General features: G+C 58.2%; 203 protein-coding genes, 2 tRNA genes, 2 rRNA genes and 4 pseudogenes (1 of these 211 only partly in view). 113 read left to right on the top strand and 98 right to left on the bottom strand.

The window, feature by feature from the left end; all coding sequences use genetic code 11:
• Positions 1-12 precede the first annotated feature (12 nt).
• Complete coding sequence (locus tag AB7M26_RS13065) at positions 13-903, top strand: AraC family transcriptional regulator (protein WP_123494555.1); 891 nt, start codon at positions 13-15, stop codon at positions 901-903.
• A gap of 184 nt (positions 904-1,087) precedes the next feature.
• Here AB7M26_RS13065 and AB7M26_RS13070 read toward each other — a convergent pair whose 3' ends face one another.
• Positions 1,088-2,752 carry an electron transfer flavoprotein-ubiquinone oxidoreductase gene (locus AB7M26_RS13070; RefSeq protein ID WP_123494553.1) on the bottom strand — a complete coding sequence of 555 codons (1,665 nt, stop codon included), beginning with the start codon at positions 2,750-2,752 and terminating at the stop codon, positions 1,088-1,090.
• 547 nt (positions 2,753-3,299) lie between these two features.
• On the opposite strand from AB7M26_RS13070, the gene AB7M26_RS13075 reads away from it, so the two are divergent.
• The 10 genes from AB7M26_RS13075 to AB7M26_RS13120 all read left to right on the top strand — a co-directional run bounded on the left by AB7M26_RS13075 (position 3,300) and on the right by AB7M26_RS13120 (position 12,815).
• Complete coding sequence (locus AB7M26_RS13075) at positions 3,300-4,049, top strand: electron transfer flavoprotein subunit beta/FixA family protein (RefSeq protein ID WP_003226982.1); 750 nt, start codon at positions 3,300-3,302, stop codon at positions 4,047-4,049.
• Positions 4,050-4,979 (top strand): electron transfer flavoprotein subunit alpha/FixB family protein, encoded by a 930-nt coding sequence (locus AB7M26_RS13080; protein WP_123494552.1) that lies wholly within the window; start codon positions 4,050-4,052, stop codon positions 4,977-4,979.
• Between the two features lie 73 nt (positions 4,980-5,052).
• The gene (locus AB7M26_RS13085) at positions 5,053-5,889 is read left to right on the top strand and encodes a substrate-binding periplasmic protein (protein ID WP_123494551.1); all 837 of its coding nucleotides are present in this window, start codon (positions 5,053-5,055) and stop codon (positions 5,887-5,889) included.
• A gap of 9 nt (positions 5,890-5,898) precedes the next feature.
• The gene (locus AB7M26_RS13090; protein WP_008073146.1) at positions 5,899-6,255 is read left to right on the top strand and encodes a DUF4398 domain-containing protein; all 357 of its coding nucleotides are present in this window, start codon (positions 5,899-5,901) and stop codon (positions 6,253-6,255) included.
• The gene (locus tag AB7M26_RS13095; RefSeq protein ID WP_007903897.1) at positions 6,252-7,064 is read left to right on the top strand and encodes an OmpA family protein; all 813 of its coding nucleotides are present in this window, start codon (positions 6,252-6,254) and stop codon (positions 7,062-7,064) included. The genes AB7M26_RS13090 and AB7M26_RS13095 overlap by 4 nt, the downstream gene beginning before the upstream one ends.
• A 210-nt stretch (positions 7,065-7,274) precedes the next feature.
• Positions 7,275-8,714 carry an aminotransferase-like domain-containing protein gene (locus AB7M26_RS13100; protein WP_123494550.1) on the top strand — a complete coding sequence of 480 codons (1,440 nt, stop codon included), beginning with the start codon at positions 7,275-7,277 and terminating at the stop codon, positions 8,712-8,714.
• 87 nt (positions 8,715-8,801) lie between these two features.
• Positions 8,802-9,269, top strand: a complete 468-nt coding sequence (locus tag AB7M26_RS13105) for a translation initiation factor 2 (RefSeq protein WP_123494549.1) — start codon at positions 8,802-8,804, stop codon at positions 9,267-9,269.
• A gap of 166 nt (positions 9,270-9,435) precedes the next feature.
• Complete coding sequence (locus tag AB7M26_RS13110; RefSeq protein ID WP_019582607.1) at positions 9,436-9,690, top strand: YkgJ family cysteine cluster protein; 255 nt, start codon at positions 9,436-9,438, stop codon at positions 9,688-9,690.
• A gap of 42 nt (positions 9,691-9,732) precedes the next feature.
• Positions 9,733-10,335 carry an START domain-containing protein gene (locus tag AB7M26_RS13115; RefSeq protein ID WP_008075148.1) on the top strand — a complete coding sequence of 201 codons (603 nt, stop codon included), beginning with the start codon at positions 9,733-9,735 and terminating at the stop codon, positions 10,333-10,335.
• A gap of 371 nt (positions 10,336-10,706) precedes the next feature.
• The gene (locus AB7M26_RS13120; protein WP_123494548.1) at positions 10,707-12,815 is read left to right on the top strand and encodes an LTA synthase family protein; all 2,109 of its coding nucleotides are present in this window, start codon (positions 10,707-10,709) and stop codon (positions 12,813-12,815) included.
• Between the two features lie 44 nt (positions 12,816-12,859).
• Here AB7M26_RS13120 and AB7M26_RS13125 read toward each other — a convergent pair whose 3' ends face one another.
• Positions 12,860-13,012 carry a DUF3309 family protein gene (locus tag AB7M26_RS13125; RefSeq protein WP_008012020.1) on the bottom strand — a complete coding sequence of 51 codons (153 nt, stop codon included), beginning with the start codon at positions 13,010-13,012 and terminating at the stop codon, positions 12,860-12,862.
• Positions 13,013-13,305: 293 nt separating this feature from the next.
• Here AB7M26_RS13125 and AB7M26_RS13130 point away from each other — a divergent pair, with 293 nt between their 5' ends.
• The 3 genes from AB7M26_RS13130 to csrA all read left to right on the top strand — a co-directional run bounded on the left by AB7M26_RS13130 (position 13,306) and on the right by csrA (position 14,857).
• Positions 13,306-14,121, top strand: coding sequence for an SDR family oxidoreductase (locus AB7M26_RS13130; protein WP_123494547.1), 816 nt, complete (start codon positions 13,306-13,308; stop codon positions 14,119-14,121).
• 64 nt (positions 14,122-14,185) lie between these two features.
• The gene (locus AB7M26_RS13135; protein ID WP_063341152.1) at positions 14,186-14,518 is read left to right on the top strand and encodes a YnfA family protein; all 333 of its coding nucleotides are present in this window, start codon (positions 14,186-14,188) and stop codon (positions 14,516-14,518) included.
• Between the two features lie 153 nt (positions 14,519-14,671).
• The gene (gene csrA / locus AB7M26_RS13140; protein WP_123494546.1) at positions 14,672-14,857 is read left to right on the top strand and encodes a carbon storage regulator CsrA; all 186 of its coding nucleotides are present in this window, start codon (positions 14,672-14,674) and stop codon (positions 14,855-14,857) included.
• Between the two features lie 5 nt (positions 14,858-14,862).
• Here the strand turns inward: csrA and AB7M26_RS13145 are convergent, their stop codons facing one another.
• From AB7M26_RS13145 to mnmC, 5 genes are all read right to left on the bottom strand, one after another.
• On the bottom strand, positions 14,863-15,090 hold the full coding sequence (locus AB7M26_RS13145; RefSeq protein ID WP_003199186.1) for a YheU family protein: 228 nt from the start codon (positions 15,088-15,090) through the stop codon (positions 14,863-14,865).
• Positions 15,091-15,298: 208 nt separating this feature from the next.
• Positions 15,299-16,489, bottom strand: a complete 1,191-nt coding sequence (locus AB7M26_RS13150) for an osmoprotectant NAGGN system M42 family peptidase (RefSeq protein ID WP_123494544.1) — start codon at positions 16,487-16,489, stop codon at positions 15,299-15,301.
• 161 nt (positions 16,490-16,650) lie between these two features.
• Positions 16,651-18,399 (bottom strand): N-acetylglutaminylglutamine synthetase, encoded by a 1,749-nt coding sequence (ngg, locus tag AB7M26_RS13155; protein WP_123494543.1) that lies wholly within the window; start codon positions 18,397-18,399, stop codon positions 16,651-16,653.
• Positions 18,400-18,402: 3 nt separating this feature from the next.
• On the bottom strand, positions 18,403-20,175 hold the full coding sequence (locus AB7M26_RS13160; RefSeq protein WP_429511204.1) for an N-acetylglutaminylglutamine amidotransferase: 1,773 nt from the start codon (positions 20,173-20,175) through the stop codon (positions 18,403-18,405).
• Positions 20,176-20,297: 122 nt separating this feature from the next.
• A complete protein-coding gene (mnmC, locus tag AB7M26_RS13165; protein WP_429384626.1) occupies positions 20,298-22,280 on the bottom strand; it encodes a bifunctional tRNA (5-methylaminomethyl-2-thiouridine)(34)-methyltransferase MnmD/FAD-dependent 5-carboxymethylaminomethyl-2-thiouridine(34) oxidoreductase MnmC in 1,983 nt (660 codons plus the stop codon).
• A 323-nt stretch (positions 22,281-22,603) separates the two neighbouring features.
• Between mnmC and pap the strand changes: the two genes are divergently transcribed.
• Positions 22,604-24,127: a polyphosphate:AMP phosphotransferase gene (gene pap / locus AB7M26_RS13170; RefSeq protein WP_123494540.1), complete on the top strand. Its 1,524-nt coding sequence runs from the start codon at positions 22,604-22,606 to the stop codon at positions 24,125-24,127.
• A gap of 105 nt (positions 24,128-24,232) precedes the next feature.
• Positions 24,233-25,417, top strand: a complete 1,185-nt coding sequence (locus tag AB7M26_RS13175) for a thiolase family protein (protein ID WP_123494539.1) — start codon at positions 24,233-24,235, stop codon at positions 25,415-25,417.
• Between the two features lie 138 nt (positions 25,418-25,555).
• On the opposite strand, the gene AB7M26_RS13180 is transcribed toward AB7M26_RS13175, so the two are convergent.
• The gene (locus tag AB7M26_RS13180) at positions 25,556-25,750 is read right to left on the bottom strand and encodes a DUF6316 family protein (RefSeq protein WP_123494538.1); all 195 of its coding nucleotides are present in this window, start codon (positions 25,748-25,750) and stop codon (positions 25,556-25,558) included.
• A gap of 201 nt (positions 25,751-25,951) precedes the next feature.
• Between AB7M26_RS13180 and AB7M26_RS13185 the strand changes: the two genes are divergently transcribed.
• Positions 25,952-26,911, top strand: coding sequence for a DMT family transporter (locus tag AB7M26_RS13185; RefSeq protein ID WP_123494537.1), 960 nt, complete (start codon positions 25,952-25,954; stop codon positions 26,909-26,911).
• Positions 26,912-27,051: 140 nt separating this feature from the next.
• Here the strand turns inward: AB7M26_RS13185 and AB7M26_RS13190 are convergent, their stop codons facing one another.
• The gene (locus AB7M26_RS13190) at positions 27,052-28,446 is read right to left on the bottom strand and encodes a class II fumarate hydratase (protein ID WP_123494535.1); all 1,395 of its coding nucleotides are present in this window, start codon (positions 28,444-28,446) and stop codon (positions 27,052-27,054) included.
• A gap of 192 nt (positions 28,447-28,638) precedes the next feature.
• Here AB7M26_RS13190 and AB7M26_RS13195 point away from each other — a divergent pair, with 192 nt between their 5' ends.
• The 7 genes from AB7M26_RS13195 to AB7M26_RS13225 all read left to right on the top strand — a co-directional run bounded on the left by AB7M26_RS13195 (position 28,639) and on the right by AB7M26_RS13225 (position 36,655).
• The gene (locus AB7M26_RS13195) at positions 28,639-29,160 is read left to right on the top strand and encodes a DUF2059 domain-containing protein (RefSeq protein WP_008071591.1); all 522 of its coding nucleotides are present in this window, start codon (positions 28,639-28,641) and stop codon (positions 29,158-29,160) included.
• A gap of 12 nt (positions 29,161-29,172) precedes the next feature.
• Entirely contained in the window at positions 29,173-29,472 is a 300-nt protein-coding gene (locus AB7M26_RS13200) for a BolA family protein (protein WP_008005913.1), read from the top strand.
• Between the two features lie 294 nt (positions 29,473-29,766).
• Positions 29,767-30,708, top strand: coding sequence for an oxygen-dependent tRNA uridine(34) hydroxylase TrhO (gene trhO / locus AB7M26_RS13205; protein ID WP_063341144.1), 942 nt, complete (start codon positions 29,767-29,769; stop codon positions 30,706-30,708).
• Between the two features lie 39 nt (positions 30,709-30,747).
• Entirely contained in the window at positions 30,748-31,350 is a 603-nt protein-coding gene (locus AB7M26_RS13210) for a DsbA family protein (RefSeq protein WP_185022063.1), read from the top strand.
• Entirely contained in the window at positions 31,343-33,160 is a 1,818-nt protein-coding gene (locus AB7M26_RS13215) for an ABC transporter ATP-binding protein (protein WP_123494533.1), read from the top strand. The genes AB7M26_RS13210 and AB7M26_RS13215 overlap by 8 nt, the downstream gene beginning before the upstream one ends.
• A 196-nt stretch (positions 33,161-33,356) precedes the next feature.
• A complete protein-coding gene (locus tag AB7M26_RS13220) occupies positions 33,357-35,816 on the top strand; it encodes an EAL domain-containing protein (RefSeq protein ID WP_123494532.1) in 2,460 nt (819 codons plus the stop codon).
• Between the two features lie 44 nt (positions 35,817-35,860).
• The gene (locus AB7M26_RS13225) at positions 35,861-36,655 is read left to right on the top strand and encodes a TenA family transcriptional regulator (protein ID WP_429384635.1); all 795 of its coding nucleotides are present in this window, start codon (positions 35,861-35,863) and stop codon (positions 36,653-36,655) included.
• 174 nt (positions 36,656-36,829) lie between these two features.
• Here the strand turns inward: AB7M26_RS13225 and AB7M26_RS13230 are convergent, their stop codons facing one another.
• The 5 genes from AB7M26_RS13230 to AB7M26_RS13250 form a co-directional block, all read right to left on the bottom strand.
• The gene (locus tag AB7M26_RS13230) at positions 36,830-37,756 is read right to left on the bottom strand and encodes a GGDEF domain-containing protein (RefSeq protein ID WP_123494530.1); all 927 of its coding nucleotides are present in this window, start codon (positions 37,754-37,756) and stop codon (positions 36,830-36,832) included.
• A gap of 375 nt (positions 37,757-38,131) precedes the next feature.
• Positions 38,132-38,872, bottom strand: a complete 741-nt coding sequence (locus tag AB7M26_RS13235; protein ID WP_063341138.1) for a YciK family oxidoreductase — start codon at positions 38,870-38,872, stop codon at positions 38,132-38,134.
• A 186-nt stretch (positions 38,873-39,058) separates the two neighbouring features.
• Positions 39,059-39,730 carry an N-acetylmuramic acid 6-phosphate phosphatase MupP gene (gene mupP, locus AB7M26_RS13240; protein ID WP_123494528.1) on the bottom strand — a complete coding sequence of 224 codons (672 nt, stop codon included), beginning with the start codon at positions 39,728-39,730 and terminating at the stop codon, positions 39,059-39,061.
• 4 nt (positions 39,731-39,734) lie between these two features.
• Complete coding sequence (gene ubiG, locus AB7M26_RS13245) at positions 39,735-40,433, bottom strand: bifunctional 2-polyprenyl-6-hydroxyphenol methylase/3-demethylubiquinol 3-O-methyltransferase UbiG (protein WP_007899720.1); 699 nt, start codon at positions 40,431-40,433, stop codon at positions 39,735-39,737.
• Positions 40,434-40,504: 71 nt separating this feature from the next.
• On the bottom strand, positions 40,505-41,839 hold the full coding sequence (locus tag AB7M26_RS13250) for a TRZ/ATZ family hydrolase (protein WP_429441173.1): 1,335 nt from the start codon (positions 41,837-41,839) through the stop codon (positions 40,505-40,507).
• A gap of 109 nt (positions 41,840-41,948) precedes the next feature.
• Between AB7M26_RS13250 and mtnA the strand changes: the two genes are divergently transcribed.
• The 8 genes from mtnA to rpsA all read left to right on the top strand — a co-directional run bounded on the left by mtnA (position 41,949) and on the right by rpsA (position 54,426).
• A complete protein-coding gene (mtnA, locus tag AB7M26_RS13255) occupies positions 41,949-43,025 on the top strand; it encodes an S-methyl-5-thioribose-1-phosphate isomerase (RefSeq protein ID WP_429378545.1) in 1,077 nt (358 codons plus the stop codon).
• 426 nt (positions 43,026-43,451) lie between these two features.
• On the top strand, positions 43,452-46,121 hold the full coding sequence (gene gyrA, locus AB7M26_RS13260) for a DNA gyrase subunit A (protein WP_123494525.1): 2,670 nt from the start codon (positions 43,452-43,454) through the stop codon (positions 46,119-46,121).
• A 267-nt stretch (positions 46,122-46,388) separates the two neighbouring features.
• Positions 46,389-47,474, top strand: coding sequence for a 3-phosphoserine/phosphohydroxythreonine transaminase (gene serC, locus AB7M26_RS13265; RefSeq protein ID WP_401177609.1), 1,086 nt, complete (start codon positions 46,389-46,391; stop codon positions 47,472-47,474).
• A complete protein-coding gene (gene pheA, locus AB7M26_RS13270) occupies positions 47,474-48,568 on the top strand; it encodes a prephenate dehydratase (protein ID WP_007899727.1) in 1,095 nt (364 codons plus the stop codon). The genes serC and pheA overlap by 1 nt, the downstream gene beginning before the upstream one ends.
• Before the next feature lie 12 nt (positions 48,569-48,580).
• Positions 48,581-49,693: a histidinol-phosphate transaminase gene (gene hisC, locus AB7M26_RS13275; protein WP_192344039.1), complete on the top strand. Its 1,113-nt coding sequence runs from the start codon at positions 48,581-48,583 to the stop codon at positions 49,691-49,693.
• Positions 49,694-49,721: 28 nt separating this feature from the next.
• Positions 49,722-51,929 (top strand): bifunctional prephenate dehydrogenase/3-phosphoshikimate 1-carboxyvinyltransferase, encoded by a 2,208-nt coding sequence (locus tag AB7M26_RS13280; protein ID WP_259698659.1) that lies wholly within the window; start codon positions 49,722-49,724, stop codon positions 51,927-51,929.
• Positions 51,926-52,615 (top strand): (d)CMP kinase, encoded by a 690-nt coding sequence (cmk, locus tag AB7M26_RS13285; protein WP_008071616.1) that lies wholly within the window; start codon positions 51,926-51,928, stop codon positions 52,613-52,615. The genes AB7M26_RS13280 and cmk overlap by 4 nt, the downstream gene beginning before the upstream one ends.
• 119 nt (positions 52,616-52,734) lie before the next feature.
• A complete protein-coding gene (rpsA, locus tag AB7M26_RS13290; RefSeq protein ID WP_007899744.1) occupies positions 52,735-54,426 on the top strand; it encodes a 30S ribosomal protein S1 in 1,692 nt (563 codons plus the stop codon).
• 636 nt (positions 54,427-55,062) lie between these two features.
• On the opposite strand, the gene AB7M26_RS13295 is transcribed toward rpsA, so the two are convergent.
• The 4 genes from AB7M26_RS13295 to AB7M26_RS13310 form a co-directional block, all read right to left on the bottom strand.
• Positions 55,063-56,283 carry an IS256 family transposase gene (locus AB7M26_RS13295; protein ID WP_429384645.1) on the bottom strand — a complete coding sequence of 407 codons (1,221 nt, stop codon included), beginning with the start codon at positions 56,281-56,283 and terminating at the stop codon, positions 55,063-55,065.
• A gap of 82 nt (positions 56,284-56,365) precedes the next feature.
• The gene (locus tag AB7M26_RS13300; RefSeq protein ID WP_429384648.1) at positions 56,366-56,554 is read right to left on the bottom strand and encodes a hypothetical protein; all 189 of its coding nucleotides are present in this window, start codon (positions 56,552-56,554) and stop codon (positions 56,366-56,368) included.
• Positions 56,555-57,079: 525 nt separating this feature from the next.
• The gene (locus tag AB7M26_RS13305) at positions 57,080-57,430 is read right to left on the bottom strand and encodes a DUF4406 domain-containing protein (RefSeq protein WP_429384651.1); all 351 of its coding nucleotides are present in this window, start codon (positions 57,428-57,430) and stop codon (positions 57,080-57,082) included.
• A 198-nt stretch (positions 57,431-57,628) separates the two neighbouring features.
• Positions 57,629-58,759 (bottom strand): acyltransferase family protein, encoded by a 1,131-nt coding sequence (locus tag AB7M26_RS13310; protein WP_429384654.1) that lies wholly within the window; start codon positions 58,757-58,759, stop codon positions 57,629-57,631.
• Positions 58,760-58,868: 109 nt separating this feature from the next.
• Here AB7M26_RS13310 and AB7M26_RS13315 point away from each other — a divergent pair.
• Positions 58,869-59,060, top strand: a pseudogene (locus tag AB7M26_RS13315) (glycoside hydrolase family 19 protein); the annotation flags it as partial.
• A gap of 224 nt (positions 59,061-59,284) precedes the next feature.
• Here AB7M26_RS13315 and AB7M26_RS13320 read toward each other — a convergent pair.
• Positions 59,285-60,454 carry an acyltransferase family protein gene (locus AB7M26_RS13320; protein WP_429384657.1) on the bottom strand — a complete coding sequence of 390 codons (1,170 nt, stop codon included), beginning with the start codon at positions 60,452-60,454 and terminating at the stop codon, positions 59,285-59,287.
• A gap of 109 nt (positions 60,455-60,563) precedes the next feature.
• Here AB7M26_RS13320 and AB7M26_RS13325 point away from each other — a divergent pair.
• From AB7M26_RS13325 to AB7M26_RS13340, 4 genes and pseudogenes are all read left to right on the top strand, one after another.
• A pseudogene (locus AB7M26_RS13325) lies at positions 60,564-60,924 on the top strand (cell wall hydrolase); the annotation flags it as partial.
• Positions 60,925-60,930: 6 nt separating this feature from the next.
• Positions 60,931-61,131 (top strand): DUF6527 family protein, encoded by a 201-nt coding sequence (locus tag AB7M26_RS13330; protein ID WP_429388832.1) that lies wholly within the window; start codon positions 60,931-60,933, stop codon positions 61,129-61,131.
• 70 nt (positions 61,132-61,201) lie between these two features.
• Positions 61,202-61,471: a hypothetical protein gene (locus tag AB7M26_RS13335; protein WP_429389018.1), complete on the top strand. Its 270-nt coding sequence runs from the start codon at positions 61,202-61,204 to the stop codon at positions 61,469-61,471.
• Positions 61,451-61,739: pseudogene (locus tag AB7M26_RS13340) on the top strand (integrase core domain-containing protein); the annotation flags it as partial. The gene AB7M26_RS13335 and the pseudogene AB7M26_RS13340, both read left to right, overlap by 21 nt.
• Positions 61,740-61,946: 207 nt before the next feature.
• On the opposite strand, the gene AB7M26_RS13345 reads toward AB7M26_RS13340, so the two are convergent.
• Positions 61,947-62,345: a GtrA family protein gene (locus AB7M26_RS13345; protein ID WP_429384660.1), complete on the bottom strand. Its 399-nt coding sequence runs from the start codon at positions 62,343-62,345 to the stop codon at positions 61,947-61,949.
• A gap of 339 nt (positions 62,346-62,684) precedes the next feature.
• On the opposite strand from AB7M26_RS13345, the gene AB7M26_RS13350 reads away from it, so the two are divergent.
• The 9 genes from AB7M26_RS13350 (at position 62,685) to AB7M26_RS13390 (ending at position 69,717) form a co-directional block, all read left to right on the top strand.
• Entirely contained in the window at positions 62,685-62,963 is a 279-nt protein-coding gene (locus tag AB7M26_RS13350) for a hypothetical protein (protein WP_008071618.1), read from the top strand.
• A gap of 150 nt (positions 62,964-63,113) precedes the next feature.
• Positions 63,114-63,410, top strand: a complete 297-nt coding sequence (gene ihfB, locus AB7M26_RS13355; RefSeq protein ID WP_007899751.1) for an integration host factor subunit beta — start codon at positions 63,114-63,116, stop codon at positions 63,408-63,410.
• A 27-nt stretch (positions 63,411-63,437) separates the two neighbouring features.
• Positions 63,438-63,677: a LapA family protein gene (locus tag AB7M26_RS13360; protein ID WP_429384665.1), complete on the top strand. Its 240-nt coding sequence runs from the start codon at positions 63,438-63,440 to the stop codon at positions 63,675-63,677.
• 226 nt (positions 63,678-63,903) lie between these two features.
• Positions 63,904-64,980, top strand: coding sequence for a dTDP-glucose 4,6-dehydratase (gene rfbB, locus AB7M26_RS13365; RefSeq protein WP_063341133.1), 1,077 nt, complete (start codon positions 63,904-63,906; stop codon positions 64,978-64,980).
• Positions 64,977-65,870, top strand: coding sequence for a dTDP-4-dehydrorhamnose reductase (gene rfbD / locus AB7M26_RS13370; protein WP_429384669.1), 894 nt, complete (start codon positions 64,977-64,979; stop codon positions 65,868-65,870). The genes rfbB and rfbD overlap by 4 nt, the downstream gene beginning before the upstream one ends.
• The gene (gene rfbA, locus AB7M26_RS13375) at positions 65,867-66,757 is read left to right on the top strand and encodes a glucose-1-phosphate thymidylyltransferase RfbA (protein ID WP_429384672.1); all 891 of its coding nucleotides are present in this window, start codon (positions 65,867-65,869) and stop codon (positions 66,755-66,757) included. Before rfbD ends, rfbA begins: the two co-directional genes overlap by 4 nt.
• A gap of 55 nt (positions 66,758-66,812) precedes the next feature.
• A complete protein-coding gene (locus AB7M26_RS13380; protein ID WP_429384675.1) occupies positions 66,813-67,736 on the top strand; it encodes a glycosyltransferase in 924 nt (307 codons plus the stop codon).
• Positions 67,733-68,695, top strand: a complete 963-nt coding sequence (locus AB7M26_RS13385; RefSeq protein WP_429384678.1) for a UDP-glucose 4-epimerase family protein — start codon at positions 67,733-67,735, stop codon at positions 68,693-68,695. The genes AB7M26_RS13380 and AB7M26_RS13385 overlap by 4 nt, the downstream gene beginning before the upstream one ends.
• Positions 68,692-69,717 (top strand): MraY family glycosyltransferase, encoded by a 1,026-nt coding sequence (locus AB7M26_RS13390; RefSeq protein ID WP_429384681.1) that lies wholly within the window; start codon positions 68,692-68,694, stop codon positions 69,715-69,717. The genes AB7M26_RS13385 and AB7M26_RS13390 overlap by 4 nt, the downstream gene beginning before the upstream one ends.
• Before the next feature lie 58 nt (positions 69,718-69,775).
• Here the strand turns inward: AB7M26_RS13390 and AB7M26_RS13395 are convergent, their stop codons facing one another.
• The 9 genes from AB7M26_RS13395 to AB7M26_RS13435 form a co-directional block, all read right to left on the bottom strand.
• The gene (locus AB7M26_RS13395) at positions 69,776-72,175 is read right to left on the bottom strand and encodes a hypothetical protein (RefSeq protein ID WP_429384684.1); all 2,400 of its coding nucleotides are present in this window, start codon (positions 72,173-72,175) and stop codon (positions 69,776-69,778) included.
• 305 nt (positions 72,176-72,480) lie between these two features.
• The gene (locus AB7M26_RS13400; protein WP_429384687.1) at positions 72,481-73,452 is read right to left on the bottom strand and encodes a glycosyltransferase family 2 protein; all 972 of its coding nucleotides are present in this window, start codon (positions 73,450-73,452) and stop codon (positions 72,481-72,483) included.
• Positions 73,453-73,723: 271 nt separating this feature from the next.
• Positions 73,724-74,089 (bottom strand): hypothetical protein, encoded by a 366-nt coding sequence (locus AB7M26_RS13405; protein WP_429384690.1) that lies wholly within the window; start codon positions 74,087-74,089, stop codon positions 73,724-73,726.
• Positions 74,086-75,741 carry an LTA synthase family protein gene (locus tag AB7M26_RS13410; RefSeq protein WP_429384693.1) on the bottom strand — a complete coding sequence of 552 codons (1,656 nt, stop codon included), beginning with the start codon at positions 75,739-75,741 and terminating at the stop codon, positions 74,086-74,088. The genes AB7M26_RS13405 and AB7M26_RS13410 overlap by 4 nt, the downstream gene beginning before the upstream one ends.
• Before the next feature lie 178 nt (positions 75,742-75,919).
• Positions 75,920-77,023, bottom strand: a complete 1,104-nt coding sequence (locus AB7M26_RS13415) for a glycosyltransferase family protein (RefSeq protein ID WP_429384696.1) — start codon at positions 77,021-77,023, stop codon at positions 75,920-75,922.
• Positions 77,023-78,123 carry a non-hydrolyzing UDP-N-acetylglucosamine 2-epimerase gene (gene wecB, locus AB7M26_RS13420; RefSeq protein ID WP_429384699.1) on the bottom strand — a complete coding sequence of 367 codons (1,101 nt, stop codon included), beginning with the start codon at positions 78,121-78,123 and terminating at the stop codon, positions 77,023-77,025. Before wecB ends, AB7M26_RS13415 begins: the two co-directional genes overlap by 1 nt.
• Positions 78,124-78,285: 162 nt before the next feature.
• On the bottom strand, positions 78,286-81,309 hold the full coding sequence (locus AB7M26_RS13425; protein ID WP_429384702.1) for a glycosyltransferase: 3,024 nt from the start codon (positions 81,307-81,309) through the stop codon (positions 78,286-78,288).
• A complete protein-coding gene (locus AB7M26_RS13430) occupies positions 81,306-82,583 on the bottom strand; it encodes an ABC transporter ATP-binding protein (RefSeq protein WP_429384705.1) in 1,278 nt (425 codons plus the stop codon). Before AB7M26_RS13430 ends, AB7M26_RS13425 begins: the two co-directional genes overlap by 4 nt.
• The gene (locus tag AB7M26_RS13435) at positions 82,573-83,394 is read right to left on the bottom strand and encodes an ABC transporter permease (protein ID WP_429384708.1); all 822 of its coding nucleotides are present in this window, start codon (positions 83,392-83,394) and stop codon (positions 82,573-82,575) included. Before AB7M26_RS13435 ends, AB7M26_RS13430 begins: the two co-directional genes overlap by 11 nt.
• Positions 83,395-83,925: 531 nt before the next feature.
• Between AB7M26_RS13435 and AB7M26_RS13440 the strand changes: the two genes are divergently transcribed.
• From AB7M26_RS13440 to AB7M26_RS13465, 6 genes are all read left to right on the top strand, one after another.
• The gene (locus AB7M26_RS13440) at positions 83,926-85,920 is read left to right on the top strand and encodes a polysaccharide biosynthesis protein (RefSeq protein WP_429384711.1); all 1,995 of its coding nucleotides are present in this window, start codon (positions 83,926-83,928) and stop codon (positions 85,918-85,920) included.
• Between the two features lie 112 nt (positions 85,921-86,032).
• Positions 86,033-86,368 carry a ComEA family DNA-binding protein gene (locus AB7M26_RS13445; RefSeq protein ID WP_429384714.1) on the top strand — a complete coding sequence of 112 codons (336 nt, stop codon included), beginning with the start codon at positions 86,033-86,035 and terminating at the stop codon, positions 86,366-86,368.
• 208 nt (positions 86,369-86,576) lie between these two features.
• Positions 86,577-87,371 carry an SDR family NAD(P)-dependent oxidoreductase gene (locus AB7M26_RS13450; RefSeq protein ID WP_429384717.1) on the top strand — a complete coding sequence of 265 codons (795 nt, stop codon included), beginning with the start codon at positions 86,577-86,579 and terminating at the stop codon, positions 87,369-87,371.
• Between the two features lie 32 nt (positions 87,372-87,403).
• On the top strand, positions 87,404-88,678 hold the full coding sequence (fabF, locus tag AB7M26_RS13455; protein ID WP_429378592.1) for a beta-ketoacyl-ACP synthase II: 1,275 nt from the start codon (positions 87,404-87,406) through the stop codon (positions 88,676-88,678).
• Between the two features lie 71 nt (positions 88,679-88,749).
• Complete coding sequence (locus tag AB7M26_RS13460) at positions 88,750-89,403, top strand: GntR family transcriptional regulator (protein ID WP_008071669.1); 654 nt, start codon at positions 88,750-88,752, stop codon at positions 89,401-89,403.
• Between the two features lie 15 nt (positions 89,404-89,418).
• Positions 89,419-90,270 (top strand): urea carboxylase-associated family protein, encoded by an 852-nt coding sequence (locus AB7M26_RS13465; protein ID WP_429384722.1) that lies wholly within the window; start codon positions 89,419-89,421, stop codon positions 90,268-90,270.
• Positions 90,271-90,395: 125 nt separating this feature from the next.
• On the opposite strand, the gene AB7M26_RS13470 is transcribed toward AB7M26_RS13465, so the two are convergent.
• Positions 90,396-90,563 carry a DUF2897 family protein gene (locus tag AB7M26_RS13470; protein WP_008006000.1) on the bottom strand — a complete coding sequence of 56 codons (168 nt, stop codon included), beginning with the start codon at positions 90,561-90,563 and terminating at the stop codon, positions 90,396-90,398.
• Between the two features lie 143 nt (positions 90,564-90,706).
• A complete protein-coding gene (eat, locus tag AB7M26_RS13475) occupies positions 90,707-92,071 on the bottom strand; it encodes an ethanolamine permease (RefSeq protein WP_429384725.1) in 1,365 nt (454 codons plus the stop codon).
• Between the two features lie 404 nt (positions 92,072-92,475).
• Here eat and kdpF point away from each other — a divergent pair, with 404 nt between their 5' ends.
• The 6 genes from kdpF (at position 92,476) to AB7M26_RS13505 (ending at position 100,667) form a co-directional block, all read left to right on the top strand.
• A complete protein-coding gene (gene kdpF / locus AB7M26_RS13480; RefSeq protein ID WP_007899818.1) occupies positions 92,476-92,565 on the top strand; it encodes a K(+)-transporting ATPase subunit F in 90 nt (29 codons plus the stop codon).
• Between the two features lie 8 nt (positions 92,566-92,573).
• The gene (gene kdpA / locus AB7M26_RS13485; RefSeq protein ID WP_429384729.1) at positions 92,574-94,268 is read left to right on the top strand and encodes a potassium-transporting ATPase subunit KdpA; all 1,695 of its coding nucleotides are present in this window, start codon (positions 92,574-92,576) and stop codon (positions 94,266-94,268) included.
• A gap of 10 nt (positions 94,269-94,278) precedes the next feature.
• Complete coding sequence (kdpB, locus tag AB7M26_RS13490) at positions 94,279-96,336, top strand: potassium-transporting ATPase subunit KdpB (protein ID WP_429378601.1); 2,058 nt, start codon at positions 94,279-94,281, stop codon at positions 96,334-96,336.
• A gap of 228 nt (positions 96,337-96,564) precedes the next feature.
• A complete protein-coding gene (kdpC, locus tag AB7M26_RS13495; RefSeq protein ID WP_123494488.1) occupies positions 96,565-97,110 on the top strand; it encodes a potassium-transporting ATPase subunit KdpC in 546 nt (181 codons plus the stop codon).
• A gap of 158 nt (positions 97,111-97,268) precedes the next feature.
• A complete protein-coding gene (locus tag AB7M26_RS13500) occupies positions 97,269-99,920 on the top strand; it encodes a DUF4118 domain-containing protein (RefSeq protein WP_429378605.1) in 2,652 nt (883 codons plus the stop codon).
• A gap of 48 nt (positions 99,921-99,968) precedes the next feature.
• Positions 99,969-100,667, top strand: a complete 699-nt coding sequence (locus tag AB7M26_RS13505) for a response regulator (RefSeq protein ID WP_123494486.1) — start codon at positions 99,969-99,971, stop codon at positions 100,665-100,667.
• 141 nt (positions 100,668-100,808) lie between these two features.
• On the opposite strand, the gene AB7M26_RS13510 is transcribed toward AB7M26_RS13505, so the two are convergent.
• Positions 100,809-101,849, bottom strand: a complete 1,041-nt coding sequence (locus AB7M26_RS13510; protein ID WP_123494485.1) for a patatin-like phospholipase family protein — start codon at positions 101,847-101,849, stop codon at positions 100,809-100,811.
• 219 nt (positions 101,850-102,068) lie between these two features.
• Here AB7M26_RS13510 and AB7M26_RS13515 point away from each other — a divergent pair, with 219 nt between their 5' ends.
• The 3 genes from AB7M26_RS13515 (at position 102,069) to AB7M26_RS13525 (ending at position 104,187) form a co-directional block, all read left to right on the top strand.
• Positions 102,069-102,347, top strand: a complete 279-nt coding sequence (locus AB7M26_RS13515) for a hypothetical protein (RefSeq protein ID WP_095055823.1) — start codon at positions 102,069-102,071, stop codon at positions 102,345-102,347.
• Between the two features lie 44 nt (positions 102,348-102,391).
• Positions 102,392-103,159: a CHAD domain-containing protein gene (locus AB7M26_RS13520; RefSeq protein WP_123494483.1), complete on the top strand. Its 768-nt coding sequence runs from the start codon at positions 102,392-102,394 to the stop codon at positions 103,157-103,159.
• A 230-nt stretch (positions 103,160-103,389) separates the two neighbouring features.
• Positions 103,390-104,187 carry an acyl-CoA thioesterase gene (locus AB7M26_RS13525; RefSeq protein ID WP_429378608.1) on the top strand — a complete coding sequence of 266 codons (798 nt, stop codon included), beginning with the start codon at positions 103,390-103,392 and terminating at the stop codon, positions 104,185-104,187.
• A gap of 12 nt (positions 104,188-104,199) precedes the next feature.
• Here AB7M26_RS13525 and AB7M26_RS13530 read toward each other — a convergent pair.
• From AB7M26_RS13530 to AB7M26_RS13540, 3 genes and pseudogenes are all read right to left on the bottom strand, one after another.
• Positions 104,200-104,463, bottom strand: a pseudogene (locus AB7M26_RS13530) (terminase); the annotation flags it as partial.
• A 216-nt stretch (positions 104,464-104,679) separates the two neighbouring features.
• Positions 104,680-106,161: a methyl-accepting chemotaxis protein gene (locus AB7M26_RS13535; protein ID WP_429384737.1), complete on the bottom strand. Its 1,482-nt coding sequence runs from the start codon at positions 106,159-106,161 to the stop codon at positions 104,680-104,682.
• Positions 106,162-106,359: 198 nt separating this feature from the next.
• Positions 106,360-107,169: a TatD family hydrolase gene (locus tag AB7M26_RS13540; protein ID WP_429384740.1), complete on the bottom strand. Its 810-nt coding sequence runs from the start codon at positions 107,167-107,169 to the stop codon at positions 106,360-106,362.
• 236 nt (positions 107,170-107,405) lie between these two features.
• Here AB7M26_RS13540 and AB7M26_RS13545 point away from each other — a divergent pair, with 236 nt between their 5' ends.
• The 3 genes from AB7M26_RS13545 to AB7M26_RS13555 all read left to right on the top strand — a co-directional run bounded on the left by AB7M26_RS13545 (position 107,406) and on the right by AB7M26_RS13555 (position 109,934).
• Complete coding sequence (locus AB7M26_RS13545) at positions 107,406-108,827, top strand: MltF family protein (protein WP_123501214.1); 1,422 nt, start codon at positions 107,406-107,408, stop codon at positions 108,825-108,827.
• A gap of 103 nt (positions 108,828-108,930) precedes the next feature.
• Entirely contained in the window at positions 108,931-109,365 is a 435-nt protein-coding gene (locus tag AB7M26_RS13550; RefSeq protein WP_123501216.1) for a DoxX family protein, read from the top strand.
• Positions 109,366-109,625: 260 nt separating this feature from the next.
• Entirely contained in the window at positions 109,626-109,934 is a 309-nt protein-coding gene (locus tag AB7M26_RS13555) for a hypothetical protein (RefSeq protein WP_052964043.1), read from the top strand.
• A 14-nt stretch (positions 109,935-109,948) separates the two neighbouring features.
• Here AB7M26_RS13555 and AB7M26_RS13560 read toward each other — a convergent pair whose 3' ends face one another.
• The 4 genes from AB7M26_RS13560 to AB7M26_RS13575 form a co-directional block, all read right to left on the bottom strand.
• Positions 109,949-110,812 carry a PI-PLC domain-containing protein gene (locus AB7M26_RS13560; protein ID WP_429378615.1) on the bottom strand — a complete coding sequence of 288 codons (864 nt, stop codon included), beginning with the start codon at positions 110,810-110,812 and terminating at the stop codon, positions 109,949-109,951.
• A gap of 172 nt (positions 110,813-110,984) precedes the next feature.
• The gene (gene greB, locus AB7M26_RS13565; RefSeq protein WP_123501220.1) at positions 110,985-111,482 is read right to left on the bottom strand and encodes a transcription elongation factor GreB; all 498 of its coding nucleotides are present in this window, start codon (positions 111,480-111,482) and stop codon (positions 110,985-110,987) included.
• A gap of 45 nt (positions 111,483-111,527) precedes the next feature.
• Complete coding sequence (locus AB7M26_RS13570; RefSeq protein ID WP_429384747.1) at positions 111,528-114,032, bottom strand: ABC transporter permease; 2,505 nt, start codon at positions 114,030-114,032, stop codon at positions 111,528-111,530.
• On the bottom strand, positions 114,032-114,715 hold the full coding sequence (locus AB7M26_RS13575) for an ABC transporter ATP-binding protein (RefSeq protein ID WP_007899869.1): 684 nt from the start codon (positions 114,713-114,715) through the stop codon (positions 114,032-114,034). Before AB7M26_RS13575 ends, AB7M26_RS13570 begins: the two co-directional genes overlap by 1 nt.
• 10 nt (positions 114,716-114,725) lie before the next feature.
• On the opposite strand from AB7M26_RS13575, the gene AB7M26_RS13580 reads away from it, so the two are divergent.
• The 3 genes from AB7M26_RS13580 to AB7M26_RS13590 all read left to right on the top strand — a co-directional run bounded on the left by AB7M26_RS13580 (position 114,726) and on the right by AB7M26_RS13590 (position 116,796).
• Positions 114,726-115,331, top strand: a complete 606-nt coding sequence (locus tag AB7M26_RS13580; protein ID WP_123501223.1) for an arylesterase — start codon at positions 114,726-114,728, stop codon at positions 115,329-115,331.
• 56 nt (positions 115,332-115,387) lie between these two features.
• Positions 115,388-115,681, top strand: a complete 294-nt coding sequence (locus tag AB7M26_RS13585) for a hypothetical protein (RefSeq protein ID WP_008075246.1) — start codon at positions 115,388-115,390, stop codon at positions 115,679-115,681.
• 143 nt (positions 115,682-115,824) lie between these two features.
• Positions 115,825-116,796: a L,D-transpeptidase family protein gene (locus AB7M26_RS13590; RefSeq protein ID WP_123501225.1), complete on the top strand. Its 972-nt coding sequence runs from the start codon at positions 115,825-115,827 to the stop codon at positions 116,794-116,796.
• A gap of 123 nt (positions 116,797-116,919) precedes the next feature.
• Here AB7M26_RS13590 and oprI read toward each other — a convergent pair whose 3' ends face one another.
• Complete coding sequence (gene oprI / locus AB7M26_RS13595; protein WP_003172710.1) at positions 116,920-117,171, bottom strand: outer membrane lipoprotei OprI; 252 nt, start codon at positions 117,169-117,171, stop codon at positions 116,920-116,922.
• Between the two features lie 630 nt (positions 117,172-117,801).
• Here oprI and AB7M26_RS13600 point away from each other — a divergent pair.
• Entirely contained in the window at positions 117,802-118,083 is a 282-nt protein-coding gene (locus AB7M26_RS13600; RefSeq protein ID WP_007899932.1) for a GNAT family N-acetyltransferase, read from the top strand.
• 66 nt (positions 118,084-118,149) lie between these two features.
• Here AB7M26_RS13600 and AB7M26_RS13605 read toward each other — a convergent pair whose 3' ends face one another.
• Together AB7M26_RS13605 and AB7M26_RS13610 are read right to left on the bottom strand one after the other, a co-directional pair.
• The gene (locus AB7M26_RS13605; protein ID WP_007899930.1) at positions 118,150-119,226 is read right to left on the bottom strand and encodes a 3-deoxy-7-phosphoheptulonate synthase; all 1,077 of its coding nucleotides are present in this window, start codon (positions 119,224-119,226) and stop codon (positions 118,150-118,152) included.
• Between the two features lie 143 nt (positions 119,227-119,369).
• Positions 119,370-119,798 (bottom strand): PilZ domain-containing protein, encoded by a 429-nt coding sequence (locus AB7M26_RS13610; protein ID WP_192344076.1) that lies wholly within the window; start codon positions 119,796-119,798, stop codon positions 119,370-119,372.
• Here AB7M26_RS13610 and AB7M26_RS13615 point away from each other — a divergent pair.
• From AB7M26_RS13615 to cysB, 5 genes are all read left to right on the top strand, one after another.
• Positions 119,797-120,183, top strand: a complete 387-nt coding sequence (locus tag AB7M26_RS13615) for a thioredoxin family protein (RefSeq protein ID WP_123501229.1) — start codon at positions 119,797-119,799, stop codon at positions 120,181-120,183. The genes AB7M26_RS13610 and AB7M26_RS13615 overlap by 2 nt on opposite strands.
• A complete protein-coding gene (locus AB7M26_RS13620; protein ID WP_429378631.1) occupies positions 120,180-121,136 on the top strand; it encodes a putative 2-dehydropantoate 2-reductase in 957 nt (318 codons plus the stop codon). Before AB7M26_RS13615 ends, AB7M26_RS13620 begins: the two co-directional genes overlap by 4 nt.
• Before the next feature lie 25 nt (positions 121,137-121,161).
• A complete protein-coding gene (locus AB7M26_RS13625; RefSeq protein ID WP_008075703.1) occupies positions 121,162-122,067 on the top strand; it encodes a 5'-nucleotidase in 906 nt (301 codons plus the stop codon).
• Positions 122,068-122,164: 97 nt separating this feature from the next.
• Entirely contained in the window at positions 122,165-122,668 is a 504-nt protein-coding gene (locus AB7M26_RS13630; protein ID WP_007899922.1) for a universal stress protein, read from the top strand.
• Positions 122,669-122,781: 113 nt separating this feature from the next.
• Complete coding sequence (gene cysB, locus AB7M26_RS13635) at positions 122,782-123,756, top strand: HTH-type transcriptional regulator CysB (RefSeq protein ID WP_007899921.1); 975 nt, start codon at positions 122,782-122,784, stop codon at positions 123,754-123,756.
• Between the two features lie 3 nt (positions 123,757-123,759).
• On the opposite strand, the gene AB7M26_RS13640 is transcribed toward cysB, so the two are convergent.
• Positions 123,760-124,242: a GreA/GreB family elongation factor gene (locus tag AB7M26_RS13640; protein WP_429378634.1), complete on the bottom strand. Its 483-nt coding sequence runs from the start codon at positions 124,240-124,242 to the stop codon at positions 123,760-123,762.
• A 14-nt stretch (positions 124,243-124,256) separates the two neighbouring features.
• On the bottom strand, positions 124,257-124,655 hold the full coding sequence (locus AB7M26_RS13645) for a hypothetical protein (protein ID WP_429378636.1): 399 nt from the start codon (positions 124,653-124,655) through the stop codon (positions 124,257-124,259).
• Between the two features lie 124 nt (positions 124,656-124,779).
• Here AB7M26_RS13645 and earP point away from each other — a divergent pair, with 124 nt between their 5' ends.
• Positions 124,780-125,937, top strand: a complete 1,158-nt coding sequence (gene earP, locus AB7M26_RS13650; RefSeq protein WP_429384760.1) for an elongation factor P maturation arginine rhamnosyltransferase EarP — start codon at positions 124,780-124,782, stop codon at positions 125,935-125,937.
• A gap of 48 nt (positions 125,938-125,985) precedes the next feature.
• Positions 125,986-126,555 carry an elongation factor P gene (locus AB7M26_RS13655; RefSeq protein ID WP_007899917.1) on the top strand — a complete coding sequence of 190 codons (570 nt, stop codon included), beginning with the start codon at positions 125,986-125,988 and terminating at the stop codon, positions 126,553-126,555.
• Between the two features lie 75 nt (positions 126,556-126,630).
• Here AB7M26_RS13655 and AB7M26_RS13660 read toward each other — a convergent pair whose 3' ends face one another.
• From AB7M26_RS13660 to AB7M26_RS13675, 4 genes are all read right to left on the bottom strand, one after another.
• On the bottom strand, positions 126,631-127,644 hold the full coding sequence (locus AB7M26_RS13660; protein ID WP_429378641.1) for an alpha/beta hydrolase: 1,014 nt from the start codon (positions 127,642-127,644) through the stop codon (positions 126,631-126,633).
• Between the two features lie 32 nt (positions 127,645-127,676).
• Positions 127,677-128,096: an organic hydroperoxide resistance protein gene (locus AB7M26_RS13665; RefSeq protein ID WP_008009416.1), complete on the bottom strand. Its 420-nt coding sequence runs from the start codon at positions 128,094-128,096 to the stop codon at positions 127,677-127,679.
• A gap of 354 nt (positions 128,097-128,450) precedes the next feature.
• On the bottom strand, positions 128,451-128,912 hold the full coding sequence (locus AB7M26_RS13670; protein WP_007899914.1) for a MarR family winged helix-turn-helix transcriptional regulator: 462 nt from the start codon (positions 128,910-128,912) through the stop codon (positions 128,451-128,453).
• A 69-nt stretch (positions 128,913-128,981) separates the two neighbouring features.
• Complete coding sequence (locus AB7M26_RS13675) at positions 128,982-129,938, bottom strand: LysR family transcriptional regulator (protein ID WP_429384765.1); 957 nt, start codon at positions 129,936-129,938, stop codon at positions 128,982-128,984.
• Positions 129,939-130,049: 111 nt separating this feature from the next.
• Between AB7M26_RS13675 and AB7M26_RS13680 the strand changes: the two genes are divergently transcribed.
• On the top strand, positions 130,050-130,799 hold the full coding sequence (locus tag AB7M26_RS13680; RefSeq protein WP_429384768.1) for a sulfite exporter TauE/SafE family protein: 750 nt from the start codon (positions 130,050-130,052) through the stop codon (positions 130,797-130,799).
• Here AB7M26_RS13680 and AB7M26_RS13685 read toward each other — a convergent pair.
• The gene (locus AB7M26_RS13685) at positions 130,789-131,643 is read right to left on the bottom strand and encodes a LysR substrate-binding domain-containing protein (RefSeq protein WP_123501243.1); all 855 of its coding nucleotides are present in this window, start codon (positions 131,641-131,643) and stop codon (positions 130,789-130,791) included. The two genes, AB7M26_RS13680 and AB7M26_RS13685, sit on opposite strands and share 11 nt — an antisense overlap.
• A 96-nt stretch (positions 131,644-131,739) precedes the next feature.
• Between AB7M26_RS13685 and AB7M26_RS13690 the strand changes: the two genes are divergently transcribed.
• Positions 131,740-131,955 carry a DUF1127 domain-containing protein gene (locus tag AB7M26_RS13690; protein ID WP_008075682.1) on the top strand — a complete coding sequence of 72 codons (216 nt, stop codon included), beginning with the start codon at positions 131,740-131,742 and terminating at the stop codon, positions 131,953-131,955.
• 64 nt (positions 131,956-132,019) lie between these two features.
• Complete coding sequence (locus AB7M26_RS13695) at positions 132,020-133,249, top strand: winged helix-turn-helix domain-containing protein (protein ID WP_429384772.1); 1,230 nt, start codon at positions 132,020-132,022, stop codon at positions 133,247-133,249.
• Positions 133,250-133,449: 200 nt separating this feature from the next.
• Here the strand turns inward: AB7M26_RS13695 and AB7M26_RS13700 are convergent, their stop codons facing one another.
• A complete protein-coding gene (locus tag AB7M26_RS13700; RefSeq protein WP_008009408.1) occupies positions 133,450-134,796 on the bottom strand; it encodes a class II 3-deoxy-7-phosphoheptulonate synthase in 1,347 nt (448 codons plus the stop codon).
• Between the two features lie 151 nt (positions 134,797-134,947).
• Here AB7M26_RS13700 and AB7M26_RS13705 point away from each other — a divergent pair, with 151 nt between their 5' ends.
• Complete coding sequence (locus AB7M26_RS13705) at positions 134,948-135,703, top strand: spermidine synthase (RefSeq protein ID WP_429384775.1); 756 nt, start codon at positions 134,948-134,950, stop codon at positions 135,701-135,703.
• A gap of 117 nt (positions 135,704-135,820) precedes the next feature.
• Here AB7M26_RS13705 and AB7M26_RS13710 read toward each other — a convergent pair whose 3' ends face one another.
• The gene (locus tag AB7M26_RS13710) at positions 135,821-136,612 is read right to left on the bottom strand and encodes a crotonase/enoyl-CoA hydratase family protein (protein ID WP_429378651.1); all 792 of its coding nucleotides are present in this window, start codon (positions 136,610-136,612) and stop codon (positions 135,821-135,823) included.
• A gap of 422 nt (positions 136,613-137,034) precedes the next feature.
• Between AB7M26_RS13710 and AB7M26_RS13715 the strand changes: the two genes are divergently transcribed.
• Positions 137,035-138,708 carry a DEAD/DEAH box helicase gene (locus tag AB7M26_RS13715; RefSeq protein WP_007899905.1) on the top strand — a complete coding sequence of 558 codons (1,674 nt, stop codon included), beginning with the start codon at positions 137,035-137,037 and terminating at the stop codon, positions 138,706-138,708.
• Between the two features lie 169 nt (positions 138,709-138,877).
• On the opposite strand, the gene AB7M26_RS13720 is transcribed toward AB7M26_RS13715, so the two are convergent.
• Positions 138,878-139,645 carry a DODA-type extradiol aromatic ring-opening family dioxygenase gene (locus AB7M26_RS13720; protein ID WP_429378653.1) on the bottom strand — a complete coding sequence of 256 codons (768 nt, stop codon included), beginning with the start codon at positions 139,643-139,645 and terminating at the stop codon, positions 138,878-138,880.
• A gap of 103 nt (positions 139,646-139,748) precedes the next feature.
• Here AB7M26_RS13720 and AB7M26_RS13725 point away from each other — a divergent pair, with 103 nt between their 5' ends.
• Positions 139,749-140,405, top strand: coding sequence for a thiopurine S-methyltransferase (locus tag AB7M26_RS13725; protein ID WP_429378655.1), 657 nt, complete (start codon positions 139,749-139,751; stop codon positions 140,403-140,405).
• 104 nt (positions 140,406-140,509) lie between these two features.
• On the opposite strand, the gene htpX is transcribed toward AB7M26_RS13725, so the two are convergent.
• Both htpX and AB7M26_RS13735 read right to left on the bottom strand, forming a co-directional pair.
• On the bottom strand, positions 140,510-141,397 hold the full coding sequence (gene htpX, locus AB7M26_RS13730) for a protease HtpX (RefSeq protein WP_008075669.1): 888 nt from the start codon (positions 141,395-141,397) through the stop codon (positions 140,510-140,512).
• A 317-nt stretch (positions 141,398-141,714) separates the two neighbouring features.
• Entirely contained in the window at positions 141,715-142,926 is a 1,212-nt protein-coding gene (locus AB7M26_RS13735) for a pyridoxal phosphate-dependent aminotransferase (RefSeq protein ID WP_123497595.1), read from the bottom strand.
• Positions 142,927-143,151: 225 nt separating this feature from the next.
• Between AB7M26_RS13735 and msrB the strand changes: the two genes are divergently transcribed.
• The 3 genes from msrB to AB7M26_RS13750 all read left to right on the top strand — a co-directional run bounded on the left by msrB (position 143,152) and on the right by AB7M26_RS13750 (position 144,678).
• Positions 143,152-143,547, top strand: coding sequence for a peptide-methionine (R)-S-oxide reductase MsrB (msrB, locus tag AB7M26_RS13740; protein ID WP_095055528.1), 396 nt, complete (start codon positions 143,152-143,154; stop codon positions 143,545-143,547).
• A 187-nt stretch (positions 143,548-143,734) separates the two neighbouring features.
• Positions 143,735-144,220: a glutathione peroxidase gene (locus AB7M26_RS13745; RefSeq protein WP_008075665.1), complete on the top strand. Its 486-nt coding sequence runs from the start codon at positions 143,735-143,737 to the stop codon at positions 144,218-144,220.
• Entirely contained in the window at positions 144,217-144,678 is a 462-nt protein-coding gene (locus AB7M26_RS13750) for a MarR family winged helix-turn-helix transcriptional regulator (protein WP_429441165.1), read from the top strand. The genes AB7M26_RS13745 and AB7M26_RS13750 overlap by 4 nt, the downstream gene beginning before the upstream one ends.
• On the opposite strand, the gene AB7M26_RS13755 is transcribed toward AB7M26_RS13750, so the two are convergent.
• On the bottom strand, positions 144,662-146,983 hold the full coding sequence (locus AB7M26_RS13755; protein WP_123497581.1) for a hybrid sensor histidine kinase/response regulator: 2,322 nt from the start codon (positions 146,981-146,983) through the stop codon (positions 144,662-144,664). The two genes, AB7M26_RS13750 and AB7M26_RS13755, sit on opposite strands and share 17 nt — an antisense overlap.
• Positions 146,984-147,136: 153 nt before the next feature.
• On the opposite strand from AB7M26_RS13755, the gene AB7M26_RS13760 reads away from it, so the two are divergent.
• Positions 147,137-148,027: an ATP-binding protein gene (locus AB7M26_RS13760; RefSeq protein ID WP_123497579.1), complete on the top strand. Its 891-nt coding sequence runs from the start codon at positions 147,137-147,139 to the stop codon at positions 148,025-148,027.
• Positions 148,024-148,506, top strand: coding sequence for a GAF domain-containing protein (locus AB7M26_RS13765; RefSeq protein ID WP_123497577.1), 483 nt, complete (start codon positions 148,024-148,026; stop codon positions 148,504-148,506). Before AB7M26_RS13760 ends, AB7M26_RS13765 begins: the two co-directional genes overlap by 4 nt.
• On the opposite strand, the gene AB7M26_RS13770 is transcribed toward AB7M26_RS13765, so the two are convergent.
• From AB7M26_RS13770 to AB7M26_RS13810, 9 genes are all read right to left on the bottom strand, one after another.
• Positions 148,507-151,452, bottom strand: coding sequence for an HD domain-containing phosphohydrolase (locus tag AB7M26_RS13770; RefSeq protein WP_123497575.1), 2,946 nt, complete (start codon positions 151,450-151,452; stop codon positions 148,507-148,509).
• 49 nt (positions 151,453-151,501) lie between these two features.
• Entirely contained in the window at positions 151,502-155,146 is a 3,645-nt protein-coding gene (locus AB7M26_RS13775; protein WP_429384787.1) for a transporter substrate-binding domain-containing protein, read from the bottom strand.
• Between the two features lie 8 nt (positions 155,147-155,154).
• Positions 155,155-155,781: a response regulator gene (locus AB7M26_RS13780; protein WP_007895044.1), complete on the bottom strand. Its 627-nt coding sequence runs from the start codon at positions 155,779-155,781 to the stop codon at positions 155,155-155,157.
• 255 nt (positions 155,782-156,036) lie between these two features.
• Positions 156,037-156,441: a response regulator gene (locus AB7M26_RS13785; protein WP_123497570.1), complete on the bottom strand. Its 405-nt coding sequence runs from the start codon at positions 156,439-156,441 to the stop codon at positions 156,037-156,039.
• A gap of 169 nt (positions 156,442-156,610) precedes the next feature.
• On the bottom strand, positions 156,611-157,942 hold the full coding sequence (locus tag AB7M26_RS13790; protein WP_008075647.1) for a deoxyguanosinetriphosphate triphosphohydrolase: 1,332 nt from the start codon (positions 157,940-157,942) through the stop codon (positions 156,611-156,613).
• A 67-nt stretch (positions 157,943-158,009) separates the two neighbouring features.
• Positions 158,010-159,173: an EAL domain-containing protein gene (locus AB7M26_RS13795; RefSeq protein WP_123497568.1), complete on the bottom strand. Its 1,164-nt coding sequence runs from the start codon at positions 159,171-159,173 to the stop codon at positions 158,010-158,012.
• A gap of 123 nt (positions 159,174-159,296) precedes the next feature.
• Entirely contained in the window at positions 159,297-159,638 is a 342-nt protein-coding gene (locus AB7M26_RS13800) for a hypothetical protein (RefSeq protein WP_123497566.1), read from the bottom strand.
• Positions 159,635-160,024, bottom strand: coding sequence for a phage holin family protein (locus tag AB7M26_RS13805; RefSeq protein ID WP_007895049.1), 390 nt, complete (start codon positions 160,022-160,024; stop codon positions 159,635-159,637). Before AB7M26_RS13805 ends, AB7M26_RS13800 begins: the two co-directional genes overlap by 4 nt.
• A 1-nt stretch (position 160,025) precedes the next feature.
• The gene (locus tag AB7M26_RS13810; RefSeq protein WP_007895050.1) at positions 160,026-160,340 is read right to left on the bottom strand and encodes a DUF883 family protein; all 315 of its coding nucleotides are present in this window, start codon (positions 160,338-160,340) and stop codon (positions 160,026-160,028) included.
• 306 nt (positions 160,341-160,646) lie between these two features.
• On the opposite strand from AB7M26_RS13810, the gene AB7M26_RS13815 reads away from it, so the two are divergent.
• A complete protein-coding gene (locus AB7M26_RS13815) occupies positions 160,647-161,855 on the top strand; it encodes an ammonium transporter (protein WP_123497564.1) in 1,209 nt (402 codons plus the stop codon).
• Between the two features lies 1 nt (position 161,856).
• On the opposite strand, the gene AB7M26_RS13820 is transcribed toward AB7M26_RS13815, so the two are convergent.
• Positions 161,857-163,569 (bottom strand): cation:proton antiporter, encoded by a 1,713-nt coding sequence (locus AB7M26_RS13820; protein WP_123497561.1) that lies wholly within the window; start codon positions 163,567-163,569, stop codon positions 161,857-161,859.
• 207 nt (positions 163,570-163,776) lie between these two features.
• Between AB7M26_RS13820 and AB7M26_RS13825 the strand changes: the two genes are divergently transcribed.
• From AB7M26_RS13825 to AB7M26_RS13835, 3 genes are all read left to right on the top strand, one after another.
• Positions 163,777-164,013, top strand: a complete 237-nt coding sequence (locus tag AB7M26_RS13825) for a glutaredoxin family protein (protein ID WP_123497593.1) — start codon at positions 163,777-163,779, stop codon at positions 164,011-164,013.
• Between the two features lie 167 nt (positions 164,014-164,180).
• Positions 164,181-164,501, top strand: a complete 321-nt coding sequence (locus tag AB7M26_RS13830; RefSeq protein ID WP_008075636.1) for a hypothetical protein — start codon at positions 164,181-164,183, stop codon at positions 164,499-164,501.
• Between the two features lie 72 nt (positions 164,502-164,573).
• Positions 164,574-165,464, top strand: coding sequence for a pseudouridine synthase (locus AB7M26_RS13835; RefSeq protein WP_123497560.1), 891 nt, complete (start codon positions 164,574-164,576; stop codon positions 165,462-165,464).
• An 89-nt stretch (positions 165,465-165,553) separates the two neighbouring features.
• Here the strand turns inward: AB7M26_RS13835 and AB7M26_RS13840 are convergent, their stop codons facing one another.
• A complete protein-coding gene (locus AB7M26_RS13840) occupies positions 165,554-165,775 on the bottom strand; it encodes a YgdI/YgdR family lipoprotein (RefSeq protein WP_038982251.1) in 222 nt (73 codons plus the stop codon).
• 76 nt (positions 165,776-165,851) lie between these two features.
• Positions 165,852-166,454, bottom strand: coding sequence for a molybdenum cofactor guanylyltransferase MobA (gene mobA, locus AB7M26_RS13845; RefSeq protein WP_123497558.1), 603 nt, complete (start codon positions 166,452-166,454; stop codon positions 165,852-165,854).
• 81 nt (positions 166,455-166,535) lie between these two features.
• On the opposite strand from mobA, the gene moaB reads away from it, so the two are divergent.
• Positions 166,536-167,075 (top strand): molybdenum cofactor biosynthesis protein B, encoded by a 540-nt coding sequence (gene moaB, locus AB7M26_RS13850; protein WP_008075630.1) that lies wholly within the window; start codon positions 166,536-166,538, stop codon positions 167,073-167,075.
• A complete protein-coding gene (locus AB7M26_RS13855; RefSeq protein ID WP_429378676.1) occupies positions 167,059-168,285 on the top strand; it encodes a molybdopterin molybdotransferase MoeA in 1,227 nt (408 codons plus the stop codon). The genes moaB and AB7M26_RS13855 overlap by 17 nt, the downstream gene beginning before the upstream one ends.
• A gap of 65 nt (positions 168,286-168,350) precedes the next feature.
• On the opposite strand, the gene AB7M26_RS13860 is transcribed toward AB7M26_RS13855, so the two are convergent.
• On the bottom strand, positions 168,351-168,659 hold the full coding sequence (locus AB7M26_RS13860) for a hypothetical protein (RefSeq protein ID WP_123497553.1): 309 nt from the start codon (positions 168,657-168,659) through the stop codon (positions 168,351-168,353).
• Between the two features lie 325 nt (positions 168,660-168,984).
• Here AB7M26_RS13860 and yegS point away from each other — a divergent pair, with 325 nt between their 5' ends.
• The gene (gene yegS / locus AB7M26_RS13865; RefSeq protein ID WP_123497591.1) at positions 168,985-169,902 is read left to right on the top strand and encodes a lipid kinase YegS; all 918 of its coding nucleotides are present in this window, start codon (positions 168,985-168,987) and stop codon (positions 169,900-169,902) included.
• Here the strand turns inward: yegS and AB7M26_RS13870 are convergent.
• From AB7M26_RS13870 to AB7M26_RS13880, 3 genes are all read right to left on the bottom strand, one after another.
• Positions 169,886-170,545 carry a response regulator gene (locus AB7M26_RS13870; RefSeq protein WP_123497551.1) on the bottom strand — a complete coding sequence of 220 codons (660 nt, stop codon included), beginning with the start codon at positions 170,543-170,545 and terminating at the stop codon, positions 169,886-169,888. The genes yegS and AB7M26_RS13870 overlap by 17 nt on opposite strands.
• Complete coding sequence (locus AB7M26_RS13875) at positions 170,542-171,435, bottom strand: sensor histidine kinase (protein WP_123497549.1); 894 nt, start codon at positions 171,433-171,435, stop codon at positions 170,542-170,544. The genes AB7M26_RS13870 and AB7M26_RS13875 overlap by 4 nt, the downstream gene beginning before the upstream one ends.
• 467 nt (positions 171,436-171,902) lie before the next feature.
• Positions 171,903-172,373, bottom strand: coding sequence for a hypothetical protein (locus AB7M26_RS13880; RefSeq protein ID WP_123497547.1), 471 nt, complete (start codon positions 172,371-172,373; stop codon positions 171,903-171,905).
• A gap of 463 nt (positions 172,374-172,836) precedes the next feature.
• Here AB7M26_RS13880 and AB7M26_RS13885 point away from each other — a divergent pair, with 463 nt between their 5' ends.
• Positions 172,837-173,772 carry a chemotaxis protein CheV gene (locus AB7M26_RS13885; protein WP_123497545.1) on the top strand — a complete coding sequence of 312 codons (936 nt, stop codon included), beginning with the start codon at positions 172,837-172,839 and terminating at the stop codon, positions 173,770-173,772.
• Between the two features lie 90 nt (positions 173,773-173,862).
• Entirely contained in the window at positions 173,863-174,666 is an 804-nt protein-coding gene (locus AB7M26_RS13890) for an MOSC domain-containing protein (RefSeq protein ID WP_429378679.1), read from the top strand.
• Positions 174,667-174,740: 74 nt separating this feature from the next.
• On the opposite strand, the gene ppnP is transcribed toward AB7M26_RS13890, so the two are convergent.
• The 8 genes from ppnP to AB7M26_RS13930 all read right to left on the bottom strand — a co-directional run bounded on the left by ppnP (position 174,741) and on the right by AB7M26_RS13930 (position 184,447).
• The gene (gene ppnP / locus AB7M26_RS13895) at positions 174,741-175,025 is read right to left on the bottom strand and encodes a pyrimidine/purine nucleoside phosphorylase (protein ID WP_007895072.1); all 285 of its coding nucleotides are present in this window, start codon (positions 175,023-175,025) and stop codon (positions 174,741-174,743) included.
• 74 nt (positions 175,026-175,099) lie between these two features.
• Complete coding sequence (locus AB7M26_RS13900; RefSeq protein ID WP_123497540.1) at positions 175,100-175,648, bottom strand: exonuclease domain-containing protein; 549 nt, start codon at positions 175,646-175,648, stop codon at positions 175,100-175,102.
• A 71-nt stretch (positions 175,649-175,719) separates the two neighbouring features.
• Positions 175,720-177,681 (bottom strand): acetyl/propionyl/methylcrotonyl-CoA carboxylase subunit alpha, encoded by a 1,962-nt coding sequence (locus AB7M26_RS13905; RefSeq protein WP_123497538.1) that lies wholly within the window; start codon positions 177,679-177,681, stop codon positions 175,720-175,722.
• A gap of 116 nt (positions 177,682-177,797) precedes the next feature.
• On the bottom strand, positions 177,798-178,595 hold the full coding sequence (locus tag AB7M26_RS13910; RefSeq protein WP_123497536.1) for an enoyl-CoA hydratase/isomerase family protein: 798 nt from the start codon (positions 178,593-178,595) through the stop codon (positions 177,798-177,800).
• On the bottom strand, positions 178,592-179,749 hold the full coding sequence (atuD, locus tag AB7M26_RS13915; protein ID WP_008075606.1) for a citronellyl-CoA dehydrogenase: 1,158 nt from the start codon (positions 179,747-179,749) through the stop codon (positions 178,592-178,594). Before atuD ends, AB7M26_RS13910 begins: the two co-directional genes overlap by 4 nt.
• A 68-nt stretch (positions 179,750-179,817) precedes the next feature.
• The gene (gene atuC, locus AB7M26_RS13920) at positions 179,818-181,434 is read right to left on the bottom strand and encodes a geranyl-CoA carboxylase subunit beta (protein ID WP_123497534.1); all 1,617 of its coding nucleotides are present in this window, start codon (positions 181,432-181,434) and stop codon (positions 179,818-179,820) included.
• Positions 181,435-181,436: 2 nt separating this feature from the next.
• A complete protein-coding gene (locus tag AB7M26_RS13925) occupies positions 181,437-182,366 on the bottom strand; it encodes an SDR family oxidoreductase (protein WP_123497532.1) in 930 nt (309 codons plus the stop codon).
• A 281-nt stretch (positions 182,367-182,647) separates the two neighbouring features.
• The gene (locus tag AB7M26_RS13930) at positions 182,648-184,447 is read right to left on the bottom strand and encodes an acyclic terpene utilization AtuA family protein (RefSeq protein ID WP_123497530.1); all 1,800 of its coding nucleotides are present in this window, start codon (positions 184,445-184,447) and stop codon (positions 182,648-182,650) included.
• 178 nt (positions 184,448-184,625) lie between these two features.
• On the opposite strand from AB7M26_RS13930, the gene AB7M26_RS13935 reads away from it, so the two are divergent.
• The 3 genes from AB7M26_RS13935 (at position 184,626) to AB7M26_RS13945 (ending at position 187,266) form a co-directional block, all read left to right on the top strand.
• Complete coding sequence (locus AB7M26_RS13935) at positions 184,626-185,252, top strand: TetR/AcrR family transcriptional regulator (RefSeq protein ID WP_123497528.1); 627 nt, start codon at positions 184,626-184,628, stop codon at positions 185,250-185,252.
• 93 nt (positions 185,253-185,345) lie between these two features.
• The gene (locus AB7M26_RS13940; RefSeq protein ID WP_123497526.1) at positions 185,346-186,140 is read left to right on the top strand and encodes a substrate-binding periplasmic protein; all 795 of its coding nucleotides are present in this window, start codon (positions 185,346-185,348) and stop codon (positions 186,138-186,140) included.
• A 112-nt stretch (positions 186,141-186,252) separates the two neighbouring features.
• Positions 186,253-187,266: a GNAT family N-acetyltransferase gene (locus AB7M26_RS13945; RefSeq protein WP_123497524.1), complete on the top strand. Its 1,014-nt coding sequence runs from the start codon at positions 186,253-186,255 to the stop codon at positions 187,264-187,266.
• A gap of 81 nt (positions 187,267-187,347) precedes the next feature.
• Here the strand turns inward: AB7M26_RS13945 and AB7M26_RS13950 are convergent, their stop codons facing one another.
• Complete coding sequence (locus AB7M26_RS13950; protein WP_007894994.1) at positions 187,348-187,896, bottom strand: RNA polymerase factor sigma-70; 549 nt, start codon at positions 187,894-187,896, stop codon at positions 187,348-187,350.
• 383 nt (positions 187,897-188,279) lie between these two features.
• Here AB7M26_RS13950 and AB7M26_RS13955 point away from each other — a divergent pair, with 383 nt between their 5' ends.
• Both AB7M26_RS13955 and AB7M26_RS13960 read left to right on the top strand, forming a co-directional pair.
• Positions 188,280-201,263 (top strand): non-ribosomal peptide synthetase, encoded by a 12,984-nt coding sequence (locus tag AB7M26_RS13955; protein ID WP_123497522.1) that lies wholly within the window; start codon positions 188,280-188,282, stop codon positions 201,261-201,263.
• A 208-nt stretch (positions 201,264-201,471) separates the two neighbouring features.
• Complete coding sequence (locus AB7M26_RS13960; RefSeq protein WP_123497520.1) at positions 201,472-202,284, top strand: alpha/beta fold hydrolase; 813 nt, start codon at positions 201,472-201,474, stop codon at positions 202,282-202,284.
• A gap of 121 nt (positions 202,285-202,405) precedes the next feature.
• Here the strand turns inward: AB7M26_RS13960 and dsbG are convergent, their stop codons facing one another.
• The 5 genes from dsbG to AB7M26_RS13985 all read right to left on the bottom strand — a co-directional run bounded on the left by dsbG (position 202,406) and on the right by AB7M26_RS13985 (position 207,738).
• Positions 202,406-203,173 (bottom strand): thiol:disulfide interchange protein DsbG, encoded by a 768-nt coding sequence (gene dsbG / locus AB7M26_RS13965; protein ID WP_123497518.1) that lies wholly within the window; start codon positions 203,171-203,173, stop codon positions 202,406-202,408.
• Positions 203,149-204,015 carry a TlpA family protein disulfide reductase gene (locus AB7M26_RS13970; RefSeq protein ID WP_429384813.1) on the bottom strand — a complete coding sequence of 289 codons (867 nt, stop codon included), beginning with the start codon at positions 204,013-204,015 and terminating at the stop codon, positions 203,149-203,151. Before AB7M26_RS13970 ends, dsbG begins: the two co-directional genes overlap by 25 nt.
• Positions 204,015-205,757: a protein-disulfide reductase DsbD gene (gene dsbD, locus AB7M26_RS13975; protein ID WP_429384816.1), complete on the bottom strand. Its 1,743-nt coding sequence runs from the start codon at positions 205,755-205,757 to the stop codon at positions 204,015-204,017. Before dsbD ends, AB7M26_RS13970 begins: the two co-directional genes overlap by 1 nt.
• A 140-nt stretch (positions 205,758-205,897) precedes the next feature.
• The gene (locus AB7M26_RS13980) at positions 205,898-206,866 is read right to left on the bottom strand and encodes a tetratricopeptide repeat protein (RefSeq protein WP_429384819.1); all 969 of its coding nucleotides are present in this window, start codon (positions 206,864-206,866) and stop codon (positions 205,898-205,900) included.
• A 176-nt stretch (positions 206,867-207,042) separates the two neighbouring features.
• Positions 207,043-207,738 (bottom strand): hypothetical protein, encoded by a 696-nt coding sequence (locus AB7M26_RS13985; RefSeq protein WP_123497512.1) that lies wholly within the window; start codon positions 207,736-207,738, stop codon positions 207,043-207,045.
• A 337-nt stretch (positions 207,739-208,075) separates the two neighbouring features.
• Here AB7M26_RS13985 and AB7M26_RS13990 point away from each other — a divergent pair, with 337 nt between their 5' ends.
• The 5 genes from AB7M26_RS13990 (at position 208,076) to AB7M26_RS14010 (ending at position 212,635) form a co-directional block, all read left to right on the top strand.
• Positions 208,076-208,756, top strand: a complete 681-nt coding sequence (locus tag AB7M26_RS13990) for a response regulator (RefSeq protein WP_008075588.1) — start codon at positions 208,076-208,078, stop codon at positions 208,754-208,756.
• Positions 208,753-210,078 (top strand): ATP-binding protein, encoded by a 1,326-nt coding sequence (locus AB7M26_RS13995; protein WP_123497510.1) that lies wholly within the window; start codon positions 208,753-208,755, stop codon positions 210,076-210,078. Before AB7M26_RS13990 ends, AB7M26_RS13995 begins: the two co-directional genes overlap by 4 nt.
• A 206-nt stretch (positions 210,079-210,284) precedes the next feature.
• Positions 210,285-210,770, top strand: coding sequence for a GNAT family N-acetyltransferase (locus AB7M26_RS14000; RefSeq protein ID WP_123497508.1), 486 nt, complete (start codon positions 210,285-210,287; stop codon positions 210,768-210,770).
• Positions 210,771-210,913: 143 nt separating this feature from the next.
• Positions 210,914-212,326 carry an aspartate aminotransferase family protein gene (locus tag AB7M26_RS14005; RefSeq protein WP_123497506.1) on the top strand — a complete coding sequence of 471 codons (1,413 nt, stop codon included), beginning with the start codon at positions 210,914-210,916 and terminating at the stop codon, positions 212,324-212,326.
• An 81-nt stretch (positions 212,327-212,407) separates the two neighbouring features.
• Positions 212,408-212,635, top strand: a complete 228-nt coding sequence (locus AB7M26_RS14010; protein ID WP_007934245.1) for an MbtH family protein — start codon at positions 212,408-212,410, stop codon at positions 212,633-212,635.
• A 204-nt stretch (positions 212,636-212,839) separates the two neighbouring features.
• On the opposite strand, the gene AB7M26_RS14015 is transcribed toward AB7M26_RS14010, so the two are convergent.
• The 9 genes from AB7M26_RS14015 to AB7M26_RS14055 all read right to left on the bottom strand — a co-directional run bounded on the left by AB7M26_RS14015 (position 212,840) and on the right by AB7M26_RS14055 (position 219,876).
• Complete coding sequence (locus tag AB7M26_RS14015; RefSeq protein WP_123497504.1) at positions 212,840-213,811, bottom strand: metal ABC transporter substrate-binding protein; 972 nt, start codon at positions 213,809-213,811, stop codon at positions 212,840-212,842.
• Positions 213,812-214,711 carry a metal ABC transporter permease gene (locus AB7M26_RS14020; RefSeq protein ID WP_095634639.1) on the bottom strand — a complete coding sequence of 300 codons (900 nt, stop codon included), beginning with the start codon at positions 214,709-214,711 and terminating at the stop codon, positions 213,812-213,814.
• Positions 214,711-215,460, bottom strand: coding sequence for a metal ABC transporter ATP-binding protein (locus tag AB7M26_RS14025; RefSeq protein WP_123497502.1), 750 nt, complete (start codon positions 215,458-215,460; stop codon positions 214,711-214,713). Before AB7M26_RS14025 ends, AB7M26_RS14020 begins: the two co-directional genes overlap by 1 nt.
• Positions 215,457-216,386, bottom strand: a complete 930-nt coding sequence (locus AB7M26_RS14030; protein WP_123497500.1) for a metal ABC transporter substrate-binding protein — start codon at positions 216,384-216,386, stop codon at positions 215,457-215,459. Before AB7M26_RS14030 ends, AB7M26_RS14025 begins: the two co-directional genes overlap by 4 nt.
• A gap of 35 nt (positions 216,387-216,421) precedes the next feature.
• Positions 216,422-216,997 carry a DUF6162 family protein gene (locus AB7M26_RS14035; RefSeq protein WP_123497498.1) on the bottom strand — a complete coding sequence of 192 codons (576 nt, stop codon included), beginning with the start codon at positions 216,995-216,997 and terminating at the stop codon, positions 216,422-216,424.
• The gene (locus AB7M26_RS14040; protein WP_123497496.1) at positions 216,994-217,323 is read right to left on the bottom strand and encodes a hypothetical protein; all 330 of its coding nucleotides are present in this window, start codon (positions 217,321-217,323) and stop codon (positions 216,994-216,996) included. The genes AB7M26_RS14035 and AB7M26_RS14040 overlap by 4 nt, the downstream gene beginning before the upstream one ends.
• The gene (locus AB7M26_RS14045; RefSeq protein WP_123497468.1) at positions 217,320-217,862 is read right to left on the bottom strand and encodes a thiamine pyrophosphate-binding protein; all 543 of its coding nucleotides are present in this window, start codon (positions 217,860-217,862) and stop codon (positions 217,320-217,322) included. Before AB7M26_RS14045 ends, AB7M26_RS14040 begins: the two co-directional genes overlap by 4 nt.
• The gene (locus tag AB7M26_RS14050) at positions 217,859-219,064 is read right to left on the bottom strand and encodes a PepSY-associated TM helix domain-containing protein (protein WP_123497466.1); all 1,206 of its coding nucleotides are present in this window, start codon (positions 219,062-219,064) and stop codon (positions 217,859-217,861) included. The genes AB7M26_RS14045 and AB7M26_RS14050 overlap by 4 nt, the downstream gene beginning before the upstream one ends.
• A 353-nt stretch (positions 219,065-219,417) precedes the next feature.
• A complete protein-coding gene (locus tag AB7M26_RS14055) occupies positions 219,418-219,876 on the bottom strand; it encodes a VOC family protein (RefSeq protein ID WP_123497462.1) in 459 nt (152 codons plus the stop codon).
• Positions 219,877-220,099: 223 nt separating this feature from the next.
• Here AB7M26_RS14055 and AB7M26_RS14060 point away from each other — a divergent pair, with 223 nt between their 5' ends.
• The 4 genes from AB7M26_RS14060 to AB7M26_RS14075 all read left to right on the top strand — a co-directional run bounded on the left by AB7M26_RS14060 (position 220,100) and on the right by AB7M26_RS14075 (position 224,320).
• The gene (locus tag AB7M26_RS14060) at positions 220,100-220,369 is read left to right on the top strand and encodes a hypothetical protein (protein ID WP_008075566.1); all 270 of its coding nucleotides are present in this window, start codon (positions 220,100-220,102) and stop codon (positions 220,367-220,369) included.
• Positions 220,370-220,469: 100 nt separating this feature from the next.
• Positions 220,470-221,084 carry a LysE family translocator gene (locus tag AB7M26_RS14065; protein WP_123497460.1) on the top strand — a complete coding sequence of 205 codons (615 nt, stop codon included), beginning with the start codon at positions 220,470-220,472 and terminating at the stop codon, positions 221,082-221,084.
• A 205-nt stretch (positions 221,085-221,289) separates the two neighbouring features.
• Entirely contained in the window at positions 221,290-222,456 is a 1,167-nt protein-coding gene (locus tag AB7M26_RS14070; RefSeq protein ID WP_123497458.1) for a cysteine desulfurase family protein, read from the top strand.
• Between the two features lie 55 nt (positions 222,457-222,511).
• On the top strand, positions 222,512-224,320 hold the full coding sequence (locus tag AB7M26_RS14075) for an aminopeptidase P family protein (RefSeq protein WP_123497456.1): 1,809 nt from the start codon (positions 222,512-222,514) through the stop codon (positions 224,318-224,320).
• A 58-nt stretch (positions 224,321-224,378) separates the two neighbouring features.
• Here AB7M26_RS14075 and AB7M26_RS14080 read toward each other — a convergent pair whose 3' ends face one another.
• The 4 genes from AB7M26_RS14080 to rhtA all read right to left on the bottom strand — a co-directional run bounded on the left by AB7M26_RS14080 (position 224,379) and on the right by rhtA (position 227,189).
• On the bottom strand, positions 224,379-224,975 hold the full coding sequence (locus AB7M26_RS14080) for a 2-hydroxychromene-2-carboxylate isomerase (protein WP_123497454.1): 597 nt from the start codon (positions 224,973-224,975) through the stop codon (positions 224,379-224,381).
• A gap of 36 nt (positions 224,976-225,011) precedes the next feature.
• Positions 225,012-225,752, bottom strand: coding sequence for an SDR family oxidoreductase (locus AB7M26_RS14085; protein ID WP_123497452.1), 741 nt, complete (start codon positions 225,750-225,752; stop codon positions 225,012-225,014).
• Positions 225,753-225,850: 98 nt separating this feature from the next.
• Entirely contained in the window at positions 225,851-226,132 is a 282-nt protein-coding gene (locus AB7M26_RS14090) for a hypothetical protein (RefSeq protein WP_123497451.1), read from the bottom strand.
• A 169-nt stretch (positions 226,133-226,301) separates the two neighbouring features.
• Positions 226,302-227,189 carry a threonine/homoserine exporter RhtA gene (rhtA, locus tag AB7M26_RS14095; RefSeq protein ID WP_123497448.1) on the bottom strand — a complete coding sequence of 296 codons (888 nt, stop codon included), beginning with the start codon at positions 227,187-227,189 and terminating at the stop codon, positions 226,302-226,304.
• Positions 227,190-227,859: 670 nt separating this feature from the next.
• On the opposite strand from rhtA, the gene AB7M26_RS14100 reads away from it, so the two are divergent.
• From AB7M26_RS14100 to AB7M26_RS14115, 4 genes are all read left to right on the top strand, one after another.
• Positions 227,860-229,398 (top strand): 16S ribosomal RNA (locus AB7M26_RS14100).
• A gap of 164 nt (positions 229,399-229,562) precedes the next feature.
• Positions 229,563-229,639 (top strand) — tRNA-Ile (locus tag AB7M26_RS14105).
• Positions 229,640-229,669: 30 nt separating this feature from the next.
• Positions 229,670-229,745: transfer RNA gene (locus tag AB7M26_RS14110), tRNA-Ala, on the top strand.
• Between the two features lie 235 nt (positions 229,746-229,980).
• Positions 229,981-230,686 (top strand): 23S ribosomal RNA (locus AB7M26_RS14115); it runs 2,186 nt beyond the window's last position.
• Together the 16S and 23S rRNA genes with 2 tRNA genes alongside form the textbook arrangement of a ribosomal RNA operon.

Raw genomic sequence — 230,686 nt, forward strand, 5'->3', positions numbered from 1 at the left:
AAGAGCTCCCTCATGTTGTTGACCCGTCATCTCGATGCCAATGCCACCCTGGTTTCGCTGATCCAGCCGCTGACCATTCGCGATGGTTTCGCGCCCACCGCATTGCCGGGAGTGCAGGTTTTACGCGCCAGTTGTGATGTGGCTCGTGGCCCGCAAATCTACGAGCCAAGCCTGGTCATCATCGCCCAAGGCAGCAAGTTGGCGTATCTGGGCCCGCGTACGCTGGAATATGGTGCCGGGCATTACCTGATTCAGGCGTTGCCGGTGCCCTTCGAGTGCGAAACGTTTTCGGCGCCGGATGGCCCGATGCTGGGCGTTTCCATCGCCATTGACCGGGTAATGCTCGGTGAGTTGGTGCTGGCCATGGGGCTGTCGCCGGGGCGCACGGTTCCCGCACAGACACCCGAGTCCATGACCTCGGCGGTGCTCGACGATGCCATGCGCGGTTGTGTGGAGCGGTTGTTGCGCTGCCTGCACGATCCGCTGGAATGCCAGATCATGGGCCCGGCGCGCTTGCGTGAGTTGTTGTTCGTGGCGTTGCGGGGGCCGCAAGCGGATGTATTGCGAGCGCTGGTGGAACAACAGGGGCAGTTCGCCCGGATCGCGGCGTCCCTGAGTCATCTGCATGCGCATTACACCGAGCCGCTGAACGTCGAGACCCTGGCCAGTTGCGCGAACATGAGCGCGTCGACATTTCATGAGCATTTCAAGCGCTGCACGTTGTTGTCGCCGGTGCAGTATTTGAAGCGTTTGCGCTTGCTCAGGGCTCAGCAGTTGTTGCTGGGCGAAGGCTTGGGCGTGGCCCAGGTGGCGCATCGGGTGGGGTATCAGAGCACGTCGCAGTTCAGCCGTGAATACAAGCGTTACTTCGAACGCAATCCCGGGGATGAGCGGGCTGCTTGATACACCACAAATCCCTGTGGGAGCGGGCTTGCCCGCGATTGCGGTGGGTCAGTCGACTTCAATGTTGAATGATAAATCGTCATCGCGGGCAAGCCCGCTCCCACAAGGGTTCTGTGATGTTGCTTGAATTGCGGGCAACAAAAAGGCCCCCATTTTAGGGAGCCTTGATGTTCAGCGATTCGACTTACATGTTCGGGTAAGTCGGGCCGCCAGAGCCTTCCGGCGCCACCCAGGTGATGTTCTGTGCAGGGTCCTTGATGTCGCAGGTCTTGCAGTGAACGCAGTTCTGGGCGTTGATCTGGAAGCGCTTCTCGCCGTCTTCCTGGGTCACCACTTCGTACACGCCGGCCGGGCAGTAACGCTGGGCAGGTTCATCGTACATCGGCAGGTTTTTGGCGATCGGAATGCTCGGATCGGTCAGCTTCAAGTGGCAAGGCTGCTCTTCTTCGTGGTTGGTACCCGAGATGAACACCGAGCTGAGTTTGTCGAAGCTGATCTTGCCGTCCGGTTTCGGGTAGTCGATCTTCTTGCAGTCGGCCGCCAGTTTCAGGCAAGCGTAATCCGGCTTGGTGTCGTGCAGGGTGAACGGCAGTTTGCCGCCGAAGATGTTCTGGTCGATCCAGTTGAAACCGGCGCCGATGATCGGGCCGAACTTGTGCATCGCCGGGCCGAAGTTGCGGCTGGCGAACAGTTCGTCGTAGAGCCAGCTCTTCTTGAAGGCGTCGACGTAAGTGGTCAGCTCTTCGGTGCCATCCTTCTCAGCGAACAGCGCATCGGCCACGGCGTCAGCGGCGAGCATGCCGGACTTCATCGCGGTGTGGCTGCCTTTGATCTTGGCGAAGTTCAGGGTGCCGAGGTCGCACCCGATCAGCGCGCCGCCCTTGAAGACCATTTTCGGCAGCGAGTTCAAGCCGCCTTTGGAGATAGCACGCGCGCCGTAGCTGATGCGCTTGCCGCCTTCCAGGTATTGCTTGAGCACCGGGTGATGCTTGAGGCGCTGGAACTCGTCGAACGGCGACAGGAAGGTGTTGCTGTAGGAAAGATCGACGATCAGGCCGACCACCACCTGGTTGTTTTCCAGGTGATAGAGGAACGAGCCGCCGGTGTTCTCGGTACCCATGATGTCCAGCGGCCAACCGGCGGTATGGACCACCAGGCCTGGCTGGTGCTTGGCCGGGTCGATTTCCCAGATTTCTTTCAGGCCGATGCCGTAGTGCTGGGCGTCGGCTTCGCTGTCGAGGTTGAAACGCTTGATCAGTTGCTTGCCGATGTGGCCGCGGCAACCTTCGGCGAACAGCGTGTACTTGGCACGCAGTTCCATGCCCGGGGTGTACAGGCCTTCTTTCGGATTGCCTTCACGGTCAACGCCCAGATCGCCGGTGATGATCCCGCGAACCACGCCGTTCTCGTCGAACAGCGCTTCCTGGGCGGCGAAGCCCGGGTAGATTTCCACACCCAGGTTCTCGGCCTGCTGAGCCAGCCAGCGGCACAGATTGCCCAGGGAGATGATGTAGTTGCCTTCGTTGTGCATGGTCTTGGGCACAAAGAGGTCAGGAATCTTCTGTGCGCTGTCGGCGTTTTTCAGAACGAAGATGTCATCGCGTGTGACTGGCGTATTCAGCGGCGCGCCGAGTTCTTTCCAGTCAGGGAACAGTTCGTTCAGGGCGCGTGGTTCGAACACGGCACCGGACAGGATGTGAGCACCGACTTCGGAGCCTTTTTCGACCACGCAGACGCTGATTTCCTTACCGGCTTCGGCGGCCTTCTGCTTCAAACGGCAGGCGGCGGACAGGCCAGCGGGGCCGGCACCGACGATGACCACGTCGAATTCCATGTATTCGCGTTCCACAGGCTATCTCCTACTCAAGGCTCAACAGTTTTTTTCTAATTGGAGGTTTGGCGTTGCATCCATTATTTCCTCCGGCAACGGCCGAAAGGGACAATGGATGACCCACCTTTCTCTCTAGGTGGCGCATTATATCTACACCACTCCTAGCGTCCAATACAAACGTTTGTTTGAATTGGCTCAAAGCCAGATAAATCAAAGTCACCGCGGCTTATGAGTGGCCATTTTGCCGTATTGACCGGAATAGGCGTTCCGGTCAAGATACGGTCGGTTTTGCGCTCGCCGTAGGCTGACTGTTGGTTTCAAGAGCACCTCTAAAGACAGGGCGATGGCAGTACAAGGTGATGCGCCGCGCAGGTTTTTCGCGCAGTTTACACGCCACGATAATGAATGACCCGTCGGTCACCACTGACGAACGGTTATCAGCCTCGTGAGCAACGTTCACCCGATACACCTGCCAGCGTTTTTAGAGGTGCCCTTGCGCCGATGAGCATCAACCGCCAGGTTCGCCTAGGCGACTTTCTTTTCACCGGAGAGTAACGAGGAATCCATGAAGGTTCTTGTAGCTGTCAAACGCGTTGTGGATTACAACGTCAAGGTTCGTGTCAAGGCGGACAATTCCGGCGTCGACCTCGCTAACGTCAAGATGTCGATGAACCCATTCTGCGAAATCGCAGTGGAAGAAGCCGTACGTCTGAAAGAGAAAGGCGTTGCGACTGAAATCGTCGTCGTCTCCATCGGCCCGTCCACCGCTCAAGAGCAACTGCGCACCGCGCTGGCTCTGGGTGCCGACCGCGCCATCCTCGTCGAATCCGCTGAAGATCTGACTTCCCTGGCGGTTGCCAAGTTGTTGAAAGCTGTTGTCGACAAGGAACAGCCTCAGCTGGTGATCCTTGGCAAACAAGCCATCGACAGCGACAACAACCAGACTGGCCAGATGCTCGCTGCATTGAGCGGCTACGGTCAGGGTACGTTCGCTTCGAAAGTTGAAGTGTCGGGCGACAGCGTTGCCGTGACCCGCGAAATCGACGGCGGCGCGCAGACGGTTTCCCTGAAACTGCCGGCCATCGTCACCACCGACCTGCGTTTGAACGAGCCGCGCTACGCGTCTCTGCCAAACATCATGAAAGCCAAGAAGAAGCCTCTCGAAGTGCTGACTCCGGACGCTTTGGGCGTTTCCACCGCCTCCACCAACAAGACCCTGAAAGTCGAAGCGCCGGCGGCACGCAGCGCGGGTATCAAGGTCAAGTCGGTGGCTGAACTGGTTGAAAAACTCAAGAACGAAGCGAAGGTAATCTAAATGACTATCTTGGTTATTGCTGAACACGACAACAAAGTACTGGCTCCGGCCACGCTGAACACCGTGGCTGCCGCCGTCAAAATCGGCGGTGATATCCACGTTCTGGTTGCAGGTCAGGGCGCTGGCGCCGTGGCTGAAGCCGCTGCGAAAATCGCTGGTGTGGCGAAAGTGCTGGTGGCCGACAACGCCGCTTACGCTCATCAACTGCCGGAAAACGTCGCGCCGCTGGTTACAGAGTTGGGCAAGGCTTACAGCCACATCCTGGCTGCCGCCACCTCCAACGGTAAAAACATCCTGCCGCGCGTTGCCGCTCAGCTGGACGTTGACCAGATCTCCGAGATCATCTCGGTCGAAAGCGCTGACACTTTCAAGCGCCCGATCTATGCCGGTAACGCGATCGCAACCGTTCAATCGAACGCTGCGGTCAAAGTGATCACCGTGCGTGCCACCGGTTTCGACCCGGTTGCCGCTGAAGGTGGTTCGGCGGCTGTTGAAGCCGTTGCCGCTGCTCACGACGCAGGCACTTCGAGCTTCGTTGGCGAAGAATTGGCCAAGTCCGATCGTCCGGAACTGACCGCTGCCAAAATCGTCGTTTCCGGCGGTCGCGGCATGCAGAACGGCGACAACTTCAAGCACCTGTACGCCCTGGCCGACAAGCTGGGCGCGGCAGTCGGCGCTTCCCGCGCCGCGGTCGACGCAGGTTTTGTACCCAACGACATGCAGGTCGGTCAGACCGGCAAGATCGTTGCGCCACAGCTGTACATCGCCGTCGGTATCTCCGGCGCGATCCAGCACCTGGCCGGCATGAAAGACTCCAAAGTGATCGTGGCGATCAACAAGGACGAAGAAGCGCCGATCTTTCAGGTGGCCGATTACGGCCTGGTGGCGGATTTGTTCGAAGCCATCCCCGAGTTCGAGAAGCTGGTCTAATCCGGCGGCTTGACTTATAAAGAGCCCGGCCTTTTGGTCGGGCTTTTTTTTGTTCTTTGAGGGGTGTTTCGCCATGGATTTACGCCGCGTGTGTGGCTGGTCATTACTGCTGGGGCTGACGCTGTTGCCGGGGCTATCCATAGCCGCGGGCAAATGTGAGCGCCTGGTGGTGACCGGCAGCCCGGACGCGCCGCCGTACCTGTGGCAAGACCCGCAAAATCCCAAGCATCTGATTGGCGCCAGCGCCGACCTGTTGCAGCAAGTGGCGGGGGAGTTGGGCATCAAGGTCGAACTGCTTTACGCCGGCAAACGCTCCCAGGCCCTGGACGAAGTGCGCAGCGGGCGCATGGACATGCTGGCCGATGCGCCGTTGACGGTCAGTGAGCTGGAAAATCTGGATTACATCCATCCACCGCTGCTGGAGAACGATTACCTGGTCTGGACTCGCAACGATTCGTTACTGGTCTACAACGAAGCGCAGGACCTTCACGGTCATCCCGGCGCCTTGTCGGAAAAGGCTCGGGTAACCCCCTCATTTGGTATTTTTGCCGAGCAGCAATTGACCCTGGTGCGCACGCCCAATCTGACCCAGGCCTTTCAGAAGTTGCTGCTGAACGAGGTGGAATTTGTCCTCGCCGGACGCTACTCGGGCATGGCCCTGGTGCAAACGCTAGGGATGGCCGATGACCTGATGGCCCACCCACACCCCATCGACAAACCGGGCCTGTATCTTGCGGTTTCCCATAACTCTGCCTGCAACGATCCTTGGTTGCGCGGACAGCTGGCTAAAAAGATGACAGAATTGCCCGCGTCCGGACTGACGGAAGCTGCGCTGCTGCGCAATATCGAGCGTTGGAAAGCGCAACGCTCACAACCGCAGCCACAACCTGTCAGTACCCCAAAACAGTAGGGATTTTTAGTGAGTATTCGACCTCTTTTCGCTGCCCTGGCCGTTCTGGCTCTGGCGGGTTGTGCAGCCGATCCGGCGCCGAATGAACAAATACGCCTGACCGAACAGGCCCTCGAACAAGCCAAGGCCGTGGGTGCTACCGCCGACGAAGTGCCGGAGCTGAAACTGGCTGAAGACAAGTTCAAGCGCGCCAAGGGCAACATGGCCGACCAGTCCTTCAAGAATGCACGCATGCGGGCCGAGCAGGCCGAGCTGGACGCGCGTCTGGCCGAAGCCCGGGTTCTGACCCTCAAGAGTGAGGAGCAGTTGAACGTGCTCAATACCCGCATCACTCGTCTGCGCAAGCAACTGGGAGATGCCCAATGAGCCTGAAAACCAAAGCACTCGGCGGCTTGATCCTGGCCGGTTGCGCAAGCCTTTATGGTTGCGCTGGTCAACACAGCGAAGCCGCAATCCAGCAGGCCGGCACTGACTTTCAGAAGGTCAAGGAAGACTCCAATGTGCTGCGCATTGCGCCCAAAGACGTGATCCGTGCCGGTGAGTCGCTGGCCCGCGCCGATCGTCTGTCCAGCTACTGGGGCAGCGGTTCGGACGTTGTGCATTACGCCTACCTGAGCCGGCGCTACAGCGAAATCGCCCGGGAACACACCAATCAAGTGCTCAACGAGGAACGCGCGGCGAAGCTCGAACTCGAGCGTCAGCGCCTGCAATTGGCCCTGCGTGAGTCCAAGTTGCTCAGCGTGCAGCAACAGGGCAAGTGGCTCGAAGAGCAGATCGTGGCGTTGGCGACTACCCAAACCGACCGTGGTCTGGTGATGACTCTGGGCGATGTGCTGTTCGATACCGGTGAAGCAGAGCTGAAAAGCTCGGCAAACCGCGTGGTGCTGAAGATCGTCCAGTTCCTGCAGCTCAACCCCAAACGGGTGGTGCGGATCGAAGGCTATACCGACAGCACCGGCGGTAAACAGGAAAACCTCAAGCTGTCCCGCGACCGTGCGCAATCGGTGGCGGATGTGCTGATGGACCTGGGCATCGACGACAAACGTATCAAAGTCGAAGGCTACGGCGATGAATACCCGGTGGACGTGAACGCCTCAGAACGTGGTCGTGCACAGAACCGTCGGGTGGAAATTGTGTTCTCCGACGAAAAAGGCCAGCTCGGCGCCGCCCGCTAAGGGCTGCGTTACTGGAAAACCCGGCCTGTCAGCAGTGCCGGGTTTTTTTGTGCCTGCCAATCAGCGCAATCCTCTCCATAAAACAGTACAGTTTTTGCTGACAATGCACTGTACGGTCGACTATTGTGACAACTGTCCCAGTACACTTCCAAACTGTTCCGGTATTGTTTCACACAAGAATAAAATGCCCGTGAAATCGAGTGCTGCGTCATGACCAATCTCTTGCTCTACCAACGTATTGCTCAGCAACTGGCCGAAGACATCCGCCGCGGTGTTTATCAACCGGGGGAGCGCGTGCCTTCGGTGCGCAAGATGAGCTCGCAGCTCAACGTCAGCCATGCAACGGTGTTGCAGGCCTACGCCAACCTTGAAGATCAGGGGCTGATTCGTGCCCGGCCGCAATCCGGTTACTACGTGCACCAGACGCCTGCGCTCACGGCGCCAACCCCGGACATTGCACGGGTCGAGCGACCTGGCCTTGTCACGCGCAGCAGCATCATTCAGCAAGTCCTGGTCGAATCCCGGCGCGAAGGCGTCTTCCCGTTGGGCGCCGCCGTACCGAGCGTTGACTATCTGCCGGTACGGGCGCTGCATCAGCAACTGGCCAAAGTCACCCGTTTCCATAGCCCGCGGGCGTTCAGCTACATGTTCAGCCCCGGTTTCGAGCCATTGCGTCGGCAAGTGGCGATCCGCATGCGCGACGCCGGCGTGGTGGTCGACCCGTCGGAAGTTGTGATCACCCACGGCTGCGTCGATGCGTTGCAGATGTCTCTGCGCGTATTGACCCGGCCGGGCGATCTGATCGCGGCCGAGTCGCCGACCTATTACGGTTTGCTGCAACTGGCCGACCTGCTGGGGCTGAAAGTCATCGAGATCCCCAGCGATCCCTCCACCGGCATGAGCCTCGAAGCCCTGCAATTGGCGGCCAACCAGTGGTCGATCAAGGCGCTGGTGCTGACCACGCGCCTGAGCAATCCATTGGGCGGCACCATGCCCGAAGAGCGGCAGAAACAATTGCTGCGCCTGGCCTCGGATTTCGATATCCAGGTCGTCGAAGACGATATTTACGGCGAACTGATGTTCGAGCAGGGTCGCACCAAATCGCTCAAGGCCTACGACCGGCTGGATCGGGTGATCTATTGCTCCAGCTTCTCCAAAACCCTGTCGCCCGGTGTGCGCATCGGCTGGATGATTGCCGGCAAGTACCAGCAGGAAATCCAGCGCTTGCAGACCTTCAGCACCCATTCGGCCTGCAGCGTCACGCAAATGGGCATCGCGGCCTATCTGGAGAACGGCGGTTACGACCGGCATTTGCGCTACATCCGTCAGGAGTACCGCAAGAATCTCAGCGCTTTTCAGCTGGCGGTCCAGCAGTATTTCCCGGAAGGCACGCAGATGACCCGACCCACCGGCGGCTTCATTTTGTGGGTCAGCCTGCCAGGGCGGGTGAATACGCAGGAACTGCATGTGCGTGCGTTGCAGCAGGGCATCAGCATTGCGCCGGGGTTGATTTTCAGTAATACCGAGCAGTTCAATCACTGCATTCGCCTGAACTGTGGCATCCCCTGGAACCGCGAGGCCGAGCGTGCATTGATGACGTTGGGTTTGCTGGCGACGCAACTTTGTCAGGAGACGGCGAGCGGTTTTTGACCGGCCGGGCAGTTTTGAACTGGCCGCTTGTCTTGTCGTCTCCAACAGGCGAGCATATAGCCTTCTGCCGTTCACGCCGTTGGGTCCATGAAGCCGATTTTTCCTGCCGCCTGGTTGTTGATCTGCCTGTTAATGACCTGTCACCCGGAAGGCGTCATGGCGGCTTCCGTTCAGGAAAAACCGACAGCCAGCACCACTGCGAAAAAAGCGGCACCGGTCAAAAAAGCAGCGCCGGCCAAAAAGAAGGCTACAGCGGTAAAGAAACGTTCCCCCATTGCTTCCAAGTCGAAACCGGCCAGTGAAGTCGTGAAAACCAAACTCCCTTCTGCAGATCTCGACTTGAGCCTGCCCAAGGACATGGTCGAAGAATTGAAGCCGGTCGGTACGGTAACCTTGCCCCTCCGCGATGCGTTGTTGCCTCAAATGTTCGGTGACAAGAGCAGCCCGTTCCAGCTCAACGGTCGTCTGCTCAGCAACGAAATGCAGTTGCAACTGCGCAATGAAGAGCGTCGGGAAGTTGAAGGCGCGGCGCTGGAATTCGAGTTCAAGCAGTAATTTCCTCCCATTCGTGACCCTCGGACCAGACGCTTTGTCGGAGACTGGTCAGTCACGCTCGTTTGAGCGAAAAAACCCGGGCTTGGGTAATTTTAAACAGTCGTTTTAGCCGTTACTCTGTGCCCCGTCCCTTTAACACATTGCCCGTCGCGAGGAGCTTGTCGTCATGAGATGCCGTGAAGGCTGTGGCGCCTGTTGCATTGCCCCTTCCATCAGTTCGCCGATTCCCGGCATGCCCAATGGCAAAGCCGCCGGAGAGCGTTGCGTACAGCTGTCTGCCGATAACCTGTGCAGCATTTTCGGCAAGCCGGAACGCCCTGCGGTGTGTTCGGCGTTTGAAGCCGATGTCGAGGTCTGCGGAAGCAGCAGCGACGAAGCGATCAAGTTGCTGGGCTGGTGGGAGCAAATGACGGCCGCGTGATGTGTTCAACGAACGGAACTTTCAACAATAAGGAATAAGACTATGGGTTCGCTGCATCGTATGGCTGTGCTGTGTGGTTTGACGGTTTTACTGGCCTCCACGGCCCAGGCCGAGGAATGGAAAACCGCCAAGGAAGAAGAGGGCATCAAGGTGTCCTTGAGTGAAGTGGCCGGTTCCCAATACAAGGCTTACCGTGGCGTGACCGTCATGAAGACCACCATGGCCAAACTGCGTGCATTGCAGGAAGACGTGCCGGGTGCCTGTGCATGGATTCACGAGTGCAAGACTCAGAAGTTGCTCAAACATGAAGGTAACCAGAGCTGGACCTACACCCAGTTCAATACCCCTTGGCCGGTCACTCCTCGCGACTCCGTATTGCATGTCACCACTGTTGAAGGCGCCGATGGCAGCCTGACCCGCGAGTTGGAAGGGCAGCCCAAGTACGTTCCGGAAGAAAAAGGTTTTGTACGGGTCGCCCAGGTCAAAGGATTCTGGAAGCTCGTGCCAAAAGGCGATCAAGTCGAAGTGACTTATCAGGCCCATACCGAACCCGGGGGCAGCGTGCCGTCGTGGTTGGCCAACAAGTTTGTGGTCGATGCGCCGTTCAACACCCTCAAAGCCCTGAAAGAACGCGCAGAGAAGTAACCGCGTATACTTTTGATAATGCCCGTTCAACAGCGCCCCGATTTTTGATCGGGGCGTTTGCGTTTTTTGCCAAGGGGCGGGGCTTTATTTTGTTTCTGGATATGCGTTGAACGAAATTTTCACAAAGCGTCCAAGACAATTCACTCGCGCCCCAACCAGTCCGCCTCCGCAACTTTGCGTCACGTCTCTTGTCCCAGAACGCTGCAAGCGACAGTCGGGGCCTGTGGGTCAGTAATCAATGGTAATGCCTCGGTTGATCGTGCAACATTTGCGCACCGCGCAAGCCCGCTCCCACAGGTTAACCGACCAGCCTTAGGCAAGGCGCTGCTGTATTTTTTGAAACTTCAACTTCCAATGGGTCCTAAAACGACATGGCAAACCCGGACGCCCTGAGTCAGCAGCGAGCTTCTAGTCGCCTGCTGCAACCGACCGTCAAATCGCATCTGGCCTACACGCTATTGTGTGCCTTGGTCATGATGGTCATGTTCAGCCTGCTGCGCGTGGCGCTGCTGGTCTACAACAGCTCGATGATCCTTGATACACCGGCTTCGACCTTTCTGGAAGCGTTCGCCAACGGCCTGCGTTTCGACTTGCGACTGGTGGTTTACCTCAGCATTCCGCTGGTGCTGGCATTGTTCAGCGCCAGGGCGATGGCCGCCCGCGGGTTTTTCCGGCTGTGGCTGACCGTTGTCTCGAGCATTGCGCTGTTCCTCGGCCTGATGGAGATGGACTTTTACCGCGAGTTCCACCAGCGCCTCAACGGTCTGGTCTTCCAGTACGTGAAAGAAGACCCGAAAACCGTGGTGAGCATGCTCTGGTACGGTTTTCCGGTGGTTCGCTACCTGCTGGCCTGGGCCGTGGGCACGTTGATTCTGACGCTTGCGTTCAAGGGCGCCGACCGCGCCACGCGTCCTCGCGGGCCGTTCAGCGGTGGCAGTATCAGTACGCGGCAGGTCGCTCCGTGGTATGCGCGTGGCGCGGTATTCGTGGTCTGCCTGTTGGTCTGCGTGGTCGCCGCTCGTGGCACTCTGCGTCAAGGCCCGCCGCTGCGTTGGGGTGACGTTTACACCACCGACTCCAACTTCGCCAATCAGTTGGGCCTCAACGGCACGCTGTCGTTGATCGCAGCGGCCAAGAGCCGGCTGTCCGAACATCGCGACAATGTCTGGAAAGCCACACTGCCACAGCCCCTGGCCCAGCAGACCGTGCGCGATTTGTTGTTGACCCCGAGTGACAAGCTGGTCGATCCCGAGACCGCCGCGGTGCGTCGCAATTTCAGCCCCGACACCAACAAGACACTGCCGATCAAGAACGTCGTGGTGATCCTGATGGAAAGCTTCGCCGGTCACTCGGTGGGCGCTCTGGGTCGTCCGGGTGAAATCACGCCGTACTTCGACAAACTGTCGAAAGAAGGCCTGTTGTTCGATCGTTTCTTCTCCAACGGCACCCATACCCACCAGGGCATGTTCGCCACCATGGCCTGCTTCCCGAACTTGCCGGGTTTCGAATACCTGATGCAGACGCCTGAAGGCAGCCACAAACTGTCCGGCCTGCCGCAGTTGCTCAGTGCCCGTGACTACGACGATGTGTACGTCTATAACGGCGACTTCGCCTGGGACAACCAGTCGGGCTTCTTCAGCAACCAGGGCATGACCAACTTCATCGGGCGTAATGACTTCGTCAACCCGGTGTTCTCCGATCCGACCTGGGGCGTGTCCGACCAGGACATGTTCAACCGTGGCCTGGAAGAATTGAAGGCCCGCGATGGCAAGGACAAGAAGCCGTTCTATGCCTTGCTGCAAACGCTGTCCAACCACACGCCGTACGCTTTGCCGACGCCATTGCCGGTGAAGCCTGTGACCGATCGCGGCAGCCTCAACGAACACTTGACCGCCATGCGCTATTCCGACTGGGCGTTGGGTCAATTCTTCGAACAGGCCCGCAAAGAGCCGTATTTCAAGGAAACCCTGTTTGTGGTGGTCGGCGACCACGGTTTTGGCAACGAACAGCAGATCACTGAAATGGACCTGGGTCGTTTCAACGTGCCGATGCTGCTGATCGGGCCGGGCGTCCAGGAAAAATTCGGCCAGGTCGACCATACCGTCGGCACCCAGATCGACATCGTGCCGACCATCATGGGCCGTATTGGTGGAGAGGTGATTCAACAATGCTGGGGGCGCGACTTGCTGAACCTGCCGGAAGGCGACAAGGGTTTTGGCGTGATCAAGCCGTCGGGCAGCGATCAGACGGTTGCATTGCTCACCGGGGATCGCGTGCTGGTACTGCCCAAAGAGATGCCACCGAAGTTGTATCACTATGAACTGGGCGCCAATCCCAAAGGTGAGGTGATCCCGGCATCGGCTGACGAAGCGGCGCTCAAGCAAAAGCTCGAATCGTTCATCCAGACGGCCACCAAAAGCCTCATCGATAACACCGCCGGTGTAGTTGACGGCAAGCCAGACCAATTGTTGGCGCAATAGAAAAGAGGCCCTTCGCAGGGCCTCTTTTTTTTGCCGGCAAACCTTTATATCTTGCCAAGTAGCAGCAGGATCAATAGCACCACCAACACCACGCCGATGATACCGGACGGGCCGTAACCCCAACTTCTGGAGTGCGGGAAGACCGGCAAGCCACCTATCAACAACAGGATAAGAATAACGATAAGAATTGTGCCCATGTCTGTTTCCTTGTTGAAAGCGTTGTGGATTGACCTAGGGTTTTAGCCATCAGCTGGACTTGTATTAATCCTAGCTGCTTACAAAATCCGACTCATGGATATGAAGAAAAATTCCAGGTTTTTTTAATGTATTTGGCAAGTATGTTTATTTCTTTTACTGCGTCTCAACGTTGAAACAACCGGACCGCGCCGTGGTTCATTGCTGGCCATTCAGCAATCTGATGGAGCGTGGGTCGCGCATTATCCTTCGCTACACTCGGTGCATCTTCCCCGGAACAACAAGGCTGTTTGCTATGCAAAATCGCATGATGATCACTGGCGCGGGCTCAGGCCTGGGTCGCGAAATCGCGCTGCGCTGGGCGCGTGAAGGCTGGCAGCTGGCCTTGTCGGATGTCAGTGAACCCGGCCTGCAAGAAACCCTGAAGCTGGTTCGCGAAGCCGGCGGTGATGGTTTCATTCAGCGTTGTGATGTGCGTGACTACAGCCAACTGACGGCGTTCGCCCAAGCCTGCGAAGAGAAGTTCGGCGGCATCGACGTCATCGTTAACAACGCCGGCGTGGCCTCGGGCGGGTTCTTCAGTGAATTGTCGCTGGAAGACTGGGACTGGCAGATCGCGATCAACCTGATGGGTGTGGTCAAGGGCTGCAAGGCCTTCCTGCCGCTGCTGGAGAAAAGCAAAGGCAAGATCATCAACATCGCCTCGATGGCCGCACTGATGCAAGGTCCGGCCATGAGCAACTACAACGTGGCCAAGGCGGGTGTGGTGGCTTTGTCCGAAAGTCTGTTGATCGAACTGGCCCACGAGGAAGTCAGCGTGCATGTGGTCTGCCCCTCGTTCTTCCAGACCAACTTGCTGGACTCTTTCCGCGGCCCGACTCCGGCCATGAAAGCCCAGGTCGGCAAGTTGCTGGAAAGCTCGCCGATCACCGCCGCCGACATTGCCGATTACATCTATCAGCAGGTCGCCGCCGGCGAATTCCTGATTCTGCCTCACGAACAGGGCCGCATGGCCTGGGCGATCAAACAGAAAGATCCGCAGTTGCTCTACAACGAAATGACCGTGATGGCCGACAAAATGCGCGCCAAGGCCAAACAATCCGCAAGCTGAACTTGCCCGTGCGCAAGACCGTCGTTAGGGTGGCCGCAACCGGTCATCCTCACGAGACATCTGCATGCTCAATTACCTGTGGTTTTTCCTCGCCGCGCTGTTTGAAATCGCTGGCTGCTTCGCCTTCTGGATGTGGTTGCGCCAGGGTAAGAGCGCTTGGTGGATCATCCCGGCGTTGCTCAGCCTGATCTTGTTCGCGGTACTGCTGACCCGGGTCGAAGCGAGCTACGCTGGCCGCGCCTATGCCGCCTACGGTGGCATCTACATCATTGCGTCGATCGGCTGGCTGGCGGTGGTCGAGCGGATTCGTCCGCTGGGCTCGGACTGGATTGGCGTGGCGCTGTGTGTGATCGGGGCGAGCGTCATCCTGTTTGGCCCGCGCTTTTCCGCTTCCTGAAGGATCGGTCCTTCATTCAACCGGTTTGTCGGACACGTCCGTCAGGGCGAAGCCTCCTGGGCTGTAGGGCAAGACTGTTTTGCTGCCGTTGCATTGAAGACCCGCTACGCGCCGGGCATCTTCAAGGGCCGGTAACCCTGAAGGATGAATGCCATGCTTGTACTCAGTCGCGTTGTGGGCGAGTTGATTTCCATTGGTGACAACATTTCCGTGCGGGTTCTCGCCGTCAACGGAAGCAGCGTGCGCTTCGGTGTTGAAGCGCCGCAGCAGGTCAACGTACATCGCGCCGAAGTCTATGAGCGCATCCAGATCCAACAGGCCAAAGCCAAAGCCCGTTAAGGGCCTCAGTCGAACAGGTGCTTGGGCACGTCGTGCTTGAGCATCAACTGGCATTGCTCGCTTTCCGGATCGAAGACGATCAGCGCCTGGCCCTTGGTCAATGCCTGACGAACACGCAACACACGGGTTTCCAGCGGTGTGTCATCGCCATTGTCCGTGCCGTCGCGGGTCACGAAATCCTCGATCAGGCGGGTCAACGTGTCGACTTCAAGTTGGTCGTGGGGGATCAGCATAAGGCACCTCGGCTAAACAATGGCGCGATGCTACGGCGAATGGGCGGTTGCGGCTAGCCTGGTAATGATGTGTTGACTGAGCTACCGCCATCACGGGCAAGCCCGCTCCCACAGGTTTTGCGTCGATCACAATATCCCGGATCGACACATACCTTGTGGGAGCGGGCTTGCCCGCGATGGCGATTTTCCTGGTGGAAAAATGTCAGGATCAGTTATCCGAACGCTGCCCAATCAAGCTATCCACCGACGGCACCCGTGTGTCACTTTCCATCTGCGTCTCGTGTTCGATCTGATGACTGAACCGGTCCAGGGAGCCCTTGGCCGGTTGTGCATCGCTGGCGAACACCGGCGGGCTGAGGATGTAGGCGCCGAGCAGGCGGCTGAGGGCGGCGAGGCTGTCGATGTGGGTGCGCTCGTAACCGTGGGTGGCATCGCAGCCGAAGGCGAGCAGGGCGGTGCGAATGTCGTGGCCGGCAGTGACGGCCGAGTGAGCATCGCTGAAGTAATAGCGGAACAGGTCGCGGCGCGCCGGCAGTTCGTTGTCGCTGGCCAGGCGCAGCAGGTGGCGCGACAAGTGATAGTCATAAGGCCCGCCGGAATCCTGCATCGCCACACTCACCGCGTGTTCGCTGGAATGCTGGCCGGGCGCGACCGGCGCGATGTCGATGCCGACGAATTCGCTGACGTCCCAAGGCAGGGCAGCCGCTGCACCGCTGCCGGTTTCTTCGGTGATGGTGAACAGTGGATGGCAGTCGATCATCAGTTCTTCGCCGCTGTCGACAATGGCTTTCAGCGCCGCCAGCAGTGCGGCAACGCCGGCCTTGTCGTCGAGGTGACGGGCGCTGATGTGGCCGCTTTCGGTGAACTCCGGCAACGGGTCGAAGGCGACGAAATCGCCGACGCTGATCCCCAGCGAATCGCAATCGGCGCGGGTGGCGCAGTAGGCGTCCAGGCGCAATTCGATGTGATCCCAGCTGATCGGCATTTCATCCACGGCGGTATTGAACGCGTGTCCGGAAGCCATCAACGGCAACACGCTGCCGCGGATCACGCCGTTGTCGGTGAACAGACTGACGCGGCTGCCTTCGGCAAAACGGCTGGACCAGCAACCGACCGGCGCCAGGGTCAGGCGACCGTTGTCCTTGATCGCGCGAACCGCCGCGCCAATGGTGTCCAGGTGGGCGGAGACGGCGCGGTCCGGGCTGTTCTGCTTGCCCTTGAGGGTGGCGCGGATGGTGCCGCGACGGGTCATCTCAAAGGGAATGCCCAACTCTTCGAGACGTTCGGCAACGTAACGCACGATGGTGTCGGTGAACCCGGTGGGGCTGGGAATGGCGAGCATTTCCAGCAGAACTTTTTGCAGATAATTGAGATCCGGTTCGGGAATTTTGCGGGTCATGGAAACTCCTGATGAGGTGAGTACATCGATGGTTTCGATGAGGAGGGGGAATCCGCGTTGCCTGTCAGGCCGCCATCGCGGGCAAGCCCGCTCCCACAATTGACCGCGTACCCTGTGGGAGCGGGCTTGCCCGCGATGGCGTCAGTTCAGGCGACACACCTTCATGAAACCACCGGCTGACTATGCGCAAACAACAAATCCACAAACCGCTCCGCCGTCGGCTGCGGTTCATGGTTGGCCAGCCCTGCGCGTTCATTGGCTTCGATAAACACATACTCCGGCTGGTCAGCGGCCGGCACCATCAGGTCGAGCCCGACCATCGGGATATCCAGCGCCCGCGCCGCCCGCACCGCCGCATCCACCAAGGTCGGATGCAGAATCGCCGTGACGTCCTCAAGAATGCCGCCGGTATGAAGATTCGCCGTGCGCCGCACGAACAGATGCTCACCGGCCGGCAGAATGCTGCTGTAGTCGTAACCCGCGGCCTGCAAGGTGCGCTGGGTCTCATGGTCCAGCGGAATTTTGCTTTCACCGCTGGTTGCCGCCTGACGGCGACGGCTCTGGGCCTCGATCAGCGCCCCGATGGAATGCTGACCATCGCCCACCACTTCCGCCGGCCGGCGAATGGCGGCCGCGACCACCTCGAAACCGATCACCAGAATCCGCAAGTCGAGGCCTTCATGGAAGCTTTCCAGCAGCACTCGACTGTCGAATGCGCGGGCGTTTTCGATGGCTTGCTGGACCTCTTCGATGTTGCGTAAATCCACCGCCACCCCTTGGCCTTGCTCACCATCCAGCGGTTTGACCACCACCCGTTGATGCTCGTCGAGAAACGCCAGGTTGTCGTCCGCGCTCCCCGCCAGTTGTTGGGCGGGCAGTTTAAGACCGGCGTTTTTCAGCACCTTGTGGGTCAGGCTTTTGTCCTGACACAACGTCATGCTGATGGCGCTGGTCAGATCGCTCAGGGATTCGCGGCAACGCACCCGACGACTGCCGTGAATCAAGGTAAACAGACCCGCTTGCGCGTCATCCACCTGAACCTCAATGCCGCGCCGATGAGCCTCTTCAACGATGATTCGTGCATACGGATTGAACTCGGCTTCGGGGCCGGGGCCGAGAAACAACGGCTGGTTGATGCCGTTTTTGCGCTTGATGGCGAAGGTCGACAAATTGCGAAAACCGAGCTTGGCGTAAAGACTTTTCGCCTGGCGGTTGTTGTGCAGCACCGACAGGTCCAGGTAACTCAGACCACGGCTCATGAAGTGTTCGATCAAGTGCCGTACCAGCACTTCACCGACGCCTGGGCGGGAACATTGCGGATCGACCGCCAGGCACCACAGGCTGCTGCCGTTTTCCGGATCGTTGAACGCCTTGTGATGATTCAGGCCCATGACGCTGCCGATGATGGTGCCGCTGTCCTCATCTTCGGCCAGCCAGTAAACCGGGCCGCCCTGGGAATGAGGCGTCAGCAAATTCGCATCAATGGGCAGCATGCCGCGTGCCTGATACAGCTGATTGACAGCCTGCCAGTCCGCCTCGCTTTGCGCCCGACGGATGCGAAAGCCGCGAAACACCCGGGTGGCCTGGCGGTAATCGCTGAACCACAGGCGCAAGGTGTCGGAGGGGTCAAGAAACAGTTGCGCCGGCTCCAGCCCCAACACTTGCTGGGGCGCGGCAACGTACAAGGCGATGTCCCGCTCACCGGGCTGCTCATTGAGCAACTCTTGGGCAAGGCTCGCCGCATCGGGAAAGGTATGGCCGATCAGCAACCGGCCCCAACCGCAATGCACCGCAATTGGCGCGGCGCCCAATTCACTGCCGTCTTCGGCCAGGCGCGCCTGCAAGCGTTCGTAAGAGGGCGTCTGACCGCGCAACAAGCGTTGGCTATAAGCCGTGGCGTGAGGTTTCATCGATCAGATTCCTTGTTCACTGAGCCACAGGTTCAGGGCTGCCAATTGCCACAGCTTGGAGCCGCGCAACGGGGTCAGTTGACCATGTGGATCGGTCAGCAGGCGGTCGAGCATGGCGGGGTTGAACAGGCCACGATCCTGACTCGGATCGAGCAGCAGTTCACGCACCCAGTTCAGCGTGTCGCCCTGCAAATGCTTGAGGCCGGGGACCGGGAAGTAACCTTTTTTACGGTCGATCACTTCACTCGGAATGACCAGCCGCGCCGCTTCTTTCAAGACTTGCTTGCCGCCATCCGGCAATTTGAATTTGCCCGGCACCCGCGCCGACAATTCCACCAGGCGATAGTCGAGAAACGGCGTACGCGCTTCCAGCCCCCAGGCCATGGTCATGTTGTCGACCCGTTTGACGGGGTCATCCACCAGCATCACGGTGCTGTCCAGGCGCAGGGCTTTGTCCACGGCTGCGTCGGCACCGGGCTGTGCGAAATGTTCCTTCACGAAGTCGCCGGCCGCGTCGTTGGCCGTCAGCCATTTCGGCTGCACCGTGGCGGCGTAGTCGGCGTAGCTGCGGTCAAAAAACGCATCGCGATACGCCGCGTACGGATCGCTCGCACCGTCCACCTGTGGATACCAGTGATACCCGGCGAACAACTCGTCCGCGCCCTGGCCGCTTTGCACCACCTTGCAGTGCTTGGCCACTTCGCGAGACAGCAAATAGAACGCGATGCAGTCATGGCTGACCATCGGCTCGCTCATGGCGCGGAACGCCGCGGGCAGTTGCTCGATGATCTCTTTTTCGTCGATGCGCAGTTGGTGATGCTGGGTGCCGTAGTGCTTGGCGATCAGGTCCGAATACTGGAACTCGTCACCACGCTCGCCGCCGGCATCCTGGAAACCGATGGAAAAGGTCGACAAGTCTTCGACCCCGACTTCACGCAACAGGCCCACCAATAGACTCGAATCGACGCCGCCGGAAAGCAGCACGCCGACGTCCACCGCCGCCCGTTGACGGATTGCAACTGCATCACGGGTGCTGTCGAGCACGCGATCGCGCCAGTCTTCGAGGGTCAGGTTCAGTTCGTCGGCATTTGGGCCGTAGGGCAGGGTCCACCAGGTTTTCTGCTCGGTGGTGCCGTCCGCGTCGATGCGCATCCAGCTCGCCGGGGGCAGTTTCTCGATGCCCGCCAGCAAGGTGCGCGGGGCCGGGACCACGGCGTGGAAGTTCAGATAATGATTGAGTGCCACCGGGTCGAGAATCGGGTTGATGTCGCCGCCCTTGAGCAAGGCCGGCAGGGCCGAGGCAAAGCGCAGGCGTTGGCCGGTGCGTGAGAGATACAACGGCTTCACGCCGAGACGGTCGCGGGCGATGAACAGACGCTTGGCATCGCGCTCCCAAATGGCGAAGGCGAACATGCCATTGAGTTTGGGCAACAGGGCTTCGCCCCAGGCGTGATACCCCTTGAGCAGCACTTCGGTGTCGCCGCCGGAATAGAAGGCGTAACCGAGGCTTTCAAGCTCAGTGCGCAGTTCCGGGAAGTTGTAGATCGCGCCGTTGAAGGCCAGGGACAGGCCCAGTTGGTTGTCGATCATCGGCTGTGCCGAGCCGTCCGACAGGTCCATGATTTTCAGGCGCCGATGGCCGAGGGCAATCGGCCCCTGGCTGTGAAAGCCCCACGCATCAGGGCCGCGAGGGGCCAGGTGATGGGTGATTCGTTCGATGGCTGCGAGGTCCGCAGGTTGATGGTCGAAACGTAATTCTCCAGCTAATCCGCACATAGGTCCTTACCGGTTTTTCCGTTGGGGAGGGTCAATCGATACCCGCCAAAAACGGCGGGTACTCAGAAACTGACCCATGTGAATCCCTGGAGTTTTAGACCGATAAGTTATAAGGCTGTGGGTCAGGCTTTTCCGCGGATCAATTGGCGCAAGGCAAAACGATTGGGATGGCAGGCTTCGGCGACTGTTCTTGGCAGCGGCAACGGCTCGTTTTCAAGCCATGCCGCCAACAGCTCGCCAGACAACGGCGCGGTGATCAAACCGCGAGAGCCGTGACCGCTGTTGACGTAAAACCCCTCGAGCCATGGGCAGAGAACATCGGGCACTTGCCGGGCATCTTTGCTCAGTGCGGCATAGGCCTCGGCGAAGGCGGCCTGGTTGGCCAATGGTCCGACGATCGGCAGGTAGTCGGGGCTGGTGCAGCGGAATGCCGCGCGTCCTTCCAGTTGCTGCGGATCCAGGTCTTGCACATGCAGACGGGTGACCAGATCAGTGGAGATTTCCTCGAGCAACGCCAGGTTGCCAAGGTGTTCGGCGACGGTCGGGGTCAGCTCATCGCTTTTGAAATCGAAACTGGCACCGAGTGTGTGTTCGCCCAGGCGTGCGGGCGCCACATAGCCTTCGGCGCAGACGACGGTCGCCAGGCGCTGGCTTTCAGGGGTTTGTGCCAGTCGGGTGATCTGGCCGCGAATGCGTTTGAGGGGCAGGTCGGCGCTGTGTGGAAAACGCTTGATCTCGGCGGCGCCGGCCAGAATCACCACCGGCGCGCTGGCCAGCAGTGCATCGCCGTCCCAGGCCTGCCACTGATCATCGACCTTGAGCAGTTCCAGCACGTCGCGATGGGGCAGCCACTGGATGTTCGTTGAGGACGCCTGCCACTGGCACAACGCAGGCGGATGAACCCAGCCGCCTTCAGGGTAGAACAAGCCGCCGTGGGCCAATTCGATGCCGGCCCGGGCCTGAGCCTGGGGCTGATCGAGCAGGTGCACCAGGCTCGGTGAAAAGGCCGTTGCCAATTGCGCCTGACGCTCGGCTTCCTTGGCATTGAAGGCCAGTTGCAAGACTCCGCAATCGTCCCAGTCGACGCCACGCTGCAGTTGTTCCAGCAAACGTCGGGTGTAACCAAAACCGCTGACGATCAATTGCGACAACGCCGTGCCGTGAGCAGAAAGCTTGAGGTACAGCACGCCCTGAGGATTGCCCGAGGCTTCGTGCGCCAGTGCTTCGTGGCGGTCCAGCAGGCTCACTTGCCAACCCCGCGCGGCCAGGCTGGCGGCACTGGCGCAACCGGCCAGCCCGGCACCGATCACCAGGGCGCGGCGTTCGCCGGTCAGTGGCTGCGGGCGAGCGAACCATGGTTTTGCCGAGGTCGGTTTAGCGGCCTCTTCGGGCCAACCGAGGAACGTGCCCCGCAGAATTTCCCATTTATGGCCGATGCCCGGCGTGCGCTTCATCTTGAAACCCGCCGCATTCAGCAAACGGCGCACCCAGCCGGTGCTGGTAAAGGTGCTGATGGTCGAGCCGGGTGCCGCCAGGCGAGCCAGTTCGGCAAACAATTCGGCGGTCCACATGTCGGGGTTTTTCGCCGGGGCGAAACCGTCGAGAAACCAGGCGTCGATTTGCGCATCCAGTTGCGGCAACTGCTCCAGTGCATCGCCGATCAGCAAGGTCAGGGTGACGCGGCCGTTGTCCAGCACCAGGCGCTGAAAGCCTTGATGGATCGCGACGTATTGCGCCAGCAATTGATCGGCAAACGGCTTGAGTTCCGGCCATAGCGCCAGGGCCCGTTGCAGGTCGGGAGCGCTCAGCGGGTACTTTTCGACGCTGACAAAATGCAGTCGCGCACCGGCCACCGCGTGCTGTTCGAACAACTGCCAGGCACAGAGAAAATTCAGTCCGGTACCGAACCCGGTTTCGCCAATCACCAATCGACCGCGTGCCGGCAATGCGGCGAAACGCTCGCGCAAATCGTTTTGCTGCAGAAACACGTAGCGGGTTTCTTCAAGGCCCGACTGGTCGGAAAAATACACATCATCGAACACCCGCGAACGCGGGCGACCTTGGTCGTCCCAGTCGAGCTGGGCGTGGGGCAATACAGGTTTCATGGCAGGCTCGGCAACGACAAGGTGGCCATTCTAGCTGATCGCCGTAGCGGTGCTTGATCCATGGCAAGTGCCACATTGGGTGTGTCAGGGAAAATCGTCGCTTTTGTGGCGAGGGAGCTTGCTCCCGCTCGGGTGCGAAGCAGCCGTAAGCTGGTTGCCTATGTGCCACTGGAGTGCGGGGTTGCCGATGTCGGGACGGCTTCGCCGTCCAGCGGGAGCAAGCTCCCTCGCCACAGGGGGTTGTATCCGCTTCAAAGATTGATTTGTCCTACATATGGGTAGTCAATCCGCTAGTCTTGCTCAATCCTGGAAGGAGCCGCTCCATGTTCGAATCCGCCGAAATCGGTCATACCATCGACAAAGAAACCTATGACGCCGAAGTGCCGGCCCTGCGTGAAGCTTTGCTCGAAGCGCAGTTCGAACTTCGCCAGCAACACCGTTTTCCAGTGATCATTTTGATCAACGGCATTGAAGGGGCCGGCAAGGGCGAGACCGTCAAGTTGCTCAATGAATGGATGGACCCGCGCTCGATCGAGGTTCGCACCTTCGACCAGCAGACCGACGAAGAACTGGCGCGACCGCCGGCCTGGCGCTACTGGCGGATGCTCCCGGCCAAGGGCCGCATGGGGATTTTCTTCGGCAACTGGTACAGCCAGATGCTGCAGGGACGAGTTCATGGCTTGTTCAAGGATCCGCGACTCGATCAAAGCATCAATGGGGCCGAGCGGTTAGAGAAGATGCTGTGCGACGAAGGCGCGCTGATCTTCAAGTTCTGGTTTCACCTCTCCAAAAAACAAATGAAAGCGCGGCTCAAGGCACTGGCCGATGACCCGTTGCACAGTTGGCGCATCAGCCCGCTGGACTGGCAGCAATCGCAGACCTACGACAAATTCGTCAAATACGGCGAACGGGTGCTGCGCCGCACCAGCCGCGACTATGCGCCGTGGCATGTGATTGCAGGCGTGGACGCGAACTATAGAAGCCTGGCGGTCGGCAAGATTCTGCTCGATGGCCTGCAAAGTGCATTGAAAAGACCCAGGATTCACCCGGACAAAGTCAGCGCCGCGCCCTTGTTCCCCAGCGTCGATCAGGTGAATTTGCTCGACAGCCTGGACATGACGCTGAGCCTGGACAAGGACGATTATGAAGAACAACTGATTACCGAACAGGCACGGTTTTCCGGGCTGATGCGCGACAAGCGCATGCGTCGCCATGCGTTGATTGCATTGTTCGAAGGCAATGACGCGGCAGGCAAGGGCGGGGCAATTCGTCGGGTGGCCGCGGCACTCGACCCACGCCAGTACGACATCGTGCCGATCGCCGCGCCTACCGAGGAAGAACGGGCCCAGCCGTATCTCTGGCGGTTCTGGCGGCATATTCCGGCGCGGGGCAAATTCACTGTGTTCGACCGTTCCTGGTATGGCCGGGTGCTGGTGGAGCGCATAGAAGGCTTTTGCAGCAAGGCGAACTGGATGCGCGCCTACGGCGAGATCAACGACTTCGAAGAGCAGATCGCCGACGCCGGGGTGATCGTGGTCAAGTTCTGGCTGGCCATCGACAAACAGACCCAACTGGAGCGCTTCCAGGAGCGTGAAGAAATTCCCTTCAAGCGTTTCAAGATCACCGAAGACGACTGGCGCAATCGCGACAAGTGGGACGATTACCGCACCGCTGTCGGCGACATGGTCGATCGCACCAGCACCGAGATATCACCGTGGACCCTGGTGGAAGCCAATGACAAGCGCTGGGCGCGGGTCAAGGTCCTGCGCACTATTAACCAGGCGCTGGAAGAGGCGTTCGAAAAGTCCGACAACCGCGAGAAGAAACAGCGAAAACGCAAGCGCTGAACCGATGGCTACGCATACGCGAGGTGAATGATTGTCGCGGTCAGTCATAGGGTGGACTTATGCTCGGTCCAATTCCTGACTGACAACAACAATGAGGTGTATGCCATGCGTGAAGTGGTGATCGTCGACAGCGTACGGACCGGCCTGGCCAAATCCTTTCGCGGCAAGTTCAACATGACCCGTCCGGACGACATGGCGGCCCACTGTGTCAACGCGCTGCTCACGCGCAATGACGTCGACCCGGCCAGTGTCGAGGATTGCATCGTCGGCGCCGGCTCCAACGAAGGCGCCCAGGGCTTCAACATCGGCCGCAACGTCGCGGTGCTATCGCATCTGGGCATCGGCACCGGTGGCATGACCCTTAACCGCTTCTGTTCATCGGGCTTGCAGGCCATCGCCATTGCCGCCAATCAGATCGCTTCGGGTTGCAGCGACATCATCGTCGCCGGTGGCGTCGAGTCGATCAGCCTGACCATGAAAAGCGTCAACACCGACAACCTGATCAACCCGCTGCTGAAGGAGCAGGTGCCGGGCATCTATTTCCCCATGGGCCAGACCGCCGAAATCGTCGCGCGTCGTTACGACGTCAGTCGCCAGGACCAGGATGTGTACGCCCTGCAAAGCCAGCAACGTACTGCCCTGGCGCAGGCCGCCGGGTTGTTCAACGATGAAATCGTGCCGATGGCGGTGAAGTATCGCGTTGAAGACAAGGCCACCGGCCAGGTGCAGATTCTCGAGGGCATCGTCGATCACGACGACTGCAACCGCCCGGATACCACGCTGCAAAGCCTGGCCGGGTTGAAACCGGTGTTTGCCGAGGACGGCTCCGTGACCGCTGGCAACTCGTCGCAGCTGTCCGACGGCGCTTCGATGACCCTGGTGATGAGCCTGGAAAAAGCCCTGGCGCTGGGGCTCAAGCCCAAAGCCTTCTTCCGCGGTTTTGCCGTGGCCGGGTGTCAGCCAGACGAGATGGGCATCGGCCCGGTGTTCTCGGTGCCGAAGTTGCTCAAGGCCAAGGGATTGCAGGTTGCCGACATTGATCTGTGGGAACTCAACGAAGCGTTCGCCTCGCAATGCCTGTACAGCCGCAATCGGCTGGAAATCGACAACGACAAATACAACGTCAACGGCGGCTCGATTGCCATCGGCCATCCGTTCGGCATGACCGGTTCGCGTCAGGTCGGGCACATCGTGCGTGAATTGCAGCGGCGTAACCTGCGCTACGGCATCGTCACCATGTGCGTGGGGGGCGGGATGGGGGCTACGGGGTTGTTTGAGGCGGTGCGGTAAGTACCCTGGTTTTGGTAGTGACTGTTGCATTGCTATCGCGGGCAAGCCCGCTCCCACAGTAATTAGCGGCGATCACAAATCCTGCGAACGCCACAAAACCTGTGGGAGCGGGCTTGCCCGCGATGCAGGCGCCGCGGTTTACCGGCTCATGCACAAGAACTGCATCCGCTCGATATACGCTTGAATCTCACGCACCGCTGCTTCCCGGTTTTCAAACGGACCCTCCAGCGTGTGTTCCCGCGTGGTGAAGTACAACTCTCCATTCACACGACATAAGCGGTCACAACGAAAGTGGGTGGCGGGGGCGTTGTCTTGGGCGCGCATGCCGTACATGGGCGATCTCCTGCGGGTGACGGTTTCAATGAGCTTATGCATGAACCACTTGCCACGCCTGGCGAGCTGATCGACGGCATATCGTCAACTTTATGGTGCGACCTGCACAGTTTCATTCGCGGCCCGTTGGCAACTGTCCCTGTGTCGCGCCCCGGTCTGAGCCTAGAATGACCGTTTTCGCCAATCGGCTTCGGGGTCAGCATGCATATTTCATCGGGTCGCTGGGTTTATGGTCTGTGCTTGGCCTTGCTGACCGCGTTGCTGTGGGGAATCCTGCCGATCAAGCTCAAGCAAGTGCTGCTGGTGATGGACCCGGTGACCGTGACCTGGTTTCGGCTGTTGGTGTCCGGCGGTTGTCTGTTCATCTATCTGGCGGCGACCAAACGCCTGCCGAGTCGCAAAGTCCTCGGCCCGCGCGGTGGCTGGCTGGTGTTAATGGCGGTACTCGGACTGGTCGGCAACTACGTGCTGTACCTGATGGGCCTGAACCTGCTCAGCCCCGGCACCGCGCAACTGGTGGTGCAGATGGGTCCGATCATGTTGCTGATCGCCAGTCTGTTCGTGTTCAAGGAACGGTTTAGCGTGGGGCAGGGGATTGGCCTGTTGGTGCTGCTGATCGGCTTTGCACTGTTCTTCAATCAGCGCTTGAGTGAACTGCTCACCTCCCTGACCGATTACACCGCCGGCGTGCTGATGGTGCTGTTGGCGTCCACGGTCTGGACCTTCTATGCCTTGGGCCAGAAGCAGTTGCTCACGGTATGGAATTCGTTGCAGGTGATGATGGTGATTTACCTATTCTGTGCGCTGTTGCTGACGCCATGGGTGCATCCGCTGGAGGCGCTGCAATTGAGTCCGTTGCAAGGCTGGCTGCTGCTGGCGTGCTGTTTGAACACCCTGATCGCTTATGGCGCCTTCGCCGAAGCCCTGGCCCATTGGGAAGCTTCGCGGGTCAGCGCAACGCTGGCGATCACGCCGCTGGTGACCTTTGCCGCCGTGGCTGTGGCCGCGTGGTTATGGCCTGAGTATGTGCACGCCGAGCAGATCAACGGCCTGGGTTATGGCGGGGCGGTGTTGGTGGTGTTGGGGTCGGTGCTGGTGGCGTTGGGGCCATCGTTGATGGCGGGGCTCAGGGCGCGGCGGGTGCGGATGGTGGCCAGTTAGACCGCGTTCTCGTTCATCGCGGGCAAGCCACGCTCCCACAGGATTTGTGTCGATCACAAATATTCAGGATCGACACAAACTCTGTGGGAGCGTGGCTTGCCCGCGATGACTGACTGTCAGGCACTAAATCACTTTCAGATTCACCCCTGCTTGCCAGCCTCCAACATATCCTCCGGCCGCACCCACGCATCAAACTCTTCATTCGTCAGATAGCCCAGCTGCAACGCCGCCTCACGCAGGGTCAGCCCCTCGCTGTAAGCCTTCTTGGCAATCTCCGCCGACTTGTCGTAGCCGATATGCGGGTTCAGCGCCGTCACCAGCATCAAGCCTTGTTCCAGGTGCTCGGCCATTTTCTCGGCATCCGGTTCCAGTCCGGCGATGCAATGCTGCTGGAAGTTACTGCAGCCATCGCCCAGCAAGCGGATCGACTGCAGCAGGTTATGGATGATCACCGGTTTGAACACGTTCAATTGCAGATGGCCCTGACTGGCGGCAAAACCGATGGCAACGTCATTGCCCAATACCTGGCAGGCCAGCATCGACAGGGCTTCGCACTGAGTCGGGTTGACCTTGCCGGGCATGATCGAACTGCCCGGCTCATTGGCCGGCAGTTTCACTTCGGCCAACCCCGCTCGCGGCCCGGAGCCCAGCAGGCGCAGGTCGTTGGCGATTTTCATCAGGGTCACGGCAAGGGTCTTCAGGGCGCCGGAAAGGGTGACCAGCGGCTCGTGGCCAGCCAGGGCGGCAAATTTATTGGGGGCCGTAACGAACGGCAGGCCGGAGAGGGCGGCCAGTTCAGCAGCGATCGCTTCGCCAAAACCGTGGGGCGAGTTCAATCCGGTGCCAACCGCAGTGCCGCCCTGAGCCAGTTCACAGACCGCCGGCAGCGCGCTTCGGATCGCCCGCTCGGCGTAATCCAGTTGCGCGATGAACGCCGAGAGCTCCTGGCCGAAAGTGATCGGTGTGGCGTCCATCATATGGGTACGACCGGTCTTGACCAGTTTCATGTGCCGCGCGGACAACTCCGCCAACCCGCCCGACAATTCGCTGATCGCCGGTAGCAAATGCTGCTGCACCGCCTGAGCCGTCGCGATGTGCATGGCCGTGGGGAAGCAATCGTTGGAACTCTGGGAACGGTTGACGTGATCGTTGGGATGCACCGGCGTCTTGCCGCCGCGCGGGTTGCCGGCCAGTTCGTTGGCGCGACCGGCGATCACTTCGTTGACGTTCATGTTGCTCTGGGTGCCGCTGCCGGTCTGCCAGACCACCAGCGGGAACTGCTCGTCGTGGTCGCCGTCGAGCACTTCGTCGGCGGCCTGTTCGATCAGCCGGGCGATGTCGGCGGGCAGGTCGCCATTGCGATCGTTGACGCGCGCCGCGGCTTTCTTGATCAGGGCCAGGGCGTGCAGCACGGCCAGCGGCATGCGCTCGTTGCCGATGGCGAAGTTGATCAGCGAGCGTTGCGTCTGAGCGCCCCAGTAAGCGTCATCCGGGACTTCTACCTGGCCCAGGCTGTCGGTTTCGATACGGCTCATCATGCACACTCCTGTCGGTCTGATAGCGCAGTTTAGGCCGTGATCGCCGGCCGTGGTTCCATCAGTCTGGAATTTGACCGTTCAACCCCTCTAAATCAGGCGCGACAAGGCTTGGGGTTGAGTGACACACTTTTTTAGGTGCAGAATGGACGCCCTTGAGGTTTTGCCTCGCCTGCTAGAAAAGGAAACTCGATGACTCGTCTTCGTGCCATCTGTACCGCGGTTGCACTGGTTTGCGCCAGCGGCCAGGTTTTTGCCGATACCGCCAGCCACAACGCCAGTGCCGAAGCTTTCCTGACCCTGGCGCACGCTGACAAATTGGGCACTCCGGTGTACATGCAAGTGCAGCAAATGTTCGCTCAGCGCTTTGAACAGACCAAAGCCCCTGAGTCGAAAAAAGCCCTGCTGGAAACCTATCAAGCCAAGGCCAACGCCGCTCTGGACGCAGCCATTGGCTGGAACAAGCTGAAGCCAGACATGGTCAAGCTTTACACCACCAATTTCAGCGAATCCGAGCTCAAGGATCTGGTTGCGTTCTACCAGTCTCCACTGGGCAAGAAAGTCCTGGAAAAAATGCCGCAGCTGACTCAGCAATCGGCACAGATGACCCAGGCCAAGCTGGAAAGCGCGGTGCCTGTGGTCAACAAACTGCTGGCTGACATGACGGCCGAGCTGGAGCCTAAAGGCGCCGCTCCTGCCAAGAAAAAGCCTTAAGCGGAGTTCGGGATGACCATGCAACAACGCATCGAATCGACGCTCGGGCTGTTACAGCCCGAGCACCTGCAAGTGCTGGATGAAAGCCACATGCACAGCCGTGGGTTGCAGACCCACTTCAAGGCCGTGGTGGTCAGCCAGCAGTTTGAAGGCCTCAATCGCGTCAAGCGTCACCAGAAGGTGTACGGCACGTTGGGCGAACTGATGGGCGAGTTCCATGCGTTGGCGCTGCATACCTACACGCCGCAAGAATGGGCACAGATCGACGCAGCCCCGGCCTCGCCGACCTGTGCTGGCGGTAGCAAGCATTAATGTGACGGGCTGAAGGGCTGAAGGGCTGAAGGGCTGTTGTGGCGAGGGAGCTTGCTCCCGCTGGACTGCGAAGCAGCCCTAAAACCTGCAACAGCGTTCTGTCTGAAAGAGTGCAGTCGCCAGCATTACGACTGCTTCGCAGCCGAGCGGGAGCAAGCTCCCTCGCCACAAAGGCATCTCGCAGTCCTAAAGCCACACGGTTTTTGCTAGAATCCGCAACGCGCCGCTTACCCGGCGCGTTTTTTTTCGCATCCGGTTCACCCCTTACGAGGGTAGCCACCTGGAGAATTACCCATGACACAACAGATTGTCGTGGCGGCACTGTATAAGTTCGTCACCCTGGAAGATTACGTCGCCCTGCGCGAGCCGCTGCTGCAAGCGATGGTCGACAACGGCATCAAAGGCACGCTGCTGATCGCCGAAGAAGGCATCAACGGCACCGTGTCCGGCAGCCGCGAAGGCATTGACGGGCTGATGGCCTGGCTCAAGAACGACCCGCGCATGGACGACATCGATCACAAAGAGTCGTACTGCGACGAGCAGCCGTTCTATCGCACCAAAGTCAAACTCAAGAAAGAAATCGTCACCTTGGGCGTTGAAGGCGTGGACCCGAACAAAAAGGTCGGCACCTATGTGGATCCGCAGAACTGGAACGCGCTGATCAGCGATCCCGAAGTGCTGCTGATCGACACCCGCAACGACTACGAAGTCTCGATTGGCACCTTCGAAGGCGCCATCGATCCGAAGACCACCAGTTTTCGCGAATTCCCCGACTACATCAAAGCCCATTTCGACCCGGCCGTGCACAAGAAAGTCGCGATGTTCTGCACCGGCGGCATTCGCTGCGAAAAGGCTTCTAGCTACATGCTCAGCCAGGGTTTCGACGAGGTCTATCACCTCAAGGGCGGCATCCTGAAGTACCTCGAAGAGGTGCCGCAGGAAGAAACCAAATGGCAGGGCGACTGCTTCGTGTTCGATAACCGTGTGACCGTGCGCCACGACCTCAGCGAAGGCGACTACGATCAATGTCATGCCTGTCGTACGCCCGTCAGTGTGGAAGACCGCGCGTCCGAGCACTATGTGGCCGGCATCAGTTGCCCGCATTGCTGGGATAAGCTGAGCGAGAAAACCCGTCGCAGTGCCATCGACCGGCAGAAGCAGATCGAACTGGCCAAGGCGCGCAACCTGCCGCACCCGATCGGTTACAACTACAAGCAAACTCCTTCCGAGGCTTGAGCCATGTCTGTACGTCGCCTGCTCTATGTGATGGACCCGATGTGTTCCTGGTGCTGGGGCTTTGCGCCAGTGGCCAACGCGCTGGTCGAGCAGGCGCAGGCGGCGGGGGTGGACGTGCATCTGGTCGTCGGCGGTTTGCGCACCGGCAGCGGCTCGGCGCTGGAGCCGACCACCCGGCGCTACATCCTTGAACACTGGCAGGCGGTCCACGAGGCCACTGGCCAACCGTTCAAGTTTGAAGGCGCGCTGCCCGACGGGTTTGTCTACGACACCGAGCCGGCGTGTCGGGCGCTGGTGACGGCGCGCAGCCTGGCACCGGATTGCGCGTGGAAACTGCTCGGGTTGATCCAGCATGCCTTCTACGCCGAAGGTCGCGACGTCACTCACGCCAGCGTGTTGGTGGAGCTGGCGGAGCAGGCCGGTTTGCCGCGCATCGAATTCGCCGCCGCCTTCGACCGTGCCGATCAGCATGCAGCCACCGCTGCCGATTTCACCTGGGTCCAGGACCTGGGCATTGCCGGTTTCCCGACCTTGCTGGCAGAGCGTGATGGTCAATTGGCGTTGCTGACCAATGGGTATCAACCTTTGAATGTGTTGTCACCGTTGCTCGGCCGCTGGCTGGAACGCGCTGCCTGTGCATGACCTGCCCGACGACGTTCCAGCCCCTGCACGTGTCGACCGTCTGAGCTGGGCAGAAATCCGTCGCCTGGCCCTTCACCATAAAAAATCTCTGTGGATCGCCAACGGCGTCGCGGTATTGGCAACGCTGTGCAGCGTGCCGATTCCCTTGCTGTTGCCGTTGCTGGTGGACGAAGTACTGCTGGGCCACGGTGACGCCGCGCTGAAAATCATGAACCACGCGCTGCCCGACGTCTGGCAGAAAGCTGCGGGTTACATTGGCCTGATGCTGCTGGTGACCCTGGCATTGCGCTGTGCCGCGTTGTTATTCAACGTGGTGCAGGCGAAATTGTTTGCGGCGTTGGCTAAAGACATCGTGTATCGGATCCGGGTGCGGTTGATCGAACGGCTCAAATGCATTTCGCTGGGGGAATACGAAAGCCTGGGCAGCGGCACGGTGACTACGCACCTGGTCACCGACCTGGACACCGTGGACAAATTCGTCGGCGAAACCCTCAGTCGTTTCCTCGTGGCCATGCTGACGCTGGTGGGCACCGCCTCGATCCTGATGTGGATGCACTGGAAACTCGCGCTGCTGATCCTGCTATTCAACCCGCTGGTGATCTATGCCACGGTGCAGTTGGGCAAGCGGGTCAAACACCTGAAGAAACTCGAGAACGACAGCACCTCGCGCTTCACCCAGGCCTTGACCGAAACCCTGGATGCCATCCAGGAAGTGCGCGCCGGTAATCGGCAGGGCTTTTTCCTCGGACGGCTGGGCCAGCGAGCGCGTGAAGTGCGCGATTACGCAGTGAGCTCGCAATGGAGAACCGATGCATCGAACCGTGCCAGCGGTTTGCTGTTCCAGTTCGGCATCGATATTTTTCGCGCCGCGGCCATGCTCACCGTGCTGTTTTCCGACCTGTCCATCGGCCAGATGCTGGCCGTGTTCAGCTACCTGTGGTTCATGATCGGTCCGGTGGAACAACTGCTCAACTTGCAGTACGCCTTTTACGCCGCTGGCGGTGCGCTGTCGCGGATCAACGAGTTGCTGGCCCGCGCTGATGAACCGCAATACACCGGCAGTGTCGACCCGTTCCTGGGGCGCGACACGGTGGGTATCGAAGTTCAGGGGCTGAGTTTCGGCTATGGCGACGAATTGGTGTTGAACCAAATGAACCTGTCGATTGCCCCCGGTGAAAAAGTCGCGATTGTCGGCGCCAGCGGCGGTGGTAAAAGCACCTTGGTGCAGTTGCTGCTGGGCTTGTACACGCCGCTGGCCGGCACCATCCGTTTCGGTGGTTCGACTCAGGAAGAGATCGGCCTGGAAACCGTGCGTGAAAATGTCGCCGTGGTCTTGCAGCACCCGGCACTGTTCAACGACACCGTGCGCGCCAACCTGACCATGGGCCGCGAACGCACCGATGAAGCCTGCTGGCAGGCATTGGAAATTGCTCAGCTGCACAACACGGTGCGTGAATTGCCCAATGGCCTGGACAGTATTGTCGGGCGCTCCGGTGTGCGTTTATCCGGCGGGCAGCGTCAACGCCTGGCGATTGCGCGGATGGTGTTGGCCGAACCCAAGGTAGTCATCCTCGACGAGGCTACGTCTGCCCTGGACGCAGCCACCGAATACAACCTGCACCAGGCACTGGCGCGGTTCTTGAGCAACCGCACCACGCTGATCATTGCGCACCGGTTGTCGGCCGTGAAACAGGCCGACCGGGTGCTGGTGTTCGATGGTGGCCAGGTAGCCGAGGATGGCGACCATCAGCAGCTGATTGCCGATGGTGGTTTGTACGCCAAGCTTTATGGGCATTTACAGCAGCACTAGATTAATGCCACAAGACGTGCAGGGCATTTTCCCCGGCAAGGTTTAGCACATGAAGACGAGCCAGCCCTGAATCGCCGGGACTGTGCTGCTGTTGAGCATGAGCGTCCCCGGCTTGCCTAGAGTGAGAACCCATCCTAGTCTAGCGGTAGCGTTTTCGTCCGGACGACGATCGAGCAGTGTTAAGACAAGGGACCTCATGAAGCCAAAAAGGACTCTCGCAACCCCTCGGTTGTTGGGCATCGTCTGGCCTTTTATCGCCGTCGTATTATTTCAGGCATTGTTGGGAGGCGGCAGTCTTTACGTTCTTTCGGCGGTTCGCGGTTACGTCGGCGGGGAAAGCCTGTGGTCCAAGGGCCAGAAAGACGCCATCTATTACCTCAATCTCTACGCCGACAGTCGCGACGAAACGATTTTTCTCAAATACCAGAACGCGATTGCGGTGCCTCAGGGTGGCCATGAATTGCGTCTGGCGCTGGACCATCAGCCACCGAATATCGAGGCAGCGCGAATCGCGATCCTCAAGGGCGGCAACCACCCGGACGACGTCTCCAGTCTGATTTGGCTGTACCTCAATTTCCGGCATTTCAGTTACCTGGAAAAAGCCATCGAGCTGTGGACGGTCGGTGACGCGTACCTGGTGCGACTCGATGACGTCGCGCGGGAGATGCATCAGCGTATTGCCGATAGCCAGGTCACCGATGCCGACGTCAAACGCTGGAAAGAGCAGATTTTTGCCATCAATGATGGCGTGACACCTGCCGCCAAAGCATTCAGCGATGCCTTGGGCGAAGGCTCGCGGGTGATTCTCCGTCTGCTGTTGGTGACGAACCTGGCCACTGCGTTGGGTTTGATTGTGTTGGCGCTGTTGCGTACGCATAAACTGCTCAAGCAGCGCCATGCCTTCGCCGATGCCTTGCAGTTGGAGAAAGACCGGGCACAGATCACTCTGCAATCGATTGGCGACGGGGTGATCACCACGGACGTCGAGGGCGCGATTGTCTATATGAATCCGGCCGCCGAGGCCTTGACTCACTGGAAGGCCGAACAGGCGGCGGGGTTGCCATTGGCGGCGCTGTTCAATCTGCTGGACGAGAGTGCTCAGGCCGACGGTTTTACCTTGATCGAGCACATTTTGAGCGGTCAGCTCAGCGGTGGCAGCGAGCATTCAAAACTGATCCAGCGTCTGGATGGCAGCACGGTTTCGGTCACTCTGGTCGGCGCGCCGATCCGCAATACGGGCAGGGTCAGTGGCACCGTGCTGGTGCTGCATGACATGACCCAGGAGCGGCAATACATCGCCAATCTGTCCTGGCAGGCGACTCACGATGCTCTGACCGGATTGGCCAACCGCCGCGAATTCGAATATCGGCTGGAGCAGGCCCTGCATAACCTGACGCGTCAGGCGGGGCGGCACGCCTTGATGTTTCTCGACCTGGATCAATTCAAACTGGTCAACGACACCTGCGGCCATGCGGCGGGCGACGAGTTGTTGCGGCATATCTGTGCGTTGTTGCAATCAGGTTTGCGCGAAGGCGACACTCTGGCCCGGCTAGGGGGTGACGAGTTTGGCGTTCTGTTGGAAAACTGCGCGCCGCAAGCAGCCGAGAAAATCGCCGAAGGCCTGCGCCAGACCGTGCAGAACCTGCATTTTGTCTGGAAAGGCCGGCCGTTCGTGACCACCGTGAGCATTGGCCTGGTGCATGTGGTCCAGAGTCCGGCCACCCTTGAAGCTTCATTGCGTGCCGCTGACATGGCCTGTTATATGGCCAAGGAAAAGGGCCGCAACCGGGTTCAGGTCTATCACGCCGACGACTCGGAGCTGTCCTTGCGGTTTGGCGAAATGGCCTGGGTGCAGCGCCTGCACGTGGCGCTGGAAGAAGACCGCTTCTGCCTGTACGCCCAGGAAATCGCGCCTCTTGGCCCTGGTGAGCATGGCGGCGGGCATATCGAAATACTGCTGCGCCTGCATGACGAAGCGGGACGCATGATTCTGCCGGACAGTTTCATTCCGGCCGCCGAGCGTTACGGTTTGATGACGTCGATTGATCGTTGGGTGGTGGAGAACGTTTTCAAAGTCATTGCCCAGTGCGTCGCCGAAGAGCGCGAAGGGCCGTTGGCCATGTGTGCGATAAATCTGTCAGGTATTACTATCGGAGATGAGGCGTTTCTGGACTTCCTTCGTGAACAGTTTGTTGCATATTCAATTCCACCTGAAATGATTTGTTTTGAAATTACAGAAACCAGCGCGATTGCAAATCTGGCTAGCGCAACTAAATTTATCAATGAACTCAAAGGCTTAGGTTGTCATTTTTCGCTAGATGACTTTTGTGCCGGTATGTCCTCATTCGCTTACTTGAAACATTTACCTGTAGACTTCCTGAAGATCGACGGGAGTTTCGTAAAGGATATGCTGGACGACCCGATTAACCGCGCCATGGTCGAAGTGATCAATCACATCGGTCATGTCATGGGTAAGCGCACGATTGCAGAGTTCGTTGAAACACCTCAGATCGAGCAGGCATTGCTGGAGATCGGAGTGGATTACGCTCAAGGGTATGTGATTGAACGCCCGCATCTGTTTACCTGGGATAGTTTGCAAAGTCGTCCTGCCCGGCCCCGATCCTTGTTGTTCAAGGCGCCGGGCACGTTCCGTTGAAATCTCTTGTTGATCTTAAAATCACAATCAAAAGGAGCGCGACAGTGATCGAGACATTCAACAGAACCGGACCACTCATGGAAGCTGCAAGTTATCCCGCCTGGGCTCAGCAACTGATCCAGGATTGCAGCGAGAGCAAGCGCCGGGTTGTCGAACACGAACTGTATCAACGCATGCGAGATAACAGACTCAGTGCAAAAACCATGCGTCAGTACCTTATTGGTGGCTGGCCGGTGGTCGAACAGTTCGCTTTATACATGGCACAGAACCTGACCAAGACCCGGTTTGCGCGCCACCCTGGCGAAGACATGGCGCGTCGCTGGCTGATGCGCAACATTCGCGTCGAATTGAACCATGCCGACTACTGGGTGCACTGGAGCCGTGCCCACGGTATCAGCCTGGAAGATCTGCAAGCGCAACACGTGGCACCAGAGCTTCACGCCTTGAGCCATTGGTGCTGGCACACCAGTTCGTCGGACTCGCTGATCGTGGCCATCGCCGCCACCAATTACGCCATCGAAGGGGCGACGGGGGAGTGGTCGGCCCTGGTTTGCTCCAATGGCGTCTATGCGGCCTCGTTCCCCGAGGAAGATCGCAAGCGGGCCATGAAGTGGTTGAAGATGCATGCCCAGTACGACGATGCCCATCCATGGGAAGCCTTGGAAATCATCTGCACCTTGGCGGGCATGAACCCGAGCAAAGCGCTGCAAGTGGAATTGCGCCAGGCGGTCTGCAAAAGTTACGACTACATGTATCTGTTCCTGGAGCGTTGCATGCAGTTGGAATTGGCAGTGAAAACCCCGGTAGCCCGTGAGCGGATGGAGCTGGCCGAAAGCTGATCCTCTGAAAGCAACACAAACCAAATGTGGGAGCGGGCCTGTGTGGCGAGGGAGCTTGCTCCCGCTGGGTCGCGCAGCGGCCCCAGAAGCTTTGCGACTGCTGCGCAGTCGAGCGGGAGCAAGCTCCCTCGCCACAAGCTCGCTCCCACATTGGTTATTCGGTGTTGCCGGGACTCAGCCCGCCATCGCAAGACGGTTACGCCCCTCACGCTTGGCCACATACAATGCACTGTCGGCCCGACGCAACAAACTCTCGGCAGACTCGCCGGGAAGCAGCGTCGAGCAACCGATGCTGACCGTCAGTTCGATCATCTTGCCCTCGGCCACATAGTCCTGAGCCTGCGCCGCAAACCGCAGTCGTTCACCGACCATGGCGGCTGCTTCCCGACTGGTGTTGGAAAGCAGAATCAGAAATTCTTCGCCACCAAAGCGGAACACCATGTCGACGTTGCGCAACTGGTTTTTGATCGAGGCTGCGACGGCCTTTAGCACTTCATCGCCGGCGCTGTGCCCGTAGGTGTCGTTGATCTGTTTGAAGTGATCGATGTCCAGCATCAACAGCGACAGGGGCTGCGAGTGTCGCCGCGACATCTCGATTTCCCGTTCCAGCGTCTGATCCATGGCGATGCGGTTGCCGGTATCGGTCAGCGGATCACGCAATGCACTTTGGGTCGCTGCTCGGTAAAGCAGGGCGTTTCGCATGGGGAAGAGCAGGGTCGACAACAGTGACTCCAGGTTACCCTGTTCCTGTTCGCTGAAACGCTGATTGCGACGGAACACCAGCTCACCCAATTGCTCGCCTTCATGGCTGAGGCTGTAGCTGATTGAATGATGACCTCGCGCGCCGAATTGCAGGCGCAAGTCGCTGGGCTGATGTTCGTAAATCAAGGCATCCAGCGGCACCAGGCGCTGAATTTCACGGAAGAAAAGTCCGAGAATGCGTTGCGGCTCAAGACTGGTTTGCAGTTGCAGGCCCAGCGTTTGGCGCAACTGCGCAAGACTGTCGGGCCGCTCCAGGAGGGGAGGCTGCTGACCAAAGCCCAGGCGTTGCAATTTGGCACTGTCGAAGTCAATTGCGTTGGTCTGGGAAGGTGATTTCATATGGCGTGAGCCCCTAAGCAGTAAGGCTGTCTTACAGGCTGGGTGAGAGCGGCTTTGGGCTGCGCGTCATACTGGTCCATCAGTCCCGTAGGACATTTGGCACGAGTTTAGTCCGCTTTGCCGAAGATTAGTAACCTCTCGGCTCAAGCTCCGCCTCGTCTGCTTTCACACGGCGTGTCTGAACAAAATTAGAGCGAAAGTCGTGCCATTCGGTTCAGTCGAATAAAAAAGCTTTAAAAATCAAAATGCTGGAAGGTCATGCGGAGGGAGTTGCGCAGCGCGATGACATTTATTTGACTTGCAGCAGGGGTAGTTAGCACCGGGTTTGAATGCCGCGGCGGGAAGCCGTCGCGGCAGAAAAGCGACGCACGGGCACTACTGAGCGTTGAATGCCTGGCCATTGATGCCGGTGCTGTCCGGACCCATGAGGTAAAGGTAGACCGGCATGATCTCCTCAGGGGTTGGATTATTCAGCGGGTTTTCACCGGGGTAGGCTTGAGCGCGCATGCTGGTGCGGGTGGCGCCGGGGTTGATGCTGTTGGAGCGCACCGGTGCCACGGTGTCTACTTCGTCGGCCAGGGTTTGCATCAGGCCTTCGGTGGCGAACTTGGAAACGCCGTAAGCGCCCCAGTACGCACGGCCCTTGCGACCGACGCTGCTGGAGGTGAACACCACCGAGGCGTCCTGAGACAGCTTGAGCAATGGCAGCAGGGTGCTGGTGAGCATGAACATGGCGTTGACGTTGACGTGCATGACGCGCATGAAATTCTCGCCGGACAACTGCTCGATCGGGGTGCGTGGGCCGATGATGGATGCGTTGTGCAGCAAGCCGTCGAGGTGACCGAACTCGGTCTCGATCATGGCTGCCAGTTCATCGTATTGATGAGGCAGTGCGGTTTCCAGATTGAACGGAATCACGGCCGGTTGTGGGTGCCCTGCCGCTTCGATTTCGTCATAGACCTGAGTCAGGTTGGCCTCGGTCTTGCCCAGCAGCAGCACGGTGGCGCCGTGGGCGGCGTAGGTTTTTGCAGCGGCAGCACCGATGCCACGGCCAGCGCCGGTGACCAGGATGACCCGGTCCTTGAGCAAGTCAGGGCGGGCGGAATAATCAAACATAAAAAACCTCACAACAATTCAACAGGCAGGCATCGTACTTGTGGCGAGGGAGCTTGCTCCCGATCGGCTGCGTAGCAGTCGTAAAAACCTGCAAATGCGGTGTGCCTGAAAGAATGCGTTCATAGATAAAGGGGCCGCTTCGCAGCCCAGCGGGAGCAAGCTCCCTCGCCACAAAAGCCTCTGTGTTCAGCAACTGCACAAAGCGTTATCCAACACCTCGAGCAACGCCAGCGGATGATCGATCACTACGTCCGCGCCCCAGTGCTTGGGGTTATCGTCCGGGTGAATATAGCCGTAGGTCACCGCGCAGGTTTTGGTGCCGGCATCGCGACCGGACTCGATGTCCCGCAGGTCATCGCCGACAAACAGCACGCTGGCCGGGTCCAGGTCGAGCATCTTGCACGCCAGGATCAACGGCTCCGGATCCGGTTTGCTGTTCTTCACATGATCGGGGCAAATCAGCACTTTCGAACGGTCGGCCAGGCCCAACTGCTGCATGATCGGCTCGGCGAAACGTACCGGCTTATTGGTGACCACGCCCCAGATCAGGTTGGCCTTTTCGATTTTTTCCAGTACCTGGGCCATGCCGTCGAACAGATGGCTGTGGACCGCGCAACCCTCGAGGTAGCGGTCGAGGAACTCCTGACGCAGTTCCTCGAACCCCGGCGATTCCGGGTCCATGGAAAAGTTTGCGGCGACCATCGCTTTGGCGCCGCCGGATATTTCATCACGGATGTGTTGAGTGTTGATTGGCGGCAAACCACGATCAGCGCGCATCGCCTGGCAGATGGCGATGAAATCCGGCGCGGTGTCGAGCAGGGTGCCGTCCATGTCGAAAAGAACTGCTCTGATACGCATCGGCTTACTCCTCGCGCAGGGTCTGGATCATGTAGTTGACGTCCACATCGGCCGCCAGTTTGTAATGCTTGGTCAATGGATTGTAGGTCAGGCCGATGATGTCCTTGACGGTCAGGCCGGCCATGCGGCTCCAGGCGCCAAGCTCCGACGGGCGAATGAATTTCTTGAAGTCGTGTGTGCCGCGCGGCAGCAACTTCATGATGTATTCGGCGCCGACGATGGCGAACAGATAGGCCTTCGGGTTGCGGTTGATGGTGGAGAAGAACACCTGGCCGCCCGGTTTGACCATCTTGAAACAGGCGCGGATCACTGACGACGGATCTGGCACGTGTTCAAGCATTTCCAGGCAGGTGACCACGTCGAATTGCTCGGGCATTTCTTCAGCCAGGGCTTCGGCGGTGATCTGCCGGTACTCGACGCTCACGCCGGATTCCAGCTGATGCAGTTGAGCGACGGCCAGCGGCGCTTCGCCCATGTCGATGCCCATCACGGTCGCGCCGCGCTGGGCCATGGCTTCGCTGAGGATGCCGCCGCCGCAACCGACGTCGAGGACTTTCTTGCCGGCCAGATGGACCCGCTCGTCGATCCAGTTGACTCGTAGCGGATTGATGTCGTGCAGCGGTTTGAACTCGCTTTCGCGGTCCCACCAGCGATGGGCCAGGGCTTCGAATTTGGCGATTTCGGCGTAGTCGACGTTGCTCATGGTGTCAGTCCTCTAAAACTTGAAAAATCCTGTTGCCCCGGTTTTGGTCCAGGGTGCTTACAATTCGGTGCTTACGATTCGGTATGGCCGCTGATGCGCTGGCCCCAGGCCTTGGCGGTGGCGCACAGCTGTGCTTCATCCAGGCGGGTCAGGCGGCGGTCGTCGAGCAGTTGCTTGCCGGCGACCCAAAGATGTTTCACGCAGTCGCGGCCCGTGGCATAGATCAGTTGCGAAACCGGATCGTAGACTGGTTGCTGCGCCAGGCCCGACAGGTCGAACGCGACGATGTCCGCCGCTTTACCGACTTCCAGCGAACCCGTTTCAGCTTCGATGCCCAGCGCACGGGCGCCATTGAGCGTGGCCATGCGCAGGGCGCGATGGGCGTCCAGCGCCGTGGCCGAGCCGGCGACGGCCTTGGCCAGCAACGCAGCGGTGCGGGTTTCGCCGAGCAGGTCGAGGTCATTATTGCTGGCCGAGCCATCGGTGCCGACCGCCACGTTGACCCCGGCCCGCCACAAACGCTCGACCGGGCAGAAACCGCTGGCCAGTTTCAGGTTCGACTCGGGGCAATGAATCACATGGGTGTTACTTTCTACCAGCAGCATCAGGTCTTCATCGCTGATCTGGGTCATGTGAACGGCCTGCAGGCGCGGCCCGAGCAGGCCCAGGCGACCGAGGCGGGCCAACGGGCGTTCGCCGCACTGCTCGACCGACTGCTGCACTTCGAAAGCGGTTTCATGGACGTGCATATGAATCGAGGCGTCCAGTTCTTCGGCGATCACCCGGATTTTTTCCAGGGTTTCGTCGCCCACGGTGTAGGGTGCATGGGGCCCAAAGGTGACTTTGATCCGCTCGTGATGCTTGAGATCACCGAATAATTCAACGCCCTGACGAATGGCTTCATCCGCCGTGGCGGCGCCTGGGATCGGGAAATCGAGGATCGGAATGGCGATCTGGGCGCGAATACCGCTGTTATGTACGCGTTCGCTGGCGACCTTCGGGAAGAAATACATGTCGGAGAAACAGGTGATGCCGCCTTTGATCTGCTCGGCGATGGCCAAGTCAGTGCCATCGCGTACAAAAGCCTCGTCGACCCACTTGGCTTCGGCCGGCCAGATGTGGTTTTCCAGCCAGGTCATCAAGGGCAGATCGTCGGCCAGGCCGCGGAACAGCGTCATTGCCGCATGCCCGTGGGCATTGATCAGGCCGGGGCTGAGCAGCATGTCCGGCAATTCGCGGACTTCGGTTGCGTTAAACTTCAAGGCTGCTGCGCGCGGGCCGATAAATACGATACGACCGTCGCGGATGCCCAGGGCGTGCTCTTTAAGGACCACGCCAGCCGGTTCGACAGGTACCAGCCAGGTCGGCAGCAACAACAGGTCGAGCGCAGCGGTGGGGGTCGGCATCGAAAGTCGGTTCCAGTGCTTTTGTAAAGGATGGCGAAGTATACCCGAGCGTCTTCACGGGGGGATCGCTATAATCGACGGCTTTTGTTCATGAGTGCGGGGTAAGTGGATGCGCGATCGACTGTTGGCTGCGGAGAAGGTGAAAGCCATCGATTGGCGTGATGGCGCCCTGTATCTGCTGGATCAGCGTATTTTGCCATTCGAGCAAACCTGGATCGCCTACACCAGCGCTGCGGGCGTGGCCGAGGCCATTTGCTCAATGGTGGTGCGCGGCGCGCCGGCCATTGGCATCAGTGCGGCGTATGCCATGGTGCTATCAGCCCGCGCCCGAATTGCCGAGGGTGGTGACTGGCAGGCTGCGTGGGAAGAGGATTACGCGTTACTGGCCGATTCCCGTCCAACAGCGGTTAATCTGTTCTGGGCCTTGAGTCGTATGCGCGACCGTCTGGACCGCCTCAAGGATGACGCAGACCCTCTGGCGGCGCTGGAGGCAGAAGCCATCGCCATCCATGAAAGTGATCGCGAAGCCAACCTGACCATGGCTCAGTTGGGCGTGGACTTGATCCGCAAGCATCAGGGCAACGCCCAGGCGATCCTCACGCACTGCAACACCGGCGCACTGGCCACCGGCGGCTTCGGCACGGCACTGGGGGTGATTCGCGGGGCGTTCATCGAAGGCATGGTCGAGCGCGTCTACGCCGACGAAACCCGCCCATGGCTGCAGGGTTCGCGATTGACCGCATGGGAATTGGCCAATGAAGGCATTCCAGTGACCCTCAATGTCGATTCCGCCGCCGCGCACATCATGAAAACCAAGGGTGTGACCTGGGTGATCGTCGGTGCTGACCGCATCACCGCCAATGGTGATGTGGCGAACAAGATCGGCACCTACCAATTGGCGGTCAACGCCATGCACCACGGCGTGCGTTTCATGGTGGTGGCGCCGAGTTCGACCATCGACATGAACCTGGCCAGTGGCGACGAGATTCCCATCGAAGAGCGCGATGGTCGCGAGTTGCTGGAAGTCGGTGGCAAGCGGCTCGGGGCGGATGTCGATGCGTTCAACCCGGTGTTCGATGTGACCCCGGCTGACCTGATTGATGTAATCGTCACCGAAAAAGGCATCGTCGAACGGCCGGATACCGCGAAAATGGCGCAGTTGATGTGCCGTAAGCGTCTGCATTGATGATCTCTGGTGCCTGATCAATCGCTATCGCGGGCAAGCCCGCTCCCACAGGTTTTGTGAGCGCTACAGAACCCTGTGGGAGCGGGCTTGCCCGCGATTAGGTCCGCAAAGTCAACAAAACAGCCTGAATTGAGCCTGAAATCTGCATTCATCAAGCCTCTAAGCCCCTCTCGTCTCCTTCAAGCCTGTCACCGGTCAACTAACTATGCTCCATGCGCATCTGGGGGATAGGTGCGTGGCGGCTCTTGTGATAACATTCGGCGGTTTCCAGGGTAGCCTGATGTGGCTGCCTTTACTGCGCAGATCCATGGCATAACTCGTTGATTTGTCGTAAGTCGGTGCATGGCACTCAGTCTGCATCGGCGAGCTTCGTTCGTCCCATATGGATGTGACGAAGTTTCACCAGAAAAAGGAATCAGGCTTCTCATGGGCGAACTGGCCAAAGAAATCCTCCCGGTCAATATCGAAGACGAGCTGAAGCAGTCCTACCTCGACTACGCGATGAGCGTGATTGTCGGGCGGGCACTGCCGGATGCGCGCGATGGCTTGAAGCCCGTGCACCGGCGTGTGCTGTTCGCGATGAGCGAGCTGGGCAACGACTTCAACAAGCCGTACAAGAAATCTGCCCGTGTTGTCGGTGACGTGATCGGTAAGTATCACCCTCACGGTGATACCGCGGTGTACGACACCATCGTTCGGATGGCGCAGCCATTCTCGCTGCGTTACCTGCTGGTAGACGGTCAGGGCAACTTCGGTTCGGTGGACGGCGACAACGCCGCGGCCATGCGATACACCGAAGTGCGCATGACCAAGCTGGCGCACGAGCTGCTCGCTGACCTGCACAAAGAAACCGTGGACTGGGTGCCGAACTACGACGGCACCGAAATGATCCCGGCGGTCATGCCGACCCGTATTCCCAACCTGCTGGTCAACGGCTCCAGCGGTATCGCCGTGGGCATGGCGACCAACATCCCGCCGCACAACCTCGGTGAAGTCATCGACGGTTGCCTGGCACTCATCGACAACCCGGAACTGACCGTCGATGAGCTGATGCAATACATCCCCGGTCCGGACTTCCCGACCGCCGCGATCATCAACGGTCGCGCCGGCATCATAGAAGCCTACCGCACCGGTCGCGGGCGCATTTACATGCGTGCCCGCTCGATGATCGAAGACATCGACAAGGTCGGTGGTCGTCAGCAGATCGTCATCACCGAACTCCCTTACCAGCTGAACAAGGCGCGTCTGATCGAGAAGATCGCCGAGCTGGTCAAAGAGAAGAAGCTCGAAGGCATCACCGAACTGCGCGACGAGTCCGACAAGGACGGTATGCGCGTCGTGATCGAATTGCGTCGCGGTGAAGTGCCTGAGGTGATCCTCAACAACCTCTACGCCCAGACCCAGCTGCAAGCGGTGTTTGGTATCAACATCGTTGCGCTGATCGACGGCCGTCCGCGGATCCTGAACCTCAAGGACCTGCTGGAAGCGTTCGTTCGTCACCGTCGTGAAGTGGTTACCCGTCGTACCGTGTTCGAGCTGCGTAAAGCGCGCGAACGTGGCCACATTCTGGAAGGTCAAGCGGTTGCCCTGTCGAACATCGACCCGGTCATCGCCCTGATCAAGGCCTCGCCAACGCCGTCGGAAGCCAAGGAAGCGCTGATCAGCACGGCCTGGGAATCTTCCGCCGTTGTCGCGATGGTCGAACGTGCCGGCGCCGATTCGTGCCGTCCAGAGACTCTGGACCCGCAATACGGTCTGCGCGACGGCAAGTACTTCCTGTCGCCGGAACAGGCGCAAGCCATTCTGGAACTGCGTCTGCACCGTCTGACCGGTCTGGAACACGAAAAGCTGCTGGCCGAGTATCAAGAGATCCTCAACCAGATCGGCGAGCTGATCCGTATCCTCAGCAGCGCCACGCGCCTGATGGAAGTGATCCGCGAAGAGCTGGAAGTGATCCGCGCCGAGTATGGCGATGTGCGTCGCACCGAGATTCTCGATGCCCGTCTCGACCTGACCCTGGGCGACATGATCCCGGAAGAAGAGCGCGTCGTGACCATTTCCCACGGTGGCTACGCCAAGACCCAGCCATTGGCTGCGTACCAGGCTCAGCGTCGTGGCGGTAAAGGCAAGTCGGCCACCGGCGTCAAGGATGAGGATTACATCGCTCACCTGCTGGTCGCCAACAGCCACACCACGCTGCTGCTGTTCTCCAGCAAAGGCAAAGTGTACTGGCTGAAAACCTACGAAATCCCGGAAGCGTCCCGCGCTGCCCGTGGTCGTCCGCTGGTCAACCTGTTGCCGCTGGACAGTGATGAATACATCACCACCATGCTGCCGGTCGAGGAATACACCGAAGGTCACTTCATCTTCATGGCCACTGCCAAAGGCACCGTGAAGAAGACCCCGCTGGAATCCTTCAGTCGTCAACGCAGCGTCGGCCTGATCGCGCTGGAGCTGGACGAAGGCGACGTACTGATCTCTGCCGCCATTACCGATGGCGAGCGTGAGGTCATGCTGTTCTCCGACGGCGGCAAGGTCACTCGCTTCAAGGAAACCGACGTTCGCGCCATGGGCCGTACCGCTCGCGGTGTCCGCGGTATGCGTCTGCCGGAAGGCCAGAAGCTGATTTCCATGCTGATCCCGGAAGAAGGCAGCCAGATCCTCACCGCTTCGGCGCGTGGTTTCGGCAAGCGCACCGCGATCACCGAGTTCCCAGAGTACAAGCGTGGCGGTCAGGGCGTTATCGCCATGGTCAGCAACGAGCGTAACGGCCGTCTGGTCGGCGCAGTCCAGGTGCTCGACGGCGAGGAAATCATGCTGATTTCCGACCAGGGGACCTTGGTTCGTACCCGTGTCGACGAAGTCTCCAGCCTGGGTCGTAACACCCAGGGCGTAACCTTGATCAAGCTGGCCAGCGATGAAACGCTGGTAGGCCTGGAGCGGGTTCAAGAGCCGTCGGAAGTCGAAGGCGAAGAGCTGGAAGGCGAAGGCCTCGAAGGTGAAGAGGGTGCAGTGTTCGACGGTGAAGTCGTGATCGACGACGTTGTCGAAGACCAGCAACTCGACGCCGCCGCTGACGAAGAGCCGCAAGAGTAAGCGGGCAAGCAGGGGGGGGGCGGATGAAGATTCGCCCCCTTGTTGTTTGTCCTATTGAAAATATCGACACCCACGAAGATCCTGTGTGAAGGGTTTTTGTGGGAGCCGGGCTTGCCCGCGATGCAGGCGCCGCGGTGGGTCTTGAGCACCGCGGTGATGCAATCGCAGGCAAGCCAGCTCCCACAAAAAACTTGCTTCAGCAGGGGCCGGTATCGATTGTTGTTGTGATTTATTGCGTGATACCACCAAATCAGAGCGAGATTGGATGTGAGCAAGAGAGCCTATAACTTCTGTGCCGGTCCTGCGGCGCTTCCCGAAGCTGTCCTGAAACGCGCCCAGGGTGAACTCCTTGATTGGCACGGCAAGGGCTTGTCGGTCATGGAAATGAGCCATCGCAGCGATGAGTTCGTGTCCATTGCCACCAAGGCCGAGCAGGATCTGCGTGATCTTCTGAATATCCCCTCGAACTATAAAGTGCTGTTTCTGCAAGGTGGCGCGAGCCAGCAATTTGCTCAGATTCCTCTGAACCTGTTGCCGGAAAGCGGCACCGCCGACTATATCGACACCGGTATCTGGTCGCAGAAAGCTATCGAAGAAGCCTCGCGCTACGGTCACGTCAACGTTGCCGCCACCGCCAAGCCTTACGACTATTTCGCCATCCCCGGCCAGAACGAATGGAAGCTGTCGAAAGACGCGGCCTACGTTCACTACGCACCAAACGAAACCATTGGCGGCCTGGAATTCCAATGGATTCCGGAAACCGGTGATGTGCCGCTGGTCGCCGACATGTCCTCGGACATTCTTTCGCGTCCGGTGGATGTTTCGCGCTTCGGCATGATCTACGCCGGTGCCCAGAAAAACATCGGCCCGAGCGGCGTTGTCGTGAACATCGTTCGCGAAGACCTGCTGGGTCACGCCCGTTCCATTTGCCCGACCATGCTCAACTACAAGGTCGCGGCCGATAACGGCTCGATGTACAACACCCCGCCAACCCTGGCCTGGTACTTGTCCGGTCTGGTGTTCGAGTGGCTGAAAGAGCAGGGTGGTGTCGAAGCCATCGGCAAGCTCAATGAAGTCAAGCAGCGCACGCTGTATGACTTCATCGACGCCAGCGGCATGTACAGCAACCCGATCAACAAGTCGGACCGCTCGTGGATGAACGTGCCGTTCCGTCTGGCCGACGATCGTCTCGACAAGCCGTTCCTGGCCGGTGCCGACGAACGCGGTCTGCTGAACCTCAAGGGCCACCGTTCCGTGGGCGGCATGCGTGCCTCCATCTATAACGCCGTCGATATCGTTGCGGTCAACGCACTGGTTTCGTACATGGCAGAGTTCGAGAAGGAACACGGCTAATGTCTGAGCAAGAACTCAAGGCACTGCGCCTGCGCATTGATGCTCTGGACGAAAAAGTCCTGGAGCTGATCAGTGAGCGCGCACGTTGCGCCCAGGAAGTTGCGCGAGTAAAGATGGCCTCGCTGGCCGAAGGCGAAGTGCCGGTGTTCTATCGTCCTGAGCGTGAAGCCCAGGTGCTCAAGCGTGTAATGGAGCGTAACCAGGGGCCGCTGGGCAACGAAGAGATGGCGCGGCTGTTCCGCGAAATCATGTCCTCGTGCCTGGCCCTCGAGCAGCCGCTGAAAGTGGCTTACCTCGGCCCTGAAGGCACCTTCACCCAAGCGGCGGCCATGAAGCACTTCGGCCACGCAGTGATCAGCAAGCCGATGGCAGCGATCGACGAAGTGTTCCGTGAAGTCGCGGCCGGTGCGGTGAACTTTGGCGTGGTTCCGGTGGAGAACTCCACCGAGGGTGCGGTCAACCACACCCTCGACAGCTTCCTCGAGCACGACATGGTGATCTGCGGCGAAGTCGAACTGCGGATTCACCATCACCTGTTGGTGGGTGAAAACACCAAGACCGACAGCATCAGCCGCATCTATTCCCACGCCCAGTCCCTGGCCCAGTGCCGCAAGTGGCTGGACGCCCATTACCCGAATGTCGAGCGCGTGGCGGTTTCGAGCAACGCCGAAGCGGCCAAGCGGGTCAAGGGTGAGTGGAACTCGGCGGCGATTGCCGGCGACATGGCCGCCGGTCTGTACGGGTTGACTCGTCTGGCCGAAAAAATCGAGGATCGTCCGGACAACTCCACGCGATTCCTGATGATTGGCAGCCAGGAAGTACCGCCGACCGGCGACGACAAGACTTCGATCATCGTTTCCATGAGCAACAAACCCGGCGCGCTCCACGAGCTGCTGGTGCCGTTCCATGACAACGGCATCGACCTGACACGCATCGAGACCCGTCCGTCGCGCAGCGGTAAATGGACCTACGTGTTCTTCATCGACTTCGTCGGCCACCATCGCGACCCGCTGGTCAAAGGTGTGCTGGAAAAGATCAGTCAGGAAGCAGTAGCACTCAAAGTGCTGGGTTCCTACCCGAAAGCAGTTCTCTAAGGGCGGTAGCAAATGAGTGGCAACTTCCTCGCTCTGGCACAGCCGGGCGTGCAACAACTTTCGCCTTACGTTCCGGGCAAGCCCGTGGACGAACTGGCCCGTGAGCTGAACCTCGATCCGGCCAATATCGTCAAACTGGCGAGCAACGAAAACCCGTTGGGCGCCAGTCCCAAGGCATTGGCAGCGATTCGCGAAGCGCTGACCGAGCTGACCCGCTATCCGGACGGCAACGGTTTTGCGCTCAAGACCCTGCTGGCCGATCAGTGCCGCGTCGAGCTCAACCAGGTAACGCTGGGCAACGGCTCCAACGACATTCTGGAGTTGGTGGCGCGTGCCTATCTGGCGCCAGGCCTGAACGCGGTATTCAGCGCCCATGCGTTTGCGGTCTATCCGATTGTCACTCAGGCCGTTGGTGCCCAGGCAAAAGTGATCCCGGCCAAAGACTGGGGCCACGATCTGCCGGCCATGCTCGCCGCGATCGATGCCGATACCCGTGTGGTGTTCATTGCTAACCCGAACAACCCGACCGGGACCTGGTTCGACGCCCAGGCGCTGGATGATTTCCTGCAGGACGTGCCGGCCCATGTGCTGGTGGTGCTGGACGAGGCCTACATCGAATACGCCGAAGGCAGCGACTTGCCGGATGGCCTGGACTATCTGGCGGCCTACCCGAACCTGCTGGTCTCGCGCACCTTCTCCAAGGCTTATGGTCTGGCGTCGCTGCGGGTCGGTTACGGCTTGTCCTCGGCCATCGTCGCCGATGTGCTGAACCGCGTGCGTCAGCCGTTCAACGTCAACAGCCTCGCACTGGCCGCCGCTTGTGCCGCGCTGCAAGATGTCGAGTACCTGGCCGAAAGTCGCCGCCTGAACGAGTCCGGCATGCAGCAGCTGCAAGCGGGTTTCCGCGAGCTGGGGTTGAGCTGGATTCCATCCAAAGGCAACTTCATCTGTGTCGATCTGGGGCGCGTTGCGGCACCAGTGTTCGAGGGGTTGCTGCGCGAAGGCGTGATCGTGCGTCCGGTGGCCAACTACGGGATGCCGAACCACCTGCGTATCACCATCGGTTTGCCGGCAGAAAACAGCCGCTTCCTCGAAGCGCTGACCAAGGTTTTGGCCCGTGGTTGATGTCACTGCACTGCAATCTGCTCAACCTATGATCGGTCGCCTGGTGGTGGTTGGTCTGGGCTTGATCGGCGGTTCGTTTGCCAAAGGCCTGCGTGAAAGCGGTCTGTGCCGCGAAGTGGTCGGGGTCGATCTCGACCCGCAGTCGCGCAAGCTGGCGGTCGAGTTAGGCGTGGTGGATCGCTGCGAAGAAGACCTGGCGGCGGCTTGCCAGGGCGCTGATGTGATTCAACTGGCGGTGCCGATCCTGGCCATGGAGAAACTGCTCGCGCTATTGGCGGGCATGGATCTGGGGCAGGCGATTCTGACCGACGTCGGTAGCGCCAAGGGCAATGTGGTGCGCGCGGCGACCGAGGCGTTTGGCGGCATGCCGGCCCGCTTCGTGCCGGGGCATCCGATTGCCGGTTCCGAGCAGAGCGGGGTGGAAGCCTCCAATGCCGAACTGTTCCGTCGTCATAAAGTGATTCTGACGCCGCTGGATCAGACCGATCCAGCAGCGCTGGCAGTGGTTGACCGGTTGTGGCGCGAATTGGGCGCCGACGTCGAGCACATGCAGGTCGAGCGTCATGACGAAGTGTTGGCGGCGACCAGCCATCTGCCGCACTTGCTGGCGTTCGGTTTGGTCGATTCGTTGGCCAAACGCAATGAAAATCTTGAGATCTTCCGTTACGCTGCGGGCGGTTTCCGCGATTTCACAAGAATCGCCGGTAGCGACCCGGTCATGTGGCACGACATCTTCCTCGCCAACCGCGAAGCTGTCCTGCGCACACTCGATACATTTCGCAGCGACCTCGACGCCTTGCGCGACGCGGTCGATGCAGGGGATGGGCACCAATTGTTGGGCGTGTTCACGCGCGCCCGGGTTGCCCGCGAGCATTTCAGTAAAATCCTGGCCCGCCGGGCCTATGTGGACGCTATGAATTCCAACGATCTGATTTTCCTGGCACAACCTGGTGGCCGCCTGACTGGGCGGATTCGTGTACCGGGCGACAAATCGATTTCCCACCGCTCGATCATGCTCGGTTCCCTGGCCGAAGGCGTCACCGAAGTGGAAGGTTTCCTCGAGGGCGAAGACGCTCTGGCAACCTTGCAGGCTTTCCGCGACATGGGTGTCGTCATCGAAGGTCCGCACCACGGTCGTGTGACCATCCACGGTGTCGGCCTGCATGGCCTGAAGCCTGCGCCGGGTCCGATCTATCTGGGCAACTCCGGTACTTCGATGCGTCTGCTGTCTGGCCTTTTGGCTGCGCAGAGCTTCGATAGCACGCTGACCGGCGATGCCTCGCTGTCCAAGCGTCCGATGAATCGCGTGGCCAATCCATTGCGCGAAATGGGCGCCGTGATCGAGACCGCTGCTGAAGGTCGTCCACCGATGACCATCCGTGGCGGCAACAAGCTCAAGGGCCTGACTTACACCATGCCGATGGCCAGCGCCCAGGTTAAATCCTGCCTGTTGCTGGCGGGTCTGTATGCCGAAGGCAAGACCACCGTCACCGAGCCGGCACCGACTCGCGACCACACCGAGCGCATGCTGCGCGGCTTCGGCTACCCGGTCACCGTCAATGGCGCGACCGCCTCGGTCGAGTCCGGCCACAAGCTGACCGCGACCCACATTGAAGTGCCGGGCGACATCTCGTCGTCGGCGTTCTTCCTTGTAGCCGCGTCGATTGCCGAAGGTTCGGAGCTGGTGCTCGAGCACGTCGGCATCAACCCGACCCGTACCGGCGTGATCGACATCCTGCGCCTGATGGGTGCGGACATCACCCTGGAAAACCAGCGTGAAGTGGGCGGCGAGCCGGTAGCGGATCTGCGCGTACGGGCAGCTAAACTCAAAGGTATCGAGATCCCCGAGGCGCTGGTTCCACTGGCCATCGACGAGTTCCCGGTGCTGTTCGTGGCCGCTGCCTGTGCCGAAGGGCGCACCGTGCTGCGCGGCGCCGAAGAGCTGCGCGTGAAGGAGTCGGACCGGATCCAGGTCATGGCGGATGGTTTGCTGGCACTGGGCGTCAAATGCGAGCCGACCCCGGACGGTATCATCATCGACGGCGGCCAGATCGGCGGCGGTGAAGTGCATGGTCACGGCGATCACCGGATTGCCATGGCGTTCAGCGTGGCTTCGCTGCGTGCCACTGCACCGATCCGCATCCATGACTGCGCCAACGTCGCGACCTCGTTCCCGAACTTCCTCGCGCTGTGCGCGCAGGTCGGTATCCGTGTTGCACAAGAGGCTCAGTCGTGATCAGCATCGCACCGGTTATAACCATTGATGGGCCTAGCGGCTCTGGCAAGGGGACTGTTGCCGGGATGCTGGCCAAGCGCCTGGGCTGGAACCTGCTGGATTCCGGTGCACTTTATCGATTGCTGGCATTCGCGGCGCATAACCACGGCGTCGATCTGACGAACGAAGAATTGCTCAAAAAACTTGCCGCTCATCTGGATGTGCAATTCATCGCGGCGACCGACGGTCAACTGCAGCGCATCATTCTGGAAGGCGACGAAGTCAGCGATGTCATCCGTACCGAAAGTATCGGCTCGGGTGCCTCGCAGGTCGCTGCGTTGCCCGCCGTTCGTGAAGCGCTGCTGCAGCGCCAGCGGGCCTTTCAGGAGTCGCCGGGTCTGGTGGCCGATGGTCGCGACATGGGTACGGTGGTTTTTCCGGACGCGCCACTGAAGATATTCCTCACTGCCAGTGCCGAGGAGCGTGCGCGCCGTCGATACTTGCAGTTGAAGGGCAAAGTCGATGGTGTTAGTCTGTCGAGTCTGCTAGATGAGATACGTGCGCGCGATGAGCGTGACACCCAGCGCGCAGTAGCCCCGCTCAAACCGGCGGCCGACGCGATACAGCTGGATTCCACGGAGTTGTCCATCGATCAGGTGCTGGAACGCATCATGAGCGAGATCGCCATTCGCGATATCGCCGGGTGACCAAGAAAGCTGCAGGGGACCAGTCATAGTCCTGCGGTGTTTCTTTCATATGAAACTAACCCACACCGTCTGGGGTGTGGAGATGGGCGTATTCTTCGCCCTTATCAACAGGAATTAAAATGAGCGAAAGCTTTGCGGAACTCTTTGAAGAAAGCCTAAAAACCCTGAACCTTCAGGCAGGCTCCATCATCACCGGTGTTATCGTTGATATCGATTACCAGGCTCGCTGGGTAACCGTTCACGCTGGCCTGAAGTCTGAAGCACTCATCCCGCTTGAGCAGTTCTACAACGATGCTGGCGAGCTGAACATCAACGTCGGTGACGAAGTTCACGTTGCTCTGGACTCGGTTGAAGACGGCTTCGGTGAAACCAAGCTGTCCCGTGAAAAAGCCAAGCGCGCTGAATGCTGGATTGTTCTGGAAGCAGCCTTCGCAGCCGAAGAAGTGGTCAAGGGCGTTATCAACGGTAAGGTTAAAGGCGGCTTCACTGTCGACGTTAACGGCATCCGTGCGTTCCTGCCAGGTTCTCTGGTTGACGTCCGTCCAGTGCGCGACACCACGCACCTGGAAGGCAAAGAGCTGGAATTCAAGGTCATCAAACTCGACCAGAAACGCAACAACGTTGTCGTTTCCCGTCGCAGCGTCCTCGAAGCCGAGAACTCCGCCGAGCGTGAAGCTCTGCTGGAATCCCTGCAGGAAGGCCAACAAGTCAAAGGTATCGTCAAGAACCTCACCGATTACGGCGCATTCGTCGATCTGGGTGGCGTCGATGGCCTGCTGCACATTACCGACATGGCTTGGAAGCGTATCAAGCATCCTTCCGAAATCGTCAACGTTGGCGATGAGATCGATGTCAAGGTTCTGAAGTACGATCGCGAACGCAATCGTGTTTCCCTGGGCCTCAAGCAGCTGGGCGAAGATCCATGGGTTGCTATCAAAGCCCGTTACCCAGAAAGCACTCGCGTTACCGCTCGTGTAACCAACCTGACCGACTACGGCTGCTTCGCTGAGCTGGAAGAAGGCGTTGAAGGCCTGGTACACGTTTCCGAAATGGACTGGACCAACAAGAACATCCACCCTTCGAAAGTCGTACAAGTCGGCGACGAAGTGGAAGTCATGGTTCTGGACATCGACGAAGAGCGTCGTCGTATCTCCCTCGGCATCAAGCAGTGCAAATCTAACCCATGGGAAGATTTCTCTGGCCAGTTCAACAAGGGCGATAAAATCTCCGGCACCATCAAGTCGATCACCGATTTCGGTATCTTCATTGGTCTGGACGGCGGCATCGACGGTCTGGTTCACCTGTCCGACATCTCCTGGAACGAAGTGGGCGAAGAAGCCGTTCGCCGCTTCAAGAAGGGCGACGAGCTGGACACCGTTATCCTGTCGGTTGACCCAGAGCGCGAGCGCATCTCCCTGGGTATCAAGCAACTGGAAAGCGATCCGTTCTCCGAGTACGTTCAAGAGAACGACAAAGGCGCCATCGTTAAAGGCATCGTGAAAGAAGTTGACGCTAAAGGCGCCATCATCACTCTGGCCGACGATATCGAAGCGACTCTGAAAGCCTCCGAAATCAGCCGTGACCGCGTTGAAGACGCGCGTAACGTTCTGAAAGAAGGCCAGGAAGTAGAAGCCAAGATCATCAGCGTTGACCGCAAGAGCCGTGTAATCCAGCTCTCCATCAAGTCGAAAGACGATGCTGAAGAGAAAGAAGCCATCCAAAGCTTGAAAGACAAGCCTTCGGATAGCATCGCTGCTGGTCCTACCACTCTGGGCGACCTGTTGCGTGCACAAATGGAAAAACAGAACTAAGTTCTGTCAGACCATAAAAAAGGGCGACTTCGGTCGCCCTTTTTTGTGTGCGCCCAGCATGGGCGCAATCTTGCGGGTGAAAGTCCGCCGTAAGCTGACCACAGCGAACGAAGTAAGGTGCAACTGCATGAGGGCGACCGAGTGTAGGGAGCAAGCGTGAATCGAAACCATGAGCCGATGTACAAGGACCGGAAAAAAGACAAAGCCGATCAGGGCGAGCGGGCACAAAACCGCAAAGCTCTAGTGGTCAAGTATCAGGCTGTGTAAATCCGGCGGTTGTGTGGCGAAGGATTGCGTTCTTACCTGGGGAGATCTCGCCTTGTGCCTGAAAGGGCGACGGCGCCAGCCGGAGCGAGAAGTCAGCAGAGGCCGTAGTAGTCTTCCCTTTTTTTGACGAAGGGCCGAACGAGAGAAAGCGTTATAGGCCATGTTGATGCGAGAGACTGGAAGTCAGATGCCTGCCAAGCGCGGGGCGGATGGAGATAACGAGCGGTGAAGTCGTGAGAAATCCCGTCAGCGACGAGGCCAATAGGTGCAGAACCAGTGCCGAGCGCCAGGCTCTTTGCCCATGTATGGGGACTGTCAGATTTTTTGTGTGCGGGCCGGTAACGGCCTGCCGTTAGGCAGGCCATGCTTTTACCAGGTTGGCCTGATAAATCGATCTCCGTACAGAATCGCGAATTGATTCATCGCACTTTTCCAGTCATGGGCCGCTGAGCCCCAGTTTGCTGTGATATTGCGCAGCCCAAGCCAGATCAGTTTTGTCGCCGCATCGTCGGTCGGGAAGTGACCTCGGGTGCTCTCAATGGCGTTGGTCGTGTAGATCACTTTTCGGATCGCCGGCGGGAAAACGAAAAATGGGATCACACGATCCCAAGCGCGGCGCCAAGCAGCCACTACCGTCGGATACTGCTTGCCCCATGGCCCGCTTTCAAACGCATCCAGCGCCTGCTCGGCCGCTTCGGCGGTGACTGCCTGATAGATCGGTTTGAGCGCCTTGGCCAGTTCGCGACGCTTATCCCAAGCCGCGTAATCAAGACTGTTGCGGATCAGATGAACAATGCATGTTTGCAGTGTCGTGTCTGGAAATACGGCGCTGAGAGCTTCTGGCATGCCTTTAAGGCCATCGGTCACAGCAATCAACACGTCTTCGACGCCGCGTGTCTTGAGGTCGTTGAAAACCTTCATCCAGAATTTGGCGCCCTCGGTAGTTTCGATCCAAATGCCGAGAATATCGCGTGTTCCGTCAGGCAAAACACCCAGGGCCAAGTAGATCGCCTTGTTGCGAACCAGCCCCTCTTCGCGGATTTTGACCCGCAGAGCATCGAAGAAAATAACCGGATACATCGGCTCCAAAGGCCGCTGTTGCCATGCACCGATCTCTGCCATGACCTCGTCGGTTACAGAGCTGATGAAGTCGGGAGAAACGTCCGTACCGTACTGCTCGGAAAGAAACGCACGGATCTCTCTGACAGTCATTCCACGGGCATACATGGCGATGATCTTGTCGTCGAACCCGGTGTAACGGCGCTCGTGTTTGGGAATCAGGATGGGAGAAAAACTGCCGTCCCGGTCGCGAGGAATATCCAGTCGGAGCGGGCCATCGCCGGTTAGAACCGTCTTGCCGCTGTTGCCATTGCGCTGGTTGGTTCCATCCTCGGGGCGCTGCGCGCCCGGCGGATAGCCCAGGTGATGGCCGAGCTCAGCATTTAGCGCTCTCTCGATCAAAGCCTTCTTGAACGCCGCAGAGGCGTCCTCAATGGCTTCAGCGGTCATCGGCCCATCGGTGAATTGCTCGAGCAGCTCTTTCGGGATTTTCGGTAGCTCTCGCAACGCGGGTTTCTTCTTGGTTGGCATACATGCACCTCTTACTCATGTTATGCCCGAACACAAAATTTCTGACACCCCCCCATGTATTGCATGATCTTTTCGCGCAGGCTCATGGCGTCACCTTGATGTCGGCACCGTCATGGTTCCACTCGATATCAAGCAGGTCATCGTCGTCGATCTGCGCCTCCCGCAAATCGTTGCTGGCCAACAACTCCACCACCTCATCGTCATCCATGTCCTCAATCACCTTTCGAAAATTTACGACCGCCTTGCCGGTGAGTACGACTGTTCTTTTCATTGGGCAATACCTGTCCTTTGCCGCTATAGCGGCTGACTTTGAAGGGGGGAGTAAACACAGGAGGGGGTGTAGAGCTTCGTCGGAGAAGCCCTACAGTTTGAAAGAGGATGGAGTTACTTCTTATGGCTCAATGCTGAATTAATTATTTTCGAGACAGGATGGTCGTCTAAGAAGTGTGGCCTGATCTCGCGAAGGGCTCTTTCCAAGAATGCGACTCTCTGCTCTGTTTCTTTTAGACGATTGAACAGCGCTTCAATCTCGAAGCGTCTTTGCCTAGCTAGACGCCCCTTAACAATGGCTGCATGGCACTCCCGCTGTACTTCTGCGGAAAGATACATAGGGGGGGCTGAAGAAGTTTTAATGTCGACGACCTTTAATTCAGCAGTGACATCCCTCAACTCTATTGTCTCTGATTGCATCTAGCCATCTCCAATCGTTTCCGGTCATAGATATCCATTTTCGGCGCAGCCGATGTTCATGTTATTTATCCAGCCTCGCCGGGAGGATCCGTGGCGATAGATTAGCTCATGAAATGTGGCAGTCTTTGTTCGAAAGTAACCGTTGGTCAGTGCTTATGGGCGATACTGGATCATGGGCATTCACAACCGTCATGCCGAGGCGTTCAGCGATCTGCAATTCGAGGCGGGCGCCCTTTGAATGCTCCCAGCCCGGGAGCGTGGCCACAGTGTCGCAGTCCATCAGGGTGGCGATGTCACGGCGCATGCAGTCATTCCAGGAGCCGCCGTAAGGCTTGAGCTCGGCGGGGTTGGTAACGGTGTCTCCGACGGCGCGCAGGTTGGCGGTCATTGCGGCGAAGACGGGGAAGTTGAGTTCGGGCAGGCTGGTCATTGGCCCGCTGAGATATATGTGCTTCATGCAGCCACCGTAGCCGGCTGGTGGAAGACCGGAAGAGCACCGACTTGCTGGCGCACAGTCTTCATGCCTGCCTCATCGTAACCCTCGGGGCCCAGATAGAACGGGTTCAGCGGTTCGCCGGTCCGGATGTATCTCCGTAATGTCTATGGAGCTAGATAATTTTGTAAAAAAAGCGCTAAAAATTTAGCGCTTATATTATTACTCGGATTTCGTACGGGTAGGGCGTTCTTTGTTAAATGTATTGTCAAGCGATAGCAGTATTTTTTCTTTTGCTATGTTTGTTAATTTTACCTCAAGTAATAAGTAGCTGGCGTGTGCCAATATGAGAGCGGCAATTGTTGTGATAAATATATATGACCATGTGTGGATCATGTCTTCTCTGTCAAGAGATCGAATTATTTTTGATATTAAACCTTGTGCTATCGGGTGTGTTAAATACAGTGAGAACGATACCTTTCCAAGCCATAATAGTGATTTTGGAGTTTTGATTTTTTTATCTAAATCCGATATCGAAAATATCAGAAAGGCTATCGCGATGGGGCCGCCCCAATGAGATATACCATGGAATTTAAATAAGCCTGAGTATCCACTCCAGATGGCAATTGATATTGCTGCAATAACAAGACAGTTGGTTGCGACGCCTTTGGGTAGCCTTATAGATGATAGGTATGCGGTACCTATTAGCATGCCGGCAGGGAACAACCAAATCACGGGATTGGTCATTAGATTTAGGTATGTTGACTTGAAACCATAGTTGTTCTGGGGGTCAAGGGAGAAGCTGCCTTTTGTAAGCATTGGTAACAATATTAATGTTGCTATTGTCCACGCTAGCAAAGCGTGTCTTCGATATGCGCCAGCAAGCATCGATACTGCAAAAAATAGGTAGAAATACATTTCAAAGTTTAATGTCCAGCCAAGCCCCCATGGCATGTCAAAAAAAGGCGGAGTATCCCGGTTGATTGGAAGGAATAGTAAGCTCTTTAGTATCGCTTTGAAGTTTGACAGTTCTAGAAGGTATCCATCGGGTCTGAGCAGGTATACTCCAAGTATTGATACTGTTGCGTACGTCGGAAGTATTCTCGCGACTCTCCTGGCGATGAATTCAGCTGAGTATTTTAAAGAGCTGTCGGAGTCTCTAGTGGTGTAAACCATAATGAAGCCACTAATTAGGAAGAATAGATCTACCCCCATTGCTCCCGGCATGAGTAGTGACTCAGAAAAATTTTCGCTTGGAGTTCCTCTTAATACATATCTGGCGTGAACAAATACAATAAGTAGAGCGGCAATTCCGCGCAATCCTTGTAACCAATCAAGAGTTCTTTTTTCCATTTTGTATTTTTCAGGTTTTACGTAAGAAGTTGCGGATTATACGCAGTTTATCAGGAATGCAAGCGTCCAAATTTAGCTTTGTTAAGCAATCTAAACGGAGACAGCCACGATGCCCATCACTGCGCAGCAGTTGCTGCAGATCCTCCCGAACGCCGGCAAACAAGATGGTGTTTTTGCACCTGCTCTAAGCGTAACCATGGGACGGTTCCAGATCATCGGGTCCAGGCGCGTGGCCTCCTTCATTGCCCAGATCGGCCATGAGTCCGGCCAGTTGGTCTACATCGAAGGGCTGCGGGGACCCGAATTGCCAGAATTACCGTCATCACTGACGCCGGCGATCAAGGATTGATTGCGCTAGCCGCATGCCAGGTTTATGTGCGGGAATTGCATAAATAGAATTGGGTTCATTCGGCACGACGTCGAGTGGGCGTACCATATGTAGTGCTTTATAGGGGGGGCAGGGCGTTTGGATAGCGCTGAACCCCCTTGATTACCGCTCTGGGATACTCCGAACTGTTGCAGTATTTATCTTTGCGATATTGGTAATGGTATGGGTTTTATGAAACGTGATATTTGTCCTGAAATCGAAATTGATTTCCTATCTATTGTTCGCTCAAATAGTATCGCTATTATTATGCTTGCTATTATGCTTGTTGTTATCGCTAGCGCGGCGGATACCGATTGAGGATAATAGCTGTTCATTGTAATGAATGCCCAGGATCCTATGCTGCATATTATTGCGACGTGAACTAGGTACAAGGAAAATGAAATCTTTCCGAGGAATTTACACGCGGCTGTTGAGAAGAAGTCTTTGAGACCTTGGCTTTTCAGTATGCAAATCACCATCAGGATAGCTCCAAGTGATTTCGAAATAACAGGTTTGTCGATGTTGTGGCCATTGATTGATATGTACCATTCATTAAACGGAAAATACAGTATCCCTCCGTTGAAGCCGCCGAGCCATAACGCTAGTATGAGCGATGGAGCTACGATCCATATTGGCCACGTTGATTTGTGGTTTAGCATTCCGAGAATCAAACCTGCAATTAGAGTCCCATAATAAACTCCGTAAGTTCCAAGTGTCCAAATGCCTGCCGCGATCAGCGCTGCCAAAAAACAATAACGCCATGCTCCTGCTTTTCGTAGAAATATAGCCAGTCCTATGATTAGGAACGCGCCATAAAATTCTATAGTCAGCGTCCAGAGGCTTGAGTTGTATGATGTTTCTCCAGTGAATATCGCGCCAAATAAACCCTGCTTAACGGCGATAGCAAAGTCAGCGTCAAATCCGTAGAAGTACCCAAGCCACACAGACCCTACGTCTCGTGCAGCTTCTAAATTGAACATTAAACCAAGCCTCAAAATAATATAAGTCAAGATGATTGAAGTGAGAGCAGGAATCATCAGTCTTGGATATCGTTTAATGGCGGTGCTAGCGAGGATGCTTGCTCCGTTATCTTGACGCGCTCGGTACGTTAGTACAAACCCGCTAAGGGCAAAAAATATTAATACAGCAAAGCCGCCATCGTAAAACACATGTAATAAACCTAGGGCGTTGAATGGATCAAGTTCCATTGGTTTTCTGCTAGGCCAAAATGCGCCAAATGTATGGCCTATAAGAACCGCTAGCGCGGCCACACCTCTTAAACCTTCTAGGTATTCAAGCTTAGGGCTGCTTGTGGGCTTTATTGTCATGTGTTTTTCGATTTTCGAGGTGGTAGATAGAAGTTGAATAGATTCGGCTGCCGACGATATTACCAAATGCCGTGATAAATACCGGTAATTTTTCTTGTGGAGAAAACTGATGACCAAAGAGCGAGACATCCTTGTGCGTACGCTTTGGGGGGAGGCTCGCGGGGAACGTCTAGCTGGGCCAGATCGCTGTGGCCTGGACGATCCGCAATCGCGTGAATGACGGCAAGGCCAAGCCGTGGTGAACGATGGTGAACGATCCGAATTACATCTATCTGAGCGGCGCGAAGCCAATCCTGGCGGAACAGTTCGCCCAAGCGTAGAAGGCTGTCGACTTGGTTATGTCCGGCGCCAAGCCGGATCCCACCGGTGGAACCACGCACTATTACGCGAGCACTATGCCAAAGGCTCCGGTCTGGACTGTGGGAGCGAAACGGACGATCAAGCGCAGTCACCACGTCTTCCTCAAGGATTGTGCCATGGCAGCCTTTCACGGGGTGTCTTGTGTGCTGGCCAAGTCCGAGGAGGACTGGCTTCTTTTCGAATGCCCAGGCTGCGACATGATTCACGGCATTTTGCACGGTTCTGGCCCAGAGCCGCGCTGGAACTGGAACTGGAACTCGAATGGCGATGTCGAGACGCGGACGTTCGCGCCTTCGGTGCTGGTGCGCTATTGCTGATCTGATGGCGATCGAGTCCGTCATTCGTTCGTGATCGACGGTCGCATCCAATTTCTGGGTGACTGCGCCCATGCGCTGGGCGTGCCAATCCGTGGACCTGCCGCTGGAAGGACGAATGATTCTGACGCCAATACAGAAGCTGATCGGCCTGCTGTCGATGATTCTGGTGCTGTTGGCCAGCAGCGCCGCAACAACCAGGAAGGTTCAGGACCGGCTCTACGGCAAGCAGCTGGCCGAGCAGGCCGGCTTGTATCAGGACGATCTGGATGCCATCAGCAACACGGCCGCCGCCCAGGTGTGCGCCGATCAGGAAAAGCGGTTGGTACGTCATTCGGATTGAGGTGGTCAGTGTTGTTCGGGGATGTATCAAGTGTTGCACGCGAAACACGGCATCAGGTGTTCAATGGCGGACGGCTATGAGTGCTACCAAAATGCTTTCGCAGAGCGGGTCAATGGGATATTGAAGACAGAGTCTCTGCTCCGGTGCCGCGGGATTTGGTGCAGCGAAGAAGATGGTGGGTGAGTCGGTATCGATCTATAACCGGAAGCGTCCGCACCTGTCTTTGAAATACAAAACGCCCGATGCGATGCACCGGGCGTTGGGGTGAAATAGGTGTAAACCTATTTCAGGGCTAGACACTGTGTAATTTACCCCTGTCAGCGTCGAAGCGGGTCGAACTATGGCCGCTGCTGCTTGATTTGATGGCTGAGAAGCTTGTTGCAAGCAGCGGGGAAGTGCGAGAGGGGATGAGTAATCTCGATCCCACTTAGCCTAGGGCACTGCAGATTAATGATGGGTATTATCAGTGTGGGCTCTACGAATCGGCTGGTGTGGTGTCGGGCGTGGGCTTTTTATGGAAGATCGCTACTTTGCTGATCCAGTAATTGATCGCTAGGCAGGCGACGTCGGCGATAAATTTGGCGAGTGCAGGTGGAGCGATTATCGATAGTGTCAAGCCAAACAGACCCGAATTGACTGGGATGTTAATGGCAACGAGGGAGAAGTAACTGAAGGCCTGCTTCCGTCCACTGTTCTCTGCTGACTGGAACGTGAAGTGCCGATGCAGGAAGAATCCAAAAATGGCGGAAATGAGCTTGCTGCAAATATTCGCCATAATAAGGTGGCCATCGAACAGATAGGAAAATACAAGAAATGAACTCATGTCTAGAGCGTATGCCAAAGCCTGGACGCCCATGTACTTTGCAAAAGTCAAATTGCTATCTTCCCTATAATTAAAATGCCGTACGTTGTGATCTATAGAAAGACACGAGGGTCATTGTGCGGATGTGCATTCGCGTTGCCAGTCATGCCTATGTCCATATCCGCAGTATATCTGATCGGGTGGATGGCCAGAAATGTCGGAGTGACCATCGGCCTCTGACGGCTGGATCTTCGATGGCAAGGTTGATCCGTCCAGCGAGATCCTGCCAAGCTCATGTGAAACCAATGCGCGTCGCAAGGGGGGGCTTTCAGTGAGGCATTGTAGTTTAAGGGCTAGGCTTTAACGCGATACGAATGACGGTCGGGCGTTGGCTCCGGCACAAGGAAGCGAATGAACAAGCTCATTGTCGTGATAGCAGTACTGACATTGGCGGGCTGTACCACTAGCGCCAAGACTCATGCGGTACGCGGAGTCAGTGGTATAGAGATCGATTGTTCCGGGTTGGGCTCCGGATGGGAAAAGTGCCACAAGCGAGCTGCAAAGGAATGCAAGGGCGCAGGTTATAAAGTCGTCGTCAGGTCCGATGATGCCAAGGAAGAGGATGTATTCCCTTTCGGCTTCAATCCCGCGGGTTATCTGACGCGCACCATGCTGGTTATCTGTAGATGAATGCCGGGTTAGAGCAATGTTCCGATGTTCTGAAATCGGGTACCTCATTACGAGGAAAGATATGTCAAAACTCAGGCTGTTCAAATTTCTCCGGGCATGCTAAAACCTTTGAAGCGCTTTTCCTAGCTGCTTGAAAAAGAAGGGAAAAATATGACGAAGTCGGAGTTGATCGAACGAATTGTCACCCATCAAGGGCTGCTCTCCTCCAAGGATGTGGAGCTGGCCATCAAGACCATGCTTGAGCAAATGTCCCAATGTCTGGCCACCGGTGATCGAATCGAGATCCGTGGGTTTGGCAGCTTCTCCCTGCACTATCGCGCACCGCGCGTAGGCCGCAATCCGAAAACCGGTCAGTCCGTCAGCCTCGACGGCAAGTTCGTTCCGCATTTCAAGCCAGGCAAAGAACTGCGTGATCGCGTGAACGAGGAAGAGGAGGAGGGGCTTTGACAGCTGCTGCACTTAAAGGAACCGCTGATGCGTAACCTCAAGCGTGTACTTCTCGCTATATTTGTCCTGTTGCTCGTTCTCGCGATCCTGGCGTTCGTACTTGAGAACCAGCAAGGCGTTTCGCTGCTGTTCCTGGGCTGGGCGGGCCCGCAGTTGCCAGTATCGCTGGTCATGGTGATTGCGCTGCTGATTGGCATGGTGATCGGGCCGATTCTCGGCTGGTTTCTGGGGCGTACGTCCAGGGCTTCACGCAAGCGCCTTGTCTGATCGCGACAAACCCGTTACACGCGTCGAATTTGCGTCATGGCTTGTCCATATCCATTAGTAAAACCTTCATTAAGCTGTAAAATGCTGCGCTTGGTCGATAGGGCGTTCCCGAATCGGTTCAGACTGACTCTGTCAGAAGCCACGGCTGACTTGATGGCTTTTGCATTCATGGATTAGACAGTGCGCGGTTGGCGGCCCTGTCAGCAACTTAAGGGTATGGTTTCGCGTGAAAATTCTAGTTACCGGCGGCGCCGGGTTCATCGGCTCGGCAGTCATTCGTCATATCATCTCCAACACTGCCGACTCTGTCGTTAACGTCGATAAACTGACTTATGCCGGTAACCTTGAGTCGCTGGCCGAAGTCAGCCAGAACTCGCGTTACGTGTTCGAACGCGTCGACATCTGCGACCGTAATGAAGTGGACCGTGTCCTGCGTGAGCACCAACCAGATGCCATCATGCACCTGGCCGCAGAGTCCCACGTTGACCGCTCGATCTCCGGTCCGTCTGAATTCATCCAGACCAACATCATCGGCACGTACACCTTGCTGGAAGCTGCACGCCACTATTGGGCGGCACTGGATGGGGCGCGTAAAACCAATTTCCGCTTCCACCATATCTCCACCGACGAAGTCTACGGAGACCTCGAAGGTCCGGAAGACCTCTTCACCGAAACCACACCGTACCAGCCAAGCTCGCCGTATTCGGCCAGCAAGGCCAGCTCCGATCACCTGGTTCGCGCCTGGGCCCGTACTTACGGTCTGCCGACGCTGGTCACCAACTGCTCGAACAACTACGGCCCTTGCCATTTCCCAGAGAAATTGATCCCGCTGATCATTCTCAACGCACTGGAAGGCAAGCCGCTGCCGGTCTACGGCAAAGGCAATCAGGTCCGTGACTGGCTCTACGTCGAAGACCACGCCCGCGCACTGTACAAAGTCGTGACCGAAGGCGTGATCGGCGAGACCTACAACATCGGCGGCCATAACGAAAAGCAAAACATCGAAGTGGTGCATACACTTTGCGCACTGCTCGACGAACTGCGTCCGGATTCCGCGCATCGTCCACATGCCAGCCTGATCACCTACGTTCAGGATCGCCCGGGCCACGACCAGCGCTATGCCATCGACGCCAGCAAAATCCAGCGCGAGCTGGGCTGGACGCCGGAAGAAACCTTTGAAACCGGTATCCGCAAAACCGTCGAGTGGTACCTGAACAACACTGAATGGGTAGCTCACGTGAAGAGCGGCAGCTACCAACAATGGATCGACCAGAACTACACGGATCGTTCGGACAAAGCATGAAAATCCTCCTGTTGGGAAAAAACGGCCAGGTCGGCTGGGAGCTGCAACGCTCCCTTGCGCCGCTTGGCGAATTGATCGCCCTCGATCGTCACCCGGTCGATGGCTTGAGCGGCGACCTGTCTGATCTCGACGCACTGCGTGCAACGATCCGTCAGGTCAAGCCGGATGTCATCGTCAACGCTGCGGCCTACACTGCCGTCGATAAGGCTGAGTCCGAGACCGAACTGGCCGACCGTGTGAACGGCCAAGCCAGCCAGGTCATGGCTGAAGAGGCTGCATCCCTGGGTGCCTGGCTGATTCACTACTCGACCGACTACGTGTTCAGCGGCGAAGGCCTGACGCCGTGGCAAGAGACAGATGCCGTCGCCCCGGTGAATCACTACGGCGCCAGCAAGCTGGCCGGCGAGCAAGCGATCATTGCCTCGGGCTGCAAGCACCTGATCTTCCGCACCAGCTGGGTCTACGGCGCCCGAGGCAATAACTTCGCCAAGACCATGCTGCGTCTGGCCAAGGACCGCGACACCCTGAGCGTCATCGCCGACCAGATCGGTGCCCCGACCGGCGCAGATTTGATCGCCGACGTGACGGCACTGGCCATTCAGCAGGTCCAGCTACGCCCTGAACTGGCGGGCCTGTATCATCTGGCGGCCAGTGGTGAAGTGTCCTGGCACGGCTATGCCAGCCATGTGATCGGTTTTGCCAAGGCCAACGGTGAAGAGCTTGCCGTCACGACGATCAATCCGATCGACACAACCGCCTACCCAACACCGGCGCGCCGCCCTCTGAACTCACGGTTGAACACTCAGAAGCTGCGCGACAATTTTTCTCTGCGCTTGCCGGATTGGCAAAGTGGCGTCACCCGAATGCTGATGGAAGTCCTGAATAAATGACCACGACAAATCGTAAAGGCATCATCCTCGCTGGCGGCTCGGGCACGCGTCTGCACCCGTTGACCCTCGGCGTGTCCAAGCAGATGCTGCCGATCTACGACAAGCCGATGATCTTCTATCCGTTGTCGGTGCTGATGCTCGCGGGTATGCGCGAAATCCTGATTATCTCCACCCCTGAAGACCTGCCATCGTTCCAGAAATTACTGGGTGACGGCAGCCTGTACGGCATCAAGCTGACCTACGCCGAGCAACCTAGCCCGGACGGCCTGGCACAAGCCTTCATCATCGGCGAAGAGTTCATCGGCAAAGACCCTTGCTGCCTGATCCTGGGCGACAACATCTTCTACGGTCAGCACTTCTCGGAGAACCTGCGTTCCGCCAGCACTCAAGAGCATGGCGCGACTGTATTTGGTTACCACGTGTCAGACCCGGAGCGTTTTGGTGTCGTCGAGTTCGACGCTGCCGGCCGTGCCTTGAGCATCGAAGAGAAGCCGCTGAAGCCTAAATCTGCCTACGCGGTGACAGGCCTGTACTTCTACGATAACCAGGTCGTCGAAATCGCCAAGAGCATCAAGCCTTCTGCCCGTGGCGAGCTGGAAATTACTGATATTAACCGTGCCTACCTCGAGCAGAAGACCCTCAACGTCGAAATGCTCGGCCGCGGCTTCGCCTGGCTGGATACCGGTACCCATGATTCGCTGCTGGAAGCCAGTCACTTCGTGCACACCATTGAGCAGCGCCAAGGCCTGAAAGTGGCGTGCCTGGAAGAGATCGCTTACCACAATGGCTGGATCACAGCCGAGCAGTTGGGTACTCAGGCTGATGCTCTGAAGAAGACTGGTTATGGTCAGTATCTGCAGAAGCTACTGGATTCGCCTTCCCACTGATTCGAAGGCTCGCCCTTTCGAACAGTAGCGTTTAACCGGTCCAGACAGGAATGGCATGCCAGTAAAACATCCCAAGGTTGCGGTTTTGCTGGCTGCCTACAATGGCATGCAGTGGATCGAGGAGCAGTTGGCCTCGATCCTCGACCAGTCAGCGGTCGACTTAACCGTTTATATCAGTATCGATCCTTCCACTGACGGTACCGAAGCCTGGTGTGCGGCTTATGCGGCTGAGCATCACCAAGTGATCGTTCTGCCGGATGCCGGTAGCTTTGGGGGCGCCTCGCGTAACTTCTTTCGTTTGATTCGTGATGTCGACTTCGGCTCTTTCGATTTCATTTCTTTTGCCGATCAAGATGATATTTGGCACAAGGACAAACTGCAGCGTGCAGTCGACGCCATTCGAGCTCGCCAGGTCGATGCCTATTCCAGCAACGTAACGGCCTTCTGGCCAGACGGCAGAACCCACTTGCTGGACAAGGCCCAGCCCCAGGTTGAATGGGACTACCTGTTTGAAGCGGCAGGCCCGGGCTGTACCTATGTGTTGAGCAAAAAGATGGCAGAGTCCTTGAAAGCGGCAATGGTTGAAAATTGGCAGCCTCTGCAGAAAGTCACTTTGCATGACTGGTATTGCTACGCTTTTGCCCGCAGTCATGGCTATCGCTGGTATATCGACCCCTTGCCATCCATGGACTATCGCCAACACGAGCGAAACCAGGTGGGTGCCAACAAGGGATTGAGTCCATTGATTGCCCGTTACAAAACGATTCACGATGGTTGGTGGTTTAATCAGGTGCGGATAATTACCCGGTTGGTGGGGCAACAGAGCGAGCCTTTCGTGAGGGGCTGGTTGCAATTGGGGCGTCGGCAACTCATAAAACTGTCTTTGAATGCTTGGAGGTGCCGACGTCGGATGCGCGATAAAGTCTTTTTCTTTTGTATCTGCTGGACGACCGCATTAATAGGAAACAAAGCCAAATGAATGCCCCAAGTGTATTGATAACCGGGGCAAGTGGTTTTGTAGGTGAGGCGCTTGTCTTCCGGTTGCTGGTTGATAAGAAGTTCAGCCCGATAGCCGCAGTTCGTGGTCCCACTCGGTTTCATGGTCTATGTCCGATCGAGTCTTTCAATCTTGCCGACGCCAGGGCACTACCATCTATGACGAGCGTTAATGTCGTCGTTCATGCAGCTGCTCGAGTGCACGTGATGAATGAAACGGCTGTAGATGCGTTGGCCGAGTACCGTAAGGTCAACGTTGAAGGCACGCTCAGGCTTGCCCGCTGTGCCGCCGATTCAGGCGTCAAGCGTTTCATTTTCATCAGTTCGATAAAGGTCAACGGCGAAAGCACTGTCGCGGGCAAACCTTTTAGAGCTGACGATCCGGTGCATCCGATCGACCCCTATAGCGTGTCGAAATATGAAGCGGAAGAAGCACTGAAGCATCTGAGTCAGGAAACCGGGATGGACGTCGTTATCATTCGCCCGCCACTCGTGTATGGGCCTGGAGTGAAAGCCAATTTCCTGAGTATGCTGAGGTGGCTCAATAAAGGCATCCCCTTGCCGTTGGGGGCTATTGGTAACCAGCGAAGTCTGGTGGCGATAGGGAACCTCGTGGACCTGATTGTGACGTGTATCGATCATCCACAAGCCGCCAACCAGACATTTCTGGTGAGCGATGGTGAGGATTTATCCACAACCCAATTGCTACGACGACTGGCGAGTGCGCTGGGTAAAAAGCCTTGGCTGTTGCCATTGCCGACGCAATTGTTGAAGTTCGCTGCCTCGATACTGAACAAACAGTCCATTGCCGAGCGTATCTGCGGATCACTTCAAGTCGATATCAGTAAAAATCGAGCACTGCTGGGGTGGACTCCACCGATTAACTTGGATGAGGCCATGCGGCAGACCGCTGCCCATTTTCTGGATAAACAAACGAAATGACTTTTTGGTGGCTGTTACTCGCGGTATTTGCGGTGGCTTGGGGGGTGACGCTCATCTTGCGCCGATATGCATTGGCCCGAAGTTTGATGGACATTCCTAATGAGCGCAGCTCACACAGTGTCCCGACACCGCGTGGGGGAGGGGTAGCTATTGTCGTGTCTCTCGCCTTGGTATCCCCCGTCCTTGCAAGTCTTGGATTGCTCGGCTCAGCCATGCTGTATGGCGTGTTGGGGGCGGGCCTTCTGGTCGCCACGATCGGGTTTGCCGATGACCACGGGCACATTGCAGCGCGATGGCGTTTATTGGGGCATTTCATCGCCGCTATCTGGGCTCTTTTCTGGTTGAACGGCTTACCACCGATTTCTTTTTTTGGCGCCGCTGTTGATATGGGATGGATCGGAAATGGACTGGCGTTGGTTTATCTGGTCTGGATGCTTAACCTGTACAACTTCATGGACGGCATTGACGGCTTGGCGAGCGCGGAAGCTATTTGTGCTTGCCTCGGGATGTGTGGAGCGTACTGGTTCAGTGCACATACTGAACTGATCTGGGTGCCGGTGATCCTGGCGACTGCTGTGGCGGGTTTTCTCTGTTGGAACTTCCCTCCTGCTCGTATCTTCATGGGCGATGCGGGAAGTGGATTTCTCGGTTTTCTTTTAGCCGCGTTGGCGATACAGGCGGCCTGGACGGCCCCGGAGTTATTCTGGAGTTGGATGATTGCGCTTGGGGTTTTTATTGTCGACGCCACTTGGACGCTGATCAGGCGATTTGCACGTGGGGATAAAGTATCCCAGGCCCACCGAAGCCATGCGTATCAATATGCTTCGCGTCGTTTTGCCAGCCATAAAGTTGTTACTCTGGGCGTCATAGCCATTAACTTGCTGTGGTTGACGCCATTGGCAATTATTGTCGCGACGGGGGGGGTGTCTGGACCGATAGGTCTGTTGTTGGCTTACCTGCCGTTAGGTGGGCTGTGTTATATATTTGAGGCGGGTACGTTAGAGACCATTGATAAACGCTGAATTCCCTTGTTGTAGCAGAAAAAAACCGCCGTACTTACTGAGTGCGGCGGTTTTTTTATTAGTTAACGCCGATGTTTAAGTCAATTATTTCAACTCTCTCGCGATCTCTGGCAGTGATGTATATATCGCCGCTAGTCGCGCCCTCCGGAATGGGGAGTGTCTCAGTGAAATTAGTTCGGTTTCGGGAGCAAGGAACTAACTTGTAGTAAGGGGGCGAAATATTCCAATTAATTTGAGCGATGAACGAACCAACTTCATTCGAGCATTCAAACGTTACGTCATACTTCACCGATTTTGAATCAGTGACTTTAATTGTGGAAATTACGGTTGGCGTTGTAGTTGCGCTTACTGCCTGCTCTTCAGGCTGATCGCTCGCGCTCTCTGAATGAAGCTTGAATAATGGCTTGTAGCTTAGTTCTTGCTTGGACAGCTTGTAAAGAATGATCAAGCCCGCTTGATATACTGGTTGGCCGTAGGCTGTCAGGAATTCCTGCATGGCAATCCGATTACGTTTTTCGGCCGATATGGAAGAGTTCCATACGACGTAGTCGATTTTGCCATTATCAATCAGCGCTGCTACATCATCCTTCGATGTTATATTTCCAAACGCCCTGACTTGCTTAGGGGCGTACCATGTAACGTAGAACGGATTGCCGAATAGAGTTGCGCCATAAGTTGCGCTTGGATCGAACAATACAGTTGGATTCTCGCTGTGCGTATTCAGATAGTTGCTTACCGACTTCGATGGGGCGACGAGTTCAGTGACTTTGCTTTTGCCCTTTTCGGTAAAGGAAACCTGAGTAGGTGTTGTTAGGTACCAGGTGACTCCCGGTAGAAAGTAGCCGTTTATGCCGATGAATACTAAAAACATCGCTCGCGTGGTCCAAGTTGCGATCTTGTTGTTGGTCAGTAGGTCAGACGATTTTGATAGTAGGTAGCCAATGACGACACTGGCAAGTGGAACGACAGGAAATAAATACCGCCAGTACTGCGAGGCGTAAAACATAATTACGCCAAACCCCAGTGTAGGTACGATAATAGCAATCTTTATTTTTTTTGTTGTCGCGCCTACTAACAGGGCGATGAGTGCGATGGGTAAAAAATAAAGGTACTGAAAACCGGCAACAAAGTTTTCGGATTCATAATAGGAACCAGTTTGATAAAAGGTCGACCAGTAACTGTGAAGGGTGAATCCTTTTTGATACAGCGGGTCCGCGAAATTCCGGATGGCGTAGAAAGGTGACTTGAATATTTCATTGTAAAGAGGGAACAGGGGGTTGCCCGAAACGTACCATGAGTAAATATAGGGCTGTAAAGCCGTAAAGGTAAGGACAATAATCAGCAATATATATGTGGCAAGGGAGCTTTTTCTTTGTTGTGTTCTGAAGTTCGGTCGCTCGGAAAGCAGTGTAGGTATGTACGCCACCAATAACATTACCCCTAGAACCATTCCAGGTAACTTTACCGCTGCGCATAGCGCAGCAACCGCGAGCAAGGCCAGCGATTTGGAATTTGGATCGACAGTCCCATCCTCCAAGAGGATTTTTATGCCGCTGGTGATGAGGAATGCGAGAACTAACTCTGTTTGCAGTGACGTGAGGAGTGTGGCGAGGATAGGCGTACTGCAGAAAAGCAGCAGTAACAAAGCCTTATCGATATGTTGGCTCAGTAAGTGCGAGGAGAGGGCCCACACGGCACGTAAAATTAATCCTGCTATAGCGAGGTTCATGGCTCCACGGGCGTCGCTGTTTGAAACAATCGAGATGATCGAATGTAATAAATCAACTGCGAAGGGTGCTAGGGACCAAATCTGATTCTCGATGTTGAAACTGTATTGTTGGGTATTGCTCAGTTCAGCCCAGAGACGTAAGTGAAGAACGTTGTCATCAAATCCTATCGTTGGAAAAAAAGCGAATCTGAAAACGTAACCAGCAACCATTACCATAAAGGTCAGTAGCCAGAAAGGTATTTGCTGAAGGCGGGACAGGCAGAATTTGGATTCGGCAGTAAACGATGTCAAAACATTTATGCGGAAGTTTCTGTGCAGAAGGGCAATGAACGGTAGGCCGAGAATTGATATATAAGTGAATTGGTTATTCACTGGGTAATGCGTGAGGATTGTAAAAATACATGTATTAAGCGCAAGGCCAATCAGTAAGGCGCGGTCAAATAAGGTACTGGCTACATCTTCATTGATTATTTGTCGCAGTGCGATTCTGCCGAGTAAGTAACTGGATGCCAGGAAATAGACTGTGGCGAGGCTATTGAGTGTACCCACACCGATGGTCAGATACCCAAGTAGTGTCGCGATAAGTATTTGGTGCGTGTATCTTATTTTAAATTTCAGCAATTGAAGAGGGATGGATAAAGCTAAAACTCCAGTAGCCCAACGGACGGCATCAATAAGCAGTGGCTTGTTCCAGTAAAGGGGGAGCGTCAGTGTGTATTGACTGACCATTATTGGAATGCTGATAGCGGACAGTAGCGCTATAATAGCTATTAGCTCGGCGGATCGATTTCTAATGTTGGGCATGTAAATGTACCAGGCTCTGCTAGATACTCGTTAAAAATAATCCCGATTGTAATTTAATCACTATTACAATGGCGACAGTAAAGCACAACTCAAGAAACTCAGATAAAAAGAAACTGCAATAGGTAACAACTAACGGTTCTTTTTTTGCCTGCAGAAAGTCCAGGAGGTTGGAATTTTCAGCCATGCAATATGAGTAGTTGTATTTGCCATCGTTGCCTCTTGCAGCGAACCTAGCGTTTAAATTGTTTTTTCAGATGGAAGGGCCGCGTCGGCACAGATGAAATATCATATCCCACAAAGGCCAGCAGGAACTGTGTTCCCAAAATGATCGGCAGTGCAGATAACATGACAGTCCCAGCAGGAGTCGGTATGCCTGAGCCTACAGCCGTAAACCAATGACTCAAGCCAAAAAAAGTCCCCGTCAAGAGCATGATCAAACCAAGAGGTAGTTCAAGTGACGCCAAAGACATGTTTCGCAGATAGTAGTTGTAAAAAATTCTCTTGGAGAAATTGCGCATATGTTTAAAAAGGAACTCTCCAACAATCTTGGATATTTTCAGATTGCTTTCCTCATCTCCGTATTTTGCATCCATAGGGACATCGATAACCACGGCGCGTAATGTATTGAGTCGGAAGAGAATATCTGTCTCGAAGAAATAGCGATTGCTGATTTTGTTGAAGGGTAGGTGCTTTGCAACGTCGCGATGGATTGCGGTGAATCCGTTTGTAGGGTCGAACAGATCCCAGTAGCCTGAAGAAAGTTTGGTCATGAATGACAAGGCGGCGTTACCGAAAAGACGCATCTTTGGCATTGAGTGAATTTCTTCAAGGTCGAAGAAGCGATTACCCTTTGTATAGTCGGCTTCACCGTTAAGAATGGGCTCGACAAAATTTCTTATAAGCCGAGGGTCCATTTGGCCATCGCCGTCCACTTTGACCATGACGCACATTCCGTCGGCTATAGCGGCCTTGTACCCTGTCATCACGGCACCTCCAACCCCAAGGTTTTCGGGATTGTATAGGACGGTTACGCGAGGGTCAGCGCAGTTGTCGCTTACGAACTTTCCGCTGCCGACGGGGCAGCAGTCGTCGACCACATAGATTTTATCGATGTCCACACCGATATTAGCTATTACATCTAATATATGCTCTATGACCTTAAAACAAGGTATCACTACTGCAATTTTTTGGTTGTCGATCACGGTTCCATTCTCTCCTAATCTCGTGCCGTCAAGCTATCCCTCGAAACTTGGCGTGAGTGTGGCCATAATAAACTTTTAATCGGTCTTGGTCATCCGTTTTTTGAATTACCTTGCATGTAGTGCGGTCGAAACGGTCTTCGACAAAATTCATAGTGTCAAAATAAAGTGTAAGAATGCTGGAGAGGGGCGCTATTAAACAGATAGTCAGAAGAAGAGGGGGTCAAGGAGGCTGAGAATACCGAGGCGGAATGTCCACCTCGGTGAATAGCTACTACTGACCGAACGCGTTTGTCAGGCAGCGGGTAGTTTCTACGGTGCGTTTGGCTAAAGTCTTGTTGTTCTGATCTTTAAGAGTAAAGGTGAGACCGTCGCCTACCCAGTTTCCGGTTTCTGCAGCCCCAGCAGGACCTCCTGAGGTCCATAGGCTTTCACGCTCGCCTATGCTGTTTACAAAAACACTGACGTTAGTGACATCTTTTTTTGTAACATTCCAGCTGGCTGTTAATTTGCTTCCGGACTGTTCGCAATTAGAGAAAACACTTGGTGTAATGCTGAAGATTATTTCATTTTTTTTATAATAAAAAATGCAAGGCATTGTGATTAGAAGTGCCGTTATTATCTTGGTTTTTATCTTCATTTTTTACTTTGCACTCCATATTCATATTTTTCTATTCCTTTGGAAAATTGAAGTCTGGCAACCGACAGAAACGCCGACTGGTCCTCCTTTGATGCGCTTTGATCTCCCATATTGGCAATGACATCAAAGTAGCGAGGTACCTTCAATCCAGCATCTTTAAGGATGCTTGGTCCCAGCGACCAAGAGTTTTCCGGTTTGGTTGTAATTCGCACTCCCTGGCTGTAAATGACCACTGGAACTCTTTGGTCTTTTGCTGTAAGTTGATTTTTAAATGTGACCTCGTTGTAAACTGTTGTAAAGCCCGGGAGATGATCCCCATAAAATACCAGAATAAAAGGTTTTCCGCGCTCGTTTAAAAAAGACGTTAAGCGCCCAAGCTCTTTGTCAGCATTATGCATGTGGTATAGATAGTTCTTGTATTCAAGCTCTGCGTTTTTGCTTAAGCCCATGGGGGAGGGTATAGAGTCCCTAAGTTTCGGGTCGAAAACCGGGCTCGTATCATATGGCCCATGACCTTCGATGCTGATCGCAAAGATAAATTTATACTTGTCATTCTGGTTGTTTAACTGATCGATTATTACGTCGGTCATGCTGGAATCTGATAAGAAGTAGCCATCTTTTTTTGCAGTGATCGGGAAGTCGTCAGATGTTAAAAACTTGTCAAAGTCTGCTTTTTTGAAAAAAGATTTTCGATTCCAAAAGCTTCCGGAGTTTCCATGGATAGCGGTCGTAGTATAGCCGTTCGATTTGGCAGCGGTCGCTAAGCTATTAAAGTGATCTTTACGTATCTGTAAATAGGGGAATTGTATCTGCGGGAACGCGGCCATCGGTATGCCGGTAAGTAGTTCGTACTCTGTTCTAATGGTGCCCCCGCCAAAGGTTGGTACTGACATGGAGCTGGCTCTACCTTCGTCCAGGGCTGCATAATAATTTGGCAGCAGGCCTTTGGTTTCCGGAGCGTTTGCTATTATCGCAGGGTCAAAGAAAGACTCACTTTGAATGATGATGATGTCGGGTTTAACGCCCTCACTTTGAATGTTCGGGGTTGTGGTGGAGTTGAACTGTGATAGGATATGATTAATGTCATTATCGTTTGTCGGCTCTTTCATTGCTTCCTGAGCTTTTATTTCAGTAAAGATTATTTTACTTATTAGTCCGGCGTGCAGAGTGCTTAGTTGTTCCGACCATGAAAACCGCATGGTGTTAAAGTTATATACTTTTCCGATCCACAATGATGTAGACGAAAGTACTAATGCTAGAGCTAGCAGTAAAAACACTCTGGTTTTTGATTTATGGAAAAAACGTTTATCAAAATAACCGACCAGCAAGAATGCAATAACAGCAGCGGTTACTGCAAGTGCTCCAATCAGAGGATCTATATAAGTGGAAAATAGACTTATCGTGCTTTTGTCGATATAGCTCAGAAATATAAAGTCGTCTCCAGACAGTGGTTTGCCTAGAGTGTTGTTTTTCGTGAAGCTAATAAAGTAGATAATTGCTGCGACACTAAGCGTCAACAAAAGCGATGTGAATAGCCTATTGAGTAGTATTAGGGAGGTTAAAAATATTAAGCCGAATGGCAGGAGATTTCCGAGCGATCCAAGGGTGAACATGTAGGTGTTCAGTTCAAGTCCTAGTGAGGTTCGATCCATCCACCATATACCTGTCCATAATGTTAAAAAGCAGGTTAATAGTCGCAAGGCAGTGTTGATTCTTCTTGCAGGCGCCGGCACTTGGTTATCCCCATATTAGCTTTGAATGTAGTAATGATGATGTTTTGCTGTTTAAGGTGGCAAGGATGCGCGTATAATTACGCATCTCTGCAGACAATTAATAGGTGATATCCATCTTCGAGAATCGTGAACTCCAGCTATTTGTTATTTTGAACTCTTCTAGTTCGGCGAGATTGGCTTCATATTTCAGTGCGCTCTCAACTGAAGAGTATAGAAGTTCATGATCGTCACACAGGTACACGCCAGATTCATTTTTACGATAAATCATTTCGCCGAATCCTGTTGAAATAATGGGGAGTCCCAAAGCTTTGAATTCATAATACTTGATTGGGTCGACGGATTTAGTTAGCCGGTTTTGAAGAAATGGGATGATAGCTACATCGAAATGTAACATCGCAGAAACTGCTTCGTTATGACTGCAGGCAGGTAAAAGTTCGATATTGTCTGGAAGTAGTTGTTTCGGTTGGTTGTATACTGGGCCGATTATTCTGATCAGGTCCGAATGCCTCGCTTTGGCGAGTTCAATTACCCATGTCCAATCGAACCAGGCTCCGATAGTGCCTACATATCCGATGACTGTCTTTGATACCGCTGTTTTTTGCGTCTCGATTTTAGGCAGTATTTCCGCATCTAACGCATTCGGGATGACGGTAAGATCGGGGCGCAAGGTTTCCCACTTTTTTTTCAGGTCGGTAGACGAGACTATTAACCTTGTGACCTGTTTTGTAATTGCGATCTCTCTTCTGGACATCGCTTTCTTCGAAATGCCTTCATAAAATGATGGAAAGTCATCCATGGCATCATATATCGACTTGGTGTCCTTCAGTAAGGACAGCACTTTCAGAGCCAGTACCGTCGGTTTCCCAATGACTAGTAACGTTTCCTGTTTTCGAGAAAATGCCTTGATTGCACTCAGGGAATTTTTCCACATCAGATAGCCGTTGATAATTCCCGATCCGGGCAACGGCTCGATGGGCAGGGCGGAGGGATTTACTACCGTCAGCCAAGATTCTGAAGTGTCTCTTTCCGTGAGGTCGCTGACCCGAAGTTTCTTCAGATCATATAGAGAGGGGAACCGACTCGGATAAGGTTCCACCCACAAAACATCACCGCCAGTGACCTCATGAAACCACCGTACGAATTTCTGAGGTCGCTGGGCAAAACTGGTCCACGGGACTGGCGACAAATAAATCAACTGCATTAAGCGAAATGCTCCTTCAGGACAGCGACTATGCGCTCAGCGCCTTTGCCATCGCCATAAGGGGAGACCCCGCGAGCCATGGCTTTATAGGCTTCAGGGTTGTCCAGGAGTGTTTGTGCTTCGTTCACGATTTGGTCGTAGTTGGGGCCTACCAGTTTTACGACGCCCATGTCGACAGCTTCCGGTCGCTCGGTTTCATCGCGCAGAACCAGGACGGGTTTGGCAAGAGCTGGTGCTTCTTCCTGGACGCCACCCGAGTCACTGATGATGAGGTACGAACGTTTCATTGCCGCGATGAATGGTGCGTAGTCCAGTGGGTCACACAGTTTTATATTGCTGCAGTCACCCAGCAGTTCGACCGCAACATCTTTTACGTTCGGGTTAGGGTGAACAGGGTACAGAACCTGAACATCCGAATTGCGTTCAGCAATGGATTTCAGTGCGCGGCAGATATTTCGGAATGGTTCGCCGAAATTCTCTCGTCTGTGCGATGTGACCAGAATCAGGCGCTTGTCTTCGGGAAGTTCGATGCCGATTTCGAGCTCTTTTGATGCGGTCATCAACAGCGCGTCGATTACCGTGTTGCCGGTAACTGTAATGTCGCTGTCCGGGATGCCTTCTTTTAGAAGGTTTTGGCGCGAGCTTTCAGTCGGTGCAAAATGCCAGCGGGTCAAGCGTCCCGCAATGACACGGTTCGCTTCTTCCGGGAACGGGTTCTGAATGTCCCAGGTCCGCAGGCCAGCTTCGACGTGGCCGAATGGGATGCGATGGTAGAAGCATGCCAGCGCCATGGTCATCACCGTGGTGGTGTCGCCCTGAGCTAGAACTACGTCCGGCTTTTCGGCGAGCAAGACTTCATCAAGCTCCAGCAGCAGCCTGGCGGTCAGCGTTGTAAGCGCCTGATTTGGACGCATGATGTTCAAGTCGATATCGGGTTTGATGCCGAAGAAGTTCAGAACCTGATCGAGCATGTTGCGATGCTGGGCAGTTGCCAGCACTTTCACGTCGGCCCACGGCTGCTCTTTCAGCGCCAGAATCACGGGAGCCATTTTAATAGCTTCCGGGCGTGTACCTACTGTGCAGATAATTTTGATTTTCATAGCTCAACTACCTCATTCAATCAATTGCAGTGCAGCATCGGGCGCTTTCAATGCTCCGGGCGTTTTCAAGCACACCGACCCTGACGATCGCATTTACTGGAAAGGCCTGCCATTTATTCTTTTGGCAGGCCTGACAAATTCAGATTCGACTCAAGGCCTTAGTTAGCGTTTGTCATTCTTGTAAGAATGCGGCATCCACTCTCCCCATTTGGCCTCATACGTAGCCTTGTTCTGGTCAAAAAGGGCTTGCCTTTCGGCACTGCGCATTTTTTTGAACGAGGCGGACAAATGGTGGTGAATGAACACGTCCTCGGCACAGTTGATCGTCAGGCCAAGTTGTTCGACGCGACGGCAGTAATCATCATCTTCGAAGAAACCGCGTCCGAATGCCTCATCGAGAGGACCAATGCGCTCGTAGGTTTCGCGGCTGAACATTACGCAAAAGAAGGCAGCGGTATACAGGCCTTGTACTTTTCCGATCCGGCTCCTGGTGTATTTACGAGACTCGATGAGCATCTCGTCCATGGACTTGTAGCTGATCTGGATCTTGGCCTCATTACCGATGTTATTGGTGACAGGACCAAGTATGCCGATGGTCGGATTGCGCTGCATGTGGCGATACAGCGTTCGAACCCAGCCGGGGGTAACATACGTGTCGTTGTTGAGCAGCACGAGGAAGTCACCGTCAGCGATGGCAAGCCCTTGGTTGTTGCCAGCGGCGAAGCCACGGTTATCGTCGTTCAGGATGAGCTTGCGGTCGGGACCATTGGCGACCCACTCTCTGAGAAACGCGGGGGACCCATCCGCCGAAGCGTTATCGACGACAATGATTTCCAGGTTTTCATGATTGGTGTGTTCGTCAAGACTTGCGAGGCAAGCTTTTGTGAGCTCAAGATTATTGTAGGTAACAACGATCACGCTAACTCGGGGGAGCGTGCGCTCGTTTTCAATTTTGTGAATCAATTGCTCTGCGCGGTGCGTCCAGGTCTGATTCTGGGCGAACAGCTGGCGTTGCTGCACTTCTACCGGGGTGGTGGGAGCTGCAAGAGTGCGACGTACGGCCTGGATAAACTCCTCTGGAGTAGCTGCCGCCTGCACCAGATTTTCGAACTGCTTGATTTCCGGCAGGTCTACCGAAACGACCGGCTTACCAGCACTCAGATACTCATAAACCTTCACCGGGTTGGTGGCAAGGGTCAGAGGGATCACCTTGAACGGTAACAAGCATACGTCGAACGCATGCAGGTATTTTGGAAGTTCGCCGTAAGCGACTTCCCCGGTAAAGATAACGTTTTTGTAATCACTCAGTTTTGCAGCTGCCCCAACAGTATCGGCCCCGATCATCAGTACTGTACATTCAGGGAGCGCTTCTGCCAGTGCTCCGAGCAAATCCAGATCAAACCATTCTGCGATGGCACCGTAATAGCCAATGATTTGGCGACCGCTTGGTTCGACGTAGGTATCTGAGGGCGTGTTCGCAAAGTGGGAAAATTCGCCGGCGTTTCTGATCAGAACCCGGTTCGATGTGTATTTCGAAACAATCTCGTCAAGCCAGGTCGAAGTGGTTACCGTGATATCCGCGTTGCGCATGAGCGCCCTTTCGATGGACAGCACTTCCTCCGAAACATTGCCAAAACCTTCATGATGATCCATGCAGTCGTAGACGACTTCGCTGTCAGGCAATACCGCAGCTGTTTCATACCAGAACGGATGTTGAACAATGGATACCAATTGTCTGGAATCGGCCCAGCTCAAGACCTCGCCAATTGAGGCTTTTAATTGATCGGCAATGTCCACACCAGGCGGGTTGCTGTAGATCACCGGTGCGCCTTTGGCATAAAGATTGATCTGAAATAGACGTCCTGCGCTGTCCAATTGCTCGACGCTGAAACCACTGCGCGGATCGTCTACAAGGTTCACCGAAACATAAAAAACGCGGCGGCCGGCACCCGCCAGGGCTTGCGCAAGTTGCTGAGGGCGTTGGTGCCTAAAATGCCAGTCAATGACACCCCAGAAGATGTAATCGGGAAGGCTTTTTTCCTGAGCTGCCGGAGCGATTGTCGGCCACTTGAATTGGTTGCCTGCCAGCAGTTGCCCTCTCATGGCGGACATCGGTGCGCGCACTAGGTGAGTATAGGACTTGCGAATTGCAGTCTTGACGGCATCCGGCAATGGAAGACGGTTAAACATGCTCCGAAGCTTGTTTTTCAAGGCTCGTTTATCGCTTGCCTTCAAGCCGTGTCGGGCCACTCGAAGGGAGAACCTCAAGGGCTGAGTGATTTTCCAGGAGTGGCTGTTTACGACCTCGTCATAACGAGCTCTGATGGCTAAAAGATTTTCGGAATACACGACGTTATCTTCAAGGCATTTGTGAAGCATTTGCTCGGCGTTTGCCAGGAGAGTGGTCAAATCCTCCAATGCGGCATTCGCTTCCTGTGCCTGCTTGCGAGTTTCGATTAGCCGAGCCCTATAGCTGTCGGCGATAGAGGTGTCGGATTCGATATGAACTTCGCTGAGTGTAAGGCTGCTACCCTCTTGATGCTCGGCTACATTCGTGTAGACAAGTAGGATCTGTTCGCCTGGCCAGTAATTTGGTTGATGATCAGACGTGTCGAAAATACTGCTGTGAGTTAGCGTCCAGTTTCCGAAAATGGCTGGAGTATTCTCCAATTGGAACGAGTAGAAGTGCTCCTCGATCAATTCCTTTTCGCGAAAAGGTAAAAGCAGAACGATAAACTTCTTTGCTTTGCCCGAGATCTTGTTTAAGACGTCCCAAGGCTTTTCAAAATGCTCCAGCGTGTTCGAAGAGAACAGTATATCCCACTGCTGCGGACCGCTCTCTCCCAGAAAGTCGTCGCACAGGAACTTGCACTCGGGGTAGGCCTGCGTTGCTTTTTCAATGGCTTCAGAGGAAAAGTCAATGCCTGTCAATTCAGGCATATTCAAGCGCTTTGACAGGTTCGCGGTGCCGTCACCTTGGGCGCAGCCCCAGTCGCACATGGTCAACTTTTCGGAGTCAATGCGCGCAGCGAGCCATTGAGGAAAGTGCTCGGCGGCGACTTCACTGAAAAACACACTTTGTTCTCTGCCGAAATTCTCTTCCCAATCGTTCGAAAAGCGAAAATCCCAGTAGGCTTTAGAGTTCACTTCACCAGTGGTCGTTATGGAATCAGACTGTTTCTTCATGGTGTAGGTACTCCTTGACCAAGATCGCTTTGTTGGAGATTGATAGTTATTTTGGGCATGAATTGCCCGGAAGCATTGCTGGTGAATGACGACGAGAAGTACTGCGCGCCTTCCAGGTATTCGTAATAGTGAATGGCGGCGGACGATCTGTTCTCGATTGCCGCAACCAGCAGATAATCACCAGAGCACAGAGGGTTTTCGAGTTGGAAGCTGACTTCCTGCGGTCCCTCCGTCTGGGTAAAGGTCAGCTTCTCGTTCCACGTACTGCCGACAATCAGATCGCTCCCGGACAGGTTCTTCAGGGAGAACGAAATGGACAATCCATCCAGGCTTTTTAGCGCCTGAGTATGAAACTGGATTTTCACATTCATTTTTTCATGATCGCAGAACAGGTTCTTCTTGATACCGCGGGCATCATAAAGACCGGCGTCCTGGATGATTCCGACGTGAGAGCCCCAATGATTTATTGGTTGGCTGAGCTTGTGCGGCCCGGCGTCCGAACTCACTTTGCTAGGCTGATTGCCAGCGTTTGGCGCACCATTGAACAAGTGTTCGGTGTATTGGGCTGTGATCGGAAAAACATCACCCAAGCCGCGTACGGTACCTTTGTCCAGCCAAAGAGCGCGGTCACACAGAGTGCGCACGGCGGCGATGTCATGGGAGACAAACAGGATGCTGACACCTGACTCCTTCATCTGTTTGATGCGGTCCAGGCATTTTGCCTGGAAGCGAGCATCACCCACCGACAACGCTTCGTCGACAACCAGTATGCTTGGGCTGGTATGCACCGCCACCGAAAATGCCAAGCGCACATACATGCCCGAAGAATATGTTTTAACTGGCTGATTGATAAACTCACCAATTTCCGCGAACTCTTCTATTGCTGAGTACTGATTGTCGGTTTCTTCGCGCGAGAGACCTAAGATGGCCGCGTTGAGGTAAACGTTCTCCTTTCCGGTAAATTCCGGATTGAAACCGGCCCCCAATTCGAGCAGTGCGGCAACTCGCCCGCGTACGCTGATGCTACCGGATGAGGGGTTCAATGTGCCGCAAAGCATCTGCAGGAAGGTGGACTTTCCAGATCCATTGCTTCCAATAATTCCGACAGTCTCTCCTGGCTGAACTTCAAGAGATGCGTTTTTGAGTGCCCAAAATTCGCTGTAATATTTGCGTTTCCCGCCTGCCAACATTTGCAACAGGCGTTTGTGCGGCTTGTCGTAAACCTCATAGCATTTGCTTAGATTTTCAATTTTGATCACTGCGTCAGAGCACATCTGCGAATCCCTTACGAGTCTTCTGGAACCAGACGAAACCGCACCATGCAATGACAGCACCCACGGCAAACATTATTGCCAGGGTTGTAAAGTCAGGCATTTGACCAAAAACAAGTACGTTGCGACTTTGCTCAATAATGGATGCCAAGGGGTTGACCCGGATCCAGAACTGATATTTTTCGGGGAGCGCGGTGATCGGGAAGAATACGGCAGACATAAACAGCAGAACGGTAGAGAGCATCGCGGTAATCTGGGCGATATCTCGTAAATAGACGCCGAGTGACGCAAATAGCCAGCTCATGCCCATAATGCCCAAAAAAAGTGGTAGAACTACGATGGGTAACAAGATGGCCGTGGGCGGAATGCTGTGGTTCAAGATCAGCTGCGCAGACAGTAATACGACTAAACTGATGCAGGCGTGAAACAGAGCAGAGGTAAATGCGACCCAAGGCAAAATCTCAAGTGGGAATACCACTTTTTTGACGTAGCTGACGTTAGACGTGATGAGGCCTGGAGAGCGATTTATGCATTCTGCAAAAAAGCCGTGGATGAACAAACCGACGAAGAGGATGATTGCAAAGTCTGTCTTGCTTTCACCGGGTCCGATACCCCAGCGAGCTTTGAAGACCACGGAAAAAACGAAGGTGTAAATTATCAACATCAGTAATGGGTTGAAAAACGACCACGATAAGCCTAGGGCCGAACCACGATAGCGTCCTAAAACTTCACGCTTGCTTAGTTGCAGTATCAGGCGTTTGTTGCGCCAGAAACTGTTAACCATTTCAAAAGGATGTACTGAGTAATTTTGCATCAGTGATCTGACTCGACTTCTTTTACCAGTGGCTCATTATGAAAAGCTACATGAACGATGACGGTTAATGTTTTCTCACCCGGGAGAATTTCACGCCCCCCCTCCTGCCTATACTTGCTCATGCCTTCGTCGCCTAGATTGGTTGCAGCAGGTACGCACTGGAAACGGGAATTGTCACTGCAGCCCACGGTTGCGTGTCAATCGCACATGGTATCGTATTGGGCGATGTTTTTTCACTAGCTAACGTCCAAATTTGCCGGTTGCGCGTCGGCAGTGAGTGTTTTTTTCTTATTCTGGTAGCGAATGGCCATTCGTGACGCGTCGGCGATCTCTCGAATAGCGGCAATCACTGCGTTTTTTCGTCAATAGAAGAGTCGGCGGTTGCGGAGCCTCAAAGCAGAATGGATCTCAAACAAGTGAGTGTGTGCTTTGTTATTGCTGCTTGTGTCGATTTTTTGGTTAGCGGGACGGTTTCAATTACGTACAATAGCGTACGGATTTTGCTGATAGGTCAGAGGCGACCGAGCATTTATGGATAAATTTCGAGTTTTTTTGCTGGGGCTTCCTCGTAGGCAGAAGAGGCTGATTCAGGTCGTTACCGACGGTATTCTTGTCTGGATCGCGCTGTGGCTTGCATTCATCGTCCGTCTCGGTGTCGACGATATGTATAACCCTTTGCGAGTCCACTTCTGGCTTTTCGTCTGCGCACCTGTAATTGCAATCCCTCTGTTCATTCGCTTCGGGATGTACCGCGCAGTGATGCGGTACTTCGGTAATGACGCACTTGTCACCATCATCAAGGCAGTTAGTCTTTCCTCATTGATGCTAGCTCTCGTCGTCTACTGGTACAGCAATCACCAAGCCGTCGTGCCACGCTCCATCATCTTCAATTACTGGTGGCTTAGCCTCGTCATCATCGGCGGTCTGCGCCTGTGCATGCGTCAATACTTTATGGGCGACTGGTTCAACGCCGTCCAGCACGTACCCTTCACCAACCGTGATGATGGCCTCACCAAAGTCGCCATTTATGGCGCAGGCGTGGCGGGCAATCAGCTTGTCGCAGCACTTCGCATGGGGCGAGCCATGCGTCCTGTGGCGTTTATCGATGATGATTCAAGTATTGCCGATCGTTCGATCGCCGGGTTGCAAGTCTACAAACCCAAACACATCCAACAGATGATCGATGAAACAGGCGCCCAGGAAATCCTTCTGGCCCTCCCGTCATCGACCCGCGCACGACGTCGGGAAATTCTTACTATCCTGGAGCGTTTCCCTCTTCACATCCGAAGCGTACCCAACTTCACCGATCTGGCCAGCGGTCGGGTCAAGGTTGAAGACATTCAGGAAGTGGATATCGCCGATTTGCTCGGCCGCGATGCCGTGCCAGCCCAGGCTGATTTGCTTGAGCGCTGTATCAAAGGGAAGACAGTGATGGTTACTGGTGCTGGCGGGTCGATCGGTTCGGAGCTGTGCCGGCAGATTTTCTCTCTTGGCCCGACCACGCTTTTGCTGTTTGAGCACAGTGAGTTCAACCTCTACAGCATCCTGTCGGAATTGGAGCAGCGTGCCAGCCGTGAGTCGGTGTCGGTTCAGTTACTGCCTATTCTCGGCTCCATCCGTCATCCGCACAAACTGCTTGATGTGATGAAGACCTGGCGCGTGGATACCGTTTATCACGCAGCGGCTTATAAACATGTGCCGATGGTCGAGCACAACATTGCTGAAGGCGTGCTCAATAATGTCATCGGCACGTTGAACACTGCTCAGGCTGCCTTGCAGTCGGGTGTTGCGAACTTCGTGCTGATCTCCACCGATAAAGCCGTGCGTCCGACCAACATCATGGGTAGCACCAAGCGTCTGGCGGAGTTGACCCTTCAGGCCCTCAGTCGTGAAATTGCTCCGGTGCTGTTTGGCGATAAAGCCAATGTATCCCGGGTCAACAAAACCCGTTTCACCATGGTGCGTTTTGGCAATGTGTTGGGGTCGTCCGGTTCGGTGATTCCGTTGTTCCACAGCCAGATCAAGTCCGGTGGTCCATTGACGGTCACGCACCCGAAGATTACCCGTTACTTCATGACCATCCCCGAAGCCGCGCAACTGGTGATTCAGGCCGGTTCCATGGGGCAGGGCGGTGATGTGTTTGTGCTGGATATGGGCGAGCCGGTGAGGATTGTCGAGCTGGCGGAGAAGATGATTCATCTGTCTGGTTTGAGCATCCGTTCCGAGCGAAATCCCCAGGGCGATATTTCGATCGAGTTCACGGGCCTGCGTCCGGGCGAGAAGCTCTATGAAGAGTTGCTGATCGGGGATAACGTCGCGGCGACGCCGCATCCGATGATCATGACGGCCAATGAAGATCATTTGCCCTGGGATGTGCTCAAGGGGCGTTTGACTGAACTGTTGCTCGCCGTCGAGCAGGACGATTATTCCCGCGTGCGCCAGCTCCTGCGCGAAACGGTCAGCGGCTATACCCCCGATGGGGAGATTGTCGACTGGATTCATCAGCAACGCCGTCTTGAGCCCTGATTGTTTCACATCCTGTAACGGACACATTTTTGACAGCTCCACCACATCGCCTAAGTTTGGAAGGCAGCTTCGGAAAAGCTGCTTTCTCAATCGATGTCATGGAGCTTCATTTATGCGTACTGGCTATTTCTACTCTCTGGTTTTTGCCCTGCTCACCAGCGCCTCTATTGCGGCCATCGCTGCACCTACGGCTGGGCCAGAGGCTGCCAAGGCACCCTTGATGCTGGATGCTGCCGCCAAGGCTCAAACCGCCAAGGTCGATCTCAATGGCGCCGATGCGCCGACCCTGCAGCGCGAGTTGTCCGGGATTGGTGAGGCGAAGGCCAAGGCGATTGTTGCTTATCGTGAGAGTAATGGGCCGTTTTCGTCGGTCGACGAATTGCTGGAAGTGAAGGGGATTGGCAAGGCCATTCTGGACAAGAATCGCGAGAAGCTGGAAGTGAACTAAGCTTGTAAATCCACACCAAGAGGCCGGTCATTGACCGGCCTTTTTGCATAGTGTCGCAGAGGGCGATTTGGCACCTTTCATCGGGGTGGGAAAAATTACGGCTATCATATGGCGATTTGATTATGCCTATAATATCTTCGATTCGCTGAAGCGCACTGACGTTCCGGCGCTGGCCTTTCTCTCACGCAATCCTCTTTGGAGCACCGTCATGAATTCTGTCCAGAACCAAGGTACGGCCCTCGTCACCGGTGCTTCTTCCGGCATCGGTGCGGTTTACGCGGAGCGGTTGGCGGCGCGTGGTTTTGATTTGTTGCTGGTGGCTCGTGATCAGGAACGGCTGGAGGCTGCGGCGAGCCAGTTGCGCGCGGCGCATGGTGTTCAGGTGGAGGTGCTGAAGGCGGATCTGACGCAAAAGGATGATGTGTTGAAGCTTGAGCAGCGGCTGCGCAGCGATTCGAGTATCAGCCTGTTGCTGAATAACGCCGGTGTCGCGGCGGATGGTTTGCTTGCCAATGCGGATCTGGATGAGCTGGAGCGTTTGATTCAGCTGAACGTCACCACGGTGACGCGGTTGGCCTCGGCAGCGGCGGCCGGTTTTTCCAAGGCCGGTCGTGGCACGATCATCAATATTGCCTCGGTGGTGGCGTTGTTCCCGGAGCGATTCAATGCGACGTACAGCGCGAGCAAGGCTTATGTGTTGAGCCTGACTCAGTCGTTGAACGCCGAATTGCAGGGCACCGGGGTTCAGGTTCAAGCGGTGTTGCCGGGGGTAACACGCACCGAGATTTTGGAACGCTCCGGTATCGATGCGTCCCAGATTCCGGCGGACATGATCATGGAAGCGGGGGAGATGGTCGACGCGGCGTTATCGGGTCTGGACCAGGGTGAGTTGATCACCATTCCTTCGTTACCGAATGCCTCCGAGTGGGAGGCCTTTATGGCGGCGCGTCATGCGATGGCGCCGAATCTGTCCAGAAGCACGGCCGCCACGCGTTACAAGTGAGGCGCCATGAATCGGCTTGAGGAATTTGCGTTATGAGTAATCGTCGAGTGGTCGTTACGGGCATGGGCCTGGTGTCGCCGTTGGGTAGTGGTGTCGAAGAGGTTTGGGCGCGTTTGTTGGCGGGGCGTTCCGGGTTGCGGGCGTTGCCGGACGAGGTGGTTGCCGATCTGCCGGCCAAGGTCGGTGGCGCGGTGCAGACGCTGGCGGAAGATCCCGAGGCGGGTTTCGATCCGGACCGGGCGACGCCGCCCAAAGAGCAGAAGAAGATGGATCGCTTCATTATGTTTGCCATGGAGGCGGCGCGTCAGGCACTGGAGCAGGCCGGTTGGCATCCGCAGGACGTCAACGCCCAGGAGCGCACTGCCACGATTATCGGCTCGGGTGTGGGTGGTTTCGGCGCGATTGCCGATGCGGTGCGCACCACCGACAGCCGTGGCCCGCGACGTTTGTCGCCGTTCACCATTCCGTCGTTTCTGGTCAACCTCGCGGCGGGCCATGTGTCGATCGAGCATGGTTTCAAGGGCCCTTTGGGCGCTCCGGTAACGGCGTGCGCGGCCGGGGTTCAGGCGATTGGTGACGCGGCGCGGCTGATTCGATGTGGCGAGGCGGACATTGCAGTGTGTGGCGGGGCGGAAGCGGCAATCGATCGTGTCAGCCTTGCCGGGTTTGCGGCGGCTCGGGCGTTGTCCAGCGGTTACAACGACACCCCGGAACGCGCCTCGCGACCGTTCGACAGTGGTCGTGACGGTTTTGTGATGGGTGAGGGCTCGGGCCTGCTGGTGATCGAATCCCTGGAGCATGCCCTTGCGCGCGGCGCTCAGCCGTTGGCTGAGCTGGTCGGTTACGGCACCAGTGCCGATGCCTATCACCTGACCGCGGGGCCTGAAGATGGCAGCGGTGCGCGTCGGGCGATGTCGCTGGCGTTGGCCCAGGCGGGCATTTCGCCGGCGCAGGTGCAGCATCTCAATGCTCACGCGACCTCGACCCCGGTTGGGGATTTGGGGGAGCTGGCGGCCATCAAGTCGTTGTTCGGCTCGGACAACAAGATAGCGGTGACGTCGACCAAATCGGCCACCGGGCATTTGCTCGGCGCTGCTGGCGGGATCGAGGCGATCTTTACGCTGTTGGCGCTCCGCGATCAGGTGGTGCCGGCCACGCTCAACTTCGATAACCCGGATCCGGCGGCGCAAGGTGTGGACATCGTTCACGGTCAGGCGCGACCAATGACCATCGATTACGCGTTATCCAACGGCTTCGGATTTGGCGGCGTGAACGCCAGTGTGTTGTTCAAATACTGGGATGAGTAGTTCAAGGCAGATGGCACGAATAGTGATTACTCATTCGCTGACGATTGTTGAACAATCACGAGGCATTGAGTATGAGCAGCGGACTGTCCCTGGCCGACCACATCACATTGGAGTTACGCGCTGACATCATCGGCGGGCGTTTGCTGCCGGGCATGGCATTGGTGGAGAACGATCTGGTGTCGGCTTACAACGCCTCGCGAAACACGATTCGCGAGGCGTTGCACCGTCTGGGTCAGGAAGGGCTGACCCGTTATGTCCGTAACAAGGGTGTGATGGTGCGCCGGTTGGGTGTCGAGGATGTGCGCGATCTGTTCAAGGTCCGTCGCACCCTGGAGCTGCAAGCCATCAGCGCCAGTCAGCCATTACGCGAATATCAGTCCGACCGGATGCTCGAAGCCCTGGAGGCCACCGAGCTGGCTCGGGAGCGTGAGGACTGGCGTGCCGTCGGCACCCACAGCCTGGCGTTTCATCAACACATCGTCGGATTGCTGCGCAGTCCATTGTTCGATGAGTTCTTCACCAATGTCGTCGCGCAACTGCGCCTGGTGTTTTGCACCGCTCCCGATGAATCACGTTTTCAGGCGCCTTGGCTGGCGCGTGACCGGCAGATACATGACTTGCTGGCCGACGGCGACAAACCCGCGGCCGGGGACGCGATGAGCCTTTATCTCGACGACTCCGAACACCTCCTGTTGCAGATGCTTGCCCCTTCTTCCCATCACTGATCGAGGATTTGTGCCATGTACAAAGACTATCCGGCAGCCTATCAAGTCAGCAAAGGCTCGGCCTTGCAGGTGGACACGGCTTTCTATGAGAGAGTCCGGGACAGGAAAGAGGGGCGCACGCTGATCGAACAGTTTGAAGTGCCGATCCGCACTGGCCGCGCCTGGAATGTGCCGGCCGGGCATGTGTTCAGGGTCACGACCCCGGTCGGTCCGCAAGTCGGGGACTTCAATGTCTGGAATGCCCATGACCCGCGCGAACGCTTATGGGCGGCGCGAACCCGGCAGTTACAGGGGGCGCATGTCAGCATTCATGACCGGCTCTGGTCGAACCTGCCATTTTTGCGGCCGCTGGTGACCATCACCGACGATAGCCTGGCCGGGTACGGCATCGACGAACATGGCGGGCGTTTGCACGACTTGCTGGGGACGCGCTGCGATCCGTATGTGAACAAAATGCTCACCGGCGAGGACTTCCATCATCACTGCCACTCGAATTTGACGCGCGCCGTGTTACCCCATGGCCTGACCGAGTTTGACGTGCATGATGTGCTGAACATTTTCCAGTGCACTGGTCTGAACCACGACGACATGTACTTCATGAAAGCCTGCCCGGCGCAGAAGGGCGATTACCTGGAGTTCTTTGCCGAGATTGATCTGCTGTGTGCGTTGTCGACGTGCCCGGGTGGGGATTTGTCACTGGCCATGTGGGGGCCGGATGCGCAGGATCCATTGAGTGTGTGTCGCCCATTAGGCGTTGAGATTTATCGGTTGGAGGCGTCGTTGCTTGAAGGCTGGAGCCCGCCGGAGCGTGCGGCTTACAAGGGGCTGCATGGCTTGCACATTACCAAGGCCGATTGGGAGAAATAGAAACGGTTTTGTGGCGAGGGAGCTTGCTCCCGCTCGACCGCGCAGCGGGCGCAAAAAATGTGCGAGAGACCTCAAGGGCCGCTACGCGACCCAGCGGGAGCAAGCTCCCTCGCCACAATTGTTTGCTAGCGGTCCTGCGCATCCTTGGCATCCGCTTCCGCATTGCGTTCGGCGACGCGTTTACGTTGCTCTTCAGTCAATTCGACCTTGTTGGCGGTGTCGCGCAGCATCATCAAGCCGCCAACGATCGAGCCGATGGCAACGATCAGAATCAACCAGGCATACCAAGGCATAGGGTTTCTCCTTAAGGGCAGGCCGCTTGGCGATGGTTTCGCCAGCCGATCGTGCCTACCACTTTTGAGCGATGGGATTTCGCAGTGGTTCCATTCGCTATGATTCCATTCTATGCCTGAACTGACAGCAACACCGCGACTGTTTACAGCCCGGTCAACATCGCATCCGCCGGCGCATCGGCCCGCAATTGCGCCGTCAGCATGAAGTACACGAAACCCACTGCCATGAAGCCGAGGAAGATCAACCCGATCAAGGTGTTGAACCAGGCCATCGCCACCAGGCAAACCACCGCCAGCATTAACGCAATGAACGGCACCAAGGGGTAGCAGGGCGCGCGGAAGGTGCGTTCCAGGTTCGGTTCGGTTTTACGCAGTTTGAACAGGCTGAGCATGCTCATGATGTACATCGCGATCGCACCGAATACCGCCATGGTGATCATCGCCGCCGTCAGCGTCATGCCGCCGAGGTTGATCAAGCCATCGCTGTAGATCGCCGCGATGCCAATCACGCCACCGGCGATGATCGCCCGGTGCGGGGTCTGGAAGCGCGACAGTTTGGCCAGGGATGCCGGCAGGTAACCGGCCCGGGCCAGCGCAAAGAACTGCCGCGAGTAGCCGAGAATAATCCCGTGGAAACTCGCCACCAGGCCGAACAGGCCGATCCACACCAGCATGTGCAACCAGCCGGAGCTTTCGCCGACCACGGCTTTCATGGCTTGTGGCAGCGGATCGTTGATGTTCGACAGGGTGCGCCAGTCGCCGACGCCGCCGGCAAAGAACATCACGCCCATGGCCAGCAGCACCAGGGTCAGGATGCCGCTGATGTAGGCCTTGGGAATCGTGCGTTTCGGGTCTTTGGCTTCTTCGGCAGCCATGGCCGCGCCTTCGATGGCGAGGAAGAACCAGATGGCAAACGGAATGGCCGCGAACATCCCGGCAATCGCTGGCGCACCGAACACGTCAGCACCAGCCCAGCCATTGAGGGCGAAGTTGCTGAAGCTGAACGCCGGGGCGACCACGCCCATGAACACCAGCAATTCGGCGACCGCCAATACGCAGACCACCAGTTCGAAGGTCGCGGCCAGTTTCACGCCGAGAATGTTCAAGCCCATGAACACAATATAGGCACCGACCGCCGCGTGTTTCGGGTCGAGGGCGGGAAACTGCACATTCAGGTAGGCGCCGATCGCCAGGGCAATCGCCGGTGGGGCGAAGACGAATTCGATCAGGGTCGCCAACCCGGCAATCAAACCGCCTTTCTCGCCAAAGGCGCGGCGGCTGTAGGCAAAAGGACCGCCGGCATGGGGAATCGCGGTGGTCAGTTCGGTGAAACTGAAGATGAAGCAGGTGTACATCGTGGCGACCATGAATGAGGTCACCAGGAAGCCCAGTGTCCCGGCCACGCCCCAGCCGTAACTCCAGCCGAAGTACTCACCGGAAATCACCAGCCCGACCGCGATACCCCACAGGTGCAGCGTGCCCAGCGTGGGTTTGAGTTGTGTGTTCATGCCTTGCTCCCTGAACGGTTTGGAAAAGCTCGGGGGAGGGCGTGTGCAGTGGGCGTGCCATTTTTCAGGTGGGCGTCGTAAAGCGCTGAAAGCTGTCGTATCGGGGATGTTCGCGGCTGGATGCGCGCTTTTTGTGCTCCAGTTGGGAGCGTTGTTGCCTGTTCTGCCGTCATCGCGGGCAAGCCCGCTCCCACAATGGAATGCGTTTTCCCGGAAATCGCAAAAACCTGTGGGAGCGGGCTTGCCCGCGATGAGGCCCGTCGGAACACCGCTGTAACAAAACCATACCCCCACTCTTTACGCTTTATTTATGCCCCGCCACCCCCCTCGATCTCGCGCCTTTACAGCCACCCTCCCGACAATCACTCCACACGCGGCAATACGCCGTAACACGGAGAATTTCCATGAGCGTTCTGGACGGGGTGTCACTGCTATTGGCAGTGGGGCTGTTCATTTATCTGTTGGTTGCGCTGTTGCGCGCGGACCGGAACTAGGAGCGGCTATGCACAGTTATGACTATTGGCTGATCATCGCCTTCTTCGCCGTGGTGCTGATCCCGGCACCGTTTCTTGGGCGCTTCTACTACAAGGTGATGGAAGGGCAGCGCACCTGGCTGTCGCCGATCCTTGGGCCGGTGGAGCGGGGTTGCTATCGGGTGGCCGGCGTCGATCCACAGGTTGAGCAGAGCTGGCAGAAATACACCCTGGCCTTGCTCGCCTTCAACCTCGCGGGTTTTTTGCTGTTGTTCACGATCCTGCTGTTTCAGGATTATTTGCCGCTCAATCCGCAAAACTTGCCAGGTCAGGAATGGACGCAAGCGTTCAACACCGCCGTCAGCTTCATGACCAATACCAACTGGCAGTCCTATAGCGGCGAAGCGACCCTCAGCTACCTGAGTCAGATGGTCGGCCTCACCGTGCAGAACTTCGTCAGCGCCGCCACTGGCCTCGCTGTACTGGTTGCGCTGTGTCGCGGCATCGGCCGCAAATCCACCAAAACCCTGGGCAACTTCTGGGTCGACATGACCCGCGCCACCCTCTACGGCCTGCTGCCGCTGTGCCTGCTGCTGGCGCTGTATCTGGTCTGGCAGGGCGTGCCACAAACGTTCGCCCAGTACGTGAACGCCGTGACCATGCAGGGCGTCGATCAGGTCATCCCGCTCGGCCCGGCCGCCAGCCAGATTGCGATCAAGCAACTGGGCACCAACGGTGGTGGCTTCTTCGGCGTCAACTCGGCGCACCCGTTCGAGAACCCGACGGCGTGGAGCAACCTGTTCGAAGTCGCTTCGATCATTCTGATCCCGGTGGCACTGGTGTTCACCTTCGGCCATTACGTGAAAGACTTGCGTCAGAGCCGCGCGATCATCGCTTGCATGCTGGCGCTGTTTTTGATCGGCGGCGCAACGTCGCTGTGGGCTGAATATCAACCGAACCCGACCCTGGCCAACGTCGCCGTCGAACAGACCGCACCGCTGGAAGGCAAGGAAGCGCGTTTCGGCACCACCGCCACGGTGCTGTGGTCGGTAACAACCACGGCGGCGTCGAACGGTTCGGTCAATGGCATGCACGACAGCCTCAACCCGCTGAGCGGCATGGTCGCGCTGGTCAACATGATGGTCGGCGAAGTGATTTTCGGCGGCGTCGGGGCCGGGCTCTACGGCATGTTGCTCAACGTGCTGATCGCGGTATTCCTCGCCGGGCTGATGATCGGCCGCACCCCGGAATACCTCGGCAAGAAACTGCAAGCCAGGGAAGTCCAGTTGCTGGTGGTGACCTTGCTGGTGATGCCAGTCGGCGTGCTGGTGCTCGGCGCGATTGCTGCCAGCCTGCCTGGCCCGGTCGCGGCGGTCAGTAACCCCGGTGCTCACGGTTTCAGCCAGTTGCTTTATGCCTACACCTCGGCCAGTGCCAACAACGGCTCGGCGTTCGGCGGCTTCGGTGCCAACACCGCGTTCCACAACCTGATGCTGGGGCTGGGCATGTTGATCGGTCGCTTCGGTTACATCCTCCCGGTACTGGCCCTGGCCGGCAGCCTGGCGATGAAGAAAACCGCGCCGATCGGCCAGAACAGCTTCCCGACTCACGGCCCGCTGTTCGTGGTCCTGTTGACCGTGACCATTATGCTGGTGGGTGGTTTGACCTTCCTGCCGACCCTGGCGTTGGGTCCGATTGCCGAACATCTGAGCTTGGGCTTCTAAGGAGTCAATGATGAATATGCCCGCAACTAAAGCCGCCGTCGTCAAGGCGCCGGAACAACCGAAAACCGCGATCACGGCCCTCTGGCGCCCGGCGCTGGTGCAAGCGTTCGTAAAGCTCGACCCACGGCAATTGCAACGTGCGCCGGTGATGCTGGTGGTGGAACTGACCGCGATTCTGACCACCGTGCTGTGCTTCATTCCCGACAGCGCCGTGCCGACTTTTGTCGCCGCGCAAATCGCCTTGTGGCTGTGGTTCACCGTGTTGTTCGCCAACTTCGCCGAAGCGCTGGCCGAAGGTCGCGGCAAGGCCCGTGCCGACAGCCTCAAGGCCGGCAGTGAAGGCTTGAGTGCCCGGCGCAAAAACGCCAATGGCAGCTTTCAGGTGGTGCCCGCCACCAGCCTGCGCAAGGGTGATGTGGTGCGCGTCGAAGCGGGGGAGATGATCCCCGGTGACGGCGAGGTGATCGAAGGCATCGCGGCGGTCAACGAAGCGGCGATTACCGGTGAATCGGCGCCGGTGATTCGTGAGTCCGGTGGCGACCGTTCGGCGGTCACCGGCAACACTCGACTGGTGTCCGACTGGCTGCTGGTGCGCATCACCGCCAACCCCGGCGAGTCGACCCTCGACCGCATGATCGCGCTGGTCGAAGGCGCCAAACGCCAGAAAACCCCGAACGAAGTGGCGCTGGATATCCTGCTGATCGGCCTGACCCTGATCTTTCTGCTGGTGGTGGTGACCCTGCAACCGTTCGCCCACTTCGCCAATGGCAGCCTGCCGCTGGTGTTCCTGGTGGCGTTATTGGTCACGCTGATTCCGACCACCATTGGCGGCTTGCTGTCGGCCATCGGTATCGCCGGGATGGACCGTCTGGTGCGCCTGAACGTGATCGCCAAATCCGGTCGCGCCGTGGAAGCGGCGGGGGACGTTCACGTCCTGCTGCTGGACAAGACCGGCACCATCACCTTCGGTAACCGTCGCTGCTCCGCGGTCTATGCCGCGCCGGGTGTCACTGCCAAGGAACTGGCCGAAGGCGCGTTGTTTGCCTCCTTGGCCGATGACACGGCTGAAGGCAAATCCATCGTCGAGTACCTGCGCGGTCTTCATCCGCAACCCGAGCCGTCCGCCGAGGTGCTGACCGCTGTGCCGTTCAGTGCTGAGACCCGCTTGTCTGGCGTTGACTATCAGGGCCGGGTCTATCGCAAAGGCGCGGTGGATTCGCTGCTGACGTTCGTCGGCCTGAAACGCGCCGATCTGGCCGCGCCTCTGTCCCGGGAAATCGACAAGATCGCCCAAAGTGGCGGCACGCCTCTGCTGGTCTGCGTCGACGGCAAATTGCTCGGTGTCATCCACCTCAAGGACGTGGTCAAGCCCGGCATCCGCGAGCGTTTCGCCGAGTTGCGCAAGCTGGGGATTCGCACGGTCATGGTCACGGGCGACAACCCGCTGACCGCCGCTGCGATTGCCGCCGAAGCGGGCGTGGATGACGTGCTGGCCGAAGCCACACCGGAGAAAAAACTGGCGCGCATTCGTCACGAGCAGAACGACGGTCGCCTGGTCGCCATGTGCGGCGACGGTGCCAACGACGCCCCGGCCCTGGCGCAGGCGGACGTCGGCATGGCGATGAACGACGGTACGCAAGCGGCACGGGAGGCGGCGAACATGGTCGACCTCGACAGCGACCCGACCAAGCTGTTGGACGTGGTGCAGATCGGTAAGGAATTACTGGTGACCCGTGGTGCGCTGACGACCTTTTCCATCGCCAACGACGTGGCCAAGTACTTCGCGATCCTGCCGGCACTGTTCGCCTCGATCTACCCGCAACTGGGTGTGCTCAACGTCATGCACCTGAGCAGCCCGCAGAGCGCGATTCTGTCGGCGATTGTGTTCAACGCCTTGATCATTGTGGTGCTGATTCCTTTGGCATTGCGTGGTGTGAGGGTGCAAGCGGTGAGCGCGGCGGCGTTGCTGCGGCGCAATCTGCTGATCTATGGACTGGGCGGGATTCTGGTGCCGTTCGTGGGTATCAAGGCGATCGACATGTTGTTGACGGCGTTGCATTTGGTTTAGCAATTGCTGCTGAGCGCAGAGCTTTTTGAGGCAGGTTTTTTGAGGCAGGGTTTTTGTGGCGAGGGAGCTTGCTCCCGCTGGGCTGCGAAGCAGCCCCACCTCAGGCCCAAGTGTTTATTCAGGCACACCGCATTTACCGGGTTTACGACTGCTGCGCAGCCGAGTGGGAGCAAGCTCCCTCGCCACAGGTGATGTGTGTGCCTTCAGAGTTGAATCGAGGATTTTGAAATGTCCACACTGATACGTCCGGCCCTGAGCCTGCTGTTGCTGATGACCCTGATCACAGGCGTCGCCTACCCTTTGGTGGTCACGGGCGTCGCCCAGGTCGCCTTCCCGGACCAGGCCAATGGCAGCCTGATGCGCGACGCCGACGGCAAGGTTCGCGGTTCGTCACTGATCGCCCAGGATTTCGTTGGCGACGGCTGGTTCCACCCACGGCCATCGGCCGGTGCCTTTGCCACCGTGTCGAGCAGCGCCAGCAACCTCTCGCCCAGCAATCCGGCGCTGGCCACTCGGGTTATCGACGAGGCCAGTAAATTGCAGGTAGCTGGCCAGGGGCCGGTGCCGTTGGCGATGCTGACCACCTCCGGCAGCGGCCTCGATCCGCACTTGCCACCGGCCGCGATTGCCTATCAACTGGCGCGTGTCGCGACGGCGCGCAATTTGCCAGTGGCTACGCTTGAGCAACTGCTGAACGCGCACATCGAGCAGCCGTTGGTGGGGCCGCCGGTGGTGAATGTGTTGGCGCTGAACATGGCGCTGGAAAAACTGTAAATCGGTGGCGCCGCCAATCGCGGGCAAGCCCGCTCCCACAGGAGGCGATGGTGGATACAGAATTTGTGACCACCATCGATCCCTGTGGGAGCGGGCTTGCCCGCGAAGAGGCCCTGACAGTCATTGCATCAACATCAGAATGAGAGAGAACTTCAAGCATGAGTGACTCCGGCCGCGCCGACGCGCTGTTAGCAGACCTGCCCCGCGATGGCCGTGGCCGGCTCAAGGTGTTCCTTGGCGCCGCCCCGGGGGTCGGCAAGACTTACGCCATGCTGCAAGCCGCCCACACTCAACTGCGCCAAGGCGTGAAAGTCATGGCCGGGGTGGTCGAAACCCACGGTCGCGCCGAAACCGAAGCGCTATTGGCTGGCTTGCCGCAGCAACCGTTGGTGCGCTCGGAATACCGTGGCGTGATGCTCGAAGAAATGGACCTCGACGGTCTGCTTGCCGCCAAACCGAAACTGGTGCTGGTGGACGAACTGGCCCACAGCAACGCCCCCGGCAGTCGCCACGCCAAACGCTGGCAAGACATCCAGGAATTGCTGGCTGCCGGCATCGACGTGTTCACCACGGTCAACGTCCAGCATCTGGAAAGTCTCAACGATCAGGTGCGCGGCATCACTGGCGTACAGGTGCGCGAAACCCTGCCGGACTGGGTGCTGCAAGAAGCCTACGAACTGCTGCTGATCGACCTGCCATCGCGTGAGCTGCTGGAGCGACTGCGCGATGGCAAGGTCTACGTGCCGGAGCAGGCGCGGGCGGCCATCGATGCGTTTTTCACCCAGACCAACCTCACTGCCTTGCGCGAATTGGCGATGCAAACCGCCGCCGCTCAGGTGGATAACGATCTGGCCCAGGGTTATCGCCAGTTGGGGCAGGCCGCGCCGGCGGTGCGCGGTCGCTTGCTGGTGGGCGTCGATGGCGATGCTCAGGCCGAGCGCCTGGTGCGTCACGCCAGTCGTGTGGCCCAGCGTCGGCATCTGCCGTGGAGCCTGGTGCATGTGGACAACGGCCGTGTGCGCGACGAGCAATCGCGCCTGCGCCTGCAAAGCGCTCAACAACTGGCCGAACGCCTCGGGGGGGAAGTGGTGTTGCTGCGCGCCGGTGAGGTGGCGAAAACCTTGATCCAGCACGCCGCTGAACGACGCGCCAGCCTGGTGCTGGTGGGCCAGTCGCGCCAGCGTTTGCGTCGACGGTTGTTCGGTGGCGGGCTGGCGTCTCGTTTACTGCGCGATGCTCGCGGGCTGGAAATCAACGTGCTCGACAGTGATCAGGAACAGCATCAGCCGCGCCAACGCTCGGCGCAATCGCTGGTCTGGTTCGACTACGCGTTGGCGCTGCTGGCAACGGTGCTTGCCAGTGCTCTGGCTTGGGCGGTCTCGAGCGTCTTGCCGCTGCCCAACATTTCGCTGGTGTTCCTCGCGGCGGTGTTGCTGGTGGCGGTGCGCAGCAGTCTCGGCCCGGCATTGGCCTGCGCGGCGCTGTCGTTTCTGACCTATGACTTTCTGTTCATCCCGCCGACGTTCTCTTTCAGCATCCAGCGTGAAGAGGACGTGCTGACCTTGCTGTTCTTCCTGCTGATGGCGGCCCTCACCGGCAACCTGGCGGCGCGGCAACGGCGACAATTGCAGGCCTTGCGCGACACCCAGGAAGAAACCAGCGAACTGCTCGACCTGTCGCGCAAACTCACCGCTGCCACCGACCGTCAGGCCGTGGTCAGCGCTGCGGCGCAGCACCTCAATGGCTGGACCGACCTGAAACTGTGCCTGCTCAATCGCGATGGCCAGAGCGGCTGGAAAGTCGAAACCGGCGGGCCGCTGGAGTTCTCCGAAGCCGAGCGCGCCGCGGCCGATTGGGCCTGGCAACACGACCAACCGGCCGGCGCAGGCACCGGCACCTTGCCGTTCGGGCGCTGGTGGTGGTGGCCACTGTCGGTGGATGATGGGCCGCTGGCGCTGCTCGGTGTGTGTGCCAAAGAAGGTCAGACCCTGAGCGGCCAGCGGCGGCGCTTGTTGACCGCGTTGAGCCAACCGCTGGCCCAGGCATTGGCCCGCGCGCAACTGGCCGATGACCTTGAGGCGGCGCGCTTGCATGGCGAAACCGAGCAACTGCGCAGCGCGCTGTTGGCCTCGGTGTCCCACGATTTACGCACGCCGTTGACCTCCATGCGCGGCAGCATCGACAGCCTGTTGGCGCTTGGCGAGGCGATTCCCTTGGAGGACCGCCGCGAACTGCTCGAAGGCACCCGCGATGAAGCCGAACGGCTGGATCGCTACATTCAAAACCTGCTGGACATGACGCGCCTCGGTCACGGCGCCCTGAAGCTTTCGCGGGACTGGGTGTCACCGGCAGACATCGTCGGCAGCGCGCTCAATCGTCTGCGCGCGGTGCTGGCGTCGCTGCAGGTCATTACCGAAGTGCCGGCCGAGTTGCCGCTGCTCTATGTGCATGCCGCGTTGATCGAGCAAGCGCTGGTCAATGTGCTGGAAAACGCCGCGCGTTTCTCTCCCCCCCGCGGGCGTCTTGAATTGCGTGCCGGGGCCACTGACAGCGAGCTGTTTTTTTCCGTGAGCGATGAAGGGCCGGGGATTCCGGAGGAGGACCGGGCGAAGATTTTCGACATGTTTTACACCGCCGCTCGTGGTGATCGCGGCGGGCAGGGCACCGGGCTCGGGCTGGCGATCTGTCAGGGCATGGTCGGTGCCCATGGCGGGCGGATCAGCGTCGCCGACGGCATCGAAGGGCGCGGTACCTGCATCACGCTGCACCTGCCGTTGCAGACTCAACCGGGATTGGACAGTGAAGCCTGATCTCGCCTGCGCTACTCTCTTGCCACTTCTTTGTGTTGATATGAATTCATGAGCCAGACTGCGACCATTTTGGTCATCGACGACGAACCGCAGATCCGCAAATTCCTGCGCATCAGCCTTGCCTCCCAAGGCTATAAAGTGCTGGAGGCCGGCACCGGCACGGAAGGCCTGGCCCAGGCCGCATTGAATAAACCCGACCTGCTGGTGCTCGACCTTGGCCTGCCGGACATGGACGGCCAGCAGGTGCTGCGCGAGTTTCGCGAGTGGTCGGCGGTGCCGGTACTGGTACTCTCGGTGCGCGCGAGCGAAGGGCAGAAAGTACAAGCCCTGGATGGCGGCGCCAACGACTACGTGACCAAGCCGTTCGGCATCCAGGAATTTCTGGCTCGGGTGCGCGCCTTGCTGCGTCAGGCGCCGACGGGGGAGGTTCAGGAAGCGGCGCTCAGTTTCGGCCCGCTCACCGTGGACCTGGCTTATCGCCGGGTGCTATTGGACGGCGCCGAAGTGGCGCTGACGCGCAAGGAATACGCCGTACTGGCGCAACTGGCGCGGCATCCGGGGCGGGTCATCACCCAGCAGCAATTGCTCAAGGACATCTGGGGCCCGACACACACCGAAGACAGCCACTATCTGCGGATCGTGGTCGGGCACTTGCGGCAGAAACTGGCGGATGATCCGACTCAGCCACGGTTTATCGTTACCGAAGCCGGGGTTGGGTATCGGTTGTTGAGTGAGGGTAGCCTTTAGTTTTTGTGGTGCCTGATCCTGCGCCATCGCGGGCAAGCCCGCTCCCACAGTGTTCCGGGTGTTCACAGATCATGTGATCGCCACAAAACTCTGTGGGAGCGGGCTTGCCCGCGAAGAGGCCCTCACATTCACCCAGGAACCTCAAGACTCCCGCTCATTCTCATACCGATCCAGCGTATCGCGCGCAATCTCGCGCCCCAGCGCGATCAATTCCGGCGCCTTGTAGAACTCGAAAAACCGGCATACCCGCTTGGGCACGTTGATCAGGATATCCGGCGGATACCCGGCAATCTTGTACTGCGCCAATGAGGTCTGCATCACCTCGAAACTCTGGTTGATCAGGTCCAGCAAGGACGCCGGCCCGACGTTGTCGATGATGAACGAGCCGGTGGCGGATTTCGGTGCGCCGTTGCTTTCCGGGGCCGCCGCCGGTTGCTGGCCTTCGGGCTCGGCGGATTCGATCCACGGATTGATATCGGCCGCTTCGGCCATCAGCGCTTCCTTTTCCAGCAGCAGCAATTGTTCGGCTTGTTTGCGGCGGAAGGGCAATTTCGAGCCCAGCGAGTTGATCAGACTGTCGAAGCGGGTCCTGAACGCGGCCGGGCGCTGGATCACTGGCAGTTGATAGTGACGCTGGTTGGTGGAGTTGAGGTTGACCGCGATGATCAGGTCGCAATGGCTCGACACCACCGGCACGATCGGCAACGGGTTGAGGATGCCGCCGTCCACCAGCATTCGATTGCCCTGCATCACCGGCGTGAACAGGCTGGGGATCGCCGCCGAGGCGCGCATGGCCTGGTGCAGGCAGCCTTCCTGGAACCAGATTTCCTGCTGGTTGGTCAGGTCCGTGGCCACCGCCGTGTAGGGAATGCGCAGGTCTTCGATGTTGATCTCGCCGACGATTTTGCGGATCTGCCCGAAGACCTTTTCCCCGCGAATCGCGCCCAGGCGAAAGCTGACGTCCACCAGACGCAACACGTCGAGGTAATCCAGGCTCTCGATCCAGTCGCGATAATCCTTGAGTTTACCGGCGGCATAGATCCCGCCGACGACTGCGCCCATGGAGCAACCGGCGATGCAGGCGATGTCGTAGCCGCGCCGTTCGATCTCTTCAATGACGCCGATATGGGCGTAGCCCCGGGCGCCACCCGAGCCCAACACCAGTGCGACACGCTTTTTCATGAATCGACCTCTCTGACAAGGTTCAACAATGCACCCATCGAGGGGCACGCTTCAATCGCTATGGTCGTTCGACGGGGCAATAGCGTCGTTTTTTGACACTCAATAAAGGCGAATGGGTATCCTCGCGAGCGCTATAGTTTCCACTGCGGGTCCAAGGCACTTTTCACGCGCCAGGCCGTCTTAGCTGCACGACTGTTTATTATCTTTGAGGTGTGAGTGATGAAAGCCTGGATCTGTGTGCCGTTGATTGCCCTGGCACTCGCCGGTTGTGCCGGTAAAACCGCTTACCGTGACAGCTGCGGGAGCCAGCTCGACGCCGCCTGGCGTGAACTGGATCTGGCCAAGGTCGAGGGCTTTGCCGGGACAGTCAGCTACTCCAAGGCGCTGTCGTTGCTGACCGGCGCCAAGACCCAGCAACAATTCGAAGCCTATGAGGGTTGTACCAAGAAAGCCGAGAAGGCGCGCTTCTACATTCGTGAGTCTCGCGCCGGCCGTTGAAGCATGCTATAGCCAATGGGGGTATTCGATTCAGGGAGCAAGCGATGTCTGCCTTGGTTGATCGGTTGGTGGCTCACGTTCTGAGCCTGGACATTCGCCTGCTCGCCTGTCAGGCACGCTTGAGTGCCCGAACCGACTCTGAAGCGCTGCACGATCTACGCACCACCGTGCGGCGTTTGCGCAGCTTGCTGCGGCCCTTGCGCGGTTTGCCCGGGGTCGAGCAACTGGAAGCGGCGGCATCCCGGGTCGGTGACCTGACCACGCCGTTGCGCGATCGCGAAGTGCTGGCAGCGTACCTGCTCCAGCACGATCAACCCGAGGCCGCGCACCGGCGTATGGTGCGCATGGACGAGGCTTATCCCGTCGTCGCGGCGAGCCCGGAAGTGGCGCAAATGCTGATGATCCTCGATGCTTTTCCGCGTTTCTTGCGCGCTTCCCAGCGTCAGGGTTTGCTCAAGGGCTTGCGCAAGCGCATTGAAAAACGCCTGGGCAAACAGTGGAAGAAACTCGACCAGGCCCTGCATGACCCCGCCCACGACCGCCATCGCCTGCGCCTGCTGATCAAGCGCGTGCGCTATGGCATCGAAGCCTACCCCGAACTGGATCGCTTACCGGAAGCGGCCCTGCCCAGACTGAAATCGGCGCAGGCTGCCTTGGGCGATTGGCACGACAGCTGGCAGTGGCTGGACCGCGCCAAAGAAGAGCCCGATTTGCAGCCTTGTGTCGCGGTCTGGAAAACCACCTTGGCCGAGGCCGAAGCACGCGCCGACCGCGTCCTCGACAAACTCAGCGCCGCCTGCTTCAAATCCTGAACACACTAAAGATCAAATGTGGGAGCGGGCTTGCTCGCGAAGAGGGCATAACAATCAACGTAAATGTTGAATGTCAGACCGCTTTCGCGAGCAAGCCCGCTCCCACATTAGTTTGTGTGTTCAATGTTGGCACGGCTCATCTGTCAGTGATTTTGGCCGGAATAAGCGCTGTGTCGGCTTTGCTGGCTGGTTAAGATCGTTCCATCCATATTCTTGCCTCTGAGGTTCCCATGCACTTTTCCGATCTGCTCGACGCTGTGCGCAGTCAGCCGCAGGAGCTGTCTATTCCGGCCGAATGGGGCCAGGGCCGGGCGAGTTTTGGGGGGCTGATAGCCGCCTTGCAATACGAAGCCATGCGCGCAAAAGTCCCGGCGGATCGTCCGGTGCGTTCGCTGGCAATCACCTTTGTCGGCCCGGTCGAACCGGATGTACCGGTCAGTTTTGAAGTCGATGTGCTGCGCGAAGGCAAAGCCGTCAGCCAGGTGTTGGGCCGGGCGATACAGAAGGGGCAAGTGGTGACGTTGGTCCAGGGCAGCTTCGGCGCCTCGCGACCTTCCGAAGTGGCGGTCACGGCTAACACCGCGCCCGAGATGAAGCACTGGGACGACTGCCAGGAAATGCCCTATATCAAAGGGGTGACCCCGGAATTCATGCGTCATCTGGCAATGCGCTGGAGTGTCGGTGGCCTGCCGTTCACCGGCAACACCTCCCGCGAGATGGGAGGTTGGGTGCGCTTGCGTGGAGAAGGGAGGGACGAGGTGGTCAGCGAGGCGCATATTCTGGCGCTGGTCGACGCCTGGCCGCCGTCCTTGTTGTCGCATCTGAAGAAACCGGCGGCAGGCAGCACGCTGACCTGGACCATCGAATTCGTCCAGCCGTTGCTTGCGTTGAGCACGCTGGACTGGTGCAAGTACCTGGTGGAAGTCGAGTATGCCGCTGACGGCTATGGGCACGCCGCCGCAAAACTGTGGAGCGAAGACGGTCAGTTGATCGCCATGAGCCGGCAAACCGTCACGATTTTCGCCTGATCAATCACGATGGTCTTTGCGATCACTGAACGGCTCGCAGGCTTGCGCCTCCAGGCGGTGACCGTGACGCTTGAGGCCCAGGGCGGCGAGCAGGCCGATGACACCGATCGCGATGCTCGCCAGGTCCAGGCTGAACACCCCCGAGACCATCAGCAAAAACGCCACGATGAACAGCGGCACGGCAATCAGGTGCAACACCTGATGGGTCGGGTCCTGATGATTATGCGGGTACGTTCGCCATTGCCAGGCGGGAAGGTTGGGATGACGTTTGCCCATGATGCTTATCCTTTATTCGTGAGGCGCTTGAATAAAGAATAGGCCCGGCAAAAGCGGTCGACGAATCAAGGCTGGCTATCGAAGTGATAGGGGTCATGGTCAATATTGATGTTGCTCGGTCTGACGCCTTCGCGGGCAAGCCCGCTCCCACAGGTAATGCGCAAATTTTAAAATAGCGCTAATCCTGTGGGAGCGGGCTTGCCCGCGATGGGGCCGTCACAGTTTCAGCTGACCTATGGCCTTGTTCAATTCCCCCGCCAACATCGCCAACTCATTGCTGGTAATCGCCGAATTCACGGTCTGCTGCACGGTGTTTTCAGTCACATCGCGAATGCTCACCACCGCCCGATTCATTTCCTCCGCCACATGGCTCTGCTGCTCGGCCGCCACTGCGATCTGCGTATTGCTTTCACGCATCTGCGCCACCGCTCCGGTGATTTCGGCCAGGGCCACACTGGCTTCCTGAGCCTGCTGCATGCAGTCGTCCGCCTTGTACGAGCTTTCCTGCATGAAATCCACGGCGTCCCGAGTGCCGGCCTGCAGCGCTGAAACCATGGTGGTGATTTCGTCGGTGGACGCCTGGACTCGCTTGGCCAGGTTACGCACCTCATCGGCGACCACCGCAAACCCGCGACCCATTTCCCCGGCCCGGGCCGCTTCGATGGCCGCGTTAAGGGCCAGCAGGTTGGTCTGTTCGGCGATGCTGTGGATCACGCTGACCACGCCGTTGATCTTCTGGCTGTCCTCGGCCAGACGCTGAATCATCTCGGCCGTTTGCTGCACGCCGGTGGACAACCCGCCAATCGATTTCTGCACACGAGTGACCACTTCCTGGCCGCTGCCGGCCAGGGTGTCGGCGGTTTGCGAGAGGTCGCGGGTGGCGCCGGCGTGTTGGGCGATGTGATGGACCGTGGCGGTCATTTCGTTGATCGCTGTGGCGGCCTGATCGGTTTCGCTTTGCTGACCGAGCATGCCGTGACGCACCTCGTTCATGCTCGAGGCCAGCCGCGCGGCACCAACATCCAGTTGCCGGGCAGTGCTGGCGACGGTGTTGACCACTCGCTGGTAACCGGCCTGCATGGCGTTGAAGGCGTTGGCCATCTGTCCGACTTCATCCTTGCAAGCCAGCGGCACACGGGCCGACAGGTCGCCGCTTTTCTCGACATGGAGCATCACGTCTTTCAAGGTATTGAGCTGGCTGAGCAGGAAGCGGATCAACAGTTGCGACGCGCCGAGCATTGCCAGCATCAGAATGAATACCGCTACCGCATAGTGGGTGAAGCGTTCGCCGAATACTTGGCTCAGGCTCGGGCCATAGGCAATCACCGCGATCTGTTGACCGTCAGGGCGAGTGAATACCTCGGCGCCCATCAACGGGTTTTCACCGAACAGCGGCATAGCGTTGATCTCGACCCAGCCGTTGGTATCGGTCAGCTCCAGCACCAGTTGCCCATTCAGTAACGGCGCCTGTCCGCGATTGAAGGTCAACAGGTTATCGGCCTTGGGCAGCGGTTGCCCGGCAGGCCAGGCATTGAGCAATCGCGCCTGGGCCTGAGCCGAAGCCTGGGCGGCGTGGCTGCGGGCCTGTTGTTCAAGCTGCACGGCGTACAGCACCAGCAGCAGGGTGGTGACGAAGGCGACGGCGTTGACCGCCCAGAATTTGTATTTCAGCGAGATGTTGCTAAGCCAGGCACCCATGGAGGTCTTCTCTGATAGCGGAAACAGTTTTGGCAAGGTGCCAGTATTGTGCCGCTATGCAGGGATTCAGATGTTGATGCAGGTCAACGAGCACAGCCTATCCAAATGTGGGGAGCCTGCTCGCGATAGCGGTCTGTCAGCAACATGAATGCTGCAGGTGCCACCATCGCGAGCAGGCTCGCACACAGGGAATTGTGGTTATTGGGGGATCGAAGGCAACCCGTAGAATGCCCGTGCACATGCTGTGGTGTGGTTTGCCAGGTCTTCCTGGCTTTCCCCACGATGCAACGCCACCTCACGCAACACCTCAGTCAGATACGCCGGCTCGTTGCGGCCATTCTTCGGCTTGGGGCGCAAACTGCGGGGCAGCAGATATGGCGCATCGCTCTCCAGCATCAAGCGCCCGCGTTTAATCTCTTTGACCAGTGGATGCAGGTGTGTACCCCGGCGCTCGTCACAAATCCAGCCAGTGATGCCGATGTGCAGATCCAGATCGAGGTAGCTGAACAGCGCCTTCTTTTCACCGGTGAAGCAGTGCACCACGGCGGCTGGCAACTGGTCGCGGTAATCACGCAGGATCTCCAGCAATCGTTGGCTGGCATCGCGCTCATGCAGGAACACCGGCAATTGCAGTTCGATCGCCATCGCCAGATGTTCTTCCAAGACTTTTTCCTGTTGCGGGCGGGGCGAGAAGTCACGATTGAAATCGAGGCCGCATTCACCCACGGCCACCACGTTCGGCTCCTTGAGCAAACTGCGCAGACGCTGATCACTGTCGGCGTTCCAGTCGCTGGCCGAGTGCGGGTGAATGCCGGCCGTGGCGAACAGCCGTTGAGCGCTTTCGTCCAGTTGCTGGCACAGCTCCAGCGCCTGTTCACTGCCCTCGACGCTGGTCCCGGTGAGCACCAATTGGCAGACCCCGGCAGCATAGGCACGGTCGAGTACAGCCTGGTGTTTGTCGGCGAAACTGGGGTTGGTCAGGTTGACGCCGATATCGATGAGTTGCATGGTGCTACCTCGGACCAAAGGCCGGAAAGCATATCAGAGCTGTAGATTTATAAGAAAAGCCAAGAACTACAACCAGTTAAAGCTGTCTGTTGAGGCCGCGAGACAGGTCGGGTTGGTAGAATTGCCATCACTGTGCCACTCTCACGCACTTTGCCAGCGCTTCAGGCGCTCTGTTCCTGTCGCTCGACGTCATGAAATCATCCATGAAGTCGACCTGTATTCTTTCCGGAGAGTGGATGATTCGTCCCTCGGTTTTGTTACTGCTGTGTTGCTCGTTGCTACTGCCCATGCCGGCGGTTGCACGTCTGGCCGGGCCGTTGCAAGCCGTGCCGGCGGCCAAGGTCCGCGACCTGGCGGAGATTCGCAGCAGCCGCGTGTTGCGGGTGTTGGTCAACCAGAGCCGCAACAGCTCCGGTGAAGTCCAGGGCCAGGCCATCGGCGTTGAATACCACCGCCTGCGCGCTTTCGAACAATACCTCAATGGCCATGCCCGCGATGGCCAGGAAATCACCCTCAAGATCATTCCCAAGGCCAAGGATCAACTGCTCGGCGCGTTGCAGCGCGGGGAGGGTGACTTGGTCGCGCCGGGGGAATTACTCGATCCGCAATCGGGCCTCGCCGTCAGTACCAGTCAGCCGATTGCCAGTAACGTGCCGTTGCTGCTGGTGGGGATTAAAGGCGAACGACGTTACACCCGTCTCGAACAACTCTCGGGCAAAACCCTCGCGCTGCCCACCGGCAGTGCCGCCGGGGATGCGGTCAGTCAGATCAATCAGAAGCTCGCGCTGCACAAACTGCCTCCGGTGAAGATCGAGTGGGTCGATCCCAGCCTGGCGGTCGAGGACGTGCTGGAAATGGTCCAGGGCGGGATCTTTCATCTGACGATTGTCGAGCAACCGATTGCCGAGCGCTGGGGCAAGATCCTGCCCAAATTGCGTTTCGATCGTCAGGTCATGATCAGCGAACCAGGCGAGGAATATTGGTTTGTGCGCCGCGACGCTTCAATGCTGCGTTCGAGCATCGATCGCTTCCTGACGACTTACAAGAAACCGTCGGACCAGGATGCAGCGTTCCTGCGAATCTATCGACGCCTGTATCAAGTGCACTATCCCTTGGCCAAGGCCGATCGGCAGCGCCTGGAAAAACTTCGACCGGTACTGCAAAAACATGCCGAAGCCCAAGGCATGGACTGGCTGAACCTGGCAGCGCTGGCCTTCAAGGAGTCGGCGCTGCAACCCAACGCCAGAAGCGGTAGCGGCCCCACCGGCCTGATGCAAATCACCCCGTCCGCCGCCCAACGGGTTGGCGTGAGTAATATTCAAAACCTCGACGCCAATGTGCAGGCCGGCGCCAAGTACCTGGCGATGATTCGCCGCAAGTTTTTTGCCAGCCCCAAACTCAATGAGCGCGAGCGCATGGCATTCGTGCTGGCGGCCTACAACATGGGGCCGGAGCGGGTTCAAGGCATGCGCGCCGAGGCCCGGCGGCGCGGCTTGAATCCTAATCAGTGGTTTTTCCAGGTCGAGCGCATTGCCATGGAGCAGGTGGGAATGGGGGCTGTCAGCTATGTTAATAGCGTGAACAAGTATTACTTGGCGTTCGATCGGGAGCGGGAGTCGTTGGAGCCCCAGGGGCAAAAAGTGGCCTCACGGAAATGATCGACTAAGCTGATTGTTATGGTGCGTTTTTTGCGCTTTTAACATGAGTTTTACTGATTAATATAGCGGCCAACCAACACACACTCACAATGGATGACACAGCATGAGCACTCTGATCAACAAGGTACTGTTCACTCGCGCGGGCTACGGTCTGACGATTCTGCGCATTTTCGTCGGCATCATCTTCGCGGCCCATGGCGCACAGAAACTCTTTGGGGCATTCGGCGGCTACGGCATTGCCGGTACTGCGCAGTACATGGAAAGCATTGGATTGGCGCCGGGCAATGTGATGGCTATTCTGGCCGGTGGTACCGAATTCTTCGGTGGCCTGGCACTGATCATCGGTCTGCTGGTACGCCCGGCAGCGCTGGGGCTGACCTTCCTCTCTCTGGTGGCTATTTTCACAGTGCACATCAGCAACGGTCTGTTCATGGCTAACAACGGTTATGAGTTCGCCCTGGCTTTGCTCGGTGGCAGCCTCGCGGTGCTGATCGAAGGTGCAGGCAAACTGTCGGTAGACCGCGCCATCACCGACTGACCGCTCTCGCTCAACAAAAAGGCCTGCATTGTGCGACGCACTGTGCAGGCCTTTTTTGTTGTGCGTGATTCTTGACACTGTCTGGTCAGCTTCTCTAGGATGCTGCCCATGCGCCGATTTAAACAGCTACTTGCGGGGCGCCAGGTGACTCATTCAGTTGCCGATAGAAGCTTGAAACAGGCTTCGAAATACCGCTAAAGCGCTGGTTCGGTGTTGCCTCTCACCTGCCATGCAGACTTTTGAGGCAGAGACACGACACAATGAATGCATTAAGCCCCGTTATACGCCCCGCGCCGATCACGGCACACCTCACCCAGCGCAATCCAAAAATCCTGCTTGGCGGTAAACATCAGCCGACGCTTTTGCGTTACCTCGATGGCTGGCCACGTCGTACCGGTGGGCCTGCTGCCTTCCTGATTCAGTTTGTCGACGATGGCGAGTCACTGGCACGGTTCGCCAACGACAGTTTCGATCTGGCGGTGATTCTGGCACCCAACGCCGAGGATGCGCCTGAAGTGATCAGGCAGCTGACTCGCGTGGCTCGCCAAGGGCTGATTACTCGCCGCTGAAAGAGGCCTGCGTGTCATTGTGGGTGTTTTTTTTGCCTGCCGCGAAATTGATTGGCGTGCAAGCAGTTCAGGACAATTCGACTGCGGGTTGTCCAATCGGTATTGATAATGAAGAACTTCTGGATATAACTATTTTCGTCATTCGATTCAAACCAAGTATCTATTTTATTGCTGAAATCGTCGGGTACAAAGAAGGGTAAAACGTATTTGGCGCATTGTATTGAACGCAGCACATAAGAAGGTTTGTATTGCGTGGCGACCTCGTCCATAAAGGCTTTCAATTGTTGGGTGGTCATGACATTGTCGCCAGACCATTTTTGTTCCACTCCGGGCCAGAAGTCGGAGTTTTGAGTGAAATGATTATAAGCAATGACGACCGTTTTTCCTGGGTGTTGATTCCATAGTTGGTCAAGCGTCAAGTGGCGCAGATCTTTAGAGATGGATCTGTAACCGATTTTACTATTGATAAGTTCACACAACTCCTGATGAGCTTGTGGGGTAAAGTTCTTGAACTCGTGAAAGTCCAGGATGAAAATTTCCCGCGCCCGGGCCGATTTGGTTGAAGGCGTATCGTAGAAGTCATTCACCATGTCTAGAATATCGACGCTGACCGTGCGTCCGGACGACGTCATGTGGAAAATCTGGAAGCGGTGTGCCCGGCCGACAGGCTTGCTGCTATAGAACTCTACCCTTAGGTCCAGCACCCGTACGCCGGCGGCCACTTGCTCCTGAGGGCTGACATCTTGTGTGATCTCTTGAGGTAAAAATGCGTTCGGCGCTTTTTTGTCATAGCCTGAATCATGCGACCCCGGCAGAATAAGTTCGTCGATACGCAAGTTTTCGATATGTAGCGTGTTGTTCATCCAGCGATCAAACATGTTATTCATTCCTTTGAATAAAGTTAACTGATTAAGTAAGGCAGGCATCCGCCAACAAGATTGTCAGTTGTCGGGCTGTCTGGCGGCTTGATAGTTGTTCTTTGTTGTTTTTAAGTCAAGTTGGAAGGCGGGGATGTTTGCGGCTTATTGTTTCGATGTTGTAGGTAGGGTGTTACGGGTAATTGATGTCTATAATATAAACGCACTGTTCGCCAGTCGGTGTTTGCACTCGAACTTCGGCGTCCAGCGCTTTGCCGATCAGGGCGCGTGCCAGCGGCGAGTCGATGCTGATCAGCCCTTGTTTCAAGTCCAGTTCATCTGGCCCGACGATGCGATAGCGCGACTCTTTGCCTTCTTCATCTTCAATGGTGACCCAGGCGCCAAAATAGACTTTGTTCGGATCGCTGGGCTTCTCGCTGACGACCTTCAGTGCTTCCAGCCGTTTGGTGAGAAAACGCACGCGACTGTCGATCTCGCGCAACATTTTTTTGCCGTAGGTGTACTCCGCGTTTTCCGAGCGATCGCCCTGTGCCGCCGCCTCGCTGACCGATTGCGTCACTTGCGGTCGGCGCACATGCCAGAGTTCATGAAACTCGGCCCGCATCCGCGCTTCACCTTCGGGGGTGATCAGCGCGGTGCCAGCGGTGCGGGGAGGGCGATAACGGCTCATGGCGACTTCTTGTGGTTGAATACGTGATCAGAGCGCTTGAGTTTATCAACCCTCGCGCAAGACTGTCAGGGGGCTGGCGTTCAAGGCACGGCGCGTACCGAACACACCGGCACCGCCGATCAGCACGGCCCCGATCAGCGGCAACACCAACAGCCATGGATGCGGATGCCAGGGCAGGTCGAAGGCATAACGGTAGAGCACCAGGCTCACCAGTTCCGACCCCAGTGCCGCCAACAATCCGCTGACCGCGCCGAGCAGACCGAACTCGATCCGCCGGGCCCTGACCAGTAACTGTCGTTCGGCACCCAGCGCTCGCAGCAATGCACCTTGGCGAATGCGTTCATCCAGCGTTGCCTGCAAGCCGGAGAACAGCACCGCCATGCCCGCCGCCAGCACAAACAACAGCACGTATTCCACCGCCAGGGTGACCTGGCCGAGAATGCTGCGCAGCTGCGCCAGCAACGCTTCGACTTGCAGAATGGTCACTGCCGGAAAACTTCGGGACAGATCAACGATCTGCTGATCGTGACCGGGCGCCAGATAGAAACTGGTCAGGTAGGTCGCCGGCAAGTCCTTCAGGGTGCCGGGCTGGAAGATCATGAAAAAGTTCGGCTGGAAGTTGTCCCAGTTGACTTCCCGCAGACTGGTGACTTTCGCTTCCCGATTGACCCCGCCAACGGTGAATACCATGTGATCGCCGAGCTTGAGCTTGAGGCTTTCGGCGACTTTACCTTCCACCGATACTCCCGGTATCTCATCCGATGGTTGCTGATCCCACCAGTTGCCGGCGGTGAGTTTGTTGCCCTCCGGCAGCTCGGCCGCCCAGGTCAGGCTCAGGTCCCGTTGAATGGCTCGATCACCGGCAGAATCCTTGCTGACGATGTCCTGCACCGGCTCTCCATTGACGCTGATCAGCCGTCCCGGCACCACCGGGTACAGCGGCGCCGATTGTGCCGACAACTCCATCAGTCGATCGGTAAAGGCCTGTTTGTCCGCCGGCAGAATGTTCAGGGCGAAGTAGTTCGGGGCATTTTTCGGCAACTGGTTTTGCCAGGTGTCGAGCAATTCGCCACGCAGCAAAGCGATCAGTGCCATCGACAGCAGAATCAAACCGAAGGCCAGGGCTTGACCGGCCGCCGCCAGTGGATGGCGCAGCAGTTGGCCCAAGCCGAGGCGCCATGGCAACTCGGCGCGCGCCAGCATCCGGCGCAGGCTTTTGAGTAGCAGCAACAGCAAGCCGCCCAGCACCAGTGCCGCGATCACACCGCCGCCGAGCAGGGCGAAAGTCAGCAACAGGTCCAGGCTCAAGCGCCACATGATCAGGCCGAGGGCGCCCAATGCCGCGCCATAAACTATCCAGCTGCTGGACGGAATCGGCAGCATGTCGCGACGCAACACGCGCAACGGTGGCACCCGACCCAAAGCGGCCAGTGGTGGCAGGGCGAAACCGGCCAGCGCCACCAGCCCGGTGCCGATCCCCGCGATGGCCGGCAGCAGGCCACCCGGTGGAACATCGGTCGGCAATAAATCACGCAGCAGTGCAAACAGCCCGAGCTGCGCCAGCCAGCCGAGCAGGGCGCCGCTGACGCTGGCGAGCAATCCGAGTACGGTCAGTTGCAGACTGAACAGCACCATGGTTTCCCGACGGGACAGGCCCAGGCAGCGCAGCAATGCGCTGGCATCGAATCGGCGCGTGGCGAAGCGTGTCGCCGACAACGCCACCGCCACGCCGGACAGCAACACCGCCACCAGACTGGCCATGTTCAAATAACGTTCAGCCTTGCCCAGGGCGCCGCCGATCTGCCGATTGCCATCGCGAGCATCCTGGATACGCTGGTTGGCCGCCAGGCCTGGCTTGATCAGTTGCCGATAGGTTTCCAGCGCCGAGGGGGGGCCGCGCCAGAGTTCGCGGTAACTGACCCGGCTGCCGGGTTGCACCACGCCGGTTGCCTCAAGGTCGCTGAAGTTGATCAGCACCCGTGGCGTCAGGCTGTAGAAATTGCCGGCGCGATCCGGTTCGTAGGTCAGCACTCTCGCCAGCGTCAGGGTTTTCATGCCGACGTCGATGCTGTCGCCGATCTTCAAGTCCAATGCGGTCAGCAGTCGCGCTTCGACCCAGGCTTCGCCGGGTTTCGGTCCGCCACCGGGTTCTTCCGGCGCGAAGGGCGCGGGGGCGCTTTTCAGTTCGCCACGCAATGGGTAGACGTCATCGGCGGCTTTGATACTGGACAGCTGAATGCCGTTGTCGGTGGCGATGACGCTGGAAAACTCCACCACTTGAGCGTGTTCAAGGCCCAGCTCTGTGCCGCTCCTTACCTGTTCCGGTCGCGCCGGTGAACTGCCTTCGAGTACCAGGTCGGCACCGAGAAACTCGGTGGCGCGCAGCATCATGGCGCCGTTCAGGCGGGCGCCGAAGTAACCGATAGCAGTACTCGCCGCCACGGCCACCAGCAAGGCGAAGAACAAAACGCGCAACTCACCGGCACGGGCATCGCGCCATAATTGGCGCAGGGCGATACTGAACAGGCGCAACAGCGGCAAGCGTGCCATCAAGGCTCCAGAGGGGCGACCAGCAGGCCGGCTTCAAGGCGGATCAGGCGCCGGCAGCGATGTGCCAGGCGTTCATCGTGGGTCACCAGCACCAGGGTCGTGCCGCTTTCCTGGTTGAGTTCGAACAGCAAATCGCTGATGCGCTCGCCGGTGTGGCTGTCGAGGTTGCCGGTGGGCTCATCGGCGAACAGCACGTCGGGCTCGGCGGCGAAGGCCCGGGCAATCGCTACGCGCTGCTGTTCACCACCGGAAAGCTGGCGCGGCGAGTGGGTCAGGCGTTGGCCCAGACCGACCCGTTGCAGCAGTTCGGTGGCGCGCTCACGGGCGTCTTTGCGGCCATCGAGTTCCAGCGGCAGCATGACGTTTTCCAAAGCGTTGAGACTGTCGAGCAGCTGGAATGATTGAAAAACAAACCCCACATGCTCGGCGCGGATGCGTGCGCGTTGGTCTTCATCGAGATTGCTCAGGCCTTGCCCGGCGAGGGTGACTTCACCGCTGCTCGGCAGATCGAGGCCAGCGAGCAGGCCCAGGAGGGTGGATTTGCCGGAACCGGAGGCGCCGACGATGGCCAGGCTATCGCCCTTGTTCAGTTCCAGGCTGAGTTCGTGCAGGATAGTCAGTTCACCTTCCGCGCTCGGAACCACTTTGCTGAGGTTCTTCGCGGTGAGAATGCTTGCGCCCATGGAGAATCCGATGCGTGTGTGGTTTTTGAGTGCTGGCCTGGCCTTGATGTGCATGGCCCAGAACGCAGCGGCGGGTACAGTCCTGATCGTTGGCGATAGTATCAGCGCCGGTTTCGGCCTGGATACCCGCTTGGGGTGGGTGTCGTTGCTCGAGCAACGGCTCAAGCGCGAAGGTTTCGACGATAAGGTGGTCAATGCATCCATCAGCGGCGACACCAGCGCCGGAGGCCGGGCGCGCCTGCCGGCGCTGCTTGCAGAGCATAAGCCTGAGCTGGTTATCCTCGAGTTGGGAGGCAACGATGGGTTGCGGGGAATGCTGCCAACACAATTGCAACAAAATCTTGCGTCGATGATCGACAGCTCCCGCGCCAGTGGTGCCAAGGTACTGCTGTTGGGCATGCAGTTGCCGCCCAATTACGGTGTGCGTTACACCCAGGCCTTTGCCGAGGTTTTCGCCAAGGTGGCCGATGAGAAAAAGATCCCGCTGGTGCCGTTTTTTCTCGACGGTGTGGGCGGTCATCCGGACCTGATGCAAGGCGACGGCCTGCACCCGGCTGCGGCGGCTCAGGACAAGTTGCTGGAAAATGTCTGGCCGACACTGAAACCGCTGCTTTGACGCTTTTCTAGCGGCGGTGTTTCGGCTAAGGTGGCGCCCCCGATTTGGAGCCCCCGATGCCGCGTCCTGCCTGGTCCCTATTTGCCTACCAACTGATCGAGCCTGACGAACAGCTGGATCTGTTCGCCTGCCAGGAAGTGCGCGTGCATCTGGTGACTCGTCAGTTGGAGTTGGGCGGCTCGGTGGACCGAACCTTGTGCGGCAGCCTGTTGCCGGCGCAGCCGCGCTGGTCGAGCGTCGACCGTACCGTGTTCCAGGACCAGCGCCTGTGCTCGCTGTGCCGGGCCATTCTGGAGTCGCAAAAGCGCGGCACCTCGCCGATCTGGCCTGAGTTGCGGTTCGAGCTTTAGGCCCCTGTGGTGAGGAGGGGCCCTGTGGCAAGCCTCCAACCGCAGATCCCCCAACCGCAGGTCTTTACGTCTCCCCGAAATAACGGGCGGCGGTGTACAATCCCGTTTTTATACCCTTGTCGATCATGCGAAGGATTTTCCGGATGTTGCCGCGCTTTCCCGCCGTCACCCGCTGCCTGTCTCTTGCCGCCCTCTGTGTCGCGGGTCCGGTAGCAGCATTGGAGCTACCCCTGCCACCTCCCGGTGAAGACATCATCGGCCAGGTGCAAGTGATCAAGGCCAAGTACGAAGACACCTTCGCCGACCTTGGCACCACCTACGATCTGGGCTACTCGGAAATGGTCGCGGCCAACCCTGGGGTCGATCCATGGCTGCCGGGCGCCGGGACCGAAATCGTCTTGCCGACGCGTTTTATCCTGCCGCCGGGCCCCCGTGAAGGCATCGTCATCAACCTGGCTGAATACCGTCTCTACTATTTCCCGAAAGGCCGGGATGTGGTGTACACCTTCCCGTTGGGTATCGGCCGTGAAGGCTGGGGCTCGCCGATTGCCCACACCAGCATCATCGCCAAGACGCCGAACCCGACCTGGACGCCTCCAGCCTCGATCAAGGCAGAGCACGCCGCTGATGGCGATCCACTGCCGAACGTGGTGCCGGCCGGCCCAGACAACCCGCTGGGGCCGTTCAAGTTCACGCTTGGCACGCCGGGCTACCTGATCCACGGTTCGAACAAGAAATTCGGTATCGGCATGCGCACCAGCCACGGTTGCTTCCGCATGTTCAACAACAACGTGCTGGAAATGGCCGGCATGGTGCCGGTCGGGACGTCGGTGCGGATCATCAACGATCCATACAAGTTCGGCCTCAGCGCCGGCAAGGTTTATCTGGAAGCGCACACGCCGCTGGACGATTCGGGCAACCCTTCGGTGGTCGACAAGCACACTGCGGTGATCAATGCGATGCTCAAGCGTGAGGACATCACCAACAACTTGCGCATGAACTGGGATGTGGTGCGTGACGTGGTTGCCGCTGAAGATGGCCTGCCGGTGGAAATCGCCGTGCCAAATGCGTCGGCGTCGATGGTAACGAGTGCGCCGATCGACCTGCAGCAGTAACGCTTTAAAGGAACCCGCCGACGCAGGCCGCGTCGGCGGGTTTTTTATGGCCTGCAGAAACAGCGGGCAATAAAAAAGCCGACCCAAAAAATGGGTCGGCTTGATAACAATCCCGAAGGACTATTACTTGCGGCTAGCTTTTTCCAGCATGCGCAGAGCACGCTCGTTAGCTTCGTCAGCAGTCTGTTGTGCTTTTTGAGCAGCAGCCAGAGCTTCATCAGCTTTACGGTAAGCTTCGTCTGCACGAGCCTGGGAGCGAGCTGCTGCGTCTTCAGTAGCAGTCAGACGTGCTTCGGTTTCTTTCGATACGCTGCTGCAACCGGTAGCCAGAACTGCGGCCAGAGCCAGAGCAGAGAATTTCAGAACGTTGTTCATCGTGTTCCCCTTCAAGGACTTTCTATTAAGTAGCTGTCTCCTCAGAGTGAGGAAATAGCCGGCGTACATACTACCCATTACTTGTAGTAAGTAAACTGACGTAGAGCAAGAAGCAAAAAAAATTGTAGGCGTTGATTCTTTTTCGAGCAACTTTTAACTGCATTGTATAAAAAATATCCAGCTGCGAGGCCCGAGCTGAGCGAGCCGCCAAAGAAAAGTTCCCCACCTCGGCAGCTGTTTTTCAGTCTCGACTAAAGTCTGTCTAGATGGAATCGTCCACACTTTTGTTCGGATTTTGCGTAGCGGCTCTCATATCTTTATCCATGTTGAGGTGACTTAAACAAAGGGCGCTCGTCTTAAGTCGCAACATCCGGCAATGTTCAGGCTCGACTCGGGAAGATTCCGGTCAGGCCGCCCCTGCATTACCCAAGCAACATCCGCCTGCCAGCATGACGAGCGTCCCTTGAGCATTTCTGCCCAATGGTGCCTACTATTTGATACGTGCTCGGTTGCGCGAGATTGGTGTTGCTCTCTCGGTGCTCATTCAGGCACAGGGTGGCGTAGATGTTCCTTCGCCGGAAAAACATCGGTAAGGTAGGGGTCAGAATTAAAGACCCGCGAGGAGTAGTGATGAGCGAGGCGTTGTCCATCCACCATGACCAGGCTGGTCATCAGTTCGAGACCACTGTGGACGGTTATCGTGCCTACCTGACCTATATGGATCTGGGAAAACAGACCCTGGATATTTATCGTACCTTTGTGCCCAACGCACTGCGTGGTCGCGGCATCGCGGCGGCGTTGACCGAGCAGGCACTGCAATACGCCGAGGAAATGGGCTACACAGTCATTCCATCGTGTTCCTATGTGGAGCGCTACATGGAGCGTCACGCGCGGCATGCCGCCAAGCTGTGAACAAAGCGAACACATAAAAAAACGCCAGGTTCAAACCTGGCGTTTTTTTTTTGCGTGAAACGGTGATCAGCTGCGATCGCGTTTAGGCAACACATCCTTGAGCTTGGCGTGCATGCTGCGCAAGGTGTTTTCGGTGGCGGTCCAGTCGATGCAGGCATCGGTGATCGACACGCCGTATTGCAGGTCGGCGAGGTCTTTCGGGATCGCCTGGCAGCCCCAGTTCAGGTGACTCTCGACCATCAGGCCGATGATCGACTGGTTGCCTTCGAGGATCTGGTTGGCGACGTTCTCCATCACCAGCGGTTGCAGGGCCGGATCCTTGTTGGAGTTGGCGTGGCTGCAATCGACCATGATGTTCGGCTTGATCTTCGCCTTGTTCAGCGCTTGCTCGCAGAGCGCGACGCTGACCGAATCGTAGTTCGGTTTGCCATTACCGCCGCGCAACACCACGTGGCCGTAGGCGTTGCCCTTGGTGGTGACGATCGACACGCCACCTTCCTGGTTGATGCCCAGGAAGCGGTGCGGGCTGGAGACCGATTGCAAGGCGTTGATGGCCACTGTGAGGCCGCCATCGGTGCCGTTCTTGAAGCCGACAGCCGAGGACAGGCCGGAAGCCATTTCACGGTGAGTCTGGGATTCGGTGGTGCGTGCACCGATCGCCGACCAGCTGATCAGGTCCTGCAAGTATTGCGGGGAGATCGGGTCGAGGGCTTCGGTTGCGGTCGGCAGGCCCATTTCGGCCAGGTCCAGCAGCAACTGACGACCAATGTGCAGGCCATCCTGAATCTTGAACGAGTCGTCCAGGTACGGGTCGTTGATCAGGCCTTTCCAGCCGACGGTGGTGCGTGGTTTCTCGAAATACACACGCATGACCAGATACAAGGTATCGGACACTTCTGCCGCGAGTGCTTTCAGACGCTCGGCGTATTCGTGGGCAGCCTTGATGTCATGGATCGAGCACGGCCCGATCACGACGAACAGGCGGTGGTCGGTGCCATCAAGAATGTTGCGAATGACTTCGCGGCCCTTGGTGACGGTGCGCAGGGCAGCGTCGCTCAGAGGGATATCACGCTTGAGCTGATCGGGAGTGATCAGGGTCTCGTTGGAGGCGACGTTAAGGTCGTTGATCGGTAAATCAGCCATCGTTTACTCGTCAGGTCACGGGTGCCGGCCGCCAGCGAACCCGCGCGGCGGAGCACAGCAAATTAAGCGCGTCGGGGAGCCGAACCTTAGCGCGTTACACCGTGGCTCGACAATGGGCAGACACCGGTTTAATCCAGCATTACCTATGCAAATGCCTTGCGAACCGTGTCGTGGGAGAACTCGTTGGCGTGCAGCTGGACCCATTCGAGGGCCAGGGTCTGGTTGTTCACCTGTTCGCTTTGGAGTTCGTGCTGACGGCAGTAACGTTCGATCTGGCAAACCTGCTCACCCATTCGCGCGCTGAACAGGGTCTGTTCGTCGACAAAAGCGATGCCCACCAGGTAGCTGCGTTTTCGTCGCAGGCACCACGCCACATAGCCCAGGTAACAGATTGTGGTGCTCAGGGTCGGCATGCGCACTTGAAGTGCGGTGCCCCTTCGCCATCCGCGGTGGTAATTGCAAGCCACGCCGCCGAGGCTGATAGTGTGCAGCTGTTGCCGCGAAATGCACTCATGTTTGAGCAACGTCAATTCGACGGGTACATCGTCAGGATGAGGAAGATAACGTCCCATGAACACGGACTCCCTGTGTCGGCCATCTGACATCGTTTCTCCCAGTATAGTGGTCGAATCGGAACTGACCGATTTCGACGCCGACCAACGGCTGTTGGCGATGAACGGCATTTCCCTGGTGATCTTTACCAGCGTCGGCTGCGCGAGTTGCCGTTTTGCCCGTGAGCAATTGCCCACGTTCGATCTGGCGGTCGATCGACTGTGCTGGATCGATGCCGGGAACAATGGTGGCGTGGTCGAGCGTTATCGGGTCTTTCATTTACCGGCGCTGTTTGTAGTGCGCGACGGTGAATTCTTTGGGGCACTACAGTCGCGTTTGACCCGCACAGCGCTCAACGAAGCCGTGGGGCAGGCGTTGAGTCGACAAGCAGAGGAGTTGCCATGACAGATACAGGGACCAAACCGACAATCGGCATTATCGGAACCGGCGCGATCGGTGGTTTCTACGGGTTGATGCTCGCGCGTGCCGGCTTCGATGTGCATTTCCTGTTGCGCAGTGAGTTTTCAGCGGTGGCCGAACGCGGCTTGCATCTTGATCATGCGTCGTTGGGGCCGCTGGTCCTGAACCCGGTTCAGGCTTATTCGTCGGCTGCCGACATGCCGCCGTGCGACTGGTTGCTGGTGGGCGCCAAAACCACCAGTAACGCGGACCTGGCCCCCGCCATTATTCAAGCCGCGGCGCCTGATGCCAAAGTGCTGTTGCTGCAAAATGGCCTGGACGTTGAAGACAGTCTGCGCGAGTTGCTCCCCGACTCGCTGCACCTGCTGGGCGGGCTCTGTCTGATTTGCGTCCATCGCGCAGGCCCAGGGGTCATTACCCATCAGGCGCTCGGTGCGGTGAACGTCGGCTATCACAGCGGCCCCGCCGCCGATGAACAGGCACGCATGAACATCGTCGAAGAGGGCGCCAGGTTGTTTCGCGCCGCCGGCATCGACGCCCAAGCCATGCCGAACCTGCATCAGGCGCGCTGGCAGAAACTGGTCTGGAATATCCCCTACAACGGCCTCTCGGTTCTGCTTGGGGCCAGCACCACGCCATTGATGACGGATGCCGACAGCCGCGCGCTGATTCAGGCCTTGATGACCGAAGTGGTTCAGGGGGCCAAGGCCTGTGGTCACGACATGCCGCCGGGTTATGCCGATTATCTGTTCATGATGACCGAGAAAATGCCCGACTATTGGCCGAGCATGTACCACGACTTCCTGCACAAGCGACCGCTGGAACTGGATGCCATCTACACTCGGCCACTGGCAGCGGCGAAAGCGGCGGGATGTGAGTTGCCGCGAATAGAAGCCTTGTATCGCAGCTTGAGTTTTATCGACCGACGTAATCACTGAGTCGGTCAAAAGGAGAGGGAAGGGCATGGCCAATGGCATAGACGACAAACTGGTGTTGGCGATTTCTTCGCGAGCACTGTTCGACTTGAGCGAGAGCCACAAGGTTTATCTGTCGAGCGGCGTCGAGGCCTATCGGCAATACCAGATCGAACACGAAGACGAAATTCTCGAGCCCGGCGATGCGTTCCCGTTAGTCGAAAAACTCCTGAACCTGAACGCCAGTCTCGGCCGTGCCCGGGTCGAGGTAATCCTGGTGTCGCGCAACAGCGCCGACACCGGCCTGCGGGTTTTCAATTCGATTCATCATTATGGCCTGGCGATTTCGCGTGCGGCATTTGTCGGCGGGCGCAGTCCTTATCCGTACCTCAAGGCCTTTGGCTGCGACCTGTTTCTTTCGACCCATTCCGACGATGTGCGCAGTGCGCTGGATGCCGGTTTCGCAGCAGCGACTATTCTGTCGGGCGGTGCCAGTCGCGCCGCCAGCGATGAATTGCGCATAGCGTTCGACGGTGACGCGGTGCTGTTTTCCGATGAGTCGGAGCGGGTCTATCAATCGGGAGGCCTTGCAGCGTTTCAGGCCAGCGAGCGTGAGGCCGCCCGCGAGCCTTTGCGCGGTGGGCCGTTCAAAGGCTTCCTCGCGGCGCTCAACCTTTTGCAGCGCGAGTTCCCCGACGATGCCTGTCCGATCCGCACCGCACTGGTGACTGCACGCTCGGCGCCGGCCCATGAACGGGTGATCCGCACCTTGCGCGAATGGGACATCCGTCTGGACGAGTCGCTGTTCCTAGGCGGTTTGACCAAATCAGCCTTTCTCGAAGCCTTTGCCGCCGACGTATTTTTCGATGACCAGGCCGGCCATTGCGAGCTGGCCCGCGAAGTGGTCGCCACCGGTCACGTGCCGCATGGCATCAGTAACGAGCCGTCGATTTAAAGCGCTGCGGTTCAATGCGTTGAGCCGAACGCCGCACTCGCCACGGCACTGCTAAGCTGAATCAATCTCCGCCATGTTGGCATTCAAGGAGGTCCCAATGATTCATTCGATGCTGTATGCCACCGACCTCGGTCTGTACGCACCTTTTGTGATGCAGCATGCGTTGGCACTGGCTCGAACATTCAATGCCGACTTGTATGTGGTGCACGCGGTTGAGCCGATGGGGTTGTTCGCCGAATCGGTGCTTCAGAGTTACCTCGATGAGCAGGCCTTGAACGAGTTTCACAGTCAGGGCCTCAATACGGTGATTGCCAATATCGAGCAGCGGGTGCTCGACAGCTTTCGCGAAGAGCTGGGGGATGAGGGGGAGCAGGACCTGGAACGGATTCGGGCAGTGCGGGTGCTGCAGGGCGATCCGTCGCAGGTGATTCTCGACCAGGCGCAGAAACTCTCCGTCGATTTGCTGATCGTAGGAAGTCACAGTCATGGCGCTGGCGCGGAAACGCCATTGGGCCGAACCGCCGCGCGCGTGTTGCAACTGTCCAGAGTGCCGGTCTATTTGGTGCCGCTGATGGAACGTCGCCGCAAAGGGGATCGCTAGGACACGAATAATGGCGTTTTGATAAAAAAGTTCTAGATTTATTAATCAAACCATTAATATAGTTATATATCGTCGCTGATGCCCGTGGCGTCTACCTGCTTTGAGGGATTCATATGAAGCTTCAACAATTGCGCTACATCTGGGAAGTGGCGCACCACGACCTCAACGTTTCAGCTACAGCCCAAAGCCTCTACACCTCGCAACCGGGCATCAGCAAACAGATCCGTCTGCTGGAAGACGAATTGGGGGTCGAGGTTTTCGCCCGCAGCGGCAAGCACTTGACCCGGGTTACCCCGGCTGGCGAGCGCATCATCACCACCGCCGGCGAAATCCTGCGCAAAGTTGAAAGCATCAAGCAGATCGCCCAGGAATTCTCCAACGAGAAAAAAGGCACCCTGTCGATCGCCACGACGCACACCCAGGCGCGTTATGCGTTGCCACCGGTGATCAGCAATTTCATCAAGCAATACCCGGACGTTGCCCTGCACATGCACCAGGGTTCGCCGATGCAGATCGCCGAGATGGCCGCTGACGGCACCGTCGATTTCGCCATCGCCACCGAAGCGCTGGAGTTGTTCGGCGACCTGGTGATGATGCCGTGCTACCGCTGGAACCGCTGCGTGGTCGTGCCTCAAGGCCACCCGCTGACCAAGCTGTCGAAGCTGACTCTCGAAGCGTTGGCCGAATACCCGATCGTGACGTACGTGTTCGGTTTTACCGGCCGTTCGAAACTCGACGAAGCCTTCAGCCATCGCGGCCTGACACCCAAAGTGGTGTTCACCGCCGCCGACGCCGACGTGATCAAGACTTATGTTCGTCTGGGCCTGGGCGTGGGCATCGTGGCGAAAATGGCGGTCGACACCAAGCTTGATAGCGATCTGGTGGTGCTCGATGCCAGCGAGTTGTTCGAATCCAGCATTACCAAAATCGGTTTCCGTCGCGGCACCTTCCTGCGTGGCTTCATGTGCGACTTCATCGAAAAATTCGCGCCGCACCTGACCCGCGAAGTCATGGCCAAGGCCATTCAGTGCCACAACAAACAGGAACTGGAAGAGCTGTTCGACGGCGTTGAACTGCCGGTGCATTAATCGCTAGATCACCTCGGTGACAGAAAACTGTTGCCGAGCGCCCGCCACCAGAATCTCCACTTCATCCCCTTCGAACTTGCCCAGCAGGCTTTTGCCCAGCGGCGAGCGAGGGGTGATGACGGTAATCAATTGCCCCACCAGATCGATCTTCAGCCCGGCCCCGTCGGGAGCCAGGAACAGCCATTGTTCGCGACCCTTTTCGTCTTCCAGGCCCAGCAGGGCACCGACTTCGATGCCGCGCTGATCATCATAAGGCCGTAAAGTCAGGTTCTGGCAAAGGGTCAATGACTGCCTGATTTCTTCTACTCGTCTGGCCTGTCCGGCCGCCAGGTAAGACGCCTCCAGCCCCAGCGTGTCGTACTTGTTTTCGGCTATGTTTTCTTCGTGGGTCGCGGTTTCGTAAGCGGTTTGCGCGGCACGTTCGGCGATGTCGAGATCGATCCGCAGCTTGTCGATAATCAGTTGGTGGACGGTCGGCTTGTGCATGGAGAGCTTCTTGATCAGTCGCAGAATTGCAGGACGTTGGCGCGGCTTTTTTCGCTCGGCGCCGTTTGATTCTGCTGCAGCCAGAACTGGCATTTTGGATTGGACAGGTTGTGTTTGCTGCTTCGGGCCTGTTCCACCATTTGCTGCTGTTCATTCCTGCGCAGGTGATCCTCGTACTGTTCGAACATTGGGTTCTGCGAGGCGGGTTGCTCAGCCACCGGTGGCTTGGCCAATTGCTCCACCGCCTGGGCCAAGGGCGCCAATTGCTCGTTGAACAACAAGCGCCAGGCGAGCCAGCAAGTCAGCGCGATCGCGATGAATCCCAGCCACAAACCGAGGGCAATACTGCCGGTCAGTTGCAGCGCATTAAACTGGATCGGCAAGGGACGGCGCGGGTTGGGACGGTAGGGCATGACTGCCTCCTGGCGGGTGGTCGCGGGCGAGTGGCGATTGTCGCATGAAGATTAATCGTCGTCGGCTCTTCTGCACGGGGTAATTTATGCGGACAATCGGCGCCTTTGCCAACGGGAGCCTGGAATGCCTGAAATGCCTCAAGTGAAAAACCGCTGGCGCTGGGATATTTTTTGCACCGTGGTCGACAACTTCGGCGACATCGGTGTGACCTGGCGCCTGGCCCGACAACTGGTGGCCGAACATTCAATGGCGGTGCGCTTGTGGGTCGACGATCTGCGGGCCTTCGAGCGTTTGTGTCCGGACATCGACATCAACGCTGCGCAGCAATGGCAGCAGGGCGTTGAGGTGCGACAGTGGTCGGCCGACTGGCAGCCCACCGAAGCCGCCGATGTCGTCATCGCCGCGTTCGCCTGCCAGTTGCCGAGTGCCTATATGGAGGCCATGGCCGCACGGAAAAAACCGCCGCTGTGGATGAACCTCGATTACTTGAGTGCCGAAGACTGGGTCGTCGGCTGCCATGGCTTGCCGTCGGTGAAGTACAAGAGCGTGCAAAAGTTCTTTTTCTTCCCGGGCTTTCGCAAGGGCACCGGCGGCTTGTTGCGTGAGAGCGGATTGCTGGAGCGGCGTCGGCAGTTTCAGCAAAGTCCGCAAGCTCAGCGAGAATTCCTGCAAGGCTTGGGAATTGATCGCGCGCTGAATGCCCAACTGATCTCGCTGTTTGCCTACGAAAATACCGGGCTGGCCAGTTGGCTCGACGCAATGGCTGACGATTCGACGCCCACTCATCTGCTGGTGCCCGAAGGGCGGATTCTCGGCGACGTCGAACGTTGGCTTAAGGTGGATGGGCTGACGGCCGGGGCGGTGCATGTGCGCGGCGCCTTGACCGTGCAAGTGCTGCCGTTCGTCCGACAGGATCAATATGACCTGCTGCTGTGGAGCTGCGATTTCAACGCCGTGCGCGGTGAAGACTCCTTTGTCCGCGCCCAATGGGCAGGTCGGCCGCTGCTCTGGCACATCTATCGACAGGACGAAGATATCCATCTGGACAAGCTCGACGCCTTCCTGGCCCTATACACCCAAGGCCTGTCCGGGCCTGCCCGCGAGGCGATCAGCGGTCTATGGCGGGCGTGGAATGCAGGTGAGACAATGACCGATCACTGGAAATCAACCCGCAAACACTGGCCTGAACTGGAAAAACATGCCGAGACATGGTGTCTGGAACAAGCCTTGCAGGCAGATCTTGCCGCAGCGCTGGTACAGTTTTACCTAAATTGGATATGATACGCGGCCTAGATTTTTGTAAATCCCATCCAAATTCGGATATTCGCAATGAAAACTGGTAAAGAACTGAAACCCGGGATGGTGATCCGTCTCGAAAATGATCCTTGGCTGGTTCAGAAAGCTGAATTCACCAAGTCGGGTCGTAACAGCGCGATCATGAAGACCAAGCTGAAAAACCTGCTGACCGGTTACAAGACCGAGATCGTTTACAGCGCCGACGACAAACTGGACGACGTAATCCTCGACCGCAAAGAAGCGACCCTGTCCTTCATCAGCGGCGACTCCTACACGTTCATGGACACCACTGACTACACCATGTACGAGCTGAACGCTGAAGACATCGAAGCCGTTCTGCCTTTCGTTGAAGAAGGCATGACCGATGTTTGCGAAGCGATCTTCTTCGAAGAGCGTCTGGTTTCCGTAGAGCTGCCGACCACTATCGTGCGTCAGGTTGACTACACCGAAGGTTCCGCTCGCGGTGACACTTCCGGCAAGGTGATGAAGCCTGCCAAACTGAAGAACGGTACCGAGCTGTCGGTTGCTGACTTCATCGAAATCGGCGACATGATCGAGATCGATACCCGCGAAGGCGGTTCCTACAAAGGCCGTGCTAAATAAGCACAGCCTCAGGAATGAAAAAGCCCGACCATTGAGTCGGGCTTTTTTGTGACCGATGATCGAGATCTTTTTGCTTTATTTCAGGTGTTGCTTGAGCTCTTCAGAAGCCTGCAACATCGCCGAACGCACCGCGGGCACCTGGCTCACCACATTGAGCAAACCGTAGTCATGGATCATGCCGTTGTAGCGCACTGCCGTGACCGGCACACCCGCCTCGTCGAGTTTGCGGGCGTAGGCTTCACCTTCATCGCGCAGGACATCGGCGCTGGCCGTCTGCACCAGAGCGGGTGGCAAGCCCTTGAGTTGCGCGGTGGTTGCCCGCAGCGGTGAAGCGTAGATCTCGTTCCGTTGTTTGGCATCGGTGGTGTAGTTGTCCCAGAACCACTTCATCATGTTTTTGGTGAGGAAGTGCCCCTCGGCGAACTGGTTGTAAGACGCCGTTTCGAAGCTGGCGTCAGTCACCGGCCACAACAACACCTGATACCTGATCGCCGGCGTGCCTTTATCTTTGGCCATCAGCGCAACCACGGCTGCCATGTTGCCACCGACGCTGTTGCCGGCCACGGCCAGACGTTTGCCGTCGACGTTGATTTCTTTACCGTGCTCGGCCACCCACTTCGTCGCAGCGTAGGCCTGGTTGATCGCCACCGGGTAATGCGCCTCCGGCGACGGGGTGTAATTGACGAACACCGCCGCCGCGCCCGAACCCGTTACCAAATCCCGAACTAGCCGTTCGTGGGTCGGGAAATCCCCCAGCACCCAACCACCGCCGTGGAAGAACATGAACACCGGCAGCTCGCCTTTGACCCCGGCCGGCCGAACGATGGTCAGGCTGATCGGTTGGCCATCGACCTGGATGGTTTTCTCGCTGATATCGGCTTTGGGCAGCGTCAGTTTCACCCCGGCCTGCGCGCCCACCAACACCGCGCGGGCATCGGCAGGCGTGAGCTGTTCAATCGGTTTGCCGGTGCCGGCATTCAGTACATCGAGGAACGCTTGAGTGTTGTGTTCAACCCCATTGCCTGCGAATGCACTGTTGATGGACAGGGCGAGAAGAGTACCGGTCAAGACTTTGCTGAAAGTGTTCATATTCATTTCCTGTCAGGCCTTGGAGTCAGCGGTTAGACGGTAACGTGCAGGCGCACATCGACGTTGCCACGGGTGGCGTTGGAGTACGGGCAAACCTGGTGGGCAGCTTCGACCAGGCTTTGTGCGTCGGCTTGTTCAAGGCCCGGCAGGCTGATGTGCAAATCGATGTCCAAACCGAAACCGCCAGGAATCTGGCCGATGCCGACATGGGCGGTGATCGATGCGTCGTCCGGGATTTTGCGTTTGGTCTGGCTGGCGACGAATTTCAGCGCGCCGATGAAACAGGCGGAGTAGCCGGCTGCGAACAGTTGTTCAGGGTTGGTTGCCGCACCGCCAGCACCACCGAGTTCTTTCGGGGTAGCGAGTTTGACATCGAGGACGTTGTCGCTGGAGATCGCACGACCGTCACGGCCGCCAGTGGAGGTTGCGATTGCGGTGTAGAGAGTTTGCATGGTGTGAGCCTCGTTCGGGTTTTGATATTTTTGCGCTAAATGTTTGCGCGCTAAGCAAGTGCGAGGTGAATGTAGCTCGCAAGTATTTAGCGCGCAAGATAAATTTTTAAAAAATTTGACCCGAAGTGAACACTCGCCATTGGAAGTGTCGAGTTAGAGCCGTCGAGGTGGGATTTTCGCGGGGAATTTTTTTTTCGAGGACCGGTTGGCGAAGCGGATTTTTGAGAGCGCTACAAAACAAATGTGGGAGCGAGGCTGCTCGCGATAGCAGTGTGTCAGTCAGCATCAATGCTGAATGTCACATGGCTATCGCGAGCAGGCTCGCTCCCACAAGGGATTGGTGGTGTTTTGAGGTCAGAGGCTGTCTTGCAGATGACTCCGCAGCGCTTGAAGATCCGCTTGCAGCTTTTTCAGCTGTTCCAGCGTTTGTCCGCTGGCGCCGAGGATGCACTGGGGAATGCCCCGCGCCTTGTCTCGCAGTGCACGGCCTTGCTCGGTCAGTTCGACAATGACGACTCGCTCGTCTTCACGGCTGCGGGTGCGGCTCAGCAGGCCTTCGGCCTCCAGGCGCTTGAGCAGTGGGGTGAGGGAACCAGGATCGGTCAGCAGTCGGGTGCTGATTTCGCCGACCGTCAGCCCATCCTTTTCCCACAACACCATCATTGCCAGGTACTGCGGATAGGTCAGGCCCAGCGCTTGCAGCAGTGGCTTGTAAACCTTGGTCATCAGCAGCGAGGTGGAATGCAGGGCGAAGCAGACCTGATTGTCCAGCAGCAGGTCGTCGCAGTTATCCGGGTTGTTGCGCTCGGTGTTCATTTCAAAGCCTTGATCAGTGATCGTCATAAATCTAGCGGGCGAATCTTTAATGCGCCAGATAATTCTGGACTAGTGGCGGTCCAGGTTGGTTTGTAGCGCCAGATCCCACGGCGGTATGGGGCTGAAACGGGTCTTCAGGTATTCCAGCAACAAGCGGCTGCGCGAACTGGGTTGCTGCTCCAGGCGCAACGCATAAATGCCGGTGCTTTCCGGTTTTGGCAGGCCGTTTTCGCAGAACAGCGGCAGCAGTTCGCCGCGTAATAAATATTCGCTGGCCAGCCAGGTCGGCAAGTGCGCGATGCCCAACCCGGCCAGTGCACCGCAGACCAGCGCCTCGGCATTGTTGGCGCTCATGCGGATTCGCGCTGGCCGGTGCAAGTGCATCTGCCCATCCCGCTCGAAGCGCCAGGCGAACGGCGGAGCCAGGCCCTCCCAGTCGAGACCATCATGGTCGATCAACTGCGCAGGGTCGGTGGGCACGCCACGGCGTTGCAGATAATCGGGGCTGGCGCAGGCGATGCGCACCATGCTCGCCAGCGGCGTCGCCACCAGTCGGGTGTCGGCCATTTGCCCGGCCCGCAGTACCAGATCGACCTTGCCCAGATTCGAGCCCTGCATGTCGACAAAGCTGTCGATCAGGTGCAATTGCACGTCGAGGCCAGGATAAAGCGTCAGGAAATCGGCAATTACCGGCGCCAGGTGTCGTCGTCCGAACGCTGCGGGCGCATCCACCCGAATCAAGCCTTCCGGCGCACTGCTAAGAGACACCGCTTCCGCCCGGGCCAGGCGCAGTTCAGCGACGATCCGCCGCGCACGCTCAGCAAAAGCCAACCCGGCCGGGGTAGCGCGCACGGCATGGGTGCTGCGAATGAACAACTGGCTGCCAACGGCGTTTTCCAGGCTGTCGATGCGTCGCGCCACGGCCGAAGGCGTCAATGGATGGCGTCGGGACGCAGCGGAAAAACTGCCGCTTTCCAGCACATCGAGAAACAGGCCAAGTTGTTCGGTCAATTGATTGGGGTTCATGGTTTTGTTTGCGCTTGTGCGAAGTTGGCACAGCCATTGTGCGTTGCTGTGCGTTTCCCCGCCAGAGCCGACTGCGTAGGATGAACAGCCTCACAAAAGGAAAAACACCCCGTGATTGAGTTCTTGTTGTATCTGGTTTTTGGCGCGGCCTTGGGAACCCTCGGTGGCCTGTTCGGCATTGGTGGCGGATTGGTCGCGATCCCGCTGCTGGGCGTGTGGTTCGGTCTTGATCAGCAGATCGCCCAAGGCACGGCGCTGGTGATGGTGGTGCCGAACGTGATGCTGGCGCTGTGGCGCTATCACCAGCGCAATCGCATCGAACTACGGCATGCGCTGCCACTGGCCTCGATGGGGTTCTGCTTTGCCTGGATCGGTTCGATCTGGGCGGTGGGTATCGATGCGCAAACCATGCGCTTGGGCTTCGTCGCTTTCCTGATCGCGCTGTCGGCCTACAACCTGATGCGAATGTTCACCACCAACGCACCGGCCTCTTCGCAGATGCGCTATTCCTGGCCGTGGCTGGGTGTGCTCGGCGCGGCTTCCGGGACGATGGGCGGACTGTTCGGAGTGGGCGGGGCAGTGGTGGCAACGCCGGTGTTGACCAGCCTGTTCGGTACCACTCAAGTGGTTGCCCAGGGATTGGCGCTGGCGCTGGCCTTGCCGAGTACGGGCGTCACCCTGGCGACTTATGCGGTGCACCATCAGGTGCATTGGGCGATCGGTGTGCCGTTGGCAGTCGGTGGATTGATGAGCATCAGTTGGGGCGTGAGAATTGCCCACGCCTTGCCGGAGCGGCTTCTGCGCGGGCTGTTCTGTGGTTTTCTGGTGGTCTGTGCGGTGATGCTCGCGTTTAAAGTTTGAAACCTTCGACGATGTGCTCGGCCAGGCATTCGGTGATCGGCGAAGGGTTGTTCAGGTTGCGGATCAGCATGATGCTGGCTTCCGGCAACAGCGGCAGGTCTTCGTTGGCGCCAAGGATACGCATGTCCGGTGTGATCAGGCTTTCCAGCTGCGCGGTGATCGCCAGACCCGCGCTGACCACGGCCATCAATGCCGACAGGCTGGAGCTATTGTAGGCAATGCGGTAGTCGCGGCCCATGGCGTCCAGGGCATTGCATGCCCAGAGGCGGCAGAAACAATCACTGTTGAACATCGCGAGAGGCAGCGGTGTCTGTTCGTGGGCGCTGTAGCATTGGGCTTCGGCCCAGACAAAACGTTCCTTGCGCAACAATTGGCCAATCTCGTTACCCGGCTCGCGGGTGACGATGGACAGGTCCAGGTCCTGGCGCTGCAACAGCTGCCGGGTCGATTCGCAGTGAACCTCGATCTGGATCAGCGGGTAGAACTGCGCGAAGCGCGACAGGATGCCCGGCAGAAAGCGCATGACGTAATCGTCGGGTGTGCCGATGCGCACCGTGCCGACCATGTGCGGCTCGCGCAGGGTATTGAAGACTTCGCTGTGGAGTTTGAGGATGCGCCGCGCATAGCCCAGCAATACCTGGCCTTCGGCGGTCAGCTTGACCTGTCGCCCGTCGCGTTCGAACAGCTGGCGCTGCAACACGTCTTCTTCCAGGCGTTTCATCTGCATGCTCACCGCCGACTGGGTGCGGTTGACCATTTCACCGGCGCGGGTAAAGCCGCCCTGATCGGCAATCGCGACGAAGGTGCGCAGTACATCGGTGTCGATACTAGGGTAGGCGGACATTCATCAATCTCCGAGATGTATGCCATCAGAAACATTCGTTGGATTGATCTTAGCGCTGGCGCGAGACTTGGGCCATCCCTAAAGGAGGGCAATACGATGAAAGGTCACAACGAGCATGTAACGGAACAAAAATTCTCAATCCACGCGGTATCCGATCTGCTGCACAAGTTTAGTCGCTGGTACGAACTTCACCGTGAACGTGAAATGTTGGCGGGCTTGAGCGACGAAGCACTGAAGGATATCGGCGTGAGCCGTGCGGATGTGGAGCATGAGACGGTAAGACCGTTCTGGGATGATCCGATGCATAAATGATGATGCCATTGCTACACAAACCACTTGCGGGTGAGGTAGGTTGCGAGCAGACAAGGAGATGCTCATGCCCGCCACACTGTCTTTTTCCCTCAAACAGGCTCGGCGTCTGGCGCTGGCTGCCCAAGGGTTCAACGGGCGCCAGCCGCCAGCGGCGATCAAACCGGTTCAGCTCAACCGGCTGATCGAGCGCCTGGGCATTCTGCAGATCGATTCGGTCAATGCGCTGGTGCGTTCGCACTACCTTCCTTTGTTTTCCCGTCTTGGCAATTACTCCTCCGACTTGCTCGATCAGGCTGCCTGGAGTCAGGGCCGTCGACGCACGTTGTTCGAATATTGGGGCCACGAAGCGTCTTTGTTGCCTTTGTCGATGTACCCCTTGATGCGCTGGCGCATGCAGCGCGCAACCCGCGGCGAAGACATCTATCAGCAACTGGCGCGTTTCGGTCGTGAGCAGCAAGACACGATTCGCCGCGTGTTGGCGTCGGTTCAGGAACTCGGTGCGCTGGGTGCGGGCAGTTTATCGACCCGTCAGGAGCGGGCAGGGCCGTGGTGGGACTGGAGTGCGGAAAAGCATGCGCTGGAATGGCTGTTCGCTGCTGGTGAAGTGACCGTGGCTGGCCGGCGTGGGTTCGAACGGCTTTATGATTTGCCGGAGCGGGTGATTCCTTCGGCGATTCTTCAGCAGCCTTTACTTGGCGAGGCCGAGGCTCAGCGCGGCCTGTTACTCCACGCTGCCACGGCTTTGGGTGTCGGTACAGAAAAGGACTTGCGGGATTATTTTCGCCTGAGCCCGGCAGACAGCCGGCCGCGGCTGGCGGAGCTGGTCGAGGCGGGGGATCTGCTGGTCTGTGAAGTTGAAGGCTGGCGGCAACCGGCCTATTGCCTGGCAGAGCCGAAAGTCCCGCGCAAGGTCGAGGCCAGTGCGCTGCTTTCACCGTTCGATTCGCTGATCTGGGAGCGCAGTCGTACCGAGCGATTGTTCGATTTCCGTTATCGGCTGGAGATTTATACGCCGCAGCACAAGCGCATCTATGGCTATTACGTATTGCCGTTTTTGCACAATGAGCGGGTTGCTGCGCGGGTCGACTTGCGTGCCGAACGGGCGTTGGGCCGGTTGGCGGTGCATGCCGTGCATGAGGAAGAGCCGGGGCTGGATGAGAACTGGATGATGGCGTTGGCGGTCAATCTGCGGCAGATGGCGGATTGGTTGGGGCTGGCGCAGATTCAATTGAATTGCCCGCGGGCGAGTGCGGTGCGGTTGCGGGTGGCATTGGCACAGATTGAGGGTGATTGAACCGACGCCATCGCGGGCAAGCCCGCTCCCACAGGGTTCGTGCCAGACACATAATTTGTGAACGACAGGTCATTCAGGATGAGGGCAAGCTTGCTCCCACAGGGTTCGTGCCAGACACATAATTTGTGAACGACGCGGTCATTGTGGGAGCGGGCTTGCCCGCGATGGCGGCCTGTCAGGTAGTAAAAAAACCTACTGACTCACCGCCGAACCTGCTTCAACGTCTCGGCAATCAAAAACGCCAATTCCAGCGACTGATCGGCATTCATCCGTGGGTCGCAATGGGTGTGGTAACGGTCCGACAACCCATCCTCGGTAATCGGCCGCGCGCCGCCGATGCATTCGGTGACGTTCTGCCCGGTCATTTCGATGTGGATGCCGCCGGCATAACTGCCTTCCGCTTCGTGAACCTGGAAGAACTGTTTCACTTCGCCAAGGATCTGCGCGAAGTCGCGGGTCTTGTAGCCGCTGCTGGCCTTGATGGTGTTGCCGTGCATCGGGTCGGAGCTCCAAAGCACCTGCTTGCCCTCGCGCTGCACGGCGCGGATCAACTGCGGCAGGTGATCGCCGACCTTGTTCGCGCCCATCCGCGCAATCAGGTTCAGGCGACCCGGATCGTTGTCCGGGTTGAGCACATCGATCAGGCGAATCAGGTCCTCGGGGTTCATGCTCGGGCCGACCTTCACGCCGATCGGGTTGTGCACCCCACGCAGGAATTCGACATGGGCACCGTCCAGTTGACGGGTACGGTCGCCGATCCACAGCATGTGGGCCGAGCAATCGTAGTAGTCGTTGGTCAGGCTGTCGCGACGCACGAAGGCTTCTTCGTAGTTCAGCAGCAGCGCTTCGTGGGCGGTGAAGAAACTGGTTTCGCGCAGTTGTGGCGAGCTGTCCATGCCGCAGGCGCGCATGAAGGCCAGGGTTTCATCAATGCGGTCGGCCAGGTGGCTGTACTTCTCGGCCAGCGCCGAGTTGGCGATGAAGTCCAGGTTCCACTTGTGCACCTGATGCAGGTCGGCAAAGCCGCCCTGGGCAAAGGCACGCAGCAGGTTCAGGGTCGCGGTGGACTGGTGGTAAGACTGCAGCAGACGTTCCGGGTCCGGTACACGGCTTTTTTCGTCGAAACCGATGCCGTTGACGATATCGCCACGGTAGGCCGGTAGCGTCACGCCGTTGATGGTTTCATCGTTGGCCGAGCGGGGTTTGGCGAACTGGCCGGCCATGCGTCCGACCTTGACCACCGGGCAACCGGCGGCGAAGGTCATGACGATCGCCATTTGCAGCAACACTTTAAACGTGTCACGAATTTTCGCGGCGGAGAATTCGGCGAAGCTTTCGGCGCAGTCACCGCCCTGCAACAGAAACGCCCGGCCCTGGGTCACTTCGGCAAACTGACGACGCAACTCCCGGGCTTCACCGGCAAACACCAGCGGCGGATAGCTCGCCAGGGTTTGCTCGACGTGCAGCAAATGCGCCGCGTCGGGGTATTGAGGTTGTTGCTGGATCGGCAGGGCGCGCCAGCTGTCAGGGCTCCAGGGTTGGCTCATTGCAGTCTCTAGTGTTTTACGCTCGGACGGTTATGTTATCAGCAATTAGTGCGTGACCTGTTCCCGTCGCTTCGCGGACAATCGCGTCTTTGCCGCGCCACCCACGCGGTCTTATTACGTTGCCGGATCCCGGTGACGATCAGGAGACGAAATGACTGAGGAGCGCGTCGAGCATCTGCTCGCCGAGGTACAGGATGAGTTCGGCGTGATTCGCGTGCTGGAAGTGGCCGATTACCGTTTCCTGGAGTTCGGTGATGCCATCGAACAGAGCTGTGTGTTCACCGCTGACCCGAGCTGGCTCGAGTACGATTACACCCGGGCGATGCTGATTGGCGCGCTGTGCCACGAACTGCCGGAAAGCGCGCTGTTCCTCGGGCTCGGCGCCGGCACGCTAACCCAGGCTTGCCTCAAGTTCCTGCCGTTGGAAGACGTCGAAGCCATCGAGCTGCGCCCGGATGTACCGCGCCTGGCCATCGAATACCTCGGGCTCGATGATGATCCGCGCCTGTACATCCGCGTCGGCGATGCCTTGGAACTACTCGAAACGGCTGAACCGGCCGATCTGATTTTCGTCGACCTCTATACCGATGTCGGGCCGGGTGTCGGGCATCTGGCCTGGGGGTTTCTGGAAAACTGTCAGAAACGGTTGAACCCGGGTGGATGGCTGGTGATCAACCAGTGGGCCACCGACGATGGTCGGCCGTTGGGGGCGGCGTTGTTGCGCGGTCTCTATCACCGGCATTACTGGGAGTTGCCAGTCAAAGAGGGCAACGTGATTCTGATCGTGCCATCGGAGCTGGATCAGGAGCTGGATATGGATGGGCTGATTGCGCGCGCTGAAGGCCTGGCGCCGCAATTGGGGTATTCGTTGCAGTCGTTGATCAAGGCGATTCGGCCGGCGACATAAGTCGGCGTCTGTGAGGTCCTCATCGCGGGCAAGCCCGCTCCCACAGTGATTTGCGTCGTTCACGGACCTGTGGGAGCGGGCTTGCCCGCGATGAGGGCCTCACAATCAATACATACCTCAAAGCCCTTTGAAAACACCCGGCCGCTTCTCGACCATCGACCGCACACCCTCTTTGGCATCCTCGCTATTCAGTAGTTTCTTCACCAGCGCCGGCAAGGCCTGAGCTGCCGCCATTTCACCCTCATAGCGTGCCTGCCGGGCAGACATCAACGTCGCCTGAACCCCCAGCGGTGCCTGTCGGGCAATCCGCTCCGCCAATTCAATGGCCCGCGGCAACAAATCCTCGCTGGCCATGACCTCCTGCACCAACCCCAGATGCAAGGCGTCATGAGCATCGAACTCATCGCCAGTCAGCAGCCAGCGCATGGCATTGCCCCAGCCGGCGACCTGATGCAGGCGCAAGGTCGCGCCGCCAAACGGGAAGATTCCGCGCTGCACTTCCTTCTGGGCAAAACGGGTGTTGCTGGCGCACAGGTTGATGTCGGCGGCCAGCATCAGCTCGATGCCAACGGTCAGGCAGTAGCCTTGCGCCGCGACAATCACCGGTTTGCTGACCCGAGGGCCTGCGAGCACGCCCCATGGGTCGCAGCCACCGGGCGGCGCCTGCCAGCCTTCGGCCAGGGCCGCGCCGGCGCTGACCAGATCGAGCCCGGCAGTGAAATGCTCGCCATGGCCGAACACCACCGCCACCCGCGCCTCGCTGTCGGCCTCGAACTCACCATAGGCCAGGCTGAGTTCGTTGAGCAGGTCGAGGTCGAAGGCATTACGTTTGGCCACCCGATCCAGACCGATCATCAGGACATGACCGTGTCGTTCACGGGTTACACGACTGGGACTGGGCTGATTCATGGGACATTTCCTCGGGTGGGGAAGGGGTGTCAGACCGAAGGGGCTGCGTCGCTAGAGTGAACCGTTTTAGCGCCATCGTCAGCAGGGCCGGGCCTTTGCAAAATAGACCGTCGCACAATTATCCGCAAAGCCCGTGACACAACGGTATGCGCCGGTTTTTTCCGATAAAAAAAGCTCCCTTTTTGGGCGAATTCCGGTATAGTGCGCGCCGGCCTTTAACCGGGCCGCGTTTAGGTAGCGCAATTCCCCGAAGCCAGCTTCGGCTGCACGTCCGCACAGCGGACTCTTCCTTGACGAATCTTTTTCATTCATTCGTTTTCGCAAATCCCCGCCGACAAAGCAGCCAGGGCGACTCTTGAGTCTTACACGGCATGCGCAGCTTTGGAGCATGGGTCTTTGCGGATGCACTTAGAGGCAGACCCATGACCCAGGAAACCGGCGGCTTCGCCGCTTTTAATCTTAATCCGAATATTCTTGCAGCCGTCATCGCGACTGGCTACGAAGAGCCTTCGGCTATTCAGCAGCAATCGATCCCGATCATCATGGCCGGTCACGACATGATTGGTCAGGCGCAAACCGGTACGGGTAAAACCGCTGCGTTCGCCCTGCCGATCCTGCATCGCATCGATCCTGCTAAGCGCGAGCCGCAAGCCCTGATCCTGGCGCCAACCCGTGAGTTGGCGCTGCAAGTAGCAACCGCTTTCGAAACCTACGCCAAGCAAATGCCGGGCGTTACCGTTGTGGCCGTTTACGGCGGCGCGCCTATGGGCCCACAACTGAAAGCAATCCGTAATGGCGCACAGATCGTTGTCGCCACGCCGGGCCGTCTGTGCGACCACCTGCGTCGTGACGAAAAAGTTCTGGCAACCGTGAACCACCTGGTTCTCGACGAAGCCGATGAAATGCTCAAACTGGGTTTCATGGACGACCTCGAAGTTATCTTCAAGGCCCTGCCAGCCACCCGTCAGACCGTACTGTTCTCGGCCACCCTGCCGCAGTCGATCCGTGCCATTGCCGAACGCCATCTGCGCGATCCGCAACACGTGAAGATCCAGACCAAGACTCAGACCGTTACCGCGATCGAACAGGCTCACCTGTTGGTTCACGCTGACCAGAAGACCTCGGCTGTATTGAGCCTGCTGGAAGTGGAAGATTTCGACGCCCTGATCATGTTCGTGCGCACCAAGCAAGCGACCCTGGACCTGGCCAGTGCCCTGGAAGCCAAAGGCTATAAAGCTGCTGCGCTGAACGGTGACATTGCTCAGAACCAGCGTGAGCGCGTGATCGAATCCCTCAAGGATGGCCGTCTGGACATCGTTGTGGCGACCGACGTTGCCGCTCGTGGTCTGGACGTTCCGCGCATCACTCACGTGTTCAACGTTGACATGCCGTACGACCCTGAGTCCTACGTTCACCGTATCGGCCGTACCGGCCGTGCCGGTCGCGAAGGTCGTGCGCTGCTGCTGGTGACTCCTCGTGAGCGCCGCATGCTGCAAGTGATCGAGCGTGTAACCGGTCAGAAGGTTGCCGAAGTTCGTCTGCCGGATGCCCAGGCCGTTCTCGATGCTCGCATCAAGAAACTGACCAACAGCCTGTCGCCGCTGGTCGCTGATGCCGAATCGACTCACGGTGATCTGCTGGATCGCCTGACCGCCGACATCGGTTGCACCCCGCGTGCACTGGCCGCTGCTCTGCTGCGCAAGGCAACCAACGCTCAGGCGCTGACCCTGGCCGCAATCGAGAAAGAACGTCCACTGGTGCCGAACAACGCACCGCGTGGCGATCGTCCAGAGCGTTCCGGTGATCGTCCGGACCGTGGTGATCGTGAGCGTCGTGCTCCGGTTCCATTGGCTGAAGGTCGTGCTCGTTGCCGTACCGCGCTGGGTGCGCGTGATGGTATCGCTGCCAAGAACCTGCTGGGCGCCATCCTGAATGAAGGTGGTCTGGCACGTGAGGCCATCGGTCGCATCCAGGTGCGTGATAGCTTCAGCCTCGTCGAGCTGCCGGAAGATGGTCTGGAGAAGCTGCTGACCAAACTGAAGGACACTCGCGTTGCCGGTAAGCAGTTGAAGCTGCGTCGCTATCGCGAAGATTGATCCGCTCCTGAGCTGATTGATCGCACATAAAAAATCCCCGACTGGTTCGGGGATTTTTTTTGCCTGGAAAAAGATCGCAGCCTCGTTTCACTCGACAGCTCCTACAGGAATCTCGTCGAACGCGGTCGATGTAGGAGCTGCCGAAGGCTGCGATCTTTTGATCCTGACGTTATCCGAAGCGATAAACATCCATGCCCAGAGCTCCCATGGTGAATCCCTGATGGACAATGCTGAACTCACCCCCAGCCGCGCGGGCAAAGTACAGCGGCAGCAGATGTTCGTCGCTCGGATGGCTACGCACAGCATTTGGAGCTTGCTGACGATAGTCGTGCAACGCGGCTTCGTCGCTCGCTTCGAGTTTCTCGATCATCCAGTCGCGGAACGCCCTGGCCCAGGGTTCGACGCTTTCCGGGCCGGCGTGCCAGTCCAGTTCCCGCAGGTTGTGGGTGATGCTGCCGGAGCCGATCAACAGCACGCCGTGCTCGCGCAGGCTGGCCAAGGCATGGCCGACGCGAGTTTGCAGGGCAGGGCCGCCACGTGTGGGCAGCGAGACCTGCACCACCGGGATATCAGCTTGCGGATACATCAACGACAAGGGCACCCAAACACCGTGGTCGAACGGTCGCTGGCTGTCGATGCGCGCCGGCAGGCCATCGGCTTTCAGCAGCTCGACCACCTCCGCCGCCAGTTGCGGATTGCCGGGGGCCGGGTATTGCACCTCGAACAAGGCCTGGGGAAAGCCGCCGAAGTCGTGCCAGGTTTCAGGCTGTGGGTTGCCGCTGACCAACAGTTCGCTGCTTTCCCAGTGCGCGGAAACCATCACGATGGCTTTGGGTTTCGGCAATGCGGCGGCCAGACGCGCGAGGGCCGGCCCGCTGGCGCCCGGTTCCAGGGCTAGCATCGGAGAGCCATGAGAGATATACAGACTGGGGAACATGAATGAGCTCCTGAGAGTAAGATGGCACCATCTTCAGTCAGATCATTGATCTAAATCTAATATAAGTTTTAGGGTCTTTTGATCGAATTTTTCGGGGTTAATTATGCAGCCGGAGTTTTGGCACAAACGATGGGCGTCGAATCAGATCGGCTTTCATCTGCCGGAAGTGAATCCTCATCTGCAACGGTTCTGGCCAGCGTTGGGCCTGGAAGAGGGCGCTCGTGTGCTGGTGCCGCTGTGTGGGAAAAGTCTGGATCTGTTATGGCTGGCGCACAAAGGTCATGAGGTCTTGGGGATTGAGCTGTCGGAAAAGGCCGTGGAGGATTTCTTCGCTGAGCATCAATTTGACCCGGACATTAGTGAGCAGGGGCCTTTCAAGGTCTACCGTGCCGGTTCAATCGAATTGTGGTGTGGCGATTTCTTTGAGTTGACGGCAGGCGATGTGGCCGACTGCAGCGGGTTGTACGACCGTGCGGCGTTGATCGCCTTGCCGCCAGAGATGCGTGCGCAATACGCGGCTCATTTGATTCGCATTCTGCCGAAGGATTCTCTGGGGCTGTTGATTACCCTGGATTACGATCAGGCGCAGATGGACGGGCCGCCGTTTGCGGTGCTGGATGATGAAGTGCAGCGGTTGTTCGGCGATGTGTGGGCGCTGAAGATTCTGGAAGACCAGGACGTCCTGGGTGAGAGCTGGAAGTTTCTCGAGGCCGGTGTGACGCGGCTTGAGGAGCGGGTGTATCGGGTTTCCAGCCGATAGATTTGTAGTGGTTGTACCGGCCCCATCGCGAGCACCACACATTCAAGCAGACAAAAAAAGGCCCGCATTATCACTGCGGGCCTTTTCTTTTGGTGCGGAGCCTGTCAGCCCCGACGACGCAATGCGTCAATGCGCTCTTCCAGCGGCGGGTGGCTCATGAACATACGGGCGAACCCTTGTTTGAGGCCACCATTGATGCCAAAGGCATTCAGCGTGTCCGGCATGTGCACCGGCAGCCCTTGTTCTGCACGCAGACGCTGCAGGGCACCGATCATTGCACTGGTACCCGCCAGGCGTGCACCGGCATCGTCAGCACGGAATTCGCGCTTGCGCGAGAACCACATAACAATGGCACTGGCCAGGATGCCCAGGACCAGTTCAGCGAAGATGGTCGCTACGTAGTAGGCGATACCTTGGCCTTCTTCGTTCTTGAAGATCACCTTGTCGACAAAGTTACCGATGATCCGGGCGAAGAACATCACGAAGGTGTTCACCACGCCCTGGATCAACGCCAGGGTGACCATGTCGCCATTGGCCACGTGGCCGATTTCGTGGGCCAGAACGGCTTTCACTTCATCCGGGGAGAAACGCTCGAGCAAGCCCTGGCTGACCGCGACCAGTGCATCGTTCTTGTTCCAGCCGGTGGCGAAGGCGTTGGCTTCATAGGCCGGGAAAATCCCGACTTCGGGCATCTTGATCCCGGCTTCGCGGGACAATTGCTCGACAGTTTGCAGCAGCCATTGCTCGTGCCGGGTGCGCGGCTGGCTGATGATCTGGGTGCTGGTGCTCATTTTCGCCATCCACTTGGAGATGAACAGCGAGAACAGGGAACCGGCGAAACCAAAGACCGCACAGAAAATCAGCAGCTGATTGAGGTTGAGATCAACCCCATTGGCCGCCATGAACCCGTTGAAGCCGAAAAGGCTCAGGGTGATGCTGGCAATCAGCACGACCGCCAGGTTAGTGGCCAAAAACAGCAAAATGCGCATCATGGTTGTAGAAATCTCCTCGTGCTAAAGATGTAGCGTACTGCGGGGTATATAAGGTGCTGCACCGGGCTATTCAACCGAGTGACTATTTCAAACTGTGTCCTACAGCAACAGTCTAGCGGCTTGAAGGGCATTTCCGACGTCGGCATGGGAAACGGTTGTCAGCTAATTAGCGTCGCAGGCCCCCGCCGTTGTTAGGCGCGGGCATGAAACGTGTCGTCCGTCAGCGCTTGAAACAACGATACAGGGTAGGGTGCACAGATGTGTTGCTGAATTAATCACCGTGCGACTTTGACCCGCGTCGCACGGTGACAGGCCACTTACTGGCGATAGGACTTTAGGAAGTTACCGATCCGGCCAATCGCCTGATCCAGGTCGTCGAGTCGTGGCAGGGTGACCACACGGAAGTGGTCCGGCCATGGCCAGTTGAAGGCCGTGCCTTGTACCACTAGCAGCTTCTCCGAGAGCAGCAGATCGAGCACGAATTTCTCGTCGTTGTGGATCGGGCAGACTTTCGGGTCGATCCGCGGGAACGCATACAGCGCGCCCATCGGCTTGACGCAGCTCACGCCCGGAATGTCGTTCAGCAGCTCCCAGGTACGATTGCGCTGTTCCAGCAGACGCCCTTGCGGCAGCACCAGATCGTTGATGCTCTGATAGCCGCCCAGCGCGGTCTGAATGGCGTGCTGGCTCGGCACGTTGGCACACAGGCGCATGTTGGCCAGCATGTCGATGCCTTCGATGTAGCTTTGGGCATGATGTTTCGGGCCGGAAATGACGACCCAGCCGGAGCGGAAACCGGCCACGCGATAGGACTTGGACAGACCGTTGAAGGTCAGGCACAGCAAGTCCGGCGCCAGCGAGGCGGTGCAGATGTGCACGGCGTCGTCGTACAGGATCTTGTCGTAGATCTCGTCGGAGAACACCACCAGATTGTGCTGACGGGCCAGTTCCAGCATGCCCAGCAGTACTTCCTTCGAGTACACCGCACCAGTCGGGTTATTCGGGTTGATGATCACCAGCGCCTTGGTGTTCGGCGTGATCTTGGCCTTGATGTCGGCCAGGTCCGGCCACCAGTTGGCCTGCTCGTCGCACAGATAATGCACCGGGTTGCCGCCCGACAGGCTGACTGCGGCAGTCCACAGCGGATAGTCGGGAGCCGGCACCAGCACTTCGTCGCCGTTGTTGAGCAGGGCCTGCATCGACATCACGATCAGCTCGGAAACGCCATTGCCCAGGTAGATGTCTTCGATGCCGACGCCTTCCACCTGTTTTTGCTGGTAGTACTGCATCACGGCCTTGCGGGCGCTGAACAGGCCCTTGGAGTCGCTGTAGCCCTGGGCGGTCGGCAGGTTGCGGATCACGTCCTGAAGGATTTCATCCGGCGCTTCGAAACCAAAGGGCGCCGGGTTGCCGATGTTCAGCTTGAGGATGCGATGGCCTTCCTCTTCCAGACGTTTGGCGTGCTTGAGCACTGGGCCGCGAATGTCGTAGCAGACGTTGGCGAGCTTGTTCGATTTGCTGACCTGCATGGCGATGTGTTCCCGAAAATGAACGATCCAGGCGGCGTATGAACGACCGTACTGGGAATCCTGCGTATTCACACAGGCCTGACGCCTTGAGTGGCGGCACTCATAATCCGTTTGAATGCGCGTGGTCTGGCTGCCAGACTGGCGTTTGACGAGGCGCAATCATACGTGCCGCCCGATCCGTGGAAAAGGTACAGATCGGGCTTTTTCAGCTGCTGAGGTGTGATCATGGAAAAGTTGGAAAAAACCCTGGAAGAATGGCGTGAAATGCTCGATCCGGAGCAGTACAACGTTTGCCGCCTCAAGGGCACCGAGCGGCCGTTCTCCGGTAAGTACAACGACAGCAAGGTCGACGGTGTTTACCACTGCATCTGCTGCAATGCGCCGCTATTCGACTCCAAGACCAAATTCGATTCCGGTTGCGGCTGGCCGAGCTTCTACGCGCCGATCGGCGACAGCGCCATGGTCGAGATCCGTGATGTGAGCCACGGCATGATCCGCACCGAAGTGGTCTGCGCCAAGTGCGATGCGCACCTTGGGCACGTTTTTCCGGACGGTCCGCCACCCACTGGCCTGCGTTATTGCATCAACTCGGTGTGCCTGGACCTGGTTCCCCGCTCGTAATGCGAGCCCCGTAGGAGCGAAGCTTGCTCGCGAAGGCGTCGGGTCAGTCAACATCAGTGTTGAATGTTAAGACGCCTTCGCGAGCAAGCTTCGCTCCTACAGAGGATCAGCGTCTCACAATTTAAATTGCACACAATTCAATTGCTCGCTATGTTTGGTCTTTGTTCTTCCACTCGGAGTTCGTGCCATGAGCGACAACCTGTTGAGCATTCCTTGTACCACCATCAAGGGCGAGCAAAAGACACTGGCCGATTTCGCCGGCAAAGCAGTGCTGGTGGTCAACACCGCCAGTAAATGCGGGTTCACCCCGCAATACAAAGGCCTCGAAGAGTTGTGGCAGACCTACAAGGATCAAGGCCTGGTGGTGCTCGGCTTTCCCTGCAATCAGTTCGGCAAGCAAGAGCCGGGCAACGAGGGAGCGATTTCCGAGTTCTGCGAGTTGAACTACGGGGTGAGCTTCCCGCTGTTCAAGAAAATCGAAGTCAATGGTGCCGGCGCCCATCCACTGTTCGTTCAGCTGAAAAAACGCGCACCGGGCGTGCTGGGATCCCAGGGCATCAAGTGGAACTTCACCAAGTTCCTGATCGGCAAGGATGGCAAGTTGGTCAAGCGCTTTGCTCCGGCGACCAAGCCGCAGGACCTGAGCCGCGAGATCGAAGCCCTGCTCAAATGAACACGTTGTCAGTTGATTCGCTGAAGCTCGACAGTCAGCTCTGCTTCAAGTTGTATGCCGCATCGCGGGCGGTGATCCGTGCCTACAAGCCGATGCTCGATCAGTTGGGCCTGACTTACCCGCAATACCTGGCGATGCTGGTGTTGTGGGAATGGCAGGAGACGGCGCCGGAGCAGCCGACGGTCAAGGCCTTGGGTGAGCGCCTGGCGCTGGATTCCGGAACCTTGACGCCGCTGCTCAAGCGCCTTGAGCAACTGCAACTGGTGCTGCGTCAGCGTTCGGCGCGCGATGAGCGTGAGGTGCACTTGAGCCTGTCGCCCGCCGGCAAGGCTTTGCGCGATCAGGTCGGGCCGCTCAAGGCCCGGCTGTTATGTGATAGCGGCGTCGATCTGGATCGCCTGAATGATCTGCGCGATGGCCTCGATCACCTGCTGGGGCAAATCAAAGCGCTGTCGTAGTAGGTATCCACAAGTCGAGCAAAGCAGCCAGTTCTTCCCGGCGGAAAGGTTTGGCCAGGTAGTCACTCATTCCCGCCGCACGGCAGCGTTCGCGCTCTTCGGACATGGCGTTGGCGGTCAGGGCGACGATGGGCAGCTGTGGCCAGCGCCCGCTGCGACGAATCTGCCGACTGGCTTCATAGCCATCCATCACCGGCATGTTGCAGTCCATCAGCACCAGATCGAATTCGCTCTGCTCAAGCTGATCCAGCGCTTCGCCGCCGTGGGCCGCGACGCTTACCTCGCAACCGAGTTTTCCGAGCATGCCTTTGGCCACCAACTGATTGACCGGATTGTCCTCCACCAGCAGGATGCGTCCGCGTCGCAGGGGTGAGATGGCTTCGATCCGCGCCCCGTTGATGGTGGTGAGTTCCGGCTGCAAGATCCGCCGCAATGTCTGGTAAAGCGCATTGCGCGCCAGAGGTCGCGCCTGTTGCTGCAAGGGCGCGAGGGCGTTGACTTGGTCGCTGGGCAGGAAACTGCCGTAGGCGGTCACCAGCAGAATTGGCGCGGTGAGGGTAGGGCGCAGGCCAAACAGGCATTCGGGGCAGTCGGTGATCAGCACATCCGGCTTCAGCCCGATCAACCGGTCATCGATGGAACGCTGCTGATAGTCGAGGCCCCAGCTGGGCAGCAGACTGTGCAGCAGTTCCGCCAGACCGCTGCTGGCGGCGGTGATCGCGACGATGTTGCCCCGCAGTGCGGCCGGGGAAATGGCCCGGGTATGGCAGGGCAGGGGCAGGTCGGCGCAGAACTGGCTGCCGAAGCCCGCTTCCGAGCTGATCGTCAGACGCCCTTGCATGGCTTCGCAGAGGCTATAAGTCAGCGCCAGGCCCAACCCGGTGCCGCCAAATTGCCGGGTAATACCGGCACCGGCCTGGGTGAAGGGCTGGAAGATTTTCACCTGCGCATCCTGGGCGATGCCGATGCCAGTGTCGCAGACTTCGATTCGCACACCGTCTTCGAACGTTGAAAGACGCACATCGACCCGTCCGAAACGGGTGAATTTGAGAGCGTTGGACAACAAGTTGCTGACGATCTGCCGGACCCGGGTCGGATCACCGAGCACCAGAGCTGGAAATTGCGGGTCGATCAGGCATGCCAGCTCGACACTGGGCGCGGCGTTCTGGGACAGCAGGTTGGCGGTGTCTTCGATTAGCGAGCCAAGGTCGAACGGAATGTGTTCGAGTTCGAGCTGGCCGGCATCGAACTTCGACAGGTCGAGAATATCGTTGAGCAGTTCCACCAGCACTTTGCCCGAGTCATGGGCGATGGACAGCTGTTGCTGCTGCTCGGCATTGAGCGGGCCGTCCAGCGAGAGCGCGATCATCCCCAGCAGACCGTTGAGGGGCGTGCGGATTTCATGACTCATGTTGGCCAGGAACACCGAGCGCGCTTCGGCCATGTCCAGGGCGGTGCTGCGGGCGACTTCCAATTCCTCGTTGGATTGGCTGAGGCGGGAATTGATCGCCTTGAGTTCCGCGGTGCGGGCCGAGACGATGTTTTCCAGTTGCGAGAGGTAGTCGGTCAGGCGGTTTTCGGCGTTGCGCCGTTGCTGGATTTCGGTGGCGATGTTTTCAAACTGCTGATTGGCGACCTTGACCAAGACTCCGATTTCATCGTTTTCATGCCCCATCGGACACTCCAGCAACGTCGGTTCCGCGCTGCGCGGATCACGGCCACTGAGTTCGCGGATAACCCGCACCAGCGGTTTGGTCAGCATCACATAAAACAGCGCCAGCAGAATGCCCGTGAGAATCAGGCTGCGCGCGAAGCCATTGAGCAGGGTCACTTCGGCCCGGCGCAGGAAACGACTGCCGAAGGTGTAGGTATCGACTTCCAGTTGCAAGGTCCCGAGGGATTCGTCCGGCAAGTGGTCGAGGTAAAGGCGGTCTGCGAACTGCCGGTTAGCGCCGAACAGGAAGTCGCTGATCATCCGGTCATTGTTTTCCAGGCCCGGACGTTTGACGCTGGCCAGCACGGTATTGTTATTGTCGGTCAATTGCGCGCCGATGATTGCCGGGGAACGCAACAGACCCAGGGCCAGTTCCTGAGCGAGTTCGGCATCAATGTTGTAGGCGATGCGAGATGCGGGGTTATGGCTGATTTCCAGCAAGGACAGTATTTCGCGGTTGATGGAGGCGTCTTCGCTGGCATAATCGATGCCTATTTGCAGCAGGCTGAGCAGCGTGCCCAGAATGAAGCCGGCCAGCACCGTAATCCTGGCCTGTTTGTACGACAGCCGGTGGCTGAACTTGATATCCATGGGATGTTGAACCACTTCCGTTTCCCTTCGCTGCTCAAGCATAGTCGATCATCAATGGATACCGATGTTCTGGCAAAACACTTGTAGGGGTGTAGTCGCTGTGTTTCGTCGCTGTATCGCCATCATTACCTTGAACGTGCCCGAGGAGAAGACGTGGATTCCCGATTGAATGCTTTTCTTGAACGCGCCGATGCCGTTCTGGCCCGTATCGAGCCGCTGCTTCCCGCGCCTCGGCAAACCATCGACTGGGCGCATTGCCTGGCCGCACGCTGGCAGCGCGAGGGGCGCAGCGGTTTTCTGTTGCCGCTGCAAGTCAGCCTGGACACGCGTTTGTCCGACTTGATTGGCGTTGACCGGCAACTGGAGCAACTGGGCCGCAACACCCGACAGTTCCTCGACGGCATGCCGGCCAACCATGCTTTGCTCTGGGGCTCGCGTGGCACCGGTAAATCGTCGCTGGTGCGTGCCTTGCTGTCGGAACACGCCAAAAGTGGCCTGCGACTGATCGAGATCGAACGCGATCACCTGGCGGACTTGCCACGCGTGGTCGAGCAGATCGCCAAGTTGCCTCAGCGCTTTGTGCTGTTCTGCGATGACCTGTCGTTCGAGTCGGGCGAGGGCGATTATCGCGTGCTCAAGAGCGTGCTCGATGGTTCGCTCGAACAGGCGCCAGATAACGTTCTGCTGTACGCCACCTCCAACCGTCGCCATCTGGTGCCGGAAAAGGAAAGCGATAACGAAAACTGGAAAAGGGTCGATGGCGAACTCCATCCCAGTGAGGCGGTGGAAGACAAGATCGCACTGTCGGACCGTTTTGGCCTGTGGCTGTCGTTCTATCCGTTTACCCAGGAGCATTTCCTTAACGTCGTCGAGCATTGGATCGGCCAATTGGCCGACAAGGCCGGCCTTGAGTGGCAGCGTGACGAAGAGCTGGACATCCTCGCAGTGCGCTGGGCCACGGGTCGGGGCAATCGCAACGGACGTTGCGCGTATCAATTTGCCCGCTATTGGGTCGGGCTGAAGCTGTTGGAGCACAAGGCATGATCGATTTACAAAAGAGCGGCCAGGGCCTGGAGGGCTACGGCATGCTGTGGGCGCAGCTGGAATCACTGCTGGCAGACGAGCGTGATTTTATCGCCAACGCCGCACAATTTTCGGCGTTTCTGTTCAACCAGCTCGATGACCTGAACTGGGCCGGTTTCTACCTTAATCGCAACGAAGAACTGGTGCTTGGCCCGTTTCAGGGGCAGATCGCCTGTGTACGAATTCCATTCGGTCGTGGTGTGTGCGGGGCGGCAGCAGCCACCTTGCAGACTCAACGGGTCGAAGATGTACATGCGTTCCCCGGGCACATCGCGTGCGACAGTGCCTCGAACAGTGAACTGGTGGTGCCGCTGGTCAAGGACGGTCGACTGATCGGTGTGCTGGACCTCGACAGCCCGAAACTCGCGCGATTTACCGCTGAAGATCAGGGCGGTATCGAGCAACTGGCAGCGATTTTCCTGCGTCTGACTGACTGCTGATCAGGCCTTCAAGCCGGCCTTGATCAACAGGCTTGACGTGTCGATCGCATCAATCTGTCGTGGGTCGAGAAAACGGTTGGCGTACTGCAAGTAGACTTCGTCGTTGATGAACAGCCCGAACAACTCAGCGTCAATGTGGGCGTCACGGCACATGGTGGCCATGATGCCCAGCGCTTCGCTCAAGGACTTGGCTTTCTTGTAGGGGCGGTCGGCGGCGGTCAGCGCTTCGAAGATATCGGCAATCGCCATCATCCGCGCTGGCAAGCTCATGTCTTCGCGCTTCAAGCGTTTGGGATAACCGGTGCCGTCCATTTTCTCGTGGTGGCCACCGGCGATCTCCGCGACGTTATTGAGATGGCCGGGGAAGGGCAGGTGACTGAGCATCAGAATCGTCTGCACCATGTGGTGATTGATGATGTAACGCTCCTCGCGGGTCAGGGTGCCTCGGGTGATGCTCAGGTTGTAGAGCTCGCCCCGGTTGTACTTGTAGCGTGGCACGTCAAGCTTGAATCCCCACGGATTGTCGGCCGGAATCAGTTCACTGTCGGCGCGTTCGATCAGGTGTTCGGGTTTATCCGCCAGCAGCGGCTCGCTGACCGGCAGAGTTGGCGGCGGGGTCCGTGCCTGACGACGGTTCTCTTCCCACGAAACCCCCAGTCGATCGTCCAGGGTTCGGGTCCAGGTGCGTTGAGCGATGGTGTTCAGGCGTTGCAGGTCGGCCTCGGCCATGGCCTCGCTGCCAAGATTGCAGCGGGCAATGAACGCGAAATCATCATCCAGCGCCGCCAGGTTCGCATGGCGTAATTGCGCCAGAGGCTGCTCGTCACCCCCTAGGGCGACGGCCTGCCAATAGTTGATCCAGGCATCACGCTTGAGCACTTCGAACCGTGTGCGGATTTCGTGGATGCGGTCGTTCAGGGTCTCAAGCTTCGTGGCTTTGTCGACCACGTATTCAGGTGTGGTGATCTTGCCGCAATCATGCAGCCAGGCAGCGATGTGCAAGGCTTCCCACTCATCGTCGGTGGGCCGATAGCTGCTGAAGGCCGGGGCCTGACTGGCTGCGGCCGCCTGCGCCAGCATCAGCGTCAGTGCCGGCACCCGTTGGCAATGACCGCCGGTATAGGGACTCTTGGCATCGATCGCGCCAGCCAGCAGTTGAATAAAAGAGTCCAGCAGCTGTTTCTGTTTGGCTTGCAGGCGCTGACTTTCGATACTCACGGCGGCTGCACCGGAAACCGCCTGGAGAAACGCGATGCGGTCCGGGCGAAGTTTTTCCAGGTCTTCCTGCGTGCCGCTGTCTGCCAGCAGCAGGACCAGCAGCCCGACGGTTTCGTTATGACGATTGTGCAGCCGGATACCGATCAGATGAACCCGTGGGCACTCCAGTGCGAGCAAAACCTTCTGCAAATCTCCCGCCTCTTCGAACCCCAGGCTGGTGACGACATTGTCGGCGTTCGACAATTTCTGCATCCATTGAGGGCTCTGCGGATCCTGAGGCGTGTGTCCTTGAATGGCGAATGACGGCAACGCCTGTGAGTTGCCATGGATGACCAGCGCATGAGGTTCCACGCGATCGTCGTCACTTTCTCGCAGATAGAGCAGGCCGGCCTGGGCCTGGCCGATCTTCACGGTTTCAAACAACACCCGTTGCAGCAGCGGGGCAAAACGGGTCTCGGCGCTCAGGCTGTCGGTGATCTGGAAAAAACTCGCCAGGGTGTCTTTCATGCGCGCCATCGACACGCTCAGTTGGTCGACTTCAAGCACCGGCGAGCGACGGGAGGCCGGAAAGTTGAAATCGAAACTGCGAATCGCATCGGCTTCCTGCACCAGGGCGCGCAAGGGTTTGACCAGGATTCTCGAGGTCAGCCAACCCATCGGCAGGCACAACAGCAGCGTCGCCAGGGTAATCAACGCGCCTTGCCAGCGTATGCGGTAGGCATCGACGAGCAATTCGTCCTCCGGCACCAGTAGCGCCAGTTGCAGTCCCTGCGGGCCTCCCTCCTGGATGCTGCTGCGCGCCACGATCCATTGACGGCCCGCGGTGTTCAGGCGATTGACCTCGGAGGGGCTGGTGAGCAGAGCCGCGAGCGTGGGGCTCAGATCGGCGGCTTTGATCAGCCGGGCGGTCTGATCGTCGACGATCAGTTTGCTGCTGTCGGGGTAAGCGATGGCATTGCCCTGGGCATCGAACAGCACAATTTCGGTACTGGGGGTCACCACATGTTCGGCCAGGGTCGCGGACAGTTCAGCCAGCGTGAGGTCGGCCCCCATCACTGCATGCTCGCCACTGCGCCGGGCCAGTGTGGTGCCGACGTTGTGGGTGGAGAAAAAAAGGTAGGGCTCGGTGGTGATCTGATCGTGGTTGCCGAGGGCGCTGGAGAACCAGGCGCGGGTACGGGGATCGTAGGTCTCGTCGGGGTTGTCCTGGCGGCTGACAAGGGCCAGGTTCTGATCGAAAAACAATGATTGGGAGCGGATCCGGCCGCCGCTTGGGTGCTCGATGCTCCACACCTGATACGCCGCCGTGGCCGGTGCCTTGACTTGTGTTTTCAGGGTGACGGTACGCAGGGGACGAACCATGAAGAAGTCGCCATTGGCGTAGCCCAGGTACAGCGAGGCCAGATCGGGATTGTCCTTGAGCGATTGGCTGAAGGGCTTGAGCAACGCCAGGCGTTGCTCAAGGTCGGGCGCCTGGGTCGCCGGGTTGTCCGCCAGCAGGTTGAGCAGATGACGAATCGGCTGATAGATGCGATGCAGGCCCAGACGGACATCCTGCTCGATGCGGTTGAAGAGTTTTTCGCTGCTGGAAAGGATGATCCGGGTGGTTTGCTGATAGTTGAAAATACCCAGTACCACCCCGGTCAGTAACAACAGGAAGGTGAACATCACGCTGATATGGATGTGCAGAGGAAACCGGCGTTGATCCGGGCGCAGTGGGCTGGGCATTGCAGCTTTCTCCATGATGATTAACACACTGCTCAGCCCTCAAGCATAGTTAATGCTCCTTCATTGTGCTTTTGTCATGGCGTGCCATCTGTTGTTGCAATGATTGCTCCAGTTCGAGCATGGCGCGCTCCATGGCCTTGCTGCAATCGGCCACTTCATCGTGGTGGAACCTGTTATTGCAGACCTGTTCGAGTGCCTCGCAGCTGTCGATCAGCCGGCAGGCCTGGACGATTCGGGCCGCGCCCTTGATTTTGTGGGCAATGTCGAGGAGTGATTGCCGGTCCTTTGACTCGGATAACGCCAGCAGCGCTTTGCGGTCCAGGCGGGTGCTGTTCAGCAGTTCGGTCAACAATCGCTGGTTCAGTGTCGGGTTGCCACCGGTCAACAGGTGCAGCCCCTCCAGGCTGAAGGCCGGTGCGCGGACCGTCGGCGTGATGCCTTCGACCCACTGGCTCAAGGCCGTCAGGCTGAGGGGTTTGAACAGGCAATCGTCCATCCCGGCCAGTTTGCAGCGTTGTCTTTCCTCCGGCTGTGCGTTGGCGGTGAAACCCAGAACGGTACAGGGAGGGCGTTGCAGGTGCTGTTCATGTTGGCGAATGGCCCTGGCCAGCTCATATCCATTCATGATCGGCATGTTGCAATCGGCAATCACCAGGTCGAACGGCTGACTCTTCCAGGCTTCGAACCCCGCCTTGCCATCCGCTGCGACGTTGAACCGATGCCCCAGAAACTCCAGTTGCTGACACATGAGCAAGCGATTGGCTGGATGATCATCGACCACCAGCACGTTCAAGGGGGTAGTGCTTGGCTGGATTTGCGGCTCGACAGATTCCGGCATCCGTTCCGTCGGCAGGGTGGCCAGGTTCAGCGAAATGCGGACCTGCGTGCCGACGCCCGACTGACTATTCAATTGCAGGCTGCCGCCCATCATTTCGCACAGATTGCGACTGATCACCAGGCCCAGCCCCGCACCGCCTCTGGCTAACTGGCCGGAGTTATCGGCCTGGACGAAAGGCTCGAACAACCGCTGTTGATCCTGCTCGCTGATTCCTGCGCCACTGTCTTCCACCAGTAACTGCAACTGGACCCGGTCGGGCTCGTCGGTCGACTGCAACTCGACGCTGATCCTGATCTGGCCCTGTTGCGTGAACTTGATGGCATTGCTGATCAGATTGGACAGCACCTGCTTGAAGCGCATCGGGTCCAACACGACATCGGTGGTCGGTTTGGCAGGCCTGAACTCCAGTTGCAGTCCGAGATTTTTCTGCCGGGCCAGCCCATCGAAAATCCGCACCACCGAGGCTACGGTTTCGGCCAGATTGACGCGCTCCGGGCTCAGGTTCAGACGCCCGGATTCGATGCGCGCAATATCAAGAATGTCCCCGATCAGTTCCAGCAGGTCTTTCGCCGAGTGGTACGCGACGTCGATGGCGGGGCGATCCGGATGACTGTGATCGATACGTTTGAGCGTCAGTTCGAGCATGCCGATGATTGCATTCATGGGCGTGCGGATCTCATGGCTCATGGTCGCCAGAAAGGTGCTTTTGGCTCGGTTGGCAGCATCGGCTTGTTCCTTCGCGGCCCGTAGTTCATCGAACAGTTGCCGGCGTTCGCTGATGTCGATCCAGCCGCCAATGACGCCCTGTACGTCACCGCTCGAGTCGCGATAGGGAAGAATCCAGTGATAGATCGTCAGCTTGCGGTCTTCGATGTGCAACGGACGGTCGAGAATCAGCGGCGTTCCCTCGGCCATGACGCGCTGGTAGTCCGCCTGATATTCCCGTGCTTCGAAGAGGTTGCCGAGGGTGCCCTGTATGACGCCTTTACCGATGACGTCTTCGCGTTTCGCGCAGAAGGTTTCCAGATAGCTGTCGTTGCAGCTTTGCAGCAATCCCTGGCGATCACGCACGTAAATGGGATGAGGCGTGCCATTGACCAGCGATCGCATGAATTCCAGTTGATCGTTCAATGCGCGCTCGGCCGCCTGCCGCTGTTTGATCTGGCGCCTCATATAGGCGTTCCAGGCAACGGATATTAGCAGCAACACGCCGGCGCCTATAACGATCTGATAGAACACGCGATGATAGTTGCGCCAGGTACTTTGCGAGGCTGCTGAATAGCCGCGCCAGCGGTTGTTGATGATGCCCAGCTCTTCGGGGGCGATGCTCAGCAGTGCCTTGTCGAGGATGGCATTCAGCTCTTTGGCGTCGCGCCCGGTCGCCAGGGAAAACGCTGCCTGTCGGGTGCCGATGGTGGTGCTGATCTGAAGTGTCTGTTCGAAGATCCGCGATGAGATGAAGTAGTTGGCGATCACCAGTGAGTTCACCGCACCTTCTGCCTGGCCCTCGGCGAGCAACTCAACGGCACTGAACGTGTCCGGGGTCTCAACCAGGTTGATTCGCGGAAACTCGCTGCGCAGGTAATCCACCAGTGGGTTGCCTTGGGCGATGGCCAGGCGTTTATCCTGCAATTGCGTGAGGTTTGTCGGGCTGTCGGCCGCTTTGCGCGTCAGCAGCACAAAGGAGTTTTCCAGATAGGGACGGCTGAAGCTCAACGTCGTTTCACGTTGAGCGCTGGGGAGCAGGGCGGCGATCAGGTCGGCCTGATGGTTGGCGACCTGCTCGATCATCTCGTCATCGCTTCGGCTGCGCTGGATGTCGAAACGCAAACCGGTGCGCAATCTGATCAGCTCGAGCAGATCAGCCGTGACGCCCCGAAAGTTGCCGTCGCTGTCGAAAAACGTCAGTGGCGCAAACGCTTCATTGACCACGACGCGCACGACTGGATGTTGTGCCAGCCAGCGCTCTTCACCGTGGCTGAGTTGCAGCTTGTGATCGGTGAGAAGAATGTCGCTGCCGGCACTCCAGCGTTTGGCGATGTTTTCTCGCTCGCTGGTGGGGATGGCCTTGAGGACTGCGTTGATGATAGCGAGCAGATCCGGATTGTCCTTCTGCACGGCAAAGCTGAAACCATGGGCTTCGTGTTTACCGAAGTTGGCCATGCGGATGTTGTTCAAATACCCCTTGTTGATCATGTAGTGGGTTGAAATGGTGTCGCCGAGAAAAACGTCGGCCTGGTCGAAGGCAACCGCATTGATTGCATTCTGGTAGGACGGGTAAGAGGTGATGATTGCCTTCGGATACAGCGCCCTGACTTCGTCCAGAGGCAGATAGTGATACACCATGCTGAGCCGCATGCCGGCAAGTCCATCGGTCAGCGATCTGGTTTCTCCTTCTCGTGTCACCAGTACCGGTTGATCTACCGCATAAGGCGTGGACAGGGCAATGTCGGCATTGTCGGCCTCGAACCCATTGGCGGTGCCAAGCATGTCGACCTGGCCTTTTTCCAGCGCCTCGATCGCGGCCCCTCGGGAGGCGAAGCGCTGAACCTTGACCGGCAACCCTATGGCCTTGCCGAGGATGCCTGCGTAATCGGCGGTGAAACCTTCATAGTCGTGGCCGCTGAGGGTCAGGTCGAAAGGAGGATAATCCGGGGCCGATGTGCCCAGGATCAATTCACGTTTGTCTTTGACCCATTGTCGTTGTGAGGTATCCAGTTGGACTTCCATGTGCCCGGCCGTTGAACGACTGAGCAGGGTGTAGTGTTCGCTGGCTGTCTGAGCCGCGAGTACTGAAGTGCTCAGGCATAAACCCGCGGCCATGAGTATCAGACAATCCTTGAAACGGCTGGGCATCCTGTTTCTCACACTAACGCGTTACGTTTTGCCATATCGATGAGTTCAACCAGGGATTTGGCCTTGAGTTTCTGCATCAGTCGTTTTTTATAAGTGCTGACCGTCTTGTTGCTGAGAAACATGCCCTTGGCAATTTCTTTGTTTGTACGACCCTGGGCGAAAAGTTGTAATACCATCAGTTCTCGATCATTGACGGATTTGAACAATTCCAGGTCGGCCCAGCGCGCGTCGTCACGACGAACTGGGTTCAACGCTTGACTGGGGAAGTAGTTGTAACCAGATAAAACTGCTTTGATCGCACTCATCAGTTCACTGAGGTCTTCCTGTTTGCATACATAGCCCGATGCACCGGACTGCATGCAGCGAATACCGAAAAGTGTCGGGCACTGTGCAGTTAATACCAGTGTTTTTAAGGGTGTGCTCATGGCGTTGAAACGGGAAAGAACTTCCAGTCCATCCAGTTTGGGAATGCTGATGTCGAGGATGATCAGGTCAGGCATGCATTCACGAACCATCTGCATAGCATCGACCCCATTGTCAGTTTCGCCGACGACTTTGTAACCTTCATGTTCCAGCAACATTCGAACCGCAAGGCGGATGACAGGGTGATCGTCGACAATAAAAACGGAGTTCATAATCAAATCCCATACGTGCACAAATAATGCGCGCACCTTAGCTCAGATAGTTGTGGGGCCGCATGAACTGAGGGAGCTACAGCGGCAATATAGGAAAAGTCCTACAACTGAAGAAGAATGGGACTACGTATCAACTAGGTTTTGCATGAGGAAAGGCAAAGTTTGGCTGGCTTGATCAAGCGATTGAAAGCATTGAATTAGAGGTCTGAATCTATACGTTGGTCATTGTTTTAGTGTGTTTGGGTTTTCGTGTTTTTATATGGAAGCCAAGGTCAATAAGTTTCTGAAGTCTGATTGTTTCAATGGTTTGATCAAGTAACCGAGCAAGGGCAATCCATGTTCGTAGGCCATGACTTTAAGTTTGTCCAGTTCGATGGATGTCAGACTGCTCAGAAGTATTGCCTGCCTGATCATCCCCCGGTGACTGGCGTATTCGATCAAATCAAGGCCTGCAAGGTCGGGCAGGCATTGATCGCAAAGAAGAATGTCGAACGGTTGCGCAGCCTTGAGCATTTGTTGCAAGGCGCCTCTGGCACTGTCAGTGGCGGTCAGTTGGGTGAAGCCAAAACTCTCGAGCAGGTACTGAGTCGCCCGTAGCTGAAAGGGATGATCTTCCACCAGCAAGATGCGCCAATCATGTTTGAACACAGGAGTTTTCATGAGTCATCTGTCGAGCAAAGGGAGTGCGATTATTTCGCGAGATGGCCGAACAATCGATCAGTCCGCTCCGCACAAGGTGTAGGGCGATTCTGTCGGCGTTGAAATACAGATGAATGTCGAGAATTCGATCAGCCGCTCAGAGCTCTCTGACAGACTGATCGATACGTTTTTATCGGTGGCTTGAACGACCGGTCATTTCCAGCGCCATTTCTCCGGCATAGCTGTCGGTCATGCCGGCGATGAAATCAATCATGCGCAAGAAGGAGGTGTGTAAAGGGCCGTGAGGATCGGGTGCATTGTTGCCCAACAGGTCGAGTATGCGGCGGTGCTTGAAGGATGGCGTACGGCCGTTGTGTTGCTCCAGTGCCGCGCCGCAAAAGGCGTTGAGCAGGATTTCCAGGGTGGTGTAGGCGCCTATTTCGTGGAGTGTCTTGCGCTTGTCCTGGAAGATTTTTTTGCGTGCCATGTCCTTGGCATTCAAGACGCAACGTTTGGCGGGGCCGTGCATGTGTTCTACCAGGTCGCCCGCCAGCGTGCCGGCCAGCAGCGCGTCCTGTTGCTCGACGAATGCTCGGGCTGCTGCGTTGGTCAGGTGTTCGATGGCTTTGCCCCGCAGGATCGCCAGTTTGCGCCGACGCGAATCTTGCGGGCCGAGCTGGCGATAGGTTTCCGGGAGATCGTCACCCACCAGGTCCAGTAGCAGGGACTCGACTTCGGCGTACTCCAACAGGTCCATCTCCAGGCCATCTTCCAGATCGATCAGCGCGTAGCAGATGTCGTCGGCGGCCTCCATCAGGTACACCAGTGGATGGCGCGCCCAGCGTTGTTCGTCCAGTTGGGGCAGACCGAGTTTGTGAGCGATCTGTTCCAGCAGTGGCAGTTCGCTTTGATAACAGCCGAACTTGTGCTTCTTGTAGCCCAGTGAGTCGGCGTGCCGGGCAGTCCACGGGTATTTGAGGTAGGTGCCCAGTGTGGCGTAGGTCAGCCGGGTCCCCCCTTCGAACTGGTGGTATTCAAGCTGGGTAAGTACCCGGAAACCTTGGGCATTGCCTTCGAAATTGAGGAAGTCGTTGCGTTCGGCTTCGCTCATCGCATCCAGCCAGCCACGGCCGGCGGCCTGCTGGAACCAGTGGCGGATCGCGTCTTCACCGGAATGACCGAAAGGCGGATTACCAATGTCATGGGCCAGGCAAGCCGATTGCACCACCATGCCCAGATCGCTCGGTTCGCACCAGTCGGGCAGGGCGCTACGGATGGTTTCACCGACACGCATACCCAGCGAACGGCCGACGCAACTGACCTCCAGCGAGTGGGTCAGGCGTGTGTGGATGTGATCGTTGCTGGAGACCGGATGGACCTGGGTCTTGCGCCCGAGACGGCGAAACGCGCCCGAGAAAATGATGCGGTCGTGGTCTTTATGGAAAGGGCTGCGGCCGAGTTCTTCCGGGCTGTGCACAGGCTTTCCGAGGCGTTCGCGGGTGAGCAGGGTTTGCCAATCCAAGGCTGGTTTCTCCGTCAGGTGACTGGTCCCCTAGCTTCCCGGTTCGCGCCGGTCCCTGCAAGGAGAACTAGAGCCCTGCAGCATCGATATCGATGAGCAGCAGTCGCTCGCCGTTATCGAAGAATTGCCCGGCGGTGAGGCAGTACTGATTGCTGGTGGCATCGCGGTAGGTGTTGGAAAGCGTCAGCCGGCGCTCATCCCAACCCTCGGCCAGCAAGTGATAAAAGTAGGGGCGCCATGACCAGTTATGGCCCAGGTAGCGGTTATCGGCTTCCCAGCTGTTGTTGCGCCATTCCAGATTGGGGGTCAGCTGCGTGCCGTGGCGGTCGCATTGATAAAAGCGCAATAACCAGGGAAACGCTTCCAGTTGCGGTAAGGTGCTGAGGGGCGCGCTGGCTTGAGCCCAGGCTTGCAGGATGGTCATCAGTTCGCTGAGTTGCTGGCGCATGATCATCAGGCGAGCGCGCTCAGCCAGTTTTTGCTGAACATAGCGCTGACGCAGTTGCGCGAAGCGCTCGACAAAGGCATCTGTGGCGAAGAAATCAGCTTGCGCACGGGCGAACAGAAAGCCCTGTACGTAGCGTGAACCACACTCCAGGGCAAAATTCAGTTGAGCTTCGGTTTCCACGCCCTCAGCGATAATCCAGCAACCGGTTTTCTCCGCCATTTGCGCCAGTGCCTTCACCACCTCGCTGCTGGGGCCTCCCAATGCGGCGGCCTGGAACAATCGCATGTCGAGCTTGAGAATGTCCGGTTGCAGGGCCAGCACGCGATCGAGCTGAGAGTAACCGGCACCGAAATCATCAATGGCGATCCGCGCCCCGGCTTGTCGGTAACGGGCCACGACTTCGGCAAGACGCTGGCTGTCGCCGCCCAGTTCGGTGATCTCAAAGACGATTCGTTGCGCGTCGACGCCATGCCTGCTCAGCTGCTTGAGGCTTGGCAGTGCCTGGTCCCGGTGCAAGCGACTGATCCAGCGGGGCGATATGTTGAGGCTGAGAAACCAGTCCGGGGGCGCTTCATGCAGACGGCTCAGCGCATCATCGCGAATCTGGCGATCAAGACGACGCAGGGCGATGGCGGGGGTTCGCGGGTCGGCGAACAGCGGTCCTACCGAGGTCAGTTGACCGTCGACCTGGCGCAGTCGACCCAGCGCTTCGACGCCAGCGATGCGGCCCGTGGCGGTATCGATGAACGGCTGAAAGCAGGCGAGCGGTTGCCCGTCGATCACGAGGCCTCCTTAGTAAGGTTTTGTTCTGGGTAAACCTGGACACCAAGCAGGCACGCAGGATTAACCTCTCGATAAAGAGGTTAATCCTGGTGGTGTTGCAAGAATGCAGCCAAACAGGACTGATTAGTGTTTGCGCGAAGAGTTTTGCATGATCAGCTTGATCAGTGGCCCCAGCGTGACGCCCAGGCGAGCCAGCCGGGTCAGGCTGCCGATACCGCCACCCTTGGCACCCTTGCCGGTCAGAAAGCCCAGCCCGATCACGGCCGCGATGCCCCAGAGCGGGGCGTGTTTGATGCCGAGACCGTCTTGCAGGTTTTGCGTCATGCCACGCACCCGTTGCAAGGGATGCAGCAGGTGTTGGGATTCGTGGCGAATTTCCTGGCGATGCATTTCCATGCGCAGGCGAATCAGCGCCTTGCGCATTTCCGTGCGCGAGCTGTTGCGGGGAAGTTCAGACAGGCTCATGGCAACAGACGCTCCCGATCATTGGCCAACTCTTCCAGGGTGCCGTGGAAGGGCGAGGATTCATCGAAAATCGCTGCTCTCAAGCGCATCGCACAGAACAACGCGGCGAGGGTATAGAACACACAGAGCCCGATGATTGCTGCCAGGCGATAGGTGTCCCAAAACAGGATCAACACCAGCGTCGACAAGCCCACCAGCAATAACAAGGCAAAGACCAGCGTCAGGCCTGCAAACAACAACAGGCTTACCGTGCGTGCTTTTTGTTCCTGCAATTCAATGCCAAACAGTTCGACATGACTGTGCAGCAGTCCAAGAAACGCGGCACCGAGGCGCCGCGGGGATGAGCCGGTGCCCGTCGCGGACGGGCCGGATTCGCCGATCGCCATATTAGCGCCGAGTGGCCAGCAGGCCGATCAGGAAGCCCACGCCAGCCGCGATTCCGACCGATTGCCATGGGTTGGCCTGGACGTAATCTTCCGTGGCGGTGACAGCGGCTTTGCCGCGCTCGCGCACAGAGTCTTCGGTCAATTTCAGGGTTTCCCGCGCGCGCAGCAGACTGTCATGGATCTGCTGGCGCAACTCATCGGCTTGATCGCCAGCCAGGGATTTGGTGTGTTCCAGCAACCTTTCAGTGTCGGTGACCAGTGTCTGAAAATCTTCCATCAGAACTTCTTGAGCAGTCTTTGCTGTGGTGCGTGCCATTGGTGATCTCCGTGAGTGGCTTCTGAAGCGTTCGAGTATGAGCCTTGCGTGAAGGTTCAGTACAAATGACTGGTACAACTTTTGCTATGTCGTGGTGCGTCAGCCTGCGCCGTTGCGCTGTTGCTGGGCATGATTTAAGGAAAACCTTAACTCAAATAATCAAAACTCGCGTAAAGGTTCCGTTCTTGTGCGCCAAAGCGGTTCATCCGGATCAGCGCTTCAGTCTGGATCGGCTGCAACTTGGTGCGCCAGCCTTCTGTGCGAACTGCTTTGGTGCTTTTTTTCAGCCTTCAGGTCTGCCAATCCATGGAAAATCTGCAAAGTGCTGTGGACAGTCTGGTCCATAGCTCCAACACGTTGTTCATCCTTATCGGTGCGGTCATGGTCCTGGCCATGCACGCCGGTTTCGCCTTTCTCGAGGTGGGTACGGTTCGACAAAAAAACCAGGTCAACGCCTTGTCGAAGATCCTCAGCGACTTCGCCATTTCGACCCTGGCCTACTTCTTTATAGGCTATTGGATTTCCTACGGAGTCACTTTCATGCAGCCGGCGGCGGTGATTACTGCCGATCATGGCTATGGGCTGGTGAAGTTTTTCTTTCTGCTGACCTTTGCTGCGGCGATACCGGCAATCATTTCCGGAGGCATCGCCGAGCGCGCCCGGTTCGTCCCGCAGTTGTGTGCGACGGCGCTGATCGTGGCGTTCATCTATCCCTTCTTCGAAGGCATGATCTGGAATGGCAACTTTGGTCTGCAAGCCTGGTTGCTGGAACGCTTCGGTGCCAGTTTCCATGACTTCGCAGGGTCTGTGGTGGTTCACGCCATGGGTGGCTGGCTGGCACTCGCGGCGGTGTTGTTGCTCGGCCCAAGGCAAGGTCGTTATCGCGATGGACGACTGGTGGCATTCGCACCGTCGAGCATTCCCTTTCTGGCGTTGGGTTCCTGGATTCTGATCGTTGGCTGGTTCGGCTTCAACGTAATGAGCGCTCAAACACTGCAAGGGGTCAGCGGGCTGGTCGCGGTGAATTCGTTGATGGCCATGGTCGGCGGCACCGTGGCGGCGTTGATCGTCGGGCGCAATGACCCGGGCTTCCTGCATAACGGCCCATTGGCCGGACTGGTGGCGATCTGTGCCGGATCGGATCTGATGCACCCGGTGGGCGCGTTGGTGACCGGTGCCATCGCCGGGGCACTGTTTGTCTGGTGCTTTACCGCCGCCCAAGGCAAATGGCATATCGATGATGTGCTGGGCGTCTGGCCTCTGCATGGACTGTGTGGTGTCTGGGGCGGGATCGCTTGCGGCATCTTTGGTCAAACCGCCTTGGGTGGTTTGGGGGGCGTGAACCTGATCAGTCAGTTGATCGGCACTTCTCTGGGTGTGATCGTGGCGCTTGCCGGCGGTTTTGCGGTGTATGGCGTAATCAAGGCGTTTCATGGTCTGCGCCTGAGCCAGGAAGAGGAGTATTACGGCGCGGACTTGTCGGTGCACAAGATCGGTGCCGTGAGCCAGGATTGAATCAGCGTTCCTCATCGTCGGCACCGGGGTAAAAGCCGTGCAGCAGGCGATAGCGGTCACGCCGTACCTGGTCGACCCGGTCTCGCACCTGCTGGCCGGGTATGCCCAGCATGATCAGGGCGTGGGAGACGAGCATCAGGCTCGACTCCAGCAACTCGGGTACGACTTCGCTGGCACCGGCCGCCTTCAACTCGGCCAACTGACTGTCGTCCCGTGTGCGCACCAGGATCGACACACTCGGGTTGAACCGGCGTGCCTCCTTGAGTATCAACAGTGCGATGTCCGTCTGATCCACGGCGACCACCAATAGTCTGGCGCGTTCCAGCCCTATCGCCACCAGCAGTTCGCCGCGACGTGAATCGCCGTAATGAACGCAGCTTTCATTGACGGCTGCTTCCTGAACCCGCACCGGGTCGGTATCCAGCGCAATGTACGGTTGATCTACATTACGCAGGACGCGCCCGATGGACTGACCTACGCGGCCATACCCACAGATCACTACGTGATTGTGCAAGCCAGCGTTGAGTGCGCTGATTTTTTCGAGTTCGGCTTCTTCGTTGGGCTTGTGGTGCAGGCGTGTGGCGATGTGGGGAGCGGCGCGCAGCAGTAAAGGCGTCACCAGCATCGAGCAGAACGTGGCGGCCAGCAGCAGGCCACCGAAGTCGGCGGGCATCAGTTTGTTCTGCTGCATTTGCGTCATCAGGGCAAAACAGAATTCACCCCCTTGAGCCAAGGCCAGGCCGCTGCGCCAGGCGGTTTCGACATCGCTGCCGCGCCATTTGACCAGCAGCGCGACCACGGTGCCTTTGATCAGCAGTAATCCCAGCGTCAGTCCGAGAATCAGCAAGCCGTGGCTGGCAAACAAGCGCAAGTCGATCAACATGCCGATGCTGACGAAGAATACCCCGAGCAGAATGTCGCGAAACGGACGGATGTCCGCCTCGATCTGATGTCGGTAGTGGCTTTCCCCCAGTAGCATGCCGGCGAGAAAGGCGCCCAGGGCTGGGGAGAGGCCGAGCAGGTGAGTCAGCCAGGCCGTCAGCAGAACGATCACCAGTGCCAACAGCACGAACAGCTCAGCGGACCGGGACGCGGCGACTTCATGAAACAGCCGTGGCAAAAACCAGCGACTGACCAGCAGCAGACCGACGAACAGCACGACAGTCTTGCCCAGCGTCAATGGCAGAGCCCAATACCAAACCTGGTCGCTGGTACCGGCGAACACCGGGACCAGAGTCAGTAGCAAAACAGCGACCACGTCCTGGAACAACAGCACGGCGATGGCATTCTGGCCGTGGCGGCTGAAAAGCTCACCGAGGCTGCTTAACTCCTTGCTGACAATGGCAGTGGACGACAGCGCCAAACCGGCACCGAGTAACAGTGCAGGCGTGGTTGGCATGCCGAACAGCATCAGCAACACCCCCAGCGCGACCCCGGAAACCAGCACTTGCAGGCTGCCCAGGCCAAATACCACTTGGCGCAGGGCGAGCATTTTCGACAGGGAAAATTCAAGCCCGAGAGAAAACAGCAGGAACACCACGCCCAACTCGGCAAGGTCGGGCAACTCTTCGCTTTCATTCACCCAGTCGAACGCGGTCGGTCCGATCATCAGCCCTACGCACAGGTAACCCAGCACCGGTGGCAAGCGCAGGCGCTGGAACAGTGCAATCACTACCAAAGAGGCGGTGAAGATGATCAACAGATTGGCGAACACAAAAAACTCCGGTGAGGGATCTGGCTACTCAAGCGTAGAAGTAAAAAAGACGCGAGCATCGCGCAAATGGCCGTTAAGGCGAATGATGTGCGTCAGGAGTTTGCCGAAATCTCTTGAAATGCCATTGCTCAGACAGATAGGGCATCGGCTCGACTGCGTTTGATCGCGGGCCTAGAATGAGCGCTTACTTCGATGGGTCTTGTCGTCATGCCTCCTGAATGTCAGTTGTTCGGCACCGTTGGTTGCCATCTTTGTGAAGTCGCCGAAGCCATGCTGATGGAGTTTGTCGAGCGTGGTCTGTTGGTGGAACTGGTGGATATCGCTGACGACGAAACGTGGTTCGAAGCCTACAGTCTGCGTATTCCAGTGTTGCGACGGGTCGATACCGGCGCAGAGCTGAGCTGGCCGTTCAGTGCCGATGAAGTGGTGGCGTTCCTGCGCTGACTCTGACACTGTCAGCGATGCCCCACCCGTCGCAGTACTCGTTTCATCCATTGGCGAAAGGTTGGTTATTCGGCTACTGTATGCGCATACAGTTATTCCGATTGCCTGCCATGCTTTTCCCTGTTTCGGGTTTACGCAGGCGATCCCGGACGTCAGAGGGATGAACCTTGGTCAATGTCGAGCAATTGAAGAACAGCGTGAACCGGATGTCGGCGGACGTGGTGCGCGAGGCTGTCCTCGAACTGCGTTTGGATGGTCTGGTCACGGAGGGGAAAACACCCTTCAACAAATTGCATTTCAATACCTGTTTCGCCGAAATCGAAGCCTTGTTCCAGCGTGCGGGCTACCACCGGCAGCTGGATGTCGTGGGCTATCAGGGGTTGTTGTATGCGCTTTATGATCCGGGGCGCTGGGAAGCGGTCGATGTGCTGCGTTGGCTCAAGGAGTTCACCGAAGCGGCCGCTCGAGCACAGTCGATACCGGCCTGAGGATTCTCTTCTAGGTTCGTTCCGGCCACTGTTGGATAATGCCGCTCTGTATTGAGGGTTAGAGCTTTTCGTATGTCCACTTCATCTTTTTCTGCCGCACACAACCAGGCCAGTACGCTCTATCTGCCGCCGGGGACGTGGCAGACTGTACTCGATTGCCTGTGCGAACACTTCAGCGCCATCGGTCGTGAACAATGGCTGGACAGAATTGCTCGCGGTCGTGTCCTTGATGGGCAAGGCCTGCCGATTCCCCTGAACCTGCCTTACAAGGAAGGTCTGCGGATTCATTATTTCCGTGAGGTGCCGGACGAAAAACCGATCCCGGTGGTGGAGTCGATCCTCTATGCCGACGAGCATCTGGTGGTGGCGGACAAACCACACTTTCTGCCCGTGACTCCGGCGGGCGAATACGTGGAGCAGACATTGCTGCGGCGGCTGATCCGTCGCCTGGATAACCCGCATCTGGTGCCTTTGCATCGCATTGACCGGCATACGGCGGGCCTGGTGCTGTTTTCAGCCAACCCTCAGAGTCGGTCGGCGTATCAATCCTTGTTTCCTGCACGCCAGATCGAAAAGCGCTATGAAGCAATCGCACGGGCATTGCCGGAACACTCCTTCCCGCTGGTTCATAAAAGCCGACTTATCGATGGCGAGCCGTTTTTTCGCATGCAAGAAGGTCCGGGAGTCAGCAATACCGAGACGGCTGTCGAGGTCAGGGAAAAAAACGGTGAACTCTGGCGTTATGCGCTGTACCCGGTGACGGGCAAGAAACATCAGTTGCGAGTTCACATGACAGCCCTGGGGGCCAGCATCTGCAATGATCCGTTCTACCCGCAGGTGCTCAAGGACGTAGAAGATGACTATGCCAATCCCTTGAAGCTGTTGGCCCAGGGGCTGCGATTTGTCGATCCGGTCACGGGGCAGGAAAGAGAATTCGAAAGCACCATCACCTTGCAGTGGTGATCACAGGGCTAACGACCCTGCTTTTCTTCAGCCACGAAAAAGCCCGCTTTTAAAGCGGGCTTTTCTGTATCTGGTTGTCGCCGTAAAGATTACAGATCTTTAACGGTACGGACCTGATCTTTGTTGACGCGGGTTTGTTTGCCATCCAGTTGTTCGAATTCGTAAAAGCCCGATTCTTCATCGTACTTAGGCGCGTCGACGGCCTGGATTTCTCGACCGTCATTCAAGGTGATCACTGTAGGCGATGCGCAACCGGCGAGGGTGGCAAGGCCCAGTGCGAGCATGAAAGTGGCGAGGGTCCGTTGAGTCATGGGTGTGTCTCCGAATGGGAATTCTTTTGGTTGCTGAGCTTGAGACGTATACAACGCGCGCAAGTTCCATCGCGTGTCAGTCTGACACAGTGTGGTGTGTGCTTAACAGTTCCGGCGTATTGAGATTGGCCAGGCGAGGGTCGTTATCCGGGCATTGCAGGGCTGTGGCGCCCAGCTTGCGCATAAGGCGACCCGGGCTGCGCTCGCCTTCGTTCCAGGCAGTCTCGAAAGCCGCTGAAAGGGCGACGGGAATCATACACAGCAAGGGTTCCCAGTGTTCGCCATGGCGCAGCATCAGCGGTTTGTCCGGATGCTGTCCGGCGGCTTCACGCATGCTCTGGAGCAGCGCGGCATCGATGCGTGGTACATCGCAGGGCAGCACGAGTAAGCAGGCGTGACGGGCGGCCTTCAGGCCAGCGCGAATACCCGCCAACGGCCCCGGAAAGTCGCCTTCGTCGTCATGGACCAACTGATCCGCATAAGGCGCATATTTTTCCAGGTTTCTGTTGCAGGAGATGATCAGGTCATCACTCAGCGGGCGCGTCTTACGGTGCAGATGCGCGATCAGCGGTTCGCCGTGCCAATCCAGCAATCCCTTGTCCTGACCGCCCATGCGTTGGCCGCGACCGCCGGCCAGGAGCAGAATGGAGCAAGGTGCCAGAGGTGTATTCGAGGTCATCGCACTTCTCCATGAGGGCGGCGAAAAAATGAGGCGCTGTGATATAACACCGGGCTGTTTCTCCTACAACTGGATGAGCCTATGAAAGCCAAGGCTGATGTACCTTTCGCACCGCTCAACATCGCGGTGCTGACTGTCAGCGATACCCGTACCCTGGAAACCGATACCTCAGGCCAGGTCTTCGTCGACCGTTTGAGCGCTGCCGGTCATAACCTGGCGGCCCGTGTATTGCTTAAAGATGACCTCTACAAAATTCGCGCGCAAGTCGCCAACTGGATTGCTGATGAGGTCGTGCAAGTGGTGCTGATCACCGGCGGTACCGGGTTCACCGGTCGCGACAGCACGCCCGAAGCCGTGAGTTGCCTGCTGGATAAACAGGTCGATGGTTTTGGTGAATTGTTCCGGCAGATATCGGTAGCGGATATCGGCACATCGACGGTTCAGTCCCGGGCCTTGGCTGGTCTGGCCAATGGAACGCTGGTGTGCTGCTTGCCGGGCTCGACCAACGCGGTGCGCACCGGTTGGGACGGCATTCTCGCCGAGCAACTGGATTCTCGTCACCGTCCGTGCAATTTTGTGGCCCATCTCAAACAGGCGGCACCCTGTGAAACCCGTGGGTAAGCCAGGCAAGACAGGCAGTCTGATGGCTGTCGAGGTAGCACTGGCGCGTTTACTGGAAATGGCCGACGCCTCGAAGATTCGTGAGCACGAACGCTTGCCGTTGGCGCAGGTTCAGGGGCGTGTACTGGCCGCTGACCTGGTCTCGACACTTGATTTGCCGCCTTGGCCCAACAGTGCCATGGACGGTTATGCCTTGCGCCTGGCCGACTGGACGGGAGAGCCGTTGGTGGTCAGTCAGAAGATTTTTGCAGGCCAGGCCCCGGAGCCCTTGAAACCAGGTACTTGTGCGCGGATCTTCACTGGCGCGCCTGTGCCCGCCGGTGCCGACTGTGTCGAGATGCAGGAGAACGCCGAGGCTCAGGCGGATGAGCGAGTACGTTTCACCGAAACCATGACCCCAGGAAAGAACATCCGTCCACAGGGTCAGGAAGCCACCGTCGGTGAGCTGATCCTGCCCGTCGGAACGCGTCTGGGGTCTATTGAGCAGGGGCTGGCGGCATCGCTGGGATGCGCTGAGCTGGACGTGATTCGCAAGGCTCGTGTTGCGGTCTTGTCTACCGGTGATGAGTTGATTGAGCCTGGTCAGGCCCTTGGGCCAGGACAGATCTACAACAGTAATCGAGTGTTGCTTTGCAGCTGGCTGCAGCGGTTAGGTTGTGAGGTGATCGATGCCGGTATTCTTCCCGATGATTTAGCGACCACTCGTGCTCGCCTCGGTGAGTTGAAGGATGTCGACCTGATTCTCTCGACTGGTGGCGTATCGGTGGGAGAGGCCGACTTTCTGGGCATTGCCTTGAGGGAAGAGGGCGAATTGACGCTGTGGAAGCTTGCCATCAAACCAGGCAAACCGCTGACGTTCGGGCATTTTCGCGGCGTGCCTGTGATCGGTTTACCCGGCAATCCGGCGTCTACCCTGGTGACTTTTGCTCTGTTGGCAAGGCCCTACCTTTTGCGCCGCCAAGGCGTAAAAGAAGTCGAGCCCCTGAAGTTTCAGGTGCCGGCAGGATTCGTCTGGCCAAAGGCGGGTAACCGACGTGAGTACTTGCGCGGACGTCTGGAGAATGGCCGGGCAATCATCTACAGGAATCAGAGCTCTGGCGTACTGCGCAGTGCTGCCTGGGCTGACGGTCTGGTTGAGGTGCTGGAGGACCGTACGCTGATCGAGGGTGATTGGGTGAGCTTCATCCCGCTGAGTGAAGTCTTGAGCTGATACAGGCACTGGTTTTGCCCCGCAAGCCCGGTTGATCGCATCGGGCTTGCGTGCGTGACCATTTCTTAATGTGCCAGAAGTGCCACGACCTGATCGAAGCGGCTGTTGGCGATCCAGGCCAGAAGTCCCAGGATCACGGCTGTTGCGCCAGCTGAGTAGGCAAGCCTGTGTTTGATGGATTTGACGTCACCCCGGACTTCATCCATGTCTCTACGGATGTACTTGAGGTGTGTTTCGAGTTCAATGACGCGAGGTTCCATGTCAGCTTCTCCGGCGTGCTTTGCGCTGTTTTTGAATTCAGCCTGATGATTGGCGCGATTTTCTGCGAACGGCGCGACCGGGGTTACCGATAGTCTGAGGTCATGGCTTTGCATGGACTAGCTGGCTCCTTGCGTTAAAACCATTCAAATGATCGATGCCGTTGTTGCTTGCGCTGTTTGAGGCCCTTAAGGGGGTTCCATTCATTGTTTTCACATCCCTGTGTAAATTAAACGGGTAATCACTGATAACAGAGACCCAACGGTGTACCAATTGTTCGGATGGGTCAATTGAGCCGATTCCTCATGTTTTGTACGAAAAAATACCGCTCTGTAGGACTCACATTTCCTTCCCTTGGAAATAATTGAAATCCAGTCGACTTTTATCAGGGGCTGCGAGGTCAACATATCCCATGGAATTGCGGATATGGGAGTGGCAAAAATGAGCGAGCGCAAGGCACTGTTGATTCTGCATGGCAAGCAGGCACTCAATGAGGAGGTCCGTGCAGCCGTCGAAGGCAAGCGCCAGCAGGGCTGGAAACTGGCTGTTCGACTGACTTGGGAGGCCGGTGATGCGCAGCGGTTGGTGGAAGAAGCGCTGGCGGCAGGCTATACGCAACTGATTGCCGGCGGCGGCGACGGTACCTTGCGTGACATCGCTGAAGCCATGGCGGCGCATTCGACGCAGGCCAGTCTGGTACTTTTGCCCTTGGGCACCGCCAATGATTTTGCGCGTGCTGCCGGTGTGCCTCTGGAGCCCGCTCAGGCGTTGGATCTTCTGGAGGCTGTCCCGCGAACCATTGATCTGGGGGAAGTCGGCGGTCAGGTTTTCCTGAACATGGCCACTGGCGGCTTTGGCAGTCAGGTCACGGCCAATACCTCCGAAGATCTGAAAAAAATTCTTGGCGGCGCCGCTTATCTCTTCACGGGTTTATCGCGCTTCAGTGAGTTGCATGCGGCCTATGGCGAGTTGCAGGGGCCAGATTTTCACTGGCGCGGCGAATTGTTGGCATTGGGCATTGGCAATGGCCGACAGGCTGGCGGTGGTCATGTGTTGTGCCCGCAGGCGCTGGCTGACGATGGTCTGCTGGATATCAGCATTTTGCCCGCGCCACAGGAAGTGGTCGGTACCTTGAAAGATTTGCTGGCCGATGGCTTCGGCATCGACAACATGTTCGTACGAGCTCGCTTGCCATGGGTGGAGATCAAAGTCTCGGAGGGCCTTTATATCAACCTTGATGGTGAGCCTCTGGAGGGCGACAGCCTGCGTTTCTCGGCGCGCCCGGCGGCATTGCGTGTGCATTTGCCCGAAGGCTCGCCGCTGCTGAGCGTCTCGAATCCAGTTAATCGTCCAGACTGATGATTTGCTCGCGCACGGCGAACAGCACCAGGCCGGCCACATCGTAGATCTGCAAGCGTTTCATGATCTGCGAGCGGTGGGTTTCGACAGTCTTGATGCTCAGAGCCAGGCCATTGGCGATTTCCCGGGTGGATTTTCCGCGAACAATCAGTCGCAGGATTTCCAGCTGACGTGCCGTCAGGTTGTGCGAGTCCTGGGTTTGCGCCTGATTTTTCTGAGCTCGAGTCAGCGCCTGGTTGATGACTGTATGGGCAATGGCCGGGCTCAGATAGCGTTCGTTATTGCGCAAGGCATCCAGCGCATGTTCGAGTTCGGTGGCCGTGGTGTCCTTGAGCAGGTAGCCATGAGCCCCTGATTCCAGGGCCTGCATGATAAGCGCCGGGTCGGTGTGCATCGACAGGATGAGCACTTTGCACTGCGGGCGTACGCGCTTGAGTCGCTGCAAGGCTTCAAGACCACCGGTTTCCTTCATGGAAATATCCAGCAGAATGATGTCCGGGGACAGCTGCTCGACCATCTCGACTAACAGTGAGCCGTCATTGGCCTCCCCGATTACCGCATAGCCGGGAATATCCAGCACCAAGGCGCGCACGCCAGCCCTGATAAGCGAGTGGTCATCCACCAGAAGTAAGTTACAAGTCAATGCATAACCTTATTCGTACTGGCCCGTTCTAGCGCACGCGGCGCCCAGGGGAAGAGTGCTTCGATTTGAGTGCCTTTGCCCGGCTCGCTGGTCACGGTCAGTGTGCCACCTAACTGATCGATCCGTTCCGACATCCCGGCCATTCCGCGTTGCCCCTCGCGAGCGGGATCTGCCGCTGGCGCGAAACCCAGGCCGTCGTCGCTGATCAACAACGTCAGGCCTTGGGGCAGGCGTTGCAGGCGGACCAACAAATTACTGGCCTCGGCGTGACGCAGTATATTGGTAACCGCTTCTTGGGTGATGCGAAAAGCCGCCACCGCCATTTCCTCCGGTATGCCCGTCAGGCGTTGATGGCACTCCAGGCTCCAATGCACGGAGGTATTGGCCAGGGTCCTGAGTAAATGTGCACGCAGGCTGGCTTCCAGTCCGAGACTGGCCAGTTGCCGCGGATTCAGGATGGCCGACACATCTCGCACCTTGGTGAGTGTTTCGTCCAGCGTTTCGCACAGTACCGAACACTGACCCTGCAGTTCTTCGGGCATTCGACGTTTGAGCCATTCACTTTGAAGTTTCGCGGCGGTCAGCAATTGACCGATGTCATCATGCAGTTCCCGACTGAGCCGATGGCGTTCGTTTTCCTGCACTTGCAGCAGGCGGTCAGCCAGTTCTTGAGGTTGAAACTTTATCGATTTGCGCGAAAGGCAATGTCCCACCCAGACACAGGTCAGCGCTGCACTATTGAGCAGCAGCAGACTCAACGGCACAGACATGGACAAGCTGTAGACCAGCAGGCTGCCAAGCGTCGAACAGATACACAGAAAAAGCGTGAACCGGCGCGCGTTTTTTCGGGAGGGTGGCCACAGGGTAATTGACTTGAGGCTGGCGTACATAGCGGATGGAGCCAATAGATGTTCGCTGCGGGCAGACCGGCCACAAGGGCTGACGGGTCTCTGTGTGGAAATCGTTGTGTGAAGTCGACTTCGGCTGTGGTGCAGTGCTGGAAATGCAGCCTTCAGGGGGCTTGGCTGGATCACTTTGCCATTAATTGGCGTCAACTAATGGTCGGCATACTACCACTTAACATACCGTTGGTCGCGTTCGGTATATAGCTCTATATAATCAAAATACAGTTTTTGGACGATAGTTCCATAATGGAAAAACTTTCGATTGTTGTCGTCGGAAGATATCGATTGCCAGGCATTTTTTTTATTGCCAGGCACTATCTGAAGTCGAGACAGGGATAACTATTTCGAACTGTCTTCGACGCAATGACCCATTCAATTGCGGCATGAGCGCATCAAGTTACAGGGCGGCATCATGGCAATAGAAAAGCGCAACACGGCCAGGGCTGATGTTTTTAAGCTTGCCGTTCCGAGAACGAAACCAACCTGAAGGGTCTGGCATGGCTGGGCGGCTGAAACTGACTTTGTCCCACTTGAAACGCAAACGCTTCTATCAGTGAGGTCTGTTCAGTGTCATCGAGACCGAGTTGGCCGGTAGTCTGATCGATGAGTTCGAGTTGCCAGGCCAATAATGTGAAGCAGTCCTTGAGCGCGTCCAGGGCTTGATCGTGCAGGTCCATGTGGTTCTGCGCGCAGCTCAGTAATCCATGGATATGCAGCGAGAACTCCGAGACCGCCGCCAGTGCCAAGGCATCGGCCTTGCTGGACAGCTTGAGAAGGGTGCTGAGCATGCAATCGATGGCGTCCTTGTCATTGCTGATCAGTTGCAAATGACTCAGGCATTCCTCGGATTTGGCCAAGAGTGTTTCAGCCTCAACGAGAAATTCCGGAAATCGCTGAGCCCACTCTTTGGTGTCGTTCGGCATGCTTATCTCCACAACGTCGTGTCAGATGAGGGAATGTCGTGTGTGCCGACGAGAACCATATGTGTCCCCGCGCTGCCAAGCCTTCGTGATATCGCGCTCCGGCAGGTTTGAGCGCCGGCAGGGGAACTCGAGAGGGTGGATGGCCACTGACCTGCAATCGCACACAAAAGCCTGACTCCATTCATGCAATGAGAATGGCGTCACATTAATGGCTATTGGATATTGCGAATATCAGGTTGGGCCTGATTGTTACTAGGGGAATCCCTTACGCAGGGGAACCTAACGTGCAAACCGAGGTCGCGCCGCAGGGAAGGAAGCGGATGAAAATCACGGAGCCAGTAAAGCATGATGTTAATGTGACATCAATGCCTGAGCCTGGCATTTTGTCTGGGGGTCAAGGTCCGGCAAAAACAGCCGATAACTCCCTTTAGTGAATTCATCAGAACAAGCCCAGGAGTCATTAATGGCCGGCATTCTCGACACGGTAGACCAACGCACGCAACTAGTGGGTGAGAATCGCCTGGAAATTCTCATGTTTCGGCTGGCCGGACGGCAATTGTTTGCGATCAACGTCTTCAAGGTCCAGGAAGTGCTTCAGCTGCCGAAGCTAACCCTGATGCCGCAACGCCATCCCTTTGTTTGCGGCGTGGTCAACCTGCGTGGCCAGACGCTGCCGGTGATCGACCTGTCCCAGGCCATCGGCATGCGCCCGTTGGTGCCAAGTCCCACCAGTACCATTATTGTCACCGAGTACAACCGCTCGGTGCAGGCGTTTCTGGTCGGTGGCGTGGACCGCATCGTCAACATGAACTGGGAAGCCATTTTGCCGCCGCCGGCCAGTGCCGGTCGCCAGCATTACCTGACCGCCATCAGCAAGGTCGATGATCAGTTGGTGGAAATCATCGACGTCGAGAAAGTCCTGGCCGAGATCGTTCCGTACAACGCCAAGGTATCGCGCGACAAACTCGACGATCCGGTGCTGGAGCGTGCCCGTGGCCGTGAAGTGCTGCTGGTGGATGACTCTAACGTGGCCTTGTCGCAGTTGCGCGACACCTTGGGCCAATTGGGCGTGAAGATGCACATTGCCAGCGATGGCTTGAAGGCGCTGAACATGCTCAAGGCCTGGGCCGATACGGGCGAAGTCATGACCGACAAGCTGCTGATGATCTTCACCGATGCGGAAATGCCGGAGATGGACGGCTATCGCCTGACCACCGAAATCCGTAACGACCCCCGTTTGCGCGGGCTTTATGTGGTCTTGCACACTTCGCTGTCGGGCAGCTTCAACGACTCGATGGTGAAGAAGGTCGGCTGCGACAACTTCCTCTCCAAATTCCAGCCCGACAAACTCGTCGACGTGGTGCGCCAGCGTCTGATGCTCGACGCTGTACCTGCCTGATAGCACGAGTAGAGGCTGGTTTGACATCAGCCTTTGATTCGGCAATCAAGCTCGTATAGGGTGGCGTTTTTACCCACCAGGGAGTTGGCCATGCGTCTGAGCGCGCTTTATCGTTTTCCATTGAAATCCGGCAAGGGCGAGACCCTCAATCAGGTCAGCCTGGACAAGCTGGGACTGGACGGTGATCGACGCTGGATGCTGGTGGACGAAGCCAGTGGGCGTTTTCTGACCCAACGCGCGGTCGCGAAAATGAGTCAGCTGTCGGCGTTGTGGAATGCCGACGGCGGCTTGACCCTCAGTGCCCCGGGCCATTCAACGATCGATATTGCGTTGCCTGACGGCGATGCCGATCTGCGTGGGGTGACCATCTGGCGCGACACCTTGCGCGTCCCCGATGCCGGCGATGCGGCGGGTGCCTGGGTCAGTGAGTTCATCGGCAAGCCGACGCGTCTGGTGCAAGTGCCGCTTGATCGCGCACGGACCACCCAGGCCGGCTATGGCAAGGACGACGATCAGGTGGCGTTTGCCGACGGTTTCCCGTTGTTGCTGATTGGTCAGGCGTCGCTGGAAGACTTGTCGAGCAAAGTCGGGCGGCCGCTGGAGATGTTGCGTTTCCGGCCCAATCTGGTGATCGAGGGCAGTGAGGCGTATGCCGAAGATAGCTGGAAGCGCATCCGCATTGGCGATGTCGAGTTCCGCGTGGTCAAGTCCTGCTCACGCTGCATTCTGACCACCATCGACCCGCAGACCGGCGAACGCAGCGAAGATCGTGAACCGCTGGCCACATTGCAGAAATACCGCACCGAGGCCGACGGCGCGATGTTCGGGCAGAATCTGGTCAACGACGGCAATGGCCGGCTTGAAGTCGGCATGCCCGTGACGATCCTCGAGTAAAAGCCCTTCAAAATAAAAAATGCCCGGGTCCAAGGACACGGGCATTTTTTTTGTCGCTGTGAAAACCCGGGGGTTTAGCCGCGGTATTCGCACAGGTAAGCAGTGTCGACGGCCACTTTCAGCTGGAATTTGCTGTTGGCGGGTACGTTGAACTGGCTGCCGGCGGCGAAGGTTTCCCAGGTGTCGCTGTCAGGCAGTTTGACGGTCAGGGCGCCGGACACCACGTGCATGATTTCACGCTGGCTGGTGCCGAATTCGTATTCGCCCGGTGCCATGACGCCGATGGTCGCTGGACCTTCAGCGGTGCCAAAGGCGATCGACTTGACGGTGCCGTCGAAGTACTCGTTGACTTTAAACATGGGCGGTTCCTCGAAAAGGGCTAAAAAGGGCCGGCCAGTATGCACAAGGTGTCGATAGGCGTCACCTCCTGCACTCAAGGATTAGCGGGGAAAATCAGCGGTAACAAACGCGCCGTATTGCGCGCGTCTTCCAGCGCCCGATGCTGCTGACCGTTGAACTGCAGGCCCGCCAGTTGCAGGGCCCCGTTGAGCCCCAGCGGGCGCTCCAGCCGACAAGCCTTGGCGAAGCGTTGCTTGAGGTTCATGTGCGGCACCCGGCTCAGGGCGCTGTCGAGTTGCAGGCGCTGCCAGTCCTGAAGCAGTTGTTTGCGGTCGTAATCGCCCCAACTGGCCCAGCCTTCCAGGCTCGCGTGATGTTGGCCGAGCCAGCGTTCGAACAACGGCCAGATGTCGGTGAGCGGCTGTGAGGCATCGATATTGGCCTGGGTGATGTGGGTCAGTTCCCGGCAAAACGGCGTCAGCAAGGGCCGGCGCAACGGGCGCACGAAGCACTGGAAGTGATCCAGTTCCTGGCCTTTGCGGTCCACGAGGGTGGCACCGATTTCGATGATTTCCATTTCTGTGACTGGCCAGCCGCCCTCATCGGTGGTGGCTTCCAGATCAATGACCAACCAGTGAGGCATCGCAGGGTTCCTGGTATCCGCGTCCTGATAGGGCTTGAGCGTAGCCAAACCCGGCGGATCCGCCTAGCGGCTTATTCGACCTCTAACAAAATCTGACGATTTTTGACCTGATCGCCGACCCTGACCTGCAAGCGTTTAAGCACTCCGTCAATCCCGGATTTGAGCGGATGCTCCATTTTCATTGCTTCGAGCACCACCAATAGCTGACCTTTGCTGACCGGGCTGCCCTCACTGACCAGTACATCGACGATCGCCCCGTCCATCGGCGCTTTGAGCGTGCCGGAACTGACACTGGCCTGTCCGCTGACCAGCGCCAGGGTCCGATCGACCAGTCGCAGGCAGCCGGGGCGCGTGAACAACCACAGTTGCCCGGCCTCGAGGCGATAGGCATGGCGTTGGCGGATGCCGTCGATTTCCAGGGTGGCCCAGTGTCCGTCGCATCCGATGACCTTCAGTTCGAGGGCGCGAGCGCCGATCTGAGCACGGTAGGGTTTGCCAGGTTCAGCGTTCAATTCCACCGGCCAGTCCTGATCCTCCTGGCCGATTCGGTAGTGCAAAGGCACGCTGGCGTTGTTGCGCCAACCGGCCAGCGGGGCGCGGTGAGCCTGCGCTGAAGCCTGATAAAACAGCGCCGCAGCGATGGCCAGTTCTTCGGCGCTCGGCACATGGGGATGCAGGCAGGGATGATCGGCGAAGTGCGTGGGGATGAACCCGGTGCTGAACTCGCCACTGATGAACTGTGGATGTTCCAGCAGACAGGCGAGCAAGCGCTGGTTGCTTTGCACGCCCAGCAGCACGCTGTCTTGTACCGCCCGCAGCAACTTGCGCCGGGCTTCTTCGCGGGTGGCACCGTGGGCGATGAGTTTGCCCAGCATCGGATCATAAAACGGACTGACAGACTGACCTTCGATCAAGCCATGGTCGATCCGCACGCTGCCCTGCAATGCAGGTTCCCAGGCTGCGATTCGCCCGGTTTGCGGCAGAAATCCCTGGGCTGGATCTTCGGCGTACAGGCGCACTTCCATGGCATGGCCGTTGAGCTGCACCTGCTCCTGTCGCAACGGCAGTGGCAGTCCTTCGGCCACGTGAAACTGCCAGGCCACCAGATCGAGGCCGGTGATCAGCTCTGTCACCGGGTGTTCCACTTGCAGCCGGGTGTTCATCTCCAGAAAGTAAAACTGCCCGCGAGCATCCAGCAGGAACTCCACAGTGCCGGCGCCGACGTAATTCACCGCGCGCCCCGCCTTGAGCGCAGCTTCGCCCATGGCCTGGCGTAAGTCGGCAGTCATCACCGGGCAGGGCGCTTCCTCGATGATTTTCTGATGCCGGCGCTGGATCGAACAATCGCGCTCACCAAGGTAGATCAGGTTGCCGTGTTGATCGCCGAACACCTGAACCTCGACGTGACGTGGGTCGATCAAGGCTTGTTCGAGGATCAGTTCGTCGCTGCCAAAGCCGTGCAGTGCTTCGGAGCGCGCGGTGCGGATCTGCTCCAGCAGCTCTCCAGCGCGGTGTACCAGGCGCATGCCCCGACCGCCGCCACCGGCACTGGCCTTGATCATCAGCGGGTAGCTGATGCGTTCGGCTTCGCGACTCAGAGTCGCGTCGTCCTGTTCGCTGCCCTGATAGCCTTTGATGCAGGGCACGCCCGCTTTGATCATGGCGAGTTTCGACAGACGTTTGCTGCCCATCAATTCAATGGCCTCTGGGCTCGGGCCGATGAAGATGATGCCGGCCTGTTGGCAGGCGCGGGCGAATGCTGCGTTTTCCGAGAGGAAGCCGTAACCGGGGTGGATCGCATCGGCACCGGTGCGCCGGGCGGCGTCGATGATTGCCGGGATGTTCAGGTAAGACTGCTGCACCGGGGCCGGGCCGATGTTCACGGCTTCGTCGGCCATCTGCACATGCAAGGCATCGGCGTCGGCGTCGCTGAATACTGCGACGGTGCGGTATCCCAGCGCTTGCGCGGTGCGCTGGATGCGGCAGGCGATTTCACCGCGGTTGGCGATCAGGATTTTGCTGAAGGCGGGCATGGGTTATTCCCTTTGTATTACGGTGAATGAGATGGCCCCATCGCGGGCAAGCCCGCTCCCACAGGATTTTGTGAACGACACAGATCTCTGTGGGCGCGGGCTTGTCCGCGATGCTCTTAAATCGCCCAACCCGGTTTTCGCTTTTGCACAAAGGCCATCGTCCCCTCGACCCCTTCATCCCCGGTCACTGCTTCACTGAACCACTCGGCCGCCTGATCCAGCAGGCCATCCGAGAGTTGCGCCGCACTCGCCAGCAAAAGTTTTTTGGTCGCCGCATTCGCCCCCGGAGCACAACACAACACATGGGCCAGCACTTCATCGAGGCGCTCGGCCAAGGCTTGCGGGTCATGCTCGACAAAATGCACCAATCCCATGCGTCGCGCCTGGTTGCCATCGAACCGTGCGGCGGTCAGGGCCAGTCGGCGGGCCTGGGTCAGGCCGATGCGCTGTACCACGAACGGTGCGATCTGCGCCGGCAACAGGCCGAGGCTGGTTTCCGGCAGGCCGAATTGCGCCTGATGATCGGCCATCGCGATATCGCTGACGCAAGCCAGGCCGAAGCCGCCGCCAAGCACCGCGCCTTGCAGCACCGTGATGACCACTTGCGGCGCGTGCTGGGTTTCTTCCAGCAAGGCGCCGAACGCACGGTTCAATTCGCGGTAGGCCGTCTGACCCTGAGCGCGGGCATTGGCCATGTCCTTGATGTCGGCACCGGCACAAAAATGCCCGCCGGCACCGCCGATCACCAACGCACGAACCTGCCGGTCATCGCGCACCGCCGCCAGCACCGCGCGCAGCTCGGCGACCATTTGCAGGCTCATGGCGTTGCGACTGTCGGGGCGATTGAGGGTGATGTGCAGGACGCCGTTATGCCGTTCGAGCAACAGGGTCTGGCAAACGGGAAGGGTGTTCATTTCTTTTTCCCCGGCAGGATGCCCATGAGTTTGCAGATGATCCCCAGCATGATTTCGTCGGCACCGCCGCCGATCGACACCAGCCGCACATCGCGGTAAGCCCGCGCCACCGGGTTGTCCCACATGAAGCCCATGCCGCCCCAATATTGCAGGCAACTGTCGCTGACTTCCCGGCCCAGTCGCCCGGCCTTGAGTTTGGCCATGGACGCCAGACGGGTGACGTCCTGGCCTTTGATGTATTGCTCGGTGGCCTGGTAGACCAGCGCCCGCAGGCATTCGATTTCGGTTTGCAGTTCGGCCAGGCGGAAATGGATGACTTGATTGTCGATCAGCGCATTGCCGAAGGTCTTGCGCTCCTTGCAATACTCGATGGTGCTGTCGACGCAATACTCCAGGCCTTTGATCATGTTCGCCGCGCCGAACAATCGTTCTTCCTGGAACTGCAGCATCTGCATCATGAACCCCGCGCCTTCGTGGCCAATGCGGTTGCGTTGCGGCACGCGCACGTTGTCGAAAAACACCTGGGCGGTTTCCGAGCTGCGCATGCCGAGTTTGTCCAGGTGCGAGCTGAGGCTGATGCCGGGGCTGTTCATTGGCACCATGATCAGCGACTTGTTGATGTGCGGTTTGTCGTCCGAGGTGTTGGCCAGCAGGCAGATGAAATCGGCGCTCGGCGAGTTGGTGATCCACATCTTGCTGCCATTGATCACGTAGTCGTCGCCGTCCTTGCGGGCGGTGGTTTTCAAGCCTGCTACATCGGAGCCGGCACCGACTTCGGAGACGCCGATACAGCCGACCTGTTCACCGGTGATCGCCGGCCGCAGGAACTCTTCGCGCAGTTCATCGGAGCCGAAACGCGCCAGGGCCGGGGTGCACATGTCGGTCTGCACGCCGATGGACATCGGAATGCCGCCGCAATGAATGGTGCCGAACTCTTCGGCGGCCACAATCGAATAGCTGTAGTCGAGCCCCATGCCGCCGAATTTTTCCGGTTTGGAAATCCCCAGCAGACCGAGGTCGCCCGCCTTGCGGAAGATCTCATGGATCGGAAAGCGCCCAGCCTTTTCCCATTCCTCGACATGAGGATTGATCTCGTGATCGACGAATTGGCGGACGGTGCGGCGCAGTGCTTCGTGTTCCTGGGTGAAGATCATTTTTTATTGTTCTCCTGTGATCGTTCCCACGCTCGGCGTGGGAATGCAGCCTTAGACGCTCCGCGTCATCAAAAACGGGCTACGCCGAAACTGTTGGATTGCAGCGAACGAACTTCGGCCTCATGGCAGATGTCCAGCAAGTACCCGAGCAACGTGCGGGTGTCCCGCGGATCGATCAGCCCGTCGTCCCATAGATTGGCGCTGCCATACAACGCGGTGGACTGGCTGTCGAGCTTCTGCGCGGTGACTTGTTCCAGCATGTCGAGCATTTTCGGGTCGGGCACCAACCCGTCCTTGAGCTGTTTGGCTTCGGTGACGATCCGCAACACTTTGCCGGCCTGAGCGCCGCCCATCACCGCGGTGCGGCTGTTGGGCCATGCGAAAATGAAGCGCGGATCGAGGCCACGGCCGCACATCGCGTAGTTGCCAGCGCCGTAGGAACCACCGACGACGATCGTCAATTTAGGCACTCGGGCATTGGCCACCGCTTGAATCATTTTCGCGCCGTGCTTGATCACCCCTTGTTGTTCCGACTCGGTGCCGACCATGAAACCGGTGGTGTTGTGGAAAAACAGCAGGGGCGTCTGGCTCTGGTCGCAGAGCTGAATGAACTGTGCAGCCTTGCTCGCACCTTTGGGCGTAATCGGGCCGTTGTTGCCGATGAAGCCGCAGGCTCGACCCTGAATCTGCAAATGCCCGCAGATCGTTTGCTGGTCGAACTCGCCCTTGAATTCGAGGAAGTTCGACGCGTCGGCAATCCGGGCGATGATTTCCCGTACGTCGTAGGGCTTTTTCGGGTCATCCGGGATCAGCCCCAGCAGTTCGTCGATGGGGTAGAGCGGTTCTTCCCATCGACGTTCGGGTAACCATGGCAACTGATCGTTCCACGGCAACAGGCTCATGATCTCGCGCACCTGGCGCACGCCATCGGCATCGTTCTCGGCCAGGTATTCGGCGGTGCCGGCGGTTTGCGCGTGCATCTGGGCGCCGCCCAGTTCTTCATCGGTAGCGACTTCACCGGTGGCGGCCTTGAGCAGCGGCGGCCCGGCAAGAAACAGCTTGGCCTTGCCGCGCACCACCACCACGTAATCCGACAACCCCGGCTGATAAGCACCGCCCGCCGTGGCCGAGCCATGGACCACGGTAATTTGTGGCAAGCCCATGGCCGACAACCGCGCCTGATTGGCAAAGCTGCGCGCGCCTTCGACGAAAATCTCCGCCGCGTAATTGAGGTTGGCGCCTCCGCTTTCCGCGAGGGTGATTACCGGCAATTTGTTTTCCATGGCGATCTGTTGCAGGCGCAGGGATTTTTTCAAACCGCTGGGGGAAATGGTTCCACCCTTGATCGCGCTGTTGTTCGCCACCACCAAAACCCGCGCGCCGGACACGTAACCGATCCCGGCGATCAAACCGCCGCCAGCCGAGCTGCCGTCTTTGTCGTCGTGCAGCTTGTAGCCGGCCAGGCTCGCCAGTTCGAGGAACGGCGCGCCGGGGTCAAGCAGCAGGTTAAGTCGCTCCCGGGGCAGCAGTTGCCCGCGCTTGTCGAACCTGGGCTTGGCTTCGGCGGCTTTGCTCAGCAGGTTCTGTTCGAGCTGACGGACCTGCTCGATGCTGGCCAGCATGGCCGCACGGTGACGGGCGAACGATTCGCTGAACGGGTCTACCTGGGACTGGATGACCGGCATGGTTATTCCTTGTCCTTGGATTCATCTGGTTTGGAGACGTCTGGTTTGGAGGCGTCAGGTTTGGACGCGTCGGGTCTGAGTACTTCGGGTAGATAGGCGCGGTGAAAGCCGTTGTAGGAATGACTGTTCTGCGCCTTGTGCATTGGCCAGGCCCGCCCGCCGAGGCTGGCGGCGCCGTCGATGCGCAACGTGCTGCCGCTGACAAAAGCGGCTGCCGGGCTGAGCAGGAAAACAATCGCCGCGCTGATTTCCGATTCGGTGCCGATGCGCTTGAGCGGTACGTGTTCGCACAGGGTCGGGATTACGGCCCGGAACGCACCTTCGTAGGTGTCCATGCCGCTGGAAGCGACCCAGCCCGGCGCGACGGCGTTGACCCGCACGCCGGCATAGCCCCATTCAAACGCGGCGGTCTTGGTGAAGTTGTCCATGCCCGAGCGCGCCGCGCCCGAGTGACCCATGCCGGGCATGCCGCCCCACATGTCGGCGAGCATGTTGACGATGGCGCCGCCGTGCTTGCTCATGGACTGATTGAACACCTCACGGGCCATCAGAAAACCGCCCACCAGGTTGGTGCGCAGTATGGTTTCGAACCCTTTCTGATTGATCGACGCCAGGGGCGAGGGGTACTGCCCGCCGGCATTGTTGACCAGCCCATGAATCGGCCCGTGTTTGCGGATCAGTTCGCTGACCAATTGCGTAACGGCGTCTTCATCGCGGATATCGCAGACCTGCCAACTGGCTTTCCCCCCGTCTTCGGTGATTTCGGCGGTGACCTTTTTCAGTTTCTCGGCATTCCGCCCCACCAGCAGCACCTGCGCGCCGAGGGCTGCGAGCTCATGGGCGGTGCAACGGCCAATGCCGCTGCCGCCACCGGTGACGATGATGTTTTGGCCAGCGAACAGGTCGGGTTTGTAAATCGAGTCATAAGCCATGGCGAAGGTCCTCTTAGGGGGCGTTCTCAATTAGTTTCCCTGCCGCGTTGTCGCCTTAAAGCGGGCCAGGCAAGGCGCAGGCCGCTGGGAATGGTAGCTCCCTTTCCAAGGCCTGCAACGCAGCCTGGCCCGCTTTAAGGCACAACCCGAAGGGCCGGGCCTGCTGTTGTGCAGGGCTGTGTTGCTCGAAGCTTATTTGGAATGACCAAACTACGCTTCTCGCGCCTTGCCCTGCACAACAGCAGACCCGGCGCGGCGGGGAAACTAATTGAGAACGCCCCCTAGACCTGATCGGCGATGTGCTGCGGCACCGGAATCTGGATCTCCAGCAGTTGTTGGGCGAACGCCTTGCCTTGCGGATCGATCCGCAGGCTGGCCACGCCACCGCCGCCGAGCGCGTTCTCCAGAAGAAAATTAAAGCTCTGAGTGCCGGGTAAATACCAGCGTTCGACACGGCCGTGGATCGGGTCGAGGACATGGCTCATCCAGTCGACCATCACCTCAGGTGTCAGCGCTTCGGCGATCCATGGCAGGTAGTCGGGATGGCGGGCCATGACGCCGATATTGCTGTGATTGCCCTTGTCGCCGGAACGCGCCACGGCGAGTTTGATCAGGGCCACGCTGGCGTCGGCGCGCTCGGTGGGTTGGGGCGGATCGAACGGTAGCGGCAAGTCAGCCGGGTCGAGTACATCGAGGGCGGGCAGGGCGCACGGGTGGCGCTCACCGGCGAGGTCGACTTGCAGGGGGCAGGCCGTTTTGTCGATCAGGAATGAAAACAGCCGAATCAGCGGGTACACCGTCGGCCGCCCTCCGACGATCCCGGTCAACCCCGGCGCCATGCCGGTGGCGGCTTGGGCGATTTCCCGGGAAAAAAGAATCAAGGCCTGTTTGCTTGGGTGGCGCACGGCGAGTTTGATCACCACTTCGCGGCTGTCCTGGCGTTGGCCGTGGGGGCCATAAGTCGCTTCGCTGCCCAGCAACTCAATGTTCACTTCGCTGTAGGGTGCCCAGCCGCGCTGGCTGAACATTTCCGAGGTTTTGTTGATTATCGCCTGGCTGACCCGTCGGGCCTTGGCCACGGCATCGATCCCGGCGATCAGGCAACTGGCGGTGCAGCGGAAACCGTCCGGATACGTGGCGCTGACCTTGTAGTGATCGGTCGGCGGCAAGCCTTTTGCGCCATGCACCTGAACCGCGTTTTTACCTTGTTGCACGAGTTTGACCTGGCTGAAATCGCACACCACGTCGGGCAGCAAATAGGCCTGCGGGTCGCCGATTTCATAAAGCATCTGCTCGCCAACGGTCAGGGGCGTAACCAGGCCGCCGGAACCATCGGGTTTGCTGACGATAAACTGGCCGTCGGCGCCCACTTCGACGATCGGAAAACCGATGTGTTCGTAATCGGGCACGTCGTGCCAATCGGTGAAATTGCCGCCGGTGCACTGGGCGCCACATTCAATGAGGTGCCCGGCCAATGCAGCCTGGGCGAGTTTGTCGTAGTCGTGCCACGACCAGCCGAACTCATGCACCAGCGCGGCGCTGACCACGGCGCTGTCGACCACGCGCCCGGTAATTACAATGTCGGCGCCCAGGCGCAGGGCTTCGACGATGCCCGGCGCGCCGAGGTAGGCGTTGGTCGATACGCACATCGGCGGCAAGGGCGTACCACTGAACATCTCATGCAGGCCAAGGCTGCTCAGCTGTTTGAACTGCGGTTGCAGATCGTCACCCGACAGCACGGCAATCTTCAGCGTCACCCCGGCCTTGTCGCAAGCCGCTTGCAGGGCCGCGGCGCAAGCCTGTGGATTGACGCCGCCGGCATTGCTGATGACGCGGATCTTCTGTTCCGCTAGCTGGTTGAGGAGGGGACTGAGGACTTCGATGAAGTCGCTGGCGTAGCCGGCCGCCGGATCTTTCATCCTCGCCCCGGCCATGATCGACATTGTGATCTCGGCCAGATAATCGAACACCAGGTAGTCCAGCCGCCCGCCTTCCACCAGTTGCTCGGCGGCGGTCGAGGTGTCGCCCCAGAATGCGCTGGCGCACCCGATGCGGATTGTTTTAGGCGCAGTCAATTCCATAACCACCTCCGACAGAAGTGCTTCGAGACTACCAAGCAAGCGCTTGGTTTGTAAACGGCTGAAATATCTTCTGCCCAAGCGCTTGCTTGGTCGCCCCCGCCAGCTTAAATTGCCCGCGCAACCCCGCTGTTTTAGCGGCCAGCGGCGCAATTGATTGATCGACTGTAGGAGAGAACGGGTGGACGAGCAAAAAGCCCTGAGGGTGATGCGCGAATTGGTCGACAGCGGCCAATTGACCGACCCGGACAGCGCCCGCGGCAAACTGCTGCAAGTGGCCGCTCACCTGTTTCGTCATAAAGGTTATGAACGTACCACCGTGCGTGACCTGGCCAGTGCGGTGGGTATTCAGTCAGGCAGTATTTTTCATCACTTCAAAAGCAAGGATGAGATCCTGCGGGCAGTGATGGAGGAGACCATTCGCTACAACACCGCGTTGATGCGTGCAGCCCTGGCCGAGGCCGGCAGTGTGCGCGAGCGGGTTTTGGCGCTGATTCGCTGCGAATTGCAGTCGATCATGGGCGGCAGCGGCGAAGCCATGGCGGTGCTGGTGTATGAGTGGCGTTCGCTATCAGCGGAAGGTCAGGCGCAAGTTTTGGCGCTGCGTGATATTTATGAAGACATCTGGTTGCAGGTGCTGGGCGAAGCCAAGGACGCCGGTTTTATCCGTGGCGACGTGTTCATCACCCGCCGTTTCCTGACGGGCGCGTTATCCTGGACCACCACCTGGTTTCGTGCCGATGGCAGCATGAGTCTCGATCAATTGGCCGATGAGGCGTTGATTCTGGTGCTTGAAGAACGGCAGTAAGCCGTCTATCTCGGTAAGAAACTGGCTAAGTCGGCGAAACCGCCTAGCTTGAATACATTGATGGATATTTTTTTCGGGGAGTAGGCTGTTTTGATGTCTTCACCAATTCGAACAGTGTCTCGGCTTTTGCTGGCGGCGCTTGCAGTGTGCTGCGTGTTGCCATCTCAGGCTGCGCAACAGGTGCGGGTCGGTGCCGCGCATTTTCCACCCTACACCGTGCGCCCGGAGTCCGGTGCCGACACCGGTCTGTTGCCGCAACTGGTGGAAGCGCTGAATCAGTTGCAAACGGACTATCAGTTTGTGCTGGTGCCCACCTCGATTCCTCGACGTTTCAACGATTTCAAGGACGGCCGGGTCGACATGGCGATTTTCGAGAACCCGAACTGGGGCTGGAAGGACATCCCGCACACCCTCGTCGACATGGGCCTGGAAGATGCAGAAATCTTTGTCGCGCAGAAGAAACCCGATCGCGATGAGAATTACTTCAAGGACCTGACGGGCAAGCGTCTGGCGCTGTACAGCGGCTATCACTACGAGTTTGCCAATTTCAATGCCGATCCCAAGTATCTGGCCGACGCCTACAAGGCCACGCTGACCTATTCCCATGACAGCAACTTGCTGATGGTGCTGCGCGCACGAGCGGACATTGCCTTGGTGACACGTTCCTACCTGAGCGATTACCTGCTGCGTAACGAGAAAGTCGGCGAGCAATTGCTGGTGTCGCAACGCGTCGATCAGGTCTATCACCATTACGCGTTGATTCGCCCGCAGGCGCCGATTACCGGCGAAGCCTTTGGCAAGTTGCTGCAAGGCCTGCGAAACAACGGCCAGATGCTGAAGATTTTTGATCCCTACAAAATTGCCCTGGTGCCGGTGGGCAAGCCCTGAATCGTGCCCCTGATTAGTGCCATGGGACGCGCATTTGGCGACTGCGCTTAAATTTCCAGCCCCGGCTCACGTCACATCGTTGAACTGTCGACGATTACCGTGAGCCCCACCCATGTCCAATCTGAATGACCTGACCACCCTGGCCTTGCCGTCAGGCAACTGTCTTGTAGCTGATGAAACCGCCAGCCGCCTGAGCCTCAGCCTGCAAGGGCAACCGTTGATCGAGCTGCGGCTGACCCGCGAGCCGCAATTGCATCTGCGGCTGGAGGAGCGTTTCGGCCGTCCTGACGGTCAGGCATTCTGGGCGGCCTGCTATTGGCTGTTTGCCCGTGACGCGGCATGTCAGCGTCTGACCTGGCACCTCGATGAAGTGCCCACCGAAGCCTTGCTCAGCGGATTACTGATCGCGACCGAACTCACCGGCCAGTATCGCTGCGAACGCACGCTGTTCTGGCAATTGCCCCAGCCTTGGCTGGGGGAGTCGCGCGCAGGCAGCTATCCGCAGCAAATGGTCATCAGTAGCGGCAAGCGCCATCCATTGCGGGCGGTGAAACCCCGTGGTGAGGTGTATCGACGCTTCGATGCGCGGCTCGGTGCGTGGGTCTCCCTGCGCACGGTAGAAATCGAGCATGACCTGGCGCGTTTCAACCGCTGGCAGAACAGCCCGCGGGTGGCGAGTTTCTGGCAGGAGGAGGGCAGTCTCGAGAAGCATCGTGAATACCTGAGCAAGCTCGAAGCCGACCCGCATACCTTGACGCTGATCGGCTGCTTCGATGATCAGCCGTTTGCCTATTTCGAAGCCTATTGGGCCAAGGAAGATCGCATTGCGCCGTTCTACGATGCCGGCGATTACGACCGTGGCATTCACATGCTGGTGGGCGAAGAACATCACCGCGGCCCGCACAAGGTGGCGAGCTGGCTATCGGCGCTGGTGCATTACCTGTTTCTCGATGATCCACGCACTCAACGGGTGGTCGCCGAGCCTCGCGCCGACAACGCGAAGATGATCGGGCATATGCACAATCAGTGTTTCCACTGCGAAAAAGAGTTCGACTTCCCGCACAAGCGCGCGGCGCTGATGGTGTTGGGGCGTGAGCGGTTTTTTGATCGGTGTGCGTTGGCTTGATGCGTAAGGCTCAAGGTCTGTTGCGGGCTTGAGTCAGCCATCGCGAGCCTGCTCGCGATGGAGGCGCCGAGATTCCAGATTCTAACGACGCGCGAAGGTATCCGCACGATTGCCCGACACTTTGCGGCAATGCACCAGCGCATCACGAATCATGAAGTTCACCAGGGTTGGCGAGACGCCGAGTTCCTTGGCGATGTCTTTTTGCGGTACGCCGTGCAGGCGGTACATCTCGAAGGCGTAACGGGTGCGGCTGGGCAGCTCCGTCAGCGCATCGGCAATGTTTTCCAGGGTCGAGAAATTCATGTGCGAGGTTTCCGGCGAAGCGCCCTGAATCACCACGTTCAGACCTTCCTCTTCCGGGCCTGAATACTTCTGCTCCAGCGCCTGCTTGCGGTAATGGTCGATCGCCAGGTTGCGCACGATCTGGAACAGATAGCTGAGCTGCGCCTTGATTGACGATGTGATCTGCGGCGCCGATTGCAGCCGGAAGAACGCATCCTGCACCACGTCTTCGGCGCGTGATCGGCAACCGGTGATGCGGGCGGCAATCTTGACCAGAATCAGTCGGTTGTCGACGAAGGCCTGAAGTAGCGGTGAATCGCACCTGCTTGTGGATACTTGTTCCGTCATTGGAAATCACCTTGCTGCAAATAGGGTCGTGGGACGACAGGGGGGGGCGGAGTCGTCCTACACATCGAGCGACAAATTAGGCTGAATGATAATGATTGTCAATTGAGAAAGAGAATTAATGCTCCACATAAGAGCAGAGTGAGAACGGCGACACGCTGACCCACCTACCTGGCTGCAAGCCTGCCGGCGCTTAAGCCTGGCGACTAATTATTTCAAGGCTTCATCCGTTCTCATTGGTGAATGGCTGCGGGCGCAAGCCCCGGCCAAACCAGCATTCCCAATGCCTTGCGCGGTCGGCGAAGACCGCGTCCTGCATGCCCATGAACGGGCGTGACGTACGAAAACCGATTCCACTTGCAAGCCGAATTCAGGCAGGAAACCTCATGACCGACGCGTTCGAACTCCCTAGCACACTGGTCCAAGCCCTTCAGCGCCGCGCGGCCCTGACGCCGGACCGGGTGGCCTTGCGTTTTCTCGCCGAAACCCAGGATCAGGCTGTGGTGCTCAGTTATCGTGAGCTTGATCAGCGGGCACGAACCATTGCTGGCGCGTTACAGGCAGAGGCATCGTTTGGCGATCGCGCGGTGTTGCTGTTTCCCAGCGGCCCGGATTACGTCGCGGCGTTTTTTGGCTGTCTGTACGCCGGCGTGATCGCGGTGCCAGCCTATCCGCCTGAATCGACCCGTCGTCATCACCAGGAACGTCTGCTGTCGATCATTAGCGATGCCGAGCCGCGTTTGCTGCTGACCAGCGCCGACCTGCGCGACGCGTTACTGCAAATCGACGAGGCGCCGCCGCTGCTGTGTGTCGACACCCTCGACAGCGCCCTGGCCGAACGCTGGGTCGCGCCGGACTTGCACGGCGACCACATCGCCTTCCTGCAATACACCTCCGGTTCCACTGCGTTGCCTAAAGGCGTGCAAGTCAGCCACGGCAACCTGGTGGCCAACGAGCTATTGATTCGCCACGGATTCGGCATCGACCTGAACCCCGACGATGTGATCGTCAGCTGGCTGCCGCTGTACCACGATATGGGCTTGATCGGCGGCCTGTTGCAGCCGATTTTCAGCGGCGTGCCCTGTGTGTTGATGTCGCCGGCGTACTTCCTCGGCCGACCATTGCGTTGGCTGGAGGCGATCAGCGAATACGGCGGCACCATCAGCGGCGGGCCGGACTTCGCCTATCGACTGTGCAGCGAACGGGTCAGCGAATCGGCGCTGGAGCGCCTCGACCTGAGTGGCTGGCGCGTGGCGTATTCCGGTTCCGAACCGATTCGCCTCGACACCCTGGAACGCTTCGCCGAGAAGTTCGCTGCGTGTGGCTTTACCTCGGACAGCTTCATGGCCTCTTACGGCCTGGCGGAAGCCACGTTGTTCGTTGCCGGCAGCCCGCGCGGCCAGGGCATTCCATCGTTGCGCGTGGATGATCAGGCGCTCGCGCAGAACCGAGCCGAACCGGGCAATGGCAATCCGATCATGAGCTGCGGCATCAGCCAGCCGGATCACGCGGTGCTGATTGTCGATTCCGTATCGCTCGAAGAACTCGCCGACAACGCGATCGGTGAAGTCTGGGCTACCGGGCCGAGCATCGCCCATGGCTACTGGCGCAACCCCGAAGCCACGGCCAAAACGTTCGTCCAGCACGCCGGCCGCACCTGGCTGCGCACCGGCGACCTGGGCTTTTTGCGCGACGGTGAACTGTTCATCACCGGGCGCCTGAAAGACATGCTGATCGTTCGCGGTCATAACCTTTATCCGCAGGACATCGAGCAGACCATCGAGCGTGAAGTGGAGGTGGTGCGCAAAGGTCGCGTGGCCGCATTTGCAGTCAACATCGAGGGTCAGGAAGGCATCGGCATCGTCGCGGAAATCAGCCGCAGCGTGCAGAAAATTCTGCCGCCCGAGGCGTTGATAAAAGCCATCCGTCAAGCGGTGGCCGAGGCGTATCAGCAAGCGCCGAGCGTGGTGGTGTTGCTCAATCCGGGGGCGCTGCCGAAGACGTCCAGCGGCAAGTTGCAACGCTCGGCGTGCCGCAATCGCCTGGCCGATGGCAGCCTCGACAGCTATGCGCTGTTCCCGTCGGCAGACATCGCCAACCCATCCGAAACTGAATCGGGCTCTGAGCTGCAAACGTTGATCGGCCAGCTCTGGTGCGAGCAATTGCAGGTCAAGCAGGTCAACGCCGATGATCACTTCTTCCTGCTCGGCGGCAACTCCATCGCCGCCACTCAAGTAGTCGCGCGCCTGCGTGAAGAGTTGGGGCTGGAGCTGAATCTGCGCCTGCTGTTCGAAGCGCCGACCCTCGGCGCATTCGCTGCCGCAGTCGCTCAGCAACAACAGGATGGCGGTGTGGCCCAAGGTGCGATCATGCCCTTGTCGCGCAGCGACGCCATGCCGCAATCCCTGGCACAAAACCGTTTGTGGATCACCTGGCAACTCGACCCGCAGAGTAGCGCCTACAACATTCCCGGTGCCTTGCACCTGCGCGGCGAACTGGACGAAGACGCCTTGCGCGCCAGTTTCCAGCAACTGATCGAACGTCACGAATCCCTGCGCACGCGATTTTTCGAGCGGGACGGTGTGGCCCTGCAGCAGGTCATTGCTGCCGGCGAATTCAACCTGCAAGTAATCGACATCAGCGACCTGCCAGCCGCCGAGCGTGAAGCCCGAGCGCAGCAAATCCGCGAGGACGAAGCCCGCACCCGGTTCGATCTGGAAAAAGGCCCACTGCTGTCGGTGACCCTGGTGCGCCTCGGCGATGAAGACCATCAGTTGCTGGTGACTATGCATCACATCATCGCCGACGGCTGGTCGATGAACGTGCTGATCGACGAGTTCTCGCGCCTGTATGCGGCAGCCTCTCAAGGCCAGACCGCCAGCCTTCCAGCGTTGCCGACGCAATACGCCGACTACGGCAGTTGGCAGCGTCAGTGGTTGGCGCAAGGGGAGGGCGAGCGTCAACTCGCTTACTGGAAAGAGCAGTTGGGCGTTGATCATCCGACCCTGAGCCTGGCCACCGATCATCCGCGCTCGGCGCAACACACTCACAGCTCCGCCCGTCATACGCTGCGTTTGGATGCGAGCCTGAGCGATGCCATTCGCCAGACTGCCCAGGCCCATGAGTCGACGCCGTTCATGCTGTTGCTCGCGGCATTCCAGAGCCTGCTGCATCGCTACAGCGGTCAACGCGACATCCGCATCGGCGTACCGAATGCCAACCGTCCGCGTCTGGAAACCCAAGGGCTGATTGGCTTCTTCATCAACACCCAAGTGTTGCGCGCCGAGGTGGATTCGCGACTGCCGTTCGTTGAGTTGCTGGCGCAAACCCGTAAAGCCGCATTGGGCGCGCAAGCGCATCAGGACCTGCCGTTCGAACAACTGCTCGAAGCCTTCCCCCAGGCCCGCGAGCAGGGCTTGTTCCAGGTGATGTTCAACCATCAGCAACGGGATCTCACTGCGCTGCGTCGCTTGCCGGGACTGCTCGCCGAAGAGCTGCCGTGGCACAGTCGCGAAGCCAAGTTCGACCTGCAACTGCACAGCGAAGAAGACCGTAACGGGCGCTTGAGCCTGTCGTTCGACTACGCCAGCGAGTTGTTTGACGGGGCGACTATCGAGCGCCTGGCCGAGCATTTCAGCAACCTGCTGCGAGTCATCTGCGAACAGCCGACGACCGCCATCGGCGACCTGCAACTGCTGACCCCGAGCGAGCACGATCAGCAATCCGCCTGGAGCGCCGCACCTTGCGCACCGGCCAGTCAATGGCTGCCTGAGTTGCTCAACGAACAAGCACGCCAGACCCCGGAGCGCACCGCGCTGCTGTGGGACGGTGGCAGTCTGGATTTTGCCGAACTGCACGCGCATGCCAACCGCCTGGCGCATTACCTGCGCGACAAAGGCGTCGGCCCGGACGTGTGCGTGGCCATCGCCGCCGAGCGCTCGCCGCAGTTGTTGATTGGCTTGCTGGCGATCATCAAGGCCGGCGGCGCTTACGTGCCGCTGGACCCGGACTACCCGGCCGAGCGACTTGCCTACATGCTCAGCGACAGTGGCGTTGAGTTGCTGCTGACCCAAACCGGGTTGCTCGACCGCCTGCCGGCCACCGACGGCGTCAGCGTGATTGCCATGGACGCCCTGCATCTGGAGAACTGGCCAAGCCATGCGCCCGGTCTACACCTGCATGGCGACAACCTGGCCTACGTGATTTACACCTCCGGTTCCACCGGTCAACCGAAGGGCGTTGGCAATACTCACGCGGCGCTCGCGGAACGCCTGCAATGGATGCAAGCCGCCTACCGTCTGGACCAAACCGATGTGCTGATGCAAAAAGCACCGATCAGTTTCGACGTGTCGGTGTGGGAGTGCTTCTGGCCGCTGATCACCGGGTGCCGCCTGCTGATCGCCGGCCCTGGCGAACACCGCGATCCGCACCGCATCGCGCAACTGGTCCAGCAATTCGGCGTGACCACACTGCACTTCGTACCACCGCTGCTTTCGTTGTTCATCGACGAACCACTCAGCGCCGAATGCACCAGCCTGCGCCGACTGTTCTCCGGCGGCGAAGCCTTGCCCACGGAACTGCGCAACCGGGTGCTGGAACACCTGCCAGCGGTGCAACTGCACAACCGCTACGGCCCGACCGAAACCGCGATCAACGTCACTCACTGGCATTGCACAACGGCTGATGGCGAGCGCTCGCCGATTGGCCGGCCATTGAGCAACGTGCTGTGCCGCGTGCTCGACAGTGACCTCAATCCGGTACCGGCCGGTGTGCCGGGTGAACTGTGTATCAGTGGTATCGGTTTGGCCCGTGGCTATCTGGGTCGCCCAGGTCTGACCGCCGAACGCTTTGTGGTCGATCCGCTGGGCGAGCAGGGCGCACGTCTGTACCGCACCGGTGACCGCGCTCGCTGGACCGCCGACGGCGTGATCGAATACCTCGGTCGTCTCGATCAGCAAGTCAAACTGCGTGGTTTTCGTGTCGAGCCGGAAGAAATCGAGGCGCGTCTGTTGGCGCAGGCTGGCGTCGCCCAAGCGGTGGTGCTGGTGCGCGAAACGGCGGCCGGCGGACAGTTGATCGGTTACTACACCGCCACTGAAACCCGCGAAACCATCGATGCTCAAACCACGCGCCTGAAAACCGCGCTGGCCGCCGAGCTGCCGGAATACATGGTCCCGGCGCAACTCATGCGTCTGGATGAAATGCCCCTGAGCCCGAGCGGCAAACTCGATCGCCGCGCCTTGCCGGAACCTCAGTGGCAAGTCCGCGAACATGTCGAACCGGTCACCGCCCTTGAGCAACAGATCGCCGGTATCTGGCGCGAGGTGCTGGGCCAAACGCAGATCGGCCTGCGCGACGACTTCTTCGCCCTCGGCGGCCACTCGCTGTTGGCCACGCAAATCATCTCCCGCACCCGCCAGGTCTGCGACGTCGAGTTGCCATTGCGTGTGCTGTTCGAAGCCAGTGAGCTGGGCGCGTTTGCCGAACAGGTTCGCTTGATTCAGGCCAGTGGCAAAACCAACAAGCAGCCGCCGATCGAGAAGGTCGACCGCAGCCAACCGGTGCCACTGTCCTATTCTCAGCAACGGATGTGGTTCCTCTGGCAGATGGAACCGGACAGCCCGGCCTATAACGTCGGCGGCATGGCGCGGTTGCGCGGCGTGCTGGATGTCGGGCGTTTCGAAGCGGCATTGCAAGCGCTGATCATGCGTCACGAAACCCTGCGTACGACCTTCCCGAGCGTCGACGGCGTGGCCCGGCAACAGGTTCATCCAGACACCCGTCTGCGCATGGACTGGAAAGATTTCACCACGCTGGATGCCGATGGCCGCGAATGGCAGGTCCAGCAACTGGCCGATGGCGAAGCCCATAAACCTTTCGATCTGGAAACCGGGCCGCTGCTGCGTGCTTGCCTGGTCAAGACCGCCGAGCAGGAGCATTACTTCGTCCTGACCCTGCACCACATCGTCACCGAAGGTTGGGCGATGGACATCTTCGCTCGGGAACTGAGCGCGCTCTACGAAGCCTTCGTCGATGACCGCGATTCGCCGCTGCAACCACTGCCGGTGCAGTACCTGGATTACAGCGTGTGGCAGCGGCAGTGGCTGGAATCCGGCGAACGTCAGCGCCAGCTCGATTACTGGACCGCGCAACTGGGCCGCGAACATCCGCTGCTGGAATTGCCGGCCGACCGTCCGCGTCCGCCGGTGCAAAGCCATCAGGGCGAACTGTTCCGTTTCGACCTCAGCGATGATCTTGCGGCGCGGGTCCGTGCCTTCAATGCCTACAACGGTCTGACCCTGTTCATGACCATGACTGCCGCGCTGGCGGTGTTGCTTTATCGCTACAGTGGCCAGACCGATTTGCGCATCGGTGCGCCGGTGGCCAACCGCATTCGCCCGGAAAGCGAAGGGCTGATCGGCGCGTTCCTCAACACCCAAGTGCTGCGTTGCCAGCTCGACGGGCAGATGTCTGTCGGCGAGTTGTTCGAGCAGGTTCGTCACACGGTGATCGAAGGCCAGTCCCATCAGGACCTGCCGTTCGATCATTTGGTGGAAGCCTTGCAGCCGCCCCGCAGTGCGGCTTACAACCCGCTGTTCCAGGTGATGTGCAATGTGCAGCGCTGGGAATTCCAGCAGAGCCGGACCCTGGCCGGGATGACGGTCGAGTACCTGGCCAACGATGCGCGAGCGACCAAGTTCGACCTCAATCTGGAAGTCACCGACCTCGACCATCGCCTCGGTTGCTGCCTGACCTACAGCACCGATTTGTTCGATGAACCGCGCATTGCGCGCATGGCCGGGCACTGGCGCAATCTGCTGGAAGCGTTGCTCGCCGATCCGCAACAACGCCTCAGCGAACTGCCGTTGCTGGAAGCCACTGAACAGCAAAACCTGCTCGACAGCCTCGGCATCGAGCCGGGCGAGCATCGCCTCGATCAATGCATCCATCACCTGTTCAGCGAACAGGTGATGGTGCGCAAGGACGCGCCGGCCCTGACGTTCGCCGGGCAAACCTTGAGTTACGCCGAGCTCGACAGTCGCGCCAATCGTCTGGCCTGGATGCTGCGCGAGCGTGGAGTCGGGCCGCAGGTGCGGGTCGGTTTGGCGCTGGAGCGTTCGCTGGAGATGGTCGTCGGCCTGCTGGCAATTCTCAAGGCGGGCGGTGCCTATGTGCCGCTGGACCCGGAATACCCGCTGGATCGCTTGCACTACATGATCGAAGACAGCGGCATCGGTGTGCTGCTCAGCGATGCGGCGATGTTCGCGGCCCTCGGCGAATTGCCGGCCGGCGTCGGCCGCTGGTGCCTGGAAGAAGATGCCGCTGCACTGGCCAATTACCCGGCCAGCGAGCTGCCGTTTATCAGCCTGCCGCAACATCAGGCGTACCTGATTTACACCTCGGGCTCCACCGGCAAACCGAAAGGCGTGGTGGTGTCCCACGGTGAAATCGCCATGCATTGCCGCGCGGTGATCGCGCGCTTCGGCATGCGCCCGGATGACTGCGAGTTGCACTTCTATTCGATCAACTTCGATGCCGCGACCGAGCGTCTGCTGGTGCCGCTGTTGAGTGGCGCGCAAGTTGTCCTGCGTGCGCAAGGCCAGTGGGATGCAGAAGAAATTTGCGGGCTGATTCGTCGGCACAACATCAATATTCTTGGTTTCACCCCGAGCTACGGCAGCCAGTTGGCGCAATGGCTGGCGACCCAGGGCGAAACCCTGCCGGTGCGCATGTGCATCACCGGCGGCGAAGCCTTGACCGGCGAACACCTGCAACGGATTCGCGCGGCGTTCAAACCGAGCCTGTTTTTCAACGCTTACGGCCCGACTGAAACCGTGGTCATGCCCCTCGCCAGCCTCGCGCCGGCGCAGCTGGAAGAAGGCCTGGGCAGCGTGCCGATCGGCAGCGTGATTGGCGCCCGCGTCGCCTACATCCTCGACGCCGATCTGGCGTTGGTGCCGCAAGGCGCGACGGGCGAGTTGTACGTCGGCGGTGCCGGCCTGGCGCAGGGGTATCACCAGCGTCCCGGCATGACCGCCGAACGGTTTGTTGCCGATCCTTTTGCAGTGAACGGCGGACGTTTGTACCGGACCGGCGACCTTGTCCGTCAGCGTGCCGATGGCTTGGTGGAGTACCTGGGACGCATTGACCATCAAGTGAAGATCCGTGGTTTCCGTATCGAACTGGGCGAGATCGAAACCCGTTTGCTGGAACACGAGTCCGTGCGTGAAGCGGTGGTGCTGGCACTCGATGCGCCGAGTGGCAAGCAATTGGTCGGCTACCTGGTCACCGACGTCGCCGAACAGGATGAAGCGCAACAAACTGCATTGCGCGAAGCGTTGAAGGCGCACCTCAAATCTCAGTTGCCGGACTACATGGTGCCCACGCACCTGATCCTGCTGGCCAGCATGCCGCTGACCGCCAACGGCAAGCTCGACCGCCGCGCACTGCCGGCCCCGGACCCGGAGTTGAATCGTCAGCAGTACGTGGCGCCGAGCAATGAACTTGAACTGACCCTGGCCGGCATTTGGCGCGAAGTGCTGAACGTCCAGCAGGTCGGCCTCAACGACAACTTCTTCGAACTGGGCGGCGATTCGATTTTGTCGATCCAGGTGGTCAGTCGTGCGCGGCAGCAGGGCATCCACTTCAGCCCGCGTGACCTGTTCCAGCACCAGACCGTGCAGACGCTGGCCGCCGTCGCGACCCGCACCGAGCAGATCACGGCCGAGCAAGGTTTGCTAAGCGGTGAATCGCGTTTGACGCCGATTCAGTACTGGTTCTTCGACACTGATATTCCCGAGCGTCAACACTGGAACCAGGCGTTGCTGCTGGAGCCGACCGTGGCGCTGGAGCCGCATCGTCTGGAGCAAGCGCTGCTGGCGGTGATCGAACAGCACGATGCCTTGCGCCTGCGCTTTACCGAAGTCGCCGGCCATTGGCAGGCCGAGCACCAGGCAGTTTCCGACGCTGCCGTGCTGTGGCAGGTACACGTGCCGAGCATGGACAACTGCACGGCGTTGTTCGCCGATGCTCAACGCGGCCTCGACCTTGAGCACGGGCCGCTGATGCGGGCGCTGCTGGTGGATGATCCTGAAGGGGAACAACGATTGTTCATTGCCATTCACCACTTGGTGGTGGACGGGGTGTCGTGGCGGATTCTGCTGGACGATCTGCAAACGGTTTATCGTCAACTCGAGTCCCGACAGTCAGTAAAACTGCCGGCAAAAACCAGTGCCTTCAAGGACTGGGCCGCACGGTTGCAGGCTTACGCCGGCAGCGAATCCCTGCGTGAAGAATTGAGCTGGTGGCAGACGCAACTGGCCGGCCCAAGCGCTGAATTTCCCTGTGATCGTCCGCAGGGTGGTCAGCAAAACCGTCACGCGCAAACCGTCAGCGTGCGCCTCGACAGCGAGCGCACCCGCCAACTGCTGCAACAGGCGCCGACGGCCTATCGCACCCAGGTCAATGACCTGCTACTGACCGCATTGGCCCGTGTGGTGTGTCGCTGGAGCGGTCACGAATCAGCGTTGATTCAACTCGAAGGCCACGGTCGCGAAACCCTGTTCGACGAGATTGACCTGACCCGCACCGTTGGCTGGTTCACCAGTGCTTACCCGCTGCGTTTGACGCCTGTGGCAGAGCAGGGTGCCTCGATCAAAGCGATCAAGGAGCAACTGCGCGCGGTGCCGCACAAGGGTTTGGGTTATGGCGTGCTGCGTTACCTGGCCGATGGCCTGTGCCGTCAGGCCATGGCGGCGTTGCCGGTGGCGCCGATCACCTTCAACTACCTGGGCCAATTCGACCAGAGCTTCGGCAGTGATGCGCTGTTCCGTCCGCTGGATGAACCGGTGGGCGCGGCCCACGATCCACAGGCGCCGCTGCCTAATGAGCTGAGCGTCGACAGTCAGGTCTATGGCGGTGAGTTGGTGCTGCGCTGGACCTTCAGCGCCGAACGCTTCGATGTGCAAACTATCATCGAACTGGCAGAAGCGTATCTGGGCGAATTGCACAGCCTGATCCAGCATTGCCTGAGCGACAACGCGGGCGGCCTGACGCCGTCGGACTTCCCGCTGGCCCGACTCACTCAGCCGCAACTCGACGCATTGCCCGTCCCGGCGGCGATGATCGAAGACGTCTACCCGCTGACCCCGATGCAGGAAGGCATGCTGCTGCACACCTTGCTCGAACCGGGCACCGGCCTCTACTACATGCAGGATCGCTACCGCATCAACAGCGAACTCGACCCCGAGCGTTTCGCCCAGGCCTGGCAAGCGGTGATCGCCCGTCACGAAGCCTTGCGCGCCTCGTTCTGCTGGAACGTCGGTGAAGACATGCTGCAAGTGATCCATAAACCGGGCAGCACGCCGATCGAGTATCTGGACTGGAGCGCGGTTGCCGAAACCGAGCAAGAGCCGAAGTTGCAGGCGCTGCTGAAAAGCGAGCGCGAGGCCGGGTTCGATTTGCTCAACCAGGCACCGTTCCACTTGCGCTTGATCCGCGTGGGCGCGGCGCGTTACTGGTTCATGATGAGCAACCACCACATCCTCATCGATGCCTGGTGCCGTTCGCTGCTGATGAACGATTTCTTCGAGATCTACACCGCCCTCGGCGAAGGTCGCGAAGCGCAGCTGGCCGTGCCGCCGCGTTATCGCGATTACATCGGCTGGCTGCAACGCCAGAGCCTGGCCGAAGCGCGGCAGTGGTGGCAGCAGAACCTGCAAGGTTTCGAGCGCACCACGCCGATTCCGAGCGACCGGCCGTTCCTGCGTGAACATGCCGGCGACAGCGGCGGCATGATCGTCGGCGACCGCTATACCCGACTCGATGCCCGCGATGGTGCGCAACTGCGCGAACTGGCCCAGGCCCATCAGCTGACCATCAACACCTTCGCCCAAGCGGCGTGGGCGCTGGTGCTGCGTCGCTTGAGCGGCGATCGCGACGTGCTGTTCGGCGTCACGGTGGCCGGGCGTCCGGTGGACATGCCGCAGATGCAGCGCACCGTCGGGCTGTTCATCAACAGCATCGCCCTGCGGGTGAAAATGCCCGAGGACGATCGGCGTTGCAGCGTTCGTCAGTGGCTCAGCAGTCTGCTCGACAGCAACATGCAGCTGCGCGAGTACGAATACCTGCCGCTGGTAAGCATTCAGGAAAACAGCGAACTGCCTAAAGGCCAGCCGCTGTTCGACAGCCTGTTCGTGTTCGAAAACGCTCCGGTGGAAGTCTCGGTGCTGGACCGTGCGCAGAGCCTCAACGCGACCTCGGATTCGGGCCGCACCCACACCAACTTCCCGTTGACGGCGGTGTGTTATCCGGGCGATGACCTTGGCTTGCACCTGTCCTACGACCAGCGTTATTTCGACGAATCCACGGTCGAGCGCATGCTCGGCGAATTCAAGCGCCTGCTGCTGGCGCTGGTCGAAGGCTTCCATGGCGACATGGCCGATCTGCCGCTGCTGGGCACCGAGGAACAGGACTTCCTGATCCATGGCTGCAACCAGAGCGAACACGACTATCCGCTGGAGCAGAGCTATGTCTCATTGTTCGAAGCGCAGGTTGCTGAGCATCCGCAGCGAGTTGCCGCCAGTTGCCTGGATCAGCGGCACAGCTATGTTGAGCTGAACCAGCGCAGCAACCGTCTCGGCCATGCGCTGATTGCGGCCGGTGTCGGCCTGGATCAACCGGTGGCGTTGCTCGCTGAACGTAACCTCGATCTGTTGGGCATGATCATTGGCAGCTTCAAGGCCGGTGCCGGTTACCTGCCGCTGGACCCGGGTCTGCCGAGTCAGCGCTTGAGCCGGATCATTGACCTGAGCCGCACGTCGTTGCTGGTCTGCACTCAGGCGTGTTGTGAACAAGCCGTCGCGCTGCTGGAAGAGTTCGATTGTGCCAATCGACCTCGATTGCTGGTCTGGGAAGACGTGCAGGCGAGTGAAGTTTCGGTGGCCAATCCGGGCATTTACAGCGGCCCGGACAACCTCGCTTACGTGATTTACACCTCGGGTTCCACCGGTCTGCCGAAGGGCGTGATGGTCGAGCAGCGCGGCATGCTCAATAACCAGTTGAGCAAGGTGCCGTACCTGAAACTGAGCGACGCCGACGTGATCGCCCAGACCGCTTCGCAAAGCTTCGATATTTCGGTCTGGCAGTTCCTCGCCGCACCGCTGTTCGGCGCTCGGGTGGACATCGTACCGAACAGCATCGCCCACGATCCGCAAGGCTTGTTGGCTCACGTTCAGAGCCAGGGCATCACCGTGCTGGAAAGCGTGCCGTCGCTGATTCAGGGCATGCTCGCCCAGGACCGCATGAGCCTCGATGGCCTGCGCTGGATGCTGCCGACCGGCGAAGCGATGCCGCCGGAACTGGCGCATCAGTGGTTGCTGCGTTATCCGCAGATTGGTCTGGTGAATGCTTACGGTCCGGCGGAATGTTCGGACGACGTAGCGTTCTTCCGCGTCGACCTGGCCTCGACTCGCGGCAGTTATCTGCCGATTGGTACGCCGACCGACAACAACCGTTTGTACCTGCTCGATGGCGCGCTGGAACTGGTGCCATTGGGAGCGGTGGGTGAGTTGTGCGTGGCCGGCATCGGCGTGGGTCGTGGCTATGTGAGCGATCCGTTGCGTACCGCGCAGGTGTTTGTGCCGAACCCGTTCGGCGCACCGGGGGATCGCCTGTATCGCACCGGCGACCTGGCCCGACGTCGCAGTGACGGCGTGCTGGAATACGTTGGGCGTATCGATCATCAAGTGAAGATCCGCGGTTACCGCATCGAACTGGGTGAAATCGAAGCCCGTCTGCACGAGCAACCGGAAGTTCGCGACGCGGCGGTGGGGGTGCAGGAAGGCGTCAACGGCAAGCATTTGGTCGGCTATCTGGTAGCGGCCGAGTCGGCATTGAATCCAGGCGATCGACTGGAGCGTATCAAGCAACGCCTGCGCGCCGAATTGCCGGAATATATGGTGCCGCTGCACTGGTTGTGGCTCGACAAGCTGCCACTCAACGCCAACGGCAAACTCGATCGCAAGGCCTTGCCGGCACTGGAAATCGGCCAGTTGCAGAGCCAGGACTATCAGGCGCCGCGCAACGAGCTGGAGCAGACCCTGGCCGATATTTGGGCCGAGGTGTTGAAGGTCGAGAAGGTCGGCGTGCGTGACAACTTCTTCGAGCTCGGCGGGCATTCGTTGCTGGCCACACAGATCGCCTCGCGGGTGCAAAAAGCCCTGCAACGCAACGTGCCGCTACGGGCGATGTTCGAGTGCAGCACGGTGGCAGAGCTGGCCGAGTACATCGACGGGTTGGCGGCGAGCGACATTACCGAGGAGAAGGTGGATCGGTTGAATGACCTGATGGCGGCGTTGGAGGGGCTGTAGTTCTTTAGCGTTGGTGAGGGCCTCTTCGCGGGCAAGCCTCGCTCCTACAGGTCCGCGTCGATTGATCGACGCAATACCGTAGGAGCGAGGCTTGCCCGCGAAGGCGTCATCACAGACACCACAAAGCCCCGGGTTGACTGCCGGGCCTCGTGCGGCTCAGTCTTCCTGTGCTTTTTTAATGGATCCGATTTCACCAGGGAGACAGTCGATGCCCTTCGTAACGGTTGATGGACAAGCGCTTCACTACATTGATCAAGGCACAGGCCCTGCGGTACTGCTGGCCGGCAGTTACCTGTGGGACCAAGCCATGTGGGCGCCGCAGATTGCGGCGCTGTCGCAGCACTATCGGGTCATCGCCCTGGACCTGTGGGGCCATGGCCAATCCGGGCGGATGCCCGAATGCACAAAGTCGCTGGATGACGTAGCACGCCAGGCCCTGGCATTGCTCGATCATCTGGACATCGATCGCGTCACGCTGGTCGGTCTTTCGGTGGGAGGCATGTGGGGCGTTCGACTGGCACTGTCAGCACCGCAGCGGCTCAACGGTCTGGTGCTGATGGACACCTGCGTCGGCGTCGAGCCGGAACCGACTCGCCAATACTATTTCTCGCTGTTCAAGCAGATCGAAGACAGCGGTGTGATCTCGCCGCAGCTGCTCGACATCGTGGTGCCGATCTTCTTCCGTCCGGGCATCGATCCGCAATCGGCGCTGTATCAGGATTTCCGCGCCAAATTGGCTGCGCTGCCGGTCGACCGCCTGCGTCAAAGCATCGTGCCGATGGGGCGGATTACCTTTGGTCGTGATGATCTGTTGCCGCGCCTGGGTGAACTGAACCCTGAAACCACGCTGTTGATGTGCGGCGATCAGGACAAACCAAGGCCGCCGTCGGAAACCAGAGAAATGGCCGAGTTGATTGGTTGCCCGTTTGTGCTGGTGCCGGAGGCGGGGCATATCTCCAATCTGGAGAATCCGCAGTTTGTTACAGACGCCTTGCTGGCATTTCTAGCCCAGAGAAATTAGTCGGTCATACAGACGCCATCGCGGGCAAGCCCGCTCCCACAGGAGGTCGTATAACCCTGTGGGAGCGGGCTTGCCCGCGATGGCGTTACTGCTGTCACCACAAATCCGACGGCTGAATCACTTACTTAGGCCCCAGAATCTTCACCAATTTCTCCGGCGTCGGCGCGCCTTGCTGCTGTTGCAGCTGGCCCTTGTCATCCATGTAGAAAATCGCCGGGGTGGCGGCCAGTTCCAGGTCTTCCATCAACTGCATGTTCGCCGCGAGTTTCGCCTGAATCGCCGGCGGCACATCTTTCAGGGCTTTGAGCGAGCTGTCCTTGCCGGATTTCTCATGGTCTGCCAACGCTTTTTGCGGGTCCTTGGCGGCCAGCAGCGCGGCGGACTTGCCCGGGCTGTCTTCGCGAATGATGCCGACCATGATGTGCCGCAACTGCACCTTGCCGGCCTTGACCCACGGCCGCGCCTGTTCCCAGAACATGTTGCAGTACGGGCAATTCGGGTCACTGAACAGATAGACGATTCGCGGTGCGTCCTTGTTGCCGTCACCGATCCAGTTGCTCGCTTCCATCTTGCCCCAGATTTCCTTGGCCATTGGTGCGTAGACCAGTTTCTGCAACGGCGCGCTGCTCAGGTCATTGCCTTCGGCGTCGTACAAGTTGCCCAACAGTACATGTTTGCCGTCCGGGGTCAGGTACAGCGCCATGCCGCGGTTCTGGTATTGCGCTGCATAACCGCGCAGGCCGTCGGGCGCGTCGAAGGTGCCGACAATTTTGGCGCCCTTGGCTTCGATCTTCTTGATCGCTTCAGGCAATTCTTCGGCCTGTACCGACGGCAAGTGCAGCAGGGCGGCACCCAGGGTTAACGTCAGCAGGTGGCGGAGGCGGAGCATGGCAATTTCCTTGAAGGCGTGGCCGAGGTGGCCGGGTTCGGGGTGTCGAAGTTTTCCAGGGCGCGGGCCAGGCTGGCTTCAGAGAGCTCGCCCAGATGGCTGCCCAGCAGGTGCCCGTCGGGGCTATAGAACAGCGTAGTCGGCAATGCCATGGAACCCACGGCCTGACCCAAGCGACCACTGCCATCGAACAGCACGTTAGTCAGGCTCAGGCCCTGGGTTTCAAGGAAGGTGCTGACGCTTTGCATGCTTTCGGCCTGGTTGACGAATAGAAAAGTCAGGTCCGGACGCTGTTTCTGGGCGTTTTCCAGCACCGGCATTTCCCGGCGGCATGGGGGGCACCAGGTGGCCCAAAGATTGATGACCAGCGGGCCGCCCTGGTAATCGCTGAGTTGCACCGTTTGGCCGGCGGCATTGCGCAGGGTGATCTGCGGCAAGCGCGTGCCTTGTTCATAAATATTCAGAGAGAAGGTTGCCAGCAGCCAGAATGACAGACCACTGGCCACGCCAAAGCCCAACGGCCGGCGCAGGCCCGGGCGACGCCAGCCTCGATACACAGCGGCGAGTAACAGCACGACCACCCCGGGCCAGGCGAGAAAACCACCGTCGCGCAGGTCGATGATCTGCCATGGATCGTTGCGATACTGCGTCCAGTAGGCAATCACGAAACCGACCCGGGCCGCCAGCAGGCCCAGCAGGAACAGGCTGAACAGCACCGACTCCGGGTTCTCGCCGCCACGCTTGGCCACCCGCCAGCCGACAAAAGTCGCCAGCGCCAGGGCACTGATCAGCAGCAAGTGATTAAGTGCGATGGCAAAGGTGCCGAGGGTAAAGGTCAGCATTAACGAGCGTCTCGGGTGGTGGTCCAGCGTTGCAGGAAGGTGCCGGCATCGACCTCACCGGTGATGCGCTGGCTGCGGCGCTCTTCGCCGTCGGGGCCGATCCACAACAGGCTTGGCGGCCCCGGCACTTTATAACGGCCGAGCAGTTCGCGGCTGGCGGCATTGTCGGCGGTGACGTCCAGCCGTAGCAAGCGCACATCGCTGAGTGCTTGCAGGACCTGCGGTTTGCCGAAGACCTGTTTTTCCATGACTTTGCACGCCACACACCAGTCGGCGTAGTAATCCAGCAGCACCCATTGGCCTTGAGCCCGAGCGGCTTCCAGCTCCCGTTGCAGTGCGGCTGGCTCCTTGATCGTGGTAAAGGCGTCGTGACTGGCAGGGCTTGCGCCGGTGCCGTCACGGCTGATGCTATAGACCTGCAGCGGCTGGTACGGGTCGTCACTGCCACCGGCGGCACCCACCACCAGCAGACTGCCCCACAGCCCCAACAGCAATGAACTGGCACCGAACAGATGGGCGACGCGGCCAAACCCCTGCGACTGCTTCCAGGCGCTGTAGGCGGCGATCAGAAGCAAGGCTCCGCACAAGCCGAGCCACAGCGATTCATCCAGTACCGGGCGCAGCATCAGCAGCGCAGTAGCGAGGAACAGGAAGCCGAACACGCCTTTGAGCAGGTTCATCCAGGCGCCGGGTTTGGGCAGGAAACGATTGCCGACGGTCACCAGCAACAGCAGCGGTATACCGATGCCGATGCCCATGGCGAACAGAATCAGCCCGCCGTGCAGCGCATTGCCGCTTTGGGCGATAAAGAGCAGGGCACCGGCCAATGGGGCGGTCATGCACGGTCCCACCAGCAGGCCGGACAAGGCTCCCAGCAAACCGGCACCGATCAGGTTGCCACCGCGTTGATTGCGCGAAACATGTTCCAGTCGATCACGCACCGCTACCGGTAATTGCAGCTCGAAGAAACCGAACATCGGCAAGGCCAGTAGCACGAAAATCGCGGCAAAACTGCCGAGCAACCAAGGGTTTTGCAGCAACGCCTGAAGGTTCGCACCGAGCAATGCCGCCAGCACGCCCATCGCCGCATACACCAGTGCCATGCTGATCACGTAGCTGCCGGCCAGTGCAAAACCGCGCTTGGGTGTGGCGCCACTGCCAACGATCAACCCCGCCAGAATCGGCAACATCGGCAACGAGCACGGCGTGAACGCCAGCAGCAGGCCCAAGCCGAAGAACACCAGCAGGCTCCAGCCCAGCGCCCGTTGTTGCAGGTCGCTGGCCAAGGCTTGATCCGGTGCCTCATTTAAAAGGCTCGGCATTGTGGTGTTGCCTAAATACACCACTTGAGTGTGGGGCGGATAACACAACCCGGCATCGGCACAGCCCTGGAAACCCACCTTGATCTGGCCGCTGGCACCCGCCGGAATCTTCAGTTCCAGGCCTTGGCGATAAACCTGCTGTTCACCGAAAAACTCATCGCTGTGAGCTTCACCTTCAGGCAACACCGGTTTGTACTGCGCAGGCAAATCGTCGAACTTCAGGCGTTTTTGGTACAGGTAGTAACCGTCGGCAATCTGCCAGAACAATTGCGTTTCACCGGACGCCAGGCGCTCGGAGGTGAAGATGAACGCTTTTTCGATGGGTAGAAAGTCGGGTTTTCTGTCGAATGGATTGTTCCCCGGCTGTGCCTGAGCAAGGCTGGCAAACAGCCAGAGAAGAAAAACAAGAAAACCGCGCATCGACAAGGCCTTAAACATTGCAATTGCCGAGCACGATGATGGCTGCCGATTAACCCGGTGTTAACGAGCAGAACGTGATTATTAGCCAGGCTGATTCGCGCTGGAATCCAGAATTCACAGCGCAAATCACCCTTGATGACTTACTGAAGATCGCTGTAGGTCAATCTGAATTCCGACAGTGGGGGATGCGTACGCTTCCACTCCTGCGCAAATGCCTTGCCGGCTTCTATGTCTTCTTTGGACATGTCCTGCGCAATGATTGAAAGATTGTTTAACGCGGTGTTGTAGCGAGGGGATTCCCGAGAGGTATCGAGCACCAGCCAAATGAGGCCGTAACTATTGATCAGGTTCTTCTCGAAGCCATATTCGGTATCAATACCATTCTCATCCTCATAGACGCCACCCAACCCATAGCCGTACTCGAGCACCGCGTTTACATCGTTCAATTGCGCTCTTTTGATCAGCCACTCTCTCCTGGTGGGAAGATCATGGCTAACGGGTGGGCGATTACTGTACCAGTGCATCGCCCGGGAGAACCCCGCCTCGGCCGCACGTTTGAGCCAACGGTCGATAGTGGACCTGCGTTCAATCGCATCCGGAATGAGGGTGTGGTCCTTGTCATACACGATGGCGAGTATGTATTGCCCTTCCAGAAAACCTGCTTCAGCCGATTTTTTCAGCCAGGCAATATCCTTGGTTATTTCATAAAGTTGAAGCATGGCTTCGCCATCGCCGCTGTCGGCACGCCCTTGCGCAAGTGTTTTGGCTTGCTCAAGGGATGCGTCATCAGCCAATCGCAGCAGGGCGTAGACGTCGCCCTGAGTTGCTGCCAGGGCGTACCATTCTCTTTCGGCGTGGGTTTTATCCTCCTCCTTGAGGTTGTTTTCCCGGCGCCTGATGACTTCTGCGAGTGCGTACTGCGATTCACGATCTCCAGCGGTGGCGGCAATGGTCAGATAAGCCTCCGAATCCCGGTATTCCCCCAGGTTGTAGAGCTCCAGCCCCTTTTTTCTGGCGGTTTCTTGTTCATTGGTCAACCGGGCAATCAGCGAGCTCAATGTGTTGAGCAAGCTGAACAGCGTCGTCAAAGCGGATGAGTGTGTATACATAGTCAATACCTGTGTGAGTGGACAATTGGGTTGGTACGCACACAGGTTATTCAGGTGAGAAGGAGGACGTGCGTTACATATATATATGACGCGCGGGGAACCACCCGTCTGGAGAAAAGACAGCGGTCCCCCGACCCCAGGCATGATCCTCCCAGGAAGCGGAATCCGATGCCGTCTCAGTCTTGTATCAACCCTGGCCAGGAGTCGTCATCTACTCTTGTCGGCCCAGTCTCTGCCCTGTTGTCATTTATGTTGTATCTGATGTATCTGTTGTTGGTCAGGAAGATATAGAAATAGCTGTTGAAAAGTGGGGCATCGTTTTGCACAGCCGTAATGATTTGGTTTTTATAAAGATCCAATCCAGGCCAGGAGCCAGATGTGATGGGAGCTATTGATGTTTTTTGTGTTGTGTAATTGAAGTTGATGTAGTGTCCATCATTCGTCAAAAATTTGAACAGATACTTGTGGCCGAATATTTCCCACCATGTGCCGGCCACGATGCGGTCGAAATAAGGAAGTAGCGAGTGCCACAACGAATCTTCAAGACGATAGGTACCGGTTACTTTGTCGTAATCCTGATCGTACTTACAGACCATCGGAGTGCCATTGGCATAATAGAACAGCCATAAAATGTCATCCCCTCCGTTCGGGTAGCCCCCAACCCCGGTGACTGTAAAGCCGAAACGCAGATCTTTGACGTGAGCATGAAAGCTTCCCCAGTTATCGGCTGTTATCTCGGCAGGATATCCCTCGTCAACCTTGTTCTCGCCAAGATCAAATCTGGAGTATGTATTGCTGTCTTTGAAGAAGAAGTAAATTTTATCTTTTCCTGCTCGCCAATCGACGGCAACAAAATTCTTGAGTGTCGGCATGATCTGATTCCTTTCAGTTGGCTGAAGAATATTTATGGTAAATAATGGCATCTCTTCGAACACTGGTAATGTGGGGTGTTAATGCCGGAGTCAGACTATCGTTAGATATTGATCTTTGATATGGCTTTTTGTGGGCTGATTGTTTCGGTTTGAGACTGATATGTTTCATGTCAACTAAGTTGGGGGTGTCAAAATGATTAAGGCGATCATCAAATACCCATCTGGTACGCTGCACGACCACTGAACGAAAGGCCTGCTTCTCGTCGGCCGTAGGGCTTGCCATAATTGCGGCTTAATCCACATCTGTTTGACTCGCGTTTTTGCTCATGGAGTTCCCATGCACGTACTGGTTTGCGAAGACGATGAGCTGATTGCCAGCGGCATTGTCGCCGGCCTCACGGCCCAGGGCCTGACGGTGGAACACGTGGCCACCGCTTCCGCCGCCCGGGCGATGCTCAAGGTGGCCGAGTTCGACGTCATGGTGCTCGATCTCGGCCTGCCGGACGAAGATGGCCTCAAGTTGTTGCAGCAGTTGCGTCACCATGGCCTCGAAATCCCGGTGCTGATCCTCACTGCGCGGGATTCGGTCACCGACCGCGTCGATGGTCTACAGGCCGGTGCCGATGACTATCTGCTCAAGCCTTTCGACCTGCGCGAACTCGCCGCCCGTCTGCATACGCTGTTGCGACGGGTGGCGGGTCGCAGCGTCAACCTGATTGAACATGGTCGTTTGACCTACGACCCGAGCAGCCGAGAAACCCTGCTCGGCGGCCGACCCGTCGATTTGTCGCGCCGTGAACAATCGCTGTTGCAAGCCTTGCTGCATAACCGTGGCCGGGTGTTGTCCACCGAGCAACTCAAGGACAGTGTCTACGGTTTCAATGACGAACTGGAAAGCAACGCCCTTAACGTCCATATCCATCACCTGCGGCGCAAACTCGGCAACGGCATCGTCGAGACCGTGCGTGGCCTGGGCTATCGCCTGGGGCCGGCCGATGGCGGAGAGCAATCGAAGTGATGAGTCTGCGTTTGCGCCTGAGCCTGACCCTCGGCGCCGCGTTTGCGCTGATCTGGGCCCTGGCCGCCGCCTGGATGCTCAGTGATCTGCGCAACCAGATGATGTTTTCCTTGGACCAGCGGCTGGTGGCGTCGGCGCGGATGGTGGCCGGGCTGCTGGAGCAACTGCCGGCGTTGCCGAGCAAGGGCGAGGGGACCCATTTCAGCGCTGAACAGCTGAGTATCCCTGGCGGCATGGCCTGTCAGGTCAGCTCGTTGCGCGGCGAAATCCTGGCCCGCAGCCACAGTAGCCCCGAACAAACCCTGGAAGCCGAAAAAATGGGCTTCCATGATCAAATGATCGACGGCGCACCCTGGCGCAGCTTCACCCTGGCGCGCGGTGATGTGCGCATTACCACCGCCGACCGGCAAATCGAGCGCGAAGCGCTGAACATGTCCATTCTGCTGGCGGCCTCAGTACCGGTCGGCGTGGCGCTGCTCGGCTGCCTGTGTCTGTTGTGGCTCGGCATCGGTCAGGGGCTGGCACCGCTCAATCGTATGCGCGATGCGCTGATGCGGCGCAGTGCCGATTCCCTGGAACCGTTGCAGATCCAGCCGTTGCCCAGCGAGCTGCAACCGCTGCTGGAAACCCAGAATCAGTTGTTCCTGCGTATTGGCAAGACCATCGAGCGCGAGCGGCGCCTGACCGGTGATGCCGCCCATGAATTGCGCAGCCCGCTGACCGCGATCAAAACCCATCTGCAAGTGGCGCGCATGACTGAAGGCAGCGCCCGGGATCAGTCTCTGGCGCGGGCTGAAGAGGGCGCTGACCGACTGCATCGCACGCTTGAACAATTGCTGCTGCTGGCGCGCGTCGAGGGCAGTCTGTCGTTCGATGATGGCGTGCAATGCAGCGCCGAACAGGTGGCGAAACTGGCGATTCAGGATGCCGCCAGCGGTGATCGTCAGCGGATCAAGTTTCAATTGCCGACCACATTCTCCAATGCGCCGCTGCAAATGCCGGCAGTGCTGTCGATTGCCGCATTGCGCAACTTGCTCGACAACGCCCTGCGCCATACCCCAGGAAATGGGGCCGTGGAGCTGAGCCTGGAAACCACCAACAATCGCGTGCGCTTTTTGGTCCGCGACCACGGCCCGGGGATTGCCGAAGATGACCTGCAACACCTGACCCAACGCTTCTGGCGCAACGGCCAGAGCACCGGTTGCGGCCTCGGCCTGGCGATTGTCCAGGCCATCGTCCAGCGTTGCGGCTGCACCCTGCATTTCGACAGTCGCCCGGATGGCTTGCGGGTCGAGCTGACCATGCCTCTGCAACCGGTCTAACCAACAACACAAAACCTCTGTAGGAGCTGCCGAAGGCTGCGATCTTTTGACCTTTTAGAAGCAAGATCAAAAGATCGCAGCCTTCGGCAGCTCCTACATTTGTTCTGTGTCGCACACCAAATGTAACGTCTCTCCATTAGCCACCCGGCCCCCACAGCGCTATCGTCCCTGGCAGCTTTGACTCAATGGATTGAGGTAACAGCGCCATGGATGCATCGATACACATCTGCAAGGCAACGCCTGCCGACGCCGGAATCATCAGCCGCATCGTCGAGCGCTCCATTCGCGTCGGCTGCGCGCTGGACCATCGCAACGATCCGCGAACCGTCGCCACCTGGACTCACAACAAAACCATCGAACACGTGCAACCCTGGCTGGTCGACTCGCGCTTGTACCTGAACATCGCCCTGTTGCAGGACAAACCGATCGGCGTCGCCATGGCGGCGATCAGCGGCAAGATCGCGTTCTGCTATGTACAGCCGGAATGGTTTCGACGAGGCGCCGGACAAGCATTGGTGCAGGATCTCGAAACCTGGTTGATCGCTCAGGGTTTGCCTCACGCGCGGCTCAACAGCACCCGTACCGGTGAGGCGTTTTACCACCGTCTGGGTTACCGGGCTTGCGCTGAAACCTTCACCGTGGCGGGACTCCACGCCATTCCCATGCACAAGGCGCTGTCACCACCTTCATAGAAAGCTGATCGAGGGTCTAAATCCTTGAGGTCCTGATGCGTTTCCAGAACAGGAAAACCTGCAAGTGCGCCCCGTGACCGGAACGCGCACCTGCCCGGTGTGCAGTTTTGGTCACTATCAACAGCGTATTGAGGGATCGAGAGATGTCAGTCGCTATCAGCCTTATCGAAGATCAGCCTACCCGGATCGTTCCGACGCCTGCCGAGACGCTTTATCAGTTCAACGAATCGCCATTGCTGGCTCGTCAAAGCCGGCAGGAGTCGAACGCTCGCAGCTATCCGCGGCGCATTCCCCTGGCACTCAAGCGAGCCAAGGGCATTTATGTCGAGGATGTCGAAGGCCGCAGTTTCATTGATTGCCTGGCCGGTGCGGGGACTCTGGCTTTGGGACACAACCACCCGGTGGTGATCGAAGCGATCCAGCAAGTGCTGACCGATGAACTGCCGCTGCACACACTTGACCTGACCACGCCGGTCAAGGATCAGTTTGTTCAGGACCTGTTCGGTCTGTTGCCGCCGGCATTGGCCGCTGAAGCGAAGATTCAGTTCTGCGGCCCCACCGGCACCGATGCGGTAGAAGCGGCGCTGAAACTGGTGCGCACCGCCACCGGACGCAGCACGGTTTTGTCGTTCCAGGGCGGTTACCACGGCATGAGCCAGGGCGCGCTGAGCCTGATGGGCAGTCTGGGGCCGAAGAAACCGTTGGGTGCGTTGCTCAGCAGTGGCGTGCAGTTCATGCCGTATCCCTACGATTACCGTTGCCCGTTCGGGCTCGGCGGCGAGCAGGGGGTGCAGGTCAACCTGAGTTACCTGGAAAACCTGCTGAATGATCCGGAGGCCGGCGTGCAATTGCCTGCTGCGGTGATCGTCGAAGCGGTACAGGGCGAGGGCGGGGTGATTCCGGCCGATCTCGACTGGCTGCGCGGTTTGCGACGCATCACCGAAAAGGCCGGCGTAGCGCTGATCGTCGATGAAATCCAGAGCGGTTTTGCCCGTACCGGCAAGATGTTCGCCTTCGAGCACGCCGGGATCATTCCGGACGTGGTGGTGATGTCCAAAGCCATCGGCGGCAGCCTGCCGCTGGCGGTGGTGGTCTATCGCGACTGGCTCGACACCTGGCTGCCGGGCGCCCATGCCGGGACCTTTCGCGGTAATCAGATGGCAATGGCCGCAGGCTCTGCGGTGATGCGCTACCTGACAGAGCACAAGGTTTGCGAGCACGCCGCCGCCATGGGCGAACGCTTGAGTGAACACCTGCACATCCTGCAACGGGACTTCCCGCAACTGGGCGATATCCGCGGACGGGGCTTGATGCTGGGCGTTGAGCTGGTCGACCCGACCGGCGCGCCAGACGCTCAAGGGCATCCACCGATATTCGCTCGTCTGGCGCCGTTGGTGCAGCGCGAATGCCTCAAACGCGGATTGATCCTCGAGCTGGGCGGGCGTCACGGCGGTGTCGTGCGTTTCCTGCCACCGTTGGTGATCACAGCCGCGGAAATCGATCGGGTGGCCGACATTTTCGGCAGGGCCATGGCCGCAGCCACCGCCAGCCTTTAAATTTTTTGATGTGTTGAACGTTCCTTCTACATAACGGCTGCGCACGGCGCGCAGCCCACCCTACAACGATGGAGAGACAGCATGACGTCAGTATTCGACCGCGAGGACATCCTCTTTCAGGTCGTGGTCAACCACGAAGAGCAATACTCGATCTGGCCCGACTACAAGGCCGTGCCACAAGGCTGGCGCACCGTGGGCAAGAGCGGCCTGAAAAAGGAATGCCTGGCCTACATCGAAGAGGTCTGGACCGACATGCGTCCACTGAGCCTGCGCCAGAAAATGGAAGAACAGGCGGCTGTGGCTCACTGAGTCACCGCGCAAAAAGAAGCCCGCTGAACCGGTAAGGTCAGCGGGCTTTTTCAGGTCTGGAGTTTGTGTTGCCTGTCAGACCGTCATCGCGGGCAAGCCCGCTCCCACAGTGGATTGGTGTTGTTGTCATAAATAGAGTGAACACCACAAATCCCTGTGGGAGCGGGCTTGCCCGCGAAGAACGATAACGCGGTCTAACTGACGTTACACCCCGCTCAACCCCTTGATCACCAAATCCACATTCCCTTCCAATTCAGCCACCGGATCCACCGCATCGACACTCAACACCACCAACCGACTACCAGACTCGGCAACTACCGCTTTCACCGCGTCCGGCGGCTGGCGATGATGCAATACCACCGCCACATCATTGTTTTTGAGCGTTGCGCCCAATTGCGTCAGCGCCTCCGGCGTCCACTCGGCATCCGGCCGTGCATCCAGGCCGATCAGCTCCAGGTTAAGGCCGCCGATCAGGTAGCCGAAATGATCGCTCAGGCTCATCACACTCAAGTTGTCGGCATTGGCCAAGCGTGATTCGCTGTCAGCGCTAAGCTTGAGCAGGCGCTGTTTGAGTGCTGCCAGGTTGGCGTCTATCTTCGGTTTGGCCGCTGGCGCCAGGCGCACCAGGTCTGCCGCCATGACATCCGCCATCCGGCCCATGTTGTTGCTGGCCAACCAAGGCTGACTGTTCAAGCCGTCGATCTTGCTGCCAGGCTGTACGGCGATGCCGGGCAGGGCGCCGTCCACCGGGCGGGCGGCGTCGATTTCAATGATGCGGATATTGCTGCGACGGGCGTTCGGGTACAGCGGATCATCCGGCCATAGCGAACGCAGGCCGATGACCGCATCGGCGTCGATCGCCAGCTTATTGAGCGCTTGAGCGCCACGGCCGGTGAAATAAGCGGTCTGCCGACTGCCGGGCAGGTTGGCCGGCGCTGCGCGCTCAAGGCTGACATCGGTGCCCTCCAGCAGCAGGGCACCCAGACCGTAGGTCACAGGCAACGCCGCCAGCACCAGCACTTTGTGCGTTGAAGTCGAGGCGAAGAGCGCGGTGTTACCGACACCGTGATTGGCCACCAGACGCATCGGTTCGAAGGTATCGGTGGCGGATGCGTTGAACGAGGCTGGCCCACACAAGGTCAGCGCCAGGGTCAATTGACGCAGAGGAAAAGACATTTATCCGAGGTTCCCTTTCAGACTTGGAACGATGCCGCGAGCAATCGCGGCCAGAGCGAAGGCGATACCGGCCACCAGAATGATCGCGGCACCGGACGGGATAGGCAGGTCAAAGACAATCGGCGCGAGAATTCCGCACAGCGTGCTCACCGTGGCGATCAGCACCGAACACCAGAAGAAACCCTTCAGCGACTGACTGAGCAATCGCGCGGCCGCCGCAGGAATCACCAATAGCGCACCGACCAGGATCGCCCCGATGACTTTCACCGCCGCCACCGTGATCAGGGTCACCAGAATCACGAACAGATAATCCAGAGTCTTCACCGCCACACCGCGTACCGCCGCCAGTTGCGGATTGAAACTGGCGAGCATGATGCGGTTGTACAGCGGCAGGGCCAGCGCCATCACCAGCGAACCAACAATGGCCAACACCAGCAGGTCATTGCCGTTGACTGTCAGCACTGAACCGAACAGCACGTTTTCCAGGATGTGCACATTGATCTTGCCCGCCAGAATCAATAACAGGCTGGCGCCCAACGCCAACGACACAGAAAGGAACACACCGATCAAAGTATCCGGCGCCAGCCCCGTACGGTTGCGTAAATAGTTGAGCAAAATGCCGAACAACAGGCAGTACCCGAACAGGCTGCCATAAGGTCCGGTGTAGGGCTCGCCGAGCAGAATGCCAATGGCCACACCGGTCAGCGCCGCATGGCCCACCGCTTCGGAGAAAAACGCGAAACGCTTGACCACCACCAGCGTACCCAAACCGCCCAGCACCGGGCCGATCAACAGCCCGGCGAGCAGCGCGTTGACCACAAATCCATAGGCCAGCGCTTGCGGCAGGTAACCCGAGGAGGCCCAACCCTGGACCATCAAACGAAAGGCTTCGTAACTCATCAGGCAGCGCTCCGGGGATGGGTCGAGAACAAGGTCAGCAGTCGCTCCGGGGTCAGTGCCTGTTTCGGCGTGGCATCGAACAGCACCCGGCGATTGAGCCCTGTGACCCGGTCCGCCAGTCGCCCGACCGCTTCCAGATCATGCTCGATCCACAGCACGGTGATGCCGCTCTGGCGCCAGTCGCCCAGTAGCCGTTCGAACACTTGAATACCGGCTTCATCGAGGGCCGACATCGGCTCATCGAGTACCAGCAATTGCGGCGCCGGAATCAGCCCTTGGGCCAACAAAACGCGCTGGCGCTCACCGCCGGACAATGCGCCCATGCGCCGCTTGCGTTTGTCCTGCATGCCAACCCGTTCCAGTGCTTCGCCGATGGCCGCCGCGTAGTGTTTACTCAACCCGAGAAACGCCGGGCGCCGCTGGCACATCGCGGCCATGAAGTCATCGACAGTCATCGGTAAACCGCGATCAAATTCCAGCGCCTGAGGCACGTAGCCGATGGTCCCCGGTTCGCCAGGCCATTGCAGGCTCAAGCGACCCTGATGCGCCATCTGCCCGAGCAGGGTCTTGATCAGCGAGCTCTTGCCGCCACCGTTAGGGCCGACCAGTGCATGCACGCTGCCGGGCCGGACTTGAAAGGTCACCTTGTCGAGGATCGTCGTGCGACCCAGCGTGAGGCTGACCTCGGCGAAATCCAGGGTCGGCCCCGCTCCCACAGCGGATTCAGTGATGGTTTCTTGAGCCGTCATGCGCCGGACTCCTGAATCGCGCGGACCACGGTATTGAGGTTGCCGGTCATTTCTTTTTCGTACTTGTCGGCGGTGTATTCGCCATAGGAAATGTGCGACAGCGGATACAGCTTCACCCCGGATTCACGCTGGATGGTCTCGACGTAAGTGGACGGGAAATCCATCTCCGAGAAGATCACTTTCACGTCCAGTTCCCGCAGTTGATCGATGGTTTTTTTCAGCTGGCTGGGGCTCGGTTCGATGCCGTGGGCCGGCTCGACCACGGCGGTCACTTCCAGGCCAAACTCGCGCAGCAAATAATCGTAGGCGGCATGCACCGTGGCCACGCGCAACTCGGCGTTCGGCGCCTGGGTCAGTTTTGCCAGGGCGTCGGCGCGCATCTGCCGCAGGCGTTTGCCATAGGCGCGGGCGTTTTGTGTATAGGTTTTGGCATTGGCCGGGTCGAGCTTGCCCAGTTCCCGGGCGATGTTGTTGACCTGGGCAATGGAAGCGCTGATCGACAGGAATGTGTGCGGGTTGACCACCTTGCCGGCGCCCCGTGCAGCGACACCGGTGGCGGCCAGCAGGGGCACGTTTTCGTTGGCTTCGATCACCTTGATGTTCGGCGTTTCGCTGGCGGCGATCATGCGGTCGGCGAAGTCGTCATGGCCCACGCCGTTGAGCACGACCACGTCCAGCCCGCTGATGCGTTTGATGTCTTCGGCCCGTGGCTCGTAGGCATGCGGGTTGAAGCCGGCCGGGATCAGCGGCACCACTTCCGCCTTGTCACCGACGATGTTGGCCACGTAACTGTAATAAGGGTGCAGGGTGATGCCGATGCGCAGGCGCTTGGCTTCGTCGGCACTGGCCAGAGGTGTCAGCAAACAGGCAAACAGGCCGACCAGCAGCAGGCGCAAAAAGGAAAGACGTTGAGATGAACTAGGCATGGGAAAGCGGTCTTCTCTCGGGTGAAGGCGAGGGTTCAATGCCGATGCTGGCGGGTGACGCCGGCATCGAATTGCGCGACGATCTGCTGCCAGCCGGCGCCGTTGAGCGCTGCGTCGGTGAGATCGTTCGGAACGGGGAGGGCGCTGCCGCGGTTGAGCCAGATGTCCGGCGCGGTGTCGTCTTCAGCGGTCAAGCGCATCAGAAACGAACCGGCCACGGTTGGGGTCTGGCTCTGGCCGAAATACGCCTTCGCGCCCAGCAACTGCCAGGCATGGCTGCCGCGGCTGACAGAACTGGCATCCTGGGCAAACGGCGCAAAGCCTTCATCGGCGAGGGTGGCGGGTGTGGGCAGTGCTTGCTGTTCCTGACGCAAAAGATGAATTTCATCCAGCGTGACCCGCAGGTCGGCGTAGATGCCTTGCTCGGAGGCGCTCAGATCACGACGGGCGTCCAACTGATGGCTGCCCACGCTGCTCACCTCTTGAGCTTCGCCGCGCCAGGCGACCACGGAGCCGGCAACCGCCAGGATCATCAGGCACAGCAGCAACACATAGAGGGTTTCATGGCCGGCGCCAGCCGGGCGGACGACGTGTGTGGTTGGTGTCGTCATGGGGCCTGGATGTCCGCTTGGTCGATCTCGACGACGTGGCCGGGACCGGCGTCGAAAAGCACGTAGAACTCGGCGCCGGGTTTCTTGAACGTCAGGGTCGAATCGGCACCGAGCTTGCCCGGCACCAGAATGGTTTCGTCGTAACCAATCACGTCCAGGGTCACCCCCGGTGCGCCGCTGCCGTCGGAGAAACCGCCGGTGCACTGGATCTGTTCGGCGTCGAGGGCCTTGCATTCGCACATCGGGTTGTGAGCCAGGGCGCTGGTGCTGAAGGCGGCGCAGAGCACCAGTAAAACGGCGTGCAGAGGTCGAAAAGCGTTGCTCATGGTTTGCCTCCTTGTTTGTTCAGCCAGGCGAGGGTGGCCGGGGATGCCTGGCTCAGGGGGATGGACGCTTGATGCATCGCGCCGTCCCAGCCTTCCATGGTGATCCACAGTTCGGCGTCGGTTTTGGTCTTTTCGGGTACCGGCAGCATTGCGCCCATGCGGTACGGCGTACCGAAGAAAATCGCACCGGCCGCGCGCAGGCTGCGGGGTTTGCCGATACGCAGGTAAGTCGCCTTGATCTGATCGCGACAGCGCTCGCACAGCGCTGCGTTGAAGCCTTTCATGTAGCCGGCGGGGCCGGTCAATCGTGGTGCTTCGTTGCGCAGTTCGGCCAGTTGCAGGCTCCAGGGGCCGACCTGGATTTCGCCGATCTCCCGCTCCCCCAGTCCGCTGTCGCCGCGAAACAGCGAGGCGTCGGCAAAGTATTTGGGCATGAAGCCCAAAGGGATCAGCAGCAAGAAAATGTTGATATGGAAGCGCCATTTGCGCCAAAACAGGCTCGCCCGGGAAGGCTGCGATGCTGTGATCGTTTTGCTCACAGGTTGCCCTCCGGAGTCTGTTGGTTCATGACCGTTTGCGGTCTCGACACCGGGCGCGGAGTCTTGTTGCTGCGCTTGAACGCATTGGCGGTGGCCAGGGCGGTGCGTTTGGTCCAGACCAGCAAGCCGCTGAGCACCATCATGCTCAGCAGCAAACCGAAGAAGAACCAGATCAGCTTGATCCAGATCCCGCCAAAGTCACCGGTGTGCAACGGGCGCATCGACTCGGTCACGAACTCCAGGCCGGTGCGATCGGTCAGCAACCGCGTGCTGGCAATATCGCCGTTGTACGGGTTGACCTCGGCCGTCTGGAACATCAGCGGATACCAGCTACGACCGCCCACGGACAGATGGCTGTAAGCGTTGCTCGGCAGGGTGACGAAACTGGCGTCAAGTCCAGGGATTTGCTGCTGAGCGACCTTGATCGCCTGTTCCAGGCTGATCATCGGGGCCGGCTTGCCGGTGGTGGTCAACGGCACGCTTTCGCGCGAGACGACCGACACCACCGGTTCCGTGGTAATCGAAATCTGGTTGTCGAACAGAATCGCCTTAATCAGGAACCAGACACCGGTGATCGAGATCACCGCAATGAACCAGATCGACCAGATGCCGCTGAGCCGATGAAAGTCGCCCCAGAAAATCCGCGCGCCATGGCGAATGCGCAGGGTCGGTCGAAAGAAGCCTTTCCAGAACCGTTTGTAGACCACCAACCCGGTCACCAGCGACGCCAGCATCGGCAGCCCGAGGAACGACACCAGATACCAGCCCCAGCTGTAGCCGTTGGTGAACGGCACCAGCCACCAGCCATGCAGTGCGCGGGTGAATGCCTTGAAGTTGAATGGTGGAGCGGTGCCCTGAATCACCCCGCTGTAGGGGTTCACATAGACCGTCACTGAGCGGCCGTCCGGGTAACTGACGTCCACGTCCAGGGCGAAATGCGACTCGTCGGGGCGACTGATGCCCTCGACCAGCGTCTGGGGTTCGGCCTGTTTGATGGCGGCGACAATCTGGTCATAGTCGAGCCGCGGCGCGTCGTCCGAAGGCGCGCTGGCGCGCATTTGCGGGTTGGCCAGCCAGACGATTTCCTGACTGACCACCGCCAGCGTGCCGGTCACACAGACGATCAATACAAAAAACCAGATGGGCAGCGCCAGCCAGCTATGGACCAGAAACCAGAGTTTTGAGCGGGATTTCTTCGACATGATTAAAGGTCTTGTTTCGATGAGAGGACTACTGCTGTGGGCTTCCCAGCGGTGCGGTCCATGAAAAGTCCGGCCGTGGCTTTTGCCTACGCGACCGACTGCATCTAAATAAGACGTATGAGCATCGGAAATCCCGAAAGGGGATATGAAAGTAAATGTTTCGTGTTGCTGGCTGGACGCGTGTTTATTTGCGAAAAGGTCTGACAGTCAAATTGGATGTTGAAGGTGATGGCCTCTTCGCGAGCAAGCCCGCTCCCACATTGGATTGGTGTCGAACACACATTATGTGTACGCAGCCGATCAACTGTGGGAGCGGGCTTGCTCGCGAAGAGGCCGAACATTCACTGGAAAACTCAACCCTGCTTAAACATCTCCTTCGCCCGCTGTTCAATCTGCTCCTGAGTCAGATCCTCCTTGCGCGTGGCCAGAAACCATAGATGCCCGTAGGGATCTTTCAAAGTCCCCGAACGGTCGCCATAAAACTGATCCTTGACCTCGGACACCTGCGTGGCACCGGCATCGATGGCCTGTTTAAAGGACTTGTCCACATCGTTCACATACAGATGCAGCCCCACGGACGGCGATTTGTCCGGGTTGCTCAATGGGCCCTGGTCACAGGGTGTGCCAAGCATGATCGGGCAGTCACCAATACGCAGCTCAGCGTGCCCGATGCCGCCATCGGGCATGGCCAGGCGCATGACTTCGGTGGCGTCAAAGGCCTTCTTGTAGAAGTCGATGGCTTCGGCAGCTTTCTGAATGCCTAGATAAGGGGTGATGCTGTGATAACCCTCTGGAATAGGTTTTACGCTCATGACGGTTCTCCTTTTGTTGTGGGGTTAAGGTGTTCCTTCGCCGATTTCCGGTCGAATAACTATAGGTCAGCCCTTTTCCCGCAACCGAGTGCCCGACGAGCAGTTGCCAAAGGCTGCGATCTTTTGATCCGATACCCACTATCGAGAGCGTTGATTTCTACCCTTCGAGCGGCACGGGTAGCCTGTGTTTATTGCCCCAAACACAGATCTGCGGACGCCCGAAATGAAATCTCTGCTCGCCACTTTCTTGCTGCTCGCCATCTCCGTTCTCGCCGGATGTGCCAGCCATGTTTCACCGGAATTGCGGCCCTACACCGCTGAAGAAACCCGGGAACTGGCGCTGGAGGCGCTGAATCGTCGTGGCTTGTCCTTCGACGAGTACCATGCGAAGAAAGCCGAATTGCTCGGCCAGCCGGCAAAATCGTTCAGTTTCGACAAACAAGGCGAGATGAACGCCGAACGCGCAGTACAGCTGCACGGCCGCCAAAGCTGAGTGACAACTGTACTGCTCGAACTTTCACGCAACTGTCCATGGGTTTCCCTCAAGGCGTGCGATAGGGTCAATACCTGACTGCCCTGATGGACTGCCACCCATGACACTCTCGCTCGACCTGCTGCTGGGCTTTGCCCTGTTTGCCCTTGTCACCTCGATCACCCCCGGTCCGAACAACACCATGTTGCTGGCCTCGGGCGTGAATTTCGGCTTTCACCGCACCATCCCCCACATGCTGGGCATTACCTGCGGCTTCTTCATTCTGGTGGTTGCTGTCGGTTTCGGCCTGGGCACGGTGTTTCAAACCTATCCAATGCTTTACACCGTGTTGCGCTATGTCGGCGCGGCGTATTTGCTGTACCTGGCATGGAAGATTGCTCATTCCGGTCCGGTCGCCGAGGGTGAACAGGGCGAGGGTAAACCGATCAGTTATTTGGGTGCGGCAGCGTTTCAATGGGTCAACCCCAAGGCCTGGATCATGGCCATCGGTGCCATCAGCACCTACACGCCGATGCAGGGCTATTTCACTAATGTGATTGTGATTGCCGCGGTCTTCGCCTTGATCAACCTGCCAAGCGTCGGGGTGTGGGCCGGTTGCGGCACGCTGTTGCGCAATGTGCTGCGCGATCGCCGCTGGTTGCGGCTGTTCAACTGGGGTATGGCCTTATTGTTGGTGGCTTCGATGTATCCGTTATTGCTCGAAAGTTTTAGCTGACGCATTGCTTCATCCGGTGGCCCGATGCCTGTTAAGCTCGACTTCAGGAGCGTTCCTACGCACTTTTAAATGAAGTTGTCCTTCTTTAATGGCCTGCGATCAGGTATTGCTGTCGTTCTGAAAATTCGGCGTCGCTCATGAGGCGGCGCTTTGACATTTCCAGTGACGAGCTTCCTGATCCCGGAACACGCTCTGCGAGTCTTTTATGAATAAACGTCCGTTGTATTTCGACTACGCCGCCACCACGCCGGTGGATGAGCGGGTCATCAAGGTCATGGTCGAGTGTCTGGGTTTCACCGGTAACTTCGGCAATCCTGCGTCCAGTTCCCACGCCTTCGGCCAACAGGCCCGGCAATCGGTCGAGCAAGCACGGCGCCAGGTCGCCGAATTGGTGGGCGCCCAGGCGGAACAGATCGTCTGGACCTCCGGCGCCACCGAATCCAACAACCTTGCCCTCAAGGGCGTGGCCCAGGCCCGCGGTGTTTCCGGCGGCCACATCATCACCAGCCAGATCGAACACAAAGCGATTCTCGACACTGCAAAACAGTTGCAGGACGCAGGCGTTGCGGTGACGTATCTGGTGCCCGATGCCGATGGCCTGATTACTCCACAAGCGGTCAGCGAAGCGATGCGTGAGGACACCTTTCTGGTGTCGTTGATGCTGGTCAATAACGAACTGGGCACCCTCAACGACATCCCGGCCATCGGCCAGGTGGTGCGTGATCGCGATGCGTTATTCCACGTTGATGCGGCTCAGGGCGCGGGCAAAGTGGCGATCGATCTGGCCCGGTGGCCGGTGGATTTGATGTCGTTCTCGGCGCACAAGGTCTACGGTCCCAAAGGCATCGGCGCGCTGTATGTCGGTCCTCGTGCTCAGCAGCGTCTGCAGGCGCAGATCCACGGCGGCGGTCACGAGGGCGGGTTGCGTTCCGGCACGCTGGCGACGCACCAGATTGCCGCAATGGGGGCAGCCTTCGCGTTGGCGGCGCAATTGTTCGATGAAGAGAAAGCCACCATCGCGCGTCTGCGTGAACGCTTGCTCGAACCGCTGCTGAGCATCCCCGGCGTGCGTCTCAATGGCAGCCCGACCCAGCGCATTCCCCATACCCTGAGCCTGACTTTCAACGAAGGTGAGTTCAGTTCCGCGGCGTTGAGCACCTCGATTGCGTTTTCCGCGACCTCGGCCTGTAATTCCGCCAGCAATGCGCCGTCCCATGTATTGCTGGCCCTGGGGCATGACGCACGCTCGGCCAGTCGCACCATTCGCTTGAGCCTGGGGCGTTTCACCACCGAGCAGGATATCGATCAAGCGGTACACCTGATTAAAGCAACTTGCGCCAGTGCTCCGGCATTCTGGGCGACAGGTCCTTAAGCGCCGACTCCGATCGGCACCGAATAATAATGATGAGTGGTTAGCAGGAGACACGATGAGTACACAGCCTTTGACCAATGGATTGGTACCCCAGCGCCTGGCGCAAACCCGCGAGCTGATGAGCCGGGAGGGCATTCATGCTCTGCTGGTGCCGTCAGCCGACCCGCACCTGTCGGAATACCTGCCGGGCTATTGGCAGGGACGGCAGTGGCTGTCGGGTTTTCATGGCTCGGTGGGCACGCTGATCATTACGCCGGATTTTGCCGGCGTCTGGGCCGACAGCCGCTATTGGGAACAAGCGAGCAAGGAGCTCAAGGGCAGCGGCATCGAACTGGTCAAGCTGCAACCGGGTCAACCCGGCCCGCTCGATTGGCTGGCCGAGCAAACCCCTGAAGGCGGTGTCGTTGCAGTCGATGGCGCGGTAATGGCCTTGGCCTCCGCGCGTACTTTGAGCAGCAAACTTGAAGAGCGCGGCGCACGTCTGCGCACCGACATCGATCTGCTGAATGAAGTCTGGAGTGATCGTCCAAGTCTGCCGAATGAGCCGATTTATCAACACTTGCCGCCTCAGGCGACGATCAGCCGTGGCGAAAAACTCGCCAAACTGCGTGAGGTGCTGAAAGAGCGCGGTGCCGACTGGCACTTCATCGCCACCCTCGATGACATCGCCTGGCTGTTCAACCTGCGCGGCGGCGATGTGTCGTTCAATCCGGTGTTCGTGTCCTTCGCCCTGATCAGCCAGCGGCAGGCCACCTTGTTCGTCGCCCTGAGCAAAGTGAGCGCCGAGCTGCGCGCCATTCTCGAACACGACGGCGTGACCCTGCGCGATTACAGCGAGGTAACCGCCGCCTTGCGCGCCGTGCCGAGCGGCGAGAGCCTGCAAGTCGACCCAGCGCGGGTCACGGCCGGTCTGCTGGATAACCTGAGCAGCGGCGTGAAACTGCTCGAAGGCCTGAACCCGACCACTCTGGCCAAGTCGCAGAAAAGCCTGGCCGATGCCGAACACATTCGTCGGGCAATGGAGCAGGACGGCGCGGCGCTGTGCGAATTCTTCGCCTGGCTGGAAGCGGCTTGGGGGCGTGAGCGCATCACCGAACTGACCATCGACGAACACCTGACCGCGGCGCGTACCCGGCGTCCGGATTATGTCTCTCTGAGCTTCAACACCATTGCCGCGTTTAACGCCAACGGAGCGATGCCGCACTACCACGCCACCGAAGAAGAACACGCGGTGATCGAGGGTGACGGCCTGTTGCTGATCGACTCCGGCGGCCAATACCTGGGCGGTACCACCGACATCACCCGAATGGTGCCGGTGGGTACGCCGACTGACGAGCAGAAGCGCGATTGCACCCGCGTACTCAAAGGCGTGATTGCGCTCTCCCGCGCACAGTTTCCACGAGGCATTCTGTCGCCGTTGCTGGACGCTATTGCCCGCGCGCCGATCTGGGCGGAAAGCGTCGACTACGGCCACGGCACCGGTCACGGCGTCGGCTATTTCCTCAATGTTCACGAAGGTCCGCAAGTCATCGCCTATCAGGCCGCGGCGGCACCGCAAACAGCGATGCAGCCAGGCATGATCACCTCCATCGAACCGGGTACTTACCGTCCGGGTCGCTGGGGAGTGCGGATCGAGAACCTGGTATTGAATCGTGAAGCAGGCAAGAGCGAATTCGGGGAGTTCCTGAAATTCGAAACCCTGACGCTGTGCCCGATCGACACCCGTTGCCTGGAACCGTCGCTGCTGACTGAAGACGAAAAGCAGTGGTTCAACGGTTATCACGCCGAGGTGCGTGAACGCCTGAGCCCGTTGCTCAACGGTGCGGCCCTCGAATGGTTGAACACCCGAACCGCGGCTATTTGAGCGGTTTGAGTCCAGGCGCTGTTTCCAGCGCCTGGCTCAGGTCATAGGCAGGCGCTTGTTATGGCGCAAGTAGGGCTTCAAGGACGAAGTCCAGCCGATCCTGGCCGAAGAACAGCTGATCGCCTATAAACATGCTCGGCGCACCGAATACACCGCGTTGCACCGCTTCCTCAGTGTTTTCCTTGAGGGCGGCTTTGACGGTTTCATCGGCGGTCATTGCCAGCACCTCGTTTGGATCGAAACCGTTTTGCGTCAGCACGGCGGCAACAGTCGCAGGATCATCGAGGCTGCATCCCTCAACCCAAAGGGCGTGAAACAGGCAATCGATAAACGCCTGAAAGCGTTCGGGGTGGCGTAGTTGCATACCTGTGACAGCGCGCATCAGCATCAGGGTATTGATCGGGAAGTTCGGGTTGAACTTCAGCGGTACGCCATAACGTTTGGCATAGCGGTCCAGGTCCTGAAACATGTAGCGACCCTTGGCCGGTACGGTGATGGGGGAAGCATTGCCCGTAGCTTTGAAGACGCCACCCAGCAGCATCGGTCTGTAGATCAGCTGACTATCGGTCTGTTTGCAGATCTTTGGCAGTTGGGTATGGGCCAGGTAAGTGGCGGGGCTGCCGAGGTCGAAAAAGAACTCCACGGTTTTGCTCATGGTCGATGTGCTCTTCTTATTGTTGTAGGGGAGGGCTTACCAGCGTTCGTTCCAGGGGCGCAGATCCAGTTCGAAGGTCCAGGCGTCCCGTGGCTGGCTATGCAGGTACCAATAGTTGTCGGCGATGTGCTCGGGATTGAGGATGCCGTCCTGATCCTTGGTCGCGTATTTTTCCGGAAAGTTATCGCGGATAAAATCGGTATCGATGGCGCCATCCACTACGACGTGGGCGACGTGGATGTTCATCGGTCCCAGTTCGCGGGCCATGCTTTGCGCCAAGGCGCGAATCCCGTGCTTCGCCCCGGCGAAGGCGGCGAAACCCGCGGCGCCGCGCAAGCCAGCAGTGGCGCCGGTGAACAGGATCGTGCCCCGTTGGCGGGTGACCATGCGCTTGGCCACTTCACGGGCGTTGAGAAACCCTGAGAAACAGGCCATTTCCCAAATCTTGAAATACTTGCGGGCAGTTTCTTCGAGGATGCTGCACGGCACATTGGCGCCGATATTGAAGACGAACGCTTCGATGGGGCCGAGCTCGGTTTCGATCTGCTCGATGAGCGCTATCACGTCTTCTTCATTACGCGCATCACAGGCAAAACCGTGGGCCTCGCCGCCACTGGCGGTGATGGACTCTACCAATGGCTGGAGTTTGTCTGCGCTGCGACGTGTGACGCAGGCGATATACCCTTCACGGGCAAAACGTTTGGCGATGGCGCCGCCGGTGGCATCGCCCGCGCCGACGACCAGTACGATCTTCTTGTTATTGATAGCGGTGGTCATGGATATCGCCCTTTGCTGAACGGTCATTGACTGACAAACGTTAGCAGCATCGGAGCGAAGCGCCTATCGGGCTATGCAAGCCCGATAGGAGGGGAGGGTTACTTGCAGATGACGATCATGCTGCGGCTGGTATAGCCGGCAGGATTGAGGCCGAAGGGATAGTCACCGGGTTCTTCCACCGCATCCCCTGACTTGGCGATGACCTTGTAACCCTTGGGCGCACACGAATTGGCGGCGCTGGTGTAGCACTTGTCCCACGAGGACGAGAGCCCCGAACAATTGATATGCAGTCCTTTCTTGCCGTGTTTCGTCTGGGGGTTCGAGGTCGCTGCGCAGCCCGCAATTGCAAGTACGGCGATCAGTATCAAAATTCGTTTCATTGCTGTCCTTAATAGCAGCCCCGGATCTGTGCCTGGGTCTACCTGCATTCGCTTTTGCTTGAAGCGTTCTGATATCCCTATCTGAAAAAATCCATGTCTGACACTGAGTTACGTAGCCCAAACATGGCCTAATTGAGCGGCAAATACCAGACCTTCGTCAAATCCCGTTTCAATCCGCTGCGACTGCGGGCTTGGCGGTGCTACCCATGGTCATGGTCGCGCCGACGGAGGCCAGAATGATGCACAGGATAGCCATCCACTGTGACAGGGAAAGGTATTCCTGGAGAAACAACAGGCCGGACAGCGCGCCGATCGCAGGTTCGATGCTCATCAACGTACCGAAGGTCCGGGCTGGTATCCGTGTGAGGGCGACCATCTCCAGGGTGTAGGGCAGGGCGGTGGACAAAATGGCGACCCCGATGGCCACGGGAATCAACGAGGGTGTCAGTAGCGCAGCGCCAGCGTGGACAATACCAATGGGAGCTACGAACAGGGCGGCAATCATCACGCCCAACGCAGCGGTCTGCACCCCATTATCAGCGCCAGCCTTCTGGCCGAACAGAATGTACAGCGCCCAGCAGACACCAGCACCGAGGGCATAACCTGCGCCGACCAGATCGATGCCCGTGCTCGTGGCGCCTGTCGGAATCAATAGCAGTAAACCCAGGGCTGCCAGAGCGATCCACAGAAAGTCGATCGCTCGACGTGAGGCGTAAATAGCGACTGCCAATGGGCCGGTGAACTCCAGGGCTACGGCGATACCCAGGGGGACAGTGCGCAAGGACATATAGAAGAGGAAGTTCATGCCGCCCAACGCCATCCCATAGACGATAACAGTGCGCAGGGATTTCGCAGTGAGCTTCGCTCGCCATGGGCGCAATATCAGCAGCATGATCACACTGGCAAAGATCAGTCGCAGGGTGGTCGTTCCTTGAGCACCGATAACCGGGAACATGCTTTTGGCCAGGGAGGCTCCGGACTGGATTGATGCCATGGCTATCAAGAGCAGGCCAACCGAGAACAGGGTCGAGGCAAGGCTGCGGGGGTGGTCATTCATTGCGTGGCATCGTCCGAAGTAGCAAGCGAGAGTATTGTTATACGTGTTGGGCAATATACTGCGCATTCGTTGCGGGCGCGTCTATATATAAGCAGGGTTTTTGAACATCCTGATAGAAAAACCAAATCAGGGGTTGACGGCAGATTCTGGACGTCTATAATTCGCCCCACTTCCGGCGCAGTCGAAACGGAAAACTTCTTGGTAAACAATGAGTTATGCAGTTTTCGGCAGCGGTTACGCTTCAGTTCATCGAAGCCAGAAGGAGTTGAAAGGGCGGTGTTGTTTGGCTCTTTTGACGGTTCGATCTTCTCGGTCGAAAGCGGAGAAAAAGAGGTGTTGACAGCAGCGAGTAACGCTGTAGAATTCGCCTCCCGCTAACGAGAGATCGGAAGCGCAAGTGGTTGAAGTTGCAAAGGAAACTTTGAAAGCTTCTGAAAATAACCGCTTGACAGTAACAGAGGCTGCTGTAGAATGCGCGCCTCGGTTGAGACGAAAGATCTTAACCAACCGCTCTTTAACAACTGAATCAAGCAATTCGTGTGGGTGCTTGTGGAGTCAGACTGATAGTCAACAAGATTATCAGCATCACAAGTTACTCCGCGAGAAATCAAAGATGTAACCAACGATTGCTGAGCCAAGTTTAGGGTTTCTTAAAAACCCAAAGATGTTTGAACTGAAGAGTTTGATCATGGCTCAGATTGAACGCTGGCGGCAGGCCTAACACATGCAAGTCGAGCGGCAGCACGGGTACTTGTACCTGGTGGCGAGCGGCGGACGGGTGAGTAATGCCTAGGAATCTGCCTGGTAGTGGGGGATAACGCTCGGAAACGGACGCTAATACCGCATACGTCCTACGGGAGAAAGCAGGGGACCTTCGGGCCTTGCGCTATCAGATGAGCCTAGGTCGGATTAGCTAGTTGGTGAGGTAATGGCTCACCAAGGCGACGATCCGTAACTGGTCTGAGAGGATGATCAGTCACACTGGAACTGAGACACGGTCCAGACTCCTACGGGAGGCAGCAGTGGGGAATATTGGACAATGGGCGAAAGCCTGATCCAGCCATGCCGCGTGTGTGAAGAAGGTCTTCGGATTGTAAAGCACTTTAAGTTGGGAGGAAGGGCAGTTACCTAATACGTATCTGTTTTGACGTTACCGACAGAATAAGCACCGGCTAACTCTGTGCCAGCAGCCGCGGTAATACAGAGGGTGCAAGCGTTAATCGGAATTACTGGGCGTAAAGCGCGCGTAGGTGGTTCGTTAAGTTGGATGTGAAATCCCCGGGCTCAACCTGGGAACTGCATTCAAAACTGACGAGCTAGAGTATGGTAGAGGGTGGTGGAATTTCCTGTGTAGCGGTGAAATGCGTAGATATAGGAAGGAACACCAGTGGCGAAGGCGACCACCTGGACTGATACTGACACTGAGGTGCGAAAGCGTGGGGAGCAAACAGGATTAGATACCCTGGTAGTCCACGCCGTAAACGATGTCAACTAGCCGTTGGGAGCCTTGAGCTCTTAGTGGCGCAGCTAACGCATTAAGTTGACCGCCTGGGGAGTACGGCCGCAAGGTTAAAACTCAAATGAATTGACGGGGGCCCGCACAAGCGGTGGAGCATGTGGTTTAATTCGAAGCAACGCGAAGAACCTTACCAGGCCTTGACATCCAATGAACTTTCCAGAGATGGATTGGTGCCTTCGGGAACATTGAGACAGGTGCTGCATGGCTGTCGTCAGCTCGTGTCGTGAGATGTTGGGTTAAGTCCCGTAACGAGCGCAACCCTTGTCCTTAGTTACCAGCACGTGATGGTGGGCACTCTAAGGAGACTGCCGGTGACAAACCGGAGGAAGGTGGGGATGACGTCAAGTCATCATGGCCCTTACGGCCTGGGCTACACACGTGCTACAATGGTCGGTACAGAGGGTTGCCAAGCCGCGAGGTGGAGCTAATCCCAGAAAACCGATCGTAGTCCGGATCGCAGTCTGCAACTCGACTGCGTGAAGTCGGAATCGCTAGTAATCGCGAATCAGAATGTCGCGGTGAATACGTTCCCGGGCCTTGTACACACCGCCCGTCACACCATGGGAGTGGGTTGCACCAGAAGTAGCTAGTCTAACCTTCGGGAGGACGGTTACCACGGTGTGATTCATGACTGGGGTGAAGTCGTAACAAGGTAGCCGTAGGGGAACCTGCGGCTGGATCACCTCCTTAATCGACGACATCAGCTGCTCCATAAGTTCCCACACGAATTGCTTGATTCATTGAAGAAGACGATAAAGAAGCAGCCTGTATCAGGTTGTAGCTGAGTTGGTTAGAGCGCACCCCATGCTTCGTGGTTAAGAGCAGGGTGAGGTCGGCCTTAGTAGCTCGAAATTGGGTCTGTAGCTCAGTTGGTTAGAGCGCACCCCTGATAAGGGTGAGGTCGGCAGTTCGAATCTGCCCAGACCCACCAATTTTGTGTGGGAAACGCCTTTAGAAATACGGGGCCATAGCTCAGCTGGGAGAGCGCCTGCCTTGCACGCAGGAGGTCAACGGTTCGATCCCGTTTGGCTCCACCACTACTGCTTCTGTTTGTTGAAAGCTTAGAAATGAGCATTCCATCGTGACGATGGTGAATGTTGATTTCTAGTCTTTGGCTAGATCGTTCTTTAAAAATTTGGGTATGTGATAGAAAGATAGACTGATGGCCACTTTCACTGGTGGTGATCAGGCTAAGGTAAAATTTGTGAGTTTAATCGCGAATTTTCGGCGAATGTCGTCTTCACAGTATAACCAGATTGCTTGGGGTTATATGGTCAAGTGAAGAAGCGCATACGGTGGATGCCTTGGCAGTCAGAGGCGATGAAAGACGTGGTAGCCTGCGAAAAGCTTCGGGGAGTCGGCAAACAGACTTTGATCCGGAGATGTCTGAATGGGGGAACCCACCTAACATAAGTTAGGTATCTTAAGCTGAATACATAGGCTTAAGAAGCGAACCAGGGGAACTGAAACATCTAAGTACCCTGAGGAAAAGAAATCAACCGAGATTCCCTTAGTAGTGGCGAGCGAACGGGGACTAGCCCTTAAGTGGCTTTGAGATTAGCGGAACGCTCTGGAAAGTGCGGCCATAGTGGGTGATAGCCCTGTACGCGAAAATCTCTTGGCCATGAAATCGAGTAGGACGGAGCACGAGAAACTTTGTCTGAATATGGGGGGACCATCCTCCAAGGCTAAATACTACTGACTGACCGATAGTGAACTAGTACCGTGAGGGAAAGGCGAAAAGAACCCCGGAGAGGGGAGTGAAATAGATCCTGAAACCGTATGCGTACAAGCAGTGGGAGCCCACTTTGTTGGGTGACTGCGTACCTTTTGTATAATGGGTCAGCGACTTATTTTCAGTGGCGAGCTTAACCGAATAGGGGAGGCGTAGCGAAAGCGAGTCTTAATAGGGCGTCTAGTCGCTGGGAATAGACCCGAAACCGGGCGATCTATCCATGGGCAGGTTGAAGGTTGGGTA

It is taken from the genome of Pseudomonas sp. F-14 TE3482 (assembly GCF_053629455.1).

Coding starts and splice junctions, on each gene's coding strand:
- moaB (WP_008075630.1), top strand. CDS start 166,536: ATGAAAGCCAAGGCTGATGTACCTTTCGCACCGCTCAACATCGCGGTG.
- AB7M26_RS13770 (WP_123497575.1), bottom strand. CDS start 151,452: ATGCCCAGCCCACTGCGCCCGGATCAACGCCGGTTTCCTCTGCACATC.
- AB7M26_RS13835 (WP_123497560.1), top strand. CDS start 164,574: ATGTCCACTTCATCTTTTTCTGCCGCACACAACCAGGCCAGTACGCTC.
- eat (WP_429384725.1), bottom strand. CDS start 92,071: ATGAACACACAACTCAAACCCACGCTGGGCACGCTGCACCTGTGGGGT.
- AB7M26_RS13885 (WP_123497545.1), top strand. CDS start 172,837: ATGGCCGGCATTCTCGACACGGTAGACCAACGCACGCAACTAGTGGGT.
- atuC (WP_123497534.1), bottom strand. CDS start 181,434: ATGCCGGTCATCCAGTCCCAGGTAGACCCGTTCAGCGAATCGTTCGCC.
- AB7M26_RS13425 (WP_429384702.1), bottom strand. CDS start 81,309: ATGAAGAAACAGTCTGATTCCATAACGACCACTGGTGAAGTGAACTCT.
- AB7M26_RS13320 (WP_429384657.1), bottom strand. CDS start 60,454: ATGACAATAAAGCCCACAAGCAGCCCTAAGCTTGAATACCTAGAAGGT.
- AB7M26_RS13910 (WP_123497536.1), bottom strand. CDS start 178,595: ATGAACACCCTTCCCGTTTGCCAGACCCTGTTGCTCGAACGGCATAAC.
- AB7M26_RS13075 (WP_003226982.1), top strand. CDS start 3,300: ATGAAGGTTCTTGTAGCTGTCAAACGCGTTGTGGATTACAACGTCAAG.
- AB7M26_RS13985 (WP_123497512.1), bottom strand. CDS start 207,738: ATGCCGACACTCAAGAATTTTGTTGCCGTCGATTGGCGAGCAGGAAAA.
- AB7M26_RS14085 (WP_123497452.1), bottom strand. CDS start 225,752: ATGACCACCGCTATCAATAACAAGAAGATCGTACTGGTCGTCGGCGCG.
- kdpF (WP_007899818.1), top strand. CDS start 92,476: ATGAGCGTTCTGGACGGGGTGTCACTGCTATTGGCAGTGGGGCTGTTC.
- msrB (WP_095055528.1), top strand. CDS start 143,152: ATGGAAAAGTTGGAAAAAACCCTGGAAGAATGGCGTGAAATGCTCGAT.
- AB7M26_RS13700 (WP_008009408.1), bottom strand. CDS start 134,796: ATGAGCCAACCCTGGAGCCCTGACAGCTGGCGCGCCCTGCCGATCCAG.
- AB7M26_RS13980 (WP_429384819.1), bottom strand. CDS start 206,866: ATGTATACACACTCATCCGCTTTGACGACGCTGTTCAGCTTGCTCAAC.
- AB7M26_RS13410 (WP_429384693.1), bottom strand. CDS start 75,741: ATGGATCGAACCTCACTAGGACTTGAACTGAACACCTACATGTTCACC.
- AB7M26_RS13185 (WP_123494537.1), top strand. CDS start 25,952: ATGCATATTTCATCGGGTCGCTGGGTTTATGGTCTGTGCTTGGCCTTG.
- AB7M26_RS13505 (WP_123494486.1), top strand. CDS start 99,969: ATGAGCCAGACTGCGACCATTTTGGTCATCGACGACGAACCGCAGATC.
- AB7M26_RS13130 (WP_123494547.1), top strand. CDS start 13,306: ATGCAAAATCGCATGATGATCACTGGCGCGGGCTCAGGCCTGGGTCGC.
- AB7M26_RS13280 (WP_259698659.1), top strand. CDS start 49,722: ATGATCGGTCGCCTGGTGGTGGTTGGTCTGGGCTTGATCGGCGGTTCG.
- AB7M26_RS13525 (WP_429378608.1), top strand. CDS start 103,390: ATGCACTTTTCCGATCTGCTCGACGCTGTGCGCAGTCAGCCGCAGGAG.
- AB7M26_RS13500 (WP_429378605.1), top strand. CDS start 97,269: ATGAGTGACTCCGGCCGCGCCGACGCGCTGTTAGCAGACCTGCCCCGC.
- hisC (WP_192344039.1), top strand. CDS start 48,581: ATGAGTGGCAACTTCCTCGCTCTGGCACAGCCGGGCGTGCAACAACTT.
- AB7M26_RS13110 (WP_019582607.1), top strand. CDS start 9,436: ATGAGATGCCGTGAAGGCTGTGGCGCCTGTTGCATTGCCCCTTCCATC.
- AB7M26_RS14010 (WP_007934245.1), top strand. CDS start 212,408: ATGACGTCAGTATTCGACCGCGAGGACATCCTCTTTCAGGTCGTGGTC.
- AB7M26_RS13145 (WP_003199186.1), bottom strand. CDS start 15,090: ATGCTGATCCCCCACGACCAACTTGAAGTCGACACGTTGACCCGCCTG.
- AB7M26_RS13785 (WP_123497570.1), bottom strand. CDS start 156,441: ATGAAAACTCCTGTGTTCAAACATGATTGGCGCATCTTGCTGGTGGAA.
- AB7M26_RS13250 (WP_429441173.1), bottom strand. CDS start 41,839: ATGCCGACCCCCACCGCTGCGCTCGACCTGTTGTTGCTGCCGACCTGG.
- AB7M26_RS13305 (WP_429384651.1), bottom strand. CDS start 57,430: ATGAAGCACATATATCTCAGCGGGCCAATGACCAGCCTGCCCGAACTC.
- kdpA (WP_429384729.1), top strand. CDS start 92,574: ATGCACAGTTATGACTATTGGCTGATCATCGCCTTCTTCGCCGTGGTG.
- AB7M26_RS13940 (WP_123497526.1), top strand. CDS start 185,346: ATGTCTTCACCAATTCGAACAGTGTCTCGGCTTTTGCTGGCGGCGCTT.
- trhO (WP_063341144.1), top strand. CDS start 29,767: ATGACACAACAGATTGTCGTGGCGGCACTGTATAAGTTCGTCACCCTG.
- oprI (WP_003172710.1), bottom strand. CDS start 117,171: ATGAACAACGTTCTGAAATTCTCTGCTCTGGCTCTGGCCGCAGTTCTG.
- rfbA (WP_429384672.1), top strand. CDS start 65,867: ATGACCACGACAAATCGTAAAGGCATCATCCTCGCTGGCGGCTCGGGC.
- ngg (WP_123494543.1), bottom strand. CDS start 18,399: ATGAAACCTCACGCCACGGCTTATAGCCAACGCTTGTTGCGCGGTCAG.
- greB (WP_123501220.1), bottom strand. CDS start 111,482: ATGAGCCGTTATCGCCCTCCCCGCACCGCTGGCACCGCGCTGATCACC.
- AB7M26_RS13540 (WP_429384740.1), bottom strand. CDS start 107,169: ATGCAACTCATCGATATCGGCGTCAACCTGACCAACCCCAGTTTCGCC.
- AB7M26_RS13970 (WP_429384813.1), bottom strand. CDS start 204,015: ATGCTGACCTTTACCCTCGGCACCTTTGCCATCGCACTTAATCACTTG.
- AB7M26_RS14080 (WP_123497454.1), bottom strand. CDS start 224,975: ATGAGCAAAACCGTGGAGTTCTTTTTCGACCTCGGCAGCCCCGCCACT.
- AB7M26_RS13150 (WP_123494544.1), bottom strand. CDS start 16,489: ATGACCCGCAAAATTCCCGAACCGGATCTCAATTATCTGCAAAAAGTT.
- AB7M26_RS13900 (WP_123497540.1), bottom strand. CDS start 175,648: ATGCCTCACTGGTTGGTCATTGATCTGGAAGCCACCACCGATGAGGGC.
- AB7M26_RS13705 (WP_429384775.1), top strand. CDS start 134,948: ATGACTGAGGAGCGCGTCGAGCATCTGCTCGCCGAGGTACAGGATGAG.
- AB7M26_RS13670 (WP_007899914.1), bottom strand. CDS start 128,912: ATGAACACCGAGCGCAACAACCCGGATAACTGCGACGACCTGCTGCTG.
- AB7M26_RS13890 (WP_429378679.1), top strand. CDS start 173,863: ATGCGTCTGAGCGCGCTTTATCGTTTTCCATTGAAATCCGGCAAGGGC.
- AB7M26_RS13175 (WP_123494539.1), top strand. CDS start 24,233: ATGCGTGAAGTGGTGATCGTCGACAGCGTACGGACCGGCCTGGCCAAA.
- AB7M26_RS13575 (WP_007899869.1), bottom strand. CDS start 114,715: ATGGGCGCAAGCATTCTCACCGCGAAGAACCTCAGCAAAGTGGTTCCG.
- AB7M26_RS13350 (WP_008071618.1), top strand. CDS start 62,685: ATGAACAAGCTCATTGTCGTGATAGCAGTACTGACATTGGCGGGCTGT.
- AB7M26_RS13950 (WP_007894994.1), bottom strand. CDS start 187,896: ATGACGGAACAAGTATCCACAAGCAGGTGCGATTCACCGCTACTTCAG.
- AB7M26_RS13880 (WP_123497547.1), bottom strand. CDS start 172,373: ATGCCGAACGACACCAAAGAGTGGGCTCAGCGATTTCCGGAATTTCTC.
- AB7M26_RS13330 (WP_429388832.1), top strand. CDS start 60,931: ATGGCAGCCTTTCACGGGGTGTCTTGTGTGCTGGCCAAGTCCGAGGAG.
- AB7M26_RS13585 (WP_008075246.1), top strand. CDS start 115,388: ATGCCGCGTCCTGCCTGGTCCCTATTTGCCTACCAACTGATCGAGCCT.
- AB7M26_RS13640 (WP_429378634.1), bottom strand. CDS start 124,242: ATGCACAAGCCGACCGTCCACCAACTGATTATCGACAAGCTGCGGATC.
- AB7M26_RS13840 (WP_038982251.1), bottom strand. CDS start 165,775: ATGACTCAACGGACCCTCGCCACTTTCATGCTCGCACTGGGCCTTGCC.
- AB7M26_RS13105 (WP_123494549.1), top strand. CDS start 8,802: ATGAAGCCGATTTTTCCTGCCGCCTGGTTGTTGATCTGCCTGTTAATG.
- AB7M26_RS14050 (WP_123497466.1), bottom strand. CDS start 219,064: ATGTCGAAGAAATCCCGCTCAAAACTCTGGTTTCTGGTCCATAGCTGG.
- AB7M26_RS14015 (WP_123497504.1), bottom strand. CDS start 213,811: ATGTCTTTTCCTCTGCGTCAATTGACCCTGGCGCTGACCTTGTGTGGG.
- yegS (WP_123497591.1), top strand. CDS start 168,985: ATGAGCGAGCGCAAGGCACTGTTGATTCTGCATGGCAAGCAGGCACTC.
- AB7M26_RS14075 (WP_123497456.1), top strand. CDS start 222,512: ATGAGTACACAGCCTTTGACCAATGGATTGGTACCCCAGCGCCTGGCG.
- AB7M26_RS13620 (WP_429378631.1), top strand. CDS start 120,180: ATGACAGATACAGGGACCAAACCGACAATCGGCATTATCGGAACCGGC.
- AB7M26_RS13135 (WP_063341152.1), top strand. CDS start 14,186: ATGCTCAATTACCTGTGGTTTTTCCTCGCCGCGCTGTTTGAAATCGCT.
- AB7M26_RS13220 (WP_123494532.1), top strand. CDS start 33,357: ATGAAGCCAAAAAGGACTCTCGCAACCCCTCGGTTGTTGGGCATCGTC.
- dsbD (WP_429384816.1), bottom strand. CDS start 205,757: ATGCGCGGTTTTCTTGTTTTTCTTCTCTGGCTGTTTGCCAGCCTTGCT.
- AB7M26_RS13945 (WP_123497524.1), top strand. CDS start 186,253: ATGTCCAATCTGAATGACCTGACCACCCTGGCCTTGCCGTCAGGCAAC.
- AB7M26_RS13560 (WP_429378615.1), bottom strand. CDS start 110,812: ATGTTTGATCGCTGGATGAACAACACGCTACATATCGAAAACTTGCGT.
- AB7M26_RS13190 (WP_123494535.1), bottom strand. CDS start 28,446: ATGAGCCGTATCGAAACCGACAGCCTGGGCCAGGTAGAAGTCCCGGAT.
- AB7M26_RS14005 (WP_123497506.1), top strand. CDS start 210,914: ATGTCAGTCGCTATCAGCCTTATCGAAGATCAGCCTACCCGGATCGTT.
- AB7M26_RS13875 (WP_123497549.1), bottom strand. CDS start 171,435: ATGTACGCCAGCCTCAAGTCAATTACCCTGTGGCCACCCTCCCGAAAA.
- rhtA (WP_123497448.1), bottom strand. CDS start 227,189: ATGAATGACCACCCCCGCAGCCTTGCCTCGACCCTGTTCTCGGTTGGC.
- AB7M26_RS13200 (WP_008005913.1), top strand. CDS start 29,173: ATGACCATGCAACAACGCATCGAATCGACGCTCGGGCTGTTACAGCCC.
- AB7M26_RS14040 (WP_123497496.1), bottom strand. CDS start 217,323: ATGAGCAACGCTTTTCGACCTCTGCACGCCGTTTTACTGGTGCTCTGC.
- AB7M26_RS13470 (WP_008006000.1), bottom strand. CDS start 90,563: ATGCCTTGGTATGCCTGGTTGATTCTGATCGTTGCCATCGGCTCGATC.
- AB7M26_RS13520 (WP_123494483.1), top strand. CDS start 102,392: ATGTCTGCCTTGGTTGATCGGTTGGTGGCTCACGTTCTGAGCCTGGAC.
- ihfB (WP_007899751.1), top strand. CDS start 63,114: ATGACGAAGTCGGAGTTGATCGAACGAATTGTCACCCATCAAGGGCTG.
- AB7M26_RS14000 (WP_123497508.1), top strand. CDS start 210,285: ATGGATGCATCGATACACATCTGCAAGGCAACGCCTGCCGACGCCGGA.
- AB7M26_RS13380 (WP_429384675.1), top strand. CDS start 66,813: ATGCCAGTAAAACATCCCAAGGTTGCGGTTTTGCTGGCTGCCTACAAT.
- AB7M26_RS14060 (WP_008075566.1), top strand. CDS start 220,100: ATGAAATCTCTGCTCGCCACTTTCTTGCTGCTCGCCATCTCCGTTCTC.
- AB7M26_RS13450 (WP_429384717.1), top strand. CDS start 86,577: ATGAATTCTGTCCAGAACCAAGGTACGGCCCTCGTCACCGGTGCTTCT.
- AB7M26_RS13610 (WP_192344076.1), bottom strand. CDS start 119,798: ATGGGACGTTATCTTCCTCATCCTGACGATGTACCCGTCGAATTGACG.
- mnmC (WP_429384626.1), bottom strand. CDS start 22,280: ATGAAACCTGTATTGCCCCACGCCCAGCTCGACTGGGACGACCAAGGT.
- AB7M26_RS13800 (WP_123497566.1), bottom strand. CDS start 159,638: ATGAGCCTGTCTGAACTTCCCCGCAACAGCTCGCGCACGGAAATGCGC.
- AB7M26_RS13960 (WP_123497520.1), top strand. CDS start 201,472: ATGCCCTTCGTAACGGTTGATGGACAAGCGCTTCACTACATTGATCAA.
- AB7M26_RS14020 (WP_095634639.1), bottom strand. CDS start 214,711: ATGAGTTACGAAGCCTTTCGTTTGATGGTCCAGGGTTGGGCCTCCTCG.
- AB7M26_RS13590 (WP_123501225.1), top strand. CDS start 115,825: ATGTTGCCGCGCTTTCCCGCCGTCACCCGCTGCCTGTCTCTTGCCGCC.
- AB7M26_RS13665 (WP_008009416.1), bottom strand. CDS start 128,096: ATGCAAACTCTCTACACCGCAATCGCAACCTCCACTGGCGGCCGTGAC.
- htpX (WP_008075669.1), bottom strand. CDS start 141,397: ATGATGCGCATTTTGCTGTTTTTGGCCACTAACCTGGCGGTCGTGCTG.
- AB7M26_RS13405 (WP_429384690.1), bottom strand. CDS start 74,089: ATGAAGATAAAAACCAAGATAATAACGGCACTTCTAATCACAATGCCT.
- AB7M26_RS13600 (WP_007899932.1), top strand. CDS start 117,802: ATGAGCGAGGCGTTGTCCATCCACCATGACCAGGCTGGTCATCAGTTC.
- AB7M26_RS13755 (WP_123497581.1), bottom strand. CDS start 146,983: ATGGATATCAAGTTCAGCCACCGGCTGTCGTACAAACAGGCCAGGATT.
- AB7M26_RS14055 (WP_123497462.1), bottom strand. CDS start 219,876: ATGAGCGTAAAACCTATTCCAGAGGGTTATCACAGCATCACCCCTTAT.
- AB7M26_RS13570 (WP_429384747.1), bottom strand. CDS start 114,032: ATGGCACGCTTGCCGCTGTTGCGCCTGTTCAGTATCGCCCTGCGCCAA.
- AB7M26_RS13660 (WP_429378641.1), bottom strand. CDS start 127,644: ATGAACACTTTCAGCAAAGTCTTGACCGGTACTCTTCTCGCCCTGTCC.
- AB7M26_RS13385 (WP_429384678.1), top strand. CDS start 67,733: ATGAATGCCCCAAGTGTATTGATAACCGGGGCAAGTGGTTTTGTAGGT.
- AB7M26_RS13630 (WP_007899922.1), top strand. CDS start 122,165: ATGATTCATTCGATGCTGTATGCCACCGACCTCGGTCTGTACGCACCT.
- AB7M26_RS13545 (WP_123501214.1), top strand. CDS start 107,406: ATGATTCGTCCCTCGGTTTTGTTACTGCTGTGTTGCTCGTTGCTACTG.
- kdpC (WP_123494488.1), top strand. CDS start 96,565: ATGTCCACACTGATACGTCCGGCCCTGAGCCTGCTGTTGCTGATGACC.
- AB7M26_RS14030 (WP_123497500.1), bottom strand. CDS start 216,386: ATGCCTAGTTCATCTCAACGTCTTTCCTTTTTGCGCCTGCTGCTGGTC.
- AB7M26_RS13515 (WP_095055823.1), top strand. CDS start 102,069: ATGAAAGCCTGGATCTGTGTGCCGTTGATTGCCCTGGCACTCGCCGGT.
- ubiG (WP_007899720.1), bottom strand. CDS start 40,433: ATGAGCAACGTCGACTACGCCGAAATCGCCAAATTCGAAGCCCTGGCC.
- AB7M26_RS13395 (WP_429384684.1), bottom strand. CDS start 72,175: ATGGTCAGTCAATACACACTGACGCTCCCCCTTTACTGGAACAAGCCA.
- AB7M26_RS13335 (WP_429389018.1), top strand. CDS start 61,202: ATGCGCTGGGCGTGCCAATCCGTGGACCTGCCGCTGGAAGGACGAATG.
- AB7M26_RS13195 (WP_008071591.1), top strand. CDS start 28,639: ATGACTCGTCTTCGTGCCATCTGTACCGCGGTTGCACTGGTTTGCGCC.
- mupP (WP_123494528.1), bottom strand. CDS start 39,730: ATGCGTATCAGAGCAGTTCTTTTCGACATGGACGGCACCCTGCTCGAC.
- cysB (WP_007899921.1), top strand. CDS start 122,782: ATGAAGCTTCAACAATTGCGCTACATCTGGGAAGTGGCGCACCACGAC.
- AB7M26_RS13990 (WP_008075588.1), top strand. CDS start 208,076: ATGCACGTACTGGTTTGCGAAGACGATGAGCTGATTGCCAGCGGCATT.
- earP (WP_429384760.1), top strand. CDS start 124,780: ATGCCTGAAATGCCTCAAGTGAAAAACCGCTGGCGCTGGGATATTTTT.
- AB7M26_RS13955 (WP_123497522.1), top strand. CDS start 188,280: ATGACCGACGCGTTCGAACTCCCTAGCACACTGGTCCAAGCCCTTCAG.
- AB7M26_RS13210 (WP_185022063.1), top strand. CDS start 30,748: ATGTGTTCCTGGTGCTGGGGCTTTGCGCCAGTGGCCAACGCGCTGGTC.
- AB7M26_RS13810 (WP_007895050.1), bottom strand. CDS start 160,340: ATGGCACGCACCACAGCAAAGACTGCTCAAGAAGTTCTGATGGAAGAT.
- AB7M26_RS13645 (WP_429378636.1), bottom strand. CDS start 124,655: ATGCCCTACCGTCCCAACCCGCGCCGTCCCTTGCCGATCCAGTTTAAT.
- AB7M26_RS13750 (WP_429441165.1), top strand. CDS start 144,217: ATGAACACGTTGTCAGTTGATTCGCTGAAGCTCGACAGTCAGCTCTGC.
- AB7M26_RS13550 (WP_123501216.1), top strand. CDS start 108,931: ATGAGCACTCTGATCAACAAGGTACTGTTCACTCGCGCGGGCTACGGT.
- AB7M26_RS13465 (WP_429384722.1), top strand. CDS start 89,419: ATGTACAAAGACTATCCGGCAGCCTATCAAGTCAGCAAAGGCTCGGCC.
- AB7M26_RS13295 (WP_429384645.1), bottom strand. CDS start 56,283: ATGCCAACCAAGAAGAAACCCGCGTTGCGAGAGCTACCGAAAATCCCG.
- AB7M26_RS13065 (WP_123494555.1), top strand. CDS start 13: ATGTTGTTGACCCGTCATCTCGATGCCAATGCCACCCTGGTTTCGCTG.
- AB7M26_RS13580 (WP_123501223.1), top strand. CDS start 114,726: ATGCGTGTGTGGTTTTTGAGTGCTGGCCTGGCCTTGATGTGCATGGCC.
- AB7M26_RS13780 (WP_007895044.1), bottom strand. CDS start 155,781: ATGAACTCCGTTTTTATTGTCGACGATCACCCTGTCATCCGCCTTGCG.
- mtnA (WP_429378545.1), top strand. CDS start 41,949: ATGCGCGATCGACTGTTGGCTGCGGAGAAGGTGAAAGCCATCGATTGG.
- AB7M26_RS13695 (WP_429384772.1), top strand. CDS start 132,020: ATGCCCGCCACACTGTCTTTTTCCCTCAAACAGGCTCGGCGTCTGGCG.
- atuD (WP_008075606.1), bottom strand. CDS start 179,749: ATGATCTTCACCCAGGAACACGAAGCACTGCGCCGCACCGTCCGCCAA.
- AB7M26_RS13710 (WP_429378651.1), bottom strand. CDS start 136,612: ATGAATCAGCCCAGTCCCAGTCGTGTAACCCGTGAACGACACGGTCAT.
- AB7M26_RS13435 (WP_429384708.1), bottom strand. CDS start 83,394: ATGCAAAATTACTCAGTACATCCTTTTGAAATGGTTAACAGTTTCTGG.
- AB7M26_RS13825 (WP_123497593.1), top strand. CDS start 163,777: ATGCCTCCTGAATGTCAGTTGTTCGGCACCGTTGGTTGCCATCTTTGT.
- AB7M26_RS13120 (WP_123494548.1), top strand. CDS start 10,707: ATGGCAAACCCGGACGCCCTGAGTCAGCAGCGAGCTTCTAGTCGCCTG.
- AB7M26_RS13460 (WP_008071669.1), top strand. CDS start 88,750: ATGAGCAGCGGACTGTCCCTGGCCGACCACATCACATTGGAGTTACGC.
- kdpB (WP_429378601.1), top strand. CDS start 94,279: ATGAATATGCCCGCAACTAAAGCCGCCGTCGTCAAGGCGCCGGAACAA.
- AB7M26_RS14070 (WP_123497458.1), top strand. CDS start 221,290: ATGAATAAACGTCCGTTGTATTTCGACTACGCCGCCACCACGCCGGTG.
- AB7M26_RS13690 (WP_008075682.1), top strand. CDS start 131,740: ATGAAAGGTCACAACGAGCATGTAACGGAACAAAAATTCTCAATCCAC.
- AB7M26_RS13615 (WP_123501229.1), top strand. CDS start 119,797: ATGAACACGGACTCCCTGTGTCGGCCATCTGACATCGTTTCTCCCAGT.
- AB7M26_RS13655 (WP_007899917.1), top strand. CDS start 125,986: ATGAAAACTGGTAAAGAACTGAAACCCGGGATGGTGATCCGTCTCGAA.
- AB7M26_RS14090 (WP_123497451.1), bottom strand. CDS start 226,132: ATGAAACGAATTTTGATACTGATCGCCGTACTTGCAATTGCGGGCTGC.
- rpsA (WP_007899744.1), top strand. CDS start 52,735: ATGAGCGAAAGCTTTGCGGAACTCTTTGAAGAAAGCCTAAAAACCCTG.
- AB7M26_RS13735 (WP_123497595.1), bottom strand. CDS start 142,926: ATGCAGGTCAGCAAATCGAACAAGCTCGCCAACGTCTGCTACGACATT.
- AB7M26_RS13160 (WP_429511204.1), bottom strand. CDS start 20,175: ATGTGCGGATTAGCTGGAGAATTACGTTTCGACCATCAACCTGCGGAC.
- AB7M26_RS13720 (WP_429378653.1), bottom strand. CDS start 139,645: ATGTTCCCCAGTCTGTATATCTCTCATGGCTCTCCGATGCTAGCCCTG.
- AB7M26_RS13860 (WP_123497553.1), bottom strand. CDS start 168,659: ATGCAAAGCCATGACCTCAGACTATCGGTAACCCCGGTCGCGCCGTTC.
- AB7M26_RS13555 (WP_052964043.1), top strand. CDS start 109,626: ATGAATGCATTAAGCCCCGTTATACGCCCCGCGCCGATCACGGCACAC.
- AB7M26_RS13235 (WP_063341138.1), bottom strand. CDS start 38,872: ATGTTTGATTATTCCGCCCGCCCTGACTTGCTCAAGGACCGGGTCATC.
- AB7M26_RS13775 (WP_429384787.1), bottom strand. CDS start 155,146: ATGCCCAGCCGTTTCAAGGATTGTCTGATACTCATGGCCGCGGGTTTA.
- wecB (WP_429384699.1), bottom strand. CDS start 78,123: ATGAAAATCAAAATTATCTGCACAGTAGGTACACGCCCGGAAGCTATT.
- AB7M26_RS13675 (WP_429384765.1), bottom strand. CDS start 129,938: ATGAACCCCAATCAATTGACCGAACAACTTGGCCTGTTTCTCGATGTG.
- pheA (WP_007899727.1), top strand. CDS start 47,474: ATGTCTGAGCAAGAACTCAAGGCACTGCGCCTGCGCATTGATGCTCTG.
- AB7M26_RS14025 (WP_123497502.1), bottom strand. CDS start 215,460: ATGACGGCTCAAGAAACCATCACTGAATCCGCTGTGGGAGCGGGGCCG.
- AB7M26_RS13390 (WP_429384681.1), top strand. CDS start 68,692: ATGACTTTTTGGTGGCTGTTACTCGCGGTATTTGCGGTGGCTTGGGGG.
- AB7M26_RS13125 (WP_008012020.1), bottom strand. CDS start 13,012: ATGGGCACAATTCTTATCGTTATTCTTATCCTGTTGTTGATAGGTGGC.
- gyrA (WP_123494525.1), top strand. CDS start 43,452: ATGGGCGAACTGGCCAAAGAAATCCTCCCGGTCAATATCGAAGACGAG.
- mobA (WP_123497558.1), bottom strand. CDS start 166,454: ATGACCTCGAATACACCTCTGGCACCTTGCTCCATTCTGCTCCTGGCC.
- AB7M26_RS13415 (WP_429384696.1), bottom strand. CDS start 77,023: ATGCAGTTGATTTATTTGTCGCCAGTCCCGTGGACCAGTTTTGCCCAG.
- AB7M26_RS13510 (WP_123494485.1), bottom strand. CDS start 101,849: ATGAAAAAGCGTGTCGCACTGGTGTTGGGCTCGGGTGGCGCCCGGGGC.
- AB7M26_RS13905 (WP_123497538.1), bottom strand. CDS start 177,681: ATGCCCGCCTTCAGCAAAATCCTGATCGCCAACCGCGGTGAAATCGCC.
- AB7M26_RS13930 (WP_123497530.1), bottom strand. CDS start 184,447: ATGGAATTGACTGCGCCTAAAACAATCCGCATCGGGTGCGCCAGCGCA.
- csrA (WP_123494546.1), top strand. CDS start 14,672: ATGCTTGTACTCAGTCGCGTTGTGGGCGAGTTGATTTCCATTGGTGAC.
- AB7M26_RS13805 (WP_007895049.1), bottom strand. CDS start 160,024: ATGGCGATCGGCGAATCCGGCCCGTCCGCGACGGGCACCGGCTCATCC.
- AB7M26_RS13725 (WP_429378655.1), top strand. CDS start 139,749: ATGCAGCCGGAGTTTTGGCACAAACGATGGGCGTCGAATCAGATCGGC.
- AB7M26_RS13115 (WP_008075148.1), top strand. CDS start 9,733: ATGGGTTCGCTGCATCGTATGGCTGTGCTGTGTGGTTTGACGGTTTTA.
- AB7M26_RS13925 (WP_123497532.1), bottom strand. CDS start 182,366: ATGGCTTATGACTCGATTTACAAACCCGACCTGTTCGCTGGCCAAAAC.
- AB7M26_RS13430 (WP_429384705.1), bottom strand. CDS start 82,583: ATGTGCTCTGACGCAGTGATCAAAATTGAAAATCTAAGCAAATGCTAT.
- AB7M26_RS13300 (WP_429384648.1), bottom strand. CDS start 56,554: ATGAAAAGAACAGTCGTACTCACCGGCAAGGCGGTCGTAAATTTTCGA.
- AB7M26_RS13310 (WP_429384654.1), bottom strand. CDS start 58,759: ATGGAAAAAAGAACTCTTGATTGGTTACAAGGATTGCGCGGAATTGCC.
- AB7M26_RS13605 (WP_007899930.1), bottom strand. CDS start 119,226: ATGGCTGATTTACCGATCAACGACCTTAACGTCGCCTCCAACGAGACC.
- AB7M26_RS13095 (WP_007903897.1), top strand. CDS start 6,252: ATGAGCCTGAAAACCAAAGCACTCGGCGGCTTGATCCTGGCCGGTTGC.
- rfbD (WP_429384669.1), top strand. CDS start 64,977: ATGAAAATCCTCCTGTTGGGAAAAAACGGCCAGGTCGGCTGGGAGCTG.
- AB7M26_RS14035 (WP_123497498.1), bottom strand. CDS start 216,997: ATGACGACACCAACCACACACGTCGTCCGCCCGGCTGGCGCCGGCCAT.
- AB7M26_RS13180 (WP_123494538.1), bottom strand. CDS start 25,750: ATGTACGGCATGCGCGCCCAAGACAACGCCCCCGCCACCCACTTTCGT.
- dsbG (WP_123497518.1), bottom strand. CDS start 203,173: ATGCTCCGCCTCCGCCACCTGCTGACGTTAACCCTGGGTGCCGCCCTG.
- AB7M26_RS13765 (WP_123497577.1), top strand. CDS start 148,024: ATGATCGATTTACAAAAGAGCGGCCAGGGCCTGGAGGGCTACGGCATG.
- AB7M26_RS13535 (WP_429384737.1), bottom strand. CDS start 106,161: ATGGGTGCCTGGCTTAGCAACATCTCGCTGAAATACAAATTCTGGGCG.
- AB7M26_RS13440 (WP_429384711.1), top strand. CDS start 83,926: ATGGATAAATTTCGAGTTTTTTTGCTGGGGCTTCCTCGTAGGCAGAAG.
- AB7M26_RS13360 (WP_429384665.1), top strand. CDS start 63,438: ATGCGTAACCTCAAGCGTGTACTTCTCGCTATATTTGTCCTGTTGCTC.
- pap (WP_123494540.1), top strand. CDS start 22,604: ATGTTCGAATCCGCCGAAATCGGTCATACCATCGACAAAGAAACCTAT.
- fabF (WP_429378592.1), top strand. CDS start 87,404: ATGAGTAATCGTCGAGTGGTCGTTACGGGCATGGGCCTGGTGTCGCCG.
- AB7M26_RS13445 (WP_429384714.1), top strand. CDS start 86,033: ATGCGTACTGGCTATTTCTACTCTCTGGTTTTTGCCCTGCTCACCAGC.
- AB7M26_RS13685 (WP_123501243.1), bottom strand. CDS start 131,643: ATGTCCGCCTACCCTAGTATCGACACCGATGTACTGCGCACCTTCGTC.
- AB7M26_RS14065 (WP_123497460.1), top strand. CDS start 220,470: ATGACACTCTCGCTCGACCTGCTGCTGGGCTTTGCCCTGTTTGCCCTT.
- AB7M26_RS13745 (WP_008075665.1), top strand. CDS start 143,735: ATGAGCGACAACCTGTTGAGCATTCCTTGTACCACCATCAAGGGCGAG.
- AB7M26_RS13815 (WP_123497564.1), top strand. CDS start 160,647: ATGGAAAATCTGCAAAGTGCTGTGGACAGTCTGGTCCATAGCTCCAAC.
- AB7M26_RS13080 (WP_123494552.1), top strand. CDS start 4,050: ATGACTATCTTGGTTATTGCTGAACACGACAACAAAGTACTGGCTCCG.
- AB7M26_RS13100 (WP_123494550.1), top strand. CDS start 7,275: ATGACCAATCTCTTGCTCTACCAACGTATTGCTCAGCAACTGGCCGAA.
- AB7M26_RS13715 (WP_007899905.1), top strand. CDS start 137,035: ATGACCCAGGAAACCGGCGGCTTCGCCGCTTTTAATCTTAATCCGAAT.
- AB7M26_RS13625 (WP_008075703.1), top strand. CDS start 121,162: ATGGCCAATGGCATAGACGACAAACTGGTGTTGGCGATTTCTTCGCGA.
- AB7M26_RS13085 (WP_123494551.1), top strand. CDS start 5,053: ATGGATTTACGCCGCGTGTGTGGCTGGTCATTACTGCTGGGGCTGACG.
- AB7M26_RS13230 (WP_123494530.1), bottom strand. CDS start 37,756: ATGAAATCACCTTCCCAGACCAACGCAATTGACTTCGACAGTGCCAAA.
- ppnP (WP_007895072.1), bottom strand. CDS start 175,025: ATGTTTAAAGTCAACGAGTACTTCGACGGCACCGTCAAGTCGATCGCC.